190 protein-coding genes, 1 tRNA gene, 1 pseudogene and 1 riboswitch (2 of these 193 cut by a window edge) are annotated in these 230,686 nt (G+C 47.9%); of the genes and pseudogenes, 89 read left to right on the top strand and 103 right to left on the bottom strand.

Translation table 11 applies throughout. From position 1 onward, the window contains the following. Positions 1 to 493: the 3' portion of a vitamin B12-dependent ribonucleotide reductase gene (locus ACYVI9_RS11640; protein WP_460764741.1), read on the top strand. Its footprint begins 2,861 nt before the window's first position; the window shows 493 of its 3,354 coding nt (coding positions 2,862-3,354); its start codon lies beyond the left edge, outside the window; its stop codon occupies positions 491 to 493. Between the two features lie 152 nt (positions 494 to 645). On the opposite strand, the gene ACYVI9_RS11635 is transcribed toward ACYVI9_RS11640, so the two are convergent. After that, positions 646 to 6,087: an alpha-2-macroglobulin family protein gene (locus ACYVI9_RS11635; RefSeq protein WP_460764740.1), complete on the bottom strand. Its 5,442-nt coding sequence runs from the start codon at positions 6,085 to 6,087 to the stop codon at positions 646 to 648. Between the two features lie 61 nt (positions 6,088 to 6,148). After that, entirely contained in the window at positions 6,149 to 8,557 is a 2,409-nt protein-coding gene (gene pbpC / locus ACYVI9_RS11630) for a penicillin-binding protein 1C (RefSeq protein WP_460764739.1), read from the bottom strand. 188 nt (positions 8,558 to 8,745) lie between these two features. On the opposite strand from pbpC, the gene ACYVI9_RS11625 reads away from it, so the two are divergent. Then, on the top strand, positions 8,746 to 9,891 hold the full coding sequence (locus ACYVI9_RS11625; protein WP_460764738.1) for a glycoside hydrolase family 18 protein: 1,146 nt from the start codon (positions 8,746 to 8,748) through the stop codon (positions 9,889 to 9,891). 178 nt (positions 9,892 to 10,069) lie between these two features. Here the strand turns inward: ACYVI9_RS11625 and ACYVI9_RS11620 are convergent, their stop codons facing one another. The 3 genes from ACYVI9_RS11620 to ACYVI9_RS11610 form a co-directional block, all read right to left on the bottom strand. Then, the gene (locus tag ACYVI9_RS11620) at positions 10,070 to 10,750 is read right to left on the bottom strand and encodes a gluconate 2-dehydrogenase subunit 3 family protein (RefSeq protein ID WP_460764737.1); all 681 of its coding nucleotides are present in this window, start codon (positions 10,748 to 10,750) and stop codon (positions 10,070 to 10,072) included. A 73-nt stretch (positions 10,751 to 10,823) separates the two neighbouring features. Then, complete coding sequence (locus tag ACYVI9_RS11615; RefSeq protein ID WP_460764736.1) at positions 10,824 to 12,503, bottom strand: GMC oxidoreductase; 1,680 nt, start codon at positions 12,501 to 12,503, stop codon at positions 10,824 to 10,826. A 174-nt stretch (positions 12,504 to 12,677) separates the two neighbouring features. Beyond that, positions 12,678 to 13,100 (bottom strand): hypothetical protein, encoded by a 423-nt coding sequence (locus ACYVI9_RS11610; RefSeq protein WP_460764735.1) that lies wholly within the window; start codon positions 13,098 to 13,100, stop codon positions 12,678 to 12,680. Between the two features lie 441 nt (positions 13,101 to 13,541). On the opposite strand from ACYVI9_RS11610, the gene ACYVI9_RS11605 reads away from it, so the two are divergent. Together ACYVI9_RS11605 and aat are read left to right on the top strand one after the other, a co-directional pair. Further along, entirely contained in the window at positions 13,542 to 13,835 is a 294-nt protein-coding gene (locus ACYVI9_RS11605; protein ID WP_460764734.1) for an ATP-dependent Clp protease adaptor ClpS, read from the top strand. Between the two features lie 17 nt (positions 13,836 to 13,852). Beyond that, positions 13,853 to 14,524 (top strand): leucyl/phenylalanyl-tRNA--protein transferase, encoded by a 672-nt coding sequence (gene aat, locus ACYVI9_RS11600; RefSeq protein ID WP_460764733.1) that lies wholly within the window; start codon positions 13,853 to 13,855, stop codon positions 14,522 to 14,524. On the opposite strand, the gene ACYVI9_RS11595 is transcribed toward aat, so the two are convergent. Further along, positions 14,508 to 15,239: an esterase family protein gene (locus ACYVI9_RS11595; protein ID WP_460764732.1), complete on the bottom strand. Its 732-nt coding sequence runs from the start codon at positions 15,237 to 15,239 to the stop codon at positions 14,508 to 14,510. The genes aat and ACYVI9_RS11595 overlap by 17 nt on opposite strands. A gap of 480 nt (positions 15,240 to 15,719) precedes the next feature. Here ACYVI9_RS11595 and ACYVI9_RS11590 point away from each other — a divergent pair, with 480 nt between their 5' ends. The 3 genes from ACYVI9_RS11590 to ACYVI9_RS11580 all read left to right on the top strand — a co-directional run bounded on the left by ACYVI9_RS11590 (position 15,720) and on the right by ACYVI9_RS11580 (position 19,389). After that, a complete protein-coding gene (locus tag ACYVI9_RS11590) occupies positions 15,720 to 16,694 on the top strand; it encodes a ribonucleotide-diphosphate reductase subunit beta (protein ID WP_460764731.1) in 975 nt (324 codons plus the stop codon). A 126-nt stretch (positions 16,695 to 16,820) separates the two neighbouring features. Further along, a complete protein-coding gene (locus tag ACYVI9_RS11585) occupies positions 16,821 to 18,497 on the top strand; it encodes a ribonucleoside-diphosphate reductase subunit alpha (RefSeq protein ID WP_460764730.1) in 1,677 nt (558 codons plus the stop codon). A gap of 112 nt (positions 18,498 to 18,609) precedes the next feature. Next, on the top strand, positions 18,610 to 19,389 hold the full coding sequence (locus ACYVI9_RS11580) for a class I SAM-dependent methyltransferase (protein ID WP_460764729.1): 780 nt from the start codon (positions 18,610 to 18,612) through the stop codon (positions 19,387 to 19,389). Positions 19,390 to 19,415: 26 nt separating this feature from the next. On the opposite strand, the gene ACYVI9_RS11575 is transcribed toward ACYVI9_RS11580, so the two are convergent. From ACYVI9_RS11575 to ACYVI9_RS11550, 6 genes are all read right to left on the bottom strand, one after another. Further along, positions 19,416 to 20,630 carry an anthranilate synthase component I family protein gene (locus tag ACYVI9_RS11575; protein WP_460764926.1) on the bottom strand — a complete coding sequence of 405 codons (1,215 nt, stop codon included), beginning with the start codon at positions 20,628 to 20,630 and terminating at the stop codon, positions 19,416 to 19,418. A 65-nt stretch (positions 20,631 to 20,695) separates the two neighbouring features. Next, a complete protein-coding gene (locus ACYVI9_RS11570; protein ID WP_460764728.1) occupies positions 20,696 to 21,097 on the bottom strand; it encodes a hypothetical protein in 402 nt (133 codons plus the stop codon). 74 nt (positions 21,098 to 21,171) lie between these two features. Continuing rightward, a complete protein-coding gene (locus ACYVI9_RS11565; RefSeq protein WP_460764726.1) occupies positions 21,172 to 22,434 on the bottom strand; it encodes an adenylosuccinate synthase in 1,263 nt (420 codons plus the stop codon). 146 nt (positions 22,435 to 22,580) lie between these two features. Then, positions 22,581 to 23,729, bottom strand: coding sequence for a cysteine desulfurase family protein (locus ACYVI9_RS11560; RefSeq protein ID WP_460764724.1), 1,149 nt, complete (start codon positions 23,727 to 23,729; stop codon positions 22,581 to 22,583). 136 nt (positions 23,730 to 23,865) lie between these two features. Next, positions 23,866 to 25,272, bottom strand: a complete 1,407-nt coding sequence (glmM, locus tag ACYVI9_RS11555) for a phosphoglucosamine mutase (protein ID WP_460764721.1) — start codon at positions 25,270 to 25,272, stop codon at positions 23,866 to 23,868. Positions 25,273 to 25,509: 237 nt separating this feature from the next. Beyond that, positions 25,510 to 27,483, bottom strand: a complete 1,974-nt coding sequence (locus ACYVI9_RS11550; protein WP_460764925.1) for an LTA synthase family protein — start codon at positions 27,481 to 27,483, stop codon at positions 25,510 to 25,512. 135 nt (positions 27,484 to 27,618) lie between these two features. On the opposite strand from ACYVI9_RS11550, the gene ACYVI9_RS11545 reads away from it, so the two are divergent. Both ACYVI9_RS11545 and ACYVI9_RS11540 read left to right on the top strand, forming a co-directional pair. Then, positions 27,619 to 28,236, top strand: a complete 618-nt coding sequence (locus ACYVI9_RS11545; protein WP_460764719.1) for a phosphatase PAP2 family protein — start codon at positions 27,619 to 27,621, stop codon at positions 28,234 to 28,236. Then, complete coding sequence (locus tag ACYVI9_RS11540; RefSeq protein WP_460764717.1) at positions 28,237 to 29,529, top strand: hemolysin family protein; 1,293 nt, start codon at positions 28,237 to 28,239, stop codon at positions 29,527 to 29,529. A 278-nt stretch (positions 29,530 to 29,807) separates the two neighbouring features. Here ACYVI9_RS11540 and ACYVI9_RS11535 read toward each other — a convergent pair whose 3' ends face one another. Then, positions 29,808 to 32,447 (bottom strand): TonB-dependent receptor, encoded by a 2,640-nt coding sequence (locus ACYVI9_RS11535; protein ID WP_460764715.1) that lies wholly within the window; start codon positions 32,445 to 32,447, stop codon positions 29,808 to 29,810. A gap of 207 nt (positions 32,448 to 32,654) precedes the next feature. Between ACYVI9_RS11535 and ACYVI9_RS11530 the strand changes: the two genes are divergently transcribed. After that, positions 32,655 to 33,854 (top strand): bifunctional 3,4-dihydroxy-2-butanone-4-phosphate synthase/GTP cyclohydrolase II, encoded by a 1,200-nt coding sequence (locus ACYVI9_RS11530; protein WP_460764713.1) that lies wholly within the window; start codon positions 32,655 to 32,657, stop codon positions 33,852 to 33,854. 92 nt (positions 33,855 to 33,946) lie between these two features. Here ACYVI9_RS11530 and rpsA read toward each other — a convergent pair whose 3' ends face one another. Next, on the bottom strand, positions 33,947 to 35,974 hold the full coding sequence (gene rpsA, locus ACYVI9_RS11525) for a 30S ribosomal protein S1 (RefSeq protein ID WP_460764711.1): 2,028 nt from the start codon (positions 35,972 to 35,974) through the stop codon (positions 33,947 to 33,949). A gap of 230 nt (positions 35,975 to 36,204) precedes the next feature. Between rpsA and ACYVI9_RS11520 the strand changes: the two genes are divergently transcribed. Further along, a complete protein-coding gene (locus ACYVI9_RS11520; RefSeq protein ID WP_460764710.1) occupies positions 36,205 to 37,071 on the top strand; it encodes a DUF4271 domain-containing protein in 867 nt (288 codons plus the stop codon). 38 nt (positions 37,072 to 37,109) lie between these two features. Further along, the gene (locus ACYVI9_RS11515; protein ID WP_460764708.1) at positions 37,110 to 37,910 is read left to right on the top strand and encodes a uroporphyrinogen-III synthase; all 801 of its coding nucleotides are present in this window, start codon (positions 37,110 to 37,112) and stop codon (positions 37,908 to 37,910) included. Positions 37,911 to 37,920: 10 nt separating this feature from the next. Here ACYVI9_RS11515 and ACYVI9_RS11510 read toward each other — a convergent pair whose 3' ends face one another. Next, complete coding sequence (locus ACYVI9_RS11510) at positions 37,921 to 39,480, bottom strand: carboxylesterase/lipase family protein (protein ID WP_460764706.1); 1,560 nt, start codon at positions 39,478 to 39,480, stop codon at positions 37,921 to 37,923. An 84-nt stretch (positions 39,481 to 39,564) separates the two neighbouring features. Next, the gene (locus ACYVI9_RS11505) at positions 39,565 to 39,909 is read right to left on the bottom strand and encodes a hypothetical protein (protein WP_460764704.1); all 345 of its coding nucleotides are present in this window, start codon (positions 39,907 to 39,909) and stop codon (positions 39,565 to 39,567) included. A gap of 172 nt (positions 39,910 to 40,081) precedes the next feature. Here ACYVI9_RS11505 and ACYVI9_RS11500 point away from each other — a divergent pair, with 172 nt between their 5' ends. After that, positions 40,082 to 41,389, top strand: a complete 1,308-nt coding sequence (locus tag ACYVI9_RS11500) for an HAD-IB family phosphatase (protein ID WP_460764702.1) — start codon at positions 40,082 to 40,084, stop codon at positions 41,387 to 41,389. 18 nt (positions 41,390 to 41,407) lie between these two features. On the opposite strand, the gene uxuA is transcribed toward ACYVI9_RS11500, so the two are convergent. Beyond that, on the bottom strand, positions 41,408 to 42,583 hold the full coding sequence (gene uxuA / locus ACYVI9_RS11495; RefSeq protein WP_460764700.1) for a mannonate dehydratase: 1,176 nt from the start codon (positions 42,581 to 42,583) through the stop codon (positions 41,408 to 41,410). A gap of 895 nt (positions 42,584 to 43,478) precedes the next feature. Here uxuA and ACYVI9_RS11490 point away from each other — a divergent pair. The 7 genes from ACYVI9_RS11490 (at position 43,479) to ACYVI9_RS11460 (ending at position 51,451) form a co-directional block, all read left to right on the top strand. Next, positions 43,479 to 43,958 carry a hypothetical protein gene (locus ACYVI9_RS11490; RefSeq protein ID WP_460764698.1) on the top strand — a complete coding sequence of 160 codons (480 nt, stop codon included), beginning with the start codon at positions 43,479 to 43,481 and terminating at the stop codon, positions 43,956 to 43,958. 747 nt (positions 43,959 to 44,705) lie between these two features. After that, positions 44,706 to 46,514 (top strand): ABC transporter ATP-binding protein, encoded by a 1,809-nt coding sequence (locus ACYVI9_RS11485; RefSeq protein WP_460764696.1) that lies wholly within the window; start codon positions 44,706 to 44,708, stop codon positions 46,512 to 46,514. Positions 46,515 to 46,602: 88 nt separating this feature from the next. Next, positions 46,603 to 48,189 carry an apolipoprotein N-acyltransferase gene (lnt, locus tag ACYVI9_RS11480; RefSeq protein WP_460764694.1) on the top strand — a complete coding sequence of 529 codons (1,587 nt, stop codon included), beginning with the start codon at positions 46,603 to 46,605 and terminating at the stop codon, positions 48,187 to 48,189. 48 nt (positions 48,190 to 48,237) lie between these two features. Then, the gene (locus ACYVI9_RS11475) at positions 48,238 to 49,053 is read left to right on the top strand and encodes an alpha/beta fold hydrolase (RefSeq protein WP_460764692.1); all 816 of its coding nucleotides are present in this window, start codon (positions 48,238 to 48,240) and stop codon (positions 49,051 to 49,053) included. A 23-nt stretch (positions 49,054 to 49,076) separates the two neighbouring features. Continuing rightward, the gene (locus ACYVI9_RS11470; protein ID WP_460764690.1) at positions 49,077 to 49,865 is read left to right on the top strand and encodes an SDR family NAD(P)-dependent oxidoreductase; all 789 of its coding nucleotides are present in this window, start codon (positions 49,077 to 49,079) and stop codon (positions 49,863 to 49,865) included. A 19-nt stretch (positions 49,866 to 49,884) separates the two neighbouring features. Next, a complete protein-coding gene (locus ACYVI9_RS11465) occupies positions 49,885 to 50,322 on the top strand; it encodes a RidA family protein (protein ID WP_460764688.1) in 438 nt (145 codons plus the stop codon). A 100-nt stretch (positions 50,323 to 50,422) separates the two neighbouring features. Continuing rightward, positions 50,423 to 51,451 carry an NAD(P)H-dependent glycerol-3-phosphate dehydrogenase gene (locus tag ACYVI9_RS11460; RefSeq protein WP_460764686.1) on the top strand — a complete coding sequence of 343 codons (1,029 nt, stop codon included), beginning with the start codon at positions 50,423 to 50,425 and terminating at the stop codon, positions 51,449 to 51,451. Positions 51,452 to 51,480: 29 nt separating this feature from the next. Here the strand turns inward: ACYVI9_RS11460 and hemW are convergent, their stop codons facing one another. After that, positions 51,481 to 52,596, bottom strand: a complete 1,116-nt coding sequence (hemW, locus tag ACYVI9_RS11455) for a radical SAM family heme chaperone HemW (RefSeq protein ID WP_460764684.1) — start codon at positions 52,594 to 52,596, stop codon at positions 51,481 to 51,483. On the opposite strand from hemW, the gene ACYVI9_RS11450 reads away from it, so the two are divergent. Next, a complete protein-coding gene (locus tag ACYVI9_RS11450) occupies positions 52,549 to 54,480 on the top strand; it encodes a BamA/TamA family outer membrane protein (RefSeq protein ID WP_460764682.1) in 1,932 nt (643 codons plus the stop codon). The genes hemW and ACYVI9_RS11450 overlap by 48 nt on opposite strands. A gap of 15 nt (positions 54,481 to 54,495) precedes the next feature. Here ACYVI9_RS11450 and ACYVI9_RS11445 read toward each other — a convergent pair whose 3' ends face one another. Beyond that, on the bottom strand, positions 54,496 to 55,536 hold the full coding sequence (locus tag ACYVI9_RS11445) for a DUF3810 domain-containing protein (RefSeq protein ID WP_460764924.1): 1,041 nt from the start codon (positions 55,534 to 55,536) through the stop codon (positions 54,496 to 54,498). A gap of 87 nt (positions 55,537 to 55,623) precedes the next feature. Here ACYVI9_RS11445 and ACYVI9_RS11440 point away from each other — a divergent pair, with 87 nt between their 5' ends. After that, positions 55,624 to 56,190, top strand: a complete 567-nt coding sequence (locus ACYVI9_RS11440; protein WP_460764680.1) for a GNAT family N-acetyltransferase — start codon at positions 55,624 to 55,626, stop codon at positions 56,188 to 56,190. A 314-nt stretch (positions 56,191 to 56,504) separates the two neighbouring features. Here the strand turns inward: ACYVI9_RS11440 and ACYVI9_RS11435 are convergent, their stop codons facing one another. After that, positions 56,505 to 58,232 (bottom strand): phospho-sugar mutase, encoded by a 1,728-nt coding sequence (locus ACYVI9_RS11435; protein ID WP_460764678.1) that lies wholly within the window; start codon positions 58,230 to 58,232, stop codon positions 56,505 to 56,507. Positions 58,233 to 58,423: 191 nt separating this feature from the next. Here ACYVI9_RS11435 and ACYVI9_RS11430 point away from each other — a divergent pair, with 191 nt between their 5' ends. Continuing rightward, positions 58,424 to 59,503, top strand: coding sequence for a DUF2279 domain-containing protein (locus ACYVI9_RS11430; RefSeq protein ID WP_460764676.1), 1,080 nt, complete (start codon positions 58,424 to 58,426; stop codon positions 59,501 to 59,503). A gap of 14 nt (positions 59,504 to 59,517) precedes the next feature. Here the strand turns inward: ACYVI9_RS11430 and ACYVI9_RS11425 are convergent, their stop codons facing one another. Together ACYVI9_RS11425 and ACYVI9_RS11420 are read right to left on the bottom strand one after the other, a co-directional pair. Continuing rightward, positions 59,518 to 60,498: an EamA family transporter gene (locus ACYVI9_RS11425; protein WP_460764674.1), complete on the bottom strand. Its 981-nt coding sequence runs from the start codon at positions 60,496 to 60,498 to the stop codon at positions 59,518 to 59,520. 2 nt (positions 60,499 to 60,500) lie between these two features. Continuing rightward, positions 60,501 to 60,971 carry an Lrp/AsnC family transcriptional regulator gene (locus ACYVI9_RS11420; protein WP_460764672.1) on the bottom strand — a complete coding sequence of 157 codons (471 nt, stop codon included), beginning with the start codon at positions 60,969 to 60,971 and terminating at the stop codon, positions 60,501 to 60,503. A gap of 249 nt (positions 60,972 to 61,220) precedes the next feature. Between ACYVI9_RS11420 and ACYVI9_RS11415 the strand changes: the two genes are divergently transcribed. Further along, on the top strand, positions 61,221 to 62,045 hold the full coding sequence (locus ACYVI9_RS11415; protein WP_460764670.1) for a glutaminyl-peptide cyclotransferase: 825 nt from the start codon (positions 61,221 to 61,223) through the stop codon (positions 62,043 to 62,045). A gap of 16 nt (positions 62,046 to 62,061) precedes the next feature. Here ACYVI9_RS11415 and ACYVI9_RS11410 read toward each other — a convergent pair whose 3' ends face one another. The 5 genes from ACYVI9_RS11410 to dtd form a co-directional block, all read right to left on the bottom strand. Then, a complete protein-coding gene (locus ACYVI9_RS11410; RefSeq protein WP_460764668.1) occupies positions 62,062 to 62,958 on the bottom strand; it encodes a class I SAM-dependent methyltransferase in 897 nt (298 codons plus the stop codon). A 33-nt stretch (positions 62,959 to 62,991) separates the two neighbouring features. Next, complete coding sequence (locus tag ACYVI9_RS11405) at positions 62,992 to 63,342, bottom strand: HesB/IscA family protein (RefSeq protein ID WP_460764666.1); 351 nt, start codon at positions 63,340 to 63,342, stop codon at positions 62,992 to 62,994. Positions 63,343 to 63,413: 71 nt separating this feature from the next. After that, a complete protein-coding gene (locus tag ACYVI9_RS11400) occupies positions 63,414 to 64,421 on the bottom strand; it encodes a YihY/virulence factor BrkB family protein (RefSeq protein ID WP_460764664.1) in 1,008 nt (335 codons plus the stop codon). Positions 64,422 to 64,427: 6 nt separating this feature from the next. Further along, a complete protein-coding gene (locus ACYVI9_RS11395) occupies positions 64,428 to 64,772 on the bottom strand; it encodes a nucleotide pyrophosphohydrolase (RefSeq protein WP_460764662.1) in 345 nt (114 codons plus the stop codon). Between the two features lies 1 nt (position 64,773). Further along, the gene (dtd, locus tag ACYVI9_RS11390) at positions 64,774 to 65,226 is read right to left on the bottom strand and encodes a D-aminoacyl-tRNA deacylase (protein ID WP_460764660.1); all 453 of its coding nucleotides are present in this window, start codon (positions 65,224 to 65,226) and stop codon (positions 64,774 to 64,776) included. Between the two features lie 51 nt (positions 65,227 to 65,277). Here dtd and arfB point away from each other — a divergent pair, with 51 nt between their 5' ends. The 3 genes from arfB (at position 65,278) to tpx (ending at position 67,458) form a co-directional block, all read left to right on the top strand. Then, on the top strand, positions 65,278 to 65,679 hold the full coding sequence (gene arfB / locus ACYVI9_RS11385; RefSeq protein WP_460764658.1) for an alternative ribosome rescue aminoacyl-tRNA hydrolase ArfB: 402 nt from the start codon (positions 65,278 to 65,280) through the stop codon (positions 65,677 to 65,679). 108 nt (positions 65,680 to 65,787) lie between these two features. Further along, entirely contained in the window at positions 65,788 to 66,942 is a 1,155-nt protein-coding gene (locus ACYVI9_RS11380; protein WP_460764656.1) for a formylglycine-generating enzyme family protein, read from the top strand. Between the two features lie 15 nt (positions 66,943 to 66,957). Continuing rightward, complete coding sequence (gene tpx / locus ACYVI9_RS11375; RefSeq protein ID WP_460764654.1) at positions 66,958 to 67,458, top strand: thiol peroxidase; 501 nt, start codon at positions 66,958 to 66,960, stop codon at positions 67,456 to 67,458. Between the two features lie 84 nt (positions 67,459 to 67,542). On the opposite strand, the gene ACYVI9_RS11370 is transcribed toward tpx, so the two are convergent. Genes ACYVI9_RS11370 through ACYVI9_RS11360 form a run of 3 tightly spaced genes read right to left on the bottom strand, consistent with a single transcriptional unit; the run spans position 67,543 to position 70,430 of the window. Continuing rightward, positions 67,543 to 69,195, bottom strand: a complete 1,653-nt coding sequence (locus tag ACYVI9_RS11370) for a SulP family inorganic anion transporter (protein WP_460764652.1) — start codon at positions 69,193 to 69,195, stop codon at positions 67,543 to 67,545. Between the two features lies 1 nt (position 69,196). Beyond that, complete coding sequence (locus ACYVI9_RS11365; RefSeq protein WP_460764650.1) at positions 69,197 to 69,763, bottom strand: PhnA domain-containing protein; 567 nt, start codon at positions 69,761 to 69,763, stop codon at positions 69,197 to 69,199. A gap of 34 nt (positions 69,764 to 69,797) precedes the next feature. Beyond that, positions 69,798 to 70,430 (bottom strand): class I SAM-dependent methyltransferase, encoded by a 633-nt coding sequence (locus tag ACYVI9_RS11360; RefSeq protein WP_460764648.1) that lies wholly within the window; start codon positions 70,428 to 70,430, stop codon positions 69,798 to 69,800. Positions 70,431 to 70,541: 111 nt separating this feature from the next. Between ACYVI9_RS11360 and ACYVI9_RS11355 the strand changes: the two genes are divergently transcribed. The 9 genes from ACYVI9_RS11355 (at position 70,542) to ACYVI9_RS11315 (ending at position 79,927) form a co-directional block, all read left to right on the top strand. Further along, positions 70,542 to 71,273 (top strand): Crp/Fnr family transcriptional regulator, encoded by a 732-nt coding sequence (locus ACYVI9_RS11355; RefSeq protein WP_460764646.1) that lies wholly within the window; start codon positions 70,542 to 70,544, stop codon positions 71,271 to 71,273. Between the two features lie 119 nt (positions 71,274 to 71,392). After that, complete coding sequence (locus tag ACYVI9_RS11350) at positions 71,393 to 72,958, top strand: hypothetical protein (protein ID WP_460764644.1); 1,566 nt, start codon at positions 71,393 to 71,395, stop codon at positions 72,956 to 72,958. Between the two features lie 129 nt (positions 72,959 to 73,087). Continuing rightward, on the top strand, positions 73,088 to 73,720 hold the full coding sequence (locus ACYVI9_RS11345; protein ID WP_460764642.1) for a TetR/AcrR family transcriptional regulator: 633 nt from the start codon (positions 73,088 to 73,090) through the stop codon (positions 73,718 to 73,720). A 59-nt stretch (positions 73,721 to 73,779) separates the two neighbouring features. After that, positions 73,780 to 75,051 (top strand): TolC family protein, encoded by a 1,272-nt coding sequence (locus ACYVI9_RS11340; protein ID WP_460764640.1) that lies wholly within the window; start codon positions 73,780 to 73,782, stop codon positions 75,049 to 75,051. 18 nt (positions 75,052 to 75,069) lie between these two features. Beyond that, positions 75,070 to 76,005 carry an HlyD family secretion protein gene (locus ACYVI9_RS11335; protein WP_460764638.1) on the top strand — a complete coding sequence of 312 codons (936 nt, stop codon included), beginning with the start codon at positions 75,070 to 75,072 and terminating at the stop codon, positions 76,003 to 76,005. 6 nt (positions 76,006 to 76,011) lie between these two features. After that, on the top strand, positions 76,012 to 76,962 hold the full coding sequence (locus ACYVI9_RS11330) for an ABC transporter ATP-binding protein (protein ID WP_460764636.1): 951 nt from the start codon (positions 76,012 to 76,014) through the stop codon (positions 76,960 to 76,962). Continuing rightward, entirely contained in the window at positions 76,952 to 77,695 is a 744-nt protein-coding gene (locus ACYVI9_RS11325; RefSeq protein WP_460764634.1) for an ABC transporter ATP-binding protein, read from the top strand. Before ACYVI9_RS11330 ends, ACYVI9_RS11325 begins: the two co-directional genes overlap by 11 nt. A 1-nt stretch (position 77,696) precedes the next feature. Next, on the top strand, positions 77,697 to 78,803 hold the full coding sequence (locus ACYVI9_RS11320) for an ABC transporter permease (RefSeq protein WP_460764632.1): 1,107 nt from the start codon (positions 77,697 to 77,699) through the stop codon (positions 78,801 to 78,803). Beyond that, entirely contained in the window at positions 78,800 to 79,927 is a 1,128-nt protein-coding gene (locus ACYVI9_RS11315; RefSeq protein ID WP_460764630.1) for an ABC transporter permease, read from the top strand. Before ACYVI9_RS11320 ends, ACYVI9_RS11315 begins: the two co-directional genes overlap by 4 nt. A gap of 186 nt (positions 79,928 to 80,113) precedes the next feature. Here the strand turns inward: ACYVI9_RS11315 and ACYVI9_RS11310 are convergent, their stop codons facing one another. Both ACYVI9_RS11310 and ACYVI9_RS11305 read right to left on the bottom strand, forming a co-directional pair. Continuing rightward, positions 80,114 to 80,506 (bottom strand): hypothetical protein, encoded by a 393-nt coding sequence (locus ACYVI9_RS11310; protein WP_460764628.1) that lies wholly within the window; start codon positions 80,504 to 80,506, stop codon positions 80,114 to 80,116. 58 nt (positions 80,507 to 80,564) lie between these two features. After that, a complete protein-coding gene (locus ACYVI9_RS11305) occupies positions 80,565 to 82,037 on the bottom strand; it encodes a WG repeat-containing protein (protein ID WP_460764626.1) in 1,473 nt (490 codons plus the stop codon). 256 nt (positions 82,038 to 82,293) lie between these two features. Between ACYVI9_RS11305 and ACYVI9_RS11300 the strand changes: the two genes are divergently transcribed. Together ACYVI9_RS11300 and ACYVI9_RS11295 are read left to right on the top strand one after the other, a co-directional pair. After that, positions 82,294 to 84,153: an XAC2610-related protein gene (locus tag ACYVI9_RS11300; protein WP_460764624.1), complete on the top strand. Its 1,860-nt coding sequence runs from the start codon at positions 82,294 to 82,296 to the stop codon at positions 84,151 to 84,153. A gap of 246 nt (positions 84,154 to 84,399) precedes the next feature. Further along, positions 84,400 to 85,440: an ATP-binding protein gene (locus ACYVI9_RS11295; protein WP_460764622.1), complete on the top strand. Its 1,041-nt coding sequence runs from the start codon at positions 84,400 to 84,402 to the stop codon at positions 85,438 to 85,440. 577 nt (positions 85,441 to 86,017) lie between these two features. On the opposite strand, the gene ACYVI9_RS11290 is transcribed toward ACYVI9_RS11295, so the two are convergent. Further along, a complete protein-coding gene (locus tag ACYVI9_RS11290) occupies positions 86,018 to 86,371 on the bottom strand; it encodes a winged helix-turn-helix transcriptional regulator (protein WP_460764620.1) in 354 nt (117 codons plus the stop codon). A gap of 103 nt (positions 86,372 to 86,474) precedes the next feature. On the opposite strand from ACYVI9_RS11290, the gene ACYVI9_RS11285 reads away from it, so the two are divergent. From ACYVI9_RS11285 to ACYVI9_RS11270, 4 genes and pseudogenes are all read left to right on the top strand, one after another. Then, entirely contained in the window at positions 86,475 to 87,230 is a 756-nt protein-coding gene (locus ACYVI9_RS11285) for an SDR family NAD(P)-dependent oxidoreductase (protein WP_460764618.1), read from the top strand. Positions 87,231 to 87,256: 26 nt separating this feature from the next. Then, positions 87,257 to 87,691: pseudogene (locus tag ACYVI9_RS11280) on the top strand (SDR family NAD(P)-dependent oxidoreductase); the annotation flags it as partial. A gap of 64 nt (positions 87,692 to 87,755) precedes the next feature. Then, entirely contained in the window at positions 87,756 to 88,019 is a 264-nt protein-coding gene (locus ACYVI9_RS11275; protein ID WP_460764616.1) for an SDR family oxidoreductase, read from the top strand. A gap of 96 nt (positions 88,020 to 88,115) precedes the next feature. Then, positions 88,116 to 89,111: an SDR family NAD(P)-dependent oxidoreductase gene (locus tag ACYVI9_RS11270; protein WP_460764614.1), complete on the top strand. Its 996-nt coding sequence runs from the start codon at positions 88,116 to 88,118 to the stop codon at positions 89,109 to 89,111. Positions 89,112 to 89,514: 403 nt separating this feature from the next. On the opposite strand, the gene ACYVI9_RS11265 is transcribed toward ACYVI9_RS11270, so the two are convergent. From ACYVI9_RS11265 to ACYVI9_RS11240, 6 genes are all read right to left on the bottom strand, one after another. Further along, complete coding sequence (locus tag ACYVI9_RS11265; protein ID WP_460764612.1) at positions 89,515 to 90,030, bottom strand: cupin domain-containing protein; 516 nt, start codon at positions 90,028 to 90,030, stop codon at positions 89,515 to 89,517. Beyond that, a complete protein-coding gene (locus ACYVI9_RS11260) occupies positions 90,027 to 90,419 on the bottom strand; it encodes a DUF4267 domain-containing protein (RefSeq protein WP_460764610.1) in 393 nt (130 codons plus the stop codon). Before ACYVI9_RS11260 ends, ACYVI9_RS11265 begins: the two co-directional genes overlap by 4 nt. Before the next feature lie 70 nt (positions 90,420 to 90,489). Next, on the bottom strand, positions 90,490 to 91,071 hold the full coding sequence (locus ACYVI9_RS11255) for a Crp/Fnr family transcriptional regulator (RefSeq protein ID WP_460764608.1): 582 nt from the start codon (positions 91,069 to 91,071) through the stop codon (positions 90,490 to 90,492). Between the two features lie 47 nt (positions 91,072 to 91,118). After that, positions 91,119 to 91,190, bottom strand: a tRNA-Arg gene (locus tag ACYVI9_RS11250). 100 nt (positions 91,191 to 91,290) lie between these two features. Beyond that, positions 91,291 to 91,875, bottom strand: a complete 585-nt coding sequence (locus ACYVI9_RS11245) for a MarC family protein (protein ID WP_460764606.1) — start codon at positions 91,873 to 91,875, stop codon at positions 91,291 to 91,293. Positions 91,876 to 91,937: 62 nt separating this feature from the next. Next, entirely contained in the window at positions 91,938 to 93,824 is a 1,887-nt protein-coding gene (locus tag ACYVI9_RS11240; RefSeq protein ID WP_460764604.1) for a TonB-dependent receptor plug domain-containing protein, read from the bottom strand. 100 nt (positions 93,825 to 93,924) lie between these two features. Further along, a riboswitch (cobalamin riboswitch) is annotated at positions 93,925 to 94,147 on the bottom strand. A gap of 28 nt (positions 94,148 to 94,175) precedes the next feature. Between ACYVI9_RS11240 and ACYVI9_RS11235 the strand changes: the two genes are divergently transcribed. The 5 genes from ACYVI9_RS11235 to ACYVI9_RS11215 all read left to right on the top strand — a co-directional run bounded on the left by ACYVI9_RS11235 (position 94,176) and on the right by ACYVI9_RS11215 (position 98,046). After that, complete coding sequence (locus ACYVI9_RS11235; protein WP_460764602.1) at positions 94,176 to 95,339, top strand: sensor histidine kinase; 1,164 nt, start codon at positions 94,176 to 94,178, stop codon at positions 95,337 to 95,339. Continuing rightward, positions 95,330 to 96,022: a LytR/AlgR family response regulator transcription factor gene (locus ACYVI9_RS11230; RefSeq protein WP_460764600.1), complete on the top strand. Its 693-nt coding sequence runs from the start codon at positions 95,330 to 95,332 to the stop codon at positions 96,020 to 96,022. The genes ACYVI9_RS11235 and ACYVI9_RS11230 overlap by 10 nt, the downstream gene beginning before the upstream one ends. 126 nt (positions 96,023 to 96,148) lie before the next feature. Next, a complete protein-coding gene (locus tag ACYVI9_RS11225) occupies positions 96,149 to 96,853 on the top strand; it encodes a dioxygenase family protein (protein ID WP_460764598.1) in 705 nt (234 codons plus the stop codon). A gap of 19 nt (positions 96,854 to 96,872) precedes the next feature. Beyond that, a complete protein-coding gene (locus ACYVI9_RS11220; protein ID WP_460764596.1) occupies positions 96,873 to 97,418 on the top strand; it encodes a hypothetical protein in 546 nt (181 codons plus the stop codon). A gap of 13 nt (positions 97,419 to 97,431) precedes the next feature. Further along, positions 97,432 to 98,046, top strand: coding sequence for a pirin family protein (locus ACYVI9_RS11215; protein WP_460764594.1), 615 nt, complete (start codon positions 97,432 to 97,434; stop codon positions 98,044 to 98,046). Positions 98,047 to 98,092: 46 nt separating this feature from the next. On the opposite strand, the gene ACYVI9_RS11210 is transcribed toward ACYVI9_RS11215, so the two are convergent. Both ACYVI9_RS11210 and ACYVI9_RS11205 read right to left on the bottom strand, forming a co-directional pair. Beyond that, the gene (locus ACYVI9_RS11210) at positions 98,093 to 98,596 is read right to left on the bottom strand and encodes a DUF6691 family protein (protein WP_460764592.1); all 504 of its coding nucleotides are present in this window, start codon (positions 98,594 to 98,596) and stop codon (positions 98,093 to 98,095) included. Positions 98,597 to 98,600: 4 nt separating this feature from the next. Next, positions 98,601 to 99,167: a YeeE/YedE family protein gene (locus ACYVI9_RS11205; protein ID WP_460764590.1), complete on the bottom strand. Its 567-nt coding sequence runs from the start codon at positions 99,165 to 99,167 to the stop codon at positions 98,601 to 98,603. Positions 99,168 to 99,284: 117 nt separating this feature from the next. Here ACYVI9_RS11205 and ACYVI9_RS11200 point away from each other — a divergent pair, with 117 nt between their 5' ends. The 7 genes from ACYVI9_RS11200 (at position 99,285) to ACYVI9_RS11170 (ending at position 107,651) form a co-directional block, all read left to right on the top strand. Further along, positions 99,285 to 100,628 (top strand): APC family permease, encoded by a 1,344-nt coding sequence (locus ACYVI9_RS11200; RefSeq protein WP_460764588.1) that lies wholly within the window; start codon positions 99,285 to 99,287, stop codon positions 100,626 to 100,628. Then, complete coding sequence (locus tag ACYVI9_RS11195; protein ID WP_460764586.1) at positions 100,625 to 101,794, top strand: trans-sulfuration enzyme family protein; 1,170 nt, start codon at positions 100,625 to 100,627, stop codon at positions 101,792 to 101,794. The genes ACYVI9_RS11200 and ACYVI9_RS11195 overlap by 4 nt, the downstream gene beginning before the upstream one ends. A 453-nt stretch (positions 101,795 to 102,247) precedes the next feature. Continuing rightward, complete coding sequence (gene porK, locus ACYVI9_RS11190; RefSeq protein WP_460764583.1) at positions 102,248 to 103,480, top strand: T9SS ring complex lipoprotein PorK/GldK; 1,233 nt, start codon at positions 102,248 to 102,250, stop codon at positions 103,478 to 103,480. 25 nt (positions 103,481 to 103,505) lie between these two features. Next, entirely contained in the window at positions 103,506 to 104,132 is a 627-nt protein-coding gene (locus ACYVI9_RS11185) for a GldL-related protein (RefSeq protein WP_460764581.1), read from the top strand. Positions 104,133 to 104,251: 119 nt separating this feature from the next. Continuing rightward, positions 104,252 to 105,763: a type IX secretion system motor protein PorM/GldM gene (porM, locus tag ACYVI9_RS11180; RefSeq protein ID WP_460764579.1), complete on the top strand. Its 1,512-nt coding sequence runs from the start codon at positions 104,252 to 104,254 to the stop codon at positions 105,761 to 105,763. A gap of 67 nt (positions 105,764 to 105,830) precedes the next feature. Continuing rightward, positions 105,831 to 106,886 (top strand): type IX secretion system ring subunit PorN/GldN, encoded by a 1,056-nt coding sequence (porN, locus tag ACYVI9_RS11175; RefSeq protein WP_460764577.1) that lies wholly within the window; start codon positions 105,831 to 105,833, stop codon positions 106,884 to 106,886. A gap of 114 nt (positions 106,887 to 107,000) precedes the next feature. Beyond that, entirely contained in the window at positions 107,001 to 107,651 is a 651-nt protein-coding gene (locus ACYVI9_RS11170) for a DUF6089 family protein (RefSeq protein ID WP_460764575.1), read from the top strand. A 19-nt stretch (positions 107,652 to 107,670) separates the two neighbouring features. On the opposite strand, the gene ACYVI9_RS11165 is transcribed toward ACYVI9_RS11170, so the two are convergent. After that, positions 107,671 to 108,162: a hypothetical protein gene (locus tag ACYVI9_RS11165; protein ID WP_460764573.1), complete on the bottom strand. Its 492-nt coding sequence runs from the start codon at positions 108,160 to 108,162 to the stop codon at positions 107,671 to 107,673. 268 nt (positions 108,163 to 108,430) lie between these two features. Here ACYVI9_RS11165 and ACYVI9_RS11160 point away from each other — a divergent pair, with 268 nt between their 5' ends. Further along, positions 108,431 to 109,855, top strand: coding sequence for a TolC family protein (locus tag ACYVI9_RS11160; RefSeq protein ID WP_460764571.1), 1,425 nt, complete (start codon positions 108,431 to 108,433; stop codon positions 109,853 to 109,855). Positions 109,856 to 109,859: 4 nt separating this feature from the next. Here the strand turns inward: ACYVI9_RS11160 and ACYVI9_RS11155 are convergent, their stop codons facing one another. Beyond that, a complete protein-coding gene (locus tag ACYVI9_RS11155; protein ID WP_460764569.1) occupies positions 109,860 to 111,455 on the bottom strand; it encodes an NAD(P)/FAD-dependent oxidoreductase in 1,596 nt (531 codons plus the stop codon). 423 nt (positions 111,456 to 111,878) lie between these two features. Between ACYVI9_RS11155 and ACYVI9_RS11150 the strand changes: the two genes are divergently transcribed. After that, complete coding sequence (locus ACYVI9_RS11150; RefSeq protein ID WP_460764567.1) at positions 111,879 to 112,394, top strand: DUF1905 domain-containing protein; 516 nt, start codon at positions 111,879 to 111,881, stop codon at positions 112,392 to 112,394. 58 nt (positions 112,395 to 112,452) lie between these two features. Here ACYVI9_RS11150 and ACYVI9_RS11145 read toward each other — a convergent pair whose 3' ends face one another. After that, positions 112,453 to 113,454, bottom strand: a complete 1,002-nt coding sequence (locus tag ACYVI9_RS11145; protein ID WP_460764565.1) for a S66 peptidase family protein — start codon at positions 113,452 to 113,454, stop codon at positions 112,453 to 112,455. Positions 113,455 to 113,942: 488 nt separating this feature from the next. On the opposite strand from ACYVI9_RS11145, the gene metG reads away from it, so the two are divergent. Continuing rightward, entirely contained in the window at positions 113,943 to 116,054 is a 2,112-nt protein-coding gene (metG, locus tag ACYVI9_RS11140) for a methionine--tRNA ligase (protein ID WP_460764563.1), read from the top strand. A gap of 101 nt (positions 116,055 to 116,155) precedes the next feature. Then, a complete protein-coding gene (locus ACYVI9_RS11135) occupies positions 116,156 to 120,079 on the top strand; it encodes an AsmA family protein (protein ID WP_460764561.1) in 3,924 nt (1,307 codons plus the stop codon). A 3-nt stretch (positions 120,080 to 120,082) separates the two neighbouring features. Here the strand turns inward: ACYVI9_RS11135 and ACYVI9_RS11130 are convergent, their stop codons facing one another. Further along, positions 120,083 to 120,844 carry a sulfite exporter TauE/SafE family protein gene (locus tag ACYVI9_RS11130; RefSeq protein ID WP_460764559.1) on the bottom strand — a complete coding sequence of 254 codons (762 nt, stop codon included), beginning with the start codon at positions 120,842 to 120,844 and terminating at the stop codon, positions 120,083 to 120,085. A 106-nt stretch (positions 120,845 to 120,950) separates the two neighbouring features. Then, positions 120,951 to 121,880 (bottom strand): sugar phosphate isomerase/epimerase family protein, encoded by a 930-nt coding sequence (locus ACYVI9_RS11125; protein ID WP_460764557.1) that lies wholly within the window; start codon positions 121,878 to 121,880, stop codon positions 120,951 to 120,953. 158 nt (positions 121,881 to 122,038) lie between these two features. Between ACYVI9_RS11125 and ACYVI9_RS11120 the strand changes: the two genes are divergently transcribed. From ACYVI9_RS11120 to ACYVI9_RS11110, 3 genes are all read left to right on the top strand, one after another. Continuing rightward, complete coding sequence (locus ACYVI9_RS11120) at positions 122,039 to 122,284, top strand: hypothetical protein (protein ID WP_460764555.1); 246 nt, start codon at positions 122,039 to 122,041, stop codon at positions 122,282 to 122,284. A gap of 106 nt (positions 122,285 to 122,390) precedes the next feature. Next, entirely contained in the window at positions 122,391 to 123,578 is a 1,188-nt protein-coding gene (locus ACYVI9_RS11115; protein ID WP_460764553.1) for a cupin domain-containing protein, read from the top strand. A gap of 9 nt (positions 123,579 to 123,587) precedes the next feature. After that, positions 123,588 to 124,493, top strand: coding sequence for a sucrase ferredoxin (locus ACYVI9_RS11110; protein ID WP_460764552.1), 906 nt, complete (start codon positions 123,588 to 123,590; stop codon positions 124,491 to 124,493). 33 nt (positions 124,494 to 124,526) lie between these two features. On the opposite strand, the gene ACYVI9_RS11105 is transcribed toward ACYVI9_RS11110, so the two are convergent. The 9 genes from ACYVI9_RS11105 to ACYVI9_RS11065 all read right to left on the bottom strand — a co-directional run bounded on the left by ACYVI9_RS11105 (position 124,527) and on the right by ACYVI9_RS11065 (position 134,476). Beyond that, the gene (locus ACYVI9_RS11105; protein WP_460764550.1) at positions 124,527 to 125,399 is read right to left on the bottom strand and encodes an outer membrane beta-barrel protein; all 873 of its coding nucleotides are present in this window, start codon (positions 125,397 to 125,399) and stop codon (positions 124,527 to 124,529) included. Positions 125,400 to 125,493: 94 nt separating this feature from the next. Then, positions 125,494 to 126,354, bottom strand: coding sequence for a hypothetical protein (locus tag ACYVI9_RS11100; protein ID WP_460764548.1), 861 nt, complete (start codon positions 126,352 to 126,354; stop codon positions 125,494 to 125,496). Between the two features lie 21 nt (positions 126,355 to 126,375). Continuing rightward, the gene (locus tag ACYVI9_RS11095; RefSeq protein ID WP_460764546.1) at positions 126,376 to 127,425 is read right to left on the bottom strand and encodes an anti-sigma factor family protein; all 1,050 of its coding nucleotides are present in this window, start codon (positions 127,423 to 127,425) and stop codon (positions 126,376 to 126,378) included. A gap of 21 nt (positions 127,426 to 127,446) precedes the next feature. Next, positions 127,447 to 128,004 carry an RNA polymerase sigma factor gene (locus ACYVI9_RS11090; protein WP_460764544.1) on the bottom strand — a complete coding sequence of 186 codons (558 nt, stop codon included), beginning with the start codon at positions 128,002 to 128,004 and terminating at the stop codon, positions 127,447 to 127,449. Between the two features lie 76 nt (positions 128,005 to 128,080). Next, positions 128,081 to 129,421, bottom strand: coding sequence for a rod shape-determining protein RodA (rodA, locus tag ACYVI9_RS11085; protein ID WP_460764542.1), 1,341 nt, complete (start codon positions 129,419 to 129,421; stop codon positions 128,081 to 128,083). Between the two features lies 1 nt (position 129,422). After that, the gene (gene mrdA / locus ACYVI9_RS11080; RefSeq protein WP_460764540.1) at positions 129,423 to 131,723 is read right to left on the bottom strand and encodes a penicillin-binding protein 2; all 2,301 of its coding nucleotides are present in this window, start codon (positions 131,721 to 131,723) and stop codon (positions 129,423 to 129,425) included. 156 nt (positions 131,724 to 131,879) lie between these two features. Further along, positions 131,880 to 132,413: a rod shape-determining protein MreD gene (locus ACYVI9_RS11075; RefSeq protein ID WP_460764538.1), complete on the bottom strand. Its 534-nt coding sequence runs from the start codon at positions 132,411 to 132,413 to the stop codon at positions 131,880 to 131,882. Then, the gene (gene mreC, locus ACYVI9_RS11070; protein WP_460764536.1) at positions 132,410 to 133,231 is read right to left on the bottom strand and encodes a rod shape-determining protein MreC; all 822 of its coding nucleotides are present in this window, start codon (positions 133,229 to 133,231) and stop codon (positions 132,410 to 132,412) included. Before mreC ends, ACYVI9_RS11075 begins: the two co-directional genes overlap by 4 nt. 219 nt (positions 133,232 to 133,450) lie before the next feature. Next, entirely contained in the window at positions 133,451 to 134,476 is a 1,026-nt protein-coding gene (locus ACYVI9_RS11065) for a rod shape-determining protein (RefSeq protein ID WP_114792158.1), read from the bottom strand. A gap of 225 nt (positions 134,477 to 134,701) precedes the next feature. Between ACYVI9_RS11065 and ACYVI9_RS11060 the strand changes: the two genes are divergently transcribed. The 4 genes from ACYVI9_RS11060 (at position 134,702) to ACYVI9_RS11045 (ending at position 137,395) form a co-directional block, all read left to right on the top strand. Beyond that, on the top strand, positions 134,702 to 135,664 hold the full coding sequence (locus tag ACYVI9_RS11060; protein WP_460764534.1) for a transketolase family protein: 963 nt from the start codon (positions 134,702 to 134,704) through the stop codon (positions 135,662 to 135,664). Positions 135,665 to 135,834: 170 nt separating this feature from the next. Then, positions 135,835 to 136,395 carry an RNA polymerase sigma factor gene (locus tag ACYVI9_RS11055; RefSeq protein WP_460764532.1) on the top strand — a complete coding sequence of 187 codons (561 nt, stop codon included), beginning with the start codon at positions 135,835 to 135,837 and terminating at the stop codon, positions 136,393 to 136,395. Positions 136,396 to 136,404: 9 nt separating this feature from the next. Beyond that, positions 136,405 to 137,022, top strand: a complete 618-nt coding sequence (locus ACYVI9_RS11050) for a hypothetical protein (RefSeq protein WP_460764530.1) — start codon at positions 136,405 to 136,407, stop codon at positions 137,020 to 137,022. An 88-nt stretch (positions 137,023 to 137,110) separates the two neighbouring features. Next, positions 137,111 to 137,395, top strand: coding sequence for a hypothetical protein (locus ACYVI9_RS11045; protein WP_460764528.1), 285 nt, complete (start codon positions 137,111 to 137,113; stop codon positions 137,393 to 137,395). A 124-nt stretch (positions 137,396 to 137,519) separates the two neighbouring features. Here ACYVI9_RS11045 and ACYVI9_RS11040 read toward each other — a convergent pair whose 3' ends face one another. Then, positions 137,520 to 138,257 carry an MBL fold metallo-hydrolase gene (locus ACYVI9_RS11040; protein WP_460764526.1) on the bottom strand — a complete coding sequence of 246 codons (738 nt, stop codon included), beginning with the start codon at positions 138,255 to 138,257 and terminating at the stop codon, positions 137,520 to 137,522. A gap of 399 nt (positions 138,258 to 138,656) precedes the next feature. After that, complete coding sequence (locus ACYVI9_RS11035) at positions 138,657 to 142,031, bottom strand: methylmalonyl-CoA mutase family protein (protein WP_460764524.1); 3,375 nt, start codon at positions 142,029 to 142,031, stop codon at positions 138,657 to 138,659. Between the two features lie 111 nt (positions 142,032 to 142,142). On the opposite strand from ACYVI9_RS11035, the gene ACYVI9_RS11030 reads away from it, so the two are divergent. Both ACYVI9_RS11030 and rpiA read left to right on the top strand, forming a co-directional pair. Next, positions 142,143 to 143,324: an aspartate aminotransferase family protein gene (locus tag ACYVI9_RS11030; RefSeq protein WP_460764522.1), complete on the top strand. Its 1,182-nt coding sequence runs from the start codon at positions 142,143 to 142,145 to the stop codon at positions 143,322 to 143,324. 42 nt (positions 143,325 to 143,366) lie between these two features. Continuing rightward, positions 143,367 to 144,044, top strand: coding sequence for a ribose-5-phosphate isomerase RpiA (rpiA, locus tag ACYVI9_RS11025; protein ID WP_460764520.1), 678 nt, complete (start codon positions 143,367 to 143,369; stop codon positions 144,042 to 144,044). A 61-nt stretch (positions 144,045 to 144,105) separates the two neighbouring features. Here rpiA and ACYVI9_RS11020 read toward each other — a convergent pair whose 3' ends face one another. The 4 genes from ACYVI9_RS11020 to ACYVI9_RS11005 all read right to left on the bottom strand — a co-directional run bounded on the left by ACYVI9_RS11020 (position 144,106) and on the right by ACYVI9_RS11005 (position 145,758). Beyond that, positions 144,106 to 144,312, bottom strand: coding sequence for a hypothetical protein (locus tag ACYVI9_RS11020; RefSeq protein WP_460764518.1), 207 nt, complete (start codon positions 144,310 to 144,312; stop codon positions 144,106 to 144,108). A 54-nt stretch (positions 144,313 to 144,366) separates the two neighbouring features. Then, positions 144,367 to 144,657: a hypothetical protein gene (locus tag ACYVI9_RS11015; protein ID WP_460764517.1), complete on the bottom strand. Its 291-nt coding sequence runs from the start codon at positions 144,655 to 144,657 to the stop codon at positions 144,367 to 144,369. A gap of 208 nt (positions 144,658 to 144,865) precedes the next feature. Beyond that, complete coding sequence (locus ACYVI9_RS11010; RefSeq protein ID WP_460764515.1) at positions 144,866 to 145,195, bottom strand: hypothetical protein; 330 nt, start codon at positions 145,193 to 145,195, stop codon at positions 144,866 to 144,868. 11 nt (positions 145,196 to 145,206) lie between these two features. Continuing rightward, positions 145,207 to 145,758 carry an RNA polymerase sigma factor gene (locus tag ACYVI9_RS11005; protein ID WP_460764513.1) on the bottom strand — a complete coding sequence of 184 codons (552 nt, stop codon included), beginning with the start codon at positions 145,756 to 145,758 and terminating at the stop codon, positions 145,207 to 145,209. Between the two features lie 303 nt (positions 145,759 to 146,061). Between ACYVI9_RS11005 and ACYVI9_RS11000 the strand changes: the two genes are divergently transcribed. Continuing rightward, the gene (locus ACYVI9_RS11000) at positions 146,062 to 147,192 is read left to right on the top strand and encodes an AI-2E family transporter (protein ID WP_460764511.1); all 1,131 of its coding nucleotides are present in this window, start codon (positions 146,062 to 146,064) and stop codon (positions 147,190 to 147,192) included. A gap of 81 nt (positions 147,193 to 147,273) precedes the next feature. Here ACYVI9_RS11000 and hisS read toward each other — a convergent pair whose 3' ends face one another. The 5 genes from hisS to guaB all read right to left on the bottom strand — a co-directional run bounded on the left by hisS (position 147,274) and on the right by guaB (position 152,702). Next, complete coding sequence (gene hisS / locus ACYVI9_RS10995) at positions 147,274 to 148,641, bottom strand: histidine--tRNA ligase (RefSeq protein WP_460764509.1); 1,368 nt, start codon at positions 148,639 to 148,641, stop codon at positions 147,274 to 147,276. 34 nt (positions 148,642 to 148,675) lie between these two features. Next, positions 148,676 to 149,134, bottom strand: a complete 459-nt coding sequence (locus ACYVI9_RS10990; RefSeq protein ID WP_460764507.1) for a low molecular weight protein-tyrosine-phosphatase — start codon at positions 149,132 to 149,134, stop codon at positions 148,676 to 148,678. Between the two features lie 92 nt (positions 149,135 to 149,226). After that, the gene (locus ACYVI9_RS10985) at positions 149,227 to 150,174 is read right to left on the bottom strand and encodes an alpha/beta hydrolase fold domain-containing protein (RefSeq protein ID WP_460764505.1); all 948 of its coding nucleotides are present in this window, start codon (positions 150,172 to 150,174) and stop codon (positions 149,227 to 149,229) included. Positions 150,175 to 150,188: 14 nt separating this feature from the next. Next, positions 150,189 to 150,878, bottom strand: coding sequence for an SGNH/GDSL hydrolase family protein (locus ACYVI9_RS10980; protein WP_460764503.1), 690 nt, complete (start codon positions 150,876 to 150,878; stop codon positions 150,189 to 150,191). Positions 150,879 to 151,205: 327 nt separating this feature from the next. After that, entirely contained in the window at positions 151,206 to 152,702 is a 1,497-nt protein-coding gene (gene guaB, locus ACYVI9_RS10975) for an IMP dehydrogenase (RefSeq protein WP_460764501.1), read from the bottom strand. 222 nt (positions 152,703 to 152,924) lie between these two features. Between guaB and zwf the strand changes: the two genes are divergently transcribed. Both zwf and ACYVI9_RS10965 read left to right on the top strand, forming a co-directional pair. Next, positions 152,925 to 154,451: a glucose-6-phosphate dehydrogenase gene (zwf, locus tag ACYVI9_RS10970; RefSeq protein WP_460764499.1), complete on the top strand. Its 1,527-nt coding sequence runs from the start codon at positions 152,925 to 152,927 to the stop codon at positions 154,449 to 154,451. Between the two features lie 110 nt (positions 154,452 to 154,561). After that, on the top strand, positions 154,562 to 156,841 hold the full coding sequence (locus ACYVI9_RS10965; RefSeq protein WP_460764497.1) for a S41 family peptidase: 2,280 nt from the start codon (positions 154,562 to 154,564) through the stop codon (positions 156,839 to 156,841). Positions 156,842 to 156,846: 5 nt separating this feature from the next. Here ACYVI9_RS10965 and ACYVI9_RS10960 read toward each other — a convergent pair whose 3' ends face one another. Together ACYVI9_RS10960 and ACYVI9_RS10955 are read right to left on the bottom strand one after the other, a co-directional pair. Beyond that, positions 156,847 to 157,725, bottom strand: a complete 879-nt coding sequence (locus ACYVI9_RS10960; RefSeq protein ID WP_460764495.1) for a phosphatidate cytidylyltransferase — start codon at positions 157,723 to 157,725, stop codon at positions 156,847 to 156,849. Beyond that, the gene (locus ACYVI9_RS10955) at positions 157,715 to 158,641 is read right to left on the bottom strand and encodes a lysostaphin resistance A-like protein (protein ID WP_460764493.1); all 927 of its coding nucleotides are present in this window, start codon (positions 158,639 to 158,641) and stop codon (positions 157,715 to 157,717) included. Before ACYVI9_RS10955 ends, ACYVI9_RS10960 begins: the two co-directional genes overlap by 11 nt. Positions 158,642 to 158,794: 153 nt before the next feature. Between ACYVI9_RS10955 and dusB the strand changes: the two genes are divergently transcribed. Continuing rightward, entirely contained in the window at positions 158,795 to 159,838 is a 1,044-nt protein-coding gene (gene dusB / locus ACYVI9_RS10950) for a tRNA dihydrouridine synthase DusB (protein ID WP_460764492.1), read from the top strand. Positions 159,839 to 159,913: 75 nt separating this feature from the next. Beyond that, complete coding sequence (locus tag ACYVI9_RS10945) at positions 159,914 to 161,692, top strand: MutS-related protein (RefSeq protein ID WP_460764490.1); 1,779 nt, start codon at positions 159,914 to 159,916, stop codon at positions 161,690 to 161,692. A 16-nt stretch (positions 161,693 to 161,708) separates the two neighbouring features. Here the strand turns inward: ACYVI9_RS10945 and ACYVI9_RS10940 are convergent, their stop codons facing one another. From ACYVI9_RS10940 to ACYVI9_RS10930, 3 genes are read right to left on the bottom strand one after another with little or no spacing between them, the layout of a single operon-like run. Next, a complete protein-coding gene (locus tag ACYVI9_RS10940) occupies positions 161,709 to 162,041 on the bottom strand; it encodes a DMT family transporter (protein ID WP_460764488.1) in 333 nt (110 codons plus the stop codon). Between the two features lie 12 nt (positions 162,042 to 162,053). Next, positions 162,054 to 162,710 carry a glutathione peroxidase gene (locus ACYVI9_RS10935; protein WP_460764486.1) on the bottom strand — a complete coding sequence of 219 codons (657 nt, stop codon included), beginning with the start codon at positions 162,708 to 162,710 and terminating at the stop codon, positions 162,054 to 162,056. Then, positions 162,710 to 164,083 carry an aldehyde dehydrogenase family protein gene (locus tag ACYVI9_RS10930; protein ID WP_460764484.1) on the bottom strand — a complete coding sequence of 458 codons (1,374 nt, stop codon included), beginning with the start codon at positions 164,081 to 164,083 and terminating at the stop codon, positions 162,710 to 162,712. Before ACYVI9_RS10930 ends, ACYVI9_RS10935 begins: the two co-directional genes overlap by 1 nt. A gap of 95 nt (positions 164,084 to 164,178) precedes the next feature. Here ACYVI9_RS10930 and ACYVI9_RS10925 point away from each other — a divergent pair, with 95 nt between their 5' ends. Then, positions 164,179 to 164,643 (top strand): nucleoside deaminase, encoded by a 465-nt coding sequence (locus ACYVI9_RS10925; RefSeq protein ID WP_460764482.1) that lies wholly within the window; start codon positions 164,179 to 164,181, stop codon positions 164,641 to 164,643. A 3-nt stretch (positions 164,644 to 164,646) separates the two neighbouring features. On the opposite strand, the gene ACYVI9_RS10920 is transcribed toward ACYVI9_RS10925, so the two are convergent. Both ACYVI9_RS10920 and ACYVI9_RS10915 read right to left on the bottom strand, forming a co-directional pair. Further along, the gene (locus tag ACYVI9_RS10920; protein ID WP_460764480.1) at positions 164,647 to 166,119 is read right to left on the bottom strand and encodes a RagB/SusD family nutrient uptake outer membrane protein; all 1,473 of its coding nucleotides are present in this window, start codon (positions 166,117 to 166,119) and stop codon (positions 164,647 to 164,649) included. Between the two features lie 18 nt (positions 166,120 to 166,137). Continuing rightward, the gene (locus tag ACYVI9_RS10915) at positions 166,138 to 169,329 is read right to left on the bottom strand and encodes a SusC/RagA family TonB-linked outer membrane protein (protein WP_460764478.1); all 3,192 of its coding nucleotides are present in this window, start codon (positions 169,327 to 169,329) and stop codon (positions 166,138 to 166,140) included. A 198-nt stretch (positions 169,330 to 169,527) separates the two neighbouring features. Here ACYVI9_RS10915 and ACYVI9_RS10910 point away from each other — a divergent pair, with 198 nt between their 5' ends. Then, positions 169,528 to 170,133 (top strand): superoxide dismutase, encoded by a 606-nt coding sequence (locus ACYVI9_RS10910; protein ID WP_460764476.1) that lies wholly within the window; start codon positions 169,528 to 169,530, stop codon positions 170,131 to 170,133. A gap of 168 nt (positions 170,134 to 170,301) precedes the next feature. On the opposite strand, the gene ACYVI9_RS10905 is transcribed toward ACYVI9_RS10910, so the two are convergent. From ACYVI9_RS10905 to leuS, 3 genes are all read right to left on the bottom strand, one after another. Next, positions 170,302 to 171,630 (bottom strand): DUF937 domain-containing protein, encoded by a 1,329-nt coding sequence (locus ACYVI9_RS10905; protein WP_460764474.1) that lies wholly within the window; start codon positions 171,628 to 171,630, stop codon positions 170,302 to 170,304. Positions 171,631 to 171,891: 261 nt separating this feature from the next. Further along, entirely contained in the window at positions 171,892 to 172,644 is a 753-nt protein-coding gene (locus tag ACYVI9_RS10900; protein WP_460764472.1) for a DUF3667 domain-containing protein, read from the bottom strand. Between the two features lie 50 nt (positions 172,645 to 172,694). After that, a complete protein-coding gene (gene leuS, locus ACYVI9_RS10895; protein WP_460764470.1) occupies positions 172,695 to 175,547 on the bottom strand; it encodes a leucine--tRNA ligase in 2,853 nt (950 codons plus the stop codon). A 195-nt stretch (positions 175,548 to 175,742) separates the two neighbouring features. Between leuS and ACYVI9_RS10890 the strand changes: the two genes are divergently transcribed. From ACYVI9_RS10890 to ACYVI9_RS10865, 6 genes are all read left to right on the top strand, one after another. Further along, positions 175,743 to 176,612 carry a cell division protein FtsX gene (locus tag ACYVI9_RS10890; RefSeq protein ID WP_460764468.1) on the top strand — a complete coding sequence of 290 codons (870 nt, stop codon included), beginning with the start codon at positions 175,743 to 175,745 and terminating at the stop codon, positions 176,610 to 176,612. A gap of 138 nt (positions 176,613 to 176,750) precedes the next feature. Next, positions 176,751 to 176,990 carry a DUF3098 domain-containing protein gene (locus ACYVI9_RS10885; protein WP_460764466.1) on the top strand — a complete coding sequence of 80 codons (240 nt, stop codon included), beginning with the start codon at positions 176,751 to 176,753 and terminating at the stop codon, positions 176,988 to 176,990. A gap of 56 nt (positions 176,991 to 177,046) precedes the next feature. Next, the gene (locus ACYVI9_RS10880) at positions 177,047 to 177,865 is read left to right on the top strand and encodes an undecaprenyl-diphosphate phosphatase (protein ID WP_460764464.1); all 819 of its coding nucleotides are present in this window, start codon (positions 177,047 to 177,049) and stop codon (positions 177,863 to 177,865) included. 84 nt (positions 177,866 to 177,949) lie between these two features. Further along, positions 177,950 to 179,272 carry an MFS transporter gene (locus tag ACYVI9_RS10875; RefSeq protein ID WP_460764462.1) on the top strand — a complete coding sequence of 441 codons (1,323 nt, stop codon included), beginning with the start codon at positions 177,950 to 177,952 and terminating at the stop codon, positions 179,270 to 179,272. Positions 179,273 to 179,366: 94 nt separating this feature from the next. Continuing rightward, positions 179,367 to 180,227, top strand: coding sequence for an MBL fold metallo-hydrolase (locus ACYVI9_RS10870; protein WP_460764460.1), 861 nt, complete (start codon positions 179,367 to 179,369; stop codon positions 180,225 to 180,227). Between the two features lie 9 nt (positions 180,228 to 180,236). Next, the gene (locus ACYVI9_RS10865) at positions 180,237 to 180,614 is read left to right on the top strand and encodes a septal ring lytic transglycosylase RlpA family protein (protein ID WP_460764458.1); all 378 of its coding nucleotides are present in this window, start codon (positions 180,237 to 180,239) and stop codon (positions 180,612 to 180,614) included. A gap of 57 nt (positions 180,615 to 180,671) precedes the next feature. On the opposite strand, the gene ACYVI9_RS10860 is transcribed toward ACYVI9_RS10865, so the two are convergent. The 24 genes from ACYVI9_RS10860 to ACYVI9_RS10745 all read right to left on the bottom strand — a co-directional run bounded on the left by ACYVI9_RS10860 (position 180,672) and on the right by ACYVI9_RS10745 (position 217,088). After that, positions 180,672 to 181,004, bottom strand: coding sequence for a hypothetical protein (locus ACYVI9_RS10860; protein WP_460764456.1), 333 nt, complete (start codon positions 181,002 to 181,004; stop codon positions 180,672 to 180,674). Between the two features lie 2 nt (positions 181,005 to 181,006). Beyond that, positions 181,007 to 182,353: a DUF4302 domain-containing protein gene (locus tag ACYVI9_RS10855; protein WP_460764454.1), complete on the bottom strand. Its 1,347-nt coding sequence runs from the start codon at positions 182,351 to 182,353 to the stop codon at positions 181,007 to 181,009. 8 nt (positions 182,354 to 182,361) lie between these two features. Next, the gene (locus ACYVI9_RS10850) at positions 182,362 to 183,768 is read right to left on the bottom strand and encodes a substrate import-associated zinc metallohydrolase lipoprotein (RefSeq protein WP_460764452.1); all 1,407 of its coding nucleotides are present in this window, start codon (positions 183,766 to 183,768) and stop codon (positions 182,362 to 182,364) included. Between the two features lie 16 nt (positions 183,769 to 183,784). Continuing rightward, the gene (locus tag ACYVI9_RS10845) at positions 183,785 to 185,272 is read right to left on the bottom strand and encodes a RagB/SusD family nutrient uptake outer membrane protein (protein ID WP_460764450.1); all 1,488 of its coding nucleotides are present in this window, start codon (positions 185,270 to 185,272) and stop codon (positions 183,785 to 183,787) included. A gap of 11 nt (positions 185,273 to 185,283) precedes the next feature. Then, entirely contained in the window at positions 185,284 to 188,958 is a 3,675-nt protein-coding gene (locus tag ACYVI9_RS10840) for a SusC/RagA family TonB-linked outer membrane protein (RefSeq protein ID WP_460764448.1), read from the bottom strand. A 216-nt stretch (positions 188,959 to 189,174) separates the two neighbouring features. Next, positions 189,175 to 190,347, bottom strand: a complete 1,173-nt coding sequence (locus ACYVI9_RS10835) for a FecR family protein (protein ID WP_460764446.1) — start codon at positions 190,345 to 190,347, stop codon at positions 189,175 to 189,177. A 68-nt stretch (positions 190,348 to 190,415) separates the two neighbouring features. After that, positions 190,416 to 190,985: an RNA polymerase sigma-70 factor gene (locus ACYVI9_RS10830; protein ID WP_460764444.1), complete on the bottom strand. Its 570-nt coding sequence runs from the start codon at positions 190,983 to 190,985 to the stop codon at positions 190,416 to 190,418. 409 nt (positions 190,986 to 191,394) lie between these two features. Beyond that, the gene (gene metH / locus ACYVI9_RS10825) at positions 191,395 to 194,076 is read right to left on the bottom strand and encodes a methionine synthase (RefSeq protein WP_460764442.1); all 2,682 of its coding nucleotides are present in this window, start codon (positions 194,074 to 194,076) and stop codon (positions 191,395 to 191,397) included. A gap of 43 nt (positions 194,077 to 194,119) precedes the next feature. After that, positions 194,120 to 195,145, bottom strand: coding sequence for a homocysteine S-methyltransferase family protein (locus tag ACYVI9_RS10820; protein ID WP_460764440.1), 1,026 nt, complete (start codon positions 195,143 to 195,145; stop codon positions 194,120 to 194,122). 302 nt (positions 195,146 to 195,447) lie between these two features. Then, on the bottom strand, positions 195,448 to 198,402 hold the full coding sequence (locus tag ACYVI9_RS10815; protein ID WP_460764438.1) for an outer membrane beta-barrel protein: 2,955 nt from the start codon (positions 198,400 to 198,402) through the stop codon (positions 195,448 to 195,450). Beyond that, positions 198,399 to 199,643 carry a 6-bladed beta-propeller gene (locus ACYVI9_RS10810; RefSeq protein ID WP_460764436.1) on the bottom strand — a complete coding sequence of 415 codons (1,245 nt, stop codon included), beginning with the start codon at positions 199,641 to 199,643 and terminating at the stop codon, positions 198,399 to 198,401. The genes ACYVI9_RS10815 and ACYVI9_RS10810 overlap by 4 nt, the downstream gene beginning before the upstream one ends. Before the next feature lie 163 nt (positions 199,644 to 199,806). Further along, positions 199,807 to 202,380: a TonB-dependent receptor gene (locus ACYVI9_RS10805; protein WP_460764434.1), complete on the bottom strand. Its 2,574-nt coding sequence runs from the start codon at positions 202,378 to 202,380 to the stop codon at positions 199,807 to 199,809. A 351-nt stretch (positions 202,381 to 202,731) separates the two neighbouring features. Continuing rightward, positions 202,732 to 204,237 (bottom strand): TSUP family transporter, encoded by a 1,506-nt coding sequence (locus ACYVI9_RS10800; protein WP_460764432.1) that lies wholly within the window; start codon positions 204,235 to 204,237, stop codon positions 202,732 to 202,734. Positions 204,238 to 204,357: 120 nt separating this feature from the next. Continuing rightward, positions 204,358 to 205,194, bottom strand: coding sequence for a serine O-acetyltransferase EpsC (gene epsC / locus ACYVI9_RS10795; RefSeq protein ID WP_460764430.1), 837 nt, complete (start codon positions 205,192 to 205,194; stop codon positions 204,358 to 204,360). A 58-nt stretch (positions 205,195 to 205,252) separates the two neighbouring features. Continuing rightward, positions 205,253 to 206,920, bottom strand: coding sequence for an NADPH-dependent assimilatory sulfite reductase hemoprotein subunit (locus ACYVI9_RS10790; RefSeq protein WP_460764428.1), 1,668 nt, complete (start codon positions 206,918 to 206,920; stop codon positions 205,253 to 205,255). 119 nt (positions 206,921 to 207,039) lie between these two features. After that, positions 207,040 to 208,752: a diflavin oxidoreductase gene (locus tag ACYVI9_RS10785; protein WP_460764426.1), complete on the bottom strand. Its 1,713-nt coding sequence runs from the start codon at positions 208,750 to 208,752 to the stop codon at positions 207,040 to 207,042. Next, positions 208,742 to 209,608: a uroporphyrinogen-III C-methyltransferase gene (cobA, locus tag ACYVI9_RS10780; protein WP_460764424.1), complete on the bottom strand. Its 867-nt coding sequence runs from the start codon at positions 209,606 to 209,608 to the stop codon at positions 208,742 to 208,744. The genes ACYVI9_RS10785 and cobA overlap by 11 nt, the downstream gene beginning before the upstream one ends. 69 nt (positions 209,609 to 209,677) lie before the next feature. After that, entirely contained in the window at positions 209,678 to 210,919 is a 1,242-nt protein-coding gene (locus ACYVI9_RS10775) for a sulfate adenylyltransferase subunit 1 (RefSeq protein ID WP_460764422.1), read from the bottom strand. Between the two features lie 106 nt (positions 210,920 to 211,025). Next, complete coding sequence (gene cysD / locus ACYVI9_RS10770; RefSeq protein ID WP_460764420.1) at positions 211,026 to 211,970, bottom strand: sulfate adenylyltransferase subunit CysD; 945 nt, start codon at positions 211,968 to 211,970, stop codon at positions 211,026 to 211,028. Positions 211,971 to 212,126: 156 nt separating this feature from the next. Further along, complete coding sequence (locus ACYVI9_RS10765; RefSeq protein ID WP_460764418.1) at positions 212,127 to 212,822, bottom strand: phosphoadenylyl-sulfate reductase; 696 nt, start codon at positions 212,820 to 212,822, stop codon at positions 212,127 to 212,129. Positions 212,823 to 212,892: 70 nt separating this feature from the next. Continuing rightward, complete coding sequence (locus ACYVI9_RS10760) at positions 212,893 to 213,528, bottom strand: peroxiredoxin (RefSeq protein WP_460764416.1); 636 nt, start codon at positions 213,526 to 213,528, stop codon at positions 212,893 to 212,895. A 292-nt stretch (positions 213,529 to 213,820) separates the two neighbouring features. Further along, positions 213,821 to 214,228, bottom strand: a complete 408-nt coding sequence (locus tag ACYVI9_RS10755) for an RrF2 family transcriptional regulator (protein WP_460764414.1) — start codon at positions 214,226 to 214,228, stop codon at positions 213,821 to 213,823. Positions 214,229 to 214,303: 75 nt separating this feature from the next. After that, a complete protein-coding gene (locus ACYVI9_RS10750) occupies positions 214,304 to 215,317 on the bottom strand; it encodes a cation diffusion facilitator family transporter (protein ID WP_460764412.1) in 1,014 nt (337 codons plus the stop codon). Between the two features lie 10 nt (positions 215,318 to 215,327). Continuing rightward, positions 215,328 to 217,088 (bottom strand): LptF/LptG family permease, encoded by a 1,761-nt coding sequence (locus ACYVI9_RS10745; protein WP_460764410.1) that lies wholly within the window; start codon positions 217,086 to 217,088, stop codon positions 215,328 to 215,330. Positions 217,089 to 217,121: 33 nt separating this feature from the next. On the opposite strand from ACYVI9_RS10745, the gene ACYVI9_RS10740 reads away from it, so the two are divergent. Next, entirely contained in the window at positions 217,122 to 217,790 is a 669-nt protein-coding gene (locus tag ACYVI9_RS10740; protein ID WP_460764408.1) for a hypothetical protein, read from the top strand. Positions 217,791 to 217,804: 14 nt separating this feature from the next. Here the strand turns inward: ACYVI9_RS10740 and ACYVI9_RS10735 are convergent, their stop codons facing one another. After that, a complete protein-coding gene (locus ACYVI9_RS10735; RefSeq protein WP_460764406.1) occupies positions 217,805 to 218,182 on the bottom strand; it encodes an START-like domain-containing protein in 378 nt (125 codons plus the stop codon). A gap of 153 nt (positions 218,183 to 218,335) precedes the next feature. Between ACYVI9_RS10735 and ACYVI9_RS10730 the strand changes: the two genes are divergently transcribed. The 5 genes from ACYVI9_RS10730 to rimM all read left to right on the top strand — a co-directional run bounded on the left by ACYVI9_RS10730 (position 218,336) and on the right by rimM (position 224,513). Then, positions 218,336 to 220,888, top strand: coding sequence for a circularly permuted type 2 ATP-grasp protein (locus ACYVI9_RS10730; protein WP_460764404.1), 2,553 nt, complete (start codon positions 218,336 to 218,338; stop codon positions 220,886 to 220,888). Next, positions 220,889 to 221,785, top strand: coding sequence for a transglutaminase family protein (locus ACYVI9_RS10725; RefSeq protein WP_460764402.1), 897 nt, complete (start codon positions 220,889 to 220,891; stop codon positions 221,783 to 221,785). An 81-nt stretch (positions 221,786 to 221,866) separates the two neighbouring features. Next, positions 221,867 to 223,207, top strand: a complete 1,341-nt coding sequence (ffh, locus tag ACYVI9_RS10720) for a signal recognition particle protein (protein ID WP_460764400.1) — start codon at positions 221,867 to 221,869, stop codon at positions 223,205 to 223,207. 192 nt (positions 223,208 to 223,399) lie between these two features. Beyond that, the gene (gene rpsP / locus ACYVI9_RS10715) at positions 223,400 to 223,882 is read left to right on the top strand and encodes a 30S ribosomal protein S16 (protein WP_460764398.1); all 483 of its coding nucleotides are present in this window, start codon (positions 223,400 to 223,402) and stop codon (positions 223,880 to 223,882) included. Between the two features lie 106 nt (positions 223,883 to 223,988). Continuing rightward, positions 223,989 to 224,513 carry a ribosome maturation factor RimM gene (gene rimM, locus ACYVI9_RS10710; RefSeq protein ID WP_460764396.1) on the top strand — a complete coding sequence of 175 codons (525 nt, stop codon included), beginning with the start codon at positions 223,989 to 223,991 and terminating at the stop codon, positions 224,511 to 224,513. Positions 224,514 to 224,534: 21 nt separating this feature from the next. On the opposite strand, the gene ACYVI9_RS10705 is transcribed toward rimM, so the two are convergent. Next, positions 224,535 to 224,825, bottom strand: a complete 291-nt coding sequence (locus tag ACYVI9_RS10705; RefSeq protein WP_460764394.1) for a helix-turn-helix domain-containing protein — start codon at positions 224,823 to 224,825, stop codon at positions 224,535 to 224,537. A gap of 475 nt (positions 224,826 to 225,300) precedes the next feature. On the opposite strand from ACYVI9_RS10705, the gene ACYVI9_RS10700 reads away from it, so the two are divergent. Next, on the top strand, positions 225,301 to 225,867 hold the full coding sequence (locus tag ACYVI9_RS10700) for a hypothetical protein (RefSeq protein WP_460764392.1): 567 nt from the start codon (positions 225,301 to 225,303) through the stop codon (positions 225,865 to 225,867). Positions 225,868 to 225,884: 17 nt separating this feature from the next. Beyond that, the gene (locus ACYVI9_RS10695) at positions 225,885 to 226,475 is read left to right on the top strand and encodes a hypothetical protein (RefSeq protein WP_460764390.1); all 591 of its coding nucleotides are present in this window, start codon (positions 225,885 to 225,887) and stop codon (positions 226,473 to 226,475) included. Between the two features lie 454 nt (positions 226,476 to 226,929). On the opposite strand, the gene ACYVI9_RS10690 is transcribed toward ACYVI9_RS10695, so the two are convergent. Then, entirely contained in the window at positions 226,930 to 228,552 is a 1,623-nt protein-coding gene (locus ACYVI9_RS10690) for a pectinesterase family protein (protein ID WP_460764388.1), read from the bottom strand. Between the two features lie 1,167 nt (positions 228,553 to 229,719). Here ACYVI9_RS10690 and ACYVI9_RS10685 point away from each other — a divergent pair. Continuing rightward, on the top strand, positions 229,720 to 230,686 hold the 5' portion of the coding sequence (locus tag ACYVI9_RS10685; protein ID WP_460764386.1) for a hypothetical protein. The gene runs 611 nt beyond the window's last position; the window shows 967 of its 1,578 coding nt (coding positions 1-967); it begins with the start codon at positions 229,720 to 229,722; its stop codon lies off the right edge, out of view.

Raw genomic sequence — 230,686 nt, 5'->3', positions numbered from 1 at the left:
CTTTGCCATTGCTGTTTCCATAGGTCTTCAATATGGTGTCCCGCTGGAAGAGTTTGTCGAAAAATTTGTATTTACCCGTTTCGAACCTTCCGGAATGGTCAGCCATCCGAACATCAAATCCGCTACGTCGATCATCGACTTTATGTTCCGGGCCCTGGCCTACGAATATCTGGGACGTGCGGATCTGGTACATGTACTCGACCGGCCGGATACGGAAATAATGACCGAGGATGATGAAGAATGGAATGAAAACAGTCCGACCATCGGCCAGCAGCAACCCGAACTCAGTGAGGTACGGGTGGTCAGTCAGCAACCACTGCCCAAAACCCGGGATACGATCAAACCCCTGCATACGGGTCTTGACGCCGTGAATGCGGCCGCCAAAAGCATGCAGGGCGATGCGCCTGCCTGTAATGTTTGCGGCCATATCACGATCCGCAGCGGTACTTGTTATAAATGCCTGAACTGTGGCAACAGCCTGGGTTGCAGTTAACAGATTATTTAGTTAACGCCCCCTTATAGCATTCGGGGTTACCCACTTGTCCCCCATTTACCTAGCAGAAAGGCAGCCGTTGTGCTGCCTTTCTGCTATTATCCTGCTGCTGTCAACCTTAGGGTTTGCCGGAATTTATGAGGCAAGCCCAATTACATATTAACCCGTATTGTACCGGAACCATGATAGGAATGATACATCCCGTTGTACATCGCGTCAGCTTGAACCGGTCCCAACTTATAAGTACCCGGAGACACGGCACGTACCATATAGTAAAAGGTTTTGGGTCGGCTGTCAACGCTGGTAAACAGGTTGAGGCGGTCATCCCTGATATCCATATAATCGGGTTCATCTTTATCCCGGATCTCCGTTACCCATTTCAGATCGGGCATGCCGTTGAGCCGGGTATTCTCAATCTCAAACCCTGCAGGAAGCATATCGGTAATCACCACATTTTCTATAACGGACCGGTAATGACCTTCGATGGTAATTTTTACTACCACCAGGTCGTTCTGTTTGAAGGTATTGCCGGTAATCAACTGACCGTTCCTGGTATAAAAATTTCGCCGCACTTTCAGAAAACTGTCTTCTTCCCTGATTTTCCCGTCAGCAGTTACTCCTTCGGTTTCCAGATAATAATAGAAATTTCCCTTTCCGGAAGCCTTTAGTTGCAGCGGCAGCCCCTGGAAGGACTTTAAGTCAATGCGCAATGGCGCTCCGGTACTGCTGCCGGCATTTTTACCATCAGCCAGCAGTTGCAGCAGGCCCTGGGTACCCGCCGCGGACCGGGCCATCCTACCCATCGCCAGTACGCTAAACACCGACTCCTGGGTATTGAGATAGGGGTTGGTACGCATTTCTTCCGATAGCTGTCGGGCCAGGACGGCTACCTGAGGATCTTTGGGATTGATATCCAGCAGCGCATTCAGGGCAATCGCGCGGTCCCGCAGATAGGAATAAAAACTTCCGCCGAACTGGGATTCCGATTTTTCACCACTGAAGGAGGCAGGTAGTACCTGTCGGGCCTTATCGGGCTGGCCGCTGATCTGGTAAGCCGCCGCTAACAGGTACCGGCCATCCAGGCTCAGGGATTCCGGATTGCCTTTATAATAATTCATCATACTTTGTTGGGGTTGCCGCGCCAGTGCCAGCACATAGAGCGAGTAAGGAATTTCCTTTGCCGCAATGGTCTTCCTTTTATCACCATTATAATAATAAGCGATAACTTCCTTTTTCCGCAACCGGAACTTGAGGTATTCCATGAGCCGGGCCAACACCTGATCATTAACGTCAAAACCTGCCCGCGCGGCTTCGGTAAGAAAATGTGCCGCAAAAACACTCCCCCACCAGCTTTCATAATTGCCCCCGGGCCAGTAACTTAAAGATCCGTTGGGCAACTGCATCGATTGCAGCTTCAGCACCGCCTGTTGCACATTATAATTGGCATTGACTTCTTCACCCTTTTGGTTGCCCAGTACCCGGGCCAGATCCCCATAATACAATTGAGGAAAAGCCGCAGACGTCGTCTGTTCGACACAGCCATAGGGATAACGGACCAGGTAGGAAATATTTTTGGAAAACTGCACCAGTGGTGTATTTCCCATTACCAGATGCCCTTTAAACGTAGACGGAATAAAATTGCTACGGAGCGACAGCGCCTGGTTACTGCCGGCGGCCACCATCCCGGTTGCATAGGATTTCTGTAGGGAGGCTGGAGGTCGAACCGCAATTTCCGTCTCATGAACAAAGGTTTCATTCAGGGCTTTGGCGGTCACAACCAACTTAGCGGCTCCCGTCTGTTGAGCAGCTCCCAGCTGGAAGAGGGCCCGGGCTTCGCTATTGGGTGCAATAGATAATTGCTGTTGCTGTACCGGGCCGATACCCAGGGGTCCCTGTACCGCAATACTTACCTGCACCTGAGCCGGTTGGGTGGTCGTATTGCTCATCGTAACCGGGACCAGGGTGCTGTCACCTGGGCTAAGGAATCGGGGCAGTGCGGTACTCAGCACAATCGGGTCCGCCACTTTCATATGAGAGTCAAAACTACCGAAGGCTTTGTCTTTATAAGCAACCGCCATCACCCGGATATCTCCGGAAAATTGTGGCAGGTCGATCTCATACCGGATCCTTCCGCTGCCGTCCGCTTTCAGCAGTCCGCTCCAGAAAGAAACATTCTTTACCCGGTTGACAAATAACGGATTTACCCGGCCGTCCAGCGAAGCTTCATCTCCCCCGTCTCCCCCGGTAAAGGAACTGGTCATTTTATACTCCGGCAGGAGCAGCGGATAAATATCAAAACTTCGCACCCCCAGAGCCACTTTCTGATAGAAATAATCATAAGGATTGGGCGAATCATAATTTTTGACCTGCAGGATGCCTTCATCCACGGCAGCCACCGTCACAAATGCATGAGGTGCCGTCTTGATCTCTATTACCTGTTTGGTTCGGGAGCGACTTTTCTCGCTGACTTTCACCGCCACCGGCAATTGGTGTTGTCTGGCTTCCACTTTGATCGGTTGATAGCCATGGGCCACTGTCAAAGGCATATCGCTGCCGTCCATCGCACGAAACAATGTCGTTGCAATATAAATATTTGGCAAAAAGGCGTCATTGGCTTTAATCTTCAGTGATGCCGATTTATTGGAAGTATTCAGAAAATGATATTCCAGTACCTTATCCCTTTCCACACTGACCAACATCCTTCCTTCAAAAGGCGTCGTGAACAACAGATTGATATCCTCACCGGGCTGATAGCTTTCCTTATCGGCTTTGATGGTTACATTACCTTCATTATTGACTTCAAAGGAACTATAGCCGGTGCTACCCATGCCATAGGCGTAAAAGGTTTTGGATACATAACTATTACTGCCCTGCCGGTACACCTGAACTTCGTATTCGCCGCTCTGGTCAGGCGTGAAACCGAATACCGTATTGTTGCCACTGATGCGGATCGTCTTAGCGCCCAGGTCTTTTTCCACCCATTTGGAAACATAACGATAGCGATCTCCCGATTGCTCAATTACATTTTGCCATTCCTTACGGATCATTTTTACGACCACCTGTTGCTGTTGCGGTTTACCGTCCTTATTCAGGGCAATCAGGTTCAGTTGCATGGGCATCCGGGTGCCCACATAATAATTGAAATTTCGAATTCCGATAAAGACCGGCTGTGAATAAAGATCAAAATGTGCATAGCGATGGACGGGCCGCCCCGTCTCATCAAAGACCGTCGCCCGGATATTACCTTTCAGCAGACCGGTTTCTGCGAAACTGTCGTCCAGCACCGCCGATTCCCTGGCCGAACCATCCGCGCCGGTGACACCCGAACGGAATACGGTTTTAAAATATGCATTTTTTACAACCGAAAAATCATAGTCCTCAAAGCCCTTGGGTTGAAAAGCTGCCTTGGCTATATTCAGTTCCCATTCATAATTTCTGTTCGCCGCAGGCGTGCCAAACAGATTATCCGCCTGAAGCAGCGTAGTGACCGTTTCTCCAATCTGGTACTGATTCCTGGGTAGTTTCAGTTCGGATTTAATCCGGTCCGGCATAAAGTCCTCAATACTGATATTATAGGAATTCAGCAGGACATCATTGCCACTATACGCCTGCAGGATATAGGTACCGGTTAATGCTGTCGCGGGGATATCAAAATCGGCGGTGACACTGCCTTGTTCGTTGAGCATTTTACGTCGGTTGGCAAACTCTTTCCCATTGGGCATGACCAGTCTCAATTTAACCGGCATTTCCCCGGGCGGCATCCAGGATTCATCCCGAAGCACCGCGCTGGCATGAACCGTTTCTCCCGGACGGTACAGATTTCTTTCCGCATAAATCCAGGCATTCAGACCTGTGGCATTGACCACCCGACCACCCACATCATAGCGGGAGGTCTCGATCCGGCTCCGGTCGAAACTGATAAAACTGTATTCGCCGTCTGATTTGGCCGAGACCATGCCTACCTGCATACCCGAAGCCGGCAGGGATTCCTGATCCAGAATGGCGACGCCCTCTTTATTAGTTTTAAGGCGCTGCATCAGTTGATTCGTCGTCGAGATAAAACTAATGGTCGCATTGTTGATCGGCGTGGCACTTCGAATGGAATTGGCAAAGACCAGCAAGCGGTCTTTTTCCTGTTTGACCATCAGACCAATATCCGAGAGCGAAAGAATCTTACTGGCCTGAACCCAGCGTTGTCTGGTGGAAGCGACGGTAATCACGTATACCCCGTCATAGTCGCGCAATTTATCGGCAAAATCCAGGTGCAGTAAATGCGCTGCATTGTTCCGGGGGAGTTTTTCCACATCATAGGTCCGGGTATATACCGTATCCCCCAGGTCTTCGGTATCGTAATACCGATAGTCGTGGTAGGATCCGTCTCCGTCTTCATCCTCATCACCATAGGTATAACCCCAGCGCTGCCCGCGACGGAACAAGGCCATCATATTATTTTCATACACCTTGATCACGCTGACTTTTACCTCAGGTACCTGAACAATATTCATCGCCAGATTTTTGTAGCCCCTGCTGGAAAGATAGATTCCTTTGGTATTGATAAAATGCAGGGAAGGTTCCAGCTCGCCGAAACTGGCCTGAACGGTTTTGGGGGATTTCAACCGACCGCCGTAACTGCCTTGTATGGCCGTACCCAGGGTAATATTATAGGTCTGTTTGGGATCAAAATCATTGCTGGTAAGATTAAAGCCGCCGTCGTTGACTGCCAGTTCAAAGTTCACCGAAGGTTCAATCTGCAGGGCTGCTTTCAGCCCCTGTTCCGGAACCGGCTGGGATAGGGAGACCTGCACCATACCCGTCGTACCATCGTGCTGGGCATTGGTGCCCGTCACTTCCAGTACATAGCGGGACAGAATACTGGTCTGGAAGACAGTATCATTTCTGGAGGAAATAGTACTGCCGGCGATAGCGATACCTTTGGCCAGTCCCACGTCCAGCACTACCGGTTTATCTTTATTACTGATCGGATTAAACTGCACCGACAGTCTTTTTCCAATACCTCCGTTGATGGCATTAAAATTCAGGCTGCTCCCTGCCGAACTAAGGGATAATTTGGAAGCGGCCTGGGTTATATCGGTTTGGTAATTAAAATCAATATCCAGTTGCACCATCACATTGGCTACCTGGCGTCCCCGTGTCCAGAAACCCCGAACCTGCACAACTTTAATCGGTGCCGTGTGAAAAGACAGCTTGCGGTCCTTGCCCAACCGGTAGTCCTTTTTCCTGGCCTTGGAGAGCAATTTGGATGTCAGCGTGGCTTCATAACTGACACCTGGCGCAAATCCTTCTGCCGGGGAAAAAACCAGTTCGTTGGACTGGTTCCAGCGGAAAGCACCTGCAACCCGGGGTTCGAATTGGATATAGGCAGTGCTGTCCCACTGATTCAGGAGGCTGTCCGGATAAATATCCCGGTTGAACTGAAAGACCAGATTCTGTTGTTCCTCGATTTCCTGATCAAAATTCTTATCCATCAGTCTGACCTGATTCCGGGTACTGCAGGAAATGAGTAACAGGAACCCGCCCAGTAAATATAAAAGCGGCATCAGATAACGCAGTGTAGCTTTTTCAATAGATGACATAACAAAAATTTGTTTGAACAATTAAAAATTTAAACTATAAGTTCCACCGAAATACTTACCATCAGATAAATTTCACTGTAATATGGATATTGGCATTCCGGCCCTTATCATCGGTACAGGAAATTTTTATTTTCCGGTCCACAGGAATAAAAACAATTTTATCAGTCTTGGCACATTGGCCCAGAAATTTATCATTGATATACCAGTAAATCCTGGTGGCATCCCCGGCTGCGGTACAACTGAGTTGCAAGGATTGCTTTCCCTTGTCAGTAATCAGATAGGTAGCCCCATCCTTCAGCGAATTGACATGCGGCACCTGACCCTGAAAGGTTCGGCTACAATCAGGATTATGAACGGGCATTTGAACGAAAGGTATATGGCGCTGTTCATAATACTGCGCCAGCTCTGGCGCAATATCCGGATAACGCTCCAGGATAAAACCCGCAGCAGGCTGACAACTGGTACAATAGGAATACCGGTGGTCTGCTGAAACAGCAACTTCTTTTAAATGATGGCAGCGGGTCGCATCCGAAACACCCGGGATATAAAAATCGGGGACCAGTTGCCTGCAGAACTGCTCCGCCGGCAACCCGCTCATTGCGCAGACCATACGGGACTGAAGTCCGGCAGGCGGCGGCGTTGTTTCCGGATCCGGCCGGGGATCAATGCTGTTAAACAGCTGGAATAATAAAGGTGTTGCGGTACCGGCACCATTGAGTTCCGGCGCACCGACACCGGAGAAATTGCCGATCCAGACGCCGATGGTATACCGCTGGTTGTATCCGATACTCCAGGCATCCCGACGTCCATAGGAAGTTCCGGTTTTCCAGGCGATGCGGGGAATATTTACCGCAGACAGATTGCCGGCGGGAAGATCCGGACGTTCGAGATTCCGCAGCATCGTACCCAGCATATAGGCGGCTTCGGGGGACAGCAGTTGCAGGCTGCTATCGGATGAGGGCGCTTGACCTGCATCGGACCGAATCCAGCGCAGGGGCCGGTAACGGCCCGCATCGGCAAAGCTGGCATACAAGGCTGCCAGTTCTTCCAGACGGACACCACAACCACCCAGAATCAATGAAAGCCCCATTTTCCGGCGGTGGTTCCATACACTGTTAAAGCCAGCTGCGTGCATCTGGTTGACCATTACCGGCACGCCCAATTCGTTCAATATACGCACAGCTGGCACGTTGAGGGATTGCTTCAATGCCTCCTCTATACTTACAGCGCCCCGGTAATCCAGATCATAATTCTCCGGCGCATAATCCCTGTAATTTACCGGCACATCATTGATGATGGATTTAGGTGTCACCAATCCCCGGTCAAATGCCAGTCCATATAGAAAAGGTTTTAAGGTACTTCCAGGTGAACGTACGGCTTTAACACCATCCACCTGGCCCTGATGAACCTGATCGAAAAAATCCGGTGAGCCTACATAGGCCAACACCTGGCGGGTGGGATTGTCCAGGACAATAACCGCAGCATTATGAATCTGCCTCAATTTCAGGCTGCGGCTGTACTGCGCTGTCAATTCTTCGGCACGCTGTTGAATACGGGCATCGATGGTTGTAGGGATTTCCAGTAGTTGCGGAAACATACGCCGCATCCGCCAGGCCAGCTGGGGTGCCCGGCGTGGCGGCGAAAGGCGACTGGCCTGCAGGGGTTCTGCCAGCGCGTCCTGAATGGTTTCGGCATCAAAAAGACCGGCCTGACCAAAACGCTGCAACCAGTGATTTCTGGCCTGGGTGATTCGGTCATTGTCTTTGCCGGGCACCAGGGAGTTCGGCCGGTTCGGGATGATACTCAGCGCTGTCAGCTCGGCCAGAGAAAGCTGGTCCGGAGATTTATTAAAATACAACATCGAAGCCGCTTTCACACCCTGTATATTGGAGCCATAGGGTACCAGGTTCAAATAGATCTGGAGGATTTCTTTTTTGGAATAGTGCCATTCCAGCTGCAGTGCCCGAAACATCTCCCAGAGTTTATTGCCATAGGACCTGCTTTTAGGTTCCAGAAGCCGGGCCACCTGCATTGTAATCGTAGAGGCGCCGGATGTACGCCGCCCCTGCAACAGGTTATGGGTTGCGGCCCGCAGGATTGCCAGCGGGTTGATCCCGAAATGCCAGTAAAACCAGCGGTCCTCCTTATACAGGATCGCTTTCGACAGCTGTGGTGTAATTTCTTCCAGGCGGGTAAACATCCGCCATTGCTGGTCCCGGGTCAGAAAAGAATAAATTGCGGCTCCGTCCCTTGCTTTTACCACTGGCGCATATTGAATATTGGCCGGCACCGGAACAAGCATATCCAGTCCGAGAAAAAAGATCCAGGCAGCCAGCAATATCCGCAGACAACGCCACCAGGGCGCGGGCTTTGCACGCAGGTTCCCATATACAGGGAGCCAGGACCGCCAAAAAGATCGCCGGCGGCCCGGGTCAGTGCTGACTAAGGGGTATATCCTGGTAATATTCACAGTTATTCATTCATGGACCGGTTGTCATTCATAGTGTTCGTTTCAGTTCCCTGTCCAGACGGATGCCTCTCAAAATACAAAGTTCCCGGCGCTGTAAAAAATATTTTCAGACCGTACGGGGCCTCCAGGGCATTTTCCGTAATTTCAGACATCGGCCGGTATTGGCCGGTCAACCACCAGTCCCAAAGATGCGCACTACGATATTATCCATATGCATCCTCCTGATTCTGCTGCCAGGGGCAGCGGGCCAGTCTGCCGCGACACCGGGGCCGGTACGGGTCATCGCTTATTATTCCGGAGGACCAACGCAGATCGATGCCTATCCGGTAGAAAAACTCACTCATATCATTTTCAGCTTCTGCCACCTGCAGGGTCAGCGGCTAACCGTTGACCGGTGGCAAGATACGCTGACCATTCAAAAACTGGTATCCCTGAAAACCCGTAATTCCAGATTGAAAGTTTTACTCTCCCTGGGGGGCTGGGGTGGTTGCCGCAGTTGTTCGGAACTGTTTGCCTCCCCCGAAGGAAGGATGGAATTTGCCCGGTCCGTCCGACATCTGAGCGAATATTTTCAAACGGACGGTATTGACCTGGACTGGGAATACCCGGCTATTGAAGGTTATCCGGGTCATTCCTATAACCAGAATGACCGGGCGAATTTTACGGAACTGGTGAAGGTATTGCGCAGCACGCTAGGACCGGAAGCTACTATTAGTTTTGCTGCCGGTGGCTTCCGGAAATACCTGGAAGCTTCCATAGACTGGCTGCGCGTCATGCCACTGGTGGACTTTGTAAATATCATGAGTTATGATCTGGTAAATGGCAATACACCGCACACGGGTCATCATACCCCACTTTTTGCAGCTCCCGGACAAACAGATGCCACGGCAGCCGCTGTGGATTACCTGATTAGCAAGGGCGTTCCCTCCCGGCAACTGGTGATCGGAGCGGCATTCTATGCCAGGACCTGGGAGCAGGTCGGGGACCGGAACCGGGGTCTTTTCCAGTCAGGCAGGTTCAAAGATTTTATCGCCTACCGGAACTTCGATCAGCATATCAGTACGCAGCGGGGATTCCGGTTCTACCGGGATAGCATTGCCCAGGCCCCGTATGCCTATAACCCGGTCACAAAAGTCTTCGCCACTTTTGATGATACGATGTCCGTAAGAAAAAAAACAGCTTATGTCCTGCGTAAAAAGCTGGGCGGGATTATGTTCTGGGAGCTGACCCTGGATAAGCCAGAACATGGATTACTGGAAGTGATTGACCAAACATTGAAAGCGGGAAACCGGAAAGAACTTCCGGCTGCTGCCGCCAGTCAATCCATGCGATGAGATTCCTGAAAGACGATTGTGTCATTAAGACCCGACCCTTTTTAACAGCATGAACCGAAACTCCCTGATTCAGCCTGGATACTGTTCCGGGGCAGTCGCATAGCTGCTGTAAACAGTAAGAGCCCGGAATGCCGGACTCTTACAGTGTATACTTTCAAAAAATTTCAGCTCGTTCAGACTATGTAGCCCAGGCTTTGTCACCTTTCTGATAAGGGATACAGGGTTCATATTTACCGGGAACCGCCGAATAACGAAGGGCCTTGGTAGCACCTGGTTCCGAAGTGAAGAAGCCCAGCAGGGTGAGTTCTTTCATCATTGCAAAATAATGCTTGGGCATCTGAATCCTCGAATACCCAAAATTACCCTTGGACTGCGCCAGAGAATCCTTCCGGTTTTCTTCCTGATTCAGTTCTTCCCGTTTGGATTTGTATTCCTCTGATTTGTTATAATCCCTGGCTTCCTGGTCCAGTGCAGTCAACAACTCTGTGCGTTGCTGCGCTTGCAGCTGCATAAAGCCGTCATTGTATTTTTCTTTGCTCAATTTGTCGATACTGCCGAGTCCGTCTTTAAATATTTTCTGATCGCGGGGTGTGTAACAATCCCGAACCATCACATTCATAAATTCGCCGACCTTGGCATCCTTGGCGCCGGGTGTAGCGGTGCGGGGTAGAATCGTTTCGGCTATTTCGTCCAGAAATGCAATCTCGTCTTTGGTAAAATAGTCTGGCAGCGCTTCCGCAGTAGCTTCTACAGCGCCTTTTTCGGTTGAAGATTTACAACCGGTGATAAATAATTCTGCACCGAGTACAAAACCGCCCACGAGCAAGGCAACCCTTTGTACCGCTTGTCTTCTGTTCATCATATTGATTTCTTTAAAGCTTTTCGTATCTGCCGTCGGCGGCAGCCTGCAACAGACTGCCGGAGCACAGCTATCATAAATTATTCTTCTTCAATTCACTGACGGCAAAATCGGCAGCCCTTGCTGTCAGCGCCATATAAGTCAGTGAAGGATTGACACAGGCAGCGCTGGTCATACAGGCGCCATCCGTAACAAACACATTTTTACAATCCCAAACCTGGTTATTGCCATTGAGCACGGAAGTCTTTGGATCACGTCCCATTCTTGCGGTACCCATTTCATGAATTCCCATACCGAAGCCATAGTCACCGTCATATGTGTGTACGTCTTTGATGCCGGCGGCTTCCAGCATTTCTGCGGCATCATTCATCATATCAACCCGCATCTTTTTCTCATTCTCTTTAATTTCGGCATCCATATTCAGGACCGGTAATCCCCATTTGTCTTTCACGCTGTGGTCCAGGGTGACTTTATTTTCATGATAGGGCAGGGTTTCACCAAAAGCGCCCAGTCCCATGGACCAACTGCCCGGCTCACAAAGTGCATCTTTGAATTCCGCACCAATACTGTATTCGGCTATCGTACGATGCCATCCCTGACGGCTGGCACCTCCCTGGTAACCGAAGCCCCGGACATAATCCCGTTTATCACTGCCGACATTGCGGAAACGTGGCACATAAATACCATTGGGTTTGCGGCCGAAATAATACTTGTCATCATAACCTTCTGCACGTCCTGAAGCCCCACAACGGAAATGGTGGTCGATCAGGTTATGGCCGAGTTCGCCACTGCTACTGCCCAGTCCACCGGGCCAGATATCAGTCGCCGAATTAAACAGCACCCAGGTGGAGTTCAGTGCGGAAGCGTTCAGGAAGATCACTTTCGCAAAATATTCGTAAGTCTTGTTGGTCTCCGCGTCTAACACCTCCACCCCTTTTGCTTTCTTAGTGTCCTTATCGTAAATAATTTTGGTCACAATGGAAAAAGGCCGCAGGGTCAGATTGCCGGTCTTCATGGCGGCAGGCAAGGTGGAAGATTGCGTACTGAAATAGGCGCCAAACGGGCATCCCAACCAACATTTATTGCGGTACTGACAGGCGGTTCGTCCTTCCAGCGGTTGGGTGATATTCGCGGAGCGGCCGGTCGTCAGAATCCGTAAACCATTATAGTGTTTGCGAATGCGGTCGGCAACATCCTTTTCGACACAGTTCAACGGGATTTCCGGCATAAACTCGCCATCCGGCAAGGCTGCATAATTTTCTTTGGTACCATTGATACCGGCAAATTTCTCTGCATAACTGTACCAGGGTGCGATATCTGCATAGCGGATTGGCCAGTCAACCGCAATACCTTCTTTCAGGTTGGCCTCAAAATCTATATCACTGTGCCGGTAACTCTGGCGCCCCCACATCAGAGAACGTCCTCCTACATGGTAGCCGCGAAACCAGTCGAATCTTTTGGTTTCCACATAGGGACAGTCCTTATCCTTCACCCAGTAATCCAGGTTGGTTTCGTTTAAAGGATAATCTCTTTTTAATACCGGATAATCTTCAATCATCTGTTGGGTACGTCCGCCCCGGTGTGGGAACTCCCAGGGATTCTTATTGGCATTCACATAATCCGTAACGTGTTTAATGTCACGGCCCCGCTCCAGCATGATTGTCTTAAGCCCTTTTTCAGTTAGCTCTTTGGCGGCCCAGCCACCGGAGATACCGCTACCAATCACAATAGCGTCGTAAGTATTATCTGCCATATTTCAATTTTCCTTTTTAATTATTTTCGAGTAATCGTTCAGACTGGCTGATCATTAACAAGCAGGAAATAAAGGTATTGAAAAAAATATCAGAAAAAATTATTTTTTCTTAAATCTTTTTTAAAGAAAAAACCCGCCGTAAAAGCGGGTTTTTTCTTTAGGGCAGGCAGTATCTTATTTTTTCGTAAAGATATAGACTTCCCGACCTGCATCCGTCTTACGTTGCCAGGTCATCCGGGAAAAGGATCCCACCAGGTTTTCCTGAATACTGAACTGGACACCGTCGTAGACTACCGACTTGGTAGAACTGAATCCGTATGGAGTGGCGATGGTCGGATTATCTGTACCCTGGCTATTATAGTAGTGTACTTTATCATCACTCTGGAATTTAGCGTAAGCGGTTTCCCGTGTCAGGCTATCGGAAGTGATAGGCTCACTGGCATTGGCCAGAAATATCTGGTGAACGACTTCCCATTTATGGGATTTTGCCACATTATTGATGGCATCAATTCCCAGTCCTTCAGCGGTCTTTTTACAGGAGGTGAATAACATAATCATAGCAACGGCCCCGGTCATAAGAACGGACATTTGTTTCATCTTCGTACTTTTTGTGATTTAAATTTAATTGATTGAATATTAAATGTCAGTAGTTGCCATTCAACCTGCTGACGGATTAGCAGCAAGTGTCTGGCTATTTCAAAATTCCGGCGGATTATCCGGATTACTCTTTGATTTAACAAGTAGTATGCCAAACCCGAATGCGGCAGGCTTTTTCTCTGCCTGAATATTGTTTTAAAACTCGAAGCGTAAAACCCACGCATCGACACCTGTAAGGTATGTAAACGACCGTTTTGCGAATAGAATTAAGCTTCGTACTTTTGTATCGTTAATAAGACTTAAAAACCTCGTAAGGGACTTGCGAGTACACGTGTGGAGCGATAGTAAGACTTCTAACTCCTCGGAGCAGAAAGCAAATTGCTGTGAAGCACGAAGCCCAACCATCAGTTTTGCGATGGGCGGGCAGTTCACATTTGCAAAATGCTTGAAAACACAGATACCCGGACAGGGGAAGCTGCGGAACTGCTCACCGAATATGCGGAGTTATGCCAGCTCATTGTCTGGAATGATGAAGTGAATACTTTCGACTGGGTTATTGAAACCCTGATGGAAGTTTGCGGGCACAGTTTTGAACAGGCAGAACAATGCGCCTATATCATTCATTTCAAAGGCAAATACGCAGTAAAAGAAGGCGAATTCGATGAACTCAAACCGATGTGTGAAGCCATCCTTGAAAGAGGCATCAACGCCACCATTGAGGCGACCGTTTCCTAAATCTTATCCCATTTGCAATGGCAATCTTTGCCCTGGATGACGCTACTACCCAATTTCCTCCTGTAGACCAGGCAGAACCTGACGGCCTGCTGGCCATCGGTGGTGACCTATCTTCTGAAAGATTACTCAGTGCTTACCGCAGCGGCATTTTCCCCTGGTACAGCGAACCGCCGATTCTCTGGTGGTGCCCTAATCCTCGTTTTGTCCTGTTTCCCAGGGATTTAAAAATCAGCAAAAGTCTGCGTCCCCTGCTCAACCGACAAGCTTTCCGTTTTACGACCAATACGGCTTTCGCGTCTGTAATCCGGCATTGTCAGACGGTGGAACGGCCTGGGGCGCCCGGTACCTGGATCAGTGAAGAACTGATCGCCGCCTATCTGAAGCTCCACCAGTTGGGCTGGGCACATAGTGCTGAAGTCTGGCAGGAAGATCAGCTGGTGGGCGGGCTCTATGGCCTGCGGCTGGGACGGGTATTTTTTGGTGAAAGTATGTTCAGTCTCCGGTCTAATGCTTCCAAGTATGCTTTTACCAAGTACGTGGCGTTGCTGAGAACAGAAGGGGTTGAACTGATCGATTGTCAGGTATATTCCCAGTACCTGGAAAGCCTGGGTGCCGTCATGGTGGATGGCGGGGAATTTGACCAACTACTGAAAAAATGGGTGCCGGAGCCGGTTAGAACCGGGTATTGAGTACCTGGGGCAGCATGTCCCGCCAGGTAGGCCAGTCATGGGGGTATCCCGGTCCCCAGTTTTCAAAAGTATAGGGGATGCCCTTGTTATAAAGTATTTTGGCAAATTCCCCTCCGGCCTGAGGATCCTCATAAGCCCCGCTTCCGGTTAGGATATGTATATGGCTGCTGCGCCGGATGGATTCCAGCAATTCGTGATCTGTCAGATTCGGCATATAATGCACCGGGCTGTTGAAGTATACGTTATCGTCCATATAACCCTCGCTATAATAGGTCAGATCATACACCCCACTCATGGCGATAACACCATTGATCAGGTCCGGGCGTTTTAAAAACAGGTTCATACCATGCAGCGCGCCAAAGGAAGCACCCGCCAGGATGATGGGCGTTTCAGGACTGGTCGTATTGCGGATATAAGGAACGACCTCCTCATAAATATAAGTATTCCATTGCTGATGACGCTGCGACCGATCCCAGGCGGATATCGACTTAGACATCCAGCTCTCATTATTGACACTGTTCACCGAAAAAACCTTGATTTTCCCATCATCGATAAATGGTGCCAATGAATCAATCAGTTGAAAGCGTTCATATTCAAGATAATCGGCGGCAGCAGTTGGTAGCAGCAACAGGGCAAAACCATAATAGCCATAGGACACGACGGGCATTTCCTTATTCAGTGCCGGGCTGTACCAACCAAAAATATCCCTGTTCATATCAATGTTTTGACTAATATACGCAAATAATCCTAACAGCGGCCGTCGGGAATCCCCACAGATCCGGTAATAACGGGCTTTGTGCAGGCATCGCCATCCCCCTGAAAAACAGGGGTGCTGACCGGCCCTGAAAAACATAATTTTTCACCGATAATCTATAAGTTCCAGTTTATCAGTCGCTCAATATTGCCAACCAAAGTTTCTCACATCCTGTGCATAAGAACTTTGGATTTTTTCTCCTTTATTAAATTAATTTGTATGGCAATTGTAAATGTGGAAGTAACAATTGCTTCATCAGAACATGTGAATAAGGGGGTATTGACCAAACGGCCAATGAGAAGACCGGACACAGATTCTTAAACATTAAACTTTTTTAAAAGAAGTCAGAAATAGCTGATAGCCAACTATTTAACAGATAGTACGGTGGGCTTTTTGTCGCTTCTTTATTTTGATAAAACTTATTTCGTAAATATTTTAGCCATGGGACTTTTTGACAAGAGAATTAATTATAAACCTTTTGAATATCCGGAAGTATTAAAATTTACCAGTGCGATCAACAAATCTTTCTGGGTACATTCCGAAGTAGATTTCACCGCAGATACCCAGGATTTTCACAGCCACCTGACCGCCTCCGAGCGCAATGCGGTAAAAAGGGCACTGCTGGCCATTGCCCAGATCGAAGTCGCTGTTAAATCCTTCTGGGGAAATTTATACAATCACCTGCCCAAGCCCGAACTGAATGGTCTGGGCAGCACTTTTGCAGAATGCGAATTCCGCCACAGCGAAGCCTATTCCCGGCTGGTGGAGGTATTGGGTTACAATGACGAATTTCAGAAACTGATTGAAGTACCGGTGATTAAACAACGGATAGAATACCTGTCGCAGGCGTTGAAGAATACCAAATCCAATGACAAGCAGGAGTACAGTATGGCCCTGATTCTTTTTACGATCCTGATTGAAAACGTATCCCTGTTCAGCCAGTTCGCGATCATCCTTTCCTTCACCCGTTTCAAAGGCTGGATGAAAAATGTCAGTAATATCATTGCCTGGACTTCGGTAGACGAACAGATCCATGCCAATGCAGGCATCTACCTGATCAACAAGATCCGGGAAGAATATCCCGAAGTACTGAACGAAGCGGCGCTTTCCCGTATCACCGATATGGTCAAAGATTCAATCGAAATCGAAGAACAGATACTGGACTGGATATTTGAAGAAGGGGACGTAGATATACTGAGTAAAAAAGACCTCGCGAATTTTATCAAATTCCGTGTGGATGAGAGCCTGAATAAAATCGGCCTGCCCTCGCAGTATTTTATTAGTGCAGAACAATACCGGCCGATGCGCTGGTTTGAGGAAGAGGTCTTCGCCAACAGCCTGGATGATTTCTTTGCCAAACGCCCGGTGGATTATACCAAGCATGATAAAAGTATCACGGCGGACGACTTGTTTTAGTCCCCGGAAACTGCATCCAGCGTGGGATTCACGGCCCGGACAGGCTCCTTTGGCCTGTCATGAAAAAACGAACTTGCCAAACAATTTACATACAAACCTGTTAAAACCTTTATTAAAATGGAAGTAATGGACCCAATGATACAGCAGACGCCCATCACTGAAAAAATGTGGTGGAAGAATGAAGAAAGCGAACAAATTTTAAACCGTGGTTATTTACTGAAAGGGGAAACCGTGGAAGGAGCGATAGAACGTGTCTGCGCTGCGGCCGCACAGCGTTTGTATAAACCGGAACTGAAGGAAGCCTTTATGGAGATGGTAGAAAGGGGCTGGATGAGTCTGAGTTCACCAATCTGGGCGAATATGGGCACCGAAAGAGGTTTGCCGATTTCCTGCTTCAATGTCCATGTTCCGGATCATATAGAAGGCATTACCCATAAACTGGGAGAAGTTATCATGCAGACAAAGATTGGTGGTGGTACTTCAGCATATTTCGGAGACCTCAGGGGCAGAGGTAGTTCGGTAACCGATAATGGAAAAAGCAGTGGTGCGGTGAGCTTTATGCGGTTGTTTGACACGGCGATGGACACTATTTCCCAGGGAGGTGTCCGGCGGGGCGCTTTTGCCGCCTACCTCGATATCGACCATCCGGATATTGAAGAGTTTTTACAGATCAAAAATATCGGCCATCCGATCCAGAACCTGTTTTTCGGCGTCTGTGTACCGGATTACTGGATGCAGGATATGGTTGATGGTGACAAACAAAAAAGAGAGATCTGGGCGAAACTGCTCGAAAGCCGTCAGCAAAAAGGGTTGCCTTATATTTTCTTCTCGGACAATGTCAATCGCAACAAACCTCAGGTATATAAGGACCTTAATTATAAGATCAACGCCAGCAATCTTTGTTCTGAAATTATGTTGCCTTCCTCTGCGGACGAATCCTTTATTTGCTGTCTGTCTTCCATGAACCTGGAATTATATGACGAGTGGAAGGATACCGATGCCGTAAGACTGGCCATTTTCTTCCTGGATGCTGTACTGCAGGAATTTATCAATAAGACCGAGGGCAACCATTACCTGGCCAGTGCCAACCGTTTTGCTAAAAACCACCGGGCCCTGGGCCTCGGGGTATTGGGATGGCATTCTTACCTCCAAAGGAATATGATTCCCTTCGAAGGTCTGAAAGCCAAACAACTCACCAATTCGATTTTTGCGGATATCCAGGAAAAAGCGGATAAGGCGACCGTCGATCTGGCCCGTATTTATGGCGAACCGGAAGTACTCAAAGGCTATGGCCGGCGCAATACAACATTAATGGCGATAGCGCCCACGACTTCTTCTTCTGCTATCCTGGGACAGACTTCGCCGGGGATAGAACCTTTCAGCAGCAACTATTATAAAGCAGGGCTGGCCAAGGGCAATTTCATGCGGCAGAACAAATACTTAAAACAACTCCTGGAACACAAGGGAATGGACAATGAAGATACCTGGCGCAGCATCATGCTGAACCACGGCAGCGTTCAACAACTGGAAGGATTGACCCAGGAAGAAAAAGCGGTGTTCAAGACTTTCAAGGAAATCAGTCAACTGGAGATCATCCAGCAGGCAGCCATCCGCCAGCAGTTTGTGGATCAGTCGCAGAGCCTGAACCTGAATATTCCCAGTAACCTGCCCATTAAGGATGTCAACAAACTCATGATCGAAGCCTGGCAGCAGGGTGTCAAGACCCTGTACTACCAACGCAGCCAGAGCGTCAGCAAGGAGCTGGTAACCAGTCTGGTGACCTGCACCAGTTGCGAAGCATAGCATTTGAACCTGACCCCGGCTCCTGCCGGGGTTTTTTAGGCCCGTTTTCTTTGCTGAAATCCTCATGACCGAAAGGAGCGAAACGGCTATTTTTGCAGCAATATTCAAGTATATGGGGCTTATACAAACAGCAGAAAGGGTTTCTCAGACAGATGCATCCGATAATTATGTGTACCAGCGTTCCCTGCTGGCTTACGATGAGGCAGCAAAACGGGTCTCCGGCAGGGTCCTGGAAATCGGGACGGGCAGTGGTTACGGGGTAGAACTGATGGCCGCCCGAACCGAGGAGTTTGTAACGGTTGATAAATTTGAAAACGCACGGATAGCGGAACTGACCGCCCGGTTCCCTCATATCCGTTTCTTAAAAATGAATATACCGCCCTTTACGGGCATACCGGATAATTATTTTGATTTTGTGATCAGCTTTCAGGTTATCGAGCATATCCCAGCTGACAGCGCTTTTGTCCAGGAAATACACCGGGTCCTCAAACCAGGCGGGCAACTGATCCTGACCACGCCCAATAAGAAAATGTCGCTGACCCGCAACCCCTGGCATATCCGGGAGTATACCATCGCGGCACTACAGCGACTGCTGCTTACCCGTTTTACCGAAGTCAGCAGTCTGGGGGTATTCGGCAATGAAAGGGTGATGGATTATTACGAGCAAAACCGCAAAGCAGTGGCCAGAATTACCCGTTTTGATATCCTGAACCTGCAGTACCGCCTGCCACGCTGGTGTCTTCAGATTCCCTATGACCTGCTGAATCGCTGGAACAGGAAAAAAATGCTTTCCCGCGACCAGCAGTTGGTTGCCGGTATAAAGATGTCAGATTATTATCTGGCAGCGGCCAATGACCAATGCCTGGATCTTTTCTTTATTGCCCGCAAATGAAAATAACACTTAGGCTTCCGGAATGCTCAGCAGCCTAGTACTTCCCGGATGGCCCGGGCTTTAAGCCGGCACTCCTCCCATTCGGCAGCCGGATCACTGTAGATCGTAATACCGCCTCCGGTCTGAAAGGACAGGTACCTGTTTGCTGCTTCATAAAAAATGCTTCGGATCACCACATTAAAATCATAATCTCCATCCGGTCTGATGTATCCGATGGTGCCCGAAAACAATCCCCGGTTACTGCGTTCATATTCCCGGATCAGCCGCATTACGCTGACCTTAGGTGCACCGGTCATCGAACCCATAGGAAAACAGGCCTGGAGGGTATCGGCCAGGCGGGTTCCGGGCTTTAAGCGGCCGGCCACGGTGGAAATCATCTGATGGACCTGCGGAAAACTGTATATCCCGTACAATTCCTCCACCGCCACCGACCCCTCGACGCAGACCCGGGATAAATCATTACGTACCAGGTCTACCACCATCACATTTTCAGCGCGGTCCTTGGCCGATTGCAATAATAGTTGCTGCTCCTGCGCAGGATCTGCCTGCGGGTCCAGACGCGACAGGGTGCCTTTAATGGGCTGGCTGATAATACGGTCGCCCGTCTTTTTAAGGAACCGTTCTGGACTGGCACAAACCAGCCAGCTGTCCCCGTTGCGGTAAAGTCCGGAAAAAGGATTGGGTGAGATCCGGGTGAGCTCCTGATATAAATAGATCGGATCGACCCGGTCCGCCTCCGCAAAAAATTCCTGACAAAAATTTATTTCATAACAATCGCCTCGCCGGATATGGTCCTGAAGTCGAGCGATAATATCAAGGTAGGCTGCTCTGGAAATCCTGGGCTTTATCTCGGTTTTCCATACCGGCGGCTGACTGCTACAGTTGCTTGCCAGTATCTGTTCATAGACATTTTGGGGATCTGCCGCACTGATACGGAGCCGGTCTTCTGCAAGTTCCAGCAATACCTCCGGTTCAAAAAACAGCAAATGTTCAAAGCCTGTCTGGTCCCGATGCATCGGACCAAAAGGTTTGTCAGTAGTATGAAGGTCATAAGACAGGTGGCCAAACAGCCAGCTCGGCTGTTGATCGATAAACGACTGTAACCCTTCCAGGGCATCTGTCGCACCGGAGCGAAAACAACGCTTTACCCCGGCACCTGCCAGCAATTCTCCGGACCCGACCGTATATCCGGCACTGTCCAGAAAAGAAAAAGTGTCGAACCGTCGGAGCCAGTTCAACACTTTTATTTTAAAATGACTGGATTCGCTTATGAGAAAGCTACTGGTCAATTCATGTTGTTTAAACTTTAAAAATCATCGTCTTCATCATCAAAGTCATCCTTTTCGTCACCGAATAAATCATTGAATTCTTCGTCGATTTTAAAATCATCGTCTTCATCCTGGAAGTTTTTTTTACCCCCGCCCGATTTTGACTTTGACCGGGGTATATCAAACTCCTCGAAATCCTTATCCCAATCTTCTTCTTCCTCCGCCTTCTCCCAATCATCCTCTACTTCTTCCAGGTCCTCATCATCCTCTTGAGATCTGGCACCTGCCTTTTTCTTTTTCGCAGGCAGTTCATCCTCATCAAAAAGCGCTTCATCTTCTGCTCCATTTTTCGTCGTTCCGGAAGCAGGTTTCTTAACCGGTTTTCCGTCTTCGCGGGAAAGATCCTTTCCGTCCGCCTTTGATTTATTTGCCTTTGCCATAGCTAAAAAATTATAGTGTAAAATTTGTGCGAACTTTTTAAATCACCAAATTTTTTAAAAGGATTTTTTTGGCATTACAACAGGATCAGTTGTTCCCTTTCAGGCCCATTGGACAGGTACTTTATGGGGATGCCCAAATACGTATTAATATAGGAAATGTACTGTTGCGTTTTCTCAGGCAGGCCGGCATAATCTTTAACCTTGTTAATGGCGGTATTCCAGCCCGGCTGACTGCTGTAAACGGGTACATAATGGTCCAGATCCAACCGAAGGGGGATTTCAGTTATTTCTTCGCCCGCTTTGCTGTATGCGACACAGACTTCAAGCTGCTCAAACTTATCCAGTACATCCGCCTTGGTCATGACGATTTTAGTAACGCCATTGAGCATGCAAGCATACTTTAAAGCTACCAGGTCGATCCAGCCACATCGGCGGGGACGGCCCGTCGTCGCACCGTATTCATTGCCTTCGTCCCGTAATTTCTGCCCTTCGGCATTTTCCAATTCGGTGGGGAAAGGGCCGCTACCTACCCGTGTACAATAAGCTTTGGTAATACCGATTACTTCTTTTATATGCTGGGGGGCGATGCCCAGTCCGCTGCAAACGCCGGAACTGATCGTATTGGAGGAGGTTACGAACGGAAAGGTTCCGAAGTCTACGTCCAGCATACTACCCTGGGCGCCTTCTGCAAGTATGGTTTTACCCTCCTGAATCAACTTATTAATGAAGTATTCTCCATTGACAATATTGAGTTCTTTCAGAAATTCAATGGCCTCAAAAAATGCTTTTTCATCGGCGCTGATATCTTCGGTAAAATGATAGGTATTCAGCAGGACCATATGCTTCTGGTAAAGGTGGCTGTAGAGATCCCTGAAGTCTTCCCGCAGAATATCGCCAACCCGCAACGCATTCCTGCCGGTCTTGTCCATATAAGCGGGTCCGATACCTTTCAGGGTAGAGCCGATTTTTCCCTTGCCTTTGGATTGTTCGGACGCTTTATCCAGTGCCCGGTGGGTAGGCAGGATCAGGTGGGTACGTTCGGAAATAAACAGGTTTTTCTTAACATCAATGCCAAAGGCCGCCACATTATCACATTCCCTTTTCAGGGTAATGGGATCCAGTACAACGCCATTACCGATGATATTAATTTTGCCCTCATGAAATATTCCTGAGGGAATCTGATGCAATACCAGTTTTTTACCGTCCTTATACAAAGTGTGTCCCGCATTCGGGCCGCCCTGAAAGCGGGCAATCACATCATAATCATTTGCAAAATAGTCTACAATTTTCCCTTTCCCCTCGTCACCCCATTGCAGCCCCAGAATTACATCTACCATTATTATTTTTGATTTTTGATAAAAATTATATCGACGTGCAAAAATAAGGTTTCAGCGTCCGAAAAAATGAAAACAGGAAAAAAAGCAGGGTGATTGCAGCTGGTTGCCGGCTTATCCTTCTGAAGCCAATCGGGACAGTACTACGCTCAGACAACCGGGCCGGCAGGAACCTGGAGCAATTCCCGGAGCATGGCGATGGTTGTATCTATTTCAGCCTTGGTATTATGCCGGCAAAATGAAAAGCGGATGGCCGTTTTTCCAGGGTCCGGACAGATGGCCTGGATGACATGCGATCCCTGGCTGGCGCCGCTGCTGCAGGCACTTCCCCCGGATACGCAAATATTATGGATATCCAGATTGAACAGGAGCATTTCTGATCGTTCATTGGCTGGAAAACAGGCATTCAGGATTGTATACAGGCTACTGCCCTGGTAATCTCCGTTGAAATCCACGCCCGGAATCGCAGCACGCAAGCCGGAAATCATATATTCCTTCAAAGACTGAATATAGGCACGATCTTCCTCATAGCGGTCCATGGCCAGTTCGAGGGCTCTGGCAAAGCCGACGATGCCGTATATATTCTCTGTGCCTGCCCGCATATTGCGTTCCTGACCACCGCCGAAGATGAAAGGCTGGACCGACAGACCACTGCGTACATACAAAATACCGACGCCTTTTGGACCATGAAACTTATGGCCGGCGGCTGAAATAAAATCCACGTCGATATGTTCCAGGTTAATGGGATAATGACCAACCGTCTGGACGCAGTCGGAATGGAAATAAGCGCCGTATTTACGGCAGAGCGCACTGACGGCATTGATGCTTAACAAGTTACCGATTTCGTTATTGGCATGCATCAGGCTGACCAGGGTGCCGCTTTTCGAATTCGCCAGTTGCGCTTCCAGATCTTTCAGGTCAATATGGCCATCCGGAAGTAACCGAACCATGGCGGAACTGATATTTCCTGAGGCATAATGCGATACGGTATGCAGCACCGCATGATGTTCTATGGGTGAAGTAATAATATGGGTACAACCCAGATCACGGATGGCAGCCAGGATCGCAGTATTATTGCTTTCGGTTCCGCCACTGGTGAAAAAAATCTCTCCTGGTCGGGCATGCAACAGGCCTGCCACCGATTTACGGGCCCTTTCTATGGCCAGCCGGGTTTCCCGGCCATAGGAATAGATCGAAGAGGGGTTCCCAAAATGGGTGGTCATATAAGGCAGCATGGCCTCCAGCACCTCGGGGTCGAGGTCCGTAGTTGCCGCATTGTCCAGATAAATTCGCTCCATAGTCAATCCCTTTTTCAAAATGCAAATTTACGGGCTACAATCCTATTGCGCTCATAGGGTGAAAGGCGCCTGGACCAGGCCAGGATCCAAACCTCCCTTGCCGTAGACAGTTGTCGGGCCGGATTCAGTTCCCTTTTCAGGCCTGCATTCCCTCCTTGATGTCCTCCATCAATTTCACGGCAATATGATTGGCCTTTGACTCGAAATCACTTTCGGAATAAATCCGGATGATCGGCTCGGTATTGGAGGTTCGCAGATGTACCCAGTCGTTGTCGAATTCGATTTTCAGGCCGTCCTCCTCATTGATGGGATGTTTGGCATATTTTTTCCGGATACCGGCAAAAATGGAGGAAACATCGGTACCTGCGTCCAGTTCGATTTTGTTTTTGCTGATAAAGTAGTCCGGATAGGTTTTTCTTAAGGACTTTATCGTACCACCCTTACGCGCCAGTTGCGACAGGAACAGTGCGATGCCGATCAGCGCATCCCGGCCATAATGGAAATCAGGCACGATGATACCCCCGTTGCCTTCCCCCCCGATGACCGCATTGGTTTCCTTCATTTTCCGAACCACATTGACTTCCCCTACCGGCGAGGGATGATACTGGCCACCGTGACGCAGGGTCACTTCCTTCAGGGCTTTGGTACTGCTCATATTGCTTACCGTATTGCCAGGTTCTGCGCCCCCTTCTATCAGACGGCTGAGTATATAATCGGCCACCGCCACCAGGGTATATTCCTCGCCGAACATTGTACCGTCTTCACAAACAAAACAAAGCCGGTCCACATCCGGGTCCACGGCGATACCCAGGTCCGCTTTCTCTTTCAGGACCACATTACTCAGTTCTGTAAGGTGATGAGGTAAGGGTTCGGGATTATGGGCAAAATTGCCGGAGATCTCGCCATTGAGAACCAGTACATCGGTTACGCCCAGGGCCTTCAGGAGTGCAGGCACGAAAATAGCGCCTGTCGAATTAATGGCGTCTACAACGACCTTAAATTTTCGCGCTGCTATCGCCTCCCGATCTACCAGGGCATAGGCCAATATGGCATCGATATGCTTCTGAAGATAACTGTCATCGGCGATGGTTTTGCCTAATTTATCTACCGGCGCAAACTCAAAGTCTTCTGCTTCAGCGATCTTCAACAGGGCTTCGCCGGCTTCGGCAGAAATAAACTCCCCTTTTTCATTGAGCAGCTTGAGCGCATTCCATTCTCTGGGATTGTGGCTGGCTGTCAGGATGATACCGCCGTCGGCCTGCTCCAGCGGTACGGCGATCTCAACTGTCGGCGTGGTACTTAGTCCCAGATCAACTACCTGGATACCCATTGCGTTCAGGGTGGCCTGTACCAACTGGCTTACCAGCGCACCGCTGATCCGGCCGTCCCGGCCTATGACCACTTTGAAGGGGCCTTTTTTATCTTTCTTTAAAATCGTTGCATAGGCTGCCGTGAATTTGACCACATCCACAGGAGAAAGGGTTGTCGCCGGTTTTCCGCCAATGGTTCCACGTATTCCGGAAATACTTTTAATTAATGCCATTTGATAGTTTAATTTTTATTTTCAAGGGAAAAAAAATACCGACAGCGCACGATCTTTCGGGGTGGATCACACGGTCAGACTGGGGGAAATAACGGTATGCTTTGTATTGATGTCAATGCTTTCCGTTTTCACGCCGCAAATATACTAAATATAGTTTTTCGAAAGGTTTGCGAAGGCAACAATTGGCAGATTACTGTTTGTAGCTCCGGCTATGTAAAAAGTGTTTTCGACTGCAACTCAGCGCTGTTTATTGTTAACCAGCAAATACTGGGCGGTCTGGTAAAAAGCATCGGTCAATTGTTCCAGATGGGTCGCGACACTGTCTAGCTGGGTTTGGGTATACTGCGGCGGATGAAAACTGGCGGGTACCAGTTCCTTTTCGGCAAAATCCAGACTTTTAATAAAATAAAAATCATTGGTTACCATACCGATCTTCCCGGAGGTATTGGTAATAAAGGCCAGGTCATTTTTCTTGTCCGGGTCCAGGACATCCCGCCCCAGGGTGTAATTTTCATAAGGTTTGGCCAGCAGGCCGGCAATGGTCGGCAGGACATCTATTTGTGACACCGTTTCCGTATGGAGCGCCGGTTCCAGAATATAAGGCGCATAGAAAAGCAGTGGTACATGTTCATCGGTAAGACGCTGCTCCGTCCATGACCTGGGATAAAACTGCAGGGCGTCACCGGCTACCCCATGGTCCCCCACGAATACAAAAATGGTATTGTGAAAGTATTTTTCCCTGGTAGCCGCTTCCATGAATTTACGGAAACAATAGTCAGCATATCGAAAGGAATTAAATTCCTGTTCTGATTCGAATCCATATTTCTTCAGGGTATCCTTTTCCAGTAATTGCCTATCAAAGTCCGTATCTGTGGGGGGTATGGTATAAGGCCGGTGATTATTGGAAGTCTGTACGATGGCGAAAAAGGGCTGCTGCTCTTTTTTGAATGTCTCATTGGCCGCATAAAAAAGATCCTTGTCACTGATCCCCCAGACATTGATATTCGGCGCACGAATATTTTTTTCGGTGTGGATCTGCAGGTCCCTGATATTGCGTAACAAACCTTCAAAATTATTGAACTGCGGATCGCCTCCGAGGAAATAATGCCGGCTATAACCTTCCAGTTGATTGATAATGGTCTGCTGGTTGATGGCCGAAGGGTTCCGGGTTGAAAACTTAAACATCTGGACATCCGGGGTTCCCGTAATCGTGGCAAAAAGTCCCCTGGCCGTTGAAAAATGCGGCGAGAAGCAACGTTGAAAAAATATCCCCTTTCGGCAGAGCGAGTCAAAAAAAGGCGTGGTATTCAGCGGGTTCCCACTCATACTGCTCTTGTACATACTGAAAGACTCACAGAGCACCAATACGATATTCGGTTCGCTTTCCAGCGCACCGCTTCGGGGCGCTACCGATCTTTTAAAATTAAAAACCTCCTTGTTGGACAACTGCAGCAGGTTGGCCATGGTAGTAAAGGATTTCCGGGCCTGGTTTTCGTTATACACGGGTTGCCGCAGGCGCATGGTGGCAAAAAAGTTCTGCAGCGGATTCAGGGCCAGATAGGTCTTGAAACTATCTTTCAGCGCAAAGGAATCCCGCCACATCAGGGGATGAACGGAAATCCGCCCCCAGGCAAAAATACCGAGCAACAACGCAGCCACCAGAAAAGGTGCCTGACGGTGTTGAATCGCTTTTCCTTCCGTATTGATAATTACCCGCCAATGGCTTTTATCCAGGGCCCATCTTACGGAAATGATGGCACATACCAGCCCGATCGTGATCCAGATGAGGGGGTAAGTCTGCCAGATCATATGCAATGAAATGCCCGGGTCTTCCACAAAATTCATGGCACCGGCATCCAGCCGGGTTTCATTATAGGAAAAACTGACAAAATCTGCGATAAAAAAGAAAAAAACAATAAATACGATCAGGGCCAGGTACCAGGTCCAGATTTTTTTCATCCGGGAAGAATAAAAGGGCGACCAGGCGGGTTTGATGCTGGCCAGAACAATCGGCAGCAGCAGAAAGGAAATCCACCGCAGGTCAAACTGGATGCCCAGCAGAAAGGCAGACAGACAGTCCGGGAAACTGAGGGTGCTGGGACGGAAAGCGAAAAAAGTGGCCAGCCGGAACAGGGTAAAGAGCAGGAACTGAACGATCATGATATTCATGACCCATAAAATGGTCTTGGGTATTTGAAAGCGTTTCAGCACAGGCAAACTTAGGTAATTTCCATATGCTAAACATAAACAGTTCTGCGCCATAGACTTGTCGTTGAATTTATGGAAATACCGGGCCAGGAATTCCCCGCCAGATTAGTCGGCTGGGAATGCTATTTTTGCAGCCTTATGCCTGCATCTTTATATATCGCCCTGCCGGACTGGCTGGTAAAAGCGGACCGCTGGCTCTTTGAACTGATCAATGTAAAATCGGCCCTGCCCCTGCTGGACACGCTGCTGCCTGCCCTGAGAAATGCATTCTTCTGGGGCCCCCTTTACCTTTTTATTGTGGCATTTGTGATCCGGAATTTTAAAAAGAACGGCTGGTGGTGGCTGGCCCTGGTCCTGGCAACCGTGGCCTGTACGGACATTGTAGGCGCCCGGATTTTTAAGGAAAGCTTTGAACGGCTGCGTCCCTGTAATGATCCTGAAATGATCGGCCATATACGGATGGTACTGGGGCGCTGCAGCGGAGGGTTCAGTTTTGTTTCCAACCATGCCATCAACCATTTCGGCATTGCCGCCTTTGTATTTATTACATTCAGGCCCTTTTTCAAACAGGCGGGGTGGCTTTTTGTCTGGGCAGCTGTCATCAGCCTGGCACAGATTTATGTTGGGGTACACTATCCTTTCGATGTGCTTGCCGGCACCTTGTTGGGACTACTCATCGGGACCCTGGGCGGGAAGCTCTTTAATAAGCGATTTGGATTTCTTATCTTCGGGAAGCAATCAATAGATTCACAATAAATGGAGTTATTAATAATAGCCCTCTTGATACTACTCAATGGCTTATTTTCTATGGCGGAAATCGCATTGGTATCCGCCCGTAAAGCAAGACTTGAAGCACAGGCAAATAAAGGTGACAAAAAAGCGGCAGAAGCATTAAAATTAGCTAACCACCCGGATCACTTCCTTTCGACTGTACAGATTGGCATTACCCTTATCGGTATCCTCACTGGTTTGTATTCCGGGGACAAGATAACCGGCAGTATAGAAATATATATTCAGAAGATTCCTGCACTGGCGCCCTATAGCGGTCCCATTGCAACAGCTGTTGTACTGATCATTATTACCTATTTTTCCCTGGTATTCGGCGAACTGGTACCCAAACGTATCGGTTTGGCGGCGCCTGAGAAAATCGCCAAGTTTGTGGCGGCTCCGATGCGGGTCGTCAGCTGGATTACTTTCCCTTTTATATGGTTATTAACCAAATCCAGTGGGCTGATTACCAAACTCTTCAATATCCGGACCGATAATTCTCAAGTAACGGAAGAGGAAATCAAGGCCATTATCAATGAAGGTACCGAACAGGGCACCCTGGAAGAAACCGAGCAGGAAATCATAGAAAGGGTTTTTCACCTCAGCGACCGGACCATCACTTCACTGATGACCCATCGAAGCGATATCATCTGGTTCAGTATCAATGATACCGAGGAAGCCATCCGAGAAAAAATACTCAAGGATACCCATTCCATTTATCCTATCTGTGATGGAGAACTGGATGACCTCAAGGGGGTTATATCCCTCAAAGACCTGTATACCAATAAGGACAATGTCCCCTTCAGGGAACTGATGCGACCGGCGCTATTCGTACCAGACAATAATACAGCCTTTAAGGTGATGGAAAAATTTAAGGAATCCCAGCTGCATTCCTGCTTTATTGTGGATGAGTATGGCAGTATTCTGGGCATGATCACCCTGAAGGACATTCTGGAAGCGATTATTGGTGATATGCCAGAGGATGACGATGACGAGTATGAAGTGATCCGCCGGGAAGATGGCAGTTTCCTGGTAGATGGTCAACTACCCTTCTATGATTTTCTTTCCTATTTCGATAAGGCCGAATGGATGAATGAGGGCGAACAGGAATTTGATACCATCGCAGGGTTCATCCTGCACAAACTCAAACGTATACCCGGACCTTCTGATAAACTGGAATGGAACGGATTTGCATTTGAAATCATCGATATGGACGGGCATAGAATCGATAAGGTACTGGTAAATATCAGTGATCAGATCCGGGAGGAAATGGATCAGTAAATCCTGCCTACTTTCTGTTCCCCCGGATTTCCCCGTAGCGCCTACTAGTTGCCATATGGCAAATCCCACTGATTCCTCTTCTTTAGCAACCGTCAATGGTTTTTTTCGCGCCTGCTGCAAGCCGCGGGTGGATTGCCTGCAGTTGGAAATGTCTCTGATTTCCGTCATCCGCCCTGATTACTGCCGGTTAAAATATTCTTAGGACCCCGCCTCACATTTGTAGAAGGTCCACAAAAAAGCCGGCACAAGGCCGGCTTTTAAATACTTCGATCACGCTATTAGAAATTAAAACGAATGCTGGCATTCCAGGTACGGCCCCAGCCGAAATACACCTGGTTGCTAATATTGACACCTTTATAATTTTTGGATGCATCTGCATCAGCTGCATTCGCGGTGCTCATTTCAGACAGGTAAATTTCGTCGAACAGGTTATTTACCCCGACACGGAACCGCAAACTTTTCCTGCCATTTAAATTCAGCAGGTAAGCCAGTCCGGCATCCATTACATCATAGGTCGGCAGCTTGATATTATCCTTGGTGACAACATTTGAATACAGGTTGTCATAGTAACGCCAGTTGGCATCCAGAGACAGCCCTTTTACAATTTTATACCGAGCTCCCAGACCTAAAGTCGTCTGCGCCGCATCACCCACTTTACCACCATCCAGATCGGTTTCTTCTACAGCCAGGGTCTCCAGGTCTTCATTTCTGGTAGTCACTATCGCATCACCTTTATATTCCCAGTTACCCAGCGAAACAAAGCCGTTGATGTCCAGGGCATAAGTCGGACGCAGTACAAAATCAAACTCGATGCCGGAGTGTAATTGCTCTACGCCCTGATTGGAGGAGTAAAGCACGGAGCCTTCCGGTACAGATATACCGCCGATCACTTCATCTGCATCCGCCAGTCTGGAAGTGGTTTCCACACGATCCTTCCAGGAAGTTCTGTACAGGTTCAATGAAGCCGAGAAAATATTTGAAGTATAGCTATAACCCAATTCCAGACCAAAAATTTTCTCGTTCTCGGTCAGGGGGTTCACTTCGTTGGTGAAATTCAGATAAATATTATCATGGTAGGGTTGACGGGAATAATAACCGGTATTGAAATAGACCACGTTTTTCGGATCAAATTTATAGCTGACACCACCTTTCAGGTTATATCCCAGGTTATTGACCTTGTCGGATTTCTGATAGGCGTCTACATATTCAAAATCTCTTCTGATATGCGACTGGGTGGACGCCGCACCCTGGAAAAAGGCCGAGAAATTGCTGGTACTGTACTCGAGTTGCCCGAAGACACCACCGTAAGAAATATTCTCCGTATAGTCGTAATCTATCCGCTGGTCCTGGGGCAGGGTCTTAAAGAAGGATTTCCAGGGATCTGCAGCCAGAGATTCTGTGATATGCTTATCCATGGATCCGGCTCCTCCCTGATGATCCGCTCCTTTCAGATTCCAGGTTTCATCCCAGGCATCGAGGCCGAGGAAATCTGCGACCTGACGATAATGCGTGCCTTTATAGGTCCGCAGGTCCATACCTACATTCAGGTTCAGGTGTTCCGACAATTTTTTACCCAGGTTGGAAACCACCCCGTACCAGGCATGGTTGTTCATTGAGGAACGGGTCAGATAATTGTAATTACCATAGGATCCCACACCGTCCGCTGCCGCCTGGTTATTGGCATAGATATTATCAAAATCAATCTGACCGTCTGTGTACTTACTGACTGATTCGGGCAAGCGTCCATAACTACCGGTACCGCCACCACGTCCCCAGGAAGCATAGACTACGGTAGACAGGCTGGTGCTGGAATTGATATCAAAATCCCAGTTAAAGTTGGCGACTGGTTTGTGATAGAAATTTCTTCTTTCGCTATAATAGTCTCCGTTCAGATAACCCCAGTTCGAATTGTATTTCCGGCCATAAGTCAGATAATCAGAGATATTATCCCGGAAGGCCTGATCGTGCCATTGCGGCGCACCGGTAACCAGGAAATTGAACTGATGCTTTTCGTTGGGTTTATAGCCCACAGACAGAAAATAATTCTGTCCCTGACCTTTGGTACCATCCATATAGCCGTCACCCTGCCAGTGGGTCAGCATGACACTCACACCCCAACCGCTGGCGCTCAGACCGCTGTTATAAGCTACTGTACCTTTATAATATTTGTTGCTACCGGTACCAAAAGAGACAAATCCGCCTTCTTTAAGTTCGGTGGCCTTGGTCACAAAGTTGACGGTACCGCCCACAGAAGAGATGGCCAGTTTAGAAGAACCCAGTCCCCTTTGAACCTGGATGGCATTGGCGATATCCGACATGCCCGACCAATTGGACCAGTACATCAGACCGTCTTCCATACCATTGATGGGCTGACCATTCAGCAGGTAAGCTGTATTATCCTGTCCAAAACCCCGAAGGTTAATTCTGGAATCTCCATACCCACCGGACTGACCGGCAACATATACCGACGGTGTATTGACCAGCGCCTGGCTCACATCACCCAATCCCACCTGATCCTGGATGGCCTGACCTTTAATGGTCGACACGGCTATCGGTGTATTTCTGTCCTTAGCCAGGTCAATTACGCCACGGCCCACTACAACAACTTCATCCAGGGCGTCCTGATTTTCATCGAGTTCTATATTGCCCAGATCCGTAGTTCCGTTGAAACTGACTGTTCTGGTTTTGGCATTGACATAGCTGATCAGTAATTTACCCGTGTTGCCGGGTGCCTGAATCGAAAAACTTCCGTCCGTCGCTGATATCGTTGCTATGTTGGTTCCCTGTACCTGAATCGTCGCATTTTCAATGGGATTTCCAGTAGCATCGACCACTTTACCAGTTATACTAACCTGAGCGTCAGCTACATAAGCAAAAGCAAATACAGCCATAAAAAGGCCTAAAATTTTCTTGACCATAGGAAATATTTTGTTGATGCGGCAAAGAAACATAATAAATTTTAACAACTAGGCCATTCATATTAACAAATTGTAACCACTTCTTTAACATTCAAAGATATTGATACAGATCAATCCATTTGAAGGCCGATGGCGGCCATCCTCATTGCCCTGCAACTATATCGTCTTTTGTTTTGTTATCTTCGCATAAATATCCACAGAAAATTTATGCTCAATACTATAGAAGCTGCGATCGAAGCGGTGCGTAATGGAAAACTTGTGATCGTAGTTGACGACGAAGACCGTGAGAATGAAGGAGATTTTATTGCGGCTGCGGGTGCAGTGAATCCCCAGATGATCAATTTTATGGCTACTTATGGCCGGGGACTGATCTGTGTACCCCTGCCCGAAGAACGTTGTGACGAATTGGGACTGGAACTGATGGTTACCAATAACACGGCACTCCATGAAACAGCCTTTACCATTTCCGTAGACCTGCTGGGGCATGGCTGTACGACCGGGATTTCAGCGCAGGACCGGGCCCGGACCATTGAGGCGCTGAACAATCCTTTTACCAACCCTGCGGACCTGGGTCGACCGGGCCATGTTTTTCCACTGCGCTCCAAAAAAGGTGGCGTGCTGCGGCGGGTAGGACATACCGAAGCAGCCACGGATCTGGCGCGACTGGCGGGATTTGCTTATCCCTATGGCAGTGTACTGGTAGAAATTATGAATGAAGACGGCACCATGGCCCGGCTACCGGACCTGCTCAAAGTCGCAGAAAAATTTGATTTACAGATCATCTCTATCAAGGACCTGATTGAATACCGACTAAAACGCGATTCCCTGATCGAAGAAATTGTCCGGGTCAATATGCCCACCAAATACGGCGATTTCACCCTGGTTGCCTTTAAAGACAAAAACAGCAATAATGAACATCTGGCACTGGTGAAAGGGGAATGGGATAAAGATGAACCGGTGCTGACCCGGGTGCATTCATCCTGTTTTACCGGTGATATTCTGGGCAGCCTGCGTTGTGATTGCGGCGACCAGCTCCATACCGCCATGCAAATGGTCCAACAGCAGGGTAAGGGCATTATCCTGTATATGAACCAGGAAGGCCGGGGCATCGGCCTGATGAATAAACTCAAAGCTTATAAATTACAGGAAGAAGGCATGGATACCGTAGAAGCCAACCTCCACCTGGGTTTTAAGATGGACGAAAGAGATTACGGCGTGGGGGCCCAGATCCTGCGGCACCTGAACGTGACCAAGCTGCGACTGATGAGTAATAATCCCCGCAAGCGGGTGGGATTGGTCGGTTATGGACTGGAGATCGTGGAAAACGTTCCCATCATTATTGAACCCAACCAGCACAACGAAAAATACCTGAAAACCAAAAGAGAAAAACTGGGTCACGATTTTTAGGCAGCTGGCATCATTTGGTTCACTCAAAAATACTACTATTAAAAAACCCCGGTCAGCTGACCGGGGTTTTCAATTTTTATACTGACCCAAAACTAAGCCTTGGGTGCGGATTCGTCTGCAGATTGGTCCGCATCATCAGCCTTGGGGGCCTCTTGTTTTGCGGGCGCTGCGGCAGGCTTGGCTTCCTGATCCATTTTCTTTTTGAGATCAGCCAGCACACCCAGATCACCTAAAGTAGCTTTCTCCACTTTGTTTTGAATGCTCTTAACGGCTTTCTTGGTTTTCTCAGCTTCCACACGTTCGGTCTTCCTTACACCTTCACGTTCTGCATATTGTTCGTGTTCCCATACGCGGGTATGAGATACGACAATGCGCTTCTCGTTTCGATCAAATTCGATGACCATGAACTGTGCTGTATCATCCATGCCCAAAGATTTTCCGTCCTTGGTCGCCAGATGACGGTTGGGACCAAACCCTTCCAGACCATAAGGCAGCTGAATGGTAGCACCTTTATCATCTTTACGGGTTACGGTACCATCATGGATGCTGCCGATAGCAAATGTATCCTGCAGCGTATTCCAGGGATCTTCTTCCAGTTGTTTATGTCCCAGCTGAAGTTTGCGGTTCTCCTTGTCAATTCCCAGGATGATCACATCGATTTTATTACCTACTTTGGTATACTCACCGGGATGGTTGAAGCGTTTTAACCAGCTCAGGTCGCTGATATGAATCATACCGCCGATACCCTGTGCCAGTTCGACAAATACACCGTAATTGGTGATATTTTTGACTTCACCTTCGTGACGGGTACCTTCCGCAAACCGGCTTTCGATATCATTCCAGGGATCTTCAGTCAGCTGTTTGATCGACAGGCTCATCTTGCGGGTATCCTTGTCCAGTGTAACGATCTTGGCTTCATGCTCGTCGCCCAGTTTAAAGAAATCCTTCGCATTGATGGGGGTATTGGCCCAGGTAATTTCACTTACGTGTACCAATCCTTCCACACCCGGATAGATTTCCAGGAATGCACCGTAATCTTCAATATTAACAACCTTACCTTTTACAGTATTACCTTCCTGTATATCTTCAGGCAATACATCCCATGGATGCGGTGTCAGTTGTTTCAGACCCAGACTGATTCTTTTCTTCTCATCGTCAAAATCCAGCACCACTACATTCAGCTTCTGGTCCATTTTCAATACCTCATTCGGATGAGAGATCCGGCCCCATGAAATATCTGTGATATACAGCAGACCGTCCAATCCACCCAGATCCATGAAGGCACCGAAATCGGTGATATTTTTCACGGTTCCTTCCAGTACCTGACCTTTCTCCAGTTTGCCGATGATTTCCGCACGTTGTGCTTCCATATCACTTTCAATCAGCGCTTTATGAGAAACGACAGCATTCTTGATGGTTTCATTGATTTTCACCACTTTGAATTCCATGGTCTTGCCCACGAACTGATCGTAGTCGGTGACCGGTTTCACATCGATCTGAGAACCAGGCAGGAAGGTTTCCATACCAAATACATCCACAATAAGACCACCCTTGGTCTTGGAGGTAATCACACCAGTGACCACTTCACCCGTTTTGTTTACTTCCACAATTTTCTCCCAGGCACGAGTGGTGCGGGCTTGTTTGCGGCTCAGGTTCAAATGACCGTCCCTGTCTTCCTTCTCCACAATCATCACTTCCACTTCATCACCGATCTTAAGTGTCGGCAGGTCCCGGAACTCGTTCAGGGAAATCAGACCATCACTTTTAAAACCGATGTTCAGTACTACGTCGGTATTGGTCAGCCCTACTACCGTTCCGTTTACGAGTTCACCATCATTCAGCTGAATAAAAGTTTCGTCGTAAACTTTGTCGTACTTCTCCTTTTCATCTTTGGAATAAGCACTAACATTACGTTTGTCAATGCTCCAGTCGAAATCGTCATGAGCGGTTTCATCCGCCTGTGCTTCCGGCTGAGGTGCTGCGGGTGTTTCAGTCGTAGCAACCGGTGCTTCGGTTTCAACAGGTGCATTTGTTGTCGCTGCAGAAGCTTCCTCTACCGGTTCGGTAGCGCCTGCGTTCTCCTGTGCATCAGCGTTTAATTGTTTAAAATAAAAATTCATAATATAACCGGAGGGTTTTAATTCCGGGCTGCAAAGGTAAACTATTTATGACGAAAAAGGCCCAAAAATGCCCCCTTTTTACCCTGCGGCGGTCTTGAAGGCATCACCCCTGAAAGCCGGTGGGAAGCCATCTATGCCCTTTTCAAAGCAGAAGCATTCAGTATCAGCAGATTAGAAAGCACACGAATTCCTCTTTTGGTATTCTGGTCCGCCATAGTATTTTTGTGCCCATGGGCAGTTGGAAAAATCAGACAATCAGTATCCTTTTATTTATCGGAGGACTCCTGATCCTGTCCACCAGTTTAACCGCCCGTCCCCTACAGGCACCATCATCCCCCGGTTTGCGCGCTTACGACAGCATTGCCCTTAGCCGGGAAATACTTTCTGGTCATCCGTATTTTAATTTCCATGAAGCTGCGGCTAACCCGCTGTACCATCCTAAAACCCGGCAGCCGGGAAAGGAAACCCAGTTTTATGCCCTATTGGGTATTCTGCTGCTGTTTGCCGGCTTCAAGTGGGGATTTGATAAGTATTTTAACGATTTGATCAACCTGTTTTTCCGAAGGGGGCTCAAACAGGGACAGCTCAAACAGCAGCTGGCCCAGAATGCATTGGCTTCCCTGATGTTCAATGTACTTTTCATACTGGTAGCCGCCGTATATACCGCCCTGCTGGTGCAGGCAGTTTATCACCCGGAATTACCCCTCTGGCATTTGTTTCTCTATGGACTGATTTTGTTCTCCCTGGTCTATGCCGGCAAGTATTTTCTGATTCGCTTTCTGGGTTGGATCTTCAACATCAGGACCATTGCTGCCGATTATACTTTTCTGGTTTTTCTGGTAAACAAAATTGCTGCAATCATTCTGCTCCCGCTACTGGTGCTGATTGCCTTGCCGGATTCCGAGCTGCAAACGGTCGGTTTCACCCTGAGCTGGATCCTGCTCATCGTTCTTTTGATCTACAGGATATTGGCGGCTCTGGCCCTGGCCCGGCGTTCCAAATCCGTTCATTTACTTTACTTTATTTTTTATATGGGCGCATTTGAACTGTTGCCGGTTCTGATGATAAGCAAAGGAATATTAACCTATTTAAATTAGAAAATGTACCTTTGCACACTAATTTAGGAGTATAGTTAATGATGCATAACGAAGAAAAAAAAACAACACCCGAAACTATTGCGGGTAACGTGAAAGACATTTTAATTACGCAACCTAAACCAAAAAGCGAAAAATCCCCTTTTTACGAACTGGAAAGAAAATTCGGGGTGAAACTGGCTTTTGAACCCATGATCAGCATCGTGCCAATATCCGGAAAGGATTTCAGACAACAGAAAATCAATATTGCAAAATTTACGGGCGTCATTTTTACCAGCCGCAATGCGATTGATCATTTTTTCCGAACCTGCGATGAGACCAAGGTAAATGTATCCCAGGACACGAAATATTTTTGTATCACAGAAGCGGTCGCATTATACCTTCAGAAATTCATACTGTACCGGAAAAGAAAAGTTTTTTACGGCGCCGACGGCACCAATAAAAGTCTTTTCGATGTCATGAATAAACACAAGGAGAACCTCAGTTTCCTCTATGTCTGCTCCGAAAACCAGCAGGACAGTGATATCGTCAACTGGTTGAAAGATAATAATTGCGATTTTGATCTGGCGTTTATGTACCGCTCTCAGAGCAATGACATTAAGGAACATATTGACAGTAAAGCCTACGATGTCGTTTGTTTCTTCACCCCTTCCGGCATCAAGAGCTGGTTTCAGAACTTTCCGGATTTCGAGCAGGACGGCATTGTCATTGGAACTTTTGGAGAAAATACCAAAGCCGCTGCGCAGCAGCTGGGTCTGAAGCCTCAGATTGTGGCTCCCCAGCCTAAAAAGCCCAGTATGATTACCGCACTGGATCATTTCCTGGCCAAGCTGGGCAAGTAAATCGGCCCGACTATTTTCCCGACCCCAATTCCTGCAATAACAAATAACTTTCCCTGTATTGTTCGGGCGCTGCCCGGTTGTCCGCCCCGATATGCATCACCGTTGCCGGCCCTCCGCCGCGTACCTGTGGCCATTGGGGAAGGCCTAGTCCATTGGGATTTCCCGTTTTTACAAAATTGACGAAGTAAGACTGCAGTATTTTAGAAACCCGGTAATCCTGGGGTTGCCAGTCATAAACCCGGTTGGTGGGCAGGTTGCCCAGGGCATATTCAATTTCAGCCGAGTGCACGGCATGCCCGGGAGGACTGTTTTCGGGTGCATCGCGTAGCCGGGGCCGGGGTTGTTCATAAAAATACCGGAATACCGTTGCGTCTCCTGTCCGGGCATGAATGTCAGACCAGCGCCAGGTACCATAGCCGATAAATCGATCTGAAACCAGCCGGGTGGCTACTGCAAGTGCCTGACTGTCCGTTTTTGGCATGTATTGGGTGAACAGGGCATCCGCCTGTTTTCCGTACCATTTCTGTACGCCGGCCCGGAAAGCCGCCACGGAATGCGTTGACCCCAGCAGTGCCTGACCATCGCCCTCCATGGCATTCCATCCTACCAGCAGCGGTACCCGGGACTGCCGGCCTTCACGATAGATCTGCAGCGGCGGTTCATTAAAAAAATAACCATCAAGTACCACATCATTCATTTGAAAGTCCTTGGTAGCTTCCAGAATTTTTTCCGCAGGCATCGCCCGTAATTCCTGTAGGTTGCGGGCCTTCAGCTGCTCCATAAAGCGGACTCCCTTGGTTTCCGCCTCCCGGAGATCCGGTATTTTCCGGTCACCGAGCAACGCGCCACTTTCGCCAATGGCACCCGCTATCAGATCCCTGGAAAGAGGCGTTGCCATCTGAGCACTTACAGAAAAGGAACCAGCAGATTCACCGGCAATGGTGATGCGTGCGGGATCGCCGCCAAAAGCGGTAATATTGTCGCGGACCCAACGCAGGGCCATGGCCTGATCCAACAGTCCATAATTTCCGGAAGCCTTATGGGGTGATTCCCGACTGAGTTCGGGATGGGAGAAAAATCCGAAAACAGTCAACCGGTAATTAACGGTGATGGTTAGCAAACCATTTCGGGCCATCTGCTCGCCGTCGTAGCGGTATTCTGAACCGTCGCCTGCCATCAGCCCACCCCCATAAAAATACACGAGGACCGGCAACCGGGCGGAACTGTCTGGCGCGGGTGTCCAGATATTTAAATAAAGACAATCCTCACTCATACCGTCCGAACGAAACTGCATATCACTGAACAAGGGTAGTTGCATCGCCCTGGGTCCGAAATGATCCGCTTTTCGGACGCCGGTCCAGGGCAGCACCGGCAGGGGTTCCCGCCAGCGCAGGTCACCGACAGGCGGCCGGGCGAAAGGTACGCCCCGGAATATTCGGATGCCGGAATTATAGGTACCTTCCAACAACCCGGTCTTCAGCCGAACCTGTTGTTGCGGAACCTGATGCTGTGCATGTAAAGGCGGGCCAACTGCGCAACTGATCAGCAGCGCCCAGATTAATTGTTTCATCGACTGGGTTTTGACATTATGGCAAAAGGCGGAGCAGTTAAAGTTACGAATCCCCGCCGATATTGTCGCACCCCAAGCCGGGCCCTACTGGCAGCACAGTTGTTCCAGGCGGTCTTCCACCGGTATTCTTTTCAGGAAATCATCGAAGGCCGATCCATAATTGCTATATGGACCGTAACAATCAATCAGGTACAGAATATAACCTTCCTGATCTTCCATCATAAAGAGCACGGAATTATCGGCGGGATCGCTGTCCGACTCGAACCGGAAGGCTTTAAAAATCAGGAGATCATCGGGCTGGTACTTTTTGTCGAGGCTTGTAGAAACCATCTCATTGGCTTCATTCATGACGATTTCGTTTTCTATGCCTTTTCGATTCAATTTCTCCAGTACCTCACTAAGTGTGGTCATTGTTGCGGGCTGTTGCATACAAGATTGTTTAGGGTGAATACTACTTCCTGCTATATCGCCTTTGCAACATAAACTAAGCCAGTTCCTGAGTAACCTGTTAGCATTATCCGAATATCCTGTTAGGTCAATGTTAAGATTACCCCGTACTTTTGCGGTCGTAAAAATCCCATCTGATCACAATATGCAGAAAATGAGCGCGAAGACACAGAAGAACTATTATATTATCGACTTTGACAGCACTTTTACACAGGTTGAAGCTTTGGATGAGCTGGCACGCATCTCGCTGAAATCCCATCCCGAAAAAGAAGAAATTTACCGGAAGATTTCCGACTATACCAACCAGGCCATGGAAGGCAAGCTCTCGTTTTCAGAAAGTCTCGCCCACCGGGTTCGGTTACTGGAGGCCAATAAGGATCATTTGAAGAAATTGATCAGCCACCTGAAAAAGCAGGTTTCGAAGTCTTTTTCGAGAAATGCGTCCTTCTTCAAAAAACATACTGATGAGGTACTGATTGTCTCGGGGGGATTTAAAGAGTTTATTACTCCAGTGGTCAAAAAATTCGGAATCAAAAAGGAAAATATCTATGCCAATACCTTTGTCTTTGACAAAGCGGGAAAAATCATCGGGTACGACGACAAAAACCCGCTCAGCAGTGAAGGCGGTAAAGTCACCTTATTAAAACAGCTGAACCTCCAGGGACATATCTATGGCATCGGCGACGGCTATTCGGATTTTCAGTTGCGGGAAAGCGGTGTGATCAAAAAGTTTTTTGCCTTTACTGAAAATATCTCCCGCAAATCAGTAACAGCCAAGGCAGATCATATCACACCCAGTTTCGATGAATTTTTATATGTCAACCAGCTGCCCGGTGCCATCTCCTATCCCAAGAACCGGATCCATGTACTGGTAATGGGTACCATCGATCCGGCACATCTGGGATTGCTGACAGCAGAAGGTTATACCATAGCCAGCGATGATCCCGCAACTGCACCGGATATCCGTCAGGCAGGCATACTGCTACTAGGACCCGGCATTGTTCTGGAGGCAACCGCGCTCAAAAAAGCCAGCCGGCTGAAAGCTATTGGTTGCTATGGCGAAGCGGATCGTCAGCTGCCACTCGAACGCTGCACCGATGCCGGTATCGTAGTATTTGATCAGCCCGCCGGGGGCAAAGCGCCTAAAGCGCCCGTGGAACAAAGGATTATCAACTTTATCAACAAGGGTGCGATCAGTCATAGTGTCAATTTCCCGGGCCTGCAGTTACCCGCCGTCAGCCGAACCCACCGGATCATCCATATCCATAAAAACCAGCCCGGTGTAATCGCCCGTTTTAATACGATTCTGGCGGAACACCGGATCAATATCAGTGCCCAGTACCTGATGACCAATGCCCGTATCGGGTATGTGATCACAGATATCGAAAAAAATTATGATAAACAATTGCTCCGGGAATTAAAAAAGATCGAGCATACCATTAAATTCAGGGTACTTTACTAGACCGCATCGCCAGGAATTTTAGAGCTCCAGTAGGCGGTGAATGGCGGCTTCGGCGCCCCGTATTTCTGCCAGCCCTTTCAGGCGGCCAATGGCGGAATAACCCGGATAGGCCTGCTTCTGCAGGTCATCGAGCATCTGATGGCCATGGTCCGGACGCATCGGAATGGAACGCCCCTCCTGATGCTGTAGTGCGCTGACCAACTGAATGATGCCCAACAGATCGGCATTCCCTTCCAGGTGGTTGGCTTCATAAAAATTGCCACCTTCATCCCGCTGGGTACTGCGCAGGTGGAGGAAATACACCCGGCTTCCGAATTTTTTCAGCATCGCTTTCAGGTCATTATCGCTGCGGGCACCAAAGGATCCGGTGCAGAAACAAAGTCCGGCATTGGGGGAGGGTACCGCTGTCATCATCGCTTCCACATCTGCCGCCGTACTCATGATCCGGGGCAGGCCCAGAATCGGATAGGGCGGGTCATCGGGATGGATGGCCAACTGAAGGCCCTGTGCTTCGGCGACCGGACTGATTTCATTGAGAAAACTAAAGAGATGCTGCCGCAGGGTATCGGCAGTAATATGATCATACTGGCTGAAAAGTTCCAGCACCTGTTCCGGCGTAAACAGCCCCTCGGAACCCGGCAATCCCATCAGACAGGAAATTTTGAGCTGCTCCCTGGCCGGAGCATCCAGGCTTTCAAAATAAGCACGGGCCTGAGCGAGATCCTCCGGCTTATAATCCTGATCGGCACCAGGCCGCTTCAATATAAAATTGTCAAAAGCCACAAATTCCTTCCAGCCGAACCGTAGACAGCGGGCGCCGGTATCGGTGGGATAGTCCAGATTGGTGCGTACCCAATCCAGCACAGGCATAAAATTATAGGTGATGACCCGGATGCCCTGTTCAGCCAGGTGCTCCATGCTTCGCTTATAATTATCAATCCATTGCTGGTAATTGCCATTCCGCTTTTTAATATCTTCATGAACCGGCAGGCTTTCTACCACTTCCCAGCGGAGTCCGGCGGCTTCAATCGTCGCTTTTCTCTTTTTAATTTCATCAACTGTCCATATTTCCCCTACCGGAATGTGATGCAGCGCGGTAACGATACCGGTGGCTCCGGCCTGGCGGATATCGGCCAGGGATACTACATCATTGTCGCCATACCAGCGCATAGTCTGGATCATTTTATAACTCATAGCCCGCTAAAATAGCTCAAAAATCATTAATTTCATTCACCTTGATTTCGCAAACGAATAAAGCAAAGAGCTTATAATTATCCACAGTTGTGGATTTGAAGCCCTTTGCAGTTTCACCTAAATGAGTGAACATGGATAGTATCTTAAGTTATCCAGTATGCAAGTTCAGCAGAAACACGTATATCCAGTCTTTTGGGGAAATCAATTTTCTGAATGAGTCCTTAACCAAAAGCGATTTTGAGTGATGAGTAAACCAACATGTCGGTAAGCGTCATGTATTTGCCCGTGATGGTTATAACGATTTGTTGCTTCAACTATTCTATACTGCTTGCATTGGAGGCAATACACTGGATCAAAGAACATATAAAAGACCACCCGGGATTTGAAAATTGCTTCGGCTGACACCATCGAGTACTCGTTTCAGGAACTGCGCGTAACTCACAGCGAGGTATTTAATTGTTCCGGCACAGGGATAGATCACGATTATAATTGCGCTAAAGTAGTCACCAATACGTTTGGCTACTCCAGCGCAACTTTAGGCGACTATACTTATCTAACAGTTAAAAATGATATAGGTCAGGGAAAACCTGTAATTTTAAGTGGTGGAACGAAAAGCCGATGGTGAATTTTTGCTACTTATAAAGATGGCGATATGTGGGTTTGTGATGGTTATAAAATCTGGACCATTTATTCTGAAAATGTGAATGGAGAATGTGTAGAGAACACGACTTCTTTGCATTTGCATATGAACTGAGGATGGGGAGATAATTATTACAACAGTTGGTATAATTTTAACAACTTTAATCCAGGCACTAGCACTTACAATGATGAGGTTAAAATGATATATAATACTACTCCGTAAATTTATACTCTGACTCTGACTATTACTCTGACTATGAAAATAATTATAATTTGCATGTCGATATTTTGCACGACTGTTTCCTCCTGCTCGAAAAACAAGCGGCAGAAATACGCATTGGCATCCAGTATAGAAATTGCTGTCGAGGATGAATTCGGCATGGACTTACTGAATCCCCAAAACCAAAACGCCTACGATACCAGCGCAATCAAAACCTACTATTCAAAAAATGGGACTTTTTATGAAGTTTTTGAAGGAAACTTAGATCGGCCGAGAATGTTTAGCATATATAAACATCCTGACGGCAGATATCGAATTGGAATTGGCCTGAACATTGAAAAAACTGAAGAATACCCTATAACGCTTATCAAATGGAGTGATACAGATACCGATACCCTAAAGGGTGCGTTTTATCGTACACCTTCTTCGATTTTAGTGACAAAAGTATGGTTCAACGGCGAACTAAAATGGGAACATGATAGTTATAAGGAACCATTCTTTAAGATCATAAAATAGGGGTTCTTTTTAATTAAAATACAATCGACAATAATCGAATTGCTCCTTAAATGATGGGGCAGTGGATAATTTTTTCCGTATATTTAAATTCATTGCTTCTCTACAACATTTATTTAAGGAGTTAATATTGAAGCCGATTTAAATATCGAATTTAATTCAATCTCGGATAATTTCAATCTGATTAATCTACTCCGTATATTTTTTATTTGACCATATTCTCTTTTTTTGCTTACGATTTCATTATCGTATGCATAATATGGTTGTTCTTTGATTATCATGTTCCAAATGATTATAGCTAATTTTCTAATGGCCAGTATGAAAAAAAAAGCGAAAAATATCAGGTGGGGATGATCAGACGGAATTGCGGTAAAACAAAATGAGCGTAAAATACCATCTATGGGTAGGGGCACTCATGCATCGGATAATTATAAATTGGAACATATCAGGCAATAGTCAGAAATACGAACATAATCGTATTCTATTATTTAAAAATCTACACAAAATGACTTAGCCTGCGAATTTTGGGTCATTCAGTGGCCGCACTAAATATTCGCAAGCCGGTATCTGGTCTTCAGGATGGATAATTTTGGGGACACCGGAACACCGGGACAGGCCGCTCCTGAACAGTATCGGGCGGGGGGAGATTAAAAAATCCACATTCGGTGCCAAACATTCAATAATTTTATTTGTTGATAACATCATGGCATTTTTTAAATGCCCGCTTCCCCATCGCTTCAAGGAAATACTATGCGGATATTGTTACATTACATCAAACCCTATAAATGGCTGGTATTGCTGGCTTTATTTTTAGCGTCGGTCAATCAGGTCTTTTCACTGTTTGCACCCATGATCAGTGGCCAGCTGCTCGATCTCTTTGCCAACCATCCCCATCATTTTGACAAAGGACAGACGGCACCACGGACGGAAACCGAATACCTCTTCGGCGGAGATGGCTACCACGGCTTATTTTATTTTCTGATGCTGCTGATCGGAACCGCCATGGTCAGCCGGATTGCCAAAGCCTTTCAGGATTATTTCGTCAATGTGATTATTCAGAAATTCGGCGCAACTATATTCACAGACGGTCTGAAACATTCCATGCGCCTGCCCTATCAGGATTTCGAAGATCAGCGCAGCGGTGAAACCCTCTCCATCCTGACCAAAGTACGCACCGACACCGAAAAATTTATCACCAGCTTTATCAATGTATTTTTCGTCATCATTGTGAGTGTGGTTTTTGTCTCGATCTATGCGTTCCGACTGCATTGGAGTATCATGCCGGTCTACGCCCTCGGCATTGTGCTGATTGCAGTGGTAACCAGCCTGCTTTCGAAAAAAATAAAACGGATCCAACGGCATATTGTAAGTGAAACTACAGCATTGGCCGGAACCACTACCGAGAGTCTGCGCAATATCGAAATCGTCAAAAGTCTGGGATTAACCAACCAGGAAATAAAAAGACTCAACAGCAATACCTTTAAAATTCTGGGACTCGAACTCAAAAAAGTCAAAAGCGTTCGTGCCCTGAGTTTCATTCAGGGGACCCTGGTGAACCTGCTGCAGCAGGTCATCGCTTTCACCCTGCTCTGGCTGATATTTAAGGGATCCATAACGCCGGGGCAATACCTTTCGCTGATGTTCTATGGATTCTTCCTCTTTGGCCCCATGCAGGAAATCGGCAATATCATCCTTTCCTATCGGGAAGCCGAAGCCTCCCTCCAAAATTTTCACGGCTTGATGCAGCGTCAGGCCGAACCCCGACCCCTCACGCCGCAAAGTATCGGTTCCATACAGCAACTGGCTTTTCGCCAAGTGAGTTTCAAACACCAGACTGCCAGTTTCAACGCCCTTGAAGATATTTCCTTTGAAGTTACCAAAGGAGAGACCATTGCCTTTGTAGGTCCCAGCGGCAGTGGCAAGAGCACCCTGGTAAAACTGCTGGTGGGACTGTACCGGCCTATTCAAGGAGAAATATATTATAATGAAATCCGTGGGGAAGCCATCGATTTTGAAGAACTACGCGCCCAGATCGGTTTTGTTACCCAGGACACCCAATTATTCGCCGGTACCATCAGGGAGAATCTTTTATTTGTCAACCCGACGGCTACCGACGATCAGCTCCTCCAGGTTTTGCAGCAGGCGAGCGCCAGCTCCATCCTGGAACGTGCTGAGAACGGTCTGTTGACGGTCATCGGGGAAGGCGGTCTGAAACTCAGTGGTGGCGAAAAACAAAGGATCGCCATTGCCAGGGCCCTGTTGCGGGATCCCCATCTGCTCATCTTTGATGAGGCGACTTCCGCATTGGATTCCCTCACCGAAGAAGCCATAACCGATACGATAAGGCAGGTGTCTTCCAAGGGAGATCAGATCACGGTGCTTATTGCGCACCGGCTGTCCACCATTATGCACGCCGACCGTATTTTTGTATTGGAGCGCGGAGAAATTGCAGAGACCGGTTCCCACTATTCCCTGCTGGAAAAGAAAGGTTTGTATTATGCCATGTGGCGGCAACAGATCGGAGAAAGAAGAAAGACCAGCGAAGCCCTCCCGGTTTAAACTTTGACCGCTACTACCGCAGGCACCTGAATGGGTCGCCCCAGAGGCTATTTGTAGCCGAGAACCGTTTTCCCTGTAAATTTACAGCATGATTTCATCGCGCTACCGTAATTTGTTGCTCGCTGTAGCCGGCGCCCTGCTGTTATGGGCAGCCTGGCCGGTCTCACCCCTGACCCTGCTTATTTTTATTGCCTGGTTGCCCCTGTTACAGATTGCCGAACAAAGTCGGAGTGCGGGAAAATTTTTCGGGCTGACTTACCTGCATATGGTACTCTGGAACCTGCTCACGACCTGGTGGGTAGCCAAAGCCAGTATCATCGGCGGTGCGAGCGCCTTTTTTGCCAATAGTCTGCTGATGTGTCTGCCCTGGATGTTGTATTACTGGACAAAAAAGCACCTGAGCCAGCCACTGGCACTACTCAGTCTGGCAGCTTACTGGCTGAGTTTTGAATACCTGCACCAGCACTGGGACCTGAGTTGGCCCTGGCTGACATTAGGGAATGTTTTTGCTACGCACCCGAACTGGGTGCAGTGGTACGAATACACCGGCAGTTCCGGTGGCAGCCTCTGGGTGCTCTTAAGTAATCTTCTGGTCTTTTATACCCTGCAGACGTATGGCCGTGAGGGTCGCAGTCTGCGGTATTTCCGGGCAGCGCTGTCCTGGATCGCCTTGCTTTTTCTGCCCATCCTGATTTCTTACTTTGTCAAAAGTAATTTGACCCTGCTACATCAAAAATACAATGTGGTGGTCGTCCAACCCAATGTGGATCCTTACGCCAAAATCCAGGGAATAGACGCCGGTCGCCAGCTGCAGACCCTGATCCGGCTTTCGGAAAGCCAGATCGATAGCCAGACGGCGCTGGTTGTCTGGCCGGAAACCGCGATTCCCGCCAGGCTGAATGAAGACTGGCTGCAGGATGAACCTTTTATTCAGCCCGTCCGGTATTGGCTGACCTGGCACCCCAACCTAAGCCTGCTGACCGGCATTGAAGGTTACCGGAATTTCAGGGTGCCACATAGCCGTTATGCCACCCCTTACCGCGACGGCAGCGGTTACTATGAAAGTTATAACAGTGCCGGATTAATGGATACCAGCCGTACCCGGATTTATCATAAATCAAAACTTGTACCCGGTGTAGAAGTATTGCCGGGCTTTCTGGCATTTATGGCCCCTGTTTTTGAAAAATTTGGTGGTACAGGAGGCGGCTATGCCCGTGACAGTGTGGCCAGGAACCTGACCACCCTGCAGGGACAATTTACCATCACCCCGGCAATCTGTTATGAAAGCATTTACGGTGAATACCTGTCAGAATTCAACCGCCGGGGCTCCAATCTGATTTGCGTCATTACCAATGACGGCTGGTGGGGTGATACCCCGGGTTACCGCCAGCACATGAATTATGCCCGGCTAAGGGCCATCGAAAGCCGCAAATGGGTAGCCCGTAGTGCGAATACAGGCATCAGTTGTTTTATTGATCCCTACGGCAATATTGTCCAGCAACTTGGCTGGGAGCAACAGGGCGCACTAAAACAAAAACTGGCGGCGTATATCACCGATACCTTTTTCACGAAATATGGCGACCTGACTTCCAGACTCTTCTGTTTGCTGGCACCCCTCTTATTGCTCTGGGGCGTATATAAAAAAATCCGCGAGCGGAACAACCAAGCCCGCTGATGAACAGCGTCAGCCACCGGTAGGCTCAGGCATCAAAAAACTTAAACCATGGAAAGAAAATCAATCAGTATTAACAACCGTATCATCAGTTACCAGAGCGGCGGCAGCGGCCAGGCCCTGATCCTTTTGCATGGGTTCGGCGAAGACCATCATGTATGGGAGGCGCAGGCTACCGCACTCTCCAGGCAGTACCAGGTTATTACACCGGATATTCCCGGGAGCGGACTTTCAGAACTCACCGATGATGTCAGTATGGAAGCCATTGCCGACTGTCTGGAAGAAATTGCAGCGGCCGAGGGGCTGGAAGGGATAACGCTGATCGGTCACAGCATGGGCGGCTATATCACACTCGCTTATGCGGAAAAATACCCCGACCGGCTCAGTGCCTTTGGCCTTTTCCACTCCTCCGCCATTGCGGATCATGAAGAGAAAATCAGCAACCGGCGCAAAGGCATTGATTTTATCCGAAAATACGGCGCGCAGCAGTTCCTGGACCTGCAGCCCGGCAACCTCTTCGCACCGGCTACGCTCTCGGAACGCGCCCCGCTGGTGGACGATTTTAAAAAATCCTATGAACCGTTTACCGATACGGCATTGATTGAATACTATGAAGCCATGATTGCAAGGCCGGACCGGACTGCAGTTTTAGAAAATGCCCGGGTTCCGGTACTGTTTGTATTCGGAGCGGCAGATACCATTATTCCATTGGAAGTTACACTGGAACAAGCCGCATTGCCGGCCACCAGCCGGGTGGAAATCCTGAAAGATTCCGGTCATATGGGCATGCTGGAAGAGCCCGATCTTTCTACCCGGATCCTGGAGGATTTCCTGGCCGACAATAACAGTGCGGCAAGATCACTTTAATTGTAAACTTCAACAATACGACAATGAAGCAAAAAAATATATTCATCACCGGCGCAACAGCCGGCTTTGGCGAGGCGGCGGCCCGGAAATTTGCTGCGAATGGCTGCAGGCTGATCCTCACGGGCCGGAGAAAAGACCGGCTGGAACAACTCCGCAATTCCCTGGAGGACCAATACCAGACGCCGGTCTATTTACTGAACTTTGACATCCGGGACCGTCAAGCCTGCCAGACGGCTATCAGCGGTCTGCCTCCTGATTGGCAGGATATAGATGTATTGGTCAATAACGCCGGTCTGGCCCTGGGCAGGGACAATTTCGATCAGGCCAGCCTGGATGACTGGGACACCATGATCGATACGAATCTAAAAGGACTGGCCTATATATCCCATATGGTCGTGCAGGGCATGCGGGAGCGTCGATCCGGTCATATTATCAATATCAGTTCCATATCGGGCAAAGAAGTATATGCACAGGGTAATATGTACTGCGCCACCAAACACGCAGTGACGGCTTTAAGCGAAGGTATGCGCATCGACCTGCTACCTTATAATATCAAAGTAACAGCCATTCATCCCGGAGCGGCCGACACGGAATTTTCCAGGGTGCGGTTCAAAGGTAACCAACAGGCCGCAGATGCGGTATACACAGGTATGGAACCATTGGTCGCCGTCGATGTGGCAGAGACAATTTACTATGTCACCACCCTGGCCGACCATGTATGTATCAACGAACTGGTCGTCACCTGCACCCAGCAGGCCAACAGTTATTATAGTTTCAGAAAACCGTCGGAACCACCCGCTGACCAATCCTGAACTTATTAAAAAAATGGCGATGAAATATATACTTCTGCTTCCGGCTTTACTGTTTTTTGGGGTGTCTTATTCGCAGGACAGCACCCTTAAAAAAGAAAAATGGCATTGGAACAACAATGCCCTGCGCCAGGACACCAGTGCCGGCTATACCCAGGTATTGAAAGTGGATAATATCCTCTATATCTCCGGGGCGGTCACCAGCGAGCTAAGCCCGGAAGGTGTGCGCTCGGTTTATAATGACCTGAAAGCTTCATTGGCCAGCTTCGGCGCCGGTTTTGAAAATGTGGTAAAGGAAAATCTGTATACGACAGATATCGAAGCGATGAAAAAACTGAATTATGTAAGGAAAACATACTACCGGGGTGATTTTCCTGCAGCTACCTGGGTTCAGGTCCAAAGATTATATATGGCGGCGGCCCGACTGGAAGTAGAATTAATTGCGCATTTACCCAAATAACTAAAAAAACCAACTGCAGCTAAAGGCATATTGGAAACTTTTTGTTTGTTACTTTCGCCCCAGATAACTGCCGGATAATGGCAGAAAATGCAATCAGGATATGGCACTAAAATTCGGTATTATTGGCAGCGGCAGCTGGGCGACGGCCCTGGTAAAGATTCTCACGGATAATGGCCATAAAGTGCATTGGTGGGTACGTAATGAATACCGGGCCGATTTTATCAGAAAACGGGGTCACAATCCTCAGTATATACCTTCGGCTACCCTACAGCCCAGACTCCTGAAAATCGAAACGGATCTCAATAAAGTGGTGGAAGCTGCCCAGGTGCTGATATTGGCCATCCCCTCGGCCTATGTAGTCGAGACCCTTAGCCAACTCGATCCTGCAGCCTTGCACCAGAAAAAAATTCTTTCTGCGGTGAAAGGCATGTTGCCGGGTGACAATGTGTTATTGAATGATTACCTGGCCCGTGATTTTAAGGTTCCGCTTAAAAATTATTTTGCCGTACTGGGCCCCTGTCATGCGGAAGAAGTCGCAGCAGAAAAACTTTCCTATCTGACTTTCTCCGGTATCGACAGGGATTTTACCGGCAAAATTGCCGGATATTTTACCACCCCCGCTATCAATACTGTCGTCAATGATGACATCCTGGGCGTACAGTATGCGGCAGTGCTTAAGAATATCTATGCCCTGGGCGCCGGTATCGCCCATGGTCTGGACTATGGTGATAATTTTCTGAGTGTTTATATAGCCAATAGTGCGGACGAGATGGCCGGCTTCCTGCGTCGCTTCGGTGCTGACCATATCGTGGTAGGGGAACATCAGCCTGATACCAGGTCCGCCAACTACGCAGCTTCCGTTTACCTGGGTGACCTGCTGGTCACCTGTTATTCGCTGTACAGCCGTAACCGTACTTTCGGTAATATGATCGGTAAAGGATATTCGGTACAGGCAGCCCGGCTGGAGCTTAATATGGTGGCTGAAGGCTATAATGCCGCCAAATGCATTTTCGATATCAATAAAAAACTGGAAGCCGAGATGCCCATTGCCGCCGAAATTTATAATATTCTCTGGGAGCAGTTACCGCCGGCTCAGGGTTTTTCCAGGATTGAGCGGGTACTGATTTGATGCCCGTAGCGCCGTGTTGAGTAAAGTATTTAATCAGCATCTTCTTCGAAAAACAAATCGGCTGCAATCCCGTCCGCAAACAATTTACCTTCATCGGATAACAGGATGCGCTGACCTTGTCGGCGCAGCTGCCCGCGATCTTCGTATTTTTTAGCCAGCGACCACACCGTTCTTTGTTGCGCTTCGGTAAAGCCGCTAATATCCAGGCCCTCGATCCGTCGCAGGCCGATCATGATGCTTTCATTGATTTGCTGAACAGGTGTGAGCATCTCTGTTTCCCGGGGAAGTTGTCCGCGGGCAATGGCATCGATATACTGCTGATTGTTTGCAATATTCCAGCTACGCTCCCGTCCTGTATAAGAATGCGCTGAAGGGCCAATACCCAGATAGGAACTGCCCTCCCAGTAAGCACTGTTATGACGGCTTCTACAACCCGGTTGTGCAAAATTTGAAATTTCATAATGCTCATACCCGGCCGTCCGCAGCAACTGCATCAGTAACAGAAACTGCCGGGATTGCTGTTCAGGATCAATATCCGCTTTCCGATGGGTCCGGATCAGTTTGTCCAGAGGGGTTCTGGGCTCCACCGTCAGGGCGTAACAGGATAAATGGGGAATACCATAGGCGATCGCCGTCTCCAGATTCTCCTGCCAGGCGGCATCGCTGAGACCCGGACTGCCATAAATCAGATCAATGCTGATATTGTCAAAATATTTCAGAGCCAGCTCCAGCCCCTCTCGGGCCTGATGTTCATTATGGGCCCGGTTCATCCATTCCAGATCAGCCTGAAAAAAAGACTGCACCCCGATACTCAGTCGGTTGATGCCGACTGCCTTCCAGTTGATTAGTTGGCCCTCCTGCAGATCGTCGGGGTTGGCTTCCAGTGTAATTTCTGCATCCGCCAGGACAATTCCGCTGTGGCGAACCCGATCCAGGAGATACGCCAAATCCGCCGCCGACAACAAACTGGGTGTGCCGCCTCCGAAATATACCGTCTGGTAAGTCGTATTGCTGCCACGCATTTCCAACTCCCGGCCGATTGCCGACACCATCGCCTCTTTTTTTGTGAGTGAAGTCGCAAAATGAAAATTACAATAATGGCAGGCCTGCCTGCAAAAAGGAATATGAATATAAATACCACTCATGGTGATCGCAATTTCAGGTCGGTTCTGCCAGGGGGAATCCGGCTTCCTGTTGTTATCCGAATCCGCTACTTTTACGGCCTGTTGAGACCTGCAAAGATACGATACCTGCTCACAGCATTCAGCTTTTTGCTGGTTTGGCCGGCACTGGGTCAGGGTGGCTATCCCCTGCAGGTCAGGTCTGTGGACCGGGACAGCAGCTTCCTGCACCGGGAACTCGGGATTCCTCAAAACTTCCTGAGCCGGGAAGATTGTAGGATTTACCTCGACCAGCTCCTGCCTGATTTGCAGGCCCGTGGTTATATTACGGCGTCCCTGGATTCGGTGGAGGCCGACAGCAGTGGCGCCCGTGTCCTGCTTTTCCTGGGCCGGCAGTACCGGTGGATGGCCATAAAAGCCGACAGTACCAGCCTTCCCTGGTTGCGTACTATAGGCTGGGATCCGACGACATTCAACCACCGTCCCTTTGACCGGCACCAGCTGCAGACCTATCAGCGGCAACTGCTGGACGCAATGGAAAACAATGGCTACCCTTTCGCCAGTGTTTCGATGCAGGACATGCAGCTCAACGGGGAGGAAGTGTCCGGTACCCTGCATGTCGAAACCGGACCGCGCTACCATATCGATAGCCTGAAAATTACCGGCAATGCCCGGATCAGTAAGGAATACCTGCAGCAGTACCTGGACATCCGCAATGGATCGGTCTATAATAAACAGAAGCTGCAGGGCATTTCAACAGCGCTCAAAAAACTCAATTATGTGGAGGAAACTTTTCCGCCACAGTTTCACTGGCGTAGTACAGGAGGCGTCGTGGAACTATTCCTGGACGGCAGAAAAAGCAGTCAGATCAATGTCGTGGTTGGCTTTCTTCCCGGCGATGATCCGCAGCGTCCCAAGTTGCGGCTTACCGGCGAAGCATTGTTACAGCTTAATAATACCCTGGGCGCCGGCGAGACCCTGGGCCTGGTCTGGCAGGCCTTACAGGTGAGTTCCCAGCAACTAAGTATCAATTATAAACAGCCCTATCTGTTTCGCTCTCCCTTCGGAATTGATTTCGGATTTAATATGTTCAAAAAAGATTCCAGCTTTCTGAATTTCAATTTCGATATCGGCGTTCAATACCAGCTTACGGCCCAACAGGAACTCAAGGTCTACCTGCAGCGGTTCAGTACTATTCTAAGTGGAATCGATGCGGCTGCCATTATCCGCACCCGCCAGTTACCCGGGGAAGCAGACCTTCGTATGACCAGTCTGGGCTTTCAATACCGATTCAATAATACCGACTATATCTATAATCCTGTCGCAGGTACTGAACTTTTTTTCAATACGATGGTCGGCCTGAAAAAAATCCGTCCCAATAACCAGATCCTGGAACTCCAGGATCCTTCAGATCCCGGCTTTGATTTTGCCCGTCTTTATGATACGGTAAAAAGCCGGGCCTACCAATGGCGAAGCGAACTCGCGGCAGCCCGCTATTTTCCCCTGGGCAAATCCCGCCGGAGCACCCTTCGGCTGGCGGTGAACGGGGGTTATATTTCCGGCAGCCGGATCTACCGCAACGAATTGTTCCAGATAGGGGGCAATCACCTGCTGCGGGGTTTTGACGAACAAAGCCAGTATCTCTCTGCCTTTGGAATTGGCAGTCTGGAATACCGTTACCTGGTCGGGCCCCGCTCCTATTTCAATGTGTTCAGCGATGGTGGTTGGGGGCGCGAATCAGGTTCGGGGACGCAGACAGGATATACCTATATCAGCGGAGGCTTCGGACTGGCCTTTGAAACCAAGGCGGGACAGTTCCGGCTGGCCTGGGCAATTGGCAAAAGAAATGATACCGATTTTAACCTCCGCCAGTCGAAGATACATTTCGGCTTCCTGAATTATTTTTAATCTACAGCAGGCTACTCAGAGGGTCTCCTTGCCATATTTCTTGTAATAGGCAATCAGCCAACGGACGACTTCACTGTAGCTGGCTGTACCGCGGGGCTGGCGATTCGCTTTCAGAAAATAATCATAGAACATACTGACCAAAGGTTCTACCGGATTACGGTAATGGCTGTAAAACCGGTAGAGTTCGTCAATATCGGCGGTCACGCGTGGATGTTGCTGTCGTTGGTAGGCAACCGCGGCCAGGGAATCCACGGCAGTCAGTTCCCGCAGGGCATAGCGGTACATATCGAAATATCCGGCGTACCGGAAATGAATCGAGGCATGCTGGCGACAGGCCAGAAATCCGACAAAATTGGCTTCATTTTCCCGTGCATAGCCCAGCTGGTGGGCCATCTCATGGACGGTCACAAAAGGCTTTTCAGAAAAAGGCACCGTGGTATTGACCTGGGCCTCGCCCGTAAAGGGATTATAGTAACCCTGGAATCCCATATAGTTACCCAGATAACTGAACAGGGAGGGCTTTACCGATCGTTTTCGGTAGCGCAGAAAGGGATATTCTCTGCCCAGGGCTGTATACCCACGGACACCCGCGTCGAAAAGCGCCCTGTTGCTGATTCCAGGGCGTTCGGCCGTATCCACATTGGCTGCCTCATGGTTCAGGCGCAACTGCAGGAGGGCCACCAGGGTATCCAGATCCGCCGGACGATAATTGGTTTCCCGAAGCTGCAATTGACCCGAAATACCCAGACGTGAATAGTTCAATCCCCAAAGGCCATAGAATACCACAAAGAGAACCAGGAAAATAAATAACAGTTTGCTGAGCCTTCGGAGCATCGCGGCACGTGTTATACTACGGTGCCGGATTTTTTTAAGCAACTTTACAAATCGCCAGATTACCCAGACGGGCAGTCCCAGGTAGATCAGGTCCCCAAGGCTAAAGGGTATCCAGCCAAAAAGCAGTCGCTGCATGCGGCTGATAAAGGGATAAACGCCATAAGTATAATGATTCTCCACCCATATGGGACTGCCGGAAGCAATCAGAATAAGCGCTGTCACTATCAGCAACAGCGACCAAATAATTAATTTTACAGTTTTTGGGGAATGGAACACGGGATAAACTTAACCGGTTAAAAATACAGCATCTTGAACAAATTTATACCGATAACCGATCGTCTTAAAAACGGCCGGCTGGTTACCGTCCGACAGGCCACCAGCCGTGATGCCTCAGCACTGATTCTTACCATGATGCGCTATATTTCACAGAGCGCCCACCTGCTTTCCACCCCGAATGAGTTCTTTCCCACCAAACAACAGATGCGCGAGTGGATCAAAACCATGGCAGCAGAGGACAACAGTCTGTTGCTGGTAGCTGTCTGTGAAGACCGCATCGTGGGAAATCTGGACCTCAAGGGTGAACAACGTCTGAAAATCCGCCATAATGCGGTATTGGGGATCGGCATTGAGGCGCCGTGGCAGGACCTGGGTCTGGGACGGCTGCTGCTGGAACTCGCGCTGCAATGGGCCGGAGGCAACCCGGTACTGGAACAGTTATGGCTGCATGTCTTTGAATCCAATCAGCGGGCAAGGGTGCTGTATGAATCACTGGGCTTCCGGCAAGTGGCCTGCCAACAGGATTATATCAAAAATGCAGCCGGGCAGTATGAGAATAATCTGATAATGAACATAAAAACAGATATTAAATTTTCCTAAAAAAAAGTCAATACGGGAAAAATACCCCCCTGCGATACCGATGAACCAGCTAACTTAGCCCACGGATTTGATTCATTTCGGATCTACCTATTAATAACCTTAAAGATTTCACTAATGAAGAACATCAGAGTTGTATTATTTATTTCAAAATGCAGGTCTTTTGTCGCCCGGTTGAAAAGCAAAAGCCCTGCAAGAAAAAACAAATTCAGGAAAGAACTGACCGATTATTATGCGATGTATTATTTGTCTTGAAAAGGTGCGGTTAAAAGGGGTAATTTACAATTACACCATTTAATGACGCAGTTGCCATCAGATCATTCAAGCCCCATGTCTTTAATGATAGCAGCAATCTTTTCATCCAGCTTTTTATCGGTTTCATCAAATTTTTCAGGGCCCTCTAAACCTTCTTTTACACTGAAATAAAATTTGATTTTTGGTTCTGTTCCACTGGGACGCGCAGAAATAAGCGAGCCGTCTTCAGTGATAAACTGAAGGACATTGGACTTCGGCAATGCTATCGATGAACTGTCGCCTGTACGCAGGTCGAGCGCCTGGCTGCTCTCATAATCGAGGATCCGGACGACGGGCACGCCGTTGATTTGGCGGGGTGGATGTTCGCGAAATTTTTTCATCATTTCAGCGATCTGCTGTTGACCATCCATACCTTTTTTGGTAATCGATATCAGCTGTTCTTTATAAAAGCCATACCGTACGTACAGTTCTACCAGTTTGTCGAAGAGGCTACGCCCCTGCTGTTTCTCATAGGCTGCCATTTCACAAAGTATGGCCACCGCGCTTACGGCATCCTTATCCCGTACCCGGTCGCCGATCATCAGTCCGAAACTTTCCTCTCCTCCTACAATATAATTTTCACTGCCCTCCTTGAGCCGGATCATTTCGGCGATCCATTTAAATCCGGTCAGCACCCGGTAACAAGTTACATCATTGCCCCGGGCCAGGTCGTCGACCATACCGGTGGTTACAATGGTCGTAATGATCATATCCTCTGGGGTAGCAATCCCTTTTTCCTTCCGGGCTTCCAGCAGGTAATTAAATGCCAGCACCGCTGTCTGATTGCCGTTCATCAGCACCCAATCACCATGATTATTGCGCACACCGATACCTACCCGGTCGGCATCCGGATCGGTCCCCAGCAGAATATCCGCGTCCAGCTTCTTGGCCAGGTCCAGACCGATGCTCATGGTTTCCTTTTCTTCCGGATTGGGATAGGCTACAGTGGGGAAATTACCGTCCGGCGTCGCCTGAGCTTCTACAATGGTTACATTTTTGAATCCATAGCGCTCCAAAACGCGGGGGACCAGGGTAATTCCGGTACCGTGAATCGGCGTGTAGACGATTTTCAGGTTATTCTGCTGCTCAATGACTTCGGGGTAAACGCTCAGCCCCTTGACCATCTCGATATACTTCTCATCGAGTTCGCTGCCAATAATCTCAATATTGGACGCCTGGCCACTCCATTGTACATCAGCGATGGAAATAATCTTCTCCACTTCCGCAATGACATTCTTATCATGAGGAGGTACCAATTGCCCGCCGTCATTCCAATAAGCTTTATAGCCGTTGTACTCTTTGGGGTTATGGGAAGCGGTACAGACGACCCCTCCCTGACAATCCAGGGTTCTGATGGCAAAGGACAATTCTGGTGTGGGCCTTAAATCTTCGAATAAGAATACACGAATACCATTGGCGGCGAATACATGGGCGGTGGTTTCAGCAAAAAACCGGCTGTTATTACGGCTGTCATGGGCAATGGCCACCCGCACCTGCTGGTCCGGAAACGAAGCCTTGAGGTAATTGGCATAACCCTGGGTCGCCATGCCTACGGTATATTTATTCATCCGGTTGGTCCCGACGCCCATAATTCCCCTCAGTCCACCCGTACCAAATTCCAGGTTCTTGTAAAAAGCATCTTCCAGGTCGGTTGGATTTTCTGCCTGTAATTGACGAATGGCCTCCTTGGTCTCCTGATCATAATCACCGCTTAACCACTGCTGTATTCTTTGTTCTGTCGCTGTATCCATAATATTCCAAATTTAGGTTTGGAAGATACAATTTTCTGAATTTCCAAAATCAAAACCCTGATGAATGCTTAAACTAATGATTTCCGAATGGCATTCCGGTCCGAGAACCCGCAGGGACACTCTGATGAACCGGTGTTGCATGCGGGACGGTATGGCTTTAGTCAACTATGCTTACTTTTGCAGCCTGTTCTATGAATTCCTTCAAAAGCACATCCTTTATTTTCTTTTGGATTCGGCCCCTGAAACCGGGGGTATTAACGATCTTTCTGCTGGCAGCTTCCTTTGGTCTTGGCGCCCAGGAATCGTTTGTGGCAGCTTCCTCCGAGGATGGGAGCAGCGAAGCGGCTTCCCTGGCTATCCCGCAGGATACGATGGAATATAGCGACAAATGGCGGTCTGATGCACTCGACACTTCACTGGCATTGAAACACCGGCGGCGGCAACGCATTATTGGTTATGGTAGTATCGGCCTTTACGGCGGCATGCTGATCGGGTTGAATCAGGCCTGGTATGCCCAATATCCCCGCAGCAGTTTTCATTTTTACAATGATAATGGCGAATGGAACCAGGTCGATAAAGTGGGGCATAGTTGGTCAACCTATCAACTGACCCGTTCGGCTTTTGGTGCCTGGAAATGGGCCGGGGCCAGTGACCGAAAAGCAATGCTCTATGCGGGAATCAGTGGTCCGGGTTTTCTGACCGTAATAGAAATACTGGATGCCTTCAGTTCCAATTGGGGTTTTAGCTGGGGCGATATGGGCGCCAATATATTCGGAAGCGGCCTGTTCCTGGGTCAGGAAGCCCTCTGGGGAACGCAGAAACTTCAGTTTAAGTTTTCTTTTCACCGGAAAAACTACGCCGAACCCCTGCTGGAACAAAGGGCGAATGATCTTTTCGGTTCCGCGTGGAATGAAAGAATGCTCAAGGATTATAATGCCCAGACCTATTGGCTTAGTGCGAACCTGAAATCCTTTTTTCCGGAGAGTCGGTTACCCGAATGGCTCAACATCTCTCTGGGCTATGGTGCCGATAATATGTATGGAGGTTACAGCAATGAATGGGCCAATGAATCCGGGGAAAATTTCAGTCGCCATGAGATCCCCCGGATCCGTCAGTTTTATCTGGCACCGGATATTGATCTGACAAGAATCAAAACCCGGCATAAATGGTTACGGACTTCTTTCTACCTGCTCAATTGCCTGAAATTTCCTGCCCCTGCACTGGAACTGGATTCCAGAGGTAAATTGAAAGGACACCTGATTTATTTCTAAATACTGATAACGGTCTAATCCGAACAGGCCATTTCGCGGGGCTCGGGCATGCGGGCCTGTTCCTGCTCCATACGGGCGCGGATTTTCTCCCGCTGCTTTTTGGCCAGGTTAATAAAAAACACACTGCCCAATATGATCGCCAGTCCGGTCAGCTGTAGTGCAGTCAGCCGGTCATGGTTGATCAATACGCCAAGCAAGACCGCTACCAGCGGATTGACGTAAGCATAGGTACTCACCTGGGCGGCACTCCTGACATTCAGCAAAAACACATAAGCGCTATAGCCGATGATCGAACCAAAGACAATCAGATAGGTCAAGGCCCACCAGGCTTTCGCAGGAATAGCCCCCCAGCTGATATCTGTAATCCCTTTACCAGCCGTGGTGGAAATCGCAAATACCAACCCCGCTGCCAGCATCTGCCAGGCGGAATTGACCATCGGGGAAATCCCTGAAACTTTGTACTTGGAATACAGGGATCCCAGCACCCAGCCAATATTGGCCATACATAAAACGATCAGCGGCAGTATGCCGTTATTGAAGTTGCTGGCGCCCAGTTTCTCATAGAAAAGGGCGATCACACCCATCAGACCGACCGACACACCCAGTATGGTAAACTTATTGCTGAAATTTTCACGCCAGTTAACCTTATCCAAAACCAGAAACCAGAGGGGCGCAGAAGCCAGAAAAATGGCCACAAAGGAGCTGGGCAGGTATTGTTCCACCCAAATGACGGCGCCATTACCCAGAAACAGCATCAGGACGCCGCTAAAGGCGGCAGCAGGCAGGCTCTGTCTGTTCCATAGTCTTTCCCCCCGGCTGACCGCCCAGGCCATCATCAGCAAACCTGCAATAATAAAACGGACGGCCCCAAGTACCATCGGAGGTATGTGCTTGACAGCCATTTCAATAAAAAAATAGGTGGAACCCCAAATCAGATAGACCGCGGCAAATGCCAGTGCCACGAGTAGTAAGGAAGGCTTTTTTGTTTGATTCATGATCAGTTGATTGAAATCGTCTGTGTTTCTTTTACCGTTTCCATAACGATGGTAGTTCGCATCGAAAGGATATTGGATATATTACTGAACTCCCGTCTTTTTAATTCCATCAATTCTTCCGTGCCCGATACCCGGACTTTCACCAGATAACAGTCGTCTCCGGCAATATGATGAACTTCCTGTACCTGGGGAATGGCGGCCAGCGCCTTGGCCGAAGCATCGGAACCGAACTCGTCTCCAGATTTAATAAAAATAAAAGCCAGCAGGCCCTTCTGCAAAGCGACCGGATTTAATTGGGCGGCATAACCCCGGATAACACCCTTTTCCTCCAGTTTGCGCACCCGTTCCAGCACGGCCGAAGGCGCCATACTCAGTTTTTTGGCCAGTGCAACATTGGTAATACGCGCCTGCTGCTGCATCAGTTTCAGGATACTGAGATCCGTAGTATCCAATATTATTTCATTCTCATCCATCCCACAAATATAGAATATAATTCAGCATTATTACAAATAATAAGAATAATATTCGTTATATATTGTTTAAATCTTAATATAATTCTAAGACCCAACCAAGAATCATTGCCGTTAATTCATAAAATTCTGAGAAACACGAATCCCGGAATATGTTTCTGACCAATCCCGGCTATTTTTGCAACCTGCGATCCCCAACCATCCGCTGCCAATCGGATGCATCGGGCATTCCTTTAAAACAAATCAATATCGATGAAAATTTTAGGGTATCTGGTTCTGATTTCAATCGTTTTTAACGGATTTGCCTGTGGCGATTCCGACCGTTCTGCAAAAAATACTTCTGACCCGAACCCGTCGGCACCGCCGGCGATCAGCCTGTCGGTGATCAATTCCTTTCCGCACGACACCAGTGCCTTTACCCAGGGCCTGGTAATTTACAAGGGCCAATTGTACGAAGGCACCGGTGGGGCAGCCTATGATCCGGGCACTGAGAAATTTTCCCGGCTGATGCAGGTAGATCTACCGAGTGGTAAAGCGCTTAAAACCCATAAACTGGATCCAAAATACTTTGGAGAAGGAATCACGATTTTAAATGATACCCTCTACCAGCTGACATGGAAAGAACACACGGTGTTTGTGTATACCCTGCCTGATTTCAAAAAAGTAAAAGAATTCCAGATTCCTACCCAAGGCTGGGGCATTACCCATAACGGAAAAGAGCTGATTGTCAGTGATGGTTCCAGTAACCTGTATTTTTATGACCCTTCCAGTTTCCGGCTATTGCACAATCAGGCGGTTACCCAGGGAGGCGATCTTGCCTTCAACCTGAACGAATTGGAATACATCGATGGGTTTGTCTATGCCAACCAATGGCAACAGCCTTATATTTTTAAAATCGACCCCAACTCCGGGCAGATTGTGGGACGGATCGATGTTACACAGATCTGGGAACGGATCCGCAAAATCGATCCCCTGGCCGATGTTCCCAACGGCATCGCTTATGACGATCAAAGCAAAAAAATCTATATTACGGGTAAGAAATGGCCTGAACTCTACGAAGTGCAATTAGGACAGTAGGCGAAGCTGGCGATCCTTAGTTTCTGCCAATTACATAAATGACGGAACAACAGGCTTCCGTTTGGCCAATTGCATGAATATTGGAGGCCAGGCCGTGCAGGCCCGCACTGATATAACTGATTTTTCCGTATTTGTATTTGCTGCTGAGCATATCCACATAGAAACTGTCAAACCACATCGGCAACCGTTGAATTATCTTTAATCCATGCTGCGCCATTAACTGCTGCATGGAGGCCGGCGAAAAATGGTAGAGGTGCCTGGGCACATCATAGCCGGCCCAGTATTCCTTATAAAAACCAGCATCCTTGCTGGTATAATTGGGAACCGCTACAAATAGTCTGCCCTGATCCCGCAATAAGGCTTTCAGCCGGGACACCGTTGCATGCAGGTCATGTACATGCTCGAGGACATGCCATAAGCTAATAGCGTCAAAACCTGCGGATGGCAGTTGGTATAAATGATGTGCCGGTTCTGTTTGTAAGCCATAGAGTTCAAGCGCCATTTGGCGGGCATCCGCATCAGGTTCCAGACCCGTCACCTGCCAGCCCTGTCGCTGCATGGTATGCAGAAAACTGCCCGTGCCACAACCCATATCCAGAATCTGACCCGCTTTTTTCCCAGTATATTGTTTGACGATGGACGCCTTTTGTTTCAGGGTAATACGTCGCACCCGCTGGTAGAGGCTACTGATCCGATCCTTGGAAGTATTGGAATGCGAGATATAGTCCTCCGATTTATAATAGGCCCCTATCTCCTGCTGATCAGGAACGTCCTGGGTGAACCGGGCCGTGCATCGCCGGCAGTGCAGGATTTCAAAAACCTTACCGCTGACCGTATAATCCTTCACGAAAAACACGGGATCGAGCATATCCGACTGACAAACAGGACATTGTTGATAATGGATATCAGGCATTCTTATAAGTTAATGATCCTTATTAAACGCCGGTTAAACGGCAAAACTGGTGCCGCAACCACAGGTACTGCTGGCATTGGGATTAGAAAAAGTAAAGCCCCGGTTATCCAGGCCCTCATTCCAGTCAATCTCCATGCCGGCCAGATAGAGTTCATGAGCGCTGTTGATCAGGCAGGGTATGCCATCAATCAAGAAAGACTTATCCTGGTCGGTAGCACTGTCGAAACCCAGCACATAACTCATACCGGAGCAGCCCCCCCCCTTTACACCTACCCTGAGTTGCTGGCTTTGATCAAATCCTGGCTGGGCCATCAAACGCTTGATTTCTGCAATAGCTCCCGCCGTCATGGTAACCGGAGTCATCGTTGCTGTTTGCATATCCATATGGCAAAATTACACAATTGCTGCCAGTATCAAAAAGCACTGTTGCTGAAGCCCGGAATTAGCCATTTCGATTAAATTCCGGGCGCTTCATCCGTCGGTGGTGCTTTGATGGGAGCCGCCGGCTGTTCCTGTTCGTGCCGGGCCACCATATGGTCATTATGAAGGTTTTGTATGGAATCATGACTTTCTACTTCCACTTCTTCCACCCATACGGCGTACTGGGTCGGGAATATATTCATCCCATGGTGTATGGCGAAAACCCGGGTAAATGCAGCACCAAAATACAGAATCACGGCAGAATAATAGACCCAGAGCAGCAAAACAATGATCGACCCCGCAGCGCCATAGGCGGAAGTCCAGCGGCTGTGATTCAGATAATAGCTGATCAGAAATTTACCGAGCATAAATAACAGCGCCGTTGCAAATGCACCGGCCCGCACCGCCCGCCAGCGAATACGGGCATCGGGCAACACTTTAAAAATCAAACCGAACAAAAAAGAAGTAACCAGGAATGTTAGCAGCAGATTTGAAATATAGGCAATCGCTACCTGAGTTTCGGGGATGATCCGGGTTATCTGTTCCAGAAAAATATCCATCAGGCTATTGGCCAGTAACGATACCAGCAACAGAAAGCCAAGAGAAATCACCATTGAAAAAGAAAGCAGCCGGTCCAGGATCAGTTTAATCCAGCCACGACCCTTTCTGGGTTTGGTACGCAAACGCCAGATCATGTTAATAGAGTCCTGAATTTCAGCAAAAATGCCTGTCGCACCAAAAATCAGGGTGATCAGACCGATAATCATGGAAATTCCCTTATCCGGAAACCGGGATGCATTATCAATGGTATCCCTGATTTGCCGGGTCGCGCCCGCGCCTACAAAATCCCGGATCTGTGAGAAAATACTGCTTTCCACCGAGCTGTTATGTCCCGATACCAGATCAGCGACCCACAAAATAACAATTAACAGACCGGGCAGGGCAATGATGGTGTAATAAGCCAGGGCCGCACTGAGTTTCAGGATGCGCATATCAAAAAAGGCATCGATGGACTGGGTCAGTATTTTCCAGGCTTTTTTCAAAAACTATTATTTTAATTTTTTATTATCCGCATGGCGTTCCTTGTCCCGACCGGTCTTCTTTCTGAAATTCTCTTCTAAAGCGCCGGTGAGGTCGATACCCGTTTGATTGGCCAGACAGAACAATACCCACAAAACATCTGCCATTTCATCAGCCAACAGGTCTTTTTCGGTACCGGCAGCAGGCGCTTTATCTTTTTTATAGGATTGCTGTCCGAACTGACGGGCCATATGACGGGCGAGTTCACCTACTTCCTCCGTTAAAATCGTCATATTCGTTAATTCATTGAAATATCCGCCACCAATGGAACGGATCCACTCATCAACGCTTTCTTGTGCTGCTGCTATCGTCATACTATATTTTATTTTTTGTGTCAATTATTATGGTGACCGGGCCGTCATTGATCAGCGACACCTGCATGTCTGCGCCGAAGACCCCGGATTGAACCGGCCGACCCAGATCTTTCCTGAGTTGCCGGATCATTTCTTCATATAATGGTATGGCCTGTTCCGGCCGGGCTGCGCTGATAAAAGATGGCCGGTTTCCTTTTTTGGTGGCCGCATGAAGGGTAAACTGACTTACCAGTAAAATGCCACCTTCTATTTCCTTTACCGATCGGTTCATCTGTCCCTGCGCGTCACCAAAAATCCTTACTTGTACGATTTTCTGACTCAGCCAGCACAGGTCCGCTTCGGTGTCTGCTGTTTCAATGCCCAGCAAGACAAGCAAACCCTGATCAATGGAGGCCTGCAACTGACCATCGATATGCACACTGGATTTTGAAACACGTTGAATAACTGCCCGCATGATTAACTTTTTTACATACCTACCAATAAAAATATAAATTAATTTAGCAAAATGGATATTAGTACGGAACTGCAGTTCCAGACGACCCGCAGCAGTGGTAAGGGAGGGCAGCATGTCAATAAGGTGGAAACAGCAGTTATTGCAGTTTTTGATATGAATCGTTCCCAACTACTGGCTGCCGACCAAAAACTATTACTGATGCAGCGGCTGGCACATCGCATCAGTGCAACTGGACAGCTGCAACTGCGTTCCCAGTCACATCGCAGCCAGGCAGCCAATAAAAAAGAGGTCGTTGCCAAAATGAACCGATTGGTGACCAAGGCACTGGAGATAAAAAAGCCCCGCATTGCCACCAGGGCTTCCCGGGCATCGGTTGAAAAAAGAATCGAACGCAAAAAAAGAAAATCTGAAATTAAGAGCAACCGCAGGAAACTACCCTATTCCGGCTTCTAACCAGGGAATCATTGCCAGCGGTGCTGCAGTCGCTGTGAGGAGCGACAGCGTTTTCCCAGTTTCCAAAATAGTTTTTAAAATAAGATAATCCCATTAAATTTGTAGGCTATGCGTGGTACCAAGGATATTTCAAACAGATACGGTTATTTTCAGTTACTAAGCATTGGATTGTTGTTTTTTATCGCCTGTAAAAGCCCTTCGGATACGGCTGCTGATGATACACACAAAGATTCAGTGCATTCCTGTATGAAGGTGCCTTCCCGCTTTGCATCAGGTGCTGATTCCGCCGCCGTAGCGTTTAGCGGTGACAGTTCAGTAACCGGCATGATGTATATTCCCGGTGGTAGATTTGAAATGGGCGGTGACAACAAACAGGCCAGTAAAGATGAATACCCCAAACATGCTGTCCAGTTGGATCCTTATTATATGGATATCACCGAAGTCACCAATGCACAGTTCCGCGCATTTGTGGACGCGACCGGATATATCACTACTGCAGAACAAAAACCCGATTGGGAAACTTTGAAAAAAGAACTTCCCCCCGGCACCCCCAAACCGTCGGAAGACATGCTGGTGGCAGCTTCCCTGGTCTTTAAATCTTCTGATCGTCCCGTAGATCTCAATGACTATAGTCAATGGTGGAGCTGGGTTGCGGGAGCAAACTGGCGGCATCCTCAGGGTCCGGGCAGCAGTATTGAAGGCAAGGACCATTATCCGGTGGTACAGGTCAGCTGGAATGATGCCCAGGCCTATTGTCAATGGGCCGGTAAAAGACTGCCTACGGAAGCGGAATGGGAATTTGCGGCCCGTGGGGGCCTGATAGACAATATTTATCCCTGGGGCAATGAACATGTGAATGCCGGCCAGCCCAAGGCCAATAGCTGGGAAGGGAAGTTCCCCTACCTGAACGAAAAAAAAGACGGCTATGTTACCGCAGCGCCGGTACAAAGCTTTGCGCCCAATGGATACGGACTTTATGATATGGCCGGCAATGTCTGGGAATGGTGCAGTGACTGGTACCATGCCGATTACTACAAGCAGCAGGAAGGAAAACTTTCTGTTAATCCTCAGGGTCCGACCAGTTCTTATGATCCCCAGGAACCCAGTGCAAAAAAAAGAAGCCTTCGCGGGGGCAGTTTTCTGTGTAACGACGCTTATTGCAGCGGTTACCGGGTAGCCCGCAGAATGAAAAGCACGCCGGATACCGGACTTGAACATACCGGCTTTCGCTGTGTTAAAGATATAAAGACCGTTAAAAAATAATAAAATCAATGTTTTATGCCTCAAATTACATTTAAAGGAGAAGCCGTAAATACGGTTGGAACCCTGCCGCTGGTGGGTTCTGAACTGAAAAGCTTTATACTGGTAAAAAATGACCTTTCAGAAGCAACCCTCGCTGACTATAAGGGTAAAAAACTGGTGCTGAATATTTTTCCCAGTATCGATACCGGCACCTGCGCAACTTCAGTACGGTCATTTAATGAACGCGCTGCCGGTCTGGAGAATACCGTGGTGCTGAATATTTCCAAAGACCTGCCCTTTGCCCAGAAACGCTTCTGCGGCGCCGAGGGCATTAACAATGTCGAAACCCTTTCTGATTTCCGGGGCACATTTGGCAATGATTATGGCGTACGGTTGGCAGACTCGCCCTTAAAAGGCTTGTTAAGCCGCGCGGTGGTAGTTGCTGACGAAAACAATAATATTCTCTATACCGAGCAGGTCGCTGAAATTACTTCGGAACCCAATTACGAAGCCGCGTTAGCCGCATTAACTGCTTAGCTGTATTTGTGGAACGGAATTCAAGAATTATAGCCAAGAAGAGGGCTGCGGTGCCCTACTATTGGCACTGGTTACTGACTTTTATTAGGGGGCAGGTTGCTGTTGACGATCTTTTAACAGGATGCCGGCCCGCTCCAGGGCCTGCTCCAAATTGGGGGTCACATTGGCCTTGCCAATGGCAAAAAGCAATCTGGCCTTTCGTAAATCGCCCAGGACAGACGGACTGGTAATATCCGAAAGAATCAGCCTGCTGCCCTTGCGGACCAATTCCCTGTGTATTTCCCTGAGGGCATAGATGCCCGTGGCATCAATAACGGGCACTTCACCCATTCTAAGTATCAGGACCTCCGGCGACGGGTGCATAAACCGCATGGCCTCCCGGAACTTGTCAGCAGCGCCAAAAAACAGCGGTCCTGAGATTTCAAAAACCTGTAATCCTTCAGGAAGTTCCTCAGCAACCTGGCTTTCTTCGGAGTCATTCAACCAGGGCCCTACCGAACTGACTTTGATCATATGCCGGATGAACAGAAAAGCGGCCAGTATCATACCAATCTCGATGGCTACCGTGAGATCCACAAAAACCGTTAAAAGAAAAGTGACGAGCAGTACCACCCGATCATTGGCAGGTCCCCGAAGCACCCGTCTGAAACTTTCCCATTCACTCATATTATAAGCAACGACAATCAATATCGCCGCCAGGGCCGGCAGGGGTATCAGTACCGCCCAGCGACCCGCAAATAACATGATCAGCAGCAAAGTAAGGCCATGAACGATGCCGGCAACGGGTGTACGTCCGCCATTTTTAATATTGGTTGCCGTGCGTGCGATGGCACCGGTAGCCGGAATGCCACCAAAGACAGCAGAACCTATATTGGCAATTCCCTGTGCCACCAGTTCCATATTGGATTTATGCCGCCCCCCGATCATCCCATCCGCCACTACGGCCGACAACAGGGATTCAATGCCGCCCAGCAATGCGATGGTAAAGGCGGGCTGAATCAGTTTTCTAACGGTTTCATAGCTCAGATCCGGAATACCGGGAGCGGGCAGGCGGTCCGGTATGCTCCCGAACCGGGTACCAATCGTCTCCACAGGAAGCTGCGACAGGTTCACCAAAAGGGTCGTAAGAATCAGGGCGATAAAAGTACCGGGTATTTTTCGGGTAATCCGGGGAAACAGGGCGATGATGCTTATCGTGAACAGCCCGGTGCCCAGCGCATACCAGTTGGTCGTATCCAGGTGCCGGATGTACTGCTGCCATTTGCCGGGAAAATCTGCCGCCAGGTTTGCTATCTCCAGACCCAGCAGGTCTTTGAGCTGTGCCGAAAAGATAATCAGTGCGATGCCACTGGTGAATCCTGTAATAAGCGGATAGGGAATGAATTTAATCACCGAACCCAATCGGGCCAGCCCCATAATAATCAGCAGGATGCCGGCCATAAAAGTGGCGATAATAAGTCCCCCGACGCCAAAGCTTTGCACGATACCATAGACGATCACAATAAAGGCACCGGTAGGTCCTCCGATCTGTACCCGACTGCCACCGAGTGCGGATATCAGGATTCCTGCAATGATGGCAGTTATGAGTCCTTTTTCCGGCGTAACGCCGCTGGCAATCGCAAAAGCAATCGCCAGTGGCAAAGCTACAATGCCCACAATGATCCCTGCAATGATATCACTGCGGCATTGCTGCCACTCGTAGCGGCGCAAGGTTTCCAGCAGTTTCGGCCTAAACATATCAGGAAGATTTCCGCAGGTATTTGGTCAGGATCACAATGGTCTGACCGTTGATCTTGCCTTCTACCTGTTCCGTATTGTCGGGTACCAGTCTGATCTTCCGCACAATCGTTCCCTTGGGTGCCGAAAAACTGGTCCCTTTCACATTGAGGGCCTGGGTCAACACGACGGTATCGCCTTGATGCAATACCACGCCATTGCTGTCCAGATGCTGCTCCTTAATTTCAAAGGCAGATAAAGCCCAGTGCATCACGGATTCCTCAGGCTCCACCGCGCCAAGTATATCGCTGGCCCATTCCTGATCTTTAAAGCGGGTTAATAAGCGGTAGCTCAAAGCTTGCACACTGGGCGTCTCATTCCAGATGCTGCCCGCCAGACATTGCCAGTGCGTCGCGGCTTTGGGATCCTCCAGCGATTCCAGACAGGTATCGCAAAGGGCAACTTCATTTTCGATATGGTCGTGATTTCTGGGACTTACGGCATAAGCCTGTGTGGCTGCCGCGCCGGCACATAACTCACAAGTGCCTTCACAGCGTCGCTGCAATTCGGGGGTAATGACAGTACTCATATATTTTAAGTTGATAGTAAATAATTCCCTGGTATCAGCTGGTCTTTATCCAGCATTTCAGCTGGTTGTCGGAGTAATCATGCTGCAGTTGATATTCCGGCGGTATCTCATCTTCCAGACTATGAAAAGTTACCAGACGGGTCCCGGGCTGTTTCTCCTGCAGTCGCTGCCGCAGGAAACGGTTGTAATAATCATATAACTCTACTGAGTAATCGATGGCCTCATCGATTCGCTCCAGACTGTCCAGGTTTTCATAGAATGCATTGAAAAAATAAAAATGGTCAAACCGGGTAAAATCCAATTGGGTAAAATTGGCATGGATGAAAGTTGCGTTGCCGATCTGTAATTTTTCTCTGGCCAGCTCGGCGTGTCCAAGCAAATGCCGCCGCTGCTCAACACCAAAAAATTGGGCCTGGGGCGCATAACAGGCACCTGCCAGACAAAACTTGCCTACGCCGCAGCCGATATCCAGGATCCGGATATCCGAAGCGGTATTCAGAAAGTCTGCGGCCTGCCTGATTATATGCAAGGGGGTCCAATGATAGCTCGACAAGGCGCCGATCTCCGGTGGATAGAGCTGATCAAATACCATATCTGATTTCAAAAAAGATGCACTGTCCGGCTGTATTTGCCTGTCCGGTTCACTATCCAACAAAACTTTTCCCATTTCCTGTATATAAAAAATAACTGCAGTGTTCGCTGCCGGGGCGCAAAGTTCGCTATTAAACCCCGGAAATTAGATGCAATTTATCAGTGAAAAAACTGCATAATATCAGTTTTGAAAAGGGGTACCTTTGCCACCATGAGTATTGAGGGTATTTTCCCCATTGAAAAATGGGATTTCAAAAGGGAATCGATCCTTTCCGGGCTGCCTCCCGAAGACCTGGATATGCTGATGCAACACCGGGTAGAACAGGTATACAAGAAGGGGGAAATGATCTTCAGAGAAGGCTGGACAGCAAGGGGGATATTCTATATCATCGACGGTGTCGTGAAAAAATACAAACTCAATGACAGCGGCAGAGAACAGATCTTCTATGTGGCGAATTCAGGAGAACTGATTGGCTATCATGCCGTACTGGCCGAAGACCTGTATCCTGATTCAGCCACTGCCCTTCAGGATAGTAAGATTGCTTTTATTCCCCGGGAAGGCTTTCTAAATCTGCTGCAGCAATCCAGGATTTTCAATTCCAGAATACTTAAGATACTAAGTCATGAATTTGGCGTGCTGATTAATAGTATCAGTTTGATCAGTCAGAAATCCGTTCGCGAAAGGATGGCCTTACAACTCGTAGTTCTGCGAGAGAAATACAAAGTAGATTTTCAACCAGGCAACCCTGTGGTCATCAATATGAGCCGCGAAGATCTGGCCAGTCTGGTAGGAACTGCCACGGAGAACGCCATCAGAATACTTTCTGAATTTAAAGAAGCCGGCATACTGGAAACCCGGGGAAGGCAGATTTTGATTCACGATGTCGCCGGGCTCGTAAAACTGGCCAATGGCAAATAGCTTTCTTATATAAGTGTCGGAAATTAACTGCCGGAAAACAGGGTAAACCCTTTGAAATCCGCTTAAAAAAAGCTATCTTTAAGAGCATCAGTCATAACCTATAAACCACTGATGAAAACATGTCAGCGATGGCCCTGTTGGGTGCACAGACATGGCAAAAACTTATGACAGCGTTATCAAAAACCATCCTTTTATTGTGTATTATAGCTGCGGCGATTTATTTGCCGCTGGTAATCCTGGAGCACAGAAAAAAACATGAAACCTGGATTTATTATGTACTGATTTTTCTGACGACAGTAGCCCTTTGGCAATTCTACGGATTCTCGATAATATCGCGCAGCAATCCATCGGGACCCCATCCTTTTGCCAGGATTTTCAAACTGGCGTCCATGGCACTGCCGGCAATTGCCATTTTGATATTTCTGTTCCGAAATAATTTATGGCCGGCTTTGAAAGATTTCTTTGATCCTGAGTATCCCACACAGGATCAGTTGATGAAGAATACGAAAGCCCTGCCTTATTGGAAGGAACGGTTCTATATCTTTATCTACAAAACACTATTACTGCTAATTACGGGTGCGGTTCTTGGCTGTTTTGTAGCGATGACACAGGGATTCTTCCCTTTCTGGTTTATTCCGGTTTTTATTTTAGGTACGATCGGACTGGGATGGACATTCGTAATGATCTTTTTCAGGTATATAAGACGCAAACAATCGCCCTCCCCCAACCCAACCCATCTTCATCGTCAAACCGCAGTTCCGGCCCGCATTGATGCGTGCAGCTTCTCCGGCATGCGCATACTGGAATCCAGGGACCTGATGTTCATTACCCTCACCGTATTCCCTGGTGTCGGAACGCCTTATCAGACAACGATTCGTCAATTTCTCACGGATGCGCAAGCTGCGCAAATGGAATCCGGCAAGCTGGTATCTTTTTTTGAAGATGAGCGACAGCCGGGCTATGGTACGATCGCAATACCCACTGCACCGCTGGTGATACGGCCCGATTATGAACATTACACTGCCCGGCAAGTGTATCCCCTTAAAACCAAAACCAGCTATCTGGAGCTGTTTAAAGGACCGGCTAATCCCTTACTGCGTTGGACCGGCTGGTTGCTGGCGCCCGCCTTATTTGTTTTTGGCTTTCTTTCCCCTTACATGATTACAGGTAATTTGGAATGGATGCAGTTAAAAATAAAATACTTCCCCCAAAAACTCATGCTGCAGCGCAAAGGCAATTTCAATCCGGAATTATTTAAAATGGCATTCGACAAAGCCGTAGACTGGATTGGCAACCAACGTGTAGAATCCGTTCTTTTTTACCAGGACTTCACCAATATCACCGCCGAAAACTATAAAAAGCCCGGTTATGTGAGTATGGTTACGATTCATGGCAACTCAGTAGACGGACGACATATGACTTATCGGATGGAACCAGAGCGAATGTTCCATTTTGACTCTCTCCGATACGAGGTGTTCGAAAAAGTGCTGAAAGATATTGCTACCAGCTACAATCTCAAAGATGTTATGTATATCGGTTTGCGAAAAAGCAGGCGTTGGGGCACACGTGACCGCAGAATCCGGCCCGATTTTTCTCAATACTATGCAGATATTCACGTCGTATTCGACGGTGGCGAGAAGTCGCTCCAGTATAACGGTAAAACGGGAGCCCGGATGCCCCGATAACGGTTGCTATCCCTCAATTTCGGAATTTTAAGAGATGAGGAATGTATAATATTTAATCATTTGATTAAAACATTTGGTTAATTCAGGAAATTGTTTTTACTTTGTGCAGGAAATGTAGATTCGACTTATATGGATGACATAAAAAATACAAAAAAGAAGGACAGCTCTACGGAACAGAAAATCAAGGAAGCTGCAAGAACGGTGTTCTACAAAAAAGGGTTTGCGGCGACCCGAACCAGGGATATTGCCAACGAAGCCGACATTAATCTGGCATTATTGAACTACTATTTCAGAAGTAAGGCCAAGCTTTTTGAGATCATTATGGTAGAAACCCTGCACGGCTTTGTAGAACGCATGGCAATTATTCTCAATGATGACAACACCACCCTGGACCAGAAAGTACAACTGGTTGCTGAAAAATATATTGACTTTATTATCAAAGAGCCGGAAATACCCACATTTATCATATCAGAAATCAGAAATAATCCCCATGACCTGCTCAGGAAATTACCGATCGACCAGGTTATCAATCGTTCAAAATTTTATGCACAATACCGGGAAGCCGTCAAGCAGGGCCGGATCACAGAACATAACCCCCTGCAATTTTTGATGAACCTGATAGGGCTGGTTATTTTTCCTTTTGTAGCCAAACCGTTGGTTATGGGCATCGGTCATATAAATTATGAGGAATTTATCTCATTGATGAAGGACAGAAAAAGAAAAATTCCAATCTGGGTTAAAAACATGATGTTGGCCGGATAATTTTTTTTGGAACAGAATTAATCATTTGTTTAAAACTATCGATTAAAAAACTAAAGCACATGAAAACTTTATTCACCCTGGTTGGCTGGGTCCTCGCTTTTAACTGGGTCAATGCCCAATCGCTGACTATTGAAGCCTGTCACGAACTGGCAAAGGCCCACTACCCCACCTTAAAAAAGATGGACATAATAGAAGCGTCCCGGGACATCGATATTAAAAATATCAACAACAGACATTTACCCCAGGTAAGTTTTTCCGGTCAGCTGACCTATCAGTCAGCGGTCGTTGACTATGGTTCCTTACTGGGTGCGGGTGATTCACCTTCCGGTTTTACACCTCCCATCTTAAGTAAAGACCAATACAGGCTGCAGGGCGAGGTTTCCCAGTTGGTCTATGACGGTGGTAAAGCAAAAAACGATAAAACCCTTACCAACACCGATGCCGCCCTACAGGAACAGCAATTAACGGCGCGTCTGTATGCGGTCAACAGCAGGATCAATGAGCTCTATTTTTCAGTGCTGCTGATGGAGGCCCAGCTCGATCAGAATGAAATCAGGAAAGCGAACCTCCAGACACAAATACAAAAAACAGAAGCCGCCCTTGAAAACGGGGTCGCATTCCGAAGCAGCTTAGATGAGTTGAAAGCTGAAATTGTCAGTATTGAAATGGCGGGTACGGCCTATAGTGCCAATCGTAGTGCTTATTTAAAAATGCTTTCGCTATTGATCGGCAAAGAACTACCCGATTCTACAACCCTACTTATACCTCAAACAGAAACAATACCCGAAGCCATAAACCGGCCGGAATTAAAATCATTTGATCTGCAAAACGAATCCTATGAGATCCGGAAAAAAGAATTGAGGACCGGCTATCTGCCGGAAGTCAAGCTTTTCTTTCAGGGTGCTTATGGCAAACCCACCCTGAACATACTGGAGAATAAATTTGGCGCCTGGTACCTCGCCGGTATCCGGTTTAATTGGTCGCTGGGGAGTCTGTACGGCCTGAACAGCAGAAAAAATAAATTACAACTCGGTCAACAGGCTGTGGAAGCAGATCGCGAAGCATTTCTGCTCAATGTCCGCCTGGATCTCAGCCAACAAGATGAAGCCGTTAAAAAATACTTCAAATTAATTCAGCAGGATCAGGAAGTTATCAATCTACGTACCTCGGTCACCAAGTCCGCGGAAGCACAACTGGCAAACGGTGTGATCACCACCCATGAATACATTCAAAAATTAAACGCAGCGCATCTGGCCCGACAGCAAAAGACGCTCCATGAGATACAGCTGCTGCAGGCTCAGTATAATCAAAAATTCATCACAGGAAATTAATAAAATAAACCCAAGAAAATGAAAAAGCTCATAGTACTTATTTCGGGAGCATTACTGCTACATGCATGTCAGCAAAATATCGATTACGATGCTTCAGGTAATTTTGAAGCCGATGAAGTCATTGTATCCTCCCAGCAAAACGGTGCATTACTCTCCTTTACCGTCGAAGAGGGTATGACGCTACAGCCTGGGGACAAAGTCGGTCAGATAGATGTGCGAACAGCCGAACTGCAGAAACAGCAGGTACAGGCAAGCATGGAAGCATTGTCGCAGAAAACTTCGAATCCGCAGAAACAACAGGAATTGGTACGCAGACAGCTGGCCGTAGAGCAGGCGCAATTGGCACAGCAAATCCGGGAACGTACTAGAACAGAAAATCTGGTGAAGGCCGATGCGGCGACGCAAAAACAACTGGACGATATCAATGCCGCCATTAACCAGTTACAGAAGCGGATTACCGTTACAGAACAGCAACTTGTCTTAAATACTTACAATACCCATATCCAGAACCGGAGTATTCTGAGTGAGAAAAGCCCATTGGAAAAATCAGCAGCCCGGATCCAGGAACAAATCAACCAGGGACAGGTAATCAACCCGATTGCCGGTACCGTATTAACCAAATATGCCCTGCAGGGGGAATTTCAGGTAGCAGGTAAACCCTTATATAAAATTGCAAATACCGATACCCTGTACCTGAAAGCTTATATAACCGGAACCCAGTTACCACAGATAAAACTAAACCAGGCCGTAAAAATTCGAATCGATCAGGATAAGGATGCGTATAAGGAATACGATGGGAAGATTACCTGGATCGCCAATAAATCGGAATTCTCTCCCAAAAACATACAAACCAGAGATGAAAGAGCCAACCTGGTCTATGCCATTAAAGTAAAAGTGAAAAACGATGGCTTTCTGAAAATCGGTATGTACGGCGAAGTTCTCTGGAGTAAATAAATCGATATGCAACCTGTAATAGTAAATAAAATCACAAAGACCTACAATTCCCTGAACGCATTAAATGAGGTATCCTTTGAGGTAAACCCTGGCGAATTGTTCGGTCTGATCGGTCCGGATGGCGCTGGCAAAACTTCATTATTCCGCATCCTGACGACCTTACTGCTGGCCGATAGCGGCACTGCCACCATAGCTGGATTTGATGTGGTCAAGGAGTATCAGCAAATCAGAAACCGCGTAGGCTATATGCCGGGACGGTTTTCCCTGTATCAGGACCTGACCGTTAAAGAAAATCTGAACTTTTTTGCCACTGTTTTTAATACCTCTATTCAGGAGAACTATATGTTAATCCAGGATATCTACGAACAGATAAAGCCGTTTTCCAATCGGCGCGCCGGAAAACTTTCGGGTGGCATGAAGCAAAAGCTGGCCTTATGTTGTGCCTTGATCCATAAGCCCGAAATCCTGTTCCTGGATGAACCTACTACCGGTGTGGATGTGGTATCCAGAACAGAATTCTGGGAAATGCTGGCCCAACTGAAAAAGCAGGGCATCACGATTGTGGTTTCTACTCCATATATGGACGAGGCGAAACTTTGCGATCGAATTGCACTAATTCAAAATGGGCAAATCATGTCTATTGATCAGCCGGAAGCGATTGTTCAAAGTTTTCCGAAAGCATTGTTTGCGACCAAGGCCCGCGACATCTATAAACTGTTCAAGGACCTGCGTTCCGATCCTGCAATAGACAGCTGCTTTGCTTTCGGCGAATACCTGCATGTAACGCTCCATTCAACAGATGATCGGCCCGCAGCCCTTGAGGACATAGCAAGCTGCTACCATCCTGACGCGCTTTTCGTAGAAAAAATCAGGCCTACTATCGAAGATAGTTTCATCAGGCTCATGCAGCAACAGAACATTACTGATCATATAGAAACCGGCAGTCATGGAAAATAAAGCAATCATATCCAAGGACTTAACCAAGCAGTTCGGCAACTTCAAGGCTGTTGACCACATTTCCTTTGAAGTAGAACAAGGTGAGATTTTCGGCTTTCTCGGTGCCAACGGTGCCGGCAAGACCACCGCCATGCGGATCCTCTGTGGATTGTCCTTTCCCAGTTCCGGGGAGGCGCGGGTTGCCGGTTACAATGTCTATAACCAACAAGAGCAAATCAAAAAAAATATTGGTTATATGAGTCAGAAATTCTCCCTATATGATAACCTCACCCTATTGGAGAATATCGAATTCTATGGTGGCGTATATGGTGTCTCCAGACCGGAAATAAAAATCCGAAGCAAAGAATTGATACAATCCCTCGGTCTGGAAAAAGAAGCAAAAAAGCTGGTCGGGGCGCTGCCGCTGGGCTGGAAGCAGAAACTGGCTTTTTCCGTTGCCATCTTTCACCATCCACAGATCGTATTTCTGGATGAACCAACCGGTGGCGTCGATCCGATTACGCGGCGACAGTTCTGGGAAATGATTTATGAGGCTGCCGCCAATAATATTACCGTATTCGTTACCACGCACTATATGGACGAAGCCGAATATTGTGACCGTATTAGCATCATGGTCGATGGTCGTATTGAAGCGATGGACAGTCCGGCTGTACTAAAAGATCGGTTCAATGCACCATCCATGGACCAAGTATTCTATCACCTGGCGAGAGGCGCCAAAAGAAGCGGGGAATAATATGAAACAGTTAATGGCATTTATACAAAAGGAGTTCTATCATATTTTCAGGGACAGAAGAACCCTGCTGATTCTCTTTGGACTCCCGATTGCGCAGATTCTGCTGTTTGGGTTTGCCCTAAGCAGCGAAGTAAAAAACATCGCCATTGCCATCCAGGATGAGGCAAGGGATGTCCATTCCAGCCAGTTAATCAGCCGTATCAAGACCAGCTCTTACTTCAAGATATCCAGCCCGGTGATCGATTATAAGGACATTGAAAAACGGTTTAAGAATGGCAGTATCAAATGCGCCGTAATTTTTCCCGCTGATTTCGGCGACGATATCTATCGCAAAGACGGGGCAGCCATTCAGATTATTGCGGACGCGTCCGATCCGAATACAGCCACCATCGTCACCAACTATCTGACTGCTATTATTAAAAATTACCAGCAGGAACTAAATCCCAATGCAGCCATGAACTACAGGATTGTGCCTCAAATAAGGCAGTTGTACAACGAGGAACAAAATGGTTCACTTAACTTCATACCCGGCGTCATCGCATTAATCTTTATGATCGTCAGTACGGCACTCACTTCGGTTGCTGTAGTCCGGGAAAAAGAACTGGGCACGATGGAAATATTGCTGGTATCGCCATTCAGGCCGATTATGGTGCTGGTCTCCAAAGCCGTCCCCTATCTTGTTTTATCCCTGGTAAACTTTATCATCATTCTTTTACTATCGGTTTTTCTACTTGATGTAGAAATAAGAGGCAGTCTGCCTTTAATTATCGCCGAGAGCCTACTGTTTATCATTACCTGCCTGTCACTGGGTCTGCTGATTTCCAATGTGACCGGTTCCCAGCAAACGGCAATGCTCCTATCCATGATGGGCATGATGTTACCCACATTGTTGTTAACGGGATTCATGTTTCCGCTGGAAAATATGCCACTGCTATTCCGGATCATTTCAAAATTGTTGCCTTCCAAATACTATTATGACATCATAAAAGCTGTTATGCTGAAAGGTTTGGGGTTGCAATATGTCTGGAAAGAAACATTGGTTCTGGCAGGTATGACCGCACTATTACTGGCCATTGCTTTGAAAAGATTTAAAATAAGATTGTCGTGAAAGTACTGTTATTTATACTCCAGAAAGAATTTCGGCAGATCTTCAGAGATAAGATCATCCTTGCCATGATGATTGCCGTGCCCACCATTCAATTGATTATACTGCCGCTGGTAGCGAATTATGAAGTCAGGAATATCAATGTAGTCCTGGTAGATCACGACCACAGCTCCTATTCAACCCAACTCAGTAACAAGATTGCCGCTTCCGGATATTTTAAAATAGCAGGCAATCTATCCTCTTACAAGGAAGGACGCCAAATGATTGAAAAAGGAATTGCGGATCTGGTGCTGGAAATTCCACCAGGCTTCGAGCGAAATCTGGTACGGGAAGGCACGCAGCAGGTAAATATAGCCGTTGACGCAATTAATGGCACAAAATCGCTACTAGGAACTGCCTATCTCACATCAGTCATTGCAGATTTCAACAATGGTCTGGACGTTACCGTCAAAGCCAGCAAAAGAAATATCGCTGGCGAAAATGCAGTCATTGAAATTGCCAGTACCAACTGGTATAATCCCCGAGCCGAATACAAATACTATATGGTTCCTGGGATACTGGTATTATTGCTTACCCTGATCGGTGGCTTTATTACAGCACTCAATATTGTAAAGGAGAAAGAAATCGGTACTATCGAACAAATCAACGTAACTCCTATCAAAAAATGGCAGTTTATATTGGGCAAACTGATTCCCTTCTGGGTGGTGGGCATGATCGTTTTTACCATCGGCCTATTGGTGATGTATCTCATATATGGCATTTTTCCTGAAGGCAGTTTGTTGACATTATACCTTTTTGCAGCCGTATATCTGATTGCATTACTAGGCATGGGGCTGTTTATATCTACCCTGGCGGACACACAATTGCAGGCTATGTTCATTGCTTTCTTCTGTATGATGATTTTTATGCTAATGAGCGGATTCTTTACCAGTACCGAAAGTATGCCCCAATGGGCAAGAGCCATGTCGGAATGCACGCCCGTTACCCATTTTATCCGCGTGGTGCGGTTAATTGTATTAAAGGGAAGCGAACTTACCCAGATTAAGCTGGAACTTCTCTACCTGACAGGCTTCGCCTTACTGTTAAATGGTCTTGCGATTTTTAACTACAGAAAAACCAGTAAATAATCAATACAATTCAAAAAAAAAGAGGGTGGAAGATCGACCGGACCGGGTGATAAAGGAATATAGGAAACCGGCAAAAGCTGGTGTAAACTGTTCTAAATGGCTCAACAATACGCGCAGTTTTTTTCTGTACCACCGTTAAACCTTGTCGTTCGATATCTGAAATTATACGTTGGTATCCTTTACAAATTATTTAAGGCTTACCAGGAAAAGAAATAAAGTAAAAAAGATAATCGGCAGGATTAGGGACAGTTTCTGCACCACTCGTACCGGGCGGTAAAGGGTGCCGAGTTGTACCTTAGCGTAGTAGGAAACAATCAATACGATAACGGCGATAAAAATCCAGATTACCGTAGCCGTGACCCAACCGTTAAAATTCATAAACCCATAGGTGCTGATCTCAAAAAACGCCATCACAGGTTCATACAGCAGGGCGGTCCCGATCAGATTAATATGACAGCTCAGGATAGCAGCTGCTACTTTAATGGTCAGGGATACATTCTTACCATTCCGCTGCCGCTTACGAACCATGGTAAACATCAGGGTGCAACAAACCAAAAAAATAATCCAATATGCTATCATGTGGTCTTCTTTATCGAAAGGATTCAGCATGTGAGAATTCGATTTCCTCGACATGCTTCTATTCCTCTCTCAACTCCTCCAGTGTCGTGGGGTGCAGGTAAAAAGATATAATTGTTCCGTTTTCCGCTTGCGTTACCCACCCATCCGGAGCAACGGAAGAATACATCGGCTTTATTAATGGATTTCCGCCGCTATCCATGATGCCCCACAAACCACCATAATCCGGTTGGTACCGCCATAACGAGATATTATCCATGGGTAAAACCTGATAATATGCAGGTCCAATCTGCCACTGTTTCTTCTCAAAATCCCAGATACCCTGCTGTTCCGATTTGTCCATTTTTAGCCTGACATGGTATCTAAAACCTTCACCGAGCTGATGGATGCTTTCGATTTTCCAGCCTTCAGGAATTTCGTTCAGTGGAATAAGTTGATTCTTTTCAGGCCAAAGGATATCGCCCGATGGCGCTGTAACTGTAAACCGTATACCGGGCGGTAACACCTTGTACCAATTCCCCTGGCTGTCCAGGAATCGGAACAGGAATGCTTCAGCTTGATAGCTCATAACCAGAAAGTAATCCGACTCAGGAATGGGGACAAGCGACCAGAGTCCTGCGATGAGCATTGCGGCCCCCGGATCACCAGGAAGTTTGTTTTCTTGTATGCGTCGGGGTAAGGGTTTCGAGAAATCGGGATAAATAAAGACTTGCCCTTCTTCGTCCGCGTAGGCCTTTGCAATGGGTGCATAGTCGCGGCTGAGACCTATCATAACCCGTTGTTCCCCCAAATTGAATAGGAGGGAGTCTATAACCTTATAAGTACCCTTATTTATCTTTTTGCCAGTACGATCAATAATACGCAGTTGCCTGTTTTTCCGCTGGGTAAAAGTATTTTTGGTCAGTGGATCTTTGATTCCAGAGACAATAAAACGTCCCCCCTTCTCCCCGATAGCATATAGCCTGTCTTCGATCAGTACCAGATTACTATCCAGCATCCGGACGTTGAAATGCTTGTTCATATAACCCCTGTCGGTAGATTTTCTGCTAAATAGCCTTCGGGGTGTATTCCCCAGAACCAGTACGGTTTTCCTTAGCCGTTTCACCCTGGTGTCGAATAGGCGGTTGTCATTTCCGGCACCTGTCAGGTTGAATCCGGGAAGGAATTTCCACTCCCAGAATCGCCATCTGGAATAATAGGTTTTACTCACTTGTGCTAAAGTGAAATTTTCCAACTCATATAATTGTACGAGATCATAATCCGGCTCGAGGATAACCTGGTTGACTTTATCAATTACAAGATTTTCATCCGAATGATTCGTTACCACGGCAAAACCCTGCCCGGTAAAAAGGCCTGCCATTTTATACTGTGGTTCGATCCGTATCTGTAGTTTATCATCCACATAACCGAATTGTCCAGCTTGATTCCGATAGGGATATAATTTCGCCTGCGGCGTTTCAGTCACCGGTTGTACCTGCCCTGTGCAGGCACTGCAGGTCAGGATCCCGCCAATTAAAACAATAAACTTAGTCATAAGCCCGAATACCCAAACAGGAGCTATTTCCCCGGACTACAAATCTCTTTCAAATAGGAGTAGTAGCCCATCCCCGAAAACAGCTATTTTCTCTGTACCATTTTGATATCGCATGGCAGTATTCTACATTTGATTGGTTCAAATTAGTGTTTTAACCTGGAAACCAATGCGCAAATACAACCTTGATGGCAATGTCGTTGACTATTCTGGCAACCGTCAGTACTAATCAGCCCAGGAACTTTAAGAAATCACAACCATGCGAAAATTACTTTATGTATTGTGCTTTTTATTTTGCATTACCCATAGTATTGCGCAGGATCGGCAGCAAGCGCTAACGCCGGGCATTTACAGTTTGAACCTACTCGAGACGCCTTTATACTATCTTCCCAGCACTTTATTCAAGACGGCCACATATTCTGTAATGCATATCAAGACCGCCCCTTTTAAAACCCTGCAAGAATGGGGCACGCAGTTTGCCATCGTATCACAGGACACAGCAAAAGGTAGCTCAACAAATAGCATCGTTTTTCTGAATGCCCATCCGGACACCAGTATTGAGGCGGGCTTCATAAACCAACAAACTGAGCCACTGCATTTTGAAGAAATAAGCAATTCAATGCGTCTGATGCCCAGCTTCGGCAATAACGCATTGGAGTACCCCCAAAATGGCATATTCAACCTGCAGGATCACTGGTTTTCCGTATACCGACACCCACAAATAACTACGAGATTATGGAATGATTCTTTGGGGCAAGGCAAGTCGGTTTGGGGAATAAACTATAGTGTCGAAGCAACTGCATTTAATCTTTACCGAACGGCCCCTTTCAAATCGGTCATCTTTAACAATAATACTGATTCCATTCCGCTATATATCGATGCCGGCTCAACCATTTCACCACAGAACTGGTGCAGATTAAATGAAAATCTCTTTGTCCTGAAGGATAGCCTGAATGGCATATGGCTAAAGATCTCGCTTTTTGAGCTCCTGCCCGGTGAACAACGACTGACCGGTTCCGGAGCGCCAGCTCAATCTTTTCGATTAATAGAAAAAACGGGCTGGATTCGTAAAGAAGATCTATACCGGGGCCAATGGGTGCGACACCTCGCCGAACTGCCTGATTATCGCTTTGAAGTTGCTGGCGCAGATCCTAACCCTGAAGATCCGTATTATAACCGTGGTCTGCTGGCAGCGATTAAGGTAATAGACAAAAAGAACAATCAAATCCAACAGGTCGCAGCCGATATTGGCGCTGAATTAACGGACTCCCTCAACCGAAGTTTACATTTTATCGATGCCAATTTTGATGGCTATCCGGATATGATGTTCGATTTTGCCGATGGTGGGGCCGGTCCCAACTACATCAACATGTTCTACCTTTTTGATCCTGTATTAAATCAGTTCGTATACGATGAAGCCTTATCGGCCCTGTCCCAGGTAGAAGTGGATACCGTACATCAACTTATCCGTTCTGCATGGCGCGCAGGAGCGGGGCAGCATGGTGCAGCCGAATACCGCTTTATAGGGGGTAAGTTGGAGCAAACCTATCAGTGGGATCAGGTCTGGGGCGCCGGATATTTTGTGAAAGAGACAGCATCCATCCGCCAGCCTAACGGTCAATGGAAAGAAATACACACATATGGCGCAGAAGCGGTAGCCGATACAATATCAATCTATCGAACACCCAATGAGAAAAAAGCCCCTGTTGCGCAGGTACCAGGAACGTGTACTTATTTCAAAATTCTGGATGAAAAGCCATTATGGTATAGTGTGCAGATCAACAATCCCGACTCCTTGCAGGGTTGGATACGAAAGGAAACGGTTTTCCCCGACAATTGGGAACCCGTGCCAACCGGTTCACCCCGCTACGCATTTGAGAAAGTGGATGATGAAAACGGCAACTTGTTGGCTTTGCGTATAAAGGGCATAAAATCTGGCGCTCCGACACAACTAATCGGGCCGATAGACAACATTTATCGAACCAATATGCTGGAAACCGGAGATTATAATGGGGATGGACATATGGATTTCCGTATCTGCTTTGGAGATGATAAGATTGATCCTGCCGTTTATCTGTTCGAAAAGCGAAGCAGATTGTTTTTTAAAGCAGGCAATTAAGTGCTTGAACCCGTTTGTCCTATGCCGAGCATAGTTTTTGAATCGGCCCCAACCGAAGAAATCTCGAAAGGTCTTTGGGTCGACTTTTAATAAATAAAGTTCAGGCAGTTATGCATCCGGAATTGGCTAAGATTCGGCATAACTAAATTTTGTCTTTATATTTTATAAAGTCCCACTTTACTTTTACAAGACATCTACAATTTCAAAACATTATCGCGATTTAAAACAAAAAGTCTTCTTGCCGCCTTGAAAGTCAGTCCTGTTGTCTTCCTTAATGGTGCAAGACAATCCGGCAAAAGCACACTTGTTCAGAATAATCTGGAAAAAATTGGCACGAGTAAGTTCCCGGCAACTTATATGTCTTTCGAAAGGACGACTCAAATGGCGGCTGCCGCTGCCGCACCAGAAGCATTCCTGAAAAACTATACGAGAAATCTGATCATTGATGAAGCGCAACTTGTCCCAGAGCTTTTCAGAACATTGAAAGTTGTAGTCGATGAATTACGTCTGGTTGACAAGCCCACCATAAATGGTAAATACCTTTTGACAGGTTCTGCCAATATTCTTGCATTACCACAACTGTCAGATTCTTTGGTAGGTCGAATGTCAGTATTAACACTATATCCCTTTTGCACGTCAGAAACGTCGCAAGGTCAGGGGAATGGTTTGGAAAAGATGTTGATGACGGATTTTGAGGGCATTACAGACCGTGGCATTACATTGACAGAAGCTATGAAGCTGGCGACATTTCCGGAAATCGCAGATAAAAACGCTGAAGAACGCAGTATCTGGTTCGATGGTTATTTGACAACCATTTTGCAACGAGATGTGAGGATGATTGCGGAACTTGATAAAATATCTGTTTTGCCTAATCTGCTACGTGTGCGGGCAATCCGTTCGGCTAGTTTGTTGAATGATGCTGATATTGCACGTGACATCGGACTAAATCCTGTCACATCCAAATCATATAGGAACCTCTTAAAAATGATGTTTCTGACCTTAGATATTGAACCCTGGCATCGAAATAACGGGAAAAGACTGGTAAAATCTTCCAAAGGATTTTTAAGTGATAGTCTTATGCTTTGTCACATGCTTGATTTAAACTTGGAAGACCTTGAGATGAAAAGGCCTGAATTACTTGGTCATGTATTGGAAAACTATGTCGCAACGGAGTTGACAGAATTAATTAGCTTTTTGGATATTAAAGTGCAACTATTACATTTCAGGACAAGCGACGGTAAAGAGGTTGATTTTATAAACCGTGCCTTACATCCCAAAAGTCTTTAGCTTTTGGGATGTAAGGCACAAAATTGTTTTCTTGTATAATATAGTATATTTGCAACATCAGTATAAGATGTAAAAACCTCGTAAGGGACTTGCGAGTACACGTGTGGAGCGATAGTAAGACTTCTAACTCCTCGGAGCAGTAAGCAAATCGCTGTGAAGCACGAAGCACATTGGTCTTTAGCCAATGGGTAGTTCACACTAGAAAAACCCGATGGCTCGTTATTCGCTATTGAAATAAAAAAATCAGAATCCGTCAATGGCAGTGATTTTAAGGGAATCAGGTTATTTGCAGAACTGAATGAAAATGCATTCACGGGCGGTGTAGTGTTGTATTCTGGCAAAGAAGTTGTGCCCTTTGGTGAAAATCTTTGGGCAGTTCCGTTTCATATTCTGTGGCAGTAGATAGTAAGTTAATAGTTTCAAAACGCACTACACTGTATTAATGAGAGCCAAATGTAGATAAAAACATGAAATTATGGCTGTGAATAACATAAAACGCAGAAACAGATTCATTTAATATCACTCTACCGGATACCATTCGTGACCTCCGCACAACCTGATAATGAAAAAAGAAAACTTAAGCCCCAATAATTCTCTTTCGATGTGCAATCCCCCAATCGGTCAGGTTATTAATGATGGTCTGGAGTGTCTTACCGTGTTCCGTAAGCTCATATTGAACCGTTATGGGTTGCGTATCCAATACCGTCCGATTGATTAATTGATTTGTTTCCAGTTCCTTTAATTCCTTGCTCAGCATCTTGTTAGAAATCCCGACTACATCATTTAAAATATCGGAAAATCTTCTTTTGTTGTAATAGCAAATAGAGGAAATAATGGATATTTTCCATTTTCCACTCAGTACATCCATTGAATCCTGGACAGCCATCATCTCTTTTTTGTGTGTTTCTTTTTCTAAAGTTTTGCACTGCATAATGTTACTTTGTTACCCCGAGGTTACTGTTACTTTTCGTTACAAAGTTACTTAAATAAATACACATGTGCTAAATTTGTAGCTCACTTTTATAATTATAAAAATGAGTAAACTAAAAAATAAGGTAGCGATTGTAACAGGTGCTTCAAAAGGAATTGGTGCTTCAATTGCTGCCTATTTCGCAATGGAAGGCGCCAAAGTTGTTGTGAATTATGCATCAAGCAAAGAAGGAGCCGATAAAGTCGTAAAGGCCATAATAAATGATGGTGGCACAGCCATCGCCATTCACGGCGGTGTCTCGAAGCAAGCCGATGTAACCCGACTGTTTAAAGAAACAGTAAACACATTCGGCGCGCTGGATATTTTGGTAAACAATGCCGGAATTTACGAATACTTATCCATTGAAGACGTAACTGAAAAATCCTTTCATCAACAGTTCAACATCAATGTGTTGGGGTCCCTGCTTGCCATTCAAGAAGCGGTGAAGATATTTGGTGACAATGGGGGGAATATCATCAACATCAGTTCAGGGGCAGGTAAAACACCACTGCCAACAGGTTCGATATATTCTGCAACCAAAGCGGCATTAGATGCCATTACCGTTTCTTTATCAAAGGAATTTAGCGGGAGGAATATCCGTATCAACTCTATTTTGCCGGGTGTTGTAGAGACCGAAGGTTCACGTAGTGCAGGTTTTATCGGCAGTGAAGCAGAAACCAATTTAGTAAACAAAACCCCACTTGGCCGTACTGGTCAGCCAGAAGATATTGCGAAGGTTGCCGTATTTCTTGCTTCCGACGATGCCGGGTGGATTACAGGAGAGAAAATTTCCGTTTCTGGCGGTATCTACGGGTTATAAATTATAACGAATTTAAGATTAATATCATGAGTAAACTAATAAATAAAGTAACCGTAATTACTGGTGGTAACAGCGGTATCGGATTTGGTATAGCAGAAGCATTTAAAAACGAAGGAGCTGTTGGTGTAATTACAGGAAGAAATGAAGCCTCATTAGCGAATTATGTAAACGCGATGGGCGAAAATTTCATAAGCGTCAAGACAGATGTTACCAGCTTGGATGATTTAGAAGATATATTAAAAAAAACGGCTGATAAATTCGGAAAGATTGATGTATTGGTAGTGAACGCGGGAGGTGTTGTGGATGGAGTTTCAATGAGGGCGATAAATGAAGCAACGGAAAAAAGTTATATGGATTTGAATCTGAAAAGCGCCTATTTCACTGTACAAAAGTCACTTCCGTATTTAAATGACGGAGCTTCCGTCATATTAATCGGATCGAGTGCGGCACATCGCGCTGCACCGGGAATGGCGATATACGGTACAGCGAAAGCAACAATCATATCATTAGCAAAAGGCTTGTTCTTTGGATATATTGCCGAGAAAAATACGAGTAAACGCCTTTTCCCCAGGTTCGATCGATACCCCCGTTTTTGGGAAAATAGTACCCCAGGAACATTTGGAACAGGTAAAACAACTTTGGGTAGATATTACACCTATAGGGAGACAGGACCTTCCTGCTGATATCGGAAACGCTACTGTATTCTTAGCATCAGAAGATTCGGCTTTTCTAGTTAGCACCGAAATTCTGTCGGACGGCGGTATGACCAATATCAGTCTGATGAAGTAATCTCATCTATTAATATTTGCGAAACAATACAAGTTTGACCGTTTAAAACGCATAAGGCTGTATTTAGCATAATTTAAGTAACAAAACAATTTAAAAATGGAACGAAATAATTATAACGGAGCATTACAGAAACCAATAGGTTCAGGATTTGATGCAACTTCTACGTCAACAGAAGTAATTAAAGGAATCAGCCTTAGGGGAAAAATCGCCATCGTAACCGGTGGCAATACAGGTATTGGATTAGAGACCGTAAAAACACTTAGCAATGCAGGAGCTTCAGTAATTGTTCCTGCAAGGAACATTGATAAAGCAAAAGAGAATCTAAACGGTATCGCCAATGTGGAAATTGAAGAAATGGACTTAATGAATCCCGATTCAATTGACAGATTTGCCGAAAAGTTCTTGAACTCGCGCAGGCCATTGCATTTACTTATAAACAATGCAGGAATAATGTTCGTTCCACTCCGCAGAGACAGTCGGGGAATTGAATCGCAATTGGCAACAAACTACTTAGCGGCATTCCAACTGACAGCAAGATTATGGAATGCACTTAAAAAAGCGAATGGAGCACGAGTTATTAATATATCTTCTCAGGGACATCAATTTGCGCCATTCAATTTTGAAGACCCGAATTTCGAAAACCATGAATACGAAAGTTTATCGGCCTATGGTCAATCGAAAACCGCTGTCAACCTGTTTTCCCTGGAATTAGATAACCGAGGTAAATCATCCGGGGTAAGAGCCTTCTCTGTACACCCCGGCAATATTTGGGGAACTGAACTGACACGGGAAGCACCACTGAAAACCTTACAGCAATTCGGCTTTTACAACGACAAAGGAGAGCCTGTGCAGGAAGTCATAACTTCCCTAAAAACCATTCCACAAGGTACAGCAACAACAATTTGGGCCGCTACAAGTCTATTGCTAAACAATATTGGTGGTGTGTACTTAGAAGATGTAGACATTGCCAAACTAGCATCCGATACCGAAATGTCCGATGGAGTTAAACGCTACTCTTTAGTTGAAAAGGCTGCTAAACGGTTGTGGATATTAAGCGAAGAATTAACCGGAATTAGATTCAACATTGATTGATATTTTGCTCTGCAATCCTATTCATCCGTCTACGCGCTACTTTTTTAATTATTCATAATTTCTACTTATATGGCTATTAATTCGGGAAAATAATTAGGTGTACAATTTTCAGCAACTATTTCATCTTTATACGCCATACAGGTTGATACACCGTGTGCATACAGCATTCCTGTTTCGCTCTTCAGGTCGGCCTCAACCAAGCCTGCGCTTTTTCCCAAATGAATAAGCCGCCCCCTTCGGCTATCATTTTTCCACTTTTGTATGACACTGCTGTTGCGAAATTAATTTTTAATTCCAATGTAGTGTACGCTGCGCGCTGCGGCAGTTTGGTATGTATGGCTCAACCCATAACTGTATCCAATACGGTAGAGATCATGCCCCCGTGAACACTGTGGAACAGGCATCAAAAACTACAATACTTCTGTATCAATTCATTTAAGCGTCCTTTTTTAATAGCTTTTTTGGCTAATAAATTAAATATTGGTTCGGCTACTTTTTGAAACCCCACCATTCTTGAATTGTTCAAATAAACAAACAAAGCTAAGTCAGATAGTTTTTTTGGAGTTCCTGCGGCGCTTGCTAATCCATCTTTTGCAAGTCCTTTAAAAATGAAAAGGGAATTTTCAAAGTTCTTATTTGCTGGGCTGAGCGTTGCTTTTATTATACATTCCTCATTAGAAACATTGTGATAATAATGTTTTTCGTTTGGCTGTATTGTCGCAATATCTCTCTGCTTTAAATGCAGAATGTTATTGCCTTTTCCTACCTCCAAAGTACCTTTTAAGATTTCAAATGTTTCCGCAAATAATGTATGATAGTGCCAAGGCGTTTTCTCGGCAGGAAGAATATTCATTTCTAAAACGCTCTCATTACTTGTGTCTGCTGAATTGATCAGCCTGATGAATCCTTGTGTTTTCATAGAATTTGTTTTGAATTTTTATTTGCCAATAAAATGGTTCCAAATACAGCGCAGACAATAATCGCTAATAGGTGAGGTATCGCTTTTGCTACGCCGTTATAATCTTTACTCAAAACAATAAGCATATCTACAATTGGAATAATTGTTCCGACTGACAGCGTTATGCCTAATGCTTTTATTTGCTTACTTAAAATGAGAATGCAAATGATCAAGCCAGTAAACAAGTCACGAATGCCTTTGATGTAATGAAATGAATAATCGCGCTGTTCGTTGAAGTGAATGCCGTAACCAGCTTCTCCTATTTCGGGCGATAGGAGAAATCTTACTCCTATAAAAATCAATCCTAAGCCTGTTAAGAAAGCGATTGCGAAAGAAATCCTTTTTCCCATAATATTTTGTGATTAAAATTATAACACAAAATTCCACAAGCTAAACCCAAAATTTATGCACTTGGGTTAATTAATCATTTGGGGTTGAAATTCTTTTGCGGATACGGCTAAGTGATTGGGGTTTCACTCCCACATACGATGCAATATGATATTGTGAAATTCTTTGTTGAAGGTCAGGGTGGTTTTTTAAGAATTTCTCATATCGGTATTTAGGCGAATCTGTGTAAAATGAGCTAAGATCCTGCAAGGTCTGCACAAAGACCTGCTCGATAACAAGCCTTCCCAATCGTTCTCCTTGTCTGATAGATTTATAGAATATTTGTAGGCTGTCATAAGAGATCTGCAAAATTTCACAGTCTTCTAATGCCTGGATGTTTTTTGTTGAGGGTGTTTTGGGTATAAAACTTTCATAGTTGCAGATAAAATGATTTTCTTGTGCAAAAGCATATGTTTTATCCTCTCCATCGTGATTAATGTGATAACGCATTAGTCCTTTTACAATATAGCCCACTTGCGTGCAAACTTGTCCCTCTGCTAAAAAGTAGTCGCCTTTTTTAATGGATTTTTCTTTCCACAGTAGTTTTATGCTATCTACCTCATTTGCGTCTATGTCTATAATAGATTTTATTCTATTAATTAATATCTCTGTCATCAAAGGTCAATCATCAAGTGGCGCCACTAAGCGCCATTTTGCATAAGTAGCCTCGACAGGAATCGAACCTGTATCTGGAGCTTCGGAAACTCTTATACTATCCATTGTACTACGAGGCCAAAACCGGCAAAACACATCCGGCATTTTGAGCCGGCAAATTTAAGACTATTCTCTGATTCCAGTGTCATTTACTCGAAAAAAGGACGAAAGTTTCTGTTTTTACCCCCCTGGCAGCAATCCGGCCACGTTACTGACAAAGATTTTTACGGAAATTGCCAGCAGAATAACACCGAAGAACTTTCTAACCGCAACCAAACCACTGGACCCCAGCATCCGGGAAATACCGTTGAGCGAACGCATTACGATATATATAACGATCAGATTTAACAAAATGGCGATCAGGATGGTCTGCACTTTATAATTGGCTTTCAAAGACATAATTGTGGTCAAGGTTCCTGACCCCGCAATCAGCGGAAAAGCGAGTGGCACCACGGTGGCTGCTTTCACATCACCGTCGGACTTGAAAAATTCTACACCCAGAACCATTTCCAGTCCAAGAATAAAAATCACAATGGATCCCGCCACGGCAAATGAGCCGACATCCAGACCCAGGATATTCAAAATAGGATCGCCCAGGAACAGAAACAGGATCATCAATGCACCTGCTATCACCGTTACCCGCAGTTCCCTGATGCCGCCCGACTTGCTTTTTATAGCAATCAGTATCGGTATGGAACCAATAATGTCGATGATTGCAAAAAGGGTAAAGCTGACTGTCAGAATTGCTTTGTAATCAATCTCCATACGGCTGATTTTTAGCAAAGTTAACAGATGATACAGGATTACAGCACAAAGTTGTCGTCGGGCTATAGCCGAACGCGGAAACCGGTGGTCAGCCGCCTTCCCAGTACGCTGTAACCGTATATTTCGTAATAGTCCGCATCCAGGATATTATTCAGTTGCAGAAAGGTGCTCAACCGGCCCCCGAAAAAAAGGTATTCTGCATAAGCGTCCCATAGGGTATAGGCATCCAGGGGCTTCACCAATTGACCGTAAGGAGGCACGGGTTCAAAATACAGATCTGTACGCTTACCATTATACTGCAGATGCGTACTCAGGTATAAATCCTTGCTGACCTGGAAGCCCAGATCTGCCCCCAGGATATGTTTGGGTCTTTTGAATAAATTATGATAGCTGGTATCACTGCCCGAAGCAGTGGATGTGGTAACGGTCCCATCCGTATAGGTATAAAACAGTTTTAAACGAAGGCGCTCATTGAACCTGAGCTCAGGCTCAATTTCAAATCCATGATCTTCCTGTTTACTGAAATTCTGATAGCCCCCGGAACTCCCCATATAGACAATAATTTGTTTGGTGCGCCGGGAAAAAGCACTGGCCCGGATCCGCAGCAGCTGGTCGGTCTTCCCATACTGAACACCGCCTTCCAGGGTAGCTGATGTTTCAGGTTTCAGTTCGGGATTCGCGCCGAAAGCGCCATAAAGTTCCGACAGTGCCGGCGCCCGGAATGCCGTACCATAATTCACAAACAGTTTGATTTTTTCACCGATCAGATAGGATGGATTGACGGAATAGGTAAAATTATTACCGTATCGTGAATGATGATTCAGGCGCCCACCCAGCTCCAGATTAAAACCACTGAGGTTGTTCAGGAACAGTGAGATAAAAGGACTCAGCATTTGTACACTGGTATCGGCCGTTGTGGGGTTGGGTGCTTTCATCCGGATATTATCATAGCGCAAACCCGCCAGGGTTTGAAAATGGTTCAGCCAGTCAATTTTTGAAAAAACTTCTGCCGTTTTTTTGGAACCTCCGTAATCTTCCACATAACCTCCCGGATAATGTCTTTCCACTTCATCATAGGAAAAAAGCCCCGTAAGGCTGACCTTATTCCATTGATAGACCGCCTGGGTTCCTGCTGTCAGCAATCGGGAGTTAAAAGGATTCTGCCCTCCGGAAAACGCATCATCAGCAAAGCTGGTTTTTAGGTAGGCATAGCGAAAAAATGGTTTTACATGGAATGCCTCGGTCACGGCCCCATTCAGATCAATGCTCACCGCATTACGCAGGGCACCATTGCGTGGAAAATCCTGATTACCCAGGGTATCCTTTGCTTCGGAAATCCCTTCAGTTTCATCGTGAACAAAGGATATATTATAGGCAGCACTTCCCAGACTGCCACTGAGGCCGGCCTGACCCTTGAAATGTTTATAACGCCCATAGTTCAGCCCACCGTAGAGCTGCGCTTTTTGCGTGGTTCCTTTGCGGGTAATAATATTAATAACGCCGGCAACAGCGTCGGTGCCGTATAGGGTGCTTTGTGCGCCTTTTAAGATCTCTATTCTTTCAATTGCTTCCACAGGAATCATCCGCAGATCAAACGCCCCGCCCACACCTGTTGGATCATTGACGGGAACGCCATTGACCAGAATCGCGGTATACGCATTGGCAGCACCTCGTATAAAAACTGATTTATCCTTACCCAGCGAAGTATTTGCACCATTGATGACAATGCCGGCCTGTTCGTTGAGTAGCTGGGCTACATCTTTTCCTCCTGCTCGTTCCAGCTGCTGCCGGCTGATGATGGTCACCAGTTTCCCGGTTTCACTGAGTTTTTTGGGAAAACGGGTGGCGGTTATACTAACTTCTTCTAATGTTGAATCGAAAGATGGGTTTTGAGCCTGCAGCGAATTGAAAAATGCGAGCGCAGCCATCACAACAAATGTTCTTTTCATGTTTCAGAATTGTGGTTTGACTGGCTTCAGGAAATAAGTAGTTGAAAATATAAACGCAAAGGCGATTACATCTCACGCCTTTCACCCGAAAGCCTGAATGATTGTTACTTGACTTCGGGCAGGTCTTCTGGCTTGAAGCAGTATCGGCACCTTCCCTCCGTTCGTACACGGAAGTGGTATCAGCCAATACCTGATTGTCGGTTACGTCCTTTTCATCAGACAAAACAGGCTTCTTTACAGCTACGGGGATAGCGCCGGAATTACACCGGCTTCCCTATTAAGCCCCCTACATATCCGGGGGCACCCGAAATCGCGGCAAAAATAAGGATTTGCAGTAAGTTTGTTGCTGACATGAATAAAATACGACGAATATCCATGCATGGGGGCGGTTGGCTGCTGTTCAGTTTTCTGATGGCTTCCTTTCTCCAAAATGGTGACGCCTCCGGCATTTCCTATAGCCGGATTATATTCAGTGCGCCGTTTTTAGGTTTTATCTTTTTTTATATTGCCCTATTTTATCTTAACACCAAACTGCTGATTCCCATCTTTTTTCTCAAAAAAAAATATTTAAGTTATATCCTGATAGCGATTTTGCTGTTACTGACCTGCCTCTGGCTTAGTCCATTCGATCGGGTCATGCAACCTCTTCGTCCGGCTTTATCCGGGAGAGCAGCTCACGAGTACCGGACGCCTCCCCAACTACCGCCCGGAGAAACTACCGCCCCCAGGGGTCCCGCAGGGGGACCACCAGTACACAGAAATTACCAGCCAGGAATTCCGCCCCCTGGCCGACCAACTGCCAGTTCCATACCTCTGGATATTATTAGTCTGATTTTATTTTTCATGACCCTGGCGGGCAGTTCCCTGCTGGTGCTGTCCCGTCAGTGGCGGATTGCGGAAAACAACAAATCCAAGGCAGAGGTTCAGAAAATTCGTGCGGAAATGGCCTTTCTGAAAGCCCAGGTAAGTCCGCATTTTCTTTTCAATACCCTCAACAATATATATGCCCTGGCCCTTACAAAGAGCGACAAGACCCCTGCCGCGCTGCTGCGGCTCTCCAATATCATGCGATACATTACCGATGAAGCCAGCCAGGATTTTGTACCCCTGGAAAAAGAAATAGCTGCCATTAATGATTATATAGAACTGCAAAAGCTCAGGATGGGTAAAATGACTGGTTTGCAATATAGCCTGAAAGGTGTGTATGTCGGAACAAGGCTGGCACCGCTGGTCCTGATGCCCTTTATTGAAAATGCCTTTAAGCACGGCATCAGTAAAAACCAGCCTTCCAGGATCGATATTTCGATTTATGCCGATCAAAAAGTCATCACCCTGCATACCCGCAATCTTCTTCTACGGAACCTTATGGGCGAACAGCGGGACGGCACTGGTCTCAGCAATGTACAGCAGCGTCTGGAACTCCTATACCCAGGCGCCTATACCCTGAAAACAGGCGCCGAAGGCGATTATTTTGTCGTTGACCTTCAAATAAACATAGCTGGATCATGGAATTAAGTGCCGTAGCCATAGACGACGAGCCCCTGGCGTTGGAAATCATCCGTAATTTTGCTGCGTCTATTTCGGATATCCGACTGGATGCTGTTTTTGACAATGCAATGGAAGGACTGCGTTACCTGCGTGCCGCTGATCCCGATCTGCTTTTTATCGATATTGACATGCCGGATATCAATGGTACCAGTGTGATCCGGCAATTGGCCCACCCACCCATGGTCATATTTACAACAGCTTATAAAGAATTCGCGCTGGAAGGATTTGAACTGGAAGCCATCGACTACCTGCTGAAACCATTTTCTGCCGAACGATTTGAAAAAGCAGTCAATAAAGCGCTCCGGCAAGGCCGCCGAGCCGGTCCTGCCGCAGATGAATTTATTCTGGTCCATTCCGAATACCGGATGTTAAAAATCGCCATCTCTGAGATTCTGTACATCGAGAGTCTGGATGACTATATTAAAATTCATCTGAAACAAGGCAAACCTGTACTGACATTATTGTCATTGAAAAAAATACAGGAGCAGCTTCCTGAGGACCGTTTTATGCGTATCCATCGAAGTTATATTGTGGCTTTCACGGCTATTACCATGATTACAGGCCGAAAGATAACCCTTTCCAATGCGGTAGCATTGCCGGTCAGTGAGCGGTATATGTCCGATCTCAATCAAAGACTGGGTAAAACCTGATCCATTCCCGCGGCCCTGCTCTTAACAAGTTCTTAAGGGATTTACCGACACATTCGGGCCTGTTACCTATTGGATTTCCGCTCCCCGGGCATCTTTTCTATTCTTGTACGGAAATAAAAAAAGTATATGGAAAGAAAAAAATTTCTCACGACGGGATTAACCGCACTCGGTGTCGCTTTTGTCGCGCCGCTTTCCCAAGCCTGCAAAAAAAGCGATGCCATCGATAATGCCACTGAAGATGGCCCCTGTGCCGCTACACCAGCTGAAACGGAAGGACCGTTTCCCACCCACAGTCCATCGACGCTGGCGCAGCCTGATATAAGAGGTGACCGCAGCGGTCTCCTTTTAACGGTTAACATTACCGTGTCCAACCGCAACCAGGATTGCGCCCCACTGGCAGACGCGATCGTAGATATCTGGCATTGTGATACCGCAGGCAACTATTCCGAATACGGCGGAACGGGTATGCAATCTACCAACTATACCAATGCACATTGGTTGCGCGGTCGCCAAACGACAGACCAGAACGGCCTGGTGAGCTTTACCAGCATCTTTCCGGGTTGGTATTCCGGCAGGGCCCCGCATATCCATGTACATATCTACAACAAGAGCGGACAATCGCTGCTTGTCACCCAAATCGCTTTTCCCACGGATATCTGCAACGCCGTCTATACAACAGTTTCTCCCTATAAATCAAGAGGAACACAGGATACTTCCAATGACCGTGACAATGTTTTTGCAGATTCGCTGACACGGGAATTGGCTACCCTTACCGGGAACACGACAGAAGGATACCTGCTTACCCATACGATCAATGTCAACGGCGGATAATTTTTTCAAATCAATGGCCTTGAAAAAAATACAACTGAGTTATCGAAAGATTATCGATAGCGAAAGCAGCGGGTACTGGGATAAAGCGGTTTTTGAAGCTACTTACAAAGAACTGCTGATGCAATTCCAGTATTATAATAGCGAGAAGCAATACACCAGCTTTTCCGATCTGTTACAGCAAGTGCCGGCGGTAGAAAAACTACATTTTCTGGTGAGTTCTGCAGCAACAGGCTATATCAGGCAACTGCATGGGCGGATTCCTGATATTAAAAACGCTTTGGGAAAAACTTGTCTGCCTTTTCATCTGTTTCGTTTCGAGATCATAGACAGTGATATCCGGGACCGTCAGCGCCATCGGATTTCCATTTATTTTTATAGTGAACCCTTGTTATGGCTGGATACCATCGGAGCATATTTGCTGATTTCCACGGGATCCGAAAAACAGATGCAGGATAACAATCCACTGGAAACTGACCTGGTGGCATTACAGCCATTTCTAAGTATTCACTCCATCCAATATCCCATTCATGAAACCTCCCTGCGCTGCAACGATATACTTAGCTGACCATTATCGGAAAATGGAAACAGAAACGACCAGATGCATTCAGGCTATTACACCCCAGCGACCCGCCATGCCGCTGCTCAGGCAACTGACCGACTTTACCCTGGCACCTCTATGCTCCCAGGATCATTCTCTTTCCCCGGTCAGTATCCTGCTGCCGGTCGTTGGCACCTTACAAGTACAGATCGGGGCTGAGGAAATTGAAATACCCTGCGGTGAAATTCTGATTTTTAATGGAGCGCGCCCGATTACTATTACCAACCCCTATGAATCCTGTCTGGTCAACTACCTGGTCATCGAAATACAGGCGTCCTACCAACAGGGCGAGGGCTTCTCGCGATATGCTTTCAATCTGGGGTTGACCCAAAATGAAATGACGGATCTTTTCCATTCTCAGGATTTGCGGGTCTCGATCGGAAAATTTGAAATGCGCCGGGAAGCCACATACAAATTATGCAGTCAAAATAATCGATGTTTTTGCTTTGTCATACAGGGATCCTTCGAAATCGAAGGCCGTTTGCTGCACGACCGGGACAGCCTGGCCATCTGGGATACAGATCAACTGGAGCTGGAGTCCCTGGGAGGGTCCTCGATTCTGTTTTTATTGGAACAATTAGAATTACAATATTAACCGCATCACCCCTTACCCCACAGGCTAATTAAAAATCGGTGGTGGGCTAATGCGGTAGTTTATGCCGTAAGGATCCATAGACCCAGGTACCGGCAATTGCACTCAGCAAAACAATGACCACGACGGAAAAGCCGGCGCCGATCTGGCTGTACAGAGGTCCGGGGCAGGCGCCGGTCATGGCCCAGCCCAGCCCGAAGAGCAGGCCACCATATACCTGGCCCTTCTGAAATCTTTTCGGTGCGATATCGATCGTTTCGCCTCTTAAAGTTTTCAGGTTCCATTTTTTGATCAGCCAAACCGATATCGTACCCACAAGAACCGCAGAACCGATCACTCCATACATATGAAAACTTTGCAGCCGGAACATTTCCTGGATCCGGAACCAGGAAATAATTTCCGCTTTGACAAAGAGAATGCCCAGAAAAATGCCGGCCAGTAAGTACACCCAACCAGCCTGCCGTCTGCCTGGCTTTGTTTCGATGGCAGGATCTCCATTGGGCTCAGTCCTTTGGGAAGCTGTGGTGCTGTTTTGTATGAATTGAGGTTCCATATTATCAGACATATTGTAGAATGTAGGGAAGAATCAGCCAGGTCATTATAAAACCGCCGATCATAAAACATAACGTCGCTACCAGGGACGGCCATTGCAGGTTACTCAATCCCATGATCGCATGACCACTGGTACAACCACCGGCCCAGCGGGTACCAAAGCCCACTAAAAAACCACCACCAACCATCAAGAGCAATCCCCTGCCCGTCATCAGTCCCTGCCAGCTAAAAATTTCGGGTGGCAATAAGGAGCCTTCCGGCCGGATCCCAGCAACCTGCAATTGGGCGGTCAGCGCAGGTGATATTTGCAGTCCCGCCGGATCAGCTAGGAACCGGATGGCAATAAAGCCGCCGAGCGCCATTCCTGCTACGAAAAACAGGTTCCAGGACTCCCGCTTCCAGTCGTATTTAAAAAAGGATATGCCGGCTGGTATACAAGCCGCACAAATATGACGCAGACTTGAAGAAACACCGAACTTCTTATTGCCCAGCAACAACAGCAGGGGTACGATCAGACCAATCAGTGGTCCGGCCAGATACCAGGGCCAGGGCTGCTTTATAAAAGTCATCATGTTGTTTTGTTTTTGAATATTCTAAATTACAGAAGACCGGGCAGCTGGCAAAAATTCCGGTGTCAGTATCCTTGTAAGCGACGCCGCGCTGCGAATTATTCTTTACCTTTCCTTTTCATGAAAAAGCAACTGGGTATTTTCGATCTTACCATGATCATGGTGAGTTTTGTCATCGGGATGGGTATCTTCCGGACCCCCGTCAATGTGGCCCAGGCCGCACCCGATATACTCACATATTTTCTTTGTTGGCTGGCGGGCGGATTGGTAGCGCTTTGCGGCGCCCTGACCTATGCGGAGATCGGCGCACGCATGCCGTCCACAGGCGGCTATTATCGGGTCTTCGCCTACGCCTACCATCCTTCGATTGCTTTTGCTATCAATTGTATCATACTGGTAAGTAATGCGGCTTCCCTGGCAGCTGTAGCCCTGGTGGGCAGTGAATATATTACCGGCGTTGTTTTTCCACAGGCCACAGATACCACCACACCTGAAGTCATGGTGGCAATTGTATCTGTTATTATTTTTTACGGAGTAAATATGCTAGGTCTTAAAATGAGCTCCCGGACGCAGAATCTATTGATGCTGGTAAAAATCGGCCTGGTCATCCTGTTGATCTTACCGGTATTTTTTGCCGAAACGCCGCCTTTGCAGGAAATCTCCAGTACAGCATCAGCCACCCCCGGTATTCGGGACTATATCAAATCCTTTGGCATCGGACTGGTAGCGGTAAGCTTCACTTTTGGTGGCTATCAACAGACGATTAATTTCGGCGACGAAGTCAAAAACGCCTCCCGTACCCTGCCCCGAAGTATTTTTGCCGGTATCCTGCTGATCGTCACCCTCTATATGCTGGTGAACTATGCCTATGTCAAAGTAATTGGTTTTGAAAACCTGAAAGAAAGTAAAAATATTGCCGCGATTATGGCCGCACAGGTGCTGGGTCCTAAAGCAGAAATCATTCTTTCCGTTCTGCTATTCCTCGGCGTCCTAGGATATATCAATGGTTCCCTGCTCAGCAATCCCCGTGTGATGTATGCCATGAGCCGGGATGGCGTATTGCCCGCTCTCTGTGGCCGTACCAACAAAAAAGGCGTGCTGGTGGCTTCTTTAAGTATCTTCTCTGCGATTGCGGTACTGGTAGTTTTCTGGGCGGAAGCTTTTGACCGGATTCTGAGCTTTACGATTTTTCTGGATTGTTTTGGCATGGCACTCTCCGCAGCCAGTATTTTTGTCATCCGCAGAAAAACAGCGCATCTGGATGGCACCGGTATCTATAAAATGCGCTGGTACCCGCTGCTACCCCTTCTGTTTATTATCACTTATATTTTTGTAGCTGTCAGTATCACACTGGACTATCGCAACAATGGGTATGCCGCGCTAATTGGCAGCGGCGTACTGTTATTTTTTATGTGCATCTATTTTGCCGCTTATCATGGTCGCGATAAAAGAAAAACATCATGAACCTTTCTTCCATTATCAATGAATTGGGCGAAGACCGCAGTAATTATTTCAACGCCATCGCGCCGCCGATCTTTCAGGCCAGTAATTTTGCGTTTGACGATATTGATAGTTTCGGACAGGCGTTTACGGATGAGCGATCGGCCTACTTGTACAGCAGAAGCAATAACCCTACGACGGCCATCCTGGCCCGTAAGCTGGCGGCGCTGGATCAGGCAGAAGATTGCCTGCTTTTCAACAGCGGCGCCGCAGCCATCTATGCCGGGGTGATCGCCCATCTGAAGGCCGGAGATCATATCGTTTCAGTAAGTGATCCCTACAGTTCGGCCCGACAGCTTTTTGACCGCAGCTTACCCCGGTTCAATGTCACAGTCAGTTATATTGATGGCAAGACGATCAGCGACTGGGAAGGTGCCATCCAGTCCAATACCGTCCTGTTTTACCTGGAATCGCCCAATAGCTGGACCTATCAGCTGCAGCCTTTACAGGAAATTGCGGCACTGGCCCGTGCCCGTGGGATCATTACCTTTATCGACAATACCTACTGCGGTCCGCTTTATCAGCCTGTCATCACCGCCGGCATCGATATAGCCATGCAGACTGCCACCAAATTTATCGGAGGCCATAGTGATACCCTCGGTGGTGTGCTCTGCGGCAGCAAAGCCATGATTAAAAAAATTTTTGATGCGGATTTCATGACCATCGGCAGCGGACTGCAGCCTTTTAATGCCTGGCTATTGCTTCGCGGTTTGCGCACCCTGCCGATGCGGCTGGAGCGGATCCGTCAAACCACCGAAAAAGTGGTGGCTTTTCTGGACAGTCATCCCCTGGTAGAACGTATCATTCACCCATTTCATCCTGATTTTGAACAGTATACGCTGGCCAGGTCCCAGATGAAAGCTGCCCCAGGCCTGGTCACTATTGTCCTGCAAACCCAGGCGCGTCGGGACATTATCCGGTTCTGTGAAAGCCTCCGGCATTTTTTGATCGCCGTAAGCTGGGGTGGCCATGAAAGCCTGGTTATCCCACGCTGCACTTTTATCGGGGAGGCCGATTATGATCCGACGCAGGAAGCCCATCGCCATATCCGTCTCTATTTGGGTCTGGAAGATCCCGACTACCTGATCGATGATCTCGGCCAAGCCCTCCATCAGGTTTCGGGGACATGAGCTGACATTCTTCCTGCTCCCGCAGGGAGGAAACCAATGTAAGGGCCTGGTACAGGGTTTCATGCCAGGTTCTTGAATCCTAGGACTTTAGGGTATCTTTAGAGGGCTTATCCATTTTGAAAATCACTAACAATCAGTTGTTTTTTTGGAAAATGGTAAAATTCTGCGGATTTAGCGGGTTAAATATATATTTGCCCCCGGGTCCGGGTATTTTGGTATATGTTTTGCAGCATTTTGGTTCTTTTGGAAATAAATGGTGGGGAAACCGGGAATTCGAGCAAAATTACCCGTGAAAACTGTTTTCTTTTGTCGGGAATAACTGCCCGGACTGACATACAGCCGACAACCAAATTATCAACCAATCGGGGATGAAACGCAGGGATAAACTTCTATATTCCAGTAAGTAGTGATTCTGCTGCGCTTCAACCGGCATTTTAAAACAAACAACTAGGAATGAAATATTTGCTGATCGCATTTGCCGCCTTACTGACTTGTAATATTAGTTTTGCCCAGAAGGGGCTGCGTTTAAAAAAACTGGTTAATAAAAGATCCTCACATTCCTCCACCCTCCCGCTTTCCGTAGTGGAAATTCCTACCGGGACCTTTATTATGGGTGACCAGACGGATAGTTCGTCCGTTACAAAAATTGAGCAGACCAAGCCCGTACTCATTAGTGGGTTTTATATTTCCCAGACAGAGATCACCAATGCACAGTACAAGGAATTTGTGTACTGGGTCCGGGATTCTATTGCTGCCAAGCTGCTGGGGGCTCCTTATATTACAGTAGAAGCGGGAGATACGGCCATTAATTGGAAAGAAGCAGAAAAAATCAATTACAGTGATCCTGAAATCATGGCCCGGCTGGAACCGATCCTGATTGACCCTTCCCGCAGTCTGACAGGTAAAAGAGCGATTGACCCCCAGAAACTTACCTACCTGATGCAGGGATTCAATTATCAGGAAGCCGCCAAAAAAGAAAACCGCAACCGTAATCCCAACGAGTTCATTTACCGCTATGTCGTTCCCGTTTATCCCGATACCCTTTGCTGGATGCGGGATTTCGGATACTCCAATAATGAACAAATGGCCGTGGGGTATTTCAATAATATCAAATACCAGAATTACCCGGTAGTGGGTGTTAGCTGGACCCAGGCCAATGCGTTTTGTGACTGGATGACGAAACAGAAAATTTACGTACATCAGATCAAGAACCGGTTGGCCGAAGGCGGTAAATGCCGTCTGCCAACCGAAGCAGAATGGGCCTACGCCGCCAGTCTGAATGCAGCGGAACATGAATCAAAGAAAAGTCGTAAGGAAAGAGAAAAAGACGCCGGGTCAGCGGATGGTGAAACGGCACCGGCAGAAGCCCAGGGTAAGATTTTTCCAGTCTATGTCAACAGCAGTGAAAAAGGTGCCGCGGGCATCTACAATTTGGCGGACAATGTATCGGAATGGATGATCACCTCCTATTACGAGGGAGGCGAGAATTTTCAGAACCGCTTCAACCCCGATATACAGTTTGGCACACCCGATTCAAAATCTAAGTTTCAACGTCGCAAAGTACTCCGCGGAGGTAGCTGGAAAGATGCGCCTTCACTGGTTACGACGGACAACCGTTCATTTGATGATATGGAAGCCACGCACTCCTATCTGGGTTTCAGAGTAGTTATCAATCTTCCTCAATAAATCAATAAATACACAAAATAACATTATGTCTGCAGAAAAAAATACAACGATACAGCGTTACCTGAATGTATTTTTCTCGCTGGGTGCGGTACCCGTGCTTTTGGGCGCCTTGTTCAAACTGACCAATACCGCCCCTATCGGTAATCCGGATACCTGGCTGAAGTTGGGCTTGTATACAGAGGCCCTGGTATTTTTAGTATATGCTTTAATGTATGCTTTCAAACCTGAGGTATTGGATGATGCAGCCACTGTAGCGGTACTTGAGACATCGGCTAAAGGCCCGGCAGCGAGCGGCAGTTCCCTGGCATCCCTAGATGAGATGTTGCAGGCAGCCGATATCACCCCAGAATCACTGGGCCGTCTGAGTGAAGGTTTTAAATCCCTGGAGGCCAATATCAACCGGATCAGCAGTGCTTCCAACAGCATCGTGGAGACAGAAGAATATGCCAAGCAGGTGAAGGAAGCTACCCTCTCCATGCACCGGGTCAACACTTATTATAATAAACTGGCGGAAACTTCTCATGCACTGGTTGACAGTGCCGAAGATGCCCGGGCAACACAGAAGGAAATGGCCGAAATGTCTAAAAACCTGGCCAAATTGAACCAACTGTACAGCAGTATGATCGCTGCCATGCAGGTGAAGGGCGCCTGATCACCGGAATCAACAGCAGTGAAAGGCCGAGCTTTTAGCGAACGCCCTGACTGTGATCGATTTCTCTGAAAAAATGAGCATTAAACCTCAAATCGTAAATCTCAAACGACAAATAAAACATGGCTTTACCTAAAGAGCCCAGGCAAAAGATGATCAACCTGATGTATTTGGTGCTGACAGCATTGCTGGCACTGAATATATCCAGTGAGGTATTGAATGCTTTTAAGACCATGAATAAAAGTTTTGCCAATGCCGGAGCCACCATCGATAAGAAGACCCAGAACATCTTTGCCTCCTTTGAAGAAAAAATAAATGATCCAAAGACCAGGGACCTGGCCGCTATCTGGAAGCCCAAGGCCGACCGTGCCCGGGACCTGTCCGAGGAAATGAATCATTTTATTGAAGAAATCAAAAACAAAATCAAACAGGACGCCGGCGCCAAGAAAGACGGAAGTTATAACGAAAAAAATACCAATGCTTCCACCAAATTACTGGTAGACGAACCCCTGGGTAAAGAACTGTACCATAAATTACAGGATTATCAGAAATCAATGCTGGGTATTGATCCTAAAATTAACGAACAATTCAAAAACAGCTTTCCGCTGGACCTGACGATGCCGCAGGTGCAGAACAAGAGCAATAATACCTGGGAGGCTGCCTATTTCCGAAGAACTCCGGCCATCGCTGCCATTACAATGCTGTCCAAGTTTCAAAGTGATATCAAGAATGCGGAAGCCCAGGTAGTAGAATACTGTCATAACCAGATCGGCGAAGTCAACGTGGTTTATGATGAATTTCAGGCACTGGCTACGGCGAATGCACAATATTTATTGCCTGGAAGCGAATTTACCATCACTGCAGGCGTGGGTGCTTTCAGTAAGAACGCCCGGCCGACTGTAACCATTGACGGCACACCTGTTCCACTGAACGCCAACGGACTCGCTGAATACAAAAGCATTGCAGGCAGCCCCGGTAATTATACCCGAAAAGTCAATATATCATTTGTAAAACCTGACGGAACCACGGCCAGCCTTGAGAAGGACATTAATTATACAGTAGCCGCACCCACTGGTCTTACCGTTAGTGCGGATGCCGTAAAAGTGCTCTATATTGGTCTGGAAAATCCGGTATCGGTCGGCGGCGGCAGCGGCACCAACGCACGCAATATGCGGGTATCGATCAGCCAGGGTTCCATTTCCGGATCTGCGGGTCGCTATATTGCCAAGGTGACTACGCCGGGCACGGCCAAGATCACCGTTAATGATGGCAAAACCACAACAGGATTTGATTTTCGGGTGAAATCGGTTCCTACGCCGATCGCCATGGTTGGCAACAGCAAGGGTGGGCGTATGCAGGTCAATTCCTTTAAAGCCCAGGCGGGTGTAAGAGCAGAACTGGAAAACTTTGTATTTGAGGGCGTAAAGTTCACCGTTTCCAGTTATACCATGACTTTTACCGGGGCAGGTTATCCGGAATTTATGCATAAAGCTGTTTCCGGAAATTCTTTCAATTCCGTACGCAGCCTGATCGAACGTGCCCGACCGGGTGCGACGATCACTATTGATGAAATCAGGGCCACTGGGCCAGGCGGTACCAGAAGTCTGCCACCCATTGCATTCAATTTATTTTAAATTTTCGAAGGCCTTGACCGGGCGCAACCATCCGGCAAGGCTACTAAATGAACATAAATTACAGATCATGAAGTATAGCATTGTTTTAAGTCTGATCGTCCTTTGTTTTGTTTCCGATTCCCTTTGGGCACAACGGGCGCCCCGCAGTGCCTACGACACCCCCTCCACCCCTGCTGCCAACAATACCAAAAAGGCAACCGAGAAAAAAACAGATACCGTTCCTGAAAAAACAACGGGTGGTGAAAGTGGCGACTATCAGGACGGAAACCAGCCATTATCCGCAGACCTGCTTCCGATAGAAGTGGTAGAGGATGAAGGTGATGGCGGCCTGTATGGGACCACCAAACCCTCGTTAAGAAGAGACAATATTCTGGAAGACAACAATACCGACAGTACAGCCAAACCACTGGATTATACGCCGCTGTATTCTTCCGATGCCCTGTATCGGGTACGGGTATGGCGCACTATTGATGCCCGCCGGCCGCAAAATGCCAAATATTTCTACAATAAAGCGATCGAAGGCGAAGACAATAAGCGCCTGATCAATATCATGCTCAAAGCCATCAAAGAAGACGGCGTACAAGCTTTCAGTAATATCGATGACCGTTTCACTACGCCAATCAGCTTTGACGAAGCATTGGCAGGATTTGGGGGCGGTACTGATACCTCTGCCCGGTACGACATGGAAGGTAATATTGCGGGTTACCAGGTGCGCAGCAGGGCTGTATCACCCGATTCCATTTACAGGTTCCGACTGAAGGAAGAATGGCTCTTTAACAAAAGGGACGGTAAAACCTATGTTAGGATTCTGGGTATCGCACCGGTAACCAGTTACACTACTTCCGATGGTTATACCATGGATAACAGTGAACATGCCGTATTCTGGATCTATTACCCCGATCTTCGTAAAACCCTGGTTCGCAATAACATCACCAATCCATTGAATATTGGCGGCTATGTGACCTGGGAAGAAGTTTTTGAAAACCGGCTTTTTGAGAGTACGATTCTCAAATCTTCGCTGGATGCACAGAATGGCTTTAATAAAACGCCGCTTAGTTCGCAACAGGCTGCAACTATTCAAAGTCAGCTGAATAACCTCAGCGCACAGGGCTGGGCGAAGTAAACGACCGCATCCGGTCGCAGAAAAGACCAGGGGAGAACAATCAATAAAAATCCGGCAGGAATGGACACACCTGTTCCAGAATCGGATGATATTAAAAATATTAAACAATATAACATGAAATGTAAAGTCCTTTTTACTGCAGCTTTAATCAGTTTCCTGAGTCTGGGGCTGCAGGCACAGGAATTTGTCGCTCAGAAAAACAGCGTCGGCATTGCCGGGGGTGCCACCAGTTATACCGGTCACTTCAGCGTTGATGCGCCACTGGATCTTCAAAGTTCACTCTACGCATCGCTGATGTACCGCCGCCGCATAGTCAAACAGCTCTATGTCAGGGCTGAGGGTATGGTGGGACGATTGCGCGCTGACAATCGCGGCGTTGAAGAGCAGGCAGATAACCACCCAGGTGCTTTCCAGACAGAAATCGGCGAACTGAGCGCCAAGCTGGAATATGAATTTCTGGATCTCTATAAACATCGGGTCACCCCCTATGTCATGGCGGGTGTGGGTGGATATGGCCTTTTCAACTATTATTCTACAGAAGGAAAGAGAGACAACAACGATAAAATCGGCTTCGTGATGCCGGTGGGTGGTGGTGTTAAATATAATGTCAACAACCGCTTTAAAATATTTGCCGAGGGCAGTGTGCGTTTCTTTAATAAAAACCTGGACGGATTGACCACAGAAACCGGTAACAATCCGAATAAATACTATACCGCGGGTATCGGATTGATTTATGAACTCACACCTTTCAATCCGCTTTGGTAAAATCGTTTATGCTTATTACTCAAGATGCGGGCTTCGGTCCGCATTTTTCATTTTCAGCCCCCCCGTCCGGTTTGACCAGACTGCTATGTTCGATGTCATCATCGCGGAAAAGGAAAATAACCGGAGCATGATTGCTTAGATTTAGCGGGGCAAAACCCGCATACCAGCCTTGTTCCAGCGGCAGATATGCCCCCCATCCCGTGATGGTAACCAATTTGGCCCTATGGGCGAAAGACGACAAGAGTCGTCCGATATACCGCTTTCCGCCGATAGCGAAGCTGCTGTCCCGGGTCGACAACGAAATGATCCTACCCTCACGAAGCCCAATTATGAACTTACAGGAATCATATTCCCGTTGCGCCATGTCAACAAAATTCCCTGAATGGTGCAAGAGCTTTCTATTGGTTTGAATGCTGTCGGTCCAGACTACCCCCAACTTCGGCAATGGCTGGGCCGTCAGCCGGCTACTACCCACTGTGGTACAAATTAAGATCAGCCAGCATCTTGACATTATTTGTCGGGGAGCATCCCGGCGTACCAGCCTGCTGATGGTTGTTTTCATGAAAAGCATTGGCATCGACTTCTTGAAAATTTGATGACCGAAGTCAACTCAGAACGGTAGCCAAACAAAGCGCTGAGCTGGCTTCCGATTGAAGGTATCGAAAAAAATTTAACTCTTAATACTGACATCCACCCATAGGCTCTATACATAGTGGTATTGTGGGGACCTGCCTTGAATGCACTATATTTGTTCACACAAATAACCTGCAATGACTCCCATGCGACCGATTCTAGTATTGTTGGCTGTATTATATTGCTGCACTGGCTTTTCTCAGGAAAAATGGTCGCTGAAGCAATGTGTGGAATATGCCATGGCCCATAATATCTCGGTAAAACAAGCGGATGTACAGAGCCGTTTTGACAAGCTGACCCGTGATCAGAGCATCCTGAGTCAGTACCCACGTATCAGCAGTCAGCACAGTGGCGGGTATCAGTTCGGTCGGTCCATCGACCCGACTTCCAATATGTTTACTACCAATGAGATCCTTTTCGCCAACCACAGTATCGATGTTGGCCTGGATCTTTTTAACTGGTTTAGCAAAAAAAATACCATTGCTGCCAATAAATATCTGGCGCAGGCCAGCATGGCCCAATTGGAAAAAGCCAAAAATGATGTGGCCCTTAATGTGGCCAATGCCTATCTGGCCGCCCTACTCAACAAGGAACAGATCCGCATCAATGAAGGGCAGTTGCAACTCACCAAAGACCAGACGGATAATATCAGAAAACAAGTAGCGGCTGGAGCCCTACCGGAGCTCAATCTGGCGGAATCAGAAACCCAACTGGCCACCGACAGTTCCAACCTGATCACGGCCCGGACCAATTATGTACTCTCGCTGCTTCAGCTGAAAGCACTGCTCAATCTGGATGCCGACCTGCCTTTTGAAATCCAGGCACCTCCGGTCGATGCCATTCCGGTGGCTTCTCTGGCAGAACTGGATCCTCAGTTGGTGTATCAGTCGGCCCTGGAGCACCTGCCCCAGCAAAAAATAAATGAACTGAACCTGCTCGCAGGTGAAAAAAATGCCGCAGCCGCCAGGGGCGCACTGTATCCGACGCTTTCATTTTTTGGCGGTTTGAACTCCAGGTATTCCAATGCGCAGCGACAATTGCCCAGCAATTACCAGATGATCAATACGCCGATTGGTTCGGTGAATGTAGCGGGTACGGACTATACCGTATATACCGCCTACAATACGCCTACCGGTTTTGATAAAAACACCTATCTGAGACAGCTGAATAATAATTTCAGTCAGAATGTCGGCCTGGCTCTGACCATTCCGATTTTCAACGGCGGCGCTGCCCGGACCAACTGGAAAAAAGCCCTGCTGAATGTGGAATCGCAGCAACTCCTGAAAGAGCAGGATACGCGAACCCTGAAACAGGATATTTATCAGGCACATACCAATGCGGTAGCCGCCATCCAAAAATTTAATGCAGCAAAAATTGCGGTCCGGAATGCACAGAAAGCCTTCGATTATGCCAGGAAACGTTTCGATGTAGGTTTGTTACAACCCATTGACCTGATCATCAATCAAAATAACCTGTTCCGGGCGCAAATCAATCAGGTATCTGCCCAGTACGACTATGTTTTCAAAATGAAGTTGCTGGAATTTTACAAGGGACAGGGACTGTCACTTTGATCGGTCAGGTGATCGCTTCTCTACCCAATTTTCCGGCGATCGCGCGGGCCACCCTTTCTCCGTCCATGGCAGCACTCACGATGCCACCCGCATAGCCCGCCCCTTCTGCACAGGGATACAATCCTTTGTATTGGGGATGCTGGAGTGTGTCCGGATCCCGGGGGATTCTTACAGGGGAAGAAGTCCGCGACTCGGTAGCCACCAGGACGGCTTCATTGGTGAAGTAACCCCGCATTTTTTTCCCGAAGGCCCGGAAACCTTCCTGCAGGCTCCGGTAGATAAAGGGTGGTAGCACTTCGCCCAGATCAGCGGGACTGATACCCGGCAGGTAGGAACAGCCGGGCAGATCGGCTGAAATTTTTCCATCACAAAAATCAACCATCCGTTGTGCCGGTGCTTGCAAATTACCCCCACCGGCAAGAAATGCGGCCCGTTCTACCGCCTGTTGGAACCGCAGCAGTACCAACGCATCGGATTCGGCATTCTGCCCTTGCTGCCGTAACCAGGGCAGGACCCGGGCCTGATCCACCTGAACCACGATTCCTGAATTGGCATAAGGATTATTGCGCTTGCTGGGTGACCAGCCATTGACGACAATTTCCCCTGCTGCAGTTGCGGCTGGTGCGATGATGCCTCCGGGACACATACAAAAAGAAAAGACACCTACGCCTTCCACCTGCTGCACCAGGCTGTAGGAAGCAGGGGGCAGCAATGGATTTCTTTGGGGCATTTTATATTGAGCCGTATCGATGCAGCTTTGGGGATGTTCTGCCCGCACACCCAGTGCAAAGGGCTTGGCTTCAATCCGGATACCCCTCGCTGCCAGTAGTAGAAAAATATCCCGGGCGGAATGACCGGTTGCCAGAATAACGCCCAGACCTTCATAACGCGTTCCATCAACCGTAATAACGCCTTTCATCCGGTCATCTTCCAGGATAAAATCTATGACTTTATGCTCGAAGAGCACCGAACCGCCACAATCGATGATCTGTTGTCGCATGGCACTGATGATCCCAGGCAACTTGTTGGTACCAATATGCGGATGGGCTTCATAAAGAATTTTCTCATCGGCGCCAAAATGAACGAACAGTTCAAGGATTCTTTCCACATCCCCTCTTTTATGACTCCGGGTATAGAGCTTTCCGTCACTGTAAGTGCCCGCGCCGCCCTCACCGAAACAATAATTACTCTCCGCATTGACCCGGCCCTCCTTATTCATCGCCGCCAGGTCACGGCGCCGGGCACGTACGTCCTTGCCCCTTTCCAGCAAGAGGGGACGCAGGCCCATTTCCAGCAATTGCAGGGCTGCAAACAATCCGGCGGGTCCTGCGCCTACTATAATGACGGGGGGCTGCTCCGCCCGAACCTGTTTGAAGTCAAAGACTTTTCGCGGACGCGGAAGCGCCGGCTCCTCAATATAAACGAGCAGCTGCAACTGGATCCAGGGTTGCCGGCCACGGGCATCAATTGAACGGCGGAGAATAGTATAACCCTGTAAAAGGGCATCAACGACACCACAGGACGAGACAATGGTGCGCCGGAGCCGGGCGGCATCCGCCTCGGTTTCCGGTGTTACTTTTATGGTAATGTTTTTTTGCATACGGTCAGGTAATTATCCCGAAAAGAGCTACAAAGAAACCGAAATTTTCCGGCACTTCATTGAAGACAATGTTTTATAAACCGTGCCGTAAAACCCAAAAGTCTTTTGCTTTTGGGATCTAAGGCACAAAATTGTTTTTTTGTTTAATATAGTATATTTGTCACATCAGTATAAGATGTAAAAACCTCGTAAGGGACTTGCGCATACACGTGTGGAGTGATAGTAAGACTTCTAACTCCTCGGAGCAGTAAGCAAATCGCTGTGAAGCACGAAGCACATTGGTCTTTAGCCAATGGGTAGTTCACTTTCACATCCCCGACGCCCCGAACATCAGGGTTGGCGCTGGCCCCTGTCGATGAAAGATATACCGGCAGCATTGCTCCGCCCTTCCAAAAGGCAGCAACCACATTAATTCGTTTACCCATGACAGCAATAGATTTTACCACCGTTTTAAAAAAATATGGCAGTAACGGGGATAAAACCGGCTGGACTTATCTGGAAATACCGGCAGAACTGGCGGTGCAACTCCATAGTCAGGATAAAAAGGCATTCCGTGTTAAGGGTCGTATCGATAATTTCGCATTCACCGGCACTTCGTTGATACCTGCGGGTCAGGGTAATTATATCATGGCAGTTAACGGGTCCATGCGTAAAGGAATCAGCAAAAAAGCCGGCGCCACGGTTCGGATCCGGATGGAAGCGGATCAGACAGCTTACCAGCTGCATCCGGAATTTCTGGCCTGTCTGAAAGACGACCCCGAAGCGGATGCGTTTTTCCATACCCTGTCACGCAGCCATCAGCATTATTACAGTAAATGGATAGACAGCGCCAAAACCATTCCTACCCGGGATAAAAGAATTGCAATGGCCATAACGGGTCTGGCCAGGAAAATGGATTATGGAACAATGATCCGTTTCCATAAAAACAATTCCGCCTAAACTCCTCCAGTCCTGTCCGGTAGTCCGGCACCTGCCGCCAAGGGGTCGCTGGCTGTGTTTACAGGGCAACCAGACGCGTACCACCGGCGGATACGGTTAGCTCATGCATCACGCCGCATTTCAGCGGGAAATTATCGATCTGATGACCGACCGGAAAATCAAAACATACCGGATAGTTGAACTCCCGGACCCGTTCCGTGATGATTTCGTAGGGTGTGTGTCCAAAATATTCGCTGGGATCATCCTGCTTGTATTTTAAGCCGCCGATAATCAGCCCTGCCAGTTTGTTGAGTTTGCCGCTGCGTTTCAGGTTCCAGAACATACGGTCGATACTATAAAGGTATTCCCCCGTATCTTCTACAAACAGTATTTTCCCATCGGTATCAATATCAGATGCAGAAGCTGCCAGGCTTTCCAGGGTTTTCAGGTTGCCCCCTACCAGCAACCCGCTTGCTTTTCCTGGCCGGTTGTACATGCTGTGGGATGCGCTGTATTCCAGCGGTTCACCGCTGAGCGCCTTGCGAATCGAAACAATCGTATCCTGCTGGAGGGCGGGCGCCGTAGCCCAGACATCCGGAAAACTGTTGCACATTTTGGAATGCAGGGTGGCAATACCAAGGTTTTGATGTATATGGGAATGCAAAACAGTAATATCGCTGAACCCGATCACCCATTTGGGATGCGCCTGAAACCGACTCCAGTTGATCCCATCAACGATGCGCACGGAACCATAACCGCCGCGCGCGCACATGATCGCCTTGAGCTGGGGGTCATCCAGCATGGCCTGCAGGTCCTGGAGCCTTTCGGCATCCGTGCCGCCAAAAGTATGGTCTCTTTTTCCTATGGTTGAACCTACCCGAATCTTGAACCCCCATTGCTGCATCAGGGTGGCTGCCGGAATGATTTCCTCCCGGGTAATATAACCCGCCGGAGAAGTAATCCCGATCATATCTCCCGGTTGCAGGTAGGGCGGAATTTTTCCGGCTATTGCCGGCCGGGCAGCCCGAAGTTGCGTATTTCCCAGCGAAACTGCGGTCAGCCCCAGCGCGACCGACTTCATAAAGCTTTTACGTTGCATAGCCACGAAGATAGTGAACTGCATTGGCTAAGACCACGGGACTAAGTTCGCCCAGTGCCTGGAGAAGTGCATTGAAAACCGCAATACTACACATGATTTTAATACTTGTTGGGCATATATTCCGGCCCGGGATTCGGGCGCCTGGAAGAGGTAATGCGGTGCCGGGTGGCAATGTCTGTCAAGTATTTACTATAGGATATTCTATACTTTTTATTGTATTTAATGGTCAAATAAAAAATCTTACTTAATAATGCGTCGCTTGTGAACAGGCCTGTTTTTAATTACACCGAATAATTTTCTATCCCGCTTACCATCCTTCGATCTACAGGACAGGCATTTTCCGCCCTCCCAGGTATAAGCCCCGGATGGCAGAACAGCAGTAAGCGGATAAACCTATGCTTTCCGATAGGGCTGCTTGGCTAATAATAATTACTTTTGCAGGCTAATCAAAAGTTATTACTTAAAAGATTATGAGCGAATTTAAAAGAGTATTGATAACGGCCGCCCTGCCTTACGCAAACGGCCCCATACATATAGGACATCTGGCAGGCTGCTATATTCCTGCGGATATCTACGCCCGGTATCAGCGTGCGCAAAAAAGGGATGTAAAATTCGTCGGAGGCAGTGATGAACATGGTGTGCCCATCACCATTCGTGCCATGAAAGAAGGTGTAACGCCGCAACAGATCGTAGACAAATACCATCATCAGATCAAGACCAGCATGGAGCAAATGGGTATTTCATTTGATATCTATTCGAGAACATCCAGCGCTGTCCATCACCAGACCGCAGCAGCTTTCTTTACCAACCTTTACGATAAAGGACTTTTTGAGGAGCGGGTTGCAGAACAATATTATGATGAAAAAGCCCAGATGTTCCTGGCGGACCGGTATATTACCGGCACCTGTCCGGTATGTGGTAACGAAAGCGCTTACGGAGATCAGTGTGAACGTTGCGGAAGTTCGCTGTCTCCCGAACAGCTGATTCAACCGCGCAGCACACTGAGTGATGCCATTCCGGTCAAAAAGAATACGAAGCACTGGTATTTTCCACTGCAGGATTATGAACCGTTTCTGAAAAAATGGATCCTGGAAGATCATACTGAATGGAAAAACAACGTCTATGGTCAGTGTAAAAGCTGGCTGGACAATGGCCTGCAGGCCCGCGCGATGACGCGGGACAGCAATTGGGGAATAAAAGTACCGCTGCCGGATGCTGAGGGCAAAGTACTTTATGTCTGGTTTGATGCACCAATCGGATATATTTCTGCCACCAAGGAACTGACGGAACAATGGGCAGATTACTGGTGCTACGATGCAGCAGCAGGTGAAAAGCCGGACACCAAGCTGGTACATTTTATTGGCAAGGATAATATTGTTTTTCACTGTATTATATTTCCGGCCATGCTGAAAGCACATGGTAATTATGTACTGCCCGAAAATGTACCTGCTAACGAATTTCTGAACATAGAAGGCGAGAAAGTATCTACCAGCCGCAACTGGGCGGTTTGGGTGCATGAATATATCCAGGACTTCCCTGGCTGTGAAGACGTATTGCGCTATGTTTTATGCGCTAATGCGCCTGAAAACAAGGACAATGATTTTACCTGGAAAGACTTTCAGGACCGCAATAACAATGAGCTGGCTTCCATTTTCGGAAATTTCGTCAACCGGACTTTTGTACTGATGCATAAACTCTGCAATGGAAAAGTTCCGCCATTGCATACCGATCAGCTGGATCAGCTGGACCAGGGAATTATTGCTGATATTGAAGCTTCGAAAGCCCGGGTACAGTCCGCCCTGGAGCATTACAGATTCCGGGATGCACTTTTTGAAGTAATCGACCTGAGCCGCAAAGGCAATAAGTACATGCAGGAAAAAGAGCCCTGGATCGTTGCAAAAAAACTGGCTGACATACCAAACGGACAACATAGTATTGACAATTGTCTACACCTCTGCCTGCAATTAACCGCCAATTTGGCGATTCTGATCAACCCCTTTCTGCCTTCCACTGCCTGCAAAATGCTGCACATGATGAAAGTTGTGGAGAAAATGCTGGATTGGGAAAACGCCGGCAGCATCGACCTGTTGCGGACGGGCTATAGTTTGCGGGCCCCCGAAATACTGTTCAGAAAAATTGAGGATGTAGAGATTCAGGCGCAAATCGAAAAGTTGAAAGCTGGCAGCCTGACCTCCGCCCCTGCCGCAGTACCGACAGCAGCAATTGCAGCGCCTGCCGGTGCACCACCCGTCAAAGAAGTGATCCAGTTTGATGATTTTGCTAAAATCGACCTGCGTAGCGGTACCATTCTCAGTGCTGTTAAAGTGCCCAAGGCCGACAAACTGCTGCAGCTGGAAGTAGATCTGGGCTTTGAAAAACGCACGATCGTTTCAGGACTGGCCCAGCATTATGACCCCGCCGACCTCACCGGAAAAAAAGTTGTCGTAGTCGCCAATCTGGCACCCCGTAAAATGCGTGGTATCGAGAGCAATGGCATGATCCTGATGGCAGAAGACAGTGATGGTCAGCTTCGATTTGTCAATGCCGGCGAAACGACAAGTAACGGCAGCAGCATCAATTGATATATGGGAGAACCCAGGAAATGGTCCGATATGCTATCGGGCCATTTTTGTATATTTAATTAGATATTTTCCGTATCTTATGATGTCTAATTGCCCAGGAATTGAAGAAGAAAAGAATTAACCTAAGAGAGTTACAATTAAAACGCCTCCGCTTCAAGCGGTTAACCTACCGCGGGGCTTTGCTCATGCTGGGTATTATCGCAACCGTTGTCATTGCGTTTAACTTCTGGTTTATTGATCATGCAGAAGAAGCTTTGGAGCAGATTGTATACAATCAGTCCAAAGGTAAACTCCGGCTGAAAGTGGGCAATTTCAGGTTTAACTGGATCAGTAATAAAATCCTGTTGCAACAGGCATCCATCTACAGTACCGACAGTACAGCACCGGTCTCTTATGCAGTTAATACCAAACAAATCATGTTGAAAGCCCGGGGCTTTCTGCCCTTACTAATCCGTAAAAGGCTTTTTATTGATTCAATTCGAATGTCGGCTCCCAGCGTAATTTTTACCCGTCATACAGCACGCATAAAACCAACCAGGGCCGATAAAGATTCCATCAGGGCGGCGGGTGGCGAGGAGACTTTCTCGGTTGCCCGTGAAATGGGTCGGATCACCAAATCCATCACCAATGCGATTGAAGTATTGCATGTGGATAAATTCCGCCTGGACAACGGAAGTTTCTCGTTGGTGGACAAAACCTTACCGGCACAAAAACCTTTTGCAGTCAGCAATATCTACATCCAGCTGGACAATCTCCAGTTTGACAGCAGCGGTACAGGTGAAAGCGGGACGCAAAAAATCGGATTTACCGACAATATCGCCGTGCGTACTTTCAACCAAAGTATCGCATTCCCCGGTGGCCGACATTTTATATCTTTTAAGGATTTCAGGGTGAACCTGCAGCACAAACGCGTAGAATTTGACAGCTGTACCCTGCGCGCCATCAGGGGTGACAGTTCCAGGACTGCTTTCAGGATATTTTTTGATAAACTGCAACTGACCAATATTAATTTTGATTCACTTTATAGTTCGGAAACCATCATTGCAGATTCCGTATTCTGTAACCGGCCACAAATTTACCTGGATATAGACAGTGACCAGGGTCAGGTCAGGACGCAGGAAAAAAAGGCCGGCTTTGAAAAAGTGGATGCCGTTATTCAACAGATGTTGGGCGATCTTGAACTGAATTATGTAGGTGTAAAAAATGCCAATATAGACATCAGTACCATTAAACACGGCCGGGCCAGTACTTTTTCCTCCCGTGACAATAATTTCGAAATGTACGGCCTGACCGTACGGCCCAATCAGAACCATCCGATCACTATGGACCGGTTCATGATGTCACTGCATAATTTCGAAAATGTGCTCGGAGACGGCCGTTACCGGATTTCCTTTGATAGTATCGGTTTCGAAGATAAACTGATCAATTTAAGCAAATTTTCCTTCAGGGAATATGCGGGCGGCCGTGCCATCAAAAGTCTGAGTATGCCCAGTTTCCAGGTCAGAGGTCTCTCCTGGGAGTCTTTGTTATACGAAAACACATTTTCTGCCCAATCGGCCGTATTCCAGAGCCCCGTAGTGGATTACCGGGCCGGTGGCGGGCGACGTAAAAGAAAACCAAGCAATATTTTTGAGACTCTGAACAGTATTGATGATGTCATGGACCTGAAAAATCTGGGCATCAGCAACGGGGATATTACCCTTCATTTCGGCAGGCGTACTTCCCTGCATCTTCAGAAAACCAATCTGGACCTCCGCGCCAATGATCTCACCAATTCCAGCAGGATTAAAAATGTACAGCGCTCGATCAACGAACTCAATTTTGAAAAAGGCGTTTTTAAAAGGGGGGCACTGACTGCAACGCTCCGGCGGGTTCGGCTCTCCGAAAACAAAACAGGGCTGCAGGCTTCGCATATGGAAGTCCGGTCGCCCGAAATCAACTCCCAGGCTTCCGGCATCAGCATTGGTTCGGTCATTCTGGACAGTACCCGGCAAAGTATTGTCATGGATGGTGTAAATTGGCGCGAAGCTGCCATCCAACTGCAGAAGCAGTCAGGGAGCAAATCCGGCATTAAAGCCGATCAGCCCCGCCGCCGCGGTAAAACACGACTGATGCTCAAAAATATAGAGGGTGGACAGACCCGTATGGATCTCCAATTGGGACAGCAGTCCATCCACGGAAATTTTCAAAAGATTCTGATGCAATCCTTTTCCCAGGACCCTGCCGGTAAACCGCAAATCCTGGGACTGCGCCTGGAAGGTAATGGTTTTGAATGGCTGAGCCCGGAACAAAGGCTGACCGTGGGAGCCCTATCTATAGCTGATCAGAGGCGGAGTGTGCTGCATCAGATTGCTTACGAAAAAAACAATCAACGGGATTCCATTTCAGCCCGGATACCCCGGCTCGTCATAATTCCAAATATTACAGGACTGATGAATGGACAGCTGGTGTTGAAAGGATTAGAAGTCACCGAACCCGTGCTGCGGGCCCGGTTGGGGCGAAAGGATCCTGAAGCCGCTCAAAAACCGTCGCCGAAAATCCGGATCGAATCCTCGCTTTTTGAAAGGCCCGATATCCAGCTCACTATTCCGGGTAATGAAGATGCTGTGAGTCAAATCAGCTGGAACGGAGTCAAACTCAACAGTTACCTCAGGCTGAGCGGTCTGGAATCCTCTGCCGACATACCTTTAAAAGCAGATCAGATAAAAATGTACCTGACCAATTTTGTATATCGTTCGGCCAAAGGCCGTAAGATTGCCACTAATGACAATAAGCTAAACTTTGAGTTCAACCAGGTGCTGGTGAAAAAAAATGAAAAGAATAAACTCGACTGGAAGGCTGACCTCAATATTCTGTCACTCGACAAATTGTTTTTCGACAGCCTCGGTCGCAATAATGCGGAACTCCGGCTGGATAAAGGTGATATCCGGCATCTGGCGCTGAATTCCGCCTATATCCACCAGCCAGCGGCGGTAATCGCCAATAGTCGAAATCTGCAGATCAACGGCACCAACGGACAATTCAAGACCGGCAAACAGACATTGCGTTGGGAAGGCCTGACCATGGACCATAATATCCTGGGCATGCAGTCCCTCAGCCTCATGCCACATCAGACGGTGGAGGAATACCGGCAGGGCAAAGCTTTTAACGAAGACTACCTGAAAATCAAAACCGGTAAAATCCAGGCAGGGCCCATAGATATGGACTTGTTCCGGCAGGACAGCATCCTGCATATCGGTTATATCCAGATCGATGATCCCGACCTGTTTACTTTCAAGGACAAGACCCAGCCCGACACCGCAAAAAAATACAAGCCACTACCCGCTGAAATGCTCAGAGACGTTAACAGCCCGCTGCAGATTGATAGCCTGCGGATCAACAATATGCAAGTGACGTATTGGGAAATTAATCCCAATACCGACAGCCTGGGTATAATTCCCGTATATGATCTGAATGTATTGATGCGCGATCTTAAAAATTACGATATTGGTCCCCAGGACAGTATTTATATTAATGCTTCCGCAAAGGTTCTGGGGCATCTGGATACCCGGTTGGATCTGCGTCAGTCTTATAGTGACACCAGTGGCGCTATGCGAATGCAATTGCATACCGGCCCCATGGATCTCGGTGAATTCAACTCCGTGCTGGTACCGCTGGTCGGCGCCAGGGTTTTTGCAGGCGATCTCAGTGCGCTGGACATCGATGCCACGGGGAACAATAATACTGCAATAGGGACCTCACATATGTACTATCGGGATCTGAAAATCGGCCTGCTGGACAAAAAAAACCTGTCCCGGCAGCGCTTCGTTGATAAAATTGTCAGCAAGCTGGCTATGGCATTGGTCATCCGCAAACAGAACCCCGGCAAAGCCACCCCCCTGTTCTTTGAGCGCTGGAAAGATAAATCCGCGATCAACTATATTATCAAGATCAGTCTGGAAGGTATCAAGTCGGGTATCGGTTTGCCCGGCAGCAAAAAAAAGCTCAGAAAATACAATAAAAGGCAGGCAGCTGCGACCAACTGAGGGTCAGAATACAAATTCCCTGATGATTATAAAAATGCCCATAATCAGAATAAACCAGCCAAACAACGGTTTTAGTTTTTCACCGTTCATGCGCCGGGATAGGCCAATGCCCAGGCCCAGCCCTGTCAACGCCATCAGCGATACTTTCAGCAACAGCATTTTATTGAATTGAACCCCGTTGATCAAATCGCCCGTAAATCCAATCAACGAGTTAAAAGTGATGATCGTCAGCGATGTGGCAATGGCGTATTTGAGTTCCAACCGACCGTAAATCAACAAAGCAGGCACAATTAAAAACCCACCTCCGGCCCCCAACAGACCGGTAACCAGTCCCACGCCAACGGCGATTATCATCAGGCTGATATGTGAAGGTCTACCTCCGGACCGGGGCGCTGTCTTACGGATCATATAGGCGGCGGCAGCAATCATCAGTATAGCAAAAAGCCCCATCAACAGTAAGTGCCGGGTAACCATCAGTCGACCGATTTGAATAATCTGTTCTGGCAATGTGGGCAGGATATACTTCCGGGTGAGCAGCAGTATAATGACCGATGGCAGACCAAATTGCAAGGCCAGACCTGTTTTGAGGTTTCCGATGCGGTAGTGTTTATAACTGGCAGTAATCGCCGTAATGCCGACGATAAACAGGGAATGGGTAGTGGCTACTTCAGGCGTCACCCCAAAAAAATATACCAGAATCGGCACGGAAAGAATGGAGCCGCCGCTTCCGATCAGCCCCAGAGAAACGCCGATGAGCAGGGCCAATATATAACCGATGATTTCCAGTTGAAAAAATTAATCCTCAAAGATGCATCATTTTCCACTGGTATAAAAGCAACCTACTTGGAATATAGAGTAATGCGGGTTCTTATCAAAGGGCAGCAGCAACACGCTGCAGGAGTTGTTTGGTTTTTCTGATGCCCTCGTCTTCACTGAGTTTATCCCCTTCATACTCAATTCCTACATATCCTTTAAACCCTGATTCTTTCACGATTTTCATAATTTTCATATAGTCGGTTTCCACGCAATCCCCTTTCTCATCGAAATCATTGGTTTTGGCACTGACCCCTTTGGCATAAGGCATCAGTTCCGCAGTACCCTGATACCGGTCATAGGACTCCAGGCATTTTTTCCAGTCCCCGGCATCCCTTTTAATACAGAAATTTCCAAAATCCGGCAGGGTGCCCACGTTGGGTTGATTCACTGCTTTCATGACCCCGCTCAGCCAGGTGCCGTCAGAGGAGTAACCGCCATGATTTTCAACAATAATATTGATCCCTTCTTTCGCACCATAAGTCCCCAGCCGCGTCAGACCATCAGCCGCCGTCTTTGCCACTTCTTCGCGGCTGCCCTTGCCAGCCGCATTTACCCTGATGGTGGTACATCCCAGATATTTGGCGGCTTCCACCCATTTATAATGATTCTCGACGGCCTGGGTCCTTTTTTTGCCGTCGGTATCGCCAAGCTCGCCTTCACCGTCACACATGATCAGATGATTTTTAACACCATTATCGCTGCAACGCTTCAGCAATTCATTCAGGTAGGCCGTATCCCGGGCTTTTTCTTTGAAAAAAACATTAACATATTCCACAACGCTGATCCCAAACTTATTCTTGGCAATGCCCGGAAAGTCCAGGTTGTCCAGCTGTTTGGAAAACAGGGCCCGGTGCAGCGACCACTGCGCCAGTGAAATCTCGAAAAAAGATGCTGACGGCCAGTCAAAGTTTCGGCCAAAAGCCGGACTGACACAAGCGGTAGCGGCCAGGGCGGCCATTTGTTTTACAAATCTTCTTCGGTGCATGACAATCGTAGTTTAATTGGACAATGGTTGAAAGTTAAGGCAAGCCCTGTTAATATTATGGTAAAAGCGGCGTTTATTTTTTCAGTTTTTCCTTTCGTCAAAAAGGCTTACTTTTAAGAAACAAAAATCCAATTATCAAACCTTAAAAATTTAATCGTATGGAACTACTAGATATGTTATTAGACGACTTAGAAGTAACCCGAATAGAAAACAATGCCGAGGAATTTGCCTATGATGGTGATGGAGACGGTGGATCGGATGGCGGTGACGGCGCTGACGGCGATGGCGCGGATGGAGACGAAGGTCCCAACGACGGTGGCGCTGACGGCGATGGTGGTGCGGATGGCGATGGTGGCGCTGACGGATCAGACGGAGACGGTAGCGCTGACGGAGACGGCGCATAAATGCCTGTTTTCAGGTTACTGAAAATATCTCAAGTCATTTTACAAGTCGCAGAAATTTATTATCTGCGACTTTTTTTGCATTTTGCAGGTTCTTCAACATTTAAACATGCAGCAGTTTTTCAATAAAATAATCGCACCTCATAACCTGGAAACCTTCTTTGAACAGTACCACGAAAAGGACATTTTGCATATATCCCGAAATGATGCCGGTTACTATGAGAAAATACTGACCCCCGAAGAGATATCGGAATACCTGGACCGTCAGGATATTTTTTATCCTTCCATACGGATGGTGCAGAACGGAAAGGAAATTCCGTCGGCGCAATACACCCTCAAAGCGGTTCCCATCGGTCACCACAAAAGGGATGGGATCATCAATACCGAAAAAATGTTTGGCCTCTTTAATGGTGGCGCCACCATGGTTGTTCAAGCCGGCCAGCGGTATTTCGACCATTTATCCCGATGCTGTCTGGAACTCTCACAAAAGTTTAATGCCCCGGTGCAGGCCAATCTCTATATAACACCACAAAAATCGCAGGGCTTTAATCCTCACTGGGACACCCATGATGTATTTGTGCTACAGATTTCGGGCACCAAGACCTGGCATCTATATGGTTTTGAAAAAGAGCTGCCCACCAAAAACCAGTCCTTTGTTAGTAAGGATTATAAAAAGGAACCGATCCGTACCATCCAGATGATGCCCGGTGATTTTCTGTACCTTCCCCGTGGTTATGTACATGATGCGATGGCAGATGAAGGTATATCCTCTCATATCACGATTGGCATCCTTTCTTTTACCTGGATCCGGTTTTTTAATGAGATTATGCCGCAACTGGAAGATATCAAGGCTTTCCGGGAAGCTGTGCCCTTCTGGAAAGACAACCTGGAAGAGCTGATCCAGGAAAAAATAGCTACCTTAAAAGAAAGTCTTGGTTCGCTGGACAGCACTGTAGGTATTCAACGTCTGAACAGGAGCTACCATAAGGCCCAGCCCCAGCCACTGAGCGGCTATTTCGACAGTCTGTTGCAATTAAACAGGCTCCGGCCGCAATCCCGCCTGCGACTGAATGACGGTATTCTGTTTACCCTTTCTGAAAACGGGACCGGCCCCCGGTTGCAGTTTTTTGACAAAACCATTCAACTTACCCAAAGCACAAAACCAGTTTTAGAATATATACTGGCACAAAAAGATTTTACACTGGAGGAACTGCCGGATTTATCCGATGACGCAGAACGCCACCACCTAGCCGCTACCCTGGTAAGGGAAGGCGTCATTTATATAGAACAATTATAATCAGCAATATTGAGTACCCCGGTACATAGAGACAGAGAGGTTTTTTTCTGTAGTGCAGCATCCAGATACTTTAAAGAGGATCTGGCGGCAACCGCATCCAACAGCAAATCATTCATATTGCTGGAACATAGTGATCCATTTCCAGGCAAGGTCACGGAGGCCCATTTTGATACCAACTGGATCCAGGGGCTGAAGAAACTGGCGTCGACGCATAAAGGAAAGTTGCTGCTGATTCGCAACAAAAAAACCAATTACAAGGATTGCAAAATCATTTATGTGGACTGTATCCGATGTAGTTATTTTGTTGTCCAGACTTCGATCGAAAACGCCCACCGGATTAACCTGGCCGACTATATCAATCACCCCGACACACTTTGGGAAGACGAGCCATTTTTTGCCATCTGCACCAACGGAAAAAAAGACAAGTGCTGCGCGAAATTCGGTTATCCCGTATATAAATTTTTTGAATCTTTCAATGCGGATGTAGCGGTGTATGAATGTTCCCATATGGGCGGTGATCGGTTTGCAGCTAACGTAGTCTGCATGCCTTTTGGCATTTATTACGGACATGTGGCCGTCGAAGATGTAGGGCATATCATGGTCCGTACCTTACTGAGAAAAATCTACCGGCAGAATTACCGCGGTATATCCCGCCGATCCTTTTTTGAACAGGCGGCGGAATGCCATCTCCGGGAACACCTTCATAATTATGACATAGACTTCCCGCTCGAGATCAATCTGCGCTTTCAGGAAAATATGAATTATGAAGTACAACTCAACGCGGGCGTTCATGGCATTTTTCTGATAAAAATGCAAAAAGTGCTGATCGACTATCCCCACCTGCTTACCTGTAAATCCGCAAAGCCGGAATCCATTACCAAATTTAAATTGTTGGAAATCAGGAAAACGAACTGAATTATCATCCAACCGACGGACGGCCGGACAGCCTTAATTGGTTTCAATCTTCGAAAACAGATCAGTGGGTTTGATGCGCAGCCCAAAATTATAAGGCGTAATATCAAGTCCCCGGGTATACATACTTTTAAAGGCATAAGACCCGTAAAGTTGAATGACACCCAGATTGAGTTCGCCGACATAGGATAATTTCCATGGATCCAGATCAAAATCACCCCTTGTTTTCTTTTTGCCCTCATCTGAATTAATAAACTTATTGCGGGCTGCATATAAATAGCCGACGCTCATGCCTGCACTGATTTCGAATGGATAGAGCCGGTATGGCGTCAGGTTGAAATTCAGCATCACCGGAATGGTGAAATAATCCGCCGCCAGTTTATTCTTCCTGTACGTACGATCCGGTGTCTGATCGTAATGGATGACCGGTTCATCAGCCGTAGCCGATGGCAGTACCGTATATCTGATGGGCTGCTTGTAAAAGTAATTGTTCAGCTCAGCGCCAAAACTGTATTTAAAATTCACCACATGCCGGATCAGATTAAATTGCTGCGTGACCAGCCAGATATTCACATTCCGGGATTTAAAAGGCCGGCGGCCCAGCCAATCTTCGTTGGCCATCGGTGCGTAAGCCTGGGCCTCAACGGAACTGTAGTCCGTTTTATCCACAAAATTTGAAACACCGATGTCGATGACGACCCAGTCCGTTTTGATATTTTTAGGCCGGGTGCTGCTACCCAGCTTTTTGAAAAAATTCCTTTTGGGAGTCGCAGCCTGAGGCGGGGGTGCGTTGTCCCGGATCACTGTAATTCCACCAATTTCCAGGGTATCGGGTGGCGGATGCACCTGGGCCTGCAGCAGTGGACTGACTGCAAAAACGAATAGGAAGAAAATTAAACTACGCCGCATATTCAATATTGACTTCAAAGATATTCTTTGCAAATGAAACCTTCAAAAATCTGCCATCGATAAGGAGCGTTTCCAGTGGCGGGCCGGCTGCGACTCAAAATCGAAGCCCCACTGCATAGGGTGTCAGGTCCAGCCCTTTTTTAAACATGCTCTGTTGAGCATAGGATCCGAACAGGCTAATATACCCCAGATTGATTTCCGCTACATAGGCGATTTTCCAGGGGCGCAGGTTAAAATTATCCTTGACTTTCTGTTTACCTTCATCGGAATTGATGAATTTATTGCGGGCAGTATACAGATAACCGGCACTCAGACCGACACTAAAGCCCCATTCCTTTTCCTTCCCGGCACTGAGTTTCAATTTACCCTTCTTTTTACCGCCGCTATACTCAATTCCATTATGCCCGCCTTTGGCAAAATCAAAATTCAACATCAGGGGGAGCGTTACATAGTCTGCCGCCAGTTTGTTTTTACTATAACTGCGGCCTTCGGTTGCATCCCAGCTCACGACGGGACTGTTCTTATTGAAACGGACCGGATTTTTAAACCGGTAATTATTGAGCTCCAGCCCCAAAGCATACTTCAGGTTCAGCACATGATTGACCAGATTTATTTTCTGACTGAACACCCAGAGATTCACATTGACGGATTTACCGTTACGCAGGTCAAACCAGTCCGCATCACTACCGGGTGCCATGGCCTGTACTTCTGCCTCCCCATAGGCCGTATGATCCACAAAATTGGCAAACCCCAGATCGAAGCCGCCGAACCAGTTGGTCGTTACATTGCCGCGGGCTTTACTGCGGTGCCATTGCTCACCGTCGCTATCAATAATTATGGTTTTTTTATCCTTCTCCGTTATAATCTGCACCGTAACCGAACTGGTATCTTGCTGCGCCCATAAACAGGCGGGTAAGAGTAAGCAACAGATGATTGGCATCAATTTCCTGGTCATATTCTATAGTTTTTTAGTTGATTAACGTTCAATATTAATGGCCACACCGGCGACATTGATTTCATCTCCGCCATTAGAGAGTATATCCAGCGCCCGCTCGCCTATTTTTTTTCCTATCTTTTTCAGAAATCCCTTTTTCTCAGATTCGGGGTCTGCTGCCGCGACCGGCTGCTTCGGGGGTTGCGGTAACTTTACGACGGGTGGAATATCTCCGGGCCGGTGCTGGTTTTCGTTATCCCGGGCAGCGGGTTTGGTAACCACTGTTGTCGAAGGCTGCCGGTCCGGCACGGTAGTTCCCATTTTCTCTGGGGGTGGCGGCAGCTTCTTTTCGGGATCCTGTTGCCGGGTTGAAGGCGCCGGCTGCTCTGCGTCTTTGGTTTTGGGACCATCCTGGACATCCACCTGCGCAGTAGCAGTGGGGTGCCGGTCCACGGGCTCCCGGTTTATTACTGCTGGCCGGGTCTCAGGGATACTGCTGCTGACTGCTGTACTGGCGTCCGTGTCACCCAGGTGGGCGGTCGGACCCATATAGTAACCGGAATCATTATCGGCCAGGGGTGGCAGCGCTCCATTCGGATCTGTCTGCCGGGATTCCAGCAGGAACCAGGCGCCGATCAGCAGGATCACCGAAGCCGCCGCGGCCAGCTGGCGCCAGTCAATACCCCAAGGGGTCATCTCGTGTCGGAATAATTGCGCTTTCCGGGGATAAGTAATGGCTGGATCGGGATGAAATCTGGCGGCACGCAGCTGCCTGAGTTCTTCAGATAAAACCGGATTTTGCAACAGTTCGGCTTCTATTTGCCGGCATCTGGAAGGATCGCATTCCCCATCCAGGTAGTCCAACAGGTCCTCGGTGCCAATTGCAGACTGCAGCCGCATCAGCCGGGTTTTACCCGGAAATATCAGGTCGACGTCCGCAGAAAGTCGGGTTCGCAACAGGGATTCCAATTCGGCCTTCAATAAGGGTTCCTGGCTTATAAAGGCATCCACCAACGCGCGCTGTTCTGCCGATAATTCATTGTCGACATAGCGAAGGAAGAAATCCTGATAATTATGGTGATTGATCTCCATTGCCCTTAGTTTTTAAACCCATTATACCAAATGTTCCATTTTCACCAGGTAAGACCGCAATTGCAGCCTGGCCCGGTGCAGGTAGACCTTGACCTGTGAACTGTTCAGTCCCGTAATCTGGCCTATTTCTTCATAACTGTACCCCTCATAATCTTTGAGCAACACCAGGGACCGGCTCTGTTCGCTCAACCGACCCAGGGCAATGTCCAGGGCCTCTTTCAGACTATTGTCCCGCTGTTGGGAAACGCCATGTTCCAGCTGTTCCGGCGCTTCATGCAGGTCCGTCCGCTTCTTCAGGCGGAAATGATCCATCATTTTATTAAATCCCACCCGGAACAAATAGGATTTTGCGGTAGCGGGATCGATCTGCAGCCTGTTTTTCCACATCACTTCAAATGCTGCCTGTACCATATCCTGGGCATCCGCTTCCTGCCCCAGTGTTTTCAGCACAAACCGGTACAGACTGTCCGCTGACTGGTGCACCATATCATTATACTCTTTCTCAGTCATAAACAGTACCGGTCTGCTGCCATCGATAATTGATATTTGTGAAATCTTTTCATCAAAGGAATGCGTCACTTTTTTTAGTTCCTTTTCAAACCCGTTAATTGTTATACGGATGAAAGAAAAAAAAGTTACAGGGGCGCAAAAATAATTAACGAAGGACCATTTGCCGATCTGCATCCAGCCGGACCAGGATGAACAACATGACCGTAAATGTTAGCAGTGAAGTGCCCCCGTAGCTGATCAATGGTAGTGGAATACCTATTACGGGTGCCAGACCAATGGCCATGCCAATATTGATCGCAATATGGAAGAAAAATACGGATGCTACACCATAGGCATAACAACGGCTGAAAGTGCTGCGTTGGCGTTCGGCAATGGTTACAATCCTAAACAAAAGCACCAGATAGAGGGACAGAATCACCAGGCTGCCCATAAAACCGAACCCTTCTCCAATCGTATCAAAAATAAAATCGGTTCTTTGCTCGGGTACAAAGCCGTAGCGTGTCTGGGTGCCCCTTAACAGCCCCTTGCCTAGCAGGCCCCCGCTGCCTACGGCTATTTTGGACTGTTTGACGTTATAATCGGCTGTATTCTTCTGGCGGCCGGTCTTTGCATCAATCTGTACCTCTCCTCTCAGGTATTCCTCAGGAATGTCCTTACCGATGGTGCTGTAAATTCTTTCCACCTGGTGTTTACCAAAAATATTGGAAAAAAGAAAGGGTACCCCGAACCGCTGGATGCCCACACAAAGTGCCCAGATCAGCACGATCTTAACCAGCAGACTTTTATCCCGTCGGATCTGTCGCCGGCTCAGCAGTACGACCAGAACGGCAATGGCTGTCAGAATACCAGCCAGCAGGTTCTTATCCAGTAAAAGCGTGGCAATCACCAGAGCCGCCGTGGCAAATCCAATTACAATATATACCGGTGGCAGTCCCTCCCGATACATCACCAGAAAAAATGCAAAAAATACCAGCGCCAGTCCCGTTTCTTTTTGCAGGATGGTCAGCAGGGCAGGCGTCAGGGTAATGGCTACCGCAATCAATTGTGATTTAGGCTTGCTAAAATCCATTTCAGGCAGGGATAGATATTTGGCAAGTGCCAGGGCAACACTAATTTTGCAGAATTCTGCCGGCTGGAACTGGAAACCGCCCAACCGGATAATTGATTCTGTACCTTTTACCGAAGAGTGAAACTGAAATACCAATAGCAACAGGAAAATACCGCCTGCATACCAGAGGTTGGAGGTAGCGGGAAAAAACTTGCTGTCGGTCAGCAAAATAAACAGGCCCAGTATCATGGACACACAGGCCCAGTAGAATTGTCGGCTGTAATCCGTCTTGAAGCCGATGAAACTCTGCAGGATCGGATCCCCTTCTTTATAAGTTACGGCGAAAATGGCCAGCAGACCAATGGCCAGCAGTATAAAATATACGGTCAGCAGGATATAATCGACCCCTTTCGATATTTCTGTATTACGTGCGCTCATTTCAGGTAATCCATTGCCATTTAAATCTTCGATATACGTTTCGATCTTCTAACATTGCATTTAGGCTGTCCTTCCTGCTGCGGGAAGAATCCTGTGGTTTCTTTTTTTGTTTTCCGGTACTGTCTTTTCTGCGCCCGGCAGAATCGGTTTTTCCGGTCTTCGGTACCTGCTTCCTGGTTTCCTGCTGCGCGCTAATCGTATCCTTGACGCGGACCGGAGCGATCGGAGTGGCAGCACTTGCCTGCGCAGCCAGCGCCACTTCCTGCTCTTCTTTCTTTTTCTCTTCGGCTGCCTTTATCGCCTCCGCCTCCGCAGCTGCCTGGCCCCCATTCAGAAAACGTTTTAACCGGCTACTGTCCTTATAGGCCTTCAACCATTCATAGGCCCTGGCAGAATCGGTCTTATGCTGGAATCTGGTGTAGTAAGCAGGTATGAGGCTGGTTTTGGAAATTCGCTCCAGGTCGGTCTTACTCCGGGGTTGCAGGCTGTCCATCAGGTACTGCTCCACCAGCATTCGGGCAATGGGGCCGGCCCAGGTAGAACCGTAACCAGCATTCTCAATGGCTACCGCCACGGCGATCCGGGGATTTTCCTTGGGTGCAAAACAAACGAACATAGAATTGTCCTTGAGTTTCATTCTTTTCTCACCTTTAAAAGGCAGACGGATATAGTTCTCAGCGGTACCGGTCTTTGCACAGACATTGATACCAGGAATATTGGCGATACGCGCCGTACCCCGGGTAACCACATCATGCATGCCGTCAATGACCGCCTGGTATGCCGTGTCGGAGATATGGGTCAGCACATCATGACGGGTCCGGTATTTATTCATAAAAACGGTATCGGCAATCGTTTCTTCTTCAATACTGTCCACAAAATGTGGCGTATAATAATAACCCTTATTTGCAATGATGCACATGGCATTGGCCAGTTGCAACGGCGTGGCCAGCATTTTATCCTGGCCGATGCCCAGGGTAAGATTGGTGCAGGAATTCCAGGAACCTTTGTAGTCTTTGTCGTAGACCGATACTGTCGGTATATTGCCGGAATTTTCGCTGGGCAGGTCAATGCCGAGTTTAACCCCCAACCCGAAATTATTCATATACCGGGCCCATTCCGCATAACCTTCTTTAACATTGCCGATCCGCGGATTGTCCACCGCTTTCCGATAGACATCAACAAAATAGGCATTACAGGAATTGGCAATGGCCAGTCGCAAATTGGCGGCGTGACCACCACCTGAATGGGTACAACCCACCCTTCGTCCGCAGGCATAGTAGCCGCCGCCGCAGGGATAACCATAGCTGGGTGTAATCAGCCCTTCGTCCATAGCGACCAGACCGCCGAGTGGTTTAAAGGTGGAACCGGGCGGGTAGCGTCCCTGGATGGCCCGGTTGAGCAGGGGCGCCTTTACGTCCAGTACCATCCTTCCGTAATTTCGGTTCTTGTCCGGTCCTGTCAGATCATTGGGATCAAACAGGGGGCCGGATGCCATTGCCAACACACCTCCTGTTTTAGGATCCAGGGCCACTATACCCCCTACTTTATTGGCAATAAGCTTTTCCGCCAGTTGCTGCAATTCAATGTCCAGGTAAGTTTTCAGACTCCTGCCCGCGACGGCGGTTGTGTCAAATTCCTGGTTTCCGAAATGACCCACCAGGCGGTTGCGGTTGTCCTTGATTAAATACTCCACACCGCGCTGTCCTTTCAAAACATTCTCATAAGTATATTCCAGTCCGTTCTTACCTTTATAATCTCCCAGGTGATAGTATCCTCCAGACCTTTCTATATCCCGTTGGTCCGCTTCATTAACGAAACCCAGGATATGTGCGCCCACATTATAGGGATAGGTACGCACAGGACGTTCCTGTAAAACAAATCCCGAAAACCGCCAGGCATTCTCTTCAAAGCGGGCCTGGAGTTCCGGTGAAAGCAGGGAAATAAAAATGGAAGGGCGTACCCTTGAATTTTTGACAATGGCATCGATGATGCCTTCCCTGAAATCTGCCGTGTCCATTTCCATCAGCCGGCAGAAAGCCAGGGTATCAATATTGCGTACTTCGGCAGGAGTAACCATCAGATCAAACATGATGGTATTGTTCAAAATGGGTTTGCCGTTTCGGTCAAAAATAATGCCTCTTTCGGGATAAACGATCTTGGCATAGACCGCATTGTCCCGCGCCAACTGGTGGTATTTTCTGCTGAAAATCTGCAGATGAACCAGCTGCGCCAACAGGATCAGAAACACTGCCAAAAAGATGCCCCTGATGATATAACTTCTTGACTGATTGAATACGGACATATAAAAAATGGGAAATCTGTTCTTCGGATAACGAAGTTAAGCCGATAGGGGCATATCTAAAAATCACTCGCGATTAAAATTCCGAAAAACCCTCAGGAAATTTAACAGCTGCCTGAGGTCCCTGCTTAACTGGATGAAACTGAGTAGCGAAGGGAATTAGGCCGTATTGGACCGGAATTTAAGTTTGCGTGGAAATATCAGTTCTGCAACCACAATCATGGCCATACTGATCGCCGTGCCGATCAGCACTTTCATCAGAAATGCTATGAAGGAGCCGAAGGACAACCATTCCAGAAATAACAGGTAACCGTTATGGAAAAAAGAAAGAATCAGGGCATACAGGAGATAAGCGTTCCAGCCCATCGCTTTTGGAGAAGGTTCCTTATAACTATACTCAGTGGCGTCTTTGGGAGCAAATAAATTAATAACCAGGGGTCTTAGAAAAGCGACCAGCACACAGGCTGCCGCATGCAGTCCCGGGGACATCATAAAATAGTCCACGGTGATACCCAGTAAAAAACCCAACACCAGCAGCCAGCTTCTTTTGATATAGAAAGGCATCCAGAGCAGAAACAGAAAATAAATATAAGGGCGGATGAGATGGTGTAAATGGGGCATCTTGTTCAACACGTATACCTGCAGAAACACAAACAGCATAAAACGGATACTATTTCTTACCAGATCACTCATTGGCTGCCTCCCTTTTTATCTACCATATCCTGGGTTTGCTGATCCAGCGCCTTTAATTCCCGCATGTAGATATTCTCCACAACAAATACCTGTTGGAGATTGGTAAGATTGGCCGTCGGCTTAATTTTCAGTATTAAAAAATTGCTGGCTTTGTCCTTCAGTACAGTCGCGACCGTACCGACCATTTTTCCTGGCGGGAAACTCAGCGAGTAATTACCAGTCAAAACCGTATCGCCCCTCCGCACTGAATCTGTTTTGGGGATCCCGGTCAGGGTCAGTTCCGTGGGCGACTTGCCATCCCAGGACATCATACCTGAATTGCCGGTACGTTTCATTTGTACACTCAGTTTGTTGACCACATTCAGCAGGCTCATCACTTCGCTGAAATTATCGCCGGTATTGACGATTTTTCCTACCAGACCGCCTTCAGAGCTGAAAACACCCATATCGTCTGTAATTCCATGAATTGTCCCTTTGTTAATCTGCAGGTAATTTTTATCACTGCTGACTGAACTGTAAAGCACTTGTGCATGCCGCCAAAGAAAGCGACCGGCCGGTCCGTTATCAGAAAGCAGGGAATCAGATTGGAGGGCTGCACCGGAATCGGCAGCCGCTGACAGCTGTCCCAGTTGATTCAACAGGGAGTCGTTCAGGCGGTGTACCCGGCGGTTTTCTTCCTGCATGGTGAAGAAATCTTCCATTGCGTTGTACTTTCCATTAAAGTAGGAGGTGACAGCTCCTGCGACACCCAATCCCCGGGCCCGGTGGGATCTGTTATAGGTGAACAACAGGTACAGACAAATTATCTGTAGTACCATGAACCCGATAAAAACCGAGAACCGCCTGATGAACAGAAAAATATTTCGCACCTGGAATCTTTAATTTTCAGTTTTCAATATTACTGCAAATGTATTGAGAGACGGGGGTTTTTCCGCATGCTATGGCCAGTTGGCTCAGCCATCCTGTGCCAAATTGCCGGAACTGCCGGTTCCCTGATACGTTGTAATTATCCCTGCCGGTTTATATCCGGTTTGAAGTTAACGCATTACAAACGGATACCGGTCATAATTCTGCAGTGCAATGCCGGTTCCCCTGACCACACTTTTCAGCGGATCATCGGCAATATGAACCGGTAATTTTATTTTCTGGCTCAGTCTTTTGTCCAGGCCTCTCAATAGGGCGCCCCCACCGGTCAGGTATAATCCCCGGCGATAAATATCACTGGCAAGTTCCGGAGGGGTTTGTTCCAAGGCTTTCAGGATGGCTTCTTCTATTTTAAATATACTTTTGTCAAGTGCTTCAGCCACTTCCTGATAGCTGACCATAATCTGTTTAGGAATACCGGTTACCAGATCCCGTCCGTTTACCGGAATATCGTCCGGAGGATTGTCAAGATCTTTCATAGCCGCACCGATCTGAATCTTGATCTGCTCGGCAGTACGCTCCCCGATCAGCAGGCTATGGTATCTTCTGAGTGCTTCCATGATATCTGCGGTAAATTCATCACCGGCAATCCGGATGCTCTGGTCACAGACAATCCCAGCCAGGGCAATAACCGTGATACCGGTCGTTCCTCCACCAATATCTATAATCATATTTCCCACGGGTTCTTCCACATCTATGCCGATACCCAGGGCCGCTGCCATAGGTTCATGAATCAGATAAACTTCCTTGGCGCCGGCTTGCTCTGCACTGTCCCTAACCGCACGTTTTTCCACTTCCGTGATGGAAGAAGGAATACAGATCATCATTCTCCAGCTTGGAGGAAAAAGGGGTTTTTTGGGGTATACCAGTTTGATCAGCTCCCGGATCATCAGCTCAGCCGCATTAAAATCGGCAATCACACCATCCTTCAAGGGCCGGACGGTTCGGATGCTTTCATGGGTCTTTTCGTGCATCATCAGGGCCCTTTTACCTACGGCTAACACTTCTTTCGGATTATTTCTGTTAAGCGCCACGATACTTGGCTCATTAACAGCGACTTCTTCATTATGTATGATGAGGGTATTGGCCGTACCCAGGTCCATGGCTATTTCTTGTGTAAACCAGTTAAAAAGTCCCATTATAATAAATTCAAAAAATTTGTTCGCAAAGTTGTAGGAATTTGCTGAAAGTAACAAAGTAAAAACCACGCCGCAGCTCCCTCCGGCAAGCTTATAATTTAATTAACATATCTTTTACATTACCCCTAAAACCCCAAAATCCCGGCGCTTACAGAATATTTGATATTAATGCGTCAATTTAAGCTGCAATAATTACTTTTGCCACTTCAAATCAATTACGTAGGCATGGCATTAAAAGACATACAATCAACAGGAACCAAAGATACCCGCAGTGGTTTTGGTGACGGCATCGTAGAAGCCGCCAGGAAAAATGAAAATATCGTGGCGCTGACAGCGGACCTGCTGGGATCAATGAAACTCAATCAGTTTATTAAGGAATTTCCCGAAAGGTTTATTCAATGTGGCATTGGTGAGGCCAATATGATGGGTATTGCTGCCGGCCTGACCATTGGCGGGAAAATCCCTTTTACGACGACTTTTGCCAATTTCAGTACCGGTCGGGTATATGACCAGATCCGTCAGTCCATCGCTTACAGCGGGAAAAATGTAAAGATCTGTGCTTCCCATGCCGGCGTCACCCTGGGCGAAGACGGCGCCACGCACCAGATACTGGAAGATATTGGAATGATGAAGATGCTGCCCGGGATGACAGTGGTTGTACCTTGTGACTACAACCAGACCAAGGCAGCCACCGAAGCAATCGCAGCAATAAACGGTCCGGTTTATCTGCGCTTTGGACGACCCAGCTGGCCCATATTTACCCGGCCGGAAGATTTTCAATTGGGCAAGGCTCAGGTATTCTCCGAAGGAACAGACCTGACCATATTCGCCTGCGGCCATCTGGTATGGAATGCCATTCAGGCTGGCGTATTGCTGGAAGAAAGGGGGATCAGCGTTGAAGTGATTAATATTCACACCATCAAACCCATTGATGAGGAAGCCGTATTGAAATCCCTTCGCAAGACCAAATGTGCCGTAACTGCCGAGGAGCATAATATTCTGGGAGGTATGGGTGATATGATCGGACAGATCGCCGCCCGCAATTTCCCGGTACCCATTGAGTATGTAGGCACACTCGATACTTTCGGTGAAAGCGGTACCCCCAAAGAATTACTTAAAAAATACCATCTGGATGTCCCGGATATTCTGGCCGCTGCAGAAAAAGTAATGGCCCGTAAAGCCGGATAAGTCGGATTAATCGAACTTTTGACGACCCCACTTCCCGGAAGTGGGGTTTTTTCTTCGCATTTTGGTAACTTGTTGACCTGAATATCTTCCGGGACGCTCCGTGCATTGGCAGGTGTCGTTTTCCCGGGGCTTTAAACCTTTTGCCAACTCTTTCGTCATAGACAGGCCTGATGCAGCAAAGCGATCGCTCAGATGAAGATTTATTAACGTTATTTCGTGTTCCAGCCACGAAAGAACAGGCTTTTGCCTTAATCGTTAATAAATACAAGGAGGCATTGTACTGGCATATCCGCCGACTGGTCGTCGTTCACGCCGATGCAGATGACGTACTCCAAAACGTATTTATCAAAATGTGGAAGGCACTGGAAGGCTTCCGCCAGGAAAGCAAACTCTATACCTGGCTTTATCGGATCGCCACCAACGAAAGTATTACCCATTTAAACCAGATCAAAAAGAACAGGACGGTTTCAGGGGAATATTTTACGGGGCTTACGGATCATATCCGCGCCGCCGAATATTTTGATGCTACAGGCCTGGAATGGAAATTACAACTGGCGATTCAGGAGCTGCCCGAGCAGCAACGAATTGTTTTCAACCTGCGGTATTTTGATGAAATGCCCTACAAAGAGATGAGTGAAGTCCTGGGCGTTACTGTAGGCGGGCTGAAAGCCAGTTATCATCATGCAGCGAAAAAAATAGAAGCCTACCTCACGAAAACATTAAACTTTTAAAAGCATACAGTGTCAGACTATCAGATGATTGAAAATGATGACATACCGGACATTTTAAAGCGAATCAAAAAATCGACCGCAACACCCGGCCACCCCTATCAGGTACCGGCGGACTATTTTGAACTATTGAAAGCCCGTCTTCAGGAGCTGGTGCAGGAATTCCCCAAGAACCCGGCTCCAGAAGATGAGCTCCTGACGGCCGGGGTACGCATTAAAGGGAGGCCCTTTAGCCTGCCTTCGGGCTATTTCGAAGCGGTCGAACAATTGTTGTTGCAACGCATAAAGGAAACCGGACAAAGCCCGGCCAGACGCATTCCGGTCTGGCTCCGGATTACGGCGGCTGCCGCGCTAACCGGCATCTTGTTACTGGCCGGATTTTCCCAATTCCGGCATTCTGAAGTCCGGCCAGGGTCACTGGTTTATACAGAAGACCAATTGCAGGAGGTAAAAAGCGAAGAATTGCAAGGATTTACCGGCGAAATGGTGCCGTCTCCGCAACTGGCTACCCGACAGACCCGGGCGCGGCTTCAGTTTAACGGTATCAGCAGTAGTGAATTACAGCATTTTCTGGAGGAGACCGATCTTGAGGGCGCCGAATTAAACCCACAAACAGATGAAACTAATTAAATTATGTCTTTTATACGGTGCATTTCTGATTCCTGTGTTGGCATCAGCCCAAGCAAAAAAACCTGCCCCGAAAGTAAATGATCTGTTTATGAACTATATGGCCAGGGAATTGCAATTACAACCGGCAGAACTTAACAAAATGCGTCCGATGGTACGTAATTACCTAATTGCCCGCCGCAAAGCCATCAAAACCTATTCAGATCCACTGGAAAAAGAAGCGCAAATTGTCCGAATCAAGAAAAATTTCCGGGGCCGTTATGCCAAAGTGATTGGCTTGAAAAGAGCGAATTTGTTCTTTACTTATGAGCAACAATTTCGTAGAAAAGTAAGGGAAGAACTAAGGGAACGGAATCGCAGGCCTCAAAAAAATTAATGTTCGAACTTTTATTGAAAAAATTTTTTTTCTACGAAGGTTATTCGTAGTTTTGCACTTGGTGTTTTTCATAGGTTAGCAACGGCCAGCTCTTTTTAGGGCAGGCCTTTTTTCTTTTAAGCCCTTACAAATCCTTTACGCGAAAAACGGGCGTCTTAATGTCATGATAGAATAAAAACTGCCAGTCCCGCCCCTCCTCCATCCATTGCTCCCTTAACTGCATTGCCTTTTTTCCATCATAATCGTATTTGGCTGCCAGCCGGGTCCGCATCTGCGAACGCTGCGGTGCATCATCTGCACCGAAAAAAGCTGTTTCATCACCCTCCCGGATCCAGATCACCCGATGAAACCGGGAATGGGCGGCCGTTACCGTGTAGCTGATCCCGGGCGCTATCTCACCTACAAGTTCAGTTTCTAATACCAGCTGAGAACTGTCCCTGAGTGGTTCCAGCAAGGCGCTGTCATAGGAAGACGATCCAGGCTGTGATGCTTCTTCCCATTCCTGCTGTTGAATATGACAGTGTGCATTTTCAAAAGCAAATTGCCCTGTAAAGGGATTGATCAGGCCGCTCGCATGGTCCTTATGCAAATGACTCATGATGACCCGGGTCACATCACCGGGATGAATTTGATGTTGGCGCAGATTGCTGTATAACTGCATTTGACCCTGAGGGTCCCTGCTTCCGAGGCCGGTATCCAGGAGCAGGATTTCATCGCGGGTTTTAATAACAAACGGTTGTATCTCTACCAGCAGGCTCCCCCTGCTGCGTTGCTGCAACTGGTCCTGCTCCAGGTCAAAGGGTATAAATTTTTTTGAAGCATCAACGGTAAAAGCACCTTCTGAAAGTGGTATGATCTGCATCAGTAATTTTTTAGTGGTTGAGGAATGAAAGCACCAGAGCCGACATTCGGAGCGGTCGATCCTGTACCAGTACAACATAGAAATATCCGATGTGAAAATAAGCCCAATCTTTTGAAAATCGGAAAACCAATTATTTTAAACTGGCTGTATCCCTGTTTCAAAAATTTAAAAAGAAAAAAGCGTATTCCCCTTGTCGCCATGAACTGTTACTGGTAGATGAGGAATGAAGGGTATTGGGTTCCTGCTTCGGTTCCTACTATTCCGCGGCGTAAAAATTCTATGAAATCCTCAGCAAGATTTTCATAAACCCTGATGTTCCTACGGCCATCACGCTGGTACGATTATGCCGTCAATTATGGGTTGACCAGATTGGTTATATCTGGGATATGCTTTTCTAAACTACATATTTCTGCGGTACTGTCCGCCGACTTCATAGAGGGCATGGGTCAACTCACCCAGGCTGCAATATTTTACGGCTTCCATTAGCGCTTCAAAAATATTGCCATTGGCGGCGGCAACCTGTTTTACTGTTTGAAGTGCTGCTTCCCGGTTACCTGTATGCCGGGTCTTGAAAGCATCCAGGTTACGAATCTGCATTTCTTTCTCCTTTTTACTGCTACGAATCACCTCCTGCGGCAATATAGTGGGGCTGCCCTGGCGATTCAAAAAACTGTTGACCCCGATGATCGGAAGTTCACCGCTGCTCTTTAGCATTTCATAATGCATGCTTTCTTCCTGGATCTTGCTGCGCTGGTACATCCGCTCCATGGCCCCTAAGACACCGCCCCTTTCACTCAGTCGCTCAAATTCCGCCAGTACAGCAGCTTCCACAAGGTCAGTAAGTGCCTCAATTGCAAAACTGCCCTGCAATACATTCTCGGTACGGGCACTGCCAAGTTCCCGGTTGATGATCAGTTGTATGGCCATAGCACGTCTGACGCTCTCCTCGGTCGGGGTTGTAATCGCTTCATCATAAGCATTAGTATGCAATGAATTGCAATTGTCATATATAGCATACAGTGCCTGCAGCGTCGTACGGATATCATTGAAATCGATCTCCTGCGCATGCAGACTGCGGCCGGAGGTTTGAATATGGTACTTTAATTTCTGGGACCGTTCATTGGAATTGTAACGGCATTTCATTGCCTTGGCCCAGATGCGCCGGGCCACCCTTCCAATCACGCTGTATTCGGCATCCATACCATTAGAAAAGAAAAAGGAAAGATTCGGCGCGAAATCATCGATGGCCATACCGCGGCTCAGGTAGTATTCTACATAAGTAAACCCATTGGCCAACGTCAGGGCCAGCTGGGTGATGGGGTTGGCGCCCGCTTCGGCGATATGATAACCGCTGATACTGACACTATAAAAATTACGCACCTGATGCTCGATAAAATACGCCTGTACATCGCCCATCAGTTTTAGTGCAAACTCAGTGGAAAAAATGCAGGTATTCTGGGCCTGATCTTCTTTCAGAATATCTGCCTGAACGGTGCCCCGCACCTGCTGCAGGGTGGTCGCTCTTATCTGTTCGTAGATTTCAGCCGGTAATATATCCGCACCGCTTAGTCCCAATAAACCTAAACCCAGGCCATTGTTACCTGCGGGAAGCGAGCCTGAGCCTGATTCACCGTAGTTGGGCCGCCCAGCGCCGCTAAATTTTTTCTGGATCAGGGTTTCGACTTCAGGCCATTGACCGTTCTCTGTAATCCATTTTTCACATTGCTGGTCGATAGCAGCGTTCATGAAAAAAGCCAGAATGATCGGTGCAGGTCCATTAATGGTCATTGAAACCGAAGTCGCCGAATCGCACAAATCAAAGCCGCTGTAAAGCTTTTTAGCATCATCAACAGTGGCAATACTCACGCCGGCATTGCCGATCTTACCAAAGATATCAGGACGAAAATCAGGGTCCTCCCCATACAGGGTCACACTGTCAAAAGCAGTACTCAATCGCTTCGCCGGTTGATCGGCACTGAGGTAATGAAAACGTTTATTGGTCCGTTCGGGTCCGCCTTCGCCGGCAAACATCCGCGTTGGATCCTCCCCCATACGTTTTAGTTCAAAAACTCCGGCGGTATATGGAAATTTCCCCGGTACATTCTCCTGCAACTGCCAGCGCAGAATATCACCCCAATCCTGATATGCGGGCAGATACAATTTCTGAAGACGGCTGCCGCTTAAAGTCGTAAAACGAAGTTCCTGCCGGATGGTTCGGCCGCGGACAGTATATTCAAAAGCGTCCTGACTGTAACGGGATTTGAGTGTCGCCCAGTCTTGCACCAGCACCAGATTGGCGGGATCCAGATCAGCCCGGACCTGGGCTTCCAGATTTTGCAATTCTGCAGATGGCAGCAATGCTGCTGCCCCACTGAGCCGATACCATCGGGAAGCGATGGCGGCCTGATCATCCACCCATTGGTCGTATGCATAAATAGCTTCCGCCAGTTCACTAAGATAACGTACCCGACTGGCAGGAATAATCGGGGTGCTGGCTGTTTCAGTGTTGGTGGTATTGGTAACCTGCGTGGCGCCGAAAGGCGTTCCGGTCTTCTGCTCCAGTAATTGCAATAACCATTCAAAAAGCAGGTTCAGGCCCGGATCATTGAACTGGGCAGCGATGGTTCCTATAACCGGCAGGCTGCCTGGCGTTGCGGTCCACAGGCCGTGATTACGTTTGTACTGTTTGCAGATATCATGATAGGCATCCAGCGCCCCGGCCTTATCGAATTTATTCAGACAGATTAAATCGGCATAGTCCAGCATATTGATTTTCTCCAGTTGCGATGCCGCACCATATTCCGGTGTCATAACATACATGGACAAATCTGTCTGCGCTACTAGGGAAGTATCGCTCTGGCCGACACCTGCGGTTTCGAAAATAATCAGGTCGAAGCCTGCTGCTTTACAGATTTCCAGGGCCTGAATGCTGTGCCGGCTCACTGAGCTATTGTCCTGGCGGGTCGCCATTGACCGCATATAAGCTCGCGGATGACTGATTGCATTCATCCGGATCCGGTCTCCCAGCAGCGCGCCACCGGTTTTTTTACGGGAGGGGTCTACCGAAATCACCGCGAGACTACGATCGCTGAATCGCTGTAAAAACCGCCGGACCAGTTCATCGGTGACGGAGGATTTCCCCGCACCGCCGGTGCCGGTGATACCCAACACGGGAGGTGGAACGCCGGGTTGACCGGCGGACCTGAGTTGGTCCAGCAGTAAACTGTAATCCTGATCTGCTTCGGCCAGACTGATCGCGCGAGAGATCAGTCGAATGTCCTTGACTTCATCCAGTACCTGCACATGATCAAGCCCGGGTGGTCCGTCGACCGCTGTTTCCGGTCTTGTCACCGGTTCTTCACGGCAGCGGTCAATGACATCTTCGATCATGCCTTCCAGCCCCATCCGGCGGCCATCATCCGGACTGTAGATCTTTGTAATCCCATAGCCCTGTAGTTCCTCGATCTCTGCAGGCAATATCGTGCCTCCACCGCCACCAAATATCTTGACATGCCCGAATCCGCTTTCTTCCAACAGGTCTCTCATGTATTTAAAAAACTCGAGATGACCGCCCTGATAACTGGTGATCGCCACTGCAACAGCATCTTCCTCTATGGCAGATTCGACAATTTCCCTGACACTTCGGTTATGACCCAGGTGTATGATTTCTGCACCTTTCTGCTGCAGAATGCGACGCATAATATTGATGGCGGCATCATGTCCGTCAAATAGCGAAGCAGCGGTGACGATGCGCACCGTTTGATTTTTGTCCATTCCCTAACAATTGTTAGCAAAAATAAGTATTTCAGTCTATCTGCATCCCTGCCCTGTCTGCCCGTTCTGTCCCTCCCGAAATCCCGGGGGCTTTCTTAACTTCGCCCCTTCATGAATCAGCGCGAACTTTTTTTACGGCACCTGGCACAGACTTCCACGGCTCCGCTCGCCCTGGAGATCGTCCGGGCAGAGGGCTGTCAACTTTTCGATCGCTCGGGTAAGAGCTATATCGATCTGATTGGCGGTATCAGTGTGGCCAATACCGGCCACCGCCACCCCGCGGTACTCAGCGCCATTCGTCAGCAACTGGATGCTTATCTTCATATTATGGTCTATGGTGAATTTATCCAGTCACCACAAGTCCAGTATGCGACCCTGCTGGCCTCACTGATGCCTGACACCCTCAATGCTGTTTACTTTACGAATTCCGGCGCAGAAGCGGTCGAAGGTGCGATGAAACTGGCCAAAAGAGCTACCAATCGCAGCAAGATTATCGCCTGTAACCGGTCTTATCATGGTTCTACCCAGGGAGCGCTGAGTATAATTGGCGATGAATACTGGCGCAACAGTTACCGGCCCTTACTTCCGGGTATTTATCATCTGGATTATAATAGTCCGGAATTGATCGATGCGATCGATACCGCAACCGCCTGTGTGATTCTGGAAACCGTACAGGCCGAAGCAGGTGTTATGGCCTCGGATCCTGCCTGGATTCAGGAGGTCGCCCGTAAATGCCGAAAGACCGGTTGCCTGCTCATCCTGGACGAGATACAAACAGGCTTTGGCCGAACCGGCCGGCTCTGGGGATTTGAAAATTTCGATGTGGTTCCCGATATCCTGCTGCTCGGAAAAGCACTGGGTGGCGGCATGCCTCTGGGGGCTTTCATTGCCGAGCGGTCACTGATGATGCAACTAACGGATCAACCCGTGCTGGGCCATATTACAACTTTTGGCGGTCATCCTGTATCCTGTGCTGCCGGTATGGCTTCACTGAAAAGCTTGCTGGCCGAGCAGCTTTCCCAACAGGTTTCCCGGAAGGAAGCCTTGTTTCTGTCTTTGCTACAGCATGAAAAAATCGTGGCGGTGAGAAGTTACGGTTTGCTGATAGCCGTGGAATTTGACAGCTTCGAAACCAACAAACTGGTGATCGATGGGACCATCGGGGCGGGTGCCATTACCGACTGGTTCCTGTTCGCTTCAAATTGTTTACGCATTTGTCCTCCACTCACCATATCAGAAGAAGAGATCATTACTGCCTGTCGGATGATACTGCAACAATTATCACAGGACTGATGATTTGTAATCATCCAAATCTATAACGATATAATTTACATAATGAGTACCAACAATAACGAGAAAAAAATGGCCGCGCTGGAAGCGGTAAAATTTATTCGGGAGGGCATGACCCTGGGGCTGGGCACCGGATCGACTGCTTTTTATGCAATCGAAGCGGTGGGTGAGCTGGTAAAAAGGGGCATGCAACTCCAGTGTGTACCGACTTCTGAACAGACCCGGGTACTTGCGGAACAGCGAGATATTCCCATTGTCGACATCAACAGCATTGAAGCAATAGACATTACTATTGACGGTGCTGATGAATTTACCCAGGGACTGGACCTGATCAAAGGCGGAGGTGGCGCCCTTTTACGTGAAAAAATTGTGGCTTCCCTGACTCGGGAACTGATCATCATTACGGACAGCAGTAAATTAGTATCTGAACTGGGGCTATTTAAAGTACCGATCGAAGTCATTCCTTTTGCTGCTTCCTATGTGATGCGGGAACTCCGCAAGCTGGGCGGCATCGGGTTGATTCGCCAAAAAGAACAACATCCTTACCTGACCGATCAGGGTAATTATATTATCGATGCCGACTTTGGTCTAATCAATGACCCTGCAACACTGGACCACCGGCTCAATGAGCTGGTTGGCCTGGTCGAACACGGATTATTTATCGGTCTGGCTGCCCGGGTGATCATGGCCAGGCAGGATGATACTGTAGTGTTTAGCCGTTAAAAAACCGGTAGCCTGGTGACTACCTGTGAATGATACGGGTAAGGACAGAATGGGTGAATGCTCAGCGTTGTGGTGTCGGGGTGCCGGCAGCCGGTCTTTCACTGTGTTCATACCAGTGCGTGGCATCTGCAGGTCGGTGATGGCTCTGCATCCGGTCTCTGTGTTCTGAACACCGATAACGGAAATGATCGCCGGCGACGGCATACAATACGCCAAAGCTGGCAACTGCTGATAATAATCCAATGAGTATTTTAGAATTCCTTTTCATAACTAACTTTTTTTAAATGATTAATGGGACACCATCAATAATAAGCGCCCGGTGTCATGCGGTTCCTGAAACGTCGTTCCACTGTGGACGACCACAATGTCCCTGAAATTTCTGTTTGAACTGCTGATACTCTTCTTCCGACATATTCCGGATTTTATCCGCAAAACCGGCGAAGCGCTGGGGGCCGCCGAATCCGCGTCGGTAACGATGGCCGCCGAATAGCCGCAACAGGCCGATGACGATTAATACTACGATGGCCACTCTTAAAATGAAAAAGGGCATAAAGAAAAAGGCAGCGCCGATGATGACGCCTGCAATGATGGGTTTTAATACGGATCGATTCATGGCATTTATTTTTAAGCTTTATATGGTAGACGGCTGTCGCAGTTGATTACTTTAAAAAGCCTGTTTCAGACAGGGGCCGACGGTAGGCTACGGCGCGCAAAAGGCCTGCCGGCAGCCATTGCAGCGATTGTTGCACTTTGCTTTCACCGGTATCCTTAAAAAAAATGCGGTGCCTAAGCACCGCATGATCAATCAGTAAATTTTCGGATCAGGACCGCATCCGACAACGCTGTCGAATGGCTTCTTTAAATTGTTGCTTTTCTTCTTCGGTCATACTCTTGTATTTTTCCCGCAGGTTCCGGGCTCTCCCGAATTTGCCCCTGCCGCCGCCTGGGCCCCGGAATCCGCTGAATAAAATTTTACTTAGTACCAACAGCCCGACACCCTGCCAATAACTGATGGGGTTCACCTGATTAAAGGCAGAAGGCAGAATGGCATTCCACAGCCACATGACTACGCCGCCAAAAAGCAGGATGGCTGCTATGGCACATAAAGCAAATACAAATTTTGGTGGTCCGCACCTTTTCTTGTTCATCATAAAAAATGTATTTAAACGTTCATTAATTCGTCGTACAGGTATTGCAGTTTTTTCCGCAGGTGTTTTACCGCATAGCGTTTCCGGCTAATTACTGTTTTGATACTTTCACCGCTACGGTCTGCGATCTCTTGCAGGGTCATATCTTCGAGTTCATTGAGAATAAATGCTTCCCGCTGCGGTAGCGGGAGTTCAGCTACAGCCTCAGAAAATGCTTCCCAGAACAGCTCCTTAAAGTCTTCCATTTCGGGATTATCCGAAATCCCCAGCAAGATCTCCTTAAAGCTTAACTCTCCGTCTTCATTCTCGTAACTTAAATCATCCAGCAGTTCGGGTTTTTTCTTACGATACCGGTCCGTAATTTTATTACGGGCTACTGCAAAAAGCCACCCGCTGACTTCTTCAATTGTCTGCGTTGCCGAGGTATTGGCAAATTGAAACCAGACGTCCTGCAAAATATCTTCGGCATCGGCATCCGTATTCACTTTACCGCGAATAAAGCCAAACAACCGCTTGCTGTAATTTTTTACAGTATCTACGATATTTTGTCCTTTTTCATCAGCCATTATTGCTATACCGTCGCCCATTGTACATATAGACGATCCGGGAGCCAAATTACTTTAATTATCCGGATCGACCTGAAAGTCATGAAGATGAACGCCATTCCCCCTCCTCCTGATTCTATCGGGATCCGGATTTACGGTGTCCCGATTTTTTTGCGGGATTCGTAGCGAACCGTTAATTTTATAGGGCATGAATAACTCCAGACCATGTAGGGCGCCTGCAACCGCTAACCTGAACCCACAGGCGGTGCCTGGCCCATTGGTTTTGAGTCAATGGATCGTTCACGGAACTTATAATCCCTTTTTATGAAAATACGACAAATTGATGCTGATGTGCTGCGGCAGCTTTTTATTATTGCGCTGATTCTGATTATTGGATATGTACTGGTAGTTAACCTTACCTTTTTTATACCTGGTGCGCTCGGCGCAGTGACGCTCTACGTACTCTACCGCAATAAATATATCTATCTGGTCGAAAAAAGGGGCTGGAAGCGTTCGCTTGCCAGTATGTTTTTCATCCTTATTTCGTTGGCCGCCATTGCCCTGCCGATCTGGTTGCTGGTCAAAATACTGGTGCCCCAGATCAACAGCGTGGTATCCAATAAGGAAATGATTACCGACAAATTCAATGCGGTTAAGACATTTCTGGCTTCCAAACCCATGCTAAGGAATATAAACCTTTCCGAGCAGGCGATTGCAGGCTACGCATCCAAACTAACCAGCATTCTACCCAAAATACTGAACTCGGTCAGCAGCGTTTTCGCCAACCTGGCTACCGCCCTGTTTATTTTGTATTTCATGCAGGTAACCTATGAGGGTCTGGAAAAAAAGGCCAGTCTCTACATGCCTTTCAGCAGCCGGAACAAACAAAATATCTGGGAAGAGACCAAAATGATGGTGAAATCCAATGCGCTTGGAATTCCGATCCTGGGGCTATGTCAGGGCCTGGTAGCGGCATTGGGCTACTGGATATTTGGCGTCAACAACCCGCTGCTATGGGGCCTGATCACTGGTGCCGCTACTATCGTGCCTGTAATTGGCACCATGCTGGTCTGGGTGCCGATCGTAGTGATTCAGCTGGCTACCGACAATGTCACTTATGGTATCATCCTGGCCCTTTATAGTCTGGTCGTCGTGGGAGGCACGGATAATATCCTTCGTTTTACGATCCTGAAAAGGCTGGGTAATGTGCCTCCCCTTATAACCGTATTTGGTGTCATCGTAGGTTTGAATCTTTTCGGTGTGATGGGCCTGATATTTGGACCGCTGCTAATGAGCTATTTTCTGATCCTGCTAAAAGTATACCGCACCGAATTCGGACCGGCAACAGCAACAGAAGTACAAATAGCTTCTGATAAAAATGTTACGGTGGAAATAGAGCCTGAAGAAAACAAAACCTCCATCACTGAGAAGGAACCACCGGACCTGAATTCTTAAACAGTCGTTATGCCTTCTCGGGCAACTACGATGAAGGTACCCAAAGATCGGACTGCGGAAAGGTCCCTGCCTGTCGGCTGCTTAAAACGAAAAACCCGCCAATTCTTCAAAGGCTACAGCATGCTGCTTTCCGGTAGCCAGTTCTTTAATCGTCACGATACCGGTAGCCAGTTCCTGACTGCCCAGAATGGCAACAAAGGGTATGCCCTTCCTGTCCGCATACTTGAACTGTTTGTCGAATTTTACCGCGTCAGGAAAGAGTTCTGCAGGAACAGCCCGGGCCCGCAATCGGGCAGCCAGTTCAAGCGCCTTAAGTGATTCATTTTCACCAAGGTTAAAAAACAAAACTTTTGTGCCGCTCTGTACGGCATCAGGAAACAATTCCAATTCTTCCAGCACATCATAGATCCGGTCTACCCCAAAGGAAATACCAACACCGGGAACCTTGGGTACGCCGAAGAGTCCGGTAAGATCATCGTAACGGCCACCACCGCCAATACTTCCCATCTGGACACCGAGTGCCTTGATTTCGAAGATCGTTCCCGTATAATAATTAAGACCACGGGCCAGCGTAGGGTCTATCAACAGGGAACTGGCCCCGGATCCGGTCGTATCAAAATGATCCGCCAGGTAACGTAATTCTGCGATACCGGCTGCGCCCAATATATGGTTTCCCAATAGCTGATCCAGTTGCGTAAGCTTCTCGGCAGCATTCCCTTCGATCCCAAGGAAACGGGCAATTGGCGCCACCTGGCTTTCCTGTAATCCGCGGTTACGGAGTTCTTCCATCACCCGATCCAGTCCGATTTTGTCCAGTTTGTCAATCGCAATAGTAATATCGGTCAACTGATCAGCGCCACCGCAGACATCAGCCAGTGCAGCCAGGATTTTGCGATTGTTAATCCGGATTTCAACCGGGATTTTCAGGCGGTTAAATACCTGGCTGTAAATACCGGCCAGTTCCAATTCATTGAACAGGGAGGTACTACCCACCACATCTGCATCGCATTGATAGAACTCCCGATAGCGACCCTTCTGCGGCCGGTCGGCACGCCAGACGGGCTGCATCTGATAACGTTTAAACGGCATCGGTAACTGCTGGTGATGCATCGCCACATATCGGGCGAAGGGAATGGTCAGGTCGTAGCGCAGGGCCCGTTCGGTCAGGTTCCGGTCATTTTTGCCCTGCAGTACTTTCTCGAATGCTTCGCTGGCCTTGGCCGCATTCTTCGGGTCCCCCAGACCGTTATTGAGGATCTTGAATATCAGCCGGTCACCCTCTTCCCCGTATTTGCCCATCAGGGTATCCAGGTTTTCCATGGCCGGGGTTTCCAGGGGCTGGTAACCATGCAGTTCAAAAACTTCCCGGATCGTCTGGAGGATGTATTGTCTTTTGCGGACCGTAATAGCGTCAAAATCCCTGGTTCCCTGTGGTATCGATGGTTTCATTATAAAATATTATAGTAGCTGGATGCGCCAGTATTCACTTGTATTTCTTGATAATAGCATCTGTCGCCTTATCGATCAGTTCATAAACTTCATGATAACCCGGCTCAGGTCCGTACCAGGGATCCGGTACTTCCAGATTCCGGCCCGGGTGCAGTTCATTGAGCAGCAGGTCGACTTTTGAACCGTCAAATTTATCACCGGCAAGCCATTGAATCTCATCGATCACATCCGGGGCCATGGCATAAATCTTATCATAATAGGCCAGGTCTGCCGGTTGGATTTTCCGGGATCGCTGGTGACTGATATCGAGTCCGTGTTGCAAAGCTACTTTTTGGGATAACCTGTGCGGGGCTTCACCATTATGATAACCATTGGTGCCGGCGCTGTCAATTTCCCAGTCCAGACCCGCCTGATCAGCTTTATCCTGCAGGATGGCTTCCGCCAGCGGACTTCGGCAGATATTGCCCAGACAAACCATTAAAATTCTCTTCACTGTCCAGATTTTAGGGCGCAAAGATAAGTTACTCCGCTTATTTGCCCTTTTCCTCGGAAAGCCAGCGGGCATCAACTTCATGTTAATACGCGTTACCGGCTGTGGGCCATAACGAAATCAATGGTCTGCGCTACCAGCTGATACAGCCGGATTTCGGCAATATTATTGAAACCATGGTCGCCTTTTTTAACTTTGATAAAACCATGCTCCACCTTGTGAAGGCGCAACTGCCGACGCAGTCGCCGGGTTTGATTCATCGGCACAACCCAATCCTTGGTACCGTGAAAAATCAATGTGGGGACAGCATGACGGCCTGTATATTCCAGCGGTGAAAATTCCGTACAGGCTGCCAGGACGGCTGCTTTATCGGTGTTCAACGCATAACCTGTAAGCCCTTTAATCAGCCGCTTCCGGAGCGGCAATAATTTACTGGAGATCAGTCCTGTAATAAATTCCGTCAGGAAGCCCGCCCGGGTCCGGAGCAGCTTATTCAGGTCCGTAGGCCCGAAATAATCCACGACATAATTGATCCTTGTTGGTTGTCCTGCCAGTTCCGGGGTCCCCGGCCATCGATCACTTGCGGTATAGCCTGCCAGCAGGGCCAGGTGGGCGCCCGCCGACCCGCCCCAGAGACCGAAACGGGTAGTATCCAACTGATAGGTAGCTGCCTGGCTGAATAACCACCGGATGGCGTCCTTGCAATCTTCTATAGGACGGGGAAAATGTACCGAATCACTGACCAGAGAGTAATTGATGCTCACCACTGCAATGCCACTGTCCAGCAGCCCCTGGCGAAGTTGTCGCATCAGGTACATGGAATCCAGCGATTTATTACCAAACACCCAGGCACCCCCGTGTATAACCATCATCACCGGGAATGGGCCGGTGGTTTTCGGTAGAAAAATATCCAGTTTCAGGTCCTTGCCTGCAGGGGTCGTCTTATACGTAATATCGGTATAAGCCCGCAGGGATTCCTGACTGAAAGCCAGCGTTCCGGTAAAAAGCCAGGTAAATAAAAGACAGATTCTGATATAGGGCATTTACAATATTTTAATCAAGGTTTCCGCTTTTTCAGGGTTTTAGCTATCACAGGTTGCACCAGCTGCTCCATCAGGGCGTAGCCTTCATCAGTGGGGTGCACGCCATCTTTCGCATATTTTTCAGGTAGCCCGTTCCGCTCGTCTTTTAAAGCACTGTGATAATCTACATAGGGGATTTTACGGGATTGGGCGAAAGTCCGGATCATTTCATTCAGCCTGATGATATCCTGGGCCGGCTCCAGCGATGGACGCCAACCGAATCGATAGGCAGGCAGCACCGAACAGAGGATGACCCTGATTTTATGCGCCTGGGCCAGATCTGTCATCGATTTGATATTCCCCAGGATATTTTCCAGGGAGATATAGCCTGTATTCTGTGCAATATCATTGGTACCGGCCAGAATCACCACTGCACGGGGTTGCAGGTCGATAACATCCCGACGAAAGCGGACCAGCATCTGGGAACTCGTCTGGCCACTGATTCCCCTGCCGGTATACTGATGCGCTGAAAAGAATTCGGAGCGCTTCCCTGCCCAACCTTCGGTGATGGAATTACCCATAAATACGACAGAACCGGGACGTACCGACTTATTAGCTTCGCTGTATTTGGAAAAGTTAGCCCAATCGTCTTTCTGCTGGGCATTGCCATTCAGCAGGGTCAGCAGGCCGGCAGCTAACAGAAAGATTTTCATTCTTGCAATCATAGTCTTATTGTTTTAATTATTTAAGGTTCAGAAGGAAACCCGGCAGCATCATTGCATAAAACCGGCCGGAAAAGATATGGCCCCTCTTACCGTTAAAACTATTAATTACCTGCCATTTTTTAATATTTTTTTAAACCATACCCTGAAAAACACTAGGAATCCGCGGAAATCCAAGCAGCTGAGCACCCTAAAATCCTTTGGGATTTCGGGTCCGACAGCCTTATAACCACCCCTTCGCTTTAAGGTCTAAAAATAGACCCAAAAAAAATAAACCCTTTCGTCTCCGGCGAAAGGGTTTAGCTATATCGGGGCTGAAGTGCCCGGAGATTATCGTCTGCTGTAGTTGGGCGCTTCCCGGGTTACGATAACATCGTGGGGGTGGCTTTCCGTCATGCCTGCATTGGTAATCTTGACAAATTTGGCAAGCTTCAGATCGGCAATACTTTCCGCTCCACAATATCCCATACCGGCTCTGAGGCCGCCCACATATTGATAAATCACTTCTTTCAGGGAACCTTTGTAAGCCACACGGCCTTCTATGCCCTCAGGGACAAATTTCTTCACATCATCCTCCGGATCCTGAAAATAGCGGTCACTACTGCCGGTCGCCATTGCACCCAGAGAGCCCATGCCCCGATAGGATTTGAACTTCCGGCCTTCGAAGATAATGGTCTCACCAGGGCTTTCTTCCGTGCCTGCAAAGACGCTGCCCATCATCACACAATCAGCTCCTGCCGCAAGGGCCTTGACCATATCACCGGTATAGCGGATACCCCCGTCCGCAATTATGGGTATCCCTTTGGGACCCAGCACTGAAGCGGCTTCCAGAATTGCGGTGAGCTGTGGCATGCCCGAACCTGCCACGACCCGGGTGGTACAGATAGAACCCGGACCGATACCAACTTTTACGGCGTCAGCACCCGCCTGTGCCAGGGCCAAAGCGCCGGCAGCGGTACCCACATTGCCCGCAACCACATTTATTTTTTTGAAATTCTTCTTTACTTTTTTCAATGTTTCGATGACACCGCGGGTATGACCATGAGCACTGTCGAGTACCAACACATCCACACCTGCAGTTTCCAGGGCACTGATCCGGTCCAGTACATCGGCGGTAATACCGACACCGGCACCTACCAGCAGGCGGCCAAAAGAATCTTTAATCGCATTGGGAAAACTGGTGGCCTGTAGTATATCACGGTAAGTAATCAACCCTACCAGCCGGCCCTGTCGGTCCACCACCGGCAACTTTTCAATCTTATACTTTCTCAGAATGGATTCTGCTTTTTTAAGGTTGGTACCTTCCGGCGCGCTTACCAGTTGTTCACTGGTCATCAATTCGGTGACTTTTCTTTTATAATTATCTTCGAACCGCAAATCCCGGTTCGTAAGGATGCCTTTCAGTTTTCCGTTCTTATCGACAATCGGGATCCCGCCGATTCTATTTTCCTGCATCAATCGTACTGCATCACCGATGGTAGCGTCTTCCAGTAAAGTGATGGGATCCAGAATCAAACCAGCTTCACTCCTTTTTACTTTACGCACCTGGAGCGCCTGCTGTTCAATATTCATATTCTTATGTAATATACCCAGGCCGCCTTCACGGGCGATGGCTGTTGCCAGCTCTGCCTCTGTTACCGTATCCATAGCGGCCGATAAAATAGGCGTGTTCAAACTAATATCTTTGGTGAGCCGGGTGCGGATATCTACATCACGGGGTAATACCTGGCTGTATGCGGGAACCAGGAGTACGTCATCGAAGGTCAGGCCTTCCAGAGAGATTTTCGGGGATTTTGCAGTTGCTGCAGACTTATTTCTTGTTGCCATGTGCAAAATTAAGGGAATGCCAATGTCTGAGAAAATTTTTGTTAGTCATCGATGCAGACAGGCGTTGCAAAACACGGTGTATCAGGCAATCATCCGGGTTTTTCTGTTTTACAAACGGCTTCAGTTCTGATCCGGACGAAGGGCACGCCCGCCTCCGTCGCTTCCGATTTTTAAATATGGACGCTGAAAGTTACTTTTGCAGCAATCAGTTTAAAATATTGTATGCATAAAAACAATAACAGAAAGCCCAAAGCAACCATACTGTTTATATTCGGAGGAAGTGGAGATCTGAACCAACGCAAATTAACACCGGCCCTTTTTAACTTGTGTATAGACGGGTTTATGCCCGAAAAATTTGCGATTGTTGGTCTGGGCCGTACTGATTACAGCAATGAGAACTTCAGAAATCATCTTTATAAAGGCATCGAAGAATTCTCCCGCCGACGGGAAAATCCGCCCGGAAGTTGGGAAAGCTTCTCCGAACATGTCAGCTACCAGCGAATGGATGTTGACAAGCCCGCATCTTACGAACCCTTAAAGAAAGTCATTCAGACTCTGGAAGCCGAATGGGGTGTGGAAGCGCATGTTATTTTTTATCTGGCCGTTGCACCACAGCTGGTGCCTGAAATCGCCACCAACCTCCACGGCCTCGAATTGGGTAAGGAAAAACATACCATGCGGATCATTGTCGAAAAGCCATTCGGCCATGATCTGAAAAGTGCGGAACAGCTGAACAGTCAGCTGGCAGATCTTTTTGACGAGAATCAGATTTATCGTATTGATCACTATTTGGGAAAGGAGACGGTCCAGAATATCCTGGCCCTGCGTTTTGCCAATGCATTGTTTGAACCCATCTGGAACCGTAATTATATTGATCATGTGCAGATTACTGCAGCTGAAACTGTTGGCGTGGAAGACCGGGGCGGTTATTACGAACAATCCGGCGCCCTGAGAGACATGGTACAAAATCATATCCTGCAACTGATCTGTATGGTCGCCATGGAGGCACCGGTATCTTTTGAAGCCGATGAAATCCGAAATAAAAAATCCGATGTACTGAATGCCATCCGCCGGATCAAGAAAGAAGAAGTGCAGCGGTATGCCGTCCGCGGACAATATGCTTCCGGATGGATGGAAGGTTCGAAGGTAAAATCCTACCGGGAGGAAAAAGGTGTCGATCCGGTTTCCTCAGTGGAAACTTTCGCCGCCGTAAAATTTTATATAGACAACTGGCGCTGGCAGGGGGTTCCCTTTTATGTGCGAACCGGTAAATACCTTAAGGAGAAAACCACTTTTATCGCCATCCAGTTTAAGGAAGCACCTAAATATGCTTTTCCGCCCGAAGCTACCGAGACTTGGCGGGCCAACCGCCTGACCATCAGCATCCAGCCGGAAATGGACATCCGACTGCGCTTTCAGGCCAAACGCCCGGGACAAACCATGTCTTTGAATCCGGTCAACATGGTCTTCAACTATAATGACAGTTATGATGCGCCACAGCCAGAAGCCTACGAGACGCTGCTTCTGGATGCCATGATGGGTAATCCCACGCAATACATGCGGGATGACCAGGTGGAAATTGCCTGGGAAGTTATCGAACCCATTCTGGATGCCTGGGAGAACCGACCACCGGTAGATTTTCCCAATTATGCGCCCGGCAGCTGGGGACCTGAAGATGCAGAAGCCCTGATCGCAAGGGATGGCCGCAACTGGATCACCTTGCCGCCGGATCGTAAGGATAAGGACTAATACCATCCCGGATTATATTGATTCCTGTCAAGCCACCCGGGTATAGTTGATTTTAACATTTCGACCAGGCACAGATTCGTACATTTAAAGCTGCCATCAAAAACAGCTTTATGAAAATCCTGCATTGCCTGCTGCTACTATTATTCACGCATAGTTCCTTTGGCCAATCGGCTGCTCAGTTAAAAAACCTGGAAGCATTTGCCCGATTATATGGTTATGTACGTTACTTCCACCCTTCTGACGAAGCAGCGTCCATCAATTGGGATCAATTGGCAGTCTATGGTGCCGGCGCAGTGCTGGATGCCCCGGATGAGACCGCACTTACCACTACATTAATGCGGCTTTTTAAACCGGTAGCCCCGCTGATAGAAATCGGTACAGCTCCCCGGTTGGAGCTTTCAAAAATCACGCCCACAGACACATCCGGTTATCAGGAAATTTTCTGGCTGCATAGCGGCGTTGGCATTAGCGCCAAATCAACTTACAGCAGCCTGCGATTGAACCGGCCGAGACCCGAACCGGAAAGCCGGGCGCATCGCTACGCTCCGTTTACCAGATCCTTAAAGGCCGACAGCTTACGGGGCAAAGAAATAAAACTGACAGGAAGAATGAAAGCGGATGTATCGACGGGCAGCGGCGGTCATTTCTGGCTTCGAGTTGATCTGCCAGGTCAGGCCCATGGTTTTTTTTACAATATGTCTGACCGACTGGTTACCAGTACAGAATGGCAGACTTATTCATTTACCGGCAAGGTGGATGAACAGGCGGAGGCTGTTTTCTTCGGTGGCGGGCTGATTGGATCCGGCACGATCTGGGCTGACGATATTGCACTTTATTCCAGATCCTCCTCCCAGGACCCCTGGGTACCCATACCGTTAGAAAATAGCGATTTTGAATCCGTTGATGCAGAAGGACATCCCGGTCAATGGTACGCCGGCCCACTAAAGGGCTACGAATTTCAGATTATGGAGGAAGCGGCCAACCATGTCCTGCGCCTGAGCAATACCCTCCCAGAAGCCGCTGCCAAAAATATTGTCCGCTCTTTTGAATACCAATCAGCGCCCCGACCCTCCGACCTGATCCAGGAAAGGATTTCTGAAAAAATTAAGGTTTGTCTCCCCCTGGTTCTCTACGGCAATCGGGACCATACCTATCCGGTCGGGGACACCGCAATACTGTCAGTATTGAAATCAGCCATGGCAGCCTACTTTGACCAGCACCGAACTGCTGACAGTGCCGCTTTGAGACTGGGTGATGTGGTCATCGCATGGAATATTTTTAAGCATTTTTTTCCCTATTGGCAGGACGCATCCAAAAACCCGGATGAAATCCTGAAGGAGGCATTGTCTAAAGCCCTGACGGATAAAACGCCGATGGATTTTCGTAAGACCCTCCTGGAGATGACTGCCCCTTTAAATGACGGTCATATTTTCGTTAACCTGGCGGGGGATGTATCCCATAGTTACGCACTACCATTACAAACGGCCTTTGTGGAAGGCAAAATTGTCGTAGACGCGGTACTGGACAGCAATGTACAACTGATAAAGCCGGGAGATATCATTGAAAGCTTCGACGGTACGGCGGCCCTGGATCTCTTTAAGCGAATTACAAGGGATATTTCCGGTTCGCCGCAATGGAAATCCTACCGCGCGATGCAGGATCTCGTGACAGGTGCACCTGGTAGCACTACCGAATTAATGCTGTTGCGCCAGGGACACCGTTTTAAAGTCCGGTTGGACCGCAGCCTGAATTTGCAGCAGTATTATAAGGCGATCAACCAGCTTCGGCGCACCAGCGGACAGGTCTCAAAAGGAATTTACTACTTAGACCTCAACAGCCTATCGGGAGATACCATCCAAAAATGGAAGAAACAGTTGTCCAGGGCCAAAGGTATTATCTGTGATCTGAGAGGCTATCCAAACGGCAACCATATCCTTATCAATTACCTGCTCAAATCGACCGAAGATACCAAATGGATGTTTGTTCCTAAAACCGCCTGGCCCAATCAGCAGCATATCGAATACAGAGAAGGTGGCTGGAATATGCACCCGCTACGGCCCCATTTCAAGGGGAAAATCGTCTTTATCACTGATGGACGGGCCATCAGCTATGCTGAGAGCTTTATGGGTTTCATCAAAGATTTTCAACTGGCAACCATTATTGGACAACCGACTGCGGGTACCAACGGCAATATCAACCCCTTCAACTTACCCGGCGGCTACCGAATATCCTGGACCGGGATGTTGGTAAAAAATCATGATGGGAGCCGGCATCACTTAATCGGTATCCTGCCGGACCTCCCCCTGGAACGGACCATCGATGGGGTACGGGAAGGACGGGATGAGTTTTACGAAAAAGCGCTGGAACTTGTTTACAAAGCGACACGCTAGCAGGATCAGGCAGTAAATTGAAAATAGATATTCAACAGGAGCCACACGGCCGGTATGGCGATCAGCAGGGAATCAAAACGGTCTAAGAAACCACCGTGCCCGGGTAGGATGCGGCCACTGTCTTTAACACCTGCACGGCGTTTTAGCCAGGATTCCAGCAAATCGCCCAGGGTACCCAGTCCGGCCGCCAGCAGGGAGATACCCAACAGCAGTTGCCAATGAAATAATGACTGCAGCCCGAAAACGATCGCCACCACACAAAGCAGCATGCCGCCCAGCGTTCCCTCCAGGGTTTTTTTGGGGGAGATCTTACTGAAAGGGGTTTTCCCAATGGCAGAACCGACCAGATAGGCCATGGTGTCATTAACCCAGATGGCCAGTATTAAAATGACGGGAATATAAAATCCTCCGCTCCGGCCCCATAAAGTATCTCCCTCACGGATGATATCCAGATCACTCAAACGAAGATCCAGCAAGAGTCCGAGACTCAGCGAAATATATAGCAGACCAGCACCGTATTGGATCAGTGCCGGCAGCAGCAGGTTCCCCTGCTTGAAAATCCCCATAAGAAACAGTACCAGACCAGCCACCAGAAATGGCAAAGTAAAACTACCACTTATCTGATAGCCCTGCCAGTTCATCGAATTAAAAAGTAATAGGATATGAAAGCCCAATAAGGCGATACCGATGCCGGCCCAGGGGTGCAGGCGGGTAGCAAATGTTTTGTTGGTAAGCCGGATATACTCATACCAGCACCCGAAATGTATCAGGCTGATCAATCCAAAGAAAGTCCAGGCATTCCAGAGAAAGCCTGCAGCCATGACAGCGACAAAAATAAGTGCTGTATAGGCCCGGGTCCAGAAAGTTTTCCAGTTAAATGCCATCGGTCAGCGTTGTTGCGGCACTGCTTTGCTTCCGGTATTGGATAAACAGCAGTATGATGATGGGAATGGCCAGGAAGCCCAGATAGCTGCCATCCCGGTCGTTTAAAATATCCTGCATCGGTTTACCGGAGCTCCGCTGCACATACATCAGGACCACCGCTGCCGCATTGTTGATAAAATGAGCCAGAATACTCAGCCAGATCCGTCCGCTGTATTGATACAGGAGTCCCAGCACTACTCCGAGGGCCACTCTGGATAAAAACCCGTACACCGAAAAATGGACCGCGCTGAAAATGATACTGACCACAATTACGCTGAACCAGAGCCTGCCGGTCCCCCGGTATAGATAGTTTTGCAGGCCCGCCCGGAAAAACAGCTCTTCGCATATGGCCGGAATTGCTGCCAGTACGCCTATGGAGAGGATCAGTTCGCCAACAGAATCCAGGCTGATAATGCCGGAAGCTGCCTGGGCATAATTGTCTTCCAACCGGTCAAAAAGAATGCGCCAGTTGACCGGGAAAGGCAATTTATAAGTAAAATAGCCCAGCGCGCTGCTCAATGCCAGACCGCCGGCGATAATAAAAACACAAAGTATCCATTGACGGCCCAGAATCTCTCCCTTCAGGCCACTCAGCTGCAAAGGCTTGTGACTCAGTAGGTAAGCAACGACCAATGTGGGAATCAGAAAGGTAAAAACCGCGGAAATAGACTGCAGCACCTGCATTTCCCGCAAATATTCCGGATTGCCGATCAGGGTATTCAGGTTCTTGGCGATAAACAGCAGACTTTTGCCGCTCATCAGCGAGACCAGGGGAATCGCGATCAGGCTGCCCAGAAAGGCGCCGCCCACTCCAAAAGCAATCAGCATAAAAAATCCACCCGTATAAGAGGTTCCCTTATCACTCAGTCTTACCATATGCTCATTTAATAATAAGTGTGTATTTTTGCAGGCTCAAAAATAAGGCAAAACTTTTCATGTACCCTGTTTTGTTACCCTGAAGGGTGCCCTACAGCTACTGAAAATACAAACAAAAAAATTATTGCTTCAAAAGCAATACCGTATTGATCCATGGTCCAGATTGGCAACAAGATAATATTACCGGATTTCCCCCTCCTGCTGGCGCCCATGGAGGATGTCAGTGATCCTCCTTTCCGTGCCGTCTGTAAAGAGAATGGCGCAGACCTGATGTATACGGAATTTATCAGCAGTGAAGGGTTGATCCGTGATGCGATCAAGAGCCGCCGTAAATTGGACATCTTTGAATATGAACGCCCGGTAGGCATTCAGATTTTCGGAGGAGACGAAGAAAGCCTGGCATTGGCCGCAGGAATCGTAGATGTTACCCAACCGGATCTGCTGGACATCAATTTTGGCTGTCCTGTAAAAAAAGTGGCGCTGAAAGGCGCCGGTGCCGGCGTCCTGAAAGATGTAGACCTGATGGTCCGCCTGACGGCCGCCGTGGTAAAAAGTACCAGCCTGCCGGTTACTGTAAAAACCCGCCTGGGATGGGATGACAGCATGCTGAATATCGAAGAAGTGGCTGAAAGATTACAGGATACCGGTATTCAGGCACTTGCCATACATGGCCGAACCCGCTGTCAGATGTATAAGGGCGAAGCCGACTGGACACTGATAGGCAAAGTCAAAAACAACCCCCGCATTCATATTCCCATATTTGGTAACGGGGACATTGACAGTCCGCAAAAAGCCCTGGAATACCAGAATCGTTACGGCGTGGACGGGGTCATGATCGGCCGGGCAGCAATTGGCTATCCATGGATTTTCAGAGAAATCAAACATTATATTCAAACCGGCACCCTGCCACCACCGCCTACGGTTTTAGAGCGGGTACAGGTGGTGCGCCAGCACCTCGAGAAAAGCCTCGAATGGAAGGGACCCATTGTGGGTATTAACGAAATGCGCCGCCATTACGCCAATTACCTGAAAGGGCTTCCCAATATCAAAGAGTTCCGCAGCCGCCTGGTGACCCTGACCGATCCCGCAGAAATCGACGCGGTACTCCAGGAAATCATCGTCCGTTATGCGGGTTATGAAATCGCAGCTGCACCTATTGAACTGGTGAACTATCACGAGAAATGTCCGGTAAATTAATCCACCGCATCAGGATCGGCCACCCGCTACAGATTCCTGGCGGCGATTGACCGATCTTCTTTACTTTTACCCCATATGGATCCCGGCCTCTATCATTCGCGTGCCCGCAGTTATTCGACAAAGGCAGTTGCGCTAAAGAATCGGCTCAGACGTCTGAGTTTACTGCGGTTGCTGGCCTTCCTGACTTTTCTGGTCCTGGTATTCGGTTTCACCCAAAATCAGGAACCCTGGACGCTGCTGGTAGCCGGCGCCAGTCTGGCGGCTTTCTTTTACCTGATCCGTTTTTATGACCATTTGCGTCAGCAGCAAAAATTCAACCAGCTCCTGGCTGCCACCAACGACACGGAATACCGGTTTTTAATTTACCACGAATGGCAGTATCCTGAGGGCCTGAATTATGAAGATCCGCAACATCCTTATTCATGGGACCTGGATTTATTCGGTCCGGGTGGGTTATACAGTTATCTGAACCGCTGCAGTACCCGCTTCGGGGAACAGGCCCTGGCGGCGGACCTGCTGGATCCGGATACCTCCGCTATTGGTGACAGGCAGGAAGCCATTCAGGAGCTGGCGGCAAAAATTGATTTCCGCCAGGACCTGTATGTCTATGGTCAGCTGCACGATCAGGAAGCGACGGATCTGGACCGGCTGCTCCATTGGCTGGACACCGATAAAAAACTGATCAGCGGCTGGCAATACCGTCTCCTGCTTTTATTTCCTGCGGCTACCCTGCTGACCCTGACGGGATATTTCTTAACCGCCCAGGACAGATTGTTGCATTTGTTTTATCTGCTGTTTGTGTTGAATCTGGTGGTCGCTTTTTCCTTTGGCCGGAAAATCACCGCGGAATTGTCCTTTTCCTCCTCGGTCAATAAAATTTTAAACAATTATCATTATCAGTTGAACCGGATTGAAAAGGAAGATTTTCAATCCCGGCTCTTACAGGCTTATCAGCAGCAGTTGGGAAGCGGCGCCCAGTCGGCAGCCGCCCTGATCCGGCAACTGGCGTCCCTGTTCAACTATATGGAGACGATTGTCAACCTGGTGGTCAGTGTTTTCCTTAACGGATTGTTTCTGTTCCATGTACATATCCTGTATCGGCTGGGAAAATGGAAACAGACCCATGCTTCCGAGGTGCGGCCCTGGCTGGAGCTGGCCGGTAAAATGGAAGCGCTGGCCAGTTTCGGCAACCTCAGTTATAATAATCCCGAATTTTGTCGGCCTCAGATCCTATCGGAGCGGGGTATGGTTGCAACCAGCATGGGACATTTGCTGGTCAATCCTTCCAAGCGTGTCTGTAATGATTTTTCACTGAAAGACCAGCAGTTTATCATTCTCACCGGATCCAATATGAGCGGTAAAAGTACCTTTCTGCGAACCCTGGGTACCAACCTGATCCTGGCCAGGGCCGGTTCGGTAGTTTGTGCTACCGCGTTTGCCTGCTTTCCGTTTGATGTCTGGGTGAGTATGCGGATCACCGATTCCCTGCAGGACAGTGAATCTTTTTTCTATGCAGAGCTCAAACGACTTCACGCGATTATCGGGGCACTCGAGCAACAGGGGAACCTGTATGTCATCCTGGATGAAATTCTGCGCGGCACCAACAGCGATGATAAACGAAACGGCACGATTGGTCTGATTAAAAAACTGGCAGCGCTGGACAGCTATGGCATAATAGCCACCCATGATCTGGTCGTGGCCGAACTCAGTCAGTCCTATCCTGGTGTAATCGCCAATAAAGCTTTTGAATCCCGGATTATCAACGATGAACTGCAGTTTGATTATAAACTGCATGACGGCGTATGCACGACCTTAAGTGCTACCCACCTGATGAAAAAAATGGGTATTATCTGACCAAGTGCCGGTCGGTTCAATGTGCGGGAGAAACCGCTTTCAGTCCCACGATACTGGCAATCAGGGTAAAGATGAAAAACAGGCGCCAGAATCCGGCCGGCTCCTTAAATAACAAAATTCCGATAATCGCCGTCGATACGGCACCGATTCCCGTCCACACAGCATAAGCCGTACCGATCGGCAACTTCTGGGTGGCAATATACAGCAGGATCATACTGATGGTCAGGGCCGCCAGAAATCCCAGCAACCAGTAAGTTGATTCTTTACCTTTTGTCTGATGAGCCAGGCCCAGACAGGTGGCAAAAAGCGCTTCAAATAGTCCGGCAACAATTAATATCAACCAATGCATATCTAATATTTTTTACTCGTTAATTGCCCGAATCATTTCAGGGCTTAAGGGCGACACACCCGGCGCAAAATAATGGGTCAATTCGCCCTGTTCATTGATCAGGTATTTGGAGAAATTCCATTCGGGTACCTGTTCATTCCAGCCATTGGCATTTTTGTCTGTCAGCCAGCGGTATACTTCCTGCTGTTCCGGGGAAGCCAGGACCACCGATTTTTGCATCAGCGGAAAACTGACGCCGTAATTTCGCTGACAGAAACTGGCAATGGCCGCATCATCTCCTTTTTCCTGTTCCTTGAAATCATTGGCTGGAAAAGCGATAATCTCCAGTTTTCCCCGGTACCGTTCATACAGGGATTGCAGTTCCTTGTACTGAGGGGTATATCCGCATTCGGAAGCCGTATTGACCAGTAAAACTTTTTTATTCCGCAGGGTACTGAAATCCAGCAAGGTTCCGTTATTCGCCCTGGCTTTTAAGCTATAAAAGGATACCGGTGCGGGGGTCGCCGCCTCCGGGTGTAGCTGTTTTTTCCCGGTGAACAGCTGCATCAGCGGATAGACCATCCGGATCACTTTCTGTTTGGTAGTCATCTGCGTTGAATTTCTGTTGCTCCAAAGATACCAGCCCCCAATCGCAATCAATGGAATAATTATCCATTTTATCTGTCGCATTATTTCAGTAATTTTTTAAATATCCCCAATCGCCCCCTGAAGGAGGGATACGCCATCCTGAAATCCGGCCAGGTAGCCGCCCTTAGCACGCCCCTGGCATGGCTGAATGTTTCCCAGGAATACTTTCCATGGTAGCGTCCCAGTCCACTGTTACCACGTCCGCCGAAAGGCAAGTGCCGGTTCAGGTAATGAACCGCCACCGCATTGATACAGGCACCGCCCGATGGGACCTGATTCACCCAATGTGCAGCTTCACTGCTGTTGGAGGTAAAGATATAAAATGCCAGGGGTTCAGGATGTCGGCGAATGATTTCCAGCGCTTCCGCTTCCGTGTCATAAGAAATCAGCGGCAGTATGGGTCCAAAAATTTCCTCCTGCATTACCGGATCGGTGCGTTCCGGAACATCGATAATCGTGGGTGCGATATACAGCTCGTTTTCGTTATGTGCGCCACCATATAAAATCCGGGCCTGATCCAGATAGCCTTTCAGCCGGTCAAACTGCCTGCGATTGATGATGCGGCCATAATCATAACTGCTGACCGGTTGCGCACCATAGAAATCGGTAATGGCCGCTTTCAATTCCTCCAGCAATGACTCTTTTACACTCCGGTGCACCAGCAGGTAATCCGCATTCACACACATTTGTCCTGCATTGGAAAATTTGGCCCGTACAATACGGCGGGCAGTCAGCCGCAGTCTGGCACTCGCTGTCACAACACAGGGATTCTTACCACCCAGCTCCAGGGTAACCGGAATCAGTTGCTCGGCAGCCTGGCGGTAAATAATTTTTCCTACCACCGCGCCGCCAGTGAAAAATATATGATCAAAACGGAATCGCGACATTAAGTCTTTTACAACCGCCGTGCCATCACCCAGGGCCACTGATACATGGTTGGGCTCAAAACACTGCTCCAGGATCCGGGCTATCAGGGATGCCGTCTCCGGCGCGAATTCACTGGGTTTGACCACTGCACAGTTGCCGGCTGCAATCGCACCCACCAACGGCAGGAGCGCTAACTGAAAAGGGTAATTCCAGGGAGCGATAATCAGCACCACACCCAGTGGTTCCCGAATAATATAGCTACGTCCTGGCTGGTTCAGCAAATCAGTGCCTACTTTTTCCGGTTCAGCAAGCGCATTGATATTTTTAAGGAAATAATTAATTTCCGACAATACCACGCCGGTTTCTGTCAGCCATACCTCTTCCCGGCTTTTCTTCAAATCCTGTTCCAGGGCGGTATAAATAGCCGCTTCCTGCTCCAGAATTACTGTTTTCAGCCGCTGCAGCCGTGCCTTACGGAAATCGAGGGACCGGGTAGCTCCCTCCTGAAAATACTTTCGGAGTCCTTCGGGATGGGGGATTTGATTCATGGATGACAATGTTGGCGCCGAGAAAGCCGGTTGCGTAAAACAGACCTTCCTTTGATTAAGCTTATTTTTGTCTCAAGTTAAAAAAGATCGATCATATGTCCGATGAATACTTTATGCAACTGGCCCTGAAGGAAGCCTTACGTGCTTTTGAAGAAGATGAAATTCCCATCGGTGCAGTGGTGGTACAGGATGACAGGGTCCTATCCCGCGGCTATAATATGACCGAAAAACTAAAGGATACGACGGCCCATGCCGAAATCATAGCACTAACGGCTGCTTTCAGCCAGCTGGGCGCCAAATACCTGCCCGGCGCTACCCTGTATGTCACGGTGGAGCCTTGTGTGATGTGTGCCGGCGCCCTGTACTGGAGCAAAATAAGCCGGGTGGTCTGGGGTGCGGCAGATCCTAAAAACGGCTTCAGCCGGGTTCAACCTGCGCTGTCACCTTTTCATCCCAAGACCCGAATTGTAACGGGCGTGCTGGAAGCGGATTGTGCGGCCCTGATGAAATCCTTTTTCCAGCAAAAAAGAAAAAAGGGCGCCGCTCCCGACGCCCTGTAATTTTTAATAGCCTGGATTCTGCTGGTCTCCGATTTTGGGATTGGCATTGATTTCATCAATCGGAATCGGCAGCAGCGTTTTTTCAAAACTCAGGTCAATGGATTTGGGTCTTGTGGGTACAGTGATCCCCAATAGTTCATCATTGAAAGTAATTGTCTTGTTCAGACGCAGCATATCAAAATAGCGCTGGCCTTCGCCAAACAGTTCCTTGCTTTTTTCGTCCAGGATCATGTCAATGGTAATCGTAGCTGCCGTGGCTGCAGCCAGGCCCGGCGCCCTTTTACGAATTTCATTCAGGTAGCCGGCCGCCAGGGTCTTATCTGAAGAAAGAGCGGCTTCCGCGGCAATTAGATAAATTTCAGAAAGTCGGATCACTTTAATATTGACGGCGGTGGGGGTAGCTTTACCATCGCCGTCCAGGTCGGTGCTGCCGCTGTATTTATAACAGGAACCGAGGCGGGGATCATCATCGGTGGACCTTTCATCTTCATCCATCACACCCCAGCGCACATCGGCGGGATCCTGGTTGAGGCGGTCCAGAAAATAATCACTGGCACCATAAAAACCCAGCGCATTGGAATTCCCGTGTCCCTGTCTTCTGAGATAAAAGCTCAATGAGCCGGTTTCCAGATCTGATTCACTTGGGAAAATACCCAACTCAAAAATTGATTCACTGCCAAACTGGCTTTTCCAAGAATCCACCCATTGCGCATTACTGTAAAGTGAATATCCCCCGTTATCAATGACGTCTTCTGCTGCTTCCAGCGCGGCGGAGTAATTGCCCATAGTAAGATAGACCCGGGCCTGTAGGGCCCGATTGGCGAAATAGTTGAGGTACCCATCATCGGCATCCTCATCCAGCAGCGGTGCCCCGGCAGTAAGGTCGGAAAGTATCTGGTTGTAATTTTCCTCAACGGTGGCCCGAAGGGGTTGTGCGGCAGCATCCAGCGGGCTGGTAACATTGGGTACCCCGTAAGCGGTTTTATCTGTGGTATACGGTGCTCCGTAAATACGTACCAGATCAAAATACATCAGGGCACGCGCTGTCAATGCCTGGCCCTTATAGCCATCGAAATCTTCAATGGAACCTTCTGCCTGAAGTGCTTCAATACTTCCGATCAGGCTGTTGACCTGCAGAATATTATTGTAAATAGCCGACCAGAAACCGGCATAGGAATTGGTATTGGCGGTATGGTTGAAAGTGTAGAGTGCATCCAGTCCCCTTCCCTGGGAATACAGGGTCAGGTCACCGCCTTTGGCGTCTCCATACATGATAAAATTTCTACCATAATAGCTGGAACTGGTCATATTGCGCATAATTCCGTTTAACATGACTTTTGCATCGGCCGCTGTTTTAACAGAAGTGGTCGCTTCTGTAGCATTCGTGGGTTTGACATCCAAAAAGCCTTTACTGCAACCGAAAAGCGCAAGCATTCCGAAAAACAAGAGGCTGAATTGTATAGTTAGATTTTTCATTGTCTTTGCTTTTTATTTTCAGAAACTTACTTCCAGACCAAATGTGAACGTGCGGGCAATGGGTATTTCCCAGCCGCGGGTGGCATAGTGATTCACTTCGGGATCAGCGATCTTGTATTTGGAACTGGTCAGCAGATTCGTGCCATTGAAAAAGATCCTGGATTGACTGATACCGATCGGATCCAGAATCCGCCGCGGCAGCCGGTAGGCCAGCGTCGTATTCTTCAGTCGCAGGAAAGTCGCATCGAATAACTGCCGGGTGCTGTATTGTATCGGGTCGGTTAAATCACTGCCGCTGAGTTTGGGCAGGTTGCCTGAGGGATTCGCATCGGTCCACATATTATCATAATATATCGCCGAACGGATCCGCTCCCAGTAATAACCGTCATCAGCCACGTCTTTGTTGGCACCATCATAAAGATGCCCCCCGATCTTATAGATAAAGTTCAGACTCAGGGATAGCCCCCGCCATTCCAGTTCGGTGTTAAGACCACCGTAGATTTTGGGAATACCGTTGCCGATGATTTTGCGGTTGGCTTCGCTGTAATCGTAGGTCGCTCCCCGACCGTTGAACTGAAAAGCGCCTGCACCCGGATCGGCAGGATCATTCACATACCAAACATTCTGACCGTTCTCCGGGTTTACACCGGCCCATTCATAACCATAAAATGCCAGGGTGGACGCCCCTTCGCGATACACAAACTGCGCCCGGGCATCACCGCCGGTAGGATCGCTCCAGATAATATCCTGGCCTTCTTCCTGGCCTTCCTGCCTGTAGAGTTTGGTCACAGTGGATTTTAGCGAAGTGGCATTGAGACCAACATTCCAACGCAGGTCTTCGCTGCGAATGATATCTACACCCAGATTGACTTCGAGCCCGTGGTTATTGATTTCACCCACATTTCTGAGTGTGGAACCAAAGCCGGTGACCATCGAAATCGGTACGTCCTGGAGCAGGTCCCTCGAATCCCGGTTGAAGTATTCCACCGATCCGGTAATTCTCTGACGGAGCAGCCCGAATTCCAGCGCAATATTGGTACTGTAATTGGTTTCCCAGGTCAGATCCGGATCAGCAGTGGAAATAACACTGCCTCCGGCCTGCTCCATATACTTATCTGTATAGCCTGTCAGGGAACGCCAGCCGTAATTGGCGGAGGGCATGGTTGCATTGATACCGTAAGAACCCCGTAACCTTAAATCACTGAAGAGCTGGCCGTCTTTCATAAAGGCTTCGCGGTTGATATTCCAGGCGCCGCCGACAGACCAGAAATTAGCCCAGCGGTTCGCCGGTCCCAGTCTTGAATTACCGTCCCGGCGAAAGGAGGCCGAAAGAAAATACCGTTCATCGTAGCTGTACTCGGCCCTGGAGAGTACCGACTGCATGTTGTACCCCCAGTTATAGGCACTGGCATTGGTCTGACCAGCGGTCACTACGGTAGGTAATGCACTTGAAGGCAAATCGGTTCCCGAGGAACGCATGAAATCTGTCAGATTTTTTTCGGCTTCATAACCACCCAGGATACTGAACTGGTTCAACCCAAAACTCTTCGAATAGTTCAGGGTTGTGGAAGAAACCATTTTATTGTAATTGGTCGTAATCTCATCCACGGAACCATTGGTACTGGCCCCGGTAAAATGGATGGCACTGTAGTACAGATGATCTTTTACCTGGGTATTGTTATAAGAAAAAATGGTTTTGGCAGTCAGTCCCTCAAAAAGTTTCAGGGTGAGCGCCTCTACAGCCGAAATGGTCAGTGAACCGCTGTTATTATCCCATTCATTGTCATAATAAACATTGTTCTGTGCCAGGCTGCCAAATCGGGCTGTATAAGGTTCCCCGGTTTTATAATCTGTTGGCCAGTACAGGGGCCAAAGCAGGTTCTGGGTCTGCATCAAATAGTTGCCTCCCGTATTTCTGGTATCATTAAAACCGGATTTATCATCTTTGGTAATACCGACATTGCTGGAGAATTCCAGTAATTTCCCGATTTTCTGCGAGAGGTTCAATCTTCCGGATATTCGCTGAAAATCGTTGATGGCGACACGGCTCTGGTCCTTGGTATAGGCCAGAGAGGAAAAGTACCGGGTTTTATCTGTACCGCCGCTCACCGAAATATCGTTGGTTGTAAAATATCCGGTACGGAACAAGGCATCATTCCAGTCAAAATACTTGCCTTCGCGATTGACCTGTCCGTCTGTCATTCCTTTAATGGATACATTATCATAGCGACCGGTACCGGCCGTTTCAAAATAATACCCGTGTTTATTGAACTTGGTATTCAGCCGGCTCAGCGCATTGGAATTCGCATAGGCTTCATCCCGGCCTCCAGTAATATTATAATCATAGAAGACCTGATATAACATATTGACCTGTGCCTGTACATCTGCAGCGGCATAATTATCGGTGGCCCATCCGGGTGTCAGTCCATAAGTCGTTTTAAAATTGATGACCGGCTTTCCGATGGCGCCTTTTTTGGTCGTAACAATGATCACACCGTTGGCCGCCCGCGATCCATACAAAGAAGCAGCCGCCGCATCCTTAAGTACGGTCACGGATTCGATATCATCCGGATTGATATTATTCATGATATTATTGCTGGTATAGATATAGTCTCCCAGCTGCCCCGATGATCCGGAGACAACGGGAACCCCATCCACCACATAAAGCGGATCATTGGACGCGTTCATGGAACCGATACCGCGGATGCGGATGGTCGGAGTCGAACCGGCCTGACCGGAAGTCTGGGTAACCTGCAGGCCGGCGACCTTACCATTCAGGCTGTTCTGGAAGGAGGTATTAGGCGGATCCTTGAGCTGGCCGGCATGAATGACCGCCGCAGCACCGGTGTAGGTACTCTTCCTGGCCGTACCATAGGCCACGACAAAGACTTCTTCCAACTTGGCTTTCTCACTTTCAATCAGGACCAGTTGCAAAAAGTCCTGATCCCCGACCACCAGCCTTTGGGGTGCATAATTTACGGCCGTTACTTCAAGGACCGGATTATTACCCGACACCGTAATGCTGAATTGACCGTCCTCAGCCGCGGCAACCGTATTGGTGGTCCCGGGCTGGGTAATTGTGGCATTGGCAATAGGTTGACCGGCTTGGTTTTTAACAACCCCTTTGACGGTCCGCTCCTGGGCATCCAACGAAAAACAGAGCAGCAGGAGCAGCAGTCCGGGCAACAGCGCTTTCAATAGTTTTTCCATACGTTTGATTTGGTGATTGATGTGTTAAATATAAGTTATTAAACCGGCAAAACAATCATAAAGCAGCAAAATACCGCAGAAACAAGATATATGCTTTCTGACTGCTTTCTAAGCAAGGGGTTGATATTTACAACTTTAAACCCCTAAATTTGTTATCCTTCTACAACAAAGATTATATAACTCAAAACAGAATAAATTATGGCATTTACACTACCACCTCTACCGTACCCCAAAGAAGCGCTTGAACCTCATATTGATGCACTTACTATGGAAATTCACCACGACCGGCACCACCAGGCCTATGTGGACAATTTAAATAAAGCTATTGACGGCACAGCCCAGGCGGACCAGTCCCTGGAGGAATTGATTAAAAATGCAGGCAGTATTTCTCCCGCAGTTCGTAATAACGGAGGCGGTCACTGGAACCACTCCTTTTTCTGGGAAGTCATAGGTCCGGAAGGTGGCGGCGAACCTGAGGGAGACCTGGCAACAGCCATCAATGATGCATTTGGTTCCTTCGCGGCATTGCAGGAGAAATTCAATGCAGCCGGCGCCACCCGTTTCGGCAGTGGCTGGGCATGGCTGATCGTAAAAGACGGCAAACTGGAAGTGAGTTCCACGCCAAATCAGGACAACCCTCTGATGGATGTAGCCGAAGTAAAAGGTACGCCAATACTTGGTGCGGACGTCTGGGAACACGCTTATTACCTGAAATATCAGAACAAACGTCCGGCTTACCTGGCAGCTTTCTGGAACGTCGTAAACTGGAAAAAAGTAGCGGAACTTTACCAGGCCGCTAAATAAGATATCCTGATATTACAGCCGACGGCTGTGATTAACTGAAAAAGCAACTCCGGACCGGAGTTGCTTTTTTCTTTCCAACAGTTTTTCAGCAGACCTGCAGTACTAATATTCCAAAGGGCCGTTCCGGAAAGGAACAGCCCCTTGATATGCAATCTCTATAGCAATGACTTATTTCGAAGCCACTTTCAGATCTACCCTTCTGTTCTGTGCCATACATTCGGGAGAATCATTGGCCGGACAAACCGGAAACTCGGGACCATAGCCTTCCGCTTCGGCAACCTGATTGTCTGCTGCGCCAGCTTTGACCAGTTCGCCGGCTACAATTTTAGCCCTTTCGGCGGATAATTTGGTATTGATCGCTGCATCGCCCGTATTATCGGTATACCCGCCCAGTTTAATAGCTGCATTCGGGAAGTTTTTAAGGATCGCCGCGATATTTTTTACCTGCGCTGCAGATTGATCGGTAAGTATGGATTTTCCGGTTTGGAAATAAACCCGGTCCAGCACCACCCAATTGGCAGATTTATCTACCGTATCAATGCTGAAAGCGGCATCGTTCAACATATGATATAGTTTGGCCTCAGTACTGTTGGCACCTACAGTCAGGCTGGTGCCGTCGGCCAATTTAATTTCAGTATCAGCTCCGACATCATAGATATAGTTACCGGTGGTTGTGTCCAGGCTACCTGTAACGGCATCGGGAACAGGTGTCGCGGCACCCGCATCAATCGATGCAGAAGTTTCCAGGCTGTCGGTTGCGATCTGGTCGGCATCACTTTGGTTACATCCTTTACCCATCAACCACCAAAGCAGGAATGCCAGTGCGGCCAGCAGCAGTAAGGGTAATAACCATTTGGCACCCCCGCCGGCTTTTTCTGCACGATCTTCCACATAGCTGGCGGCAGAAGAAGCCGTACCTTTCACTTCATCCACTGTTTCCCGTGCTGCTGCACCAATGCTGCCCAGACCCAGCAGCGAACCAATAGAACCCAAACCGGCAGGCAGGGCACTTAAAATATTATTTTTCTGAGAAGAGAGTAAGCTGGAAAGACCACTGGCCGAAAGATTATTATCGGTGCTCTGCTTGCCCAGTAATCCCATAATCAAAGGAGTAATCAAACTGATCAATGAGCCCGAAGAAGAAGATTTGATCCCCGCAAATCCTGAAATCGCATCGATAATGGTATTGGATTTGTCACCGCCGAGCAGTCCTTTGAACAGACCGGCGCCTTTGGACAATATGTCCGCATTGCCGAACAGTGACCCGGTATCATTAAGAATACCGCTTCCGAAACTTGATTTTGCGGAATCCAGTATTTCGGCAGCATCATTCTCGCTCCTGGTTACTTTGGAAGTCAAAGATCCCAATACAGAAGGAATAATCCCGGAAACGGCTTTAGATACGCCGCCCTCACTCTCGCCGAGGAATGAGCTTGCTTTGGCGATAAGATCCTGCGAAACATAGCCTTTCACAAGATCCACAATGTTAATTGACATAGTGTTTGATTTTAAGTTTTGTGATTATAGAATATTGCTGTAAAATGAGCTGTTAGAATGCTTCCTGTCTGTTGGTATACCTTGCTGTCGATTATCATCCGAAAATTTGTAAACGTACAACAGGCATTTAAGCAATTGCCTGCTAAGTAATTCTAAGATAGATGTTCCGGTCTCTTGTAAAACATAGCCGCAATCCCTCACCGAAACATTCATCTCAAAGTTCAACCATGCAAAGATCAAGCCAGTAGTAAGATTTTTATCCTATTGAATTACTCCTGAGGCCTTTAGCCCTAAATAATACAAAAAAAATAACATAGCATTCATCAACGTAATCACCAGTGTCAGTCGCAGTGCATACCGGCGGTCAATATGCATCAGTCCCCCGAAGGTATAGCCATACAATAACAGAAAACCCATCATAAAAACGGTCACGATGATTTCAGACCCTGTGGAGGCCGTCTTATTGGTAAACAACGCTACACAGAGCGCAACGATATTGACAATAACCAAAAACAGGTTCAGCTGTGCCGCTAAATAAGTATTGATCAGAAAATGCTCCCAGTAATTATATTTTCTCTTAAAAAAAGACAACCAGGTGATCAGTGCCGCAAACGGGATCATTATAAATATGAACACACTGAAATAATGGGCAAAAAAACCGCCTTCCGCAGCTTCGGGTGCCGCAGCCGCCCGGCTTTGATAGACCGTATCGGTAAGTTGCCGGAGTCCCTTAATGATCAAAGAACAAATTGTGGTCATCAGAACCACATAGGCGAAGGGCCGGAAATATTTCACCCGCCGGCCTTCCAGATAATCCTTTACCATTACCGCCGGCTGGGTAAACAGCTTTTTGATCGTAAAAAAAAATCCCCTGTCGATATGGAATACCGAGTGCGGTACATCATGCAGCAGCCAATGGGCGCTGATGCGTTTCTCCTCTGCAGACTGGCCACATTGCGGGCAAAACTTACCTGCAAAGCCGGTTCCACAATTTAAGCAACGCAATGGCTCCATCCAATAAAGATAACATTATGTTTCAAAACCGCCTATGGCGCAGCGGCTGCTCATACCACAACATTGATCATTTTATTTTTCACATAAATGATCTTCCGGGGTGGCCGGCCATCCAGCCATTTCTGAACTACTTCATTCTGGAGAACGATGGCTTCCACAGCGGTCTGATCCAGACTCAGGTCCAGCACCTGTGTGGTCCGCAGTTTGCCATTCACTGAAATCGGATATTCCTTGGTAGATTCCTGAATATATTTTGATTCGAAGACCGGGAAAGCGGCGTCCAGTATTGTAGTTGTATTTCCCAATTGGTGCCAAAGCTCTTCAGCAATATGCGGTGCATAGGGTGCCAGCATGATCAGTACCGGCTCAAGAATAGCCCGCTTATGACAGCCTGCATCGGTGAGATCATTAACCAGGATCATAAAGGCACTTACGCCGGTATTGAAACTGAACCGGCCGGTATCCTCTTCCAGTTTTTTAATGCCTTTATGCAGGATTTTCAGTTCGGCGGCAACAGGCGCCTGTTCGTCCCAGATCCGGGTGCTACTACCATCAGTGTTCTCTTTATAAAACAGACGCCAAAGCTTTTTCAAAAACCGATGGACGCCTTCGATTCCCTTGGTATCCCAGGGTTTGCTCATCTCTACCGGACCAAGGAACATTTCATACATCCGAAAGGTATCTGCGCCGTATCTGGCTACCAGATCATCAGGATTGACAGTATTGTACTTGGTCTTAGACATTTTCTCGACTTCGACGCCACAGATATACTTTCCATCTTCCAGCTGAAAGGTCGCATCTGAAAACTCCCCGTTGCGCCACTGCCGGAAGGCTTCCATATCCAGTTCCTGTCCGTCCACCATATTCACATCCACATGGATCTTGTCTACCAGCTGACCTTCATATTGGGTTTCCTCATCCAGCAGGCCCCGGGATACAAAGCGGCTGGTGCCATTCACCCGGTACACGAAGCGGGAGCTCCCCTGTATCATGCCCTGGTTGACCAGCTTTTTAAATGGCTCATCAAAACTGATATGCCCGAGGTCATACAATACCTTGGTCCACATACGGCTGTAGAGGAGGTGGCCTACGGCATGTTCTGTGCCCCCGATATACAGGTCTACCTGATTCCAGTAGTCAGTGGCCTGCCGGGAAGCAAAGGCGCCTTTATTTTGCGGATCCATATAACGCAGAAAATACCAGGAAGATCCGGCATATCCGGGCATGGTCGAGGATTCACCGCGACCGCCACCGAAAACAGGACTGTTCAGCCAGTCCTCGTTATTGCTCAGTGGCCCCTCGCCGTCCTTGCCGGGTTTGATCTGTTCCATGGGCGGGAGTTCCAAAGGCAGTATGCCGGCTTCCAATGGATAAACAACCCCATCGATCCATTTGACCGGGAAGGGTTCACCCCAGTAGCGTTGACGGCTGAAAGCCGCATCCCGCATTTTATAATTCACTTTTCTTTTACCAATTCCCCTTTTTTCTATTTCGTCAAATACCCGCTCCATGGCCTCACGCATGGGCAGATCGTTCAGAAATCCGGAATTTGACAAGCGGGCATCCTTGGTGGGATTGGCTTCCTGACCGTCGAAATGCTCGCCGATAATATTGGTTACTTCAATGTCGAACTCCCTGGCAAACCGCAGGTCCCTTTCATCACCACAGGGTACTGCCATAATCGCCCCCGTGCCGTAGCCCGCCAAAACATATTCACTGATCCAGACCGGGATTCTTTTCGTACTGTCAAAAGGATGCAGGGCATAGGTACCAGTAAACGCACCCGTGATTCGCTTCTCAGAAATTCTTTCACGTTCGCTGCGGGCATTCACATAATCCAGGTATGCCTGTACAGCCGACTGCTGTTCAACGGTTGTAATATGCGCTACCAGCTCATGCTCGGGAGCAATCACCATAAAATCAACCCCCATGACGGTATCTGGACGGGTCGTATATACTTTCAGTACGGGTGACTCGGCATCGATAGCCGGTGCATCCAGCTTGAAGTCAATCTCTGCCCCGCTGGATTTACCGATCCAGTTGGTTTGCATTTCTTTCATCGCTTCACTGAAATCGACGGTCTGGAGTCCCGCCAGCAGGCGATCCGCATACTCAGTGATCCTCAGGTACCATTGTCGCAGCTTTTTTTTGACCACCGGATAACCGCCCCGCTCACTCACACCGTTGACTACTTCGTCATTGGCGAGTACGGTTCCCAGGGCTTCACACCAATTCACTTCTCCAAATCCGCAGAAAGCCAACCGATATTCCATCAAAATGGCCTCTTGCCCGGCGGGTTCATAGCTTTTCCAGTCTGCTGCACTAAAAAGGGAACCGCCCCCCCCAGGCCGCTGGAAGGCGGCGTTGGGAACCGGATGCTCCTGATTGCCGACTGTTTCGAAAATGGCAATCAATTCCGCTATCGGCGTCGCTTTCTGGGTCTGCCGATTGAACCAGCTGCCATAGAGCTGCAGGAAAATCCACTGGGTCCATTTATAGTAATCGGGATCACTGGTCTTCACTTCCCTGCTCCAATCATAGCAAAAACCGATATTATCCAGTTGTTGGCGAAAAGTGCGGATATTGTTATCTGTGGAAACGGCCGGATGAATGCCGTGATCCATTGCATACTGCTCCGCCGGCAGTCCGAAGGCATCGTAGCCCATCGGATGGAGCACATTAAATCCTTTCAGCCTCTTATAACGGGCATAAATATCACTGGCGATATACCCCAAGGGATGGCCTACATGCAGGCCTGCGCCACTGGGATAGGGAAACATATCCAATACATAGTACTTGGGCTTCTCCGCGCCGGGTTCTCCCGGGTTGGGAACCTTGTAGGTATTATGGGATACCCAATACGCCTGCCATTTCTTCTCAATCTCATTAAAATTATACTCCATAATCATCATGCTTTTGCATCCACTCCGCTGTTCCTGCCGACTCATGGGTCGGCCTGCCGGTCCCGGGGATACTTTAACCGCTGTTATTTTCTAAATTATTGAATCCCGGAGGGATAAGGGCGACAAATTTAAGCATTGTTGTTTGTAAACCGCTAAATTTGCGGGGACCGCTACCAGCGGCCAAAGAACGCAATTATGCCGGAAAAAACAAAAGCAACCAGAAGAGGCAAACCTTCTTATCTCATGAGCATCGTTGGTGTCACCCTGGTGCTTTTTCTGATTGGGATCATCGGTTGGCTGATGCTGAACACCCGCGCTTTAGGCGAGCATTTTAAGGAAAATGTGGAAGTAAATGTCTACCTGCGGGAGCCGCTGGCGGCTAATGACAGTGCCGCATTAATGGACTATGTCAAAAGCAAGCCCTATGTCAAGACCCTGCAATTTACCACCAAGGAAATGGCCCGGCAGAAATGGAAAAAAGACGGTGGAGATGACTGGGATGGCATTCTGGAAGAAAATCCGCTACCGCAGAGCATCGATTTTAAGGTAAAATCGCATTACCTGAGCGCCGATACCCTGCAATTAATCAAAAGTGACCTTGAGAAACAAACCTATGTTTCTGAAGTAAAATATCCCGACCAGATAGCCGGCGAACTTGACTATTTTACGAAGACAACCAACTGGATCCTGCTGGGGCTGGCCATTTTACTGCTCCTGGTAGCCATCGTATTGATCGACAATACGATTCGTCTGGCGATGTTCAGCAACCGGTTTACGATAAAAACGATGCAAATGGTGGGTGCCACCCGCTGGTTTATTGCCCGCCCCCTTGACATCCGGGCCGTTATTAACGGGGCGCTTAGTGGCCTGATTGCCATTTTACTGGTATGGGCTATTATACAGGCGGCTTATTCCTATAACCCGATCCTGAAAACCCTGCACAATCCCGGAAGGCTGGTGCTATTATTTCTGCTGATGCTTCTGCTGGGCGTCCTGATCACCCTGATCAGCACCCATACCAGTGTCTTAAAATACCTGCGCAAGAAGCTGGACGATCTGTATTAAAGCCGTCGAAATGTTGTCCAGTGGAGCAAACCAGGGCCGTTCGGGAAGCTAAGCGGTAAAATATTCGGGCGGAACCGGCTCCTTAACGCAGATTTTGGAAAAACAGTACTAATATTGCAGCACAGTAAATCAAGGATCATGACGCAAAACAATGCTACACCCAGTTTATTTGGCAAAAGCAATTATCTATGGATGCTGGCCGGTGTAATCGTCATCGCCATCGGTATGTTTCTGATGGCGGGGGGCAAAAGCCCGGATCCCGCTGTCTTTAATAAAGATGAAGTATATAGCACCACCCGGATTACGGTGGCTCCCATCATCATACTGATCGGACTGGGCATTGAAATCTTTGCCATATTTAAGAAATCGGAAGCCTGATTTTACCTGATTAACAGGCGATGCAATCTGTGTCGCCTTTTTTTATCCCTATTGACATGAGTATCTTTGAAGCTATTATTATTGCCATCGTGGAAGGTATTACAGAATACCTGCCGGTTTCCTCGACGGGTCATATGATTATCACCAGCTCTTTTCTGGGTATCGAAACGGAAGAGTTTACCAAACTTTTTGAAGTAGCCATTCAACTCGGTGCGATCCTGGCAGTCGTGGTCCTGTACTGGAAAAAATTTTTCGATTTCGGGCGCTGGCAATTTTACCTCAAACTGATGGCAGGTGTGCTGCCGGCATTGATACTGGGATTCCTATTTTCTGATAAAATTGATGCCTTACTCGAAAGTCCAAAAACAGTCGCCATCAGTCTGCTGGTCGGCGGTATCATCCTTTTATTTATAGACCGGGCCTTTAACCATCCTACGGTAGATAAAGATGAAGAGATCAGCTATCCGCGCGCTTTCATAATAGGTCTATGGCAATGCATCGCCATGATACCCGGTGTGAGTCGTAGTGCGGCATCGATCATCGGCGGCATGCAACAAAAGCTGACCCGCAACCTGGCCGCAGAATTTTCCTTTTTCCTGGCCGTCCCCACGATGGCCGCAGCTACCCTGTACTCCCTTTTTCTGAAAACCTGGCAGACTGATGGGCTGACCCGTAAAGGCTATGAACTGATTCTGGAATCCCGCGACAATACCATTGCTTTTATTGTCGGCAATATTGTGGCTTTCCTGGTGGCCATTCTGGCCATCAAATTCTTTATCAATTACCTGAAAAAATACGGTTTTAAGGTTTTCGGCTGGTATCGGATCATCGTAGGCATTCTGCTGCTGATCTTACTTTCCCGGGGCGTTATCTGATCCGTCGGAACAGCGTATAGCAATGCGGGCAGTGCGGTAGGAGTGAATTTGTGAGAAACTATATCTTTGAGTGAATTTAGCTTTATGACACAAATTACTGCTTCCAAAAAAGTGATCAACGGCTGGGCCATGTACGATTGGGCCAATAGTGTCTATAACCTGGTCATTACGACCACTTTTTTTCCAATCTACTTTCTGGCAGTTACCAGCAACAAGAACGATCATACGGTCAATTTTCTGGGCAGGCAGTTTATAAATTCCACCCTGTATGATTATGTACTGGCGGTTGCTTACCTGATCATTGCACTTTTATATCCCATCCTGACTTCCATCGCGGATACCCGGGGCAACAAGAAAAACTTTATGCGTTTCTTCTGCTATATGGGTGCCCTGGGTTGCAGTGCCCTGTTTTTTTTCAAGGAAGACACCCTGGGCCTGGGCGTTATCGCCTTTATGCTGGCCGCCATGGGCTATGTCGGCAGCCTGGTTTTTTATAATGCCTTTCTGCCAGAGATCGCCGCTACCGCCGACCGGGACCGGATCAGTGCGCGGGGCTACTCATTTGGCTATATCGGGAGTGTGCTGATGCAGCTGATAGGTTTTGCGCTGATTATGGTCATGAGCGATAGTGGTCTGGCAACCCGGATTACTTTTTTACTGGTAGGTATCTGGTGGTTCGGATTTGCGCAAATCACTTTTGCCCGTCTGCCGGGCGCTGAGGCCAAGGCAGTCAAAAAGGGCAATATCATCCTGGAAGGCTTTGGAGAAATCAAATCAGTTTACCAGCAGGTAAAAAAAATGCCGGTGCTGAAGCGATTCTTACGCGGCTTCTTTTTCTACAGCATGGGCGTACAAACAGTGATGCTGGCCGCCACTATATTCGGCAGCAAACTCCTGAAACTCCCCGATCAGAATCTGATCATCACGGTGGTCATTATCCAACTGGTTGCCATTCTGGGGGCCTGGGGCATGAGCCGGCTTTCCAAGATACTGGGTAACCTGAAAGTATTGATGGGCGTTATCCTGTTCTGGATAGGCATCTGTGTGATGGCATACTATACGGCGGAATGGGCAGAAAGCGGCCGTGATGCCACCAATTTATTTTATGGGCTGGCCGTACTAGTAGGTCTGGTCATGGGCGGTATCCAGGCACTGAGCCGCTCAACTTACGCCAAGCTGATGCCGGACACCAGGGATACCGCTTCTTTTTTCAGCTATTATGATTTCTCTGAAAAACTGGCCATTGTAATCGGCATCTTTACTTTCGGCCGGATCGAAGAACTGACCGGTAATATGAAAAACTCGGTATTGTCTTTGATTGTATTTTTTGCCATCGGACTTTTCTGGCTCTATGCGGCATTGAAAAAAGAGCGACAGCCCGGAACCATCGTAAATCCGGATTTGTAAATAGATTAACAAAAAGATATATTCTCAATTACAGCCAGGGTTCCTATCCGGATGGATGGCCAGTTGACCGGCTGTTGACAAATAAAATACACTGATGAAACTCTATTCCGTAAACTGCGGTTATTTCAAACTGGATGGGGGCGCCATGTTCGGGGTCGTACCCAAAAGTATCTGGCAGCAGATCAATCCCGCCGATGCGCATAATATGTGCAGCTGGGCTTTACGCAGTCTGCTGATCGAGGACGGCGACCGGTTGATACTGGTGGATACTGGTATGGGTGATAAACAATCTGATAAATTTTTCGGCTATTATTATCTCCATGGCGATGACAGTCTGGACAAGAGCCTGGCGGCTCATGGATTTAAGCGCAGTGATATTACAGACGTGTTTCTGACCCACCTGCATTTTGATCACTGTGGAGGTGCGATCAAAAAATTGGATGATCAGTTGGTTCCGGCTTTTGAAAACGCTGTCTACTGGTCGAATGAAGCCCATTGGTTATGGGCCACCCAACCCAACCCCAGAGAAAAAGCTTCCTTTCTCAAAGAGAATATCCTCCCCATTCAGGAAAGCGGACGCCTGAAATACATACCTACAGGAGAAAAAGAATCCGGCAAACTGGACACGGCTTTATTTTCGAAGGATTTTCTGGTACGCTTTGCCAGTGGCCATACCGACGCCATGATGCTGCCACAGCTAAGTTATAAAGGAAGAACCATTGTATACATGGCCGATCTCCTGCCTTCAGCAGGCCATATCCCGTTGCCCTATGTGATGGCTTATGATACCCGGCCACTGCTGAGTATGAATGAAAAAGAACTGTTTCTCCAGGAGGCCCTGGCCAATAACTATATACTTTTTTTGGAGCATGATCCGGTGCATGAATGTTGCACCCTCAAACAGACCGAAAGAGGTATTCGGGCTGACCAGTTTTTTAAATTATCTGACCTTTAATGCACCCGAATGGATCTAAGAAATTATAGAGGAAAGCCCCCACTGGTATTTGCCGTCCTGCTAATGACTACTATGGGATGCAGTTCCCGAATCACCCAATCGGGCAAAGCCTCCTATTACGCCGATATGTTCCAGGGACGCAAAACAGCCAGCGGCGAAGTATTCAGACAGGGCAAACGCACGGCGGCCCATAAGACCCTGCCTTTTGGCACCAAGGTTAAAGTCACCAATCTGGCCAATGGCAAAAAAGTAAAAGTGGTGATCAATGACCGGGGCCCCTTTGTGGAAGGCCGCATAATCGACTTGAGTCGCAAGGCGGCCCGAAAACTGGATATGCTGCGCGCCGGCGTGACCGAGGTTACCATAAAATACAAACGCAAAAAATAATATCGCGGTGGCCATCGACACCCTGATAGTTTTCGGATGATACAGGCTGAATTACACTCAGGTATTTTCAATAGTTTTTTGCTTTCGCTCCCAGAACCAGAACAAGGTCATAATGCCGGCATTGATTGCTACCATCAACCAATTCCAAATACTCAACCAAATAGCCAGCCCCAATAAAAGATAAGTCCATTTGCTAATCAAAAAACGATGCTTTCGCCGGAAATTAAAAAAATAGTCCGCAGCAAATGCCAGAATAACGACCGCCATAAAAATGATAAAGGCATTTCGCTTCCATTCACCGCTGAGGCTGCCCTTCATCATTACCCCGCCAATATGATTGGCGAGGTAAATCAGAAAAGCAACAAGGGTGGATAATAATGTTCTATTCATATCTAGGCATCCTCCAGCAGGAAAGTTAAAACAATAGCAGGGTCATCCACACTCGCCATTCTGCCGTAAGTCACACCATCTTCGGTATAGTAGTCAAACTTGACATGGTTGTTCAATAGGAACTCCTGAATATTAGGCTGACCGGGATCGTACATTAATTTCGAAACATAACCACCCGACGCCGCTGTTCTCAAAGTAAATCCGTAAACTTTGGTTGCGGGATCTTTGGTATAGTCGAACACAATGGTTGTTGTCCATCCACCGTTTCCATTCTGGTTACTCCAGCCTTCGACAATCAGTCTGCTATTGACCAGATCAAAGTGCAGGGTCAGGGTGCCGTTGTTAAACACATAACCCGCATAGCGATTATCCAGATTGTTCACATAATGCGAAATTATGGCTTCGCCTTCCGGTGTCATCCCGGGAGTGATCGTCTTGTAGCGTGCCTGCAAACTGAATTTCGTACCCAATAACACATCCAGAGGAATCAATGGCGCAGAAGATTTGATCACCTCATATTCTTTACCTGAAGAATCATAGGCTACGATGTCAGAGCTGTTCTTCCATCTCAATCCGGAAAAATGTATGCCCATATTCACCAGGCCGTCCACAAAGTAAGCACCGTCAATGGAATAAGCTATACCTGAACTCGCCGAACTAACAGAATCATCCGGAGAAAGATAATCTCCCGATACCACCTTCGCGCTGGCATTCAGACCCAACTCAATTTTCTCCTGGGTGCCATTGTTATCAAAGAGTATCATGGGATGGGTACTTTCAAACAAATCCCTGATACGATTGATCGCATCGTCATACTCGCCATTCATAAAAGACTGCTTTTCTGCAGCGGAAGCCTTAATTAAATACAGTGTATTCCGGCATTTTCTGCCCGTCAGGAACAGCGTATCTCCGCTGGTTCTTTCGTATTCAAATTCTATATCACTCTGAAGACCCTCCTTCTGCTCACCATCATTATTCGAGTCATCCGGGTCCTGCAAAATTGTTATGTAGGTATAGGTATCAAAGATCAGCGTTGCATTGGAAATATACTTGATCCGATAGGTGGATTCCTTGAAATTAACCGCAGATGCTGCGTCCCAGTCGGCGACCATATTTACCGTACCCTGGTCCGTAAAATCCATAAAAAAACCATACCCACCTCCTTTTAAGGAAGTTTTAAGAAAGGCTTTCCAGCCATTGGATGCACCCAACAAAACGTGTTTCAGTTCTGCATTTCTCTCCAGCATCCTTTCCTCCGGCAACTTGTCAAACAGGTCCGCTACTTCCGGCTTAGAACAGGCGGCGAGCAGCAGCAGTCCGAAGGAACAGATATATAATAGATTTCTCATAGTCATTCTTATTTATAAGTTACTGGTCCATAAAAATAATTTTGTTCATCATCTGCGGTATAAAAGCCGGCAAATGACTTATAGGCCTGATCCGTAGGCTGGATCGTGTAGGGCAGATAATCAGCCACAAAAGTATGTTCGGTCAGATAAGGCAGCATATGCGTCTGAAAAGGTGTAATCACTGATCCGATCCGCCCATTATTATAGGTGGTGCCTTCGCCTTCCGGACTTTTGAGACTGAAACTTACTTCCTTCGCTTCAGGATCTACTTCCACATTAAAATCATAATCACCGAAGTAAATAGTAGAACCAGTAGCCCCCTGCGCGAAACCCAGTCTGAAAGTCATATTCTCTGCATCTGCAAACCGCAGTTCCACATATTTCAAGTACCAGTTACCCGCCTGTAAATCGGCGGCATAGTCCGCCAATAGTGCGTCGAATATGGAGGAACTGCCATAAGTTGCATAATGCGCTTCCTTTGGATCTATGTGGATGAAATCTACAGCGCCTTCATTGATCATATTGGCGAAACTGGTCAGATCCGCAGGATCTTCTACCCCGTACTGGTCCTGCAACACCTTACGCACCTCCGTTTGCAGTTCATAAAGGTCCACATCAAAATTATTCAACATGTATTGAGCTGCGATCGCTTCCTTCTCTTTGAATCGGGTATAAGCCAATGACGAATAACCGACCGTGAACAGGAGGTTGCTGTACCAGACAGGGCCTTCTACCACGATATGGGCTACGGTCTCGGCAAAATCCTCACCGAACTGGGAACCCGCATATGGTGTTACAAAACCCAGGGCTTGGGCATCTGTGGTACTTACATTTGTCCAGTCAGGCTCATAATCGGGTACGCATACTTTTTCAAATGCCGGTGGAATAGGAATTGTCTGATTCAATGCATGTGTGAACTCATGAAAAACTGTTCTCAGGTAGCGTTTCATCTGATCGCCATTGGTATTGTCAAAACGGTTCAGGTCATACAGAGTCATCGTACGCGCACTGGCGGAAGTGCCCAGGATATAGGAATTGTCATTATTATAAGAAGGAGATCCGAACAGGACCCATTCTTTATGAAAATATTTCTTTCCGAAAGTCTCGCCGGCCACTTTGGTATACGGTTCGATAAAACCTTTTTTGATCACCTCCAGTACCGGAATCACCCGGTCCAGCTCAATGGGGGAAATATTACGTGTCACGTCACCTTTGTGTCGGTCAAACCTGTATTCCACTTCAATATTCCAGGGATCAACAAAATTACTGGTAATCCATTCGTCCACGTCGTTAGCAACGGCCTCATCGATAGGGTAGTCATTCATGTCCACATCCAGATTCTCCGTGGACTTGCGACATCCGAATAGTGCAACCAGGAGTAGCAGGTAGGTGGCTAGTATTTTTATTCTTGTCATTGTAAAGAAGTTTTAATTAACGGGGATTGAGTTCCAAACCACCCAATTCAACCGCAGTTTTGGGAATTTGAAATACGCGTCGATTATCATCAGCAGGCAATTCAATAGTCGACTCAACGCCACTGTTATCAATCAATAAATGCGTAATCGTCATTTTATGCCGGATCATGTCGAAATAGCGCATGCCTTCATTCATAAATGTCCAGCGCTTGACATCCAATATGGCATTCATCACCGCTTCTTTCTCATTCGCTGTGTCATAAAAATCCTTGGCTTTGGCAATCGTAATACCATGAGTAGGCTGGTTATAGTTGGTAATTTTATACCGGCAGGCCAGGTTCAGATCTGCCAGGGCCGCATTGGTATTGCCCATTTCGAGATAAGCTTCGGCCCGGTTCAGCAACACTTCATCAGTAGTGAGCATCGGCATTTGCAAGTAGGGATAACCAATATTGGAGGTGGAGTTGGTGACAAAGAAATATTCTCTTAGTTTGTTTAATGTATAGTTACCGGTACCATAGGTCCAGGCATTGGTCTTAAAACTGCTGCCGGTTACATTGGTACGGGTATACCAGTTGCTGTAAATAGCGGGACCGAAACCGTATCGGCTTGCATACAAACCACTGGAACGCTGATAACCGGAATACATTTCATGGACCAATAGGTTGAACTTGGATTCTCCTGAACAGAAATAATTCCCAAAGATCGTTCCGTCCCCGGACAGGGAAGCGGCTTCACCCGCATAGTCCCTTATCACGCCAAAGAAATCGCCGCCGGGCACTACTTTATTAGCATGCTCTATCACTTTTTGCCAATCCTGCTTGAACAAATAAAATCTTGCTGCAAATGCATGAGCTGCTGCAGGTGTAAAATGATACCCAGGTACATCCCATTGACCACCGTTCAGCAGCGGCAGCCCTTCGGTAAGATCTTTTTCAATCTGTTCGTACACAGAAGCTACCGTCCCCCTGTCGTATTTCTGAAAAGGATTATCCTCTGGCGTGAGCACATAGGGTACACCCAGGCTGGAATTATCACCGGCCGGGTCGTAGGCCTTGGCAAAAAAAGTTACCAGTAGAAAATGACTAAAGGCTCTGGCTACCAGGGCTTCACCACGATAAGGGTTGGTTTCTGGGCCCAGATCATATTCTACAATCGAGGCCAGCGCCTGGTTGGCTGCAGCAATACCTTCATAAGCACCGTTCCAGAATTCCGAAGGGGTATTGCCGCCATCGTCCTCTACATCCTCAAATTTGTACAACTGTGGAAAGGGAAGATTCAGGTGCACGCCCGAAGCGTTAGGCCCTTTGTCTGAAACATTATCGGAATACATTTCACCCATCGCACAATATGGATAACTTGGATATGCAGAGGAAACCAGTTGCGCAATTTTATCAACATTATTCAATTCTGCCCGATTGTCCGGATTCTTATCTAAGAATTTTTTGCAGGATATTAGAGTGATTACCAAAATGCTGCAAATAATTAAATTTCTATTTCTCATACTATTCATTATTACAGACCTAGTTTAATCGAAAATGTGTATTGTTTCGGAATTGGCATGGCCACGCCGCCATTGTTAAAAAACTCAGGATCAGCCCCCAATAAGCGCTTGTCGGAATAGAGTAGAGCGATATTATTACCAACTAGTGAAAACTGCAGGTTATTCAATCCGAGCTGTTGGGTGATGCGCGATGGCATGAAATAGGTAAATGCGATATTCTTCAGCCGGATGAAGTCTCCTTTGGCCACGCGAACATCGGTGTAATTGTATAAATTATACGCATAGACCGCCGTCTCTGAAGTACCGGTGGAGTACCGGGTGAAATTCTGACGTTGCAGCTGATCCAGAATCGATGGGATATGGGTCACCGACTCATCTCCAGGCATGATCCAGCGATTACGCATTTCCTGTGACATGGCATACAGGTCATTATAGGAATCCGAGAATATGGGCTGCAGCCTTAATTTATTGCCGTAAGCATAAGTAAACAATACCGACAATGAGAAATTTTTATAGGCGAACCGGTTATAAAAACCACCGGTAAAAGTCGGATCAACCGGACCTTCATATTTCAGGTATTCGACAATATTGTCCTGCACCCATAAATAGTTATCTTTTTCTCCTTCAGTATTGATAAAAGTGGGAGACCCGTCAATCGGATTCAATCCATCATATTTGATTGAGAACAATCCCCGCTGGGGATACCCATTTAAAGCATCTCCTTCCGCCCTGACCAGGTTCCAGATACTGGGGTCAATCTCCTTTTCCGTGATCTTATTCTTATTAAATGCAAAGTTCAACCGACTGGTCCATGCAAATCCGGCAGGTTCTTCAGGTTTTATCAATTGGGCACCAATCGTGGTTTCCACGCCGGATCCCACCATTTTTCCATCATTGGCTACTTTTTCTGACTCTCCGCCAATACCGGCATTTTTCACTCGTGAAATCAGATCAAATATTCTTCTCTTATAGTAATCTACCGTAAGATCAATCCGATGGTCAAGAAAACTTAAATCCACACCCAGATTAAATTCATACATCTTTTCCCAGGTCAACTGATTGTTGGCCAGATCCGAAATATATATAATTGATTCCTTCTCGGTTTCATTCGGACGATAAGCGATCCGATTGTAGAACACCGGCAGGGTATTGGTCGCATTTCCTATATTACCCACCAGGCCATAAGTTCCCCTAAGCCGCGCAGAGCTCAACTCATATAAATCAGGGAAGAATTTTTCATGGGTAATATCCCAGGCGCCAGACACGTTCCAGGTGGGCAGCCAACGCGCCTGTCGTGATTTCCCCATTTTATTGGAACCATCCATCCGGCCCGTCACATTAATGCTATAGCGGCTGTCGAAATTATATGCGGCACGTCCTGCATAGGCCACATAACGGTCATAGTAGTAGGCCATGCCAAAATAGGGATCTCCGCCTTCGATCATTTTCTTGAAATACCGATAATTGGGATTGACCAGTCCTCCATTTTCATACTGGTAGCCCACCCCATCATAATTGTAATTCTGCCGGTCAATGGACCGCACTTCCATGGATCCGAAAAAGTTGAACAGGTTCCTATTCCAGGCTTTGTCAAATTCAATATTCTGCCGGAAATAATAATTTGCGATTTTATCTTCCACATTATTAAAGAATCCACCGGCGGGTAATACAATTACAGGCAGTTCATAAGGTCTATCGGGATCATCATACAACCAGTTGTTGCCGCCAATAACGGAACTGTTGGTATAAGCCCTGAATGACTCTGCCATATTGGATCCTTCCTGCACATAATGCTGCCGGGTCGTTTGCGCATACCGGTAAGCACCGTCCAGTGAATACTGGAGACCGGGAATGATTTTATATTTTAAACCACCCTGCACCTTTATATCCAGCATACTCAACTTCAGGTAATTCTTTTCAACCTCGTTGATGATATTAAATGGCGCCCAGTTCATCTGAAAATACTCCAGCTCCCCATTTTCATCATAGGGGGTGATCAGCCGGCTTGTATTCAACGCATAGGAATAGGGATTGATATCGAAGTCCCTGGAATACTTGCCGTATACCGGATCAGACTGCCGGTTTAAAACGCCCGGTGTCCGCTGGTTTCTGATGGAGCTGGTTCCGATCAATTCAAAACTCAATTTATTGTTGACCTTGAAATTTGTCCTGAGGTTGGCCGTAAATCGGCTTACCTGATCGGCAATGGTCTGGCCGTTATCGTGGAGATAACTCGTAGAAAAGTAATTCTGTACCTTGTCCGAACCCGAAGTCACGCTCACAGAATGTTCCTGTAACAATGAGTTTTTAAACAGCACATCAAACCAATCCGTATTGGCACGGGCATATCTTTCCAGAAATCGGTTTTTATCGGCATTATCAAAACCGTTCTTTAATGCCCAGGTACCACTGGATTCATCATAGTCATAAAGTTGTTTGTATAATTTGTAGAAAACACCTCCATTCTGAGGGGCTCCCAGTCCTGCGGGATTCAAATAACCTTTATTTTCCATTTCCACCATGACGCCCATCTGCTCTGCGGAATTCATAATATCGAACTGATCATAACTTGGTTTCAGGTAAGTCGTCAGGTTTCCGGTATAACTGATAATTGGTTTGCCCTGGGAGTTGCGCCCTTTTTTAGTACTTACGACGATGACACCATTCATAGCGCGGGCCCCATACATAGCCGTAGCAGCCGCGTCTTTCAAGATGGTCATCGATTCGATATCATCCGGGTTCAGTCCCGCTACCGAAGACCCAATAAGGGTATTGGCATCACCGGTTGAAAGTGCTTCATTGGAAATATTGACGACATCTTCCAGAATGATACCGTCGACTACCCAAAGCGGCTTGTTGTCACCCGAAAGAGAAGTCGCACCCCGGATCCGGATTTTGGGTGCAGCACCAAATGTTCCGGATACATTCTGAATCGAAACGCCGGCCACCTGGCCTTCCAGCATCCGGCTTACATCCGGTATACCGTTGCGCTGTACGTCTTTGGCCAACACTTTGGCCGCAGACCCGGTAAAAAGTTTTCGGTCGATGGTCTGATAACCCGTCTGTATGACCACTTCTTCCAGATCTTTGATCTGTTTCTCCAGGACGATCTGAATGGTGGCCGCGTTCCCCACCCGATGTTCCACCGTTTTATAGCCCGTGGCAGAAACTTCGAGGATGGCTCCTGCGGTCACATTACTAAGCGTGAAACGTCCCTGTTCATCTGTACTGGTTCCCAGCGTGGTACCCTTTACGATTATACTGGCGCCGGGTATTGGCGTACCATCTTCCCCCTTGACCTGTCCCCGAATATCGATATCTGTTACCGGCGCAGGTGTGGTGGGCAGGTCAGGCTGTAAGGCTGCAGGTGGTTTGGTCGCGACGGCGGGTAACGGTTTAGCCGTTACAAAAATGGTTTTATTGTCAATCGCAAACTGTAATGGCTGATTGCTAAAGGCACGGTTCAGCACCTCCTTCAGCGGCATGTTCTTGACGTTCAGCGAAATCGGACCTGCTTGGTCAATGAGTTGCTTTTTATACAGTACGGTATAACCTGTCTGTTTTTCAATGGCTTTGAACAGACTGCGTATCGACTGCTGGTCTCCCGTATATGTCACGGTTTGCGCATGACCTTTAGCCCCCGCCTGCATACAACATACGAACAGGAATAAAGATATAAACTTCATAATTAGAATTGTTTTTCGTAGCGACTTACGATGGGAATGTTCTAAAAGAAGTGATTTAAAATCATACATTTGTAATAGTTATGGTTAATCAATTAGAAAATTGCTAGACACGTTTTCTGTTATTAATCATTTTCATCTGGCTGTCTCCGGTGGTGCGGAGGCAGCTATTTTATTAGGGGATATAGATTTCGCCTTTATTTCATATCGTCTGCTTTTTTAATGGTTAATAATGATAAGTACATGATTTTCCATCCGGTATTGAATTCCTGATCCTTTGAAAAACTTCAGGATAGAAGAAAGGTTGACATTTCGATTCAACTTACCCTCAAACTCCAATGCAGGCACTTGCCCTTCATAGCGTACTTCTATATTATACCAGCGGGCTAACTGCTGCATCACTTCCTCAAAACGCAAACCGGTAAAATTAAAATTTCCGCTTTTCCAGGCCATTACGCCTTCCGTATCTACAGCGCGAACCTGTATGGGCTGATTACCGCTGACGACAGACTGCTGTCCGGGTGCAAGTATTTTCTCTTCCGAATTACCCGACCGGACTTTTACTTTTCCTTCAATCAAGGTTGTTTTAATACCAGGAACATCTTCAAAGCTGTTGATATTGAATCGGGTGCCCAGCACGGTTACCCGCTGCTGTTTGCTGTTGACGATAAAGAGCGCACCTGACGACTTTTTGGAAACTTCAAAATAAACCTCGCCCTTGATGCTCACTTCGCGTGCGGCGTCATCAAAAACCAAAGGATAGGTAATGGCGGAGGCGCTATTCAGCCAAACCCGTGAACCATCTGGCAACTGAAGTTCAAAATGCTTCCCTTTTGAAGTTGTTACTGTATTATATACCGGCTGGCGCTGTGCACTTTCTCCTTCATATTGTAATCGCCCATCTTTTAAAACAGCAGTAATATCTGCATCTGCAATAACCGTATTCCCTGTGCTGTCCAGGGCGATCTTTCGGCCGTCAGACAGCGTCAGGACAGCACCTTCCGTTCCGGGTTGTATATCGGTAACGCTGTGTGAAACCTTATTCTTCTCCGGAGCCCGGTTCATGAGCAAGAACCAGGACAGGGCGCCAATGAAGCCCGTAATCAGTACCGCTGCAATCATTTTCCTGGACCACCACCATTGAATTTTACGGTTACCAATTCGGCGGTCCGCATCTTGAAGTATCTTTCGTAATATGGCTGCCGATTGTTGATCCGGTAACCGCTGATCCGCACCTGTTTCTTCCCAGGTACTGCGCAGTAGTTCCCGCAATAAGGGTTGGTGCCCTGGCTCCTGAAGGGATGCAAACAACAGGGATTTTTCCTCCGCCGTTATGCTGCCAGCCACATAACTGTGAAATAATTCCCTAATATTTTCTTCTGTCAAAGCCATCGTTACAGGTCGGGTTTAAACTAAATGACGCATAACAGTAAAAAAGGGAGTAGTAGAACGAAAAAAAATTAGTAACTCAACAGGAGCAAAACAAGAATCAGGTATTCCAGTGTAATTTTGTCTCTTAAAACTCTTAGTGCCAGTGTCATATGTTTTTTTACGGTCAATACACTGATACCCATTTCACGGGCGATTTCTTCATGTTTCATACCACCTTGACGGCTAAGCACAAAGACCGAACGTTGCTGGGGGCTCAGACCGTCCAGTAGTGCACGTAACTGCAGGTCCAATTCTTTGCTGATGAGTTGCGCTTCTGGATCTGTGGTGGCCGGGATTTCGCGAATTTCCCCAATTGCTTTTTCCCGGACGGCCATGGTACGAAAGCAGGAATATGCGTAATTTCTTACCATCCGGTGCCAATACGCATCAAAATTGGTTACCTGTTGCAGTCGTTCCCGTTGCCGCCAGAGTTTAAAATATAATTCCTGTACGCCGTCTTCCGCCAATTCCGGGGACTGCAGTAGTTTAAGCAGGTAGGCATATACCCTATCCTTCGTCCCATAGAAAAAGCGGGAAAATGCAGCCTCATCGCCGCCGGCAATTAACAACAGTTCCTTTGTTGATATGGTGGTATTCAAAACCTCGGGTAATTTTCAAACAAGCAGGTTCTCGGTATCGAACCCTTTCTAATGGGTTAAGAATCAGGGAAACATTTCCAGAACCAGACCTCGCGTGCCTTGTCAATGCTTCCCATTATAACAATTTCTATCGATAAGATTCATTGAACCGATGCCTAAATGAACTCGCAGCTAAGCTTAACCAATCCGCTCAGATCATATGGCACCATAATTCAAATGTAATGACTTTTTTACCACTACAAATAATCTGTTCGAGCCTGAATTTAGAAAGGTTTCAGGAATCGACCAAGCAATCAGCTAATTTCAGTTTAACAATTCTTAATTGAAATTTATGCGAAGTATAAAATATTTCCCGGGACGCACCCTTTCAGACCCGGATGCCGATTGATTTTTCAGCTAGTCACATTGATTACTGCAATACCGGACTCAGCCATTTGCGGGCTTGATCCATTGACATGCCTTTACGGGCGGCAAAGTCTTCCAGCTGATCTTCGGCGATTTTTCCCAATCCGAAATAATGACTCTGGGGATGCGCGAAATACCAGCCACAGACAGAAGCGGGCGGATCCATTGCCAGGCTTTCTGTAAGTTGAATGCCAATATTTTCCGTTACCTGCAGCATTTCAAAAAGTTTGATTTTTTCAGTATGGTCCGGACAAGCGGGATAACCCGGTGCCGGCCGGATCCCCTGGTATTGTTCTTTGATCAGTTCTTCATTGCTGAGGGTTTCTTCTTGCTGGTAACCCCAGAATTTTCGACGGGTACCCGCGTGCAGGCATTCTGCAAAGGCTTCTACAAAACGGTCACCCAATACCTGTACCAAAATTTTATTGTAATCATCCAACTGGTCCAGATAACGTTTAACATGATCCATCACACCGTGTATGGTAACAGCAAAAGCCCCCATATAATCCTGTCCGTACTCCGCCGGCATGACAAAATCCGCCAGTGAAAAATTATAGTAGCCTTTTGCTTTCTGTGATTGCTGACGCAGGGATTCCAGCTGTACCTGCCGGTCATCAACCTGTACCGTAATCGTATCGGCTCCATTGCTACTGGCAGGCCAGTACCCCACGACACCGTCTGCCCTGAACCAATTTTCATCTATTATCTGGCGAAGCATCGCCTGGGCATCCTTGTAGAGTTTGGTGGCTTCAGCTCCATAATTCACATCGGTCAGGACGTCCGGAAAATGTCCGGGCATCTCCCAGGCACTAAAGAAAGGCCCCCAGTCTATATAATCGGCAATCTCCGCCAGGCTGTAATCCTTAAACACTTTTACCCCCTGAACCGCAGGCACTACCGGCTGGTAGTTTTTCCAGTCCAGCATTTCTTTATTGGCCAGTGCCTGTTCGTAGGACACCAGCACTTTTTTATGTTTATTGGCAAACTGTACGCGGAGGCCCTCATATTCATTACTTGTTTTTTCCAGTACTGCCTGCTTTTCCTTACCCAGCAGGCTGCTGACAGCGGTAACACTCCGGGAAGCATCCAGAACATGCATCACTCCGTTATCGTATTGGGGTGCAATTTTGACCGCAGTATGCATCCGGGAAGTCGTGGCCCCGCCAATAAGCAGGGGCTGTTTCATATTCCGCCTTTTCATCTCCTGCGCGACATGGACCATCTCATCCAGAGAGGGTGTAATCAGACCGCTGAGTCCGATGATGTCGGCGTTCTCTTTTTCGGCGGTATCCAGAATCTTGTCCGCTGGCACCATTACCCCCAGATCAATCACATCATAGCCGTTACAGCCCAGTACCACGCCTACAATATTCTTACCGATATCATGGACGTCACCTTTGACGGTGGCCAGTAATACTTTGCCGGCACCCCCGGTCAGGGCAGCGGGGTTGGCCAGTTTCTCTTCCTCGATAAAAGGCGTAAGCCAGGCCACCGATTTTTTCATTACCCGGGCGCTCTTCACGACCTGCGGAAGGAACATCTTTCCGGCTCCGAACAGATCGCCTACCACATCCATACCCGCCATCAATGGTCCTTCTATTACTTCCAGGGGTCGGGGATATTTGAGTCGGGCTTCTTCGGTATCCGTTTCAATAAATTCGGTAATACCGTTCACCAATGCATGTTTCAACCTTTCCTCGACCGGTGTTTGTCTCCAGGCATCATCTTTTTTCTGTGTCTTACCGGAAGCTTTCACCGTTTCTGCAAAAGCCAAAAGTTTCTCCGTGGCTTCATTGTTATCGTTATTATGATTCAGGATCACATCCTCACAAAGCTGGCGCAGGTTGGGTTCAATCTCATCATAAACCGCCAGCTGGCCGGCATTGACGATACCCATCGACATCCCTGCCTTGATGGCATAGTACAGAAATACAGCGTGCATAGCTTCCCTTACCGGTTCGTTGCCCCGAAAAGAGAAGGAAAGATTACTGACACCACCACTGATGCCCGCCAACGGCATCAACTGCTTGATTCTGCGGGTGGCATTAATAAAATCTACTCCGTAATTATTGTGTTCTTCCAGTCCGGTAGCTATGGCAAAAATATTGGGATCAAAAATAATATCCTGTCCTTTGAACCCTACCTGACGGGTCAGTATATCGTAAGCCCGCTGACAGATTTCCACTTTGCGGTCTTCCGTATCGGCCTGGCCTTTCTCATCAAAAGCCATAACGATCACAGCGGCACCGAAATTCTGACAGGTAATGGCCTGTTCGATAAATTTCTCTTCGCCTTCTTTCAGGGATATCGAGTTCACAATGCATTTACCCTGTGCACATTTCAGGCCGGCTTCGATGATCTCAAATTTGGAAGAATCGATCATGATCGGCACTTTGGCAATATCCGGCTCACTCTGAACCAGATTGATAAAAGTGGTCATCGCCTGTACCCCGTCGAGCAGGGCATCATCCATATTGATATCTATCACCTGTGCGCCGTTTTCTACCTGTTGCCGCGCAACACTAAGGGCTTCCTCATATTTATTCTCACGGACCAGTCGGGCAAATTTCTTGGAACCGGTGACATTGGTTCTTTCACCAATATTGACAAAATTGGTTTCAGGACGCACCACCAGAGGTTCCAGGCCTGACAGCCGTAAAAAAGGAGGTATACTAACAGTACTCATAAAAATGCTTAAAATCTGTTCAAGAATGCTGGTTCGTGGGTTGCTAAACGATTTCAGTTGCTTCCACCGGGCGCCGGCGGGGCTTCACACCCCGGACAGCATTGGCAATAGACCGGATATGGTCCGGAGTCGTACCACAACAGCCGCCTACCAGATTGACATAGCCTTCCTTTGCCCAGTCATCGAGGAAGGAAGCGGTTTCATTGGGTTGTTCATCATATTCCCCCATGGCATTGGGCAGTCCCGCATTGGGATAAGCGGAAACATAGCAGGGAGCGATCTGGGACAGCTCTGCCACATGGGCCCGCATGTCTTTTGCGCCCAATGCACAGTTCAACCCCACCGACAACGGGTCGGCATGGGCCACCGATATATAAAAAGCTTCCAGGGTCTGACCACTCAGGGTCCGGCCGGAAGCGTCCGTTATGGTGCCGCTGATCATCAGCTCGCGGTTGCTGCCCGGATGCTGTCTGAAATAGGTCTTGGCAGCATAAATGGCCGCCTTGGCGTTCAGGGTATCGAAGATGGTTTCGATAAGTAACAAATCCGCACCGGCTTCCACCAGTCCGTCGATTTGTTCGGTATAGGCAGCCACCACTTCATCAAAACTCACGGCACGGTAGCCCGGATTATTGACATCCGGAGACAGACTCAGGGTCTTGTTCAGCGGACCGATCGCGCCTGCTACAAAAACGGGACCCCGGTTCTTTCCCTCCGGAGACGCCAGAAAATCTTCGATAGCCTGCCGTGCACAACGAACCGAAGCCTGGTTCAGTTCATGTGCCAGCGACTGCATATCATAGTCGGCCTGTGCAATAGAAGTACTGCTGAAAGTATTGGTTTCGATAATATCTGCTCCCGCCTCGAGATATTCCCGGTGGATCGCCTGGATAATATCAGGTCGGGTAATACTGAGCAAATCATTATTGCCTTTCAAATCTTTGTGCCAGTCCTTAAATCGCTCACCCCGGTAATCCGCTTCAGTGAGCCGATACCTTTGGATCATGGTACCCATGGCACCGTCCAGGACCAATATACGCTGGTCCAGCAAATCTCTGATTTTACTCATAGTTATCGCTTTAGGCGGTCATGCCGCCGAAAATGTCTTCAATGATAAACGTGGGAACTAAGAAGGGTTCTTCCGTTTATTAGTTCTTTTTTAGAACAGGCTGAACAATAAACAAATCTGCCTGGGTAGCAAAGTTAAGAATTAAAGTAAATTATTTGGCAAGCTAGCTGATTAATAGTAGAAAACACTAGTATAGCTCTGATATGCAAGAGAATACCACAGTCACGCTTGTATTTAACCGGTATCGGGTGCATAAAAATCTATCTGACTGCCAGAACAGGTTTTTCTGAGCGCTTTTATCCCTACTGGCCCCTTACGGATCCACGGCTTCCGCCCGGTCCCCTGCTGCCGCGGTTTTCCGGTGCTCTTTCTGAACGCCGCATATCCCGCCTTTCAGAATCGCGTTCTCCTGATTCCGCCCTTCTGCCACTCCGGCCACGCCCACCGCCGAACTGACGCGGATAATAAGACAGGGTGACCATGAAAAACTGCTGAAGTCCGCTGGTTACGGTAGTAGACACATTATCCAGGCTGCTGGAACTGCTGATATTCTTATACTGACCCAGAATGTCCATAGCCGACAACTTCACTTCCGCCTGTTTGGAAGACAGGAAACGGTAAGTCGCAAAAGCATTCCAGAGTGCTGAGGTTTCTCCGGTCGTTGAATTTTTGACATAATTCATGGAATTGCTGATCATCAAATCCCGGAAAGGATTGATATTCAGATTTCCCTGGGTAATATAATTACTGGTTTTCAGATTCCGCATCTGGCCGGTGGACTGGGTACTGGCGCTGGTATTAACTGACTGGGCCAGTTCGATATTGCCGATATCGCCCAGGGTGTAAAACAGGCTGACCCGATTGGTCATATTATTGGCCCGGGAATTCGTGAAAACACTATCAATATAATTGGGAGAAACCGTCTTGGCCAGGGTAATGGCGTAATTGAACTGCAATACCTTATTCTTGGGTAATTTAAAAGAGGTCTTCATATTGAAACCGCCATTATACACTTTGCGGCCGTCCCGGTTGATCAGGTAAGTAGTCCGCCGGGCTTCTTTATCGTAAAAGCTACTGTCCACAATAGCCCCTTTCACGTCGTTGATGCCGCCATTCAGGTTAAAGCTGTAGTCGGTATTCCTGGAGCCTTGTTCCCGGCGATAGCTGAAATTAAAATCCAGGCTGTTGGTGGTGTAAGGTTGCAGGTTGGGATTTCCCAGGTTGATATTATATTGATTGATGCTGTCGACAATCGGTCGCAATTGATTGATGGTAGGTATGGAAGGGGTACTGTTACCCGAAAGGCCCATAGCAATAGTATACTGGTTGTATTTCTGGTAGTGATACGATACCGAAGCAGAAGGCATAAAAAAGCTGAAGTTGCGGTTCAGGTTTCGGTAGGCGAAGTTGGAACTGTTTTTTTCCGACATGATTCGTCCCTGAAGGTTGGCCGTTACGTTAATATAGCGGTTGAACCGGTCGGAAAGCCGTTTCCTGAAATTTTTGGACAGCCGCAGGGACGGCCGGTCCTCGAAACGGGTAATTTCGTTGAAGTTCGTCAATGTATCATTTCGCAGGTAATTGCCGGTCAGGGAATCATAATCACTGACCAGGGCATCTGAAGTGTTTTTGGAATGGCTGATGCGATTGCTCAGGACCATATTGATATTCCACAAATTAAAATTGCCGAAGAGCAGGCGTTTCAGCGCATTGTAATTCATATTCAGGGAATTGCTGAAACTGGAAGACGTGTTGTTGTATATCCGGTCGTAGGAACGATTGCGTGCTGCATTCTCATACGATACAAAATCACTGACGGTATGTGAATTGTTTTCGGAATTGCCGTAATCCAGGTTGTAATTAATGCCAAAACTTTTCAGGTTTCGATCATCATCATCCTTATTGCGGAAAGAAGCATTCAGCCCGAAGTTATTGCTTTGATTGTTAGAGGTGGAGCCGGAAGTATTCTCACTGACCAGACCCGCGCCTTCCCGCTCCTGCTGTGCTTTGCTGCTGTTATTGCCTGTGCTACTGGCGCTGCTGATATTGGCCCCCAGTGACAGGTCCTTGTCGCCATCCCGTTTATTGTAACTGACACTACCGCTGTGATTGTCAGACTGGGACAGATTCTGCCGCTCGGAATGTTCAAGGATCACATCATCCGTGGTGGCCTTTCTGGCATCGGTTGAGGAACTCACATCGCCTCGTTTATTGGTAAAAGTGTAATTGGCCCTGAGCTGGTTATTGAAACGACTGTTGGTGGTCTCAGAAAAATCGTACTGCATATTACCGCCCAGGGTCAGTATCCTATTAATACCTGAGCTGCCGAAGTTGGCAACATATTTATTATTGGGATTATAGTTACGGTAAGTACCCTGCCGGAACATTTCCTGAAGTCCGGCGGTTTTATTGATATTATTGATGCTGGCAGCAATGCCCCCGCGTAGTTTTTCACGATAGCCGAGTGCCGAGGCATCCGCTTCAAAGCGACGGTCGGTACCCAGTCCGCCCCCCAGTTTACCGAAAAACCCTTTCTTCTTATCCGCCCTCAGTTTGATATTCATTGTCAGCAGGGAATCCTCCGGATTGTCATCAATATTATCCTTGGAATAATCCTCTTCGCTGTAGACCTGAATCTTTTCAATTGCTTTCTTGGGCAGGTTCTGGGTAGCAATAGCCGGATCCGACCCGAAAAAGGGTTTGCCGTCCACATATACATTATTTACTGTCTTACCGTTGACGGTTATGGTACCATCGCCCCACATCGTTACACCGGGTACACGGCGCAACATATCTTCCACTACGGCATTTGAATCCAGCTTAAAAGCCCCGGGATTGATTTCCAGGGTATCACCATTCATGGTCACCGGCACCACTGCCTGTACAACCACTTCCTCCATCATGCCCTGCTTCTTACCCATCCGGACGGTATTGAAATTAAACCCGGGATGGGTGCTGTCCAGGGTAAGGGCCCTGGAATAGACCTGGTAACCAGTGAAAGAAAAATTAAAAATAAATGGCGTATTCAACGGGATCGATGAAAAGGAAAACGATCCGTCCTCTCCGGAAATCTGATAATTCACCAGACTTGAATCAGCTTTCTTATAAACCGTAATGGTTACCGACTGCAGGCCATAATCATCTGCCGAGTCTTTAACGATACCGCTCACAGTACCCATTACCAGACTATCTTTCTGCGCTGATGCCACCAGCGAGCAGCAACAACAGATCAGCAATACCGGTAAATATCTCATCATTCGATCGTTGTTTTAGGCTGTAACCGAATAATTACCGGATTGGCATTTCGATCATTGTTTTCAAAATAAGATTTCATTGCCTCGGAGTATTGAGGGCTTCTTCTTTCGGTGGCATCCCGGGTCCGGAACATACTGGAAGAAGATACACTGCTGTACAGATACTCCTCATCGGCATACAGTATACTGCCGGCCAGCGCAGGCAGATAGGCATTGCTGCTGTCGGGACTGATCTTACCGGTATTGTAGAACCGTCCTTTGGCTTCCTCAAACATAAAATTCCTTTCCCGCCAGCTCCGGCGGTAATCCAGGGAGAAGAACAGGAGACCTTTTATCCGGAACACCTTTTCGATTGACCAGACAAAACTGCCGTTCTCCGTGCGGAACTGTTCAAAATCATTGCTGCTTTTGAAGCCGGCATAAAAAGTCTTTGGCAGGGAATATTCCAGGGGCATTACCAGTGAATACCGCAAATGAACACTGTCCCTGGTTAATTCATATATATCGTATTTGTAGGGTCGGGTGAACAGTACCTGATCGGTCGTTGCAGTAGGAAAAAAACTCAACTGTGCCGATTTATAGTAGAGGGTATCGCTTTTTTTATTGTAGGGGAAATAATTGCGGATGGTCGTCCGACCGTCATATACATTCAGTTCATATCCGACCCGGTCTTCTGCCCTGCGGTCTGCACTCATAAAACTATAGGCCCAGTTTCCTGCATCAAGCAGGGTCGGATTGACCAGTGCCAGACTGAAGTCTTTCAATTCCTCGACCTGTTCACGGCGTACGTCAGCGAGATCGTAATAACCCGCCCATACAAAGCGGGCAAATGATTTATTGGTCGGATCCATCATCATCTTCTCGACCTCCTTTTCCGAAAAGCTAAAATGCTTGTTTTTTCCAGATATAAACAGGGCGTTCCGGTTTTTAGCCAATTGTATATTGCCGATTTCACATTTGGCCGGCCGGTACTTTTTAATAAAGCGGCCGCTTTTATCAAAAAAATAAATGGAATTCGTGTCGCCGTCCCAGATGATGTAATACTGATCCGATACGACCAGTTCCCGGATTCGGCCGAATAGGCTTTTCTTCGTTGTTTCCAGGGGAATATAGCTGATTTCATCAAAAACTTTTGAGACCGGAGCGCCGATCGCAAAAGAGGGCTGAAAATACAGGTTTTGGGCCTCCTGTCCGTTCAGGACATAAGCAATCATCAAACACAGCACCAGTGCCAAGTTTCTCATAACTCCTTTTGACGTTTTGTTGATTGTTTCCTTGCAAAATTTTCCAGGAAATTTTAAACAAATCCGCTCAAAAGCAAGGACCCACTGTAGAAACAGCGGGCCGAATAAATGATTGCCAAAATTTTTGAATTTCGATTAAACCTTTGTCGATTCGTATAGTCTTCTAAGGTTTACCGTTAAATGTATAGCTCAGGGTAATGCCATAGGTGCGCGGATCACCCAGAACCCCTGCATAATGACCTGCATTACCACCGGCAGCCAGCAATTGCTCATAATAATCCTTATCCAGAATATTGCGGGCCCAAACGAAGAGGCTTAAAGCCCGGGCTGCCTTGAAGCCCGTACGGGCATTCAGGATACCATAACCGGGGACATTCAGCACGGAGGAGGGCGTCGCACTTGAAGAAAATTCTGAACGGGCGAAGAATTCCGTGGCGATAAAGAAATGGGTGGGCCGGCCGAACAGCACAGCAGGGCGGGTATACTCGCCACCCAGGGTTCCGGTCCATTTGGAAATCCCCGGCAGCCGGCCTCCTGAAATATCCTTATACGCCACCTGAACCCCATCGATGGTATTGCCGGTTTCTTCCAGCGGCAGGGGGGCATTGGTAAACTTCACATATTTACCTAGGGTATAGGAAAGCGCCCCATAGAAATTGAAATGAAAGCCCGCCTGATAACTGGCGTCCAATTCGGCGCCCCGCACCTGCACACGGTCGGCATTGGCCAGGTAGCCGCGGTTGACACCGAGTTCAGCGGACTGTACATTGGTCTGGTAATCCTTAATATCATAATTATAGACACTGAGATTCAGGCTCAGTTCATTCGTGGGATTGGTTTTGATGCCTGCTTCCAGGTACCGGGTATACTCAGGTTTGATCACCGCCAGATCCAGCGCCGCTTCACCATCCACCGTGGGCAACCCACTGACATTGACCCCTACCGGCTTATAACTGGTGGAATAGGTCAGAAAGGCATTGACACTACGGCTGGGCCGATAGGCCAGGGTAAGTAAATAAGTGATATTGCGTTCTGACGCATCGGTAGCATAGGACTGGTTCCTGTAGACCGCATTCTTGAGTGCCAGCAGATCGGGATCCGAGGTTTCCAGACCACCATAGGTTTGGCGGTTATAATCCACCTGCTTTTCATCATAATTCAGACGGATGCCGGGCAGTACATGCAGATGGTCGACCAGTTCCCAGTCAATATTGGCAAACACCGCGGCTGACTTGGAACGGATCGACGACTGGGTATGTATGCCATAACCTTCAAACAGCCCCGGTGTCTTCCAGAGTTCCGATTCAGAATTCTGAGAGAAACGCCACTGATCCTTTCCGGATTCTTCGGTGCCATCGGTGGTTACTTCCTGACCAATATAGTAAATACCCAGGACGCCGCTCAACCGGTCATTGAGCTGTCCCGCATATCGGATTTCCTGAGAAATACTCCGGTGCTCGGAGGGGTTCTGGGATTTGGCCAGCGCTTCCAGTCCGGTAAAATCCCGGTCATTGGAAGGTCCCCATTTCCAATACCGCCAGGCGGTAGTAGCCGTCAGGGTCCCCGGGCCAATTTTACTGTCGATATTCAGGGTTGCGCCGCCCAGTTCATTTTCTGAGTTCCAGGGTGTATCGTGATCGATGACACGGTCGAAGGCATTGCGGGAAGGCAACTGATAATTCAGATCGGAAATAATGTTATCAAACTGGCGGTAAGCCGCCCTTTTGGTGGTCACTACCCCTGCCACAACCTGTGCATATCCATTAGGGGCCTGTTTATTGAAATCCCCTGCTAGTGAAACTGAGGTACGATCGGTAAGATGATAAAGCAGTTGCGCCCGCAGGCCCAGATTGTTGATGTCGTTCACATCTTTCAGACGGCGTTCATTGTAAAGTACACCGTCCCGCTGGGTACCGGAAAAGGAGAGCCGCGCCGCCAGTTTTTGGCTAATGGGTCCGGTTACGGTGGCTTTTGCCTGAATATAACCGTAATTCCCAAAGCTGGTTTCCAGGGTGCCGGAGGGAATAAAGGAAGGCTTCTTGGTTGTAATATTAACAGCGCCGGCAGAGGTATTTTTGCCAAAGAGCGTGCCCTGGGGCCCCCGCAGCACTTCGAATCGTTCAATATCTACAAAATCAAAAACTGCTGCTGCCGGCCGGGCATAGTAGACGCCGTCCACATAGTATCCCACACCGGGGTCCAAACCATCATTGGTCAGTCCGTAGGGTGATCCCAGTCCGCGGATGTTCACGCCGGTATTCCGTGGATTGGAAGAATACAATTGTAGCGAAGGAATCAATTCCTTGACCCGGTTGACATTAAAGGCGCCGGCTTCATTCAGCTTCTTACTGCTGATTACAGACACGGAAATGGGCACTTCCTGCAACAGTTCCTGTCTTCTTCTGGAAGTAATGACAACAGTGTCCACCTGAAACAGGGGTACCAGCCGGATGTATAAACTGTCAGTAAGTTTTCGAACCACGATATTCCGCGGGTTATAGCCCACTGAAGAAACGGCCAGGGTGAACGGGGTCTCGGGTACCTGGTCGAGCCCGAAAGCCCCCAGGGAATCCGAAACCGTGCCGGTTGTCGTTCCACGAATCTGAACACTGGCACCGGGCAAGGCTTCATTATTGTCATTGATGACACGGCCTTTTAATTGCGCAGTCGCACCGAAAGGCAGGGCCGCCAGCAGGATCAGCACTGCTGAATAGATGATCGATTTATTGATGGACATAGTTAAATGGTTTTCTAATGTGAAGAATTTCAATTACCGGTACTGCGAGCTATCTGGACATATAAATCCCCTGAAGCCTGCCGGCCTTTAGTTACTCTACTATTTTTGTAGACTATAAAATTAAAAAATAAGGCTTATGGATTTGCTAATCCACAACATCGTACATCGGTGATGGACATTTCATCTGAGGGCAACGGCCGGTAACAGGAGTTATATAATTGAATATTCATGATCGGAAAAAATGCAATACTAAGTAAATTTTATTAGTCTACCAAATTAGTAGGTTTCAATTTTATAAATAAGCATTGACGGACCTGGTCATTCAGGTATTGAAAGGGCGCTTCGGAAGACTTATAGCATTTTGATCAGGATGCGCAGGCTCCAGACAATGACCAGCAGCCCAACCAGTATAAAGGAAGTTTTTCGGGGAAGTTTACCCGTCAGTTTGGCCGCCAGTGGTGCCGCAATCAGGCCGCCCAGGATCAGTCCCAGTATGGTCTGCCAATGGCTGACACCCAACAGTACAAAAAAAGTAAAGGCACTGGACAGCGTAACGAAAAACTCTGTCAGACTTACCGACCCGATTACATACCGGGGACTGCGTCCCTTGGTGATCAGGGTGGTCGTTACAATGGGGCCCCAGCCACCACCACCGAAGGAATCAAAGAAGCCACCGGCACCAGCCAGGGCACGATAATGTTTAAATTTCTTTTTGGCAATCTGTTTGCGAAAAGCGCTGATCAAAATCTTTATGCCTAGAAAAAGGGTATAACTGGCCAGCAATGGTCTCACCCAATCGCTGTATTTTTCCCCCAGATAGACCAATAACAAGGCCCCCGCAATCGCACCAATCACACCGGGAATCAACAGGGTTTTGAAAAGTTTTTTATTGACATTGCCGAACTTGTAATGGCTGTAACCCGAGGCACCACTGGCAAACATTTCAGCCGTGTGTATGCTGCCGCTGATCGCTGCCGGACTCACCCCGGCGGAAAGCAGAATCGTAGCACTGGTGACGCCATAGCCCATACCCAGTGCACCATCCACCATCTGGGCAAAGAATCCTGCAGCCAGCATCACCAGAAAAGAACTGCCCAGGCTGTCATACAGTTCAACCGCCGTCGTTTTTATGGAATCGACAGGCAGGTAGGAAAATATAAAATGACCGATCAGCATCAGCGCGAAAACCAGAAGCGCATAAGATGCAATCCGTCGGTAGGAAAGCGATTTCTCTTTATTGTCTTTCTGTACCAGGGCGCGGGTAATATTATTGAGTTTGCGCACCTTATGTTCAAAATCCCCGTGCAGCCGGTCGCGGATGACCTGCATATGATCCAGGGTTTCATCTATATCTTCCGGAATGGCTTCAGAAAGGGTTTCCCGGATTCTTTTGGCAATGGTGGGGGATTTCCCATTGGTAGAAATTGCAATTTTAAGGTTGCCTTTTTTGACAATGGAACCCAGGTAAAAATCGCAAAGGGCAGGTTTATCGGCCACATTGATCAGTTTGCCGCTGGCTTTGGCATCCGTCTGTATCCGGCCGGCCACTTCCAGGTCGTTAACCGCCGCAATGACCAGATCCGACTGGTCGATATCCGTGGCTTCATAAGGCCGTTGCTCCAGCCGGATATTCGGGTGGCTCTGGGCAAAAGTCCGCACCGCATCGGAAATTTCGGTGGCTACCAGCTGTACCTGGGTGGAGGGAGCGTTTTGTATGACTGCCTGCAACTTTTCCAAAGCGATGTTACCACCGCCGATTACCAGCAGCCGCAACTGTTCCAGTTTTACAAAAACCGGAAAAAGGTGGTTGCTGCTTTTTGTTCCCGTCTGTTCGGTTATCGTATTTTCCTTATTCAAATGAAATGGTATTAACTACTGAACCCGATATCTTTTTTTGAACCCGCAAAAATAAGGGAATCAATTTAGTCTATCAAAAATGTAGACTAAATAAATTACCGAAAATAGCGGTCGCCTGACCTATTTTTTAAATATTTTATTCACAGCATCCTTATGGGAAAACTGACTTCTGTCTTCTACCTGACTCTGATTATAAACCAGGGCATTCGGTGGCACATCAAATGTCACCCAGGCGTTACCCCCGATGATCGCGTCTTTACCAATGGTGATACTTCCCAGCAGGGTAGCCCCGGAATAAATCACCACCTGATCTTCAATCACCGGATGCCTCCGGGCCTTTTTTCTGGACCGGGCACCGCCGAGGGCACCAATCGTTACGCCCTGATACATTTTTACCTCATTTCCAATGACCGTGGTTTCGCCGATCACCACACCGGTACCATGGTCGATGAAAAACCGGGAACCGATGACAGCGCCCGGATGAATATCCACACCAGTCTTGCTATGGGCATATTCCGTAAATATGCGGGGCAGTTTTTTGATGCCCTGTTTCCAGATCTGATTGGATATACGGTAAATGGCAATCGCATAGAAGCCCGGGTAGGCCTGCAGGACTTCACTCAGATCCAGGGCCGCGGGATCATTATCCACAAATGCGCCCGCATCCTTTTGCAATTGGTTGTAAATCTCAGGCAGTGCTTCAAAAAATGAAGTAGCTGCTTCCTGGGATTTCTGACCGTCATTGACCACATCATAAATCAGGGTGGCCAGATGGCTCTTCAGGGCATACATCCCCTTTTCCAGATCGCTGGCTTTCTGGTTCACACCGGTTTTGGGAATAAATAATATCCGGAAGATATCATCCACAAACTGATGCGCTAGATCCTTATCAGGTAAAGCGCCAATTGCCGCATTATTCTGGAGCAGTAACTTAATAAATTGCCGGTTGTGCATCATAGTTGTAAGTTTTTGCCAATTGATCTAAAATAAATAAACGCCTGTCTGCACTGCCCGGTTACAGAATCCATTTACGGTAAGAGAAATCACCGAAAGTTTCTTCCACCTGCTTTTCCTTGGTATAGATACCGAAAAGTTCATCCAGGGTGCTCAGAATCTCGTCTTCATTCAGACTGTCTTTAAATTTTGTATTCAGGCGCTGACCCAACCGGTCACCACCGATATGCAGGTTATAGCGTCCCAACGAAGTACCCACGAAACCGATCTCGGCATTCGGGGAACGTCCACAGCCATTCGGGCATCCTGTCATGCGTACCACCAGATCATCATCCTGCATCTGGTGCTTGACCAGCAGCGGTTCAATCTTGGACAACAGGGTTGGTAGATAACGCTGGGCTTCTGCCATGGCCAGCGGGCAGGTATTCAGGGCGACACAGGCGATGGCATTCTTGCGAATCGCACTGGCATTTTCGGTATGTTCAATAATACCGTACTGCCGGAGCAGGGATTCCACTGCCGGTTTATCTGCGGGTTGAATATCGGCCAGGATCAGGTTCTGATTGGTCGTAAAATGAAAATTATTGATCCCCAGTTCGGCGAGCTTATACAGCCCTTCCTTCAGTTTCAGGGTCCGGGTATCCAGTACACGGCCGTTTTCCACAAATACGGTATAATGCCAGTTGCCCTTGGCATCTTCCATCCAGCCATAACGGTCCTGCCGGAGCGTAAAGTTAAATTCGCGGGGCGCTTCCAATTGGATACCACTGCGCCGCTCCACTTCCTCCCTGTACCGGTCAACGCCCATTTTATCAATGGTGTATTTCAAACGAGCCTGTTTCCGGTCACTGCGGTTACCAAAATCCCGCTGTACCGTCATAATCTCGTATATAACTTTCAGGATTTTCTGTTCGTCGTTGGGCACAAAACCAAATACACTGGCCAGCCGCGGATAGGTATTCGGATTGCCATGGGTAGATCCCAGACCACCCCCGGCACCTACGTTAAAGCCCAGCAGCTTATTATTTTCGATGATGGCAATCAGGATCACATCGTTGATAAAAATATCCACATCGTTATTCGGTGGAATAGCAATACCCACTTTCAGTTTACGAGGGAAATATTTGTCTTTATACAATGGATCATCTTCGGTCTTCTCACTGATCTTCTCCTGGTCCAGCCAGATTTCATACCAGGCCCTGGTTTTGGGCTTGGCCATTTCACTGATCAGGGAAGCGTAGCGGAATACCTCATCATAGATAGGCGATTCTCCTGGATTGGCGGTACAGCAGACATTTCTGTTTACATCACCACAGGTAGCAATCGAGTCCAGGCCTTCGGTATTAAAGGAACTGATCATCGGTTTGATATGCGATTTCAGAATGCCATGTAGCTGGATGGTCTGACGGGTGGTAATCTTGATCACACCGGTCGCGTGCTTTCCGGCCACATCATGCAGGGTCAGCCACTGACGGGGCGTCAGTACGCCACCCGGAAGCCGAAGCCGCAGCATGAATGAAAACAGCCTTTCGAGTTTCTTGGCACTGCGTTCTTCCCGACGATCGCGATCGTCCTGCTGGTACATGCCGTGAAATTTTACCAGCGACTGATCGTCCTCACGGATGGATCCGGTATGGCTGTCCTGCAGGCTTTCTTTCAAAGTGCCCCTCAGACCGTTACTGGCGATTTTAATTTTCTCTGTTGATGATAAATTGGGTAATTCGCTCATGGACTCCTCCCCGGCCCCCCTTTTACGGCAGGTGCCTTGGTTTTATTTTTTAATGTTATTTAATAGTTATCTTCAATTCAGACCTGATTGCTGCAGCCCTGCTTCGTAATATTTTTTGATTAATATACGTCTTTTTCCCAACGTCCTTCTTCAATCAGCTTTTCCAGGTATTCCGTGGCTGCCTGTTCGGTTTTACCACCGTGTTCCATAAATATGGAAACCAGCGTCTTTTCCACATCCTTGCTGGTTGGTTCCCTTTTGCCACTGATATACATATAGGCCCCATTCCTGATCCATTTATACAATTCAGCGCCTTTTTCCTTCATACGGTGCTGTACATAAATTTTTTCCTGCTGATCTCTCGAAAAAGCCAGGTCCAGATTGGTCAGGACGCCGGTTTCCAGATAATCCTGCATTTCAGTCTGATAAAGAAAATCCGATAAAAAATGCTGTTCGCCAAAGAAGAGCCAGTTCTTTCCAGATCCGCCAAGCGCGTCCCTTTCCGCGATAAAGGAGCGGAAAGGAGCCACACCGGTACCAGGTCCGATCATGATGACATCCTTTTCTGCGGGCGGCAGCCGGAAATGTTTTTGTTTCTGAATAAAGAATTCGATTTCGGTATCCACCTCAGCTTCTGAAAAATATTCACTGCAGACACCAATTCTTTTCTCCTCTTTCACATAAAACTCATCCTTGCTGACCGTGATATGTACTTCGTTGGTACCATGGCTGGCCGGTGACGAAGAGATCGAATACAAACGGGGTGCCTGTGTGGTCAGTATTTTAAGTACTTCTTCAAACATGGCTGCATCTTTTACCGGATAGGCTTTGAGCAAATCCGGCAGGCTCATGCGTGTGTCGGCTGCAATTTCATGACCGGTAATCTGACCGTATTGCTGTATCGTGGATTTCAGGGGATATACGACATTGAGGTGCCGGCGTAACAATTCCTCTACCGGTGCTTTTATCCGTGCTGTTTGCAACTCGATCCGGGGATCAATCTTGGTCAGTTGCAGGATTTCATTAACCACGGCATTGCAGTTGGGGGGAATCAGTCCCAGCGCATCTCCCGGTTCATAGTCCAGCTCCTCATCAGTGCTGATTTCCAGATGGTAGGTTTCTTTATTGCTGCCGCGGTCATTCAGGTTAATACTGGTTACGATCCGACCTTTATACTGTTTTTTGCCAGCGGGTTTGCCGGAAGCTGTTTTCTGGCCGCCTTTGACAGAAACAGCAACGGTACCGGTGCTGGTCTTCAGTGCGGTAGCCACATTATCGATCCAGTGCTGGGCATCTTCCTCATAATCCACATCACATTTTTTAAGCGGCAGGATCCGCTGGGCACCCAGCACTTCCAGCCGGGCATCCACGTCTTCCCCGGTTTTACAGAACTGGGCATAGGAACTGTCTCCCAGGGCCAGTACCCCGAACTTCATGCGCTTCAGGTCGATAGCAGATTCATGAATATGGTCATAAAACTTTTTCGCCAGCAGTGGTGGTTCCCCTTCACCCTGGGTACTGATGACGACGAAGAAATGTTCTTCCTTGGCCAGGTCGCTGAACCGGTACTGGTCCAGACCGGCCAGTTTGACCGTGATCCCTTTCTTCTTGGCAATGCCGGCCAGCTGCGTGGCCAGTTTCTTGGCATTGCCGGTTTCGGTTCCATATACCAGGGTGATCTTTACGGGTACAGCACCAGTGGTGCCGTTCGTGGATGCGCCCTGCAATACGCCCGCCTGGCCGGCGATGAAGCCATTCAGCCAGATGAGTTCCTCCCGGGACAGCGAGGAGGTAAATTCTTTGATTTTGTGCAGCTTATCTTCAGATAACATGCTTGATTGATTTATTGGATTCGTTAATATCAGGATATTCAGTCCCTACCGGCGTAAAATAATCCTGCAAATGATCGCTGTTTTTCAGCCATTGGAACTGGCGGTGCAGTGCTACGACTTTACCGATGATGACAAGGGAAGGAGATTTGAACTGCTTTCCTTTCAACTGTTGGTCATACGCATAAACCGGACATTCATAAACATGCTGGTAACAGGTGGTGGCCTGCTGGACCACCGCTATATGTACTGCCGGATCCACACCATGTTCACAGAGTCGGGCGACGAGTTCGTCCAGTCGACCTGAAGACATATAAAAGACCAGGGTATCCGAGGTAGCGGCCAGGTCTTTCCACTGGTCGGTCGTCAGTATATCTGATTTATAGTAGGTCAGGAAGCGTACCGATGTAGCGTAACCCCGGGCAGTAAGCGGGATTCCACTGTAAGCTGCGGCGCCCAGGGATGCCGTAACGCCGGGAATGAGCTCATAAGGAATGCGGTTGGCGATCAGGGCTTCCAGCTCATCCAACACGTTGGAAAAAATGGAAACGTCACCGCCTTTCAAACGTACAACCCGTTTACCTTCAAGTGCGTATTTTACCAACAGATCATTGATGACCCGTTGGGGTGTGGAAACCTGCCGGCTGCATTGCTTGCCTACCCGGATCACGGTGGCCTCCGCACTGACATAGCGATGCAGGATGACTTCGCTGACCAGACGGTCGATCAGTACGACCTCCGCCTGCCGGAGTGCATCCGCGGCCTTTACGGTGATCAGGTCCGGATCTCCCGGTCCTGCGGCGGCCAGTATTACTTTTCCGGCCTTTCCGGTAGCTGTCTGGGGGTAAGGAATTATCATTTATTGTAGTCTATCTGATTTATAGAATAACATCCGGTACCGTTGCTGTGGCGTATTCATCAGATCTGATTAGTTCAGCAGAACGGCCGCTACGGTACTGTTACTGGTTTCGTCTACCAGAATCGCATTTCCGTAATCCCGAATCTTTTCAAAAGGATCATATACCAGCGGTTGTGCGGTTTTCAACCGGGCTTTCACCACTTCGTTAAGTTTGACCTGACCGCTCACGGGCTCCTGCTCCAGGGTATTGACATCCAGTTTGTATTCGATGTCGCGGATCACGGTGCGCAATACACGGCCCCGGTGTTGCAGAAAATATTTGTTACCCGGTATCAGGGGTTTATTGTCCAGCCAGCAGAGCAGCACTTCAAGTTCACTCTCAACTTGAGGCTGGTTGTCACTGCGGACAAAACTGTCGCCCCGGCTGACATCAATATCGTCTGCAAGATGCAGTACCACGGCCTGGGGTGCAAATGCGCGCTCGACTTCCTGACCGGCAATTTCAATTTTAGCGAGCGTGGTTTCTAAACCGGCAGGTAATATAGTGATACGATCACCTTTCTGGTAAACGCCACTGACGATCTGACCGGCATAGCCGCGGTAGTCATGCAGTTCGGTGGTCTGGGGCCGGATTACATATTGCACCTGGAAGCGGGGATCTTCAAGGTTGATATCCTCATCCAGTTGTACTTCTTCCAGAAACTGGAGGAGCGGACGGTCGGTATACCAGGGCATGTTTTCTGACAACGTAACGATATTATCACCATGTAAGGCGGCAATAGGGAAATAAGTCACCTGCCCCAGGCCCAGTTGTGCGGCTACTTTCTCATAATCTGCCAGGATCTCCTGATAACGCTCCTGGCTGTAATCAACCAGATCCATTTTATTGACGGCAACTACGACATGCGGGATCTTCAGCAGGGAGGCGATGATGGAATGCCGCCGGGTCTGTTCGATCACACCCGCGCGGGCATCGATCAAAATGACGATCAGGCTGGAATTGGAAGCACCGGTGATCATATTCCGGGTATACTGTACGTGACCCGGCGCGTCAGCAATAATAAATTTACGCCTTGGCGTATTGAAATACCGGTAGGCGACATCAATAGTGATACCCTGCTCCCTTTCGGCCCGAAGCCCATCGGTCAGCAATGCCAGGTCGATGCCATCAGCATTCTTATTCTTGGACTGTTTTTCCAGCGCTTCCAGCTGGTCCACCAGTATACTTTTGCTGTCGTATAACAAACGACCGATCAAAGTGCTTTTTCCGTCATCTACGCTGCCTGCGGTGATAAATCTTAAAATATCCATATCTGGTCCCCGAAGGGTTTTGTATTTTTTGTATCAGTGCCGGGGCACTGAGAAAAGTTGAACGATTACTGTAAAGAACCTCCCGTCTGTTCCAAAAGGCGATCGCTTAAAAATAGCCGCCTTTCTTCCGGTCTTCCATAGCCGCCTCGGTCACCCGGTCATCAATACGGGTTTCACCGCGTTCGGAGATCCGGGTCGCCATAATTTCATTGACCACTTCATCCAGCGTTGTAGCACTGGATTCCACGGCTGCGGTACAGGTCATATCGCCGACGGTACGGTAACGGACTTTTTTATTGACGATGACATCGGTATCATCGATCGTGATATAATCGGAAACGGCAATAAACTGTCCTTCGTGCACCACCACATCACGGTCATGGGCAAAATAAATCGAAGGCAACTGAACTGCTTCCTGCTTGATATAGCTCCACACATCCAGTTCGGTCCAGTTACTGATTGGAAAGACCCGGACATTCTCACCCTTGTGGATCCTGCCGTTATAGATATCCCAGAGTTCGGGACGTTGCAGTTTGGGATCCCATTGCCCGAATTCATCCCGCACCGAAAAAATCCGCTCCTTGGCCCGCGCTTTTTCCTCATCCCTTCGGGCGCCACCAATACAGGCATCAAACTTAAATTCTTCAATGGTATCCAGCAGGGTATGGATCTGCAGCCAGTTGCGGCTGGCAAATTTACCTTTGGGTTCGGTGAGGTGTTTGGCTTTGATGGTGTCTTCCACTTTTCTGACGATCAGTTCGGCACCCAGTTCCCGGACCAGACGATCCCTGTATTCCAGGGCCTCCGGGAAATTATGCCCGGTATCGATATGAACAAGTGGAAAAGGAATTTTGCCGGGGGCAAAAGCTTTTTTGGCCAGCTGTACCATCGTAATGGAGTCCTTGCCGCCGCTGAACAGCAGGGCCGGCTTTTCAAACTGGGCCGCTACCTCGCGCATGATAAATATACTTTCCGCTTCAAGTTGCTCCAGATAATCCAGCCTTCTCAGACCGGTATCCTGCGGATGGTTGTTGCTTAAACGCTCACTCATAAATCTGAACTTCTTTTAATGCCAATTGCAACAGCCTCCGGAATGCCGGCTCTGTTGACAATCATTTATTTAGTTGTAATTCTTTAATAACCGGTCATTCCAACAGATGGCTGTTTCCGATTGATTCGGACTTTGTGATCCGTGTCCACAAAGTTCCTATTTTCCTACATGCAGACCGCATTCTTTGTGGGAAATTTCCCACCACCATCTGCCGGCCCTCGCATCCTCGCCCGGTTCTATTGCCCGGGTACATGGAGCGCAGCCTATACTGATAAAACCTTTGTCGTGCAGGGGATTATAAGGGATATCCTGCGCTTTGATAAACGCGATCATCTCCTCATAGGACCAATGGATGAGCGGATTGAACTTATACAGGCCGCGGGATGCATCCCACTCCAGCATTTTCATATCCTTGCGGTTGTCCGATTGCTCGGCCCGCAAACCGGTGATCCAGACGCGGGCACCCTCCAGGGCCCGGTTCAGGGGCTCCACTTTACGAATAAAGCAGCAGGATTTCCGGTTTTCCACCGATTCATAAAAACCGTTTACGCCTTTCTCATTGACATACTGCTCTACAGCAGCCGCCTGAGGAAAATAGACCTGTATGGGTACTTTATAGCGCGCAGTGGTCTTTTCCAGCAATTCGTAATGTTCATTGAACAAACGACCGGTGTCCAGAGTAAATATTTTTACAGGTACTTTAGCTTTTGCGATCGCATAAGTCAATACCTGATCTTCCTGCCCCAGAGAAGTGGAGAAAACCACACCTTCCGGAAAAGCATTGGTTACCAAAACCAGCGCTTCTTCCAGGCTTGCATTTTCTATTTCCTGTATTTGCGTTTCCGAGAACATAAAACGAGTTCATGGCTGATGGTTCATGGTCATTACCAAAGGCCATGAACCACCAACTATTTTAATGAACTTAAAGATTGGGTTGAGGTGTATAACGTAAATAAGGTTTTACGACTTTTACACCTTTAGGGAATTTGCTTTGTGCATCTTCGGTAGAAATGGCCGGAGATACGATAACGTCTTCACCATGCTGCCAGTCAGCGGGCGTAGCCACGCTTTCGTATGCAGTCAGCTGCAGGGAATCCAGTACGCGGAGTACTTCATTGAAATTTCTGCCGGTAGAAGCGGGATAAGTAATGATCAGTTTCACTTTTTTATCCGGGCCGATGATGAACAATGAACGTACGGTAGCTTTTTCTGAAGCATTTGGATGAATCATATCGTACAGGGAAGCGATATTTTTATCCGGATCTGCCAGAATCGGAAATTCTACAGAACAGTTCTGGGTCTCATTGATATCCAGTTTCCAACCCTGATGGCTGTCCAGCGGATCTACACTTACGGCCAGTACCTTAGTATTGCGTTTCGCAAATTCCTCTTTCAGTAAAGCAGTCTTACCCAGTTCGGTGGTACAAACAGGTGTATAGTCTGCAGGGTGGGAAAATAAAATACCCCAGCCCTCGCCTAAAAACTCGTGGAATTTAATTTCTCCTTCTGTTGATTGCGCCGTGAAGTCAGGTGCAATATCTCCTAATCTTAATGACATGTTCAAACAATTTTTAAAAGTTAATAAAACAGTTTACAAAACCTACCAACAAGGTAGACTATTGGCCCAAAAAAAATCGGGGCCGCAATATACTATTTTTTTCCGATAGATTTTTAGTTTATTTTTCAGCAGCCAGGTATCGAACATTTGTTAGCCTGCTGAATTTCAGCCGCTCAGGAGCACGAATTGGCGCTGGTTCCCGGGGATGGACTATATGCAGACGATTATTAAGGGCCAGGAAAGGGAAAGGTGCCGAATAAGATTTTCGCAGGCAGCGGTTGGCTGCTGCGGATCAGTCCCTGAGATCGGCAATGGTCCGATTTTCCAGAATGCCCAGGGTAGCATCCCGGACCTGGATAACCACATCATGCAGGCCGCAGTGTCTTTCATTACAATTTTTACATCTTTCGTAAAAATATAAACTGGCACAGGGCAACATGGCAATCGGTCCATCGATTAGCCGGATGACCCGGGCCAAATCTACGGTGCTGGGGTCCGCTTTAAAGAAATAACCGCCCCCTTTACCTTTTTTACTTTCCAGTATGTCCGCTTTTCTTAATTCCAGCAGAATATTCTCCAGAAATTTCAGCGGGATCTTCTTTTTTTTGGCGATCTCTGAAATCAGGACCGGACCATCATGTTCCTTGTTGGCCAGGTAGCCCAGGGCCTTAAACGCGTATTGAGACTTCTTTGTAAGCATAACAACTGATCTAAGAACAAATTAAGTGAATATTGGTTTATTCCCCGGCCTTTCATTGGCAATTCTTTCAACCGACTACGAATTTAGGGAACTCGTCTGACTATTATGCTTTTCGTTGGTTACTACATTTTCCAGCGACCAGCGGATCCGGCGCTCCAGGGGAAATTTCCGTCTGCTGCAGTCATTTTTGATGCAAATCCGACATTGTAACTCCTCCAGGCAGCCGTCGGTATGGATGAATAATTCCAGGGACTGCCCGTATTGCTGTCGGATCAGTCCCGAAAAAATATCAATTTCCCGATGGGCTTCCCGTGTCGTAAAATACCAGGGAACTGTTAGATGGGCATCCAGATGCAGGATACTGCCGTATTTGATCACCCGGAGGTTATGTATATCAATCCAGTTCGACCGCCTGCGGGCGTCGATAAAAGCTACCATCCCGGTCAACAGGCGGCTGTCGGCTTCATCCATAATGCCGGCTACTGACCGGCGTATGATATGGTAAGACTGATAGATGACGAACAGCGCTACCAGCAGGGCCATCACCGCATCGATCCAGTACAGACCAGTAACATATATCAGGGCCAGGCCCAGCAGAATAGCCAGGGTGGAATAGGTGTCTGTCTGCAGGTGGCGGCCACCGGCTTCGAGCGCCATGGAACGGTTGTTGCGGCCCTGCCGGATGCAAAAACTGCCCAATAAATAATTTACCACAGCGGTGATCGCAATCAGCAACAGTCCCAGATCAATTTTCTGAATGGGCACCGGTTTTATCAGTTTATGCGTCGCCTCGTATAGAATAAAAAGGCCCGCCAGACCCATCAGCACGCCTTCTACAGCTGCGGACAGGAACTCGGCTTTACCATGACCATAGGGATGGTTTTCGTCACGTGGCCGGGCAGCGATATAGAGGCTGTACAGCCCGATCAGCCCGGCAATCACATTGACGATACTTTCCATGGCATCTGTGAGCACCGCCACAGAACCCGTCCACCAGTAGGCCAGGAACTTGATCAGCAGCAGCAGCACCGATACCAGTGCCACCAGAACCTGGGTCCTGAAATTCTGTTGTTGTTCTTTCAATGCCATCAGCTGTCGGTTAAGCCTCAGTGGATTTATTCATTTTTTTAAACAAGCGCCGTTTCAGGCGATTATAGAATTCCTTATTAAACAGGTTGGAATCATGCATGGCTTTATAGGTCAGGAAGATGCCCACGGGAACCAACACAAATGTCGCCAGCCACATACCGGTAAAGGCGCTCATCTGTCCTTCTTTGGCAAGCTTTTCCCCCCGGGTGGAAACAAAATAAAAAACCATAAAAAATACGATGGCAAAGATCAATGGAGAGCCCAGTCCGCCTTTGCGAATGATGGAGCCCAAAGGTGCACCAATCATAAAAAGGACGATGCAGGCGGCGGCCAGCGCGATCTTGCGGTGCCACTCTATTTTGTATTTCTGCAAAGTCTTCTGTTGATCCTCCAGGTAGCTGGCATTCATTTCAATATTGCTTTTCACACTGTTGAGGATACTCAGGGCCCGCTCCCGGACCTGCTGCCGCGCACTGTCCGGCAGGAGGGCGTCAAAGCCATTGGGATCTTTTTTGATGGCTGCGGCTGCGGTTCGGGTGAGGCTATCGGCGGCTTTTTTAGCGGTATCGGCCAGCAGGCTGGTTTTCCGGCTGGTATCGGCAGGGGCCTTCCGGCTGCTGTCTCCGTCATGAAGCGTCGTATCCGAAGCCGCTTTTTCGGCATTGTTCAGGCTGTCAGGCCGCAATCCCTGCAGGGCAATCCGGCTGCTGTCGGCCTGGGCCAGGCTATCTCTTCCATCCCTGGCTGTGTCGGTGCCGGGCTTTTGAACGGCAGCGACCGAGTCCTTGTGGCTGCTATCGGCTAGCAGGTAATCGGCCCGATTCTTTTTAAAATTCAGCACAGAGTCCGGCAGGGCCTTATCATTCGGCACACTGTCCTTGTAAACCAGCATGCTCAGTCCGCCCAGCAGGTTACCTGAATAGCGTTTGCGTGCTTCCTGATATTCCCGGCTCATCGAGTCAATGGCCACATTGAGCTGGCGCATATTGTACATTTTCTCGTTCACGTTGGAACTGTCATCTGATTTACGAACCTGAAAAGAGCTGATATCCAGCTGCATTTTATATTCCTTAAAACCCAGCCGGATGTATTCGGTCGAGGAGTCCGATCGGTTGCCCCGTTCCTGATAACGCCAGCCATTCTTGAAAACCACATCCAGGAACCGCTTATCGGGCGAAGGTTTCATCACCCCGTCCCGGGCAATGATAAAATTATCCTGAAGGTTATTATTGCTGTTTTCATAAACGATGACGTCGCGAATGATACTGTCATTGGCTTCCTTTTTCCCGATTTTAATGGCAAATTTGTCGATGCCGTCGAAAAAGACGCCTTCCTTGATGGCAAAAGCAGGTTTGGACAATACGATATCGCCCAGCAGGGTACGGGATTTCAGGGTGGCTACCGGTATCACATAATTGGAAAACAGAAAAGCCCCCAGGCTGATCAGCACGGTAACCAGAAACAGGGGCCGCATAAAGCGCAGCAGGGAAATACCCGCCGATTTGATGGCGACCAGTTCAAAGCTTTCCCCCAGGTTGCCAAAAGTCATTAGTGAGGAAAGTAATACCGAGAGCGGCAGGGCCAGGGGAATCAGTACGGCACTCTGGTACCAGATAAATTTCATAATCGTCCCTGCATCCAGGCCCTTGCCCACAAAATCATCGATCCAGAGCCAGAAAAACTGCATTACCAGCACAAAGAGGGTAATGAAAAAAGTGGCCACAAAAGGGCCAAAAAAAGCTTTAATGATCAGTTTGTCTAACTTCTTCAAGGTTTCTAAATAATATTAATCCCACTTCAGCCGATGGTGAATGCCTTAGCTTTGTCTCATTTATATTACCCCTATCGCACCATGCAGGACGCAAACTTACATTTTTCCCCCCATCAGATAAAGCTAATTAGCAATGCCGACTGGATTTTAACAAAGAATGCCCTGCTTTTACAACTGAATGACTTACTGGAGGAACTCCGGCAACGCCAGCAGGCCCTGGTCGCCTTTGGCAGATTGCCCGAAGCCGTACGTGCCCAGGGCAGCAAAATTTCCCGGGGTGAACGTCATGAGGGCCTGCCCTGGATCATTCTGGACCATCCCCGCTGCTTTACCCGGGAGGATATTTTCGCCATCCGCACCCTGTTCTGGTGGGGCCGGATATTTAGTACAACCCTGCATCTTTCGGGACGCTGGCAGCAATGGGCCGCTCCGGCACTCGCTGCGGCATTGCCGCAATTGCAAGCCACCGGCTTTACACTGAGTGCGAGTGGCAACCAGTGGGCACATGACAGTAGCAGTGACCATTATACATCACTGAAAGACTATTCCCGAAAATCCTTTGAATCCCTGCTTCAAAATGCCGCATTTATTAAAATCTCCGGCTACCACCCCATAGAAAGAATCAACGAGGCGCCAGGGCTCCTGATGCAGCAGTTTCAATTATTGATATCGGTGCTGGACAACAGGACGTCGAACACCTGACAAGCCGACGGCAGTTAATTGCCCAGACGGTGAAAGAGTTCCTTTACCTGATAATCCCAAAGCTGGGTCTGGTCCTTGATTTCTCTTTTTTCGGCGAAATCAGTAATGACCAGAATGGTTTGATTGGTAATCTCGGATTTATCTATTTTGAACTCAAAATATTCCTCCTTGGGTGCAGCGGACCAGTGAAAACGAATAAAACTTTCTTCTTCCTGTTCCAGTACTTCCGCTTCTTCATCACTGCCGTTCCAGGTAAAATAAAATCTTCCGTCCCGCTCATCCACGCTTTCCGCAAACCATTCTCCCAACCCGTTGGACGTTGCTAAAAACTCATATAATATTGTTGGAGAACAACGAACCGGATACTCCAATGTGAACTTCTGTTTACTCATCTGCGCAAATAATTAATAAGCAATAAGCCGCAATTATATAAAATTTATCAAACAATCAAAATTTATTTTTAAAAAGGGGAACCTCATCAGACGCGCCGCCCCATATATTTGTATATCTTGGCCGTTCATTCATCAAATACTTGGGCGATTATTTTGGATCATCTGCTGCGACAATACCTGCCTTCTGGCGATTCCTATAATGAACTGTTGGGAAGCGGAAATTCCGGACCGACGCCGGAATGGGGCCGGCTGCTGGAATCCCTTCAACAACTGGGTGCTGCCGAACTCAGCGACCGATCAGTGGAAATGGAACGATTGCTGCGGGATAATGGTGTAGCTTATAATATCTTCAACCGGCCAGATGGAAAAACCCGGCCCTGGGAGCTGGATCCCCTGCCCCAGCTGATAGAAGGCCGGCAATGGGACTTCCTGCGCAAAGGCCTGGCCCAAAGGGCGGAGCTTTTAAGCAGGCTCCTTACAGACCTTTACGGGCCACAGCGTCTGATTCACCAGGGGATCATACCACAGGAACTGATCTATATGCATCCCGGATTTATCCGCAATTGTGTGGGGCTTCCGATCGCTGAAGGTTCCCGGCTGACGCTTTATGCCGCCGATCTGGCCCGGAGCCGCGACGGGGCTTTCCGCATCATCAGTGACAGGAGTCAGGCGCCTTCGGGCTATGGCTATGCACTGGAGAACCGATCGGTAATCAACCAGGTGATGCCGGAGTTATTTACCCGGCTGCAGGTCCAGCCCATTACGCCTTTTTTCGAAGGCTTACAGCAAACCCTCAGCCGGTTGGCTCCGCCAACAGACCGGCCGCCGCGGGTGGTACTGCTGAGTTCGGGACCCGACAATGATACTTATTTTGAACAGTCCTATCTTTCAGTGCGACTGGGTTTCACCTTGGTGTCGGGCAGTGACCTGATGGTCAAAGACCAATATGTCTGGCTGAAAACCATTGAAGGACTGCAGCAGGTCGACGTGATCCTGCGGCGGATGGAAGATCGGTATTGCGATCCCCTGGAACTAAGGGGTGATTCTTTGCTGGGCACCCCCGGATTGATGCAGGCCCTGCGCAAGGGGCATGTGACCATCGTCAATGCCCCCGGCAGTTCACTGATTGAGAATCCGGGACTGATGGCTTTTCTGAACAGCGCGGCCCGGTACCTGCTGAACGAGGAACTGCTGCTGCCCTCCATTGCTACCTGGTGGTGTGGTCAGCCCAAAGAAATGCAATATGTAACCGAACATCTGGACCAATTGATTATCCGCCGGATTTTCCGGCAAAAGTCCGGAACCCGTTCGGCCATTAACGGGGCGGTACTTTCCAAAGCGGAGCGTCAGGCGCTGATCCGGGAGATACAGGCTGCGCCCTATCTTTTTGCCGGCCAGGAAAAAATCAGTTTTTCGGCCACCCCCTGCTGGGCTGACGGCCGTCTGCAGGCAGGCCATTCCCTGATCCGCAGTTTTCTGCTGCGCGACGGCGACCATTATTATGCCATGCCCGGCGGCCTGAGCCGGGCCAGCCTGGACAGAGATCATTTTATTATCAGCAACCAGACCGGCGGCATCAGCAAGGATACCTGGGTCACGGTCGCTGATGCACAGGTCACAGCCATCGGAACACCGGCCCACCATGCCGGTAATTTCACACCGATTTATGAAAAAGGTGCCCTGCCCAGTCAGACAGCGGAAAACCTGTTCTGGTCCGGGCGCTATGTGCAGCGCGTCATGCACCAGGCCCGGTTGATTAAAACCGTCGTACAGTACCTGCTCGAACACAATTATATCAACGACCGGTTGCAGACCGGTACCCGGAGGATCCTGTTACAGGCCCTCACCCATTGTACGTATACCTATCCCGGTTTTACCGAAGCCGGCAATGAACCCCTGCTAGACGAACCCTGGCCCCTGCTACTGGAGCAGCTGTACAGTGATACCGGCACCGGTAGTTTAAAACAAAACCTGAAAGCCTTTATCCGGGTGGTACATCAGGTGCGCAGCTTCCTGTCACAGGAAACCTGGCAGGTAGTGCGGCAACTGGATATTCAATGGGACCAGCGCGCGGAAAAAGCCCGGTACAATCACCAGCTGATGATCCGCGATATCGACCAGCTCAACACTTCTCTCTATGCTTTTATAGGGATGAGCCGGGAGAGCTCCCGCCGGGAACGGGAATGGTCCGTACTCGAACTGGGCCGGAAATTTGAACAATTTTTCTTTACTACCCGGCTTTTACGGTATTGTTTTGCATCCGGAGAAAGCGAACAGACGGAAAAGGAACTCATTAGTCTGGTCCTGGAGACCCAGCAAAGCCGGATTACTTATCGATATACATTCCGGGATCAGCTGCAACTGCCCCTGCTGCTGGAATTGCTGGTATTCGACCCGAATTATCCCCGCTCCCTGAATTATATTCTGGAGCGGATCCGCATCCGAATCGAAGCCATGCCCGAACCTTCCGGTAATGGTTCCAAACAACTCCTGGAAGACCTGCTGCGACAGGCAGCGGCCGGGATTCATGCCTGCGATGCCCGGCAATTGGCCGATCGTTCAGGAACCGAAGGTCATTACCAGGCGCTGCACCGGATGCTGGAAGACCTGGATCAGGAGCTGAGCCGGCTTCAAAAAATTTTTTCAACCATTTATTTCAAACATACTGCGGCACCTGTAGAACTGTATGGTGTCCTGCCGGATTAAATGCTGTACGAGATCACCCATACCACTGAATACCAGTACTCCCACCAGGTGCCGGTCTGTCATAACCTGGCCCGGTTGGCACCCCGAAGCAACGCCGTCCAGACCTGCCATCGCTTTGATCTGGAATTGGATCCCTTACCCCGGGTGCTGGAATCCTACTCCGATTTCTTTGGCAACCAGGTGCATTATTTTGTAATCGAACAGGAACATCAGCAATTGCGCGTCACCGCTCGTTCACAGGTACAGACCGGCCCTGCCCCCTGGCGGTCGGGTGGTATCAGCCAGCAACCCTGGGAGCTGGCCCGGGACCGGATTAGCACCGGGGAAGGGTTCGCAGCGACAGCACCACCCGCCGCCCCCGAGATCAGGCAGTTCGCTTTTGCCACGCCCGTAACGGCCGCCACGGAGGCCATCAGGGCTTATGCCGCCGCTTCTTTCACGTCAGGACGTTCGCTCTATGAAGCGGCCATGGACCTCACCCGGCGTATTTACCGTGATTTTAAATACAGCGCAGGATTTACCACCATCTCTACCCCGCTGACCGTCGTAATGGAAGAAAAAAAAGGCGTTTGCCAGGACTTTGCCCACCTGGCCATTGCCTGCTTTCAGAGTGTCGGTCTGGCGGCCCGTTATGTGAGCGGTTACCTGGAAACCCTGCCACCGCCCGGTCAGCCTAAATTAACCGGCGCAGATGCCTCCCATGCCTGGTGCGCCGTCTATATACCGGAAATGGGCTGGGTTGATCTTGACCCAACCAATAACAAGCATCCGGATGAAAGCTACCTGACCATCGGGTGGGGCCGGAACTACTTTGATGTCGTTCCTTTACGGGGTATTATCCAGAGCAGCGGCCGGCACCGCCTGCAGGTGGCCGTCGATGTGCGGCGCTGCTCCTGATTAGACCGCAGACCGGTTGGGTGCCGTGTAAAACCGGTATATTTGCAAACATTTTTACAAAACAGCCTATTTTGCGTTTCTATGTTCAATAATCTACAGGACAAATTAGACAGTGCGTTTAAAAACCTGAAAGGTCAGGGAAGAATTACCGAGCTCAATGTGGCTACCACGGTCAAAGAAATCCGGCGGGCCCTGGTAGACGCAGATGTCAACTATAAAATCGCCAAGGAATTTACGGATAAGATCAAGGACAAGGCCCTGGGTGAAAAAGTAATCAATGCCATCAGTCCGGGTCAGTTAATGGTGAAGATCGTCCAGGATGAACTCACCGAATTGATGGGTGGCCAGGAAGCCCCGCTGAATGCCAAGGGCAATCCGGCCGTGATCCTGATTACCGGCCTGCAGGGAAGCGGTAAAACCACTTTCAGCGGCAAGCTGGCCCATTACCTGAAAACCAGAAAGCACCTGCACCCCTTGCTGGTAGCCGCCGATATTTACCGGCCCGCAGCCATGGAACAATTACGGGTGTTGGGAGAACAGATCGGTGTACCGGTGCATATCGAAGCGGAAAATAAAGATGCGGTCAGCATTGCGCGTGCCGCTGTCCAGGAAGCCCGTTCCCAGAACAAGAACCTGGTTATTATCGATACCGCCGGCCGGCTGGCGATTGATGAAGAGATGATGACTGAAGTCGCCAATATCAAGGCGGCTGTACAGCCCCAGGAAATCCTCTTTGTGGTCGACAGCATGACGGGTCAGGATGCGGTCAATACGGCAAAAGCCTTTAATGAAAGACTGGATTTCACCGGTGTGGTACTGACCAAACTGGATGGCGATACCCGGGGCGGTGCCGCTATTTCGATTAAATACACGGTCAACAAACCCATCAAATTCGTCAGTAACGGGGAGAAAATGGATGCGCTGGACGTATTTTACCCCGAGCGGATGGCCCAGCGGATCCTGGGTATGGGTGATATCACCTCACTGGTAGAAAAGGCCCAGCAGCAATTCGATGAGGAAAAGGCCAAAAAGATCGAATCAAAAATCCGCAAGAATAAATTCGACTTTGCCGATTTCAAAGCCCAGCTGGAAATGATCAAGAAAATGGGGAATATGAAAGACCTGCTGGGCATGATCCCCGGGGTGGGCAAGCAGGTTAAAGACCTGGATATCAGTGATGACAGCTTTAAGGGAATCGAAGCCATCATCGATTCCATGACCCCGGAAGAACGCGCCAATCCGGATCTGATCAATGGCAGCCGCCGCAAGAGAATCGCAAGCGGAAGCGGTAAGGATATCGCAGAGGTCAATGCTTTTATGAAGCAGTTTGAGCAGATGCGGGATATGATGAAAAATATGAATAAAATGGGGGCTTTCGGTAAAATGATGCCGCCGGGTATGGGCGGAATGCGGCGTTCTTAAACCCGGCCGGTCGAAATTCCAGCCCCCTGAATTCTTAAGAATATGTAAAATTGCGCCGGAAATTTAATTTTCCGGCTTTTTTTAAGTTGCATTTCCATTAAAGTTTGTTTACCTTTGACCCCCCAATTAAGCCGTAATACGGCCTATGCGGAGTTAACAATTATTATTTAACGCCTTAAATTTCTATTTAAAATGGCAGCTAAAATTAGATTGCAAAGACACGGCTCTAAGAAAAGGCCCTTTTATTTCATCGTGGTTGCTGATGCAAGAAGCCCACGCGATGGTAAATTCATCCAAAAACTAGGTACTTACAACCCTCTGACTATTCCCGCGACCATTGAACTGGATCGTCAAAAAGCATTAGAGTGGCTGAATAAAGGTGCCACACCAACGGATACCGTACGTCGGATCCTGAGTTTTAAAGGTGTTTTATACCTGAAGCACTTGTTACGCGGTGTAAAACTGGGATTATTTGATGAGTCTGCGGCGATGCAGAAATTTACAACCTGGAGTGCAGAACATGAAGAGCATATCAAGAGACGCCAGCAAAAAGCGATCGACGAACGCAAATCGAAACGCAGAGTAGCCAGCGCTGCACCCAGAAAAGTAGCTGAACCTAAAGCAGAAAGCCCTGCACCTGAAGCCGAAGCAAGTGCTGAAGGTAACGAAGCTTAGACTTTTGCTTATGGAACAATGATTTCAGGCGGTCCGATTTTCGGTACCGCCTTTTTCTTTACCCGGAAGAGGCGGATTGCATACGCTTATTCTGTATTTTCGGCCCATGTCCGCGTTTAAATATATCAGCATCGGTAAAATTGCCGGCAGTCACGGCCTGAAAGGTGAACTGGTGCTGCTGCATGATATGGGCAAAAAAACTGCTTTCAAAGGTTTGAAAGCCCTTTTTATCAAAGATGGAAAGGGCAGCCTGTTGCCCTGGTTTGTAGCATCCACGCGCATCCGATCGGACCGGGAAACCCTGTTGAAACTGGAAGGTATTGATCGGCCGGAGCAGGCGCGCCCGCTACTCAAACAGACGGTCTGGCTTCCTGAACCCGAAATGCAGCAATATATTGATCAAGGGGCTCCCCTGCGGTTGCTGGGTTACCGGCTGGTTGACCAGGGCCGGGAATTGGGATTAATTGAAGAAATCATCGAGCAACCCCATCAGCTACTCTGCCGGCTGACGATCGAGGGGAAAGAAGTGCTGATCCCCCTGCATGAAGCAAGCACCGATCGCATTGATCATAAAAAAAAGACCGTCCATGTCCTGCTCCCCGAGGGACTCCTGGACATCTATCTGACCTGACCAGCCGGCAGTCGCGCTCGGCTATTTCATTGTTTTTCTGGGCTTTCTGGCTTTTTTTGCCTTATAACTCATTTCCCGCTCGGCAGCTACGGTCACCTGGCTGCGCGGCATCAGATCGGCGCAGATATATTCCAATAAATCGTTGGGCTCCACGTCTATCGCCAATGCGATCAGATAGAGTTCCTCAGCCCGCAAATGAGACCGGTCCTTGAGGGTAAGTTCATTCATTCTTGCCTTCGAAAGCCCTGCCCGACGTGCCACTTCCGACTTATTTACCGATTTCTGTGCAAGAAATAATCCAAGTTTAGTCATTCCAATAGTTTTAATTTTCTATACAAAATATGTATTCAAAGATACATACTAGAAAAAAACTAAAAAAATATTTGGCAATTTATTTTTCAAAGTTTATTTTTGTATGGCTTTTCTATAAATACGATTGATATTTACCTTTAATTTATATTTTTAATTACTATTTACTGTTATAGATAGATACAGTAAATCATATTATAAAACCTTTTTTATAAAACATGCCGTAAAATAAAAAAGTATTTAAGCTTTTGTGATCTAAGGCACGAATCTTTTTTTGCAGTATGCTTACACTATTAGTAAAAGATGTAAAACTTCGTAAGGGACCTGCGCGTACACGGTGGAGCGATAGTAAGCCCTATAGCTTTTCGGAGCAGTAAGCAAATTGCGGTGAAGCACGAAGCCCATTGGTCTTTAGCCAATGGGTAGTTCACTTCGGTATAACTAATCCGTACAGACCCTCATCTAAAAATGGAAAGACATGAAAGTTTTGCTGAATCCTTATGATACCTGTTTTTTAAACCGCACTGCCTGGAAACTGCAGGCGGACCCTGCTGCGGGTATACAGCCGCTGCGGCAATTGGCTAACTTATTCCGATCCCCCGCGGGGCAGGAACTGAAAGACTATTTCAACAGGATATGCAGGGCCGCCATGTATGAAGAATTTCGCTGGGAGGGCAACCCCGGCAATTGCCTGTTCTACCTGGACCGCCTCGAACTGCTACTCGAATGCTGCTACCTGATCCATACAGCCCCGGGAAGCGCCCTGCGGCAGTACCTGCAGCCAGCCGCCGCCAGAATGCCCCTGTCTGCAACCAGGGACCCGTTCACTGTCTTAAAGTCCTTCTTTGACCAGGCATCACTGGGTCAGTGGAAACAGCAACTACTCCGTTGGACAGAAAATGCCCTCTCCGGTACCAGTATTACCACGGAGGAAGAACCGGAAAAGATCCTGCCCTTTGTGGAGCTGATGCGCCAGCTGATTGCCACGGCATCAGTGATCAGCCAGCAATACGTAAGGTCCGGTGCTGCAACTCCGAATTTTTAATCGTAAAACATACCATCATGAAGCATTCAATTTGCCAATTAAAAAACAAGGAACAGAATGCCCTGCATTGCATCAAACAATTGCTGGTCGCTCAACTTGATCCTCTGATGATTTATTGTTTTGGCTTTAAATCCATCAGCACATCCAGCAGGTCGGCATTTTTCAAATCCCAGATCCGCGACGAGCGCCAGATCGCCTGCGACCTGTTGGTTATAATGCCGGAAGGCGTCGATATCAGTGCTGAAAAAAAGGAAGAACTCTCCCGGATGCTGGCTTATTTTGGTGAATCCCGGCTCACTTTTCATAGTCTGGATTTTATGCTGGAACAGATCCGTCAGCGCAATCTTTTTTTCAGCTGGGTGCCCAAAAATGCCCTGCTACTACACTGCAAGGACAATAGCACTGATCTGCTGCCGGAAGCACCGGGAAACGAATTTTGGCCCCAGGCCTGCTTTTTCTTTCTCAATGATCCCGAAATGGTCCATTATCTGGATGTAAGGCTGGAAGCGCCCCGAATCAGGGCGAAGGCCCCGGAGCCGGTGGCCCCACCAGATATCAGGACATCATTGGATCCCGAACAGGGCTGGCAGACCAGCGCACCCTCTTAGGGGACCTTATAGAAAATGAAAAATGGAATATTTTCCTGGGACCAGGTCCGGCTGGCCGCTTGTGGTTTTCGGAGCAGTCCCATTATAAGGGTTTGAATCAGGAAAATGGGAGACTCGGGCAGGGGTAAAAAGAAAAAAGGTCCTTCCGTAGAAACGGACTGACCTCTAACGATTGCTTGCCATATGAAAAATCTTAAAAATCTCTTTTTGTCGCTGCCTCTTTTCCTGCTCCTCCAAATAACCTCTTCGTTATTTGTTACACAAAGATAAGTCCGTTTTTTAGCCGCTCCTTTCCAATAATTGGGAATTTATATCATATCCAAGACCAATTATTTCTTATAATGCATTGATTATTTGATAGCTACACATATAATACGGCGTATGCCAAGCACAGAAAACTGCTTTTCATAAAAAAAACTTAAAGATGAAATACCGGGTAAAACAGCCCGGACAGCTATTCATTATTTTTGACAGGATTGGGTTGCCAGCCGTTAAGAATATAGGCCGGATTACTGTATTTTTCTATCAGATGCTTATCTACAGGTCCCAATTGCCGGGAGGCGGGGTGTCGGGCATCCACAGCAACCGGCTGGCCATCAGTAAGGTTTGTACTATTGTATTCCCAGTAGCGGATCTGACTTGGGTCAGCTGCTACTTTTCCCCAACCTTCCGGCCGGATGCCCTCCAGTTTGCAACGGATCAATATCACTTCCGCATAGGGGTAAGTTTTCCCGTTACTATCGGGTGCCCTTGCGATCGTGGTGCTGACATCGCCCAGGGTTCGAAGGGTACAGTCAAGCAGCACATTGCCATGATTCGCCTGTGTATTCCGGACCCATATATGGGGACCGTAGGTGGATACAAAATCGCAGCGGTTAAAGAATACAGCGCCATAACCCAGGACATTATCGCCAAATCCCTGAATCCGGGAATCTTCGACGTAAATGGTACCAGTGGCCTGCAATGCATCTCCCGAGCCTTCAATGTTTACCTGACTGATTAAATTCCGTTGACCGATGATCAGCAGTGCTTCAGCCTGGGCCGGTTGTACACCCAGGGATCGCAGGGTCAGTTGCCGTATTTCAATATCATCACAACGGTCAGCTGCAAAGACCGCCCTCAGACTATGTGATCCTTTCGCCAGTGCCGGATCAGGACTCATTTTTCGCGTATTGAAAACACCGTTGTTGGCATAACATATCAGGGTTTTTTTACGGTCCTCACCAATGATGGCAAGATGGCGCTTATTGCGGAAATAAATAATTTCATCATAAATACCGTTACGGATAAAGATGGTCTTCTTCCTGTCCGGTCGTTCCGGCATAAAGTCAATGGCTCCCTGAACGGTAGAGAAATCCCCACTGCCATCGGCGGCCACCACAAACCGGTCTTTCTCTAAGGAGGGTGGCTGCTTTTTCGTACTGAATACCCAGTCCTGCCGGCCGCTGAAGCCCCGGAAACCTGCATCGGTAACAAACATACCCGAATCGATCTGCACATAGTAAGTACGGTTGTGCTGCAGCCGGTTATTATGCAGGCAGATAATGGCCTGACGGTCGCGCATGATCACCGGATAGAAATGAAAGGCATCGTTTATGGTGCTACCTCCAATATAGTTTTGCTGGTAGGGATGCGACCTGGAAGTATCCGGATTTTTAACGGTATACAGGGAATCCGGCAACTGGGAATAGTGAAAACGATCATAGGGCGCCAGGCTACGGGTATTGCGGGGCCCGGGCGCTATGCTCAGATCCAGCAGATCCACCAAAGAATCGGTGGCTGCATCAAACACCCGAATCTGACCCCTATTCATCAGTTGTACCGCACCCGGAAAGCGCAGAATCAGTCGGGTATCGGGATTGACCTGTTGACTACCGTAGGCTGGAAAAACAACCGGCTGCGCCTGTAGCCCGCCGCCATCTCCTTCTATTGCCGGCAACAGCCAGAAAAAGCCATAACACACGATCAACCTTCCTGCCCGTCGCAGCCATGCAGGAACTGGTAAGGCCCGAAAAAAGTTTTTGGAACCTTCCTTTTGCGGAACCGCGCTGGAAGCCGGGGCAGGCATTCTGTACATCGTGCATCTGTTTGGTACTGAAAATAGTAAGCGGTCCTGTTTACAGGAGCCATCCGTACAAAAATAAATGGAAAAACTGCCAGGACAACCAGGAGCTAATAATAATTAAGCAAGGATCAATCGATAATTCCAAAGATGCACCTATTGTCAAAGTACGATTGGAAAATATTTTCAGACAGGGCTTGAAAATCTGAAGCCCCGGAATTATCGGGCAACGATCCCGGACATGAAAGCGTAATTAAAAAATACGAGAAACTGTAAATGAGAAAGGTCGGGCCCGCGCGCCTCAGCGGACAGTTAATCAAAGAGGGGATAAAAAGAAAAAAGGTCCTTCCGTAGAAACGGCCTGACCTCTAACGATTGCTTGCCATATGAAAAAATCTTAAAATCTTTTTATCTCAGTTGGACGATGTTCTCGCAACAAAACCTTCACTTTTTCCTCTTTTCTTTATCTCCACATTGCCCTGCTAATAGAATACAAAGATAAGCTGGAAATCAACTGTCTCTGCATTAAATTGGTGTTAATGTTTTCACATCAAAAGACTAAAAAACCACCCCGAGGCCGCGTTATTCCTGACTTACAAAGATTCTATTGAAAGATGTCCAAGGCCTGAAATCAGGTCCTGGATATTGATTATAATCAACGAATTTTCGGGTTTTTCCAAAAAAAATACTAAGAAAAAGTTAATCGGTAATAAAATATCCCCTACCTTAGCGAACCTTATTACAATTTTATTGAGATAAGAAACCGGGTGTTAAACGTAACAACCGGGTGAATATAGACCTCTAATTGATTGCCTCTAACGATTGCTTGCCATTTGTATTATCGTATTATCCGGGTCGACTGCCCCGGATTTTTTTTGCATCGCCTTTAAGAAAAAAGGTCCTTCCGTAGAAACGGACTGACCTCTAACGATTGCTTGCCATATGAAAAATCTTAAATAATCTATTTTATACTGCCCGCTATGTCATCCTTCACAGGGTAAAGGTATGATGAACAGGCGGTATAATGCAACCGATTTCAATCGAAGTTCCTGATTCCCAAACCCAAAAAATAATAAACAATTTACTGATAATGAGATATTTATTATCGTAATTATCATTACGTTCAACAATATTTTAGCGATTCTGGCACCTGAATATATTATTGAATTAAATTTGCGACAAATGCCGAAGAAACCCAGCGACATTCTATTCCAACTCATTCGTTCCTTAGAAAAGGCTGAAAAACGGCATTTTAAGCTCTATATCACCCGAAGTTCCGGTAATGAAGACCTCAAAATCATCAAGTTATTTGATGTACTGGATAAAATGAGCATTTACGATGAGAAAGTACTGCTGAAAAAGATGAAGGGCGTAACCAAACCCCAGCTGTCCAACCTCAAGTCTCATTTATACAAGGAATTACTGGCCAGCTTACGACTGCTGAAAACCAACGACAGCCTCGATCTTCAATTGAATGAACTCTTTGATTCGGCGCATATTCTCTATAAAAAGGGCCTTTTTTTCCAGAGCCTGCGCGCCATAGAAAAAGCCAAGGAAATTGCCCAGTTGAACCAAAAATTCTTTTTCCTGCCGCTTTTGCTTTCTTTGGAGAAAAGAATTGAGGCCCTCAATGTTACCGATACCTTCAAAAGCCGGATTGAAGCTTTGTCAGAAGAAGCCAACCAGGCCAACCGGAAATTGGATATGATTACCCGCTTGTCCAATCTGTCTCTTCAGATGTACGGCTTTTTTATTGCTAATGGTCATGCCAGAAATGAAGATGAAGAAAACAAGGTTAAGAAATTCTTCCGCCAGTCCCTGCCCTCCGGCTCCGCGCAACAGGAAGGTTTCTATGAACGGCTCTACTACTATCAGAGTTATACCTGGTACGCCTTTATCCGGCAGGACTTTCTGATGTATTACCGGTACTCCCAGAAATGGATGGATCTGTTTAAAGAAAAACCTGCGATGATGCGGGTAGAGACCGGCCATATGATCAAAGGCTATCACAGCCTGCTGAATGCGCATTTTGACCTTAGAAATTACCGGGAGCTCCATAATGTCCTGAAAGAATTTGAGGCTTTTGCCCAAACCAAAAGAGTGCAGGAAAATGAAAATTTTACGGTGCAATCTTTTGTATATATCGCCA

The organism is Niabella terrae (assembly GCF_054783135.1).
This window is presented reverse-complemented; position numbering and strand designations above follow the sequence as displayed.

Coding starts and splice junctions, on each gene's coding strand:
- ACYVI9_RS11635 (WP_460764740.1), bottom strand. CDS start 6,087: ATGTCATCTATTGAAAAAGCTACACTGCGTTATCTGATGCCGCTTTTA.
- ACYVI9_RS11625 (WP_460764738.1), top strand. CDS start 8,746: ATGCGCACTACGATATTATCCATATGCATCCTCCTGATTCTGCTGCCA.
- ACYVI9_RS11620 (WP_460764737.1), bottom strand. CDS start 10,750: ATGAACAGAAGACAAGCGGTACAAAGGGTTGCCTTGCTCGTGGGCGGT.
- ACYVI9_RS11615 (WP_460764736.1), bottom strand. CDS start 12,503: ATGGCAGATAATACTTACGACGCTATTGTGATTGGTAGCGGTATCTCC.
- ACYVI9_RS11610 (WP_460764735.1), bottom strand. CDS start 13,100: ATGAAACAAATGTCCGTTCTTATGACCGGGGCCGTTGCTATGATTATG.
- ACYVI9_RS11605 (WP_460764734.1), top strand. CDS start 13,542: ATGCTTGAAAACACAGATACCCGGACAGGGGAAGCTGCGGAACTGCTC.
- aat (WP_460764733.1), top strand. CDS start 13,853: ATGGCAATCTTTGCCCTGGATGACGCTACTACCCAATTTCCTCCTGTA.
- ACYVI9_RS11595 (WP_460764732.1), bottom strand. CDS start 15,239: ATGAACAGGGATATTTTTGGTTGGTACAGCCCGGCACTGAATAAGGAA.
- ACYVI9_RS11590 (WP_460764731.1), top strand. CDS start 15,720: ATGGGACTTTTTGACAAGAGAATTAATTATAAACCTTTTGAATATCCG.
- ACYVI9_RS11585 (WP_460764730.1), top strand. CDS start 16,821: ATGGACCCAATGATACAGCAGACGCCCATCACTGAAAAAATGTGGTGG.
- ACYVI9_RS11580 (WP_460764729.1), top strand. CDS start 18,610: ATGGGGCTTATACAAACAGCAGAAAGGGTTTCTCAGACAGATGCATCC.
- ACYVI9_RS11570 (WP_460764728.1), bottom strand. CDS start 21,097: ATGGCAAAGGCAAATAAATCAAAGGCGGACGGAAAGGATCTTTCCCGC.
- ACYVI9_RS11565 (WP_460764726.1), bottom strand. CDS start 22,434: ATGGTAGATGTAATTCTGGGGCTGCAATGGGGTGACGAGGGGAAAGGG.
- ACYVI9_RS11560 (WP_460764724.1), bottom strand. CDS start 23,729: ATGGAGCGAATTTATCTGGACAATGCGGCAACTACGGACCTCGACCCC.
- glmM (WP_460764721.1), bottom strand. CDS start 25,272: ATGGCATTAATTAAAAGTATTTCCGGAATACGTGGAACCATTGGCGGA.
- ACYVI9_RS11545 (WP_460764719.1), top strand. CDS start 27,619: ATGCCTGCATCTTTATATATCGCCCTGCCGGACTGGCTGGTAAAAGCG.
- ACYVI9_RS11540 (WP_460764717.1), top strand. CDS start 28,237: ATGGAGTTATTAATAATAGCCCTCTTGATACTACTCAATGGCTTATTT.
- ACYVI9_RS11535 (WP_460764715.1), bottom strand. CDS start 32,447: ATGGTCAAGAAAATTTTAGGCCTTTTTATGGCTGTATTTGCTTTTGCT.
- ACYVI9_RS11530 (WP_460764713.1), top strand. CDS start 32,655: ATGCTCAATACTATAGAAGCTGCGATCGAAGCGGTGCGTAATGGAAAA.
- rpsA (WP_460764711.1), bottom strand. CDS start 35,974: ATGAATTTTTATTTTAAACAATTAAACGCTGATGCACAGGAGAACGCA.
- ACYVI9_RS11520 (WP_460764710.1), top strand. CDS start 36,205: ATGGGCAGTTGGAAAAATCAGACAATCAGTATCCTTTTATTTATCGGA.
- ACYVI9_RS11515 (WP_460764708.1), top strand. CDS start 37,110: ATGATGCATAACGAAGAAAAAAAAACAACACCCGAAACTATTGCGGGT.
- ACYVI9_RS11510 (WP_460764706.1), bottom strand. CDS start 39,480: ATGAAACAATTAATCTGGGCGCTGCTGATCAGTTGCGCAGTTGGCCCG.
- ACYVI9_RS11505 (WP_460764704.1), bottom strand. CDS start 39,909: ATGCAACAGCCCGCAACAATGACCACACTTAGTGAGGTACTGGAGAAA.
- ACYVI9_RS11500 (WP_460764702.1), top strand. CDS start 40,082: ATGAGCGCGAAGACACAGAAGAACTATTATATTATCGACTTTGACAGC.
- uxuA (WP_460764700.1), bottom strand. CDS start 42,583: ATGAGTTATAAAATGATCCAGACTATGCGCTGGTATGGCGACAATGAT.
- ACYVI9_RS11490 (WP_460764698.1), top strand. CDS start 43,479: ATGAAAATAATTATAATTTGCATGTCGATATTTTGCACGACTGTTTCC.
- ACYVI9_RS11485 (WP_460764696.1), top strand. CDS start 44,706: ATGCGGATATTGTTACATTACATCAAACCCTATAAATGGCTGGTATTG.
- lnt (WP_460764694.1), top strand. CDS start 46,603: ATGATTTCATCGCGCTACCGTAATTTGTTGCTCGCTGTAGCCGGCGCC.
- ACYVI9_RS11475 (WP_460764692.1), top strand. CDS start 48,238: ATGGAAAGAAAATCAATCAGTATTAACAACCGTATCATCAGTTACCAG.
- ACYVI9_RS11470 (WP_460764690.1), top strand. CDS start 49,077: ATGAAGCAAAAAAATATATTCATCACCGGCGCAACAGCCGGCTTTGGC.
- ACYVI9_RS11465 (WP_460764688.1), top strand. CDS start 49,885: ATGAAATATATACTTCTGCTTCCGGCTTTACTGTTTTTTGGGGTGTCT.
- ACYVI9_RS11460 (WP_460764686.1), top strand. CDS start 50,423: ATGGCACTAAAATTCGGTATTATTGGCAGCGGCAGCTGGGCGACGGCC.
- ACYVI9_RS11450 (WP_460764682.1), top strand. CDS start 52,549: ATGGCAGGCCTGCCTGCAAAAAGGAATATGAATATAAATACCACTCAT.
- hemW (WP_460764684.1), bottom strand. CDS start 52,596: ATGAGTGGTATTTATATTCATATTCCTTTTTGCAGGCAGGCCTGCCAT.
- ACYVI9_RS11435 (WP_460764678.1), bottom strand. CDS start 58,232: ATGGATACAGCGACAGAACAAAGAATACAGCAGTGGTTAAGCGGTGAT.
- ACYVI9_RS11430 (WP_460764676.1), top strand. CDS start 58,424: ATGAATTCCTTCAAAAGCACATCCTTTATTTTCTTTTGGATTCGGCCC.
- ACYVI9_RS11425 (WP_460764674.1), bottom strand. CDS start 60,498: ATGAATCAAACAAAAAAGCCTTCCTTACTACTCGTGGCACTGGCATTT.
- ACYVI9_RS11420 (WP_460764672.1), bottom strand. CDS start 60,971: ATGGATGAGAATGAAATAATATTGGATACTACGGATCTCAGTATCCTG.
- ACYVI9_RS11415 (WP_460764670.1), top strand. CDS start 61,221: ATGAAAATTTTAGGGTATCTGGTTCTGATTTCAATCGTTTTTAACGGA.
- ACYVI9_RS11410 (WP_460764668.1), bottom strand. CDS start 62,958: ATGCCTGATATCCATTATCAACAATGTCCTGTTTGTCAGTCGGATATG.
- ACYVI9_RS11405 (WP_460764666.1), bottom strand. CDS start 63,342: ATGGATATGCAAACAGCAACGATGACTCCGGTTACCATGACGGCGGGA.
- ACYVI9_RS11395 (WP_460764662.1), bottom strand. CDS start 64,772: ATGACGATAGCAGCAGCACAAGAAAGCGTTGATGAGTGGATCCGTTCC.
- dtd (WP_460764660.1), bottom strand. CDS start 65,226: ATGCGGGCAGTTATTCAACGTGTTTCAAAATCCAGTGTGCATATCGAT.
- arfB (WP_460764658.1), top strand. CDS start 65,278: ATGGATATTAGTACGGAACTGCAGTTCCAGACGACCCGCAGCAGTGGT.
- ACYVI9_RS11380 (WP_460764656.1), top strand. CDS start 65,788: ATGCGTGGTACCAAGGATATTTCAAACAGATACGGTTATTTTCAGTTA.
- tpx (WP_460764654.1), top strand. CDS start 66,958: ATGCCTCAAATTACATTTAAAGGAGAAGCCGTAAATACGGTTGGAACC.
- ACYVI9_RS11370 (WP_460764652.1), bottom strand. CDS start 69,195: ATGTTTAGGCCGAAACTGCTGGAAACCTTGCGCCGCTACGAGTGGCAG.
- ACYVI9_RS11365 (WP_460764650.1), bottom strand. CDS start 69,763: ATGAGTACTGTCATTACCCCCGAATTGCAGCGACGCTGTGAAGGCACT.
- ACYVI9_RS11360 (WP_460764648.1), bottom strand. CDS start 70,430: ATGGGAAAAGTTTTGTTGGATAGTGAACCGGACAGGCAAATACAGCCG.
- ACYVI9_RS11350 (WP_460764644.1), top strand. CDS start 71,393: ATGTCAGCGATGGCCCTGTTGGGTGCACAGACATGGCAAAAACTTATG.
- ACYVI9_RS11345 (WP_460764642.1), top strand. CDS start 73,088: ATGGATGACATAAAAAATACAAAAAAGAAGGACAGCTCTACGGAACAG.
- ACYVI9_RS11340 (WP_460764640.1), top strand. CDS start 73,780: ATGAAAACTTTATTCACCCTGGTTGGCTGGGTCCTCGCTTTTAACTGG.
- ACYVI9_RS11335 (WP_460764638.1), top strand. CDS start 75,070: ATGAAAAAGCTCATAGTACTTATTTCGGGAGCATTACTGCTACATGCA.
- ACYVI9_RS11330 (WP_460764636.1), top strand. CDS start 76,012: ATGCAACCTGTAATAGTAAATAAAATCACAAAGACCTACAATTCCCTG.
- ACYVI9_RS11325 (WP_460764634.1), top strand. CDS start 76,952: ATGGAAAATAAAGCAATCATATCCAAGGACTTAACCAAGCAGTTCGGC.
- ACYVI9_RS11320 (WP_460764632.1), top strand. CDS start 77,697: ATGAAACAGTTAATGGCATTTATACAAAAGGAGTTCTATCATATTTTC.
- ACYVI9_RS11310 (WP_460764628.1), bottom strand. CDS start 80,506: ATGATAGCATATTGGATTATTTTTTTGGTTTGTTGCACCCTGATGTTT.
- ACYVI9_RS11305 (WP_460764626.1), bottom strand. CDS start 82,037: ATGACTAAGTTTATTGTTTTAATTGGCGGGATCCTGACCTGCAGTGCC.
- ACYVI9_RS11300 (WP_460764624.1), top strand. CDS start 82,294: ATGCGAAAATTACTTTATGTATTGTGCTTTTTATTTTGCATTACCCAT.
- ACYVI9_RS11290 (WP_460764620.1), bottom strand. CDS start 86,371: ATGCAGTGCAAAACTTTAGAAAAAGAAACACACAAAAAAGAGATGATG.
- ACYVI9_RS11285 (WP_460764618.1), top strand. CDS start 86,475: ATGAGTAAACTAAAAAATAAGGTAGCGATTGTAACAGGTGCTTCAAAA.
- ACYVI9_RS11270 (WP_460764614.1), top strand. CDS start 88,116: ATGGAACGAAATAATTATAACGGAGCATTACAGAAACCAATAGGTTCA.
- ACYVI9_RS11265 (WP_460764612.1), bottom strand. CDS start 90,030: ATGAAAACACAAGGATTCATCAGGCTGATCAATTCAGCAGACACAAGT.
- ACYVI9_RS11260 (WP_460764610.1), bottom strand. CDS start 90,419: ATGGGAAAAAGGATTTCTTTCGCAATCGCTTTCTTAACAGGCTTAGGA.
- ACYVI9_RS11255 (WP_460764608.1), bottom strand. CDS start 91,071: ATGACAGAGATATTAATTAATAGAATAAAATCTATTATAGACATAGAC.
- ACYVI9_RS11245 (WP_460764606.1), bottom strand. CDS start 91,875: ATGGAGATTGATTACAAAGCAATTCTGACAGTCAGCTTTACCCTTTTT.
- ACYVI9_RS11240 (WP_460764604.1), bottom strand. CDS start 93,824: ATGAAAAGAACATTTGTTGTGATGGCTGCGCTCGCATTTTTCAATTCG.
- ACYVI9_RS11235 (WP_460764602.1), top strand. CDS start 94,176: ATGAATAAAATACGACGAATATCCATGCATGGGGGCGGTTGGCTGCTG.
- ACYVI9_RS11230 (WP_460764600.1), top strand. CDS start 95,330: ATGGAATTAAGTGCCGTAGCCATAGACGACGAGCCCCTGGCGTTGGAA.
- ACYVI9_RS11225 (WP_460764598.1), top strand. CDS start 96,149: ATGGAAAGAAAAAAATTTCTCACGACGGGATTAACCGCACTCGGTGTC.
- ACYVI9_RS11215 (WP_460764594.1), top strand. CDS start 97,432: ATGGAAACAGAAACGACCAGATGCATTCAGGCTATTACACCCCAGCGA.
- ACYVI9_RS11210 (WP_460764592.1), bottom strand. CDS start 98,596: ATGGAACCTCAATTCATACAAAACAGCACCACAGCTTCCCAAAGGACT.
- ACYVI9_RS11205 (WP_460764590.1), bottom strand. CDS start 99,167: ATGATGACTTTTATAAAGCAGCCCTGGCCCTGGTATCTGGCCGGACCA.
- ACYVI9_RS11200 (WP_460764588.1), top strand. CDS start 99,285: ATGAAAAAGCAACTGGGTATTTTCGATCTTACCATGATCATGGTGAGT.
- ACYVI9_RS11195 (WP_460764586.1), top strand. CDS start 100,625: ATGAACCTTTCTTCCATTATCAATGAATTGGGCGAAGACCGCAGTAAT.
- porK (WP_460764583.1), top strand. CDS start 102,248: ATGAAATATTTGCTGATCGCATTTGCCGCCTTACTGACTTGTAATATT.
- ACYVI9_RS11185 (WP_460764581.1), top strand. CDS start 103,506: ATGTCTGCAGAAAAAAATACAACGATACAGCGTTACCTGAATGTATTT.
- porM (WP_460764579.1), top strand. CDS start 104,252: ATGGCTTTACCTAAAGAGCCCAGGCAAAAGATGATCAACCTGATGTAT.
- porN (WP_460764577.1), top strand. CDS start 105,831: ATGAAGTATAGCATTGTTTTAAGTCTGATCGTCCTTTGTTTTGTTTCC.
- ACYVI9_RS11170 (WP_460764575.1), top strand. CDS start 107,001: ATGAAATGTAAAGTCCTTTTTACTGCAGCTTTAATCAGTTTCCTGAGT.
- ACYVI9_RS11165 (WP_460764573.1), bottom strand. CDS start 108,162: ATGTCAAGATGCTGGCTGATCTTAATTTGTACCACAGTGGGTAGTAGC.
- ACYVI9_RS11160 (WP_460764571.1), top strand. CDS start 108,431: ATGCGACCGATTCTAGTATTGTTGGCTGTATTATATTGCTGCACTGGC.
- ACYVI9_RS11155 (WP_460764569.1), bottom strand. CDS start 111,455: ATGCAAAAAAACATTACCATAAAAGTAACACCGGAAACCGAGGCGGAT.
- ACYVI9_RS11150 (WP_460764567.1), top strand. CDS start 111,879: ATGACAGCAATAGATTTTACCACCGTTTTAAAAAAATATGGCAGTAAC.
- ACYVI9_RS11145 (WP_460764565.1), bottom strand. CDS start 113,454: ATGAAGTCGGTCGCGCTGGGGCTGACCGCAGTTTCGCTGGGAAATACG.
- metG (WP_460764563.1), top strand. CDS start 113,943: ATGAGCGAATTTAAAAGAGTATTGATAACGGCCGCCCTGCCTTACGCA.
- ACYVI9_RS11125 (WP_460764557.1), bottom strand. CDS start 121,880: ATGCACCGAAGAAGATTTGTAAAACAAATGGCCGCCCTGGCCGCTACC.
- ACYVI9_RS11120 (WP_460764555.1), top strand. CDS start 122,039: ATGGAACTACTAGATATGTTATTAGACGACTTAGAAGTAACCCGAATA.
- ACYVI9_RS11115 (WP_460764553.1), top strand. CDS start 122,391: ATGCAGCAGTTTTTCAATAAAATAATCGCACCTCATAACCTGGAAACC.
- ACYVI9_RS11105 (WP_460764550.1), bottom strand. CDS start 125,399: ATGCGGCGTAGTTTAATTTTCTTCCTATTCGTTTTTGCAGTCAGTCCA.
- ACYVI9_RS11100 (WP_460764548.1), bottom strand. CDS start 126,354: ATGACCAGGAAATTGATGCCAATCATCTGTTGCTTACTCTTACCCGCC.
- ACYVI9_RS11095 (WP_460764546.1), bottom strand. CDS start 127,425: ATGGAGATCAATCACCATAATTATCAGGATTTCTTCCTTCGCTATGTC.
- rodA (WP_460764542.1), bottom strand. CDS start 129,421: ATGAGCGCACGTAATACAGAAATATCGAAAGGGGTCGATTATATCCTG.
- mrdA (WP_460764540.1), bottom strand. CDS start 131,723: ATGTCCGTATTCAATCAGTCAAGAAGTTATATCATCAGGGGCATCTTT.
- ACYVI9_RS11075 (WP_460764538.1), bottom strand. CDS start 132,413: ATGAGTGATCTGGTAAGAAATAGTATCCGTTTTATGCTGTTTGTGTTT.
- mreC (WP_460764536.1), bottom strand. CDS start 133,231: ATGGTACTACAGATAATTTGTCTGTACCTGTTGTTCACCTATAACAGA.
- ACYVI9_RS11065 (WP_114792158.1), bottom strand. CDS start 134,476: ATGGGACTTTTTAACTGGTTTACACAAGAAATAGCCATGGACCTGGGT.
- ACYVI9_RS11060 (WP_460764534.1), top strand. CDS start 134,702: ATGGCATTAAAAGACATACAATCAACAGGAACCAAAGATACCCGCAGT.
- ACYVI9_RS11055 (WP_460764532.1), top strand. CDS start 135,835: ATGCAGCAAAGCGATCGCTCAGATGAAGATTTATTAACGTTATTTCGT.
- ACYVI9_RS11045 (WP_460764528.1), top strand. CDS start 137,111: ATGAACTATATGGCCAGGGAATTGCAATTACAACCGGCAGAACTTAAC.
- ACYVI9_RS11040 (WP_460764526.1), bottom strand. CDS start 138,257: ATGCAGATCATACCACTTTCAGAAGGTGCTTTTACCGTTGATGCTTCA.
- ACYVI9_RS11035 (WP_460764524.1), bottom strand. CDS start 142,031: ATGGACAAAAATCAAACGGTGCGCATCGTCACCGCTGCTTCGCTATTT.
- ACYVI9_RS11030 (WP_460764522.1), top strand. CDS start 142,143: ATGAATCAGCGCGAACTTTTTTTACGGCACCTGGCACAGACTTCCACG.
- rpiA (WP_460764520.1), top strand. CDS start 143,367: ATGAGTACCAACAATAACGAGAAAAAAATGGCCGCGCTGGAAGCGGTA.
- ACYVI9_RS11020 (WP_460764518.1), bottom strand. CDS start 144,312: ATGAAAAGGAATTCTAAAATACTCATTGGATTATTATCAGCAGTTGCC.
- ACYVI9_RS11015 (WP_460764517.1), bottom strand. CDS start 144,657: ATGAATCGATCCGTATTAAAACCCATCATTGCAGGCGTCATCATCGGC.
- ACYVI9_RS11010 (WP_460764515.1), bottom strand. CDS start 145,195: ATGATGAACAAGAAAAGGTGCGGACCACCAAAATTTGTATTTGCTTTA.
- ACYVI9_RS11005 (WP_460764513.1), bottom strand. CDS start 145,758: ATGGCTGATGAAAAAGGACAAAATATCGTAGATACTGTAAAAAATTAC.
- ACYVI9_RS11000 (WP_460764511.1), top strand. CDS start 146,062: ATGAAAATACGACAAATTGATGCTGATGTGCTGCGGCAGCTTTTTATT.
- hisS (WP_460764509.1), bottom strand. CDS start 148,641: ATGAAACCATCGATACCACAGGGAACCAGGGATTTTGACGCTATTACG.
- ACYVI9_RS10985 (WP_460764505.1), bottom strand. CDS start 150,174: ATGCCCTATATCAGAATCTGTCTTTTATTTACCTGGCTTTTTACCGGA.
- ACYVI9_RS10980 (WP_460764503.1), bottom strand. CDS start 150,878: ATGATTGCAAGAATGAAAATCTTTCTGTTAGCTGCCGGCCTGCTGACC.
- guaB (WP_460764501.1), bottom strand. CDS start 152,702: ATGGCAACAAGAAATAAGTCTGCAGCAACTGCAAAATCCCCGAAAATC.
- zwf (WP_460764499.1), top strand. CDS start 152,925: ATGCATAAAAACAATAACAGAAAGCCCAAAGCAACCATACTGTTTATA.
- ACYVI9_RS10965 (WP_460764497.1), top strand. CDS start 154,562: ATGAAAATCCTGCATTGCCTGCTGCTACTATTATTCACGCATAGTTCC.
- ACYVI9_RS10960 (WP_460764495.1), bottom strand. CDS start 157,725: ATGGCATTTAACTGGAAAACTTTCTGGACCCGGGCCTATACAGCACTT.
- ACYVI9_RS10955 (WP_460764493.1), bottom strand. CDS start 158,641: ATGGTAAGACTGAGTGATAAGGGAACCTCTTATACGGGTGGATTTTTT.
- dusB (WP_460764492.1), top strand. CDS start 158,795: ATGGTCCAGATTGGCAACAAGATAATATTACCGGATTTCCCCCTCCTG.
- ACYVI9_RS10945 (WP_460764490.1), top strand. CDS start 159,914: ATGGATCCCGGCCTCTATCATTCGCGTGCCCGCAGTTATTCGACAAAG.
- ACYVI9_RS10940 (WP_460764488.1), bottom strand. CDS start 162,041: ATGCATTGGTTGATATTAATTGTTGCCGGACTATTTGAAGCGCTTTTT.
- ACYVI9_RS10935 (WP_460764486.1), bottom strand. CDS start 162,710: ATGCGACAGATAAAATGGATAATTATTCCATTGATTGCGATTGGGGGC.
- ACYVI9_RS10930 (WP_460764484.1), bottom strand. CDS start 164,083: ATGAATCAAATCCCCCATCCCGAAGGACTCCGAAAGTATTTTCAGGAG.
- ACYVI9_RS10925 (WP_460764482.1), top strand. CDS start 164,179: ATGTCCGATGAATACTTTATGCAACTGGCCCTGAAGGAAGCCTTACGT.
- ACYVI9_RS10920 (WP_460764480.1), bottom strand. CDS start 166,119: ATGAAAAATCTAACTATACAATTCAGCCTCTTGTTTTTCGGAATGCTT.
- ACYVI9_RS10915 (WP_460764478.1), bottom strand. CDS start 169,329: ATGGAAAAACTATTGAAAGCGCTGTTGCCCGGACTGCTGCTCCTGCTG.
- ACYVI9_RS10910 (WP_460764476.1), top strand. CDS start 169,528: ATGGCATTTACACTACCACCTCTACCGTACCCCAAAGAAGCGCTTGAA.
- ACYVI9_RS10905 (WP_460764474.1), bottom strand. CDS start 171,630: ATGTCAATTAACATTGTGGATCTTGTGAAAGGCTATGTTTCGCAGGAT.
- ACYVI9_RS10900 (WP_460764472.1), bottom strand. CDS start 172,644: ATGGAGCCATTGCGTTGCTTAAATTGTGGAACCGGCTTTGCAGGTAAG.
- leuS (WP_460764470.1), bottom strand. CDS start 175,547: ATGGAGTATAATTTTAATGAGATTGAGAAGAAATGGCAGGCGTATTGG.
- ACYVI9_RS10890 (WP_460764468.1), top strand. CDS start 175,743: ATGCCGGAAAAAACAAAAGCAACCAGAAGAGGCAAACCTTCTTATCTC.
- ACYVI9_RS10885 (WP_460764466.1), top strand. CDS start 176,751: ATGACGCAAAACAATGCTACACCCAGTTTATTTGGCAAAAGCAATTAT.
- ACYVI9_RS10880 (WP_460764464.1), top strand. CDS start 177,047: ATGAGTATCTTTGAAGCTATTATTATTGCCATCGTGGAAGGTATTACA.
- ACYVI9_RS10875 (WP_460764462.1), top strand. CDS start 177,950: ATGACACAAATTACTGCTTCCAAAAAAGTGATCAACGGCTGGGCCATG.
- ACYVI9_RS10870 (WP_460764460.1), top strand. CDS start 179,367: ATGAAACTCTATTCCGTAAACTGCGGTTATTTCAAACTGGATGGGGGC.
- ACYVI9_RS10865 (WP_460764458.1), top strand. CDS start 180,237: ATGGATCTAAGAAATTATAGAGGAAAGCCCCCACTGGTATTTGCCGTC.
- ACYVI9_RS10860 (WP_460764456.1), bottom strand. CDS start 181,004: ATGAATAGAACATTATTATCCACCCTTGTTGCTTTTCTGATTTACCTC.
- ACYVI9_RS10855 (WP_460764454.1), bottom strand. CDS start 182,353: ATGAGAAATCTATTATATATCTGTTCCTTCGGACTGCTGCTGCTCGCC.
- ACYVI9_RS10850 (WP_460764452.1), bottom strand. CDS start 183,768: ATGACAAGAATAAAAATACTAGCCACCTACCTGCTACTCCTGGTTGCA.
- ACYVI9_RS10845 (WP_460764450.1), bottom strand. CDS start 185,272: ATGAGAAATAGAAATTTAATTATTTGCAGCATTTTGGTAATCACTCTA.
- ACYVI9_RS10840 (WP_460764448.1), bottom strand. CDS start 188,958: ATGAAGTTTATATCTTTATTCCTGTTCGTATGTTGTATGCAGGCGGGG.
- ACYVI9_RS10835 (WP_460764446.1), bottom strand. CDS start 190,347: ATGGCTTTGACAGAAGAAAATATTAGGGAATTATTTCACAGTTATGTG.
- metH (WP_460764442.1), bottom strand. CDS start 194,076: ATGAGTACTGTTAGTATACCTCCTTTTTTACGGCTGTCAGGCCTGGAA.
- ACYVI9_RS10820 (WP_460764440.1), bottom strand. CDS start 195,145: ATGAGTAAAATCAGAGATTTGCTGGACCAGCGTATATTGGTCCTGGAC.
- ACYVI9_RS10815 (WP_460764438.1), bottom strand. CDS start 198,402: ATGATGAGATATTTACCGGTATTGCTGATCTGTTGTTGCTGCTCGCTG.
- ACYVI9_RS10810 (WP_460764436.1), bottom strand. CDS start 199,643: ATGAGAAACTTGGCACTGGTGCTGTGTTTGATGATTGCTTATGTCCTG.
- ACYVI9_RS10805 (WP_460764434.1), bottom strand. CDS start 202,380: ATGTCCATCAATAAATCGATCATCTATTCAGCAGTGCTGATCCTGCTG.
- epsC (WP_460764430.1), bottom strand. CDS start 205,194: ATGATGCACAACCGGCAATTTATTAAGTTACTGCTCCAGAATAATGCG.
- ACYVI9_RS10790 (WP_460764428.1), bottom strand. CDS start 206,920: ATGAGCGAATTACCCAATTTATCATCAACAGAGAAAATTAAAATCGCC.
- ACYVI9_RS10785 (WP_460764426.1), bottom strand. CDS start 208,752: ATGTTATCTGAAGATAAGCTGCACAAAATCAAAGAATTTACCTCCTCG.
- cobA (WP_460764424.1), bottom strand. CDS start 209,608: ATGATAATTCCTTACCCCCAGACAGCTACCGGAAAGGCCGGAAAAGTA.
- ACYVI9_RS10775 (WP_460764422.1), bottom strand. CDS start 210,919: ATGGATATTTTAAGATTTATCACCGCAGGCAGCGTAGATGACGGAAAA.
- cysD (WP_460764420.1), bottom strand. CDS start 211,970: ATGAGTGAGCGTTTAAGCAACAACCATCCGCAGGATACCGGTCTGAGA.
- ACYVI9_RS10765 (WP_460764418.1), bottom strand. CDS start 212,822: ATGTTCTCGGAAACGCAAATACAGGAAATAGAAAATGCAAGCCTGGAA.
- ACYVI9_RS10760 (WP_460764416.1), bottom strand. CDS start 213,528: ATGTCATTAAGATTAGGAGATATTGCACCTGACTTCACGGCGCAATCA.
- ACYVI9_RS10755 (WP_460764414.1), bottom strand. CDS start 214,228: ATGCTTACAAAGAAGTCTCAATACGCGTTTAAGGCCCTGGGCTACCTG.
- ACYVI9_RS10750 (WP_460764412.1), bottom strand. CDS start 215,317: ATGGCATTGAAAGAACAACAACAGAATTTCAGGACCCAGGTTCTGGTG.
- ACYVI9_RS10740 (WP_460764408.1), top strand. CDS start 217,122: ATGGTGAATGCCTTAGCTTTGTCTCATTTATATTACCCCTATCGCACC.
- ACYVI9_RS10735 (WP_460764406.1), bottom strand. CDS start 218,182: ATGAGTAAACAGAAGTTCACATTGGAGTATCCGGTTCGTTGTTCTCCA.
- ACYVI9_RS10725 (WP_460764402.1), top strand. CDS start 220,889: ATGCTGTACGAGATCACCCATACCACTGAATACCAGTACTCCCACCAG.
- ffh (WP_460764400.1), top strand. CDS start 221,867: ATGTTCAATAATCTACAGGACAAATTAGACAGTGCGTTTAAAAACCTG.
- rpsP (WP_460764398.1), top strand. CDS start 223,400: ATGGCAGCTAAAATTAGATTGCAAAGACACGGCTCTAAGAAAAGGCCC.
- rimM (WP_460764396.1), top strand. CDS start 223,989: ATGTCCGCGTTTAAATATATCAGCATCGGTAAAATTGCCGGCAGTCAC.
- ACYVI9_RS10705 (WP_460764394.1), bottom strand. CDS start 224,825: ATGACTAAACTTGGATTATTTCTTGCACAGAAATCGGTAAATAAGTCG.
- ACYVI9_RS10700 (WP_460764392.1), top strand. CDS start 225,301: ATGAAAGTTTTGCTGAATCCTTATGATACCTGTTTTTTAAACCGCACT.
- ACYVI9_RS10695 (WP_460764390.1), top strand. CDS start 225,885: ATGAAGCATTCAATTTGCCAATTAAAAAACAAGGAACAGAATGCCCTG.
- ACYVI9_RS10690 (WP_460764388.1), bottom strand. CDS start 228,552: ATGTACAGAATGCCTGCCCCGGCTTCCAGCGCGGTTCCGCAAAAGGAA.